Below are 225,428 nucleotides of genomic sequence, written 5' to 3' on the forward strand. Positions count from 1 at the left end.
GAAATCACGCGGCCAGATATTTCGTGACACACCATGGCGAACCCTACCCATCTTCATCCCGGCCAAGCGTCAGCCCGAGCCAGGATCGGAGAGCCACCGGAGAACGACGCGGGCACGCGCACAAAAGGCAAGGCACGGACGCCCCGATCCCGGATCTCCGTTTCACTGTGACCGGGATGACAAGCCGAGAGGTGAGAAACTGGCCTCTACCGGTACACTTCGCTCTCACCGGGGAAGCTGCGGTCCTTGACCTCTTCCGAATAGGCTTTCACCGCTGCCTCGATCTGGCCGCCAAGATTGCCATAGACCTTGACGAATTTCGGCGGTGTCGGGTTAAGGCCGAGCATGTCTTCCAGCACCAGGATCTGACCGTCGCACTCCGCGGACGCTCCGATGCCGATGGTCGGGATCGCGATCTGTTTGGTGATCCTCGCCGCCAGCGGCTCGACCATGCCTTCCAGAACCAGCGCGAAAGCGCCTGCCTCGGCAACGGCCTTTGCGTCTTCCTCGTGGCTCGCCCAGCTCTCCTCGTCGCGCCCTTGCGTCTTGAAACCGCCCATGACGTTGACCGATTGGGGCGTCAGGCCGATGTGGGCCATCACCGGAATGCCCCGCTCGCTCAGGAAGCGGATGGTTTCGGCCATGCGGGCGCCACCTTCAAGCTTGACGGCCCCGCACTGGGTTTCCTTCATCACGCGGGCAGCGTTGCGGAAGGCCACCGACGGGCTTTCCTCATAGGTGCCAAACGGCATGTCGACCACCACCAGCGCCCGGCTGGTGCCGCGTACCACGGCCTTGCCGTGCATGATCATCAGTTCCAGCGAGACACCGACGGTGGATTCCATGCCGTGCATGACCATGCCGAGACTGTCACCCACCAGGATGAAATCGGCGTATTTGTCGACGATGGCCGCCGTATGTGCGTGATAGGAGGTCAGCGAGACAATGGGATCACCGCCCTTGCGGCGGGTGATCTGCGGGGCCGTGATGCGGCGAACGGGTTTCTGGGTGCTCATGCGGCGTCCTTTCAATAAGGGGCTTGAGACGGATTATCAGGTGGCGGGTGCAATCACCCGCTGGTCGATCAGGAGAACAGTGCCGAAGCGCACGGCCAACAGCACCACGGCCGGGCGGTCAAGTGTGCCGGATAGCTCTTCAAGGGTTTCCGCATCGCGAATGTCGACGCTTTCCACCTTTCCCGAGGGCGCTTCCCCAAGGCTTTTTCGGACAGCAGCTTCCAGCACCGAAATTTCCGGGGCCGATTTCGCGAGTTCCTCCGCAGCGCTGAGCGACCGGCTGAGCTGGACAGCGTCGGCCCGGTGCGCCGCCGTCAGGCGAACGTTGCGCGACGACATCGCGAGCCCGTCTTCCTCACGCACCGTCTTGTGCGGCACGATTTTCAGCGGCATGTCGAGATCACGGACCATCTGCCGGATCAAGGTCAGCTGCTGATAGTCTTTCTCGCCGAAGACGGCGAAATCCGGCGTGACAATGTTGAAGAGCTTGGTGACGACCGTAGAGACACCCCGGAAATGACCGGGCCTGAGAGCGCCCTGCAAAATGGCGGAGAGGCCCGGAACCTCAACGAAGGTATCTCCGCCGGCGCCGTACATTTCCTCAACGCTCGGCAGAAACACGGCGTCGGTGCCTTCCGCCTCCAGAAGTGCCAGATCACGCGCTTCATCACGCGGATAGGTCGACAGATCCTCATTGGCGCCAAACTGGGTGGGGTTGACGAAAATGGTGGCAACCACGCGGTCTGCCTTTTGTCGCGCCATGCGCACAAGGCCGAGATGGCCCTCATGCAAATAGCCCATTGTCGGCACCACCCCGACGGTTTCACCCGCGCGTTTCCAGCCTCGCACGGCATCGCGCATCTCCGCCTTCGTCCGGCAGATGATCATTTGTTTCATCCTCCCGCGACCCCGTTTCCCGCCCGGGGTTTCTTTTCGCAGGTGCAGCATAATGACGGCGAAACGAAAGTCCAGTGGGCAAAGAGGGGAACAGACCTTGCCAGGTGCCGCCTCCATGTCGTTTGGTGCATGCTGGATCCGCAGGCTGGGGAAGTCGATGGAGCCTGTCCGAACAAGAATAATAGCCGGCTCGCAAAGACCGGCTAAACGAGCAGTATTGCCAGGAGAGAAAAATAAAGAACCGCCTGAACCGACTGGTGATCTATTTTCCTGGCTATGATTTGCGTCCGGCCCGTTACTGCTTCCCGTTGCTCCGCAAGGAGTTCGACACCTTCCTGAAGATCCGGAAGGTGAACGGAGCCCTTTCCCAGCTCAGCGAAGGTCTTGATCCCGGCGGCACCACGGCCAGTTGGAGCGGGCATGTCGACTGGCCGGACAGCCGTGTCGAGACAACGTTTGTGCAGCTTGGCTGGCGGGACGTCATCAAGGCCGATTTTCGGCGCTCCTGGCCACGCACGATTGCAGATGCCATCCGGTCCTTCATGATGATCGCCCAGGCGGGCGGATATCGGGCTGCATTGAAAAGCAACTGGGCGCATGGGGTCTTCTGTCTTTATCCCCCCGTAGGACTGCTTCTCTATTTACTGGCCAGCCTGCTGCCACCCATTCTTCTGGCACCGGTCATTCTGCGCAATGTGGGCGCGGCGGTTCGGCAAGGCCATGCCGAAGAAATCGCCTGGTCCGTGTTGCTGGGAGGCAGCGCGGCGTGGATGCTCGCGGTTTACCTCCTCATGACCTGGCTGGAACCCAAGTCCTACTTCCGGTACCTGGTCAACAGCTGGCACTTCATGGCCCGGCTTGCCCGGAACAACCACCCCGAAATGCTTGCCCGTATCGAAGAAAGCGCCGACCTCATCGTTGCCGCAGCCGCAGAAGCGGACGAAGATACCGACCTGGTGTTCGTGTCGCACAGCTGCGGGACGTTCGTGGCGATCTACATTCTTGCAGCTGTCCTGCGCCGGCAGCCGGATATCGTTCGACGCCCCGGCGGCTTCTCTTTTGTCACGATGGGACCGGCGTTCGATTGCCTCGGCGGGTTCGGGGCGCAAGACGGCTTTGGCGATGCCATGACGGCGGTGGCACGGTCCGGTGTCGACTGGACGGATCTTTACGGTCCGCATGACCCGCTCTGCGGTGGCCGCACCACGCCTGTGGCGCGTTATGCGCACCAGAACAAATCGAGCGAGACGTTGCCGGAACCCAGACGGTACAGCGTGTGCATTCCGGACCGAATGACCGCAAAGAGGTTCCGTCACCTGCGCTTTCGCTTCTTTGCGCTTCACTTCAATTACTTTTTCGCCTCGGTGCGTCCGGGTCTTTTCGACTTCTACCGCCTGACCCTTGGCCCCAAACGGGCCGTAGACCAGCTCAAGGCCTGGGACAAGGGGCGGGATTAACGGGCCTCGACGCGCGCTCCTAGCCCGGGACCCAGGTTCCGTGCAGGCCCTGCGGCACCCGTTGCGGCAGACGCAGTCGGACGATCGGTTCGTCGCCGACCCCTTCAGCGTCCAGGAGCACGAATTCGCTCGTCTGCGTTTCGGGATCATAGAGATAGGTTGCCAGCCAGCCGGCAGTTTCGGCCTCACCACGCGGAATGAACACAGCTTCACCGGCGATACGGTTGCCGAAGTCATGAGCGCTGACGTCCCCGGTTTCCGTATCGATCCGCAACAGGCAGTTGAATGTCGCCGATGCGCCGTTTCCGCCGGTCAACGTGTCGGTCAGGGTCGGGAAATAGACATAGCGTGCTGCAAGCGCATTCCTGCGGTCATCGATCCTCGGGAACTCCGCCACCTTGTCGAACCAGGCCTGCTCACGCACTCGGCCCGTTCCCGTGTCCAGCACCAGGCGCTGAAGTGTCGGCGGCTGGGTGTTGGGTTCGCCATACCCAAGATAGAGTTTCTGGTGACGCACATAGTCGATGACGATGTCGCTGCCGCGCTCGAAACCGTTGGCAAAGTGGAAGACGAAAAACGGCTCGGCCTCGTACCAGGTCACAGCACCACCATCCAGCGGCTGCACGGCAATGCGCGTTCCCATCTCCGGCTTCCATTGCAGCATGGATCCGCCGGACATCATCGCTTCCATGTCGAAAACCAGCGGGCCGATCAGCAGCACCAGATGGCGCTCGGTCAGCACGAAGTCGTGGATCATGCTCGGCGCTGCCAGGGTGATGTCGAAGCTTCGGCGCAGCTTGCCGTCGCGGCCAACGTGATGAAGCGTGACCGTGGGCGAGGCGAAGTCGTAACTGAGGGCATAGAGATCGCCGGTAACCGGATGAACCCTGTTGTGTGCCCCCATCAGGATCGGCGCATCGGTGCCTGCCGTCCAGGGGCCGCGCGTTTCCAGGTCCAGGCCGATCTCCCAGGCCGGTTCGCACTCGCCAAGGGCGAGCAACTGGCCGCCATGCTGCATCACGCCAATGAAGGCGGACGCCTTGAAAGGATTGTCCGGATCGTCCTCCGGCCCCAGCAAGGCAGGATCAACAGGGCGCGGCGTCATCACGCCGCCGAAGACCGCGTGACCTGCCTGATGCTCGATCTCGAAACCGCGGGTGCGCACATAGCGATTGCGGTAGCTCGCCTTTCCGCCTTCAAAGCGGATCGCGTGCAACATGCCGTCGCCTTCCAGCGGATAATTGTAGGAGACGGGCTCATAGCGAGGGTTGGGGCCGTTGCGGATATATGTTCCCAGCAGATCTTCCGGAATGCGCCCGGAGATCACTTCCAGCCCCTCCGCATCGATCTCGCTGCCGATTGGCGCAAAATTGCCGGTCAGATGCGGATCGGCCGACTGCCAGGCGATTGTTTCCGTGATGCGTTCCCGGCTCATACACATCTCCCCCTCACCGCAGCGAAAATCCCCGCGTCAGGATGAAGGATTGCCGGAACCATCATGGGGGTCAACTGCGGCGGACCCGCTGTCCACCGCGTGGGGCAAAATGCTGTCGTTGAAATTTCTGATTTTCCCTAGGCCGGCTGGTCGCCAGGGAAGCGGACCGGCTGCAAGAGTTCGATGATCTCGCCGGCCGGCCCTTCAAAGATTGCGTTGCGGACCCGCACTTCGGGTTGGCCAAGTGTCAGTGCTTCCGGGCCGTGCAGATGCCTCGCACCGGCTTCGACAATCCGCACGCAAGCCTGATCAAGATCCGTCACGCTCAAGCAGAGATGTGCGAGCGCACCTGTCGAAATCTTTTGCCCTTGCTGCGCACCAACACCTTGCATCGGGATCTCGGCCCTCAGGTCGAACAATTCGATCCAGCTTTTCCTGTCGGGTGCCTGCATCATTATCGCGCGATCGATGCCATAGCTCGGCAGTCTCCAGTCGTGCACCTGATGGAAACCGATTTCCTCATAAAAGGAAACAGAACGCTGAAGGTCCGGGGAGCGGATCGCAGAGTGATGAAATCCGGTGAAAACTTGTACTGACATCGCGTGGTCTCCATGTTTCGGGAGACACCTATCGGAGTTTCCCGCGCATGGACCAGTCTGACAATTTTGACACAGCCCGCCGGACCTGGTCGACGATCCAGGAGCGAAACCGAGGGAACCTCCACGGATGGTGTGATCTTGCAGCCGGCCTCCAGACCGTGAGCGGACAGTGGAAAGCGTCGATCCTGATTGTGCTGTCCGAGAAGGATAGCGGCCTACCGGACATTCAGCGCCGCCTAGAATTTGCAAGCCGTCGAGTGCTCGTTCGAGCAATGCGCGAACTTGAAAAAGATGGGTTGGTGTCCCGATCGGCACAGGTTGCAACCGGCTATTCATTGACACGCGATGGCCTCGCCCTGGTGCCAATTCTGCGGCACCTTGCGGATTGGAACGCCGCACGGGCGGGCTGATTACAAGAAGTCGATACTCAATGAATTGACGCTTGAACTGCCCTGCGTCTTAAACCGCTGCAATTGCCAGAAAATCTGTGAAGTCAGGTCGGTTTGAAGGGTCTGCAAAACTGTCCTTCGGGATCAGGACGTGCCTCGCTCCTGCGCCACGGGATGCAGGAATGCTTCGAGTTCCCTCCCTCCACAACCTTTGATCGAATTCGCCTAAGTCTCCTTGTCGATTGAATAGATTGGCATTCTTTCCACAGGCCCGGGATATTAACTAATGCAAAGAAGCTCCCTTTACACGCTTCACGCGATACGGGAGTTTGCGCTGGGGGCATTCATTCTCGACAGACTCATTTGAGAGGTCAGATGCGGATTCTGAGATTGTTGCTTGCAGGCCTGGTCATCGTCGCCGCCGGGTTTGTGATTGCAGGGGAGCAGTTGTCAGGCACCAGCGCAGATGCGGTTATCAATGCAAGGCTCACAACGGTACGGGCGCCGACAGCCGGACAACTGACGCTGGAGCACCGGCTGCTCGGATCGTCTGTTGCAGAGGGTGAACAACTGGGGTCGATCGATGATCCCCTTGTCGACAACATCTACCTTAACGACATGATCCGCGAAAAGGCGTTTGCGACAGCCGAGGTTGACCGGCTGTCGACCGTGATAGCCGCGATCGAACAGTCCGTCAGTGATTTGCAGGCGAGATCGGAGCGCTATCAGCAGCAGCGGATCCTGCAGCTTCAAGCGGAGCTGCGTGCCTTGACCTTCGAAATCGGCGCTGCCGAAGCCAGGGGGGATGAGGCGGAGGCAGCTTTCCAGCGCTCTAAACAGCTGACAGATCGCGGCCTGGAGGCTTCAGCCTCCTTCGAGCGGATCAGAGCGACGCAAAGGGTTGCAGCGCAGGATCTGGAAAGTGCACGCCAACGGGCGGCCGTTGTCGAGATCGAACTGCAGGCGGCTCAAGACGGAACGTTTCTGGGCGATGGTTACAATGATGCTCCTTACTCCGAACAACGCATTTCGGAACTGACACTGGAACAATCCGAAAACCAGGCCTTGCTCAATGCGGAAAAGGAAAAGGCAAAGGCCTTGGACAATCGCATCAATGTCGAGCGGCTGAGAGTGAACCGGCTGGCCTCCTCGAAACTCATTTCGAACGTCGACGGAACCGTTTGGGAAGTGCTGACGGCAAACGGCGAGACGGTTGAACGAGGCGAGCCATTGATGCGCCTGGTGAATTGCACCTCCACGATCATCACCTTGAGTGTCGCGGAATCCGTCTATAACCGCCTCAAGATCGGAGACCTTGCCAAGTTTCGCGTGAGCAACGACCAGAAGGTTCTGGAGGGTACGATCACGCGTCTGGCCGGTTCCGGAGCAGAGACGATTTATCGAAACCTTGCCGTTGCGCCCAGCGAAAGACACCTGCAGCGCTTCGACGTGACGCTTGTCGTGCCCGCAATCCGCGAAGATCCGGCACTTGCCTGTGCGATCGGGAGAACGGGCCGGGTTTTCTTCGAAGCAAGACCTCTCGATTTCCTGCGCACTCTCTGGCTCTGAGATGTTCCCGGTCCTTTACCTAAGCGACACCGTTTCCAGCATCGTGCAGCTCAACCTTGTGCTGGCGCTTGGAATGCTTGTTCCTTTGCTTCTGTCCCGGGAAAAAACCTGGCACAGGGCTCTGCTCTTTGCAGTCTGCGCCGTGCTGACCGCGCGATATCTGTATTGGCGCGCCGCCTACACGCTCGCACCGCTGGACTTGACCTTCGACTGCCTCGCAAGCTGGTCCTTCTTCGCAATCGAATGCGCAGCGTGCCTGTCCTCGCTCAGTGCGTTTCTTATCCTGTCGAGGCACCGCGACCGCAAGCAGGAGGCGGACCGGCAGCAAGACTGGTGGGAACCGGAACCCGCTCCAAAGGTGGCGGTTCTCATTCCCACCTACAACGAAGAGCGGGACGTTCTGGAACGAACGATCGTTGGAGCACTTGCCCTCGATTATCCGGATTTCAGCGTCCATGTGCTTGATGACAGCAGACGCGACTGGCTGAAGGACTACTGTGTCGCGCAAGGGGTTACGTATGTCAGCAGGCCCGAAAACACGGGGGCCAAGGCAGGCAACATGAACCATGCGCTTCGCCAAATGGCCGAAGAAGATACAGCGCCCAGTTTCATTGCCGTCCTTGATGCAGACTTCGTTCCACACAGCAATTTCCTGAAAAGAACGGTCGCTCTTCTCAAGGATGAAAAGGTTGGACTGGTTCAAACGCCGCAACATTTCTTCAACTCGGATCCGATCCAGCACAATCTCGGCCTCAGCCGGTCCTATCCGGACGAACAACGCTTTTTCTTCGACTACCTGCAGCCGTCGCGCGATGCCTGGGGCATTGCCTTTTGTTGCGGAACCTCTTCCGTCATCCGCTGGAACGCGCTTCAGAAGATCGGATGGTTTTCGACGGAAAGCATCACCGAGGATTTCCTTCTGACGCTTTGCCTGAAGGACGCCGGTTACAACACGGTCTACCTGAATGAAGCCCTTTCCGAGGGCCTCGCACCGGAAGGTCTCAAGGAATACATCAGCCAGCGCGCCAGATGGTGCCTCGGCATGATGCAGATCGCCCGCAGCCGGTTCGGCCCCTTTTCCAACAATCGCTTGGGACTTGCCGATCGGTGGAGCGTGATCGACAGCGTGCTTTACTGGACGACCAACTTTCCGTTCCGGATCGCAATCCTCGTCTACCCGCTGCTCTACTGGTACTTCAACATCATGGTCGTCGATGCGACCTTGCAGGAAGTGCTGCGCTATTTCGGCACCTATTACCTCTGGATCCTGATCACCTTGAACTTTGTGTCCGGAGGCCTGGTCGTTCCGATCGTCAACGACATCAGCCAGCTGCTCGGCGCAGTGCCGATTACCAGGGCCGCCTTCACGGGACTGTTCTTTCCGAAGGGACATCCCTTCTCGGTGACCGCAAAAGGCGGCGACAGAAGCCGGGTGGTCGTTCAGTGGCGCTTGATTGGCCTCTTCGGCACGTTCTTCCTGCTGACCATTATCGGCTTGCTGCTCGGCATCATCTCCGACCACTTTGCGTATAATGACGCAGGCGATGGCAAGCTCGTGATCATGTTCTGGACGTTCTACAACCTGATTGTCCTTGGCGTGACGATGATTGTCTGCGTGGAGCTTCCCAGGCGCGAGATCCATTTCCAGGACAAACCCGAACGGGCCATTCTTCATTCAGACATTGGCAGAACCCGGGTCTGGATCGTGGGATTGACTCAGAACTCCGTCAGGATCCGTGGTGCGTCGATACCCGACGATACCCCGGTCCGGATCGAAATCGACGGTGTTGGCATCGTCAATGCCATCGTGACGATGCCGGACGACGACGGCGCCCGCCTCCTGCTGGAACCGCAACCGGAACAGCATGAAGCCCTGCTACGCCGCTTCTACACCACGGGAGAAGCCCCGGGCGTAACCAAAACCCGGTACCGCGCGTTGCTTGGTGACCTTGCACAAAGACTGTCAGCGCCACAACGCTGACAGCACAAGATCTTACGACTGCATCTTGTTTTGTAACCGTGCGACAGCCGCGCTCAGCACGCTCGCTTCCGCCGTGGTCCTTGCTTCATAGGGGTAGATGTCCTCACCGCGCATGACAGCCCTGGCGGTTTTTGCAAGTTTGCGAAAAGGCCGAACGAAAATCAGGATGAACAAGGCCGTAAGAGCGGCAAGGACGATGCCGAGGGTAACGAAGTAGACGATGAAAAGGCTCGTGAATTCGCCGATGGGGTGCGCAGTGTTGTTAATGCGCGCGATCATGCTCCAGCCGAATGCGGGCAGGTCCGCATAGCCGAGCACCGGGATCACGGTCGTGAAGTAAGTTGCGCCATCCGGCCATTTCTCCACCCCGGTTTGCCGGGCACCGGTCATTGCGGACCGAAAACTCTGCAGCTTGTCGATCGGCTCGGAAAGGCCATCTGTTCGTGCAACAATGTTCCCTGTCCGGTCGATCACATAGACATCCAGCCCCATGGAATGGGCGGTTTCAGTCAGATACTGCTCGACCCAGTGGTGATTGATATGGAAGGCCAACACCCCTTCGACCGACCCGAATTCATCCGTTACAGGCGTTGCCATATCGAGAAAGCGCCTCGGCTCGTTTCCGATGGGAGGCAGCAGCTCCGCCAGAAGAACGGCCGGATGAACATCCCCGGCGAAATCTCCGCCAAGGCCGTTCGTGAACCACGGACGAGAAGAAACATCGGCGCCTTCCAGCATGCCGGACGAGGCCGTCTGGACCTTTCCATCGACCGACGCAAGACCGGCCCAGGAGATACGCTCCTTTTCGGCGACGATCAGATCCAATGCTGTTCTGACGGCAGGCTCGCCGCGCCCTGTCATCTCAACCGCAACAAGCCGAAGATTGCGCCAATCCTGGTGAAGTTCCCGGGCAAAATCCAGCCCTACACCCCTGGCCCTGACCGAGACTGCTTCCGCAAGTGCAGCGTCGCGGCTTTCCTTCAGCCGCTGGCCGACGAACGACCAGGCACTGAGCACCGCGATCACACCTCCAAGTGCAACAAAACCACATATGGCCACCACCAAGGAGGGGTAGCCAGTTCTGGCACGCTTCTCCGTCATCAATCACTCCTCATCCCACGGAAAGTGAATCAGACACAGCGAATAGGGGAAATTGTGTGACACCCACGACCACCGATAGTGGGTAACAATGCTTGGCAGGCGGTTTCAGGCTCGATGGTTAAGGGGTTCTTGCCAGACTGATTAAAATTCGCCCTGTCGTGGAGGCTGGCGAACTAGGTAATAATGGCAGCGTCGCTACACATGGATCCATCAGGCAGTCACTCCGCCAATGCCCTCCACCACAAGACGCAGAATCTTGCGAATGTCTGCCTCTGGAACCACGCCAGCCTGCAAACCGTTCAGCATGGCTTGTCCATAGACACCCAGTACGATCAGGGCCATGAATTCCGGTCCTTCATCCTTGCGGATCAACCCCTGGGCCTGGCCGAGAGCCAGGATGTCCCGCACGAGCCCCTGAAACGAAGGGCGGTCTGACGGTGGCTCGAGGGTAGGTCTTTGGGCCGGCACCAGTGCAAGCCGCGCCACTGCGGGGTTGGCCATGCACCAATGGGCACTGTCTATCAACACCGCCTCGAGCAACGTTACCGCATGTTGCCCCTCGGCCATGCGGTCACGATAGTCTGTGTCCCGGGCTTCCACCCGCGCTATGAGGCTGTGAGCAATGTCTTCCTTCGACCCGAAGAGATTATAGACGGTCTTGCGCGTCAGACCTGCGCGCTCGGCAATCACATGAACCGTAGCCCCTTCGAACCCAAGTTCGCGAAACGCGATTTCCGCAGCATCGAGGATGAGTGCGCGCGAGCGCTCGGTGCGTTTCAGACTTGTCATTTTTATACTCTAGTGTAATTTTACACTCGTGTAAATAAATGGAGCCAGGCGATGCTCAAGGAATTCGGACCGGAAATCTGGATTGCGGAAGGCCCGACAGTGAGAGCCGCTGCCGCATTTCACTATCCCACGCGCATGGCGATTATCCGCCTTTCCAGCGAAGGGTTAGTCGTCTGGTCGCCCGTTGCCTTTTCTCCGGAGCTCGGTTGTGCCGTCGATGCGCTCGGCACGGTCCGATACATCGTTCCGCCGAACAGTCTGCATGACACCTTCCTTGCCGAATGGCAGCAGGCCTATCCCGACGCCGAAATTCTCGCACCACCGGGTCTTCGAAAAAAGCGACCTGACCTTGTCTTCGCTGGCGAACTCGCTGGCATCACGGTGCCCGGCTGGCAGGCAGAGATTGATGTCGTGGTGGTTCCAGGAAACCGGATTACCAGCGAAGCCGTATTGTTCCACCGGGCCAGTGGCACGGCTATCTTCGCGGATCTGCTGCAGCAGTTTTCACCCGGCTGGTTCAAGGGATGGCGTGCCCTGGTTGCTCGCCTCGACCTGATGACAAGGCAAACGCCTTCCGTTCCCCGGAAATTCCGGCTCGCTTTCACGAACCGGGATGCCGCCCGGTTTGCCGTGCGGCAAATCTTGGACTGGCCCAGCAAGAGGGTTCTGATCGCGCACGGCACCCCGGTGTCCGAAAACGGCCAGGCCTTTCTCCGGGATGCCTTCCGCTGGCTGATCAAATCGTGAGGTCCAGAGACATTGCGCAAAACTCAGCTGGGTCTAGCCCTCTCTAAAACGCCCCGTCATATGCCCGCCGCTCTATCCGGCAGGCCAGCAGGGTGAAACCTTCGCGGGCGAGCGCGTCCTCGGCCTCACGGTGCAAAGTCTCTGCGTCCTCCACCCACACCCCGTGGCCGCCATAGGCTCTGGCGACGGCCGGGAAGTCGGTTTCGCCGAAATCGACCCCCACATTCGGGCGTTGGCTGGAGCGCTGTTTCAACTCGATCAGCGACAGGCTTGTGTCGACCAGCACACAGATGATGACGGGTATCTTGAGGTCACGCAGGGTGGAAAGTTCACCGAGGCACATTTCCAGACCTGCGTCGCCAACAAAGGCAATCACAGGGGACGCCCCTTCAACCACGCGATGGCCCATGGCCAGCGGCACGGCGCAGCCCATGGTGCAGAGCGCGGAAGACTGCAGCATCTGACGAGGCATCGGACAGCGCCAGATCTGGCTGACAAGAATGCGGTGAGCACCGCTGTCGGCGGTTGCCACCGTGTCGGCCGGCAAGGCCGCGCGCAGCGTGTGGAAGACCGTGCCCGGGCCCCAGCCGGACGCTTCCGGTGCGAAGGCCTTGTCCAGCTCGGCCCGGACGGCGGCGGGCTCTCCTTCTGGCCAGGAGGGCTTTGCCGGCTGGCGCGCAGCGCCCAATAGATCAAGCGCCGGCTGCACGGCACTGCGCAGCGTTGACCGTACACTGTGCATGCCATGGGTGCGCAGCACCGGGGTGATGTCGACCACGGGCGCGTCGGCATCCCACGGATTGCGCCAGTTGATGCGCATCTCGATGGGGTCGTAGCCGAGCAGTAGAATGCAGTCGCTCTTGTTGATGAGCGGCAGCAGCAGGCCATCGGCCTTGGGTGAGAGGCCGGCTCCGCCAAGGGCAAGCGGATTGTTTTCGTCAAGCAGGCCCTTGCCCTTGTAGCTGGTGACAAGGGGGATTTGAAACGCTTCGCAGAATTCGGAAATTGCAGCCGAAGCTGCCTCGTTGACGGCATCGACACCGGCGATCGCAATCGGCCGTTCAGCCTTTCTGAAAAGGTCCTGCGCAGTGTCGAGATCCGGGCCGGGCACCGGTGCGGTTGCGACCGGTGAAGACTGGAACACACGGCTCCAGGCTTCCTGTGTGTCCCCCTCGGCAACACGGATCGGTACGTCGATGTGCACCGGGCCAGGCTGGCCGTCGAGCGCAATGGCCAGTGCCTTTTCCATCATCACGTCCAGAGCGCCCAGGCGAGCAGAGAAGCTGGCCTTGACGATGGGGCGCAGCAACTGCTGATGATCGAACACCTGGTGGGTGTAGCTTTCCGCCTCTCCCTGATCGACACACCCGGTGAGGAAGATCAGCGGCACCCGGTCCTGCCAGGCATTGGCAACGACGTTGACCGCATTAGCCGCCCCCGGCCCGAGCGTTGCCAGAAGCACGCCTGGCGCGCCGTCGGCATGCCAGCCGCCTTCGGCCATGAAGCCACCCGCATTCTCGTGCTTCACCAGCACGAAGTTGAGGCCCGCCTCGTCCAGCGCCTGCATGAGGGCTAGCACCTCGCCGCCCGGAATGCCGAAGGCGTGACGGCAGCCTGCCGCGTGAAGTTTGCCTGCGATGATATCCGCACCGGTGGTCATTTGCTGCTGTGTCCTTCAGTCGCCGGGTCTGGCGGGGTTGGGCCGAGGTCAAGAACGCCTCTGCAGGCAAGATCGGAAAGGGTGTCTGCACCAAGTCCGAGCAGACGGGTCAGAACATCCGCAGTATCCGCTCCCACAAGCGGTGGCGCGCTGCGGTAGGCAACCGGCGTCTTTTCCAGGTTGATGGGCGAGCCGATCAGATCGACTTCGCCGCCAAGTGGATGCGGCAGGGTGATGCGCATCTGGCGCGCCAGCACCTGCGGATCGGCAAAAACCTGTTCCAGATCGTTCACCGGGCCGCAGGGAACGCCTTCAGCTTCAAGCTCGGCAATCCACTCTGCCGCGGTCTTTTCAATAGTCAGACGGCGGATCTTCGGGACCAGCTCCGCACGGTTGCGCACCCGGTCGGCATTTCTGGCATAACGCGGATCTGCGGCCAGTTCCGGCGCACCGGCAACCTTGCAGAACTTGCCGAACTGGCTGTCATTGCCAACCGCCAGAATGAAGGACTGGTCGCTTGCCGGGAAAGTCTCGTAGGGAACGATGGTGGGATGGCCGTTGCCGAGGCGGCCCGGCACCTTGCCGGAGGTAAGATAGGCCACACCCTGGTTGATCAGCCAGGAGACCTGGGCATCCAGCAGCGAGATGTCGATGGACTGACCTTCTCCGGTGCTGTTGCGGTGGTTAAGTGCAGCGAGGACGGAGACGGTCGCATACATCCCGCACATGACGTCGGCGATGCCGACGCCGCATTTGGTTTCCGTACCGCCGTCCTCATCCGCAAAGCCTGTCAGCGACATGATCCCGCCCATGCCCTGGATCAGGAAATCATATCCTGCCCGCTGTGCGTAGGGGCCGGTCTGTCCGAAGCCGGTTATGGAACAGTATATCAGGCGCGGGTTGCGAACCTTCAGCGTGTCATAGTCAAGTCCGCGCCGCTTCAGGTCACCGACCTTGAAGTTCTCCACCAGAATGTCGGCCTTTGCCGCCAGATCGGCAATCAGCTGCTGCCCTTCGGGGCTGGCGAGATCAATGGCGACGGACGCCTTGTTGCGATTGGAGGAAAGGTAGTAGGCGCTTTCGCCGGTCTCCCTGCCCTCACCATCTTTCAGGAAGGGCGGTCCCCAACCGCGCGTGTCGTCCCCCCGGCCCGGCCGTTCGATCTTGATCACCTCCGCACCGAGATCGCCCAGGATCTGGGTACAGGTCGGTCCGGCGAGAATGCGGGAAAGATCGAGGACAACAAGGCCGGACAAGGCGCCGGATGCGGCAGGAGACGGCTGGGACAAGGCTCACCTTCAAAATGACGTTTCCCGGTAAAGGCCACAGGCTGATGGGCGCCGTCAACAAGCCAGCATCAGCCCCCCGGACAAGCCGCCTCACTTTCTCGTTAGAAAACGAGAAGGAGAGGCGTTCGGAAAAGAACGTCTGGCAGGCAGAGGAATGGCCCAGACCGGGCAAAGGGAGTGTCGGGATCAACACACCTAAGTGCCAGGAGAAGCGGTTGCGAGACAATTGATGCCCTGGAAACGAGTAGGCCCCGGGTCTCGCGGTGCTCGCCCGGGAGGACGACGGAGAGGGTTTTCCTGCGGCAGGTCAGTTTCCAACCCTATGAATATCCAACCATCTTTGGTGCCCCCATCCAGATCGTCATGCGTTGAAATCCAACTGGGCTCAGCGCACACCTCGTTCTTGCCTAGGTCGTCCAGCCCTTCATCTCGGCAAGCTCGTTCCAGGCGCGTTTGATCCAGCTGGCGCTCACGCTGTGGCCGCCGTCGTGGAGGCAAAGCTCCAGGAAGCCGTGTTTCGGCTGCCAGGTTTCACAGGTGAGGTTGCCTTCGGTATGGGTCTTCGGCGCGGTTTCAGAGAGACCGTCCTTGCGGCGCCAGACGTCGAAACTCTTGAAAACGTCCCCCTGTTTCCACTTGCCCCCGCCAAGCCAGCGTCCCTCGAGCGGCACAACGGTGTCCGACGTGCCATGCACGTGGAAAAGATAGGGGGTTTCCGTCACGCAGGACTGCGGCAAAGGTTCCCAGAAGGCGCCCGCAATCGGCGCATATCCTGCAAACATGCCGGAATCCTCGCAGGCCATGTACCAGGTCATGAAACCGCCGGAGGAAAAGCCGGACAGCATGGTGCGGCTTCGGTCGATGCCGAAGCGGTCGGACAGATCCTGAAGGACGCTGTCGAAGAACGCCGGTTCGTTCCGCAGGTTGCGCGGCGCTGTCGGGAAAGACCAGGTGCCGTTCATGCCCTGAACCGCAACGAAGGCAACACCCAGATCATCCGCCATCTTGCGGAAGCTCTGGTTGCGGATCTCGTTGATGGCCTTGCCGCGATGGCCATGCAGGAAGAAGATTGCACCCAGAGGCTTGTCGGCCGGTCGGTTCTCCGGCAGGTGGATGAAATATTCGCCGTTCGTGACGTCGCAGGGTTTTTCCTCGCCGCAGGCCGCGGTGCCTGCCGCGTGCGATGGTGCGCCGAATGCGCCCAGAGCCAGAACCACGGCGCCCGCCAGCAGGCCGAGGCGTCTGGAAAAACCGGTAACTGTCGCCAATGACATGAAGTGCTCCTTGCACGGTAAAAACCATTGCCCCGCTCCGCCGGTAAGGATGGCTCCCGGACGGCGTTTGTCCAGCGGTTCGTCTTCACAAATCGGCGAGAGGGCTTAAGGCCTGCAAGGTGGCTAGTCCCACGTGCCTTCAGTCGGAATATTGAGAATTCGGCCACAATGCTTGCAGTGCACCGCATCCGGATCGTGCCTGTTGAGACCGCAATCGGGGCACGACAGATTGACCTTTGCCGGGCGGAAGATCGTCTGCACCAGTCGCAGGAACAGGGCGACGCCGAAGATCATGATCACCACCGTCATCAGCCGGCCGACGCTGTCGGTCATGGTGATGTCGCCGAAGCCGGTTGTCGTCAGCGTGGTTACGGTGAAATAGAGCGCGTCGAGATAGTTGTTGATGTTGGCGTTGCGGTCGTTCTCGACCACGAAAACCAGGGCCGTCACGACAAAAATGAAGACGATCAGGTTGATGCCCGACTGAAAAATCTCCTCGTTGCGGCGGAACCACTTCGACGCCTGGCGCAGCTCCTTCAGCAGGTGATAGGAGCGCATCAGCCGCAGCATGCGCACAACGCGCAGGAAGGCGAAATTCTCGAAGAAGGCCGGAGCGACCAGAGAGACGATCACGACAAGATCAGCAAGCGATGTGAAGCTGAAGAGGTATTTGGTCCGCCGTCTTTCGGCGATCAGACGCGCAACATAGTCGAGCGCAAGAACCGCGGCGATCGCATAGTCCAGCTCATGATGGATGCGGTCCTTGTCGATCATCGACGAGACGATGAAATAACCGATGGTGACCAGGTCGAACAGCAAAAGCGCATATCGGAACGCCCGCGACCCGACCGTGTCGCCAAAATAGAGCTGGCGCAGGATCGTCTGCAAACTCCGCTTCGTGTCCGCCATCGGCTTCCCCTGTTTCCTTGCGAACTGACCGGCATACGCTGTGTGCGCTGGCTGGATCATTCGTGCAGATGCCGCACGATGCTGTTGCAAACAAGCTGTTTATTCTCGCGGCCGACCGCACTAATGTCCGCTGTCGATCAACCAGAGCCTCCTGAATTCCGCTGAATGCAGGGCGCTCGAACCTTTTTCAGAACCCGCCCGCATTCCGGCGTTTGTGCAAACGTCCGCGAATACCGGCAGGTCCAGAGGCCGTAAAGGCCCATCCAGAACGGGAACGTTACATGTTTGATTTGTCGGGACAAGTTGCCCTGGTGACGGGCGCGAGCCGAGGCATTGGAGAAGCTGCCGCCCGCAGCCTGGCGAAATATGGTGCCAAGGTCCTTCTGGCGGCACGCTCCGGCACGGACATCGAACGCATCGCCGGCGAAATCCGCGCGGACGGCCGCGAAGCGACGGCAGTCGTTTGCGACGTCGCGGATTATGACGAGGTGGTCAAGGCAGTACAGACGGCCATCGACACCTATGGTGGCCTCGACATCCTGGTGAACAATGCCGGCGTGATCGAACCGATCTCCCGGATCGAGGACAGTGATCCGGCGGAGTGGGGCAAGGTCATCGATATCAATGTGAAGGGCGTCTACTACGGCCTGCGTGCCGTGGCGCCGCATATGTTGGCCAAGGGCGCCGGTACCGTTGTCAACATCAGCTCGGGAGCTGCGGTTAGTGCGCTGGAAGGCTGGAGCCATTACTGTGCTTCCAAGGCGGCTGCGCTTTCCCTCACCCGCTGTGCGGACAAGGAATTCGGTGACAAGGGCCTGCGCATCGTCGGCCTCAGCCCGGGCACGGTCGCAACGCAGATGCAGGTCGATATCAAGGCCTCCGGACTGAACCCGGTCAGCCAGCTGGATCCGTCGGTGCATATTCCGGCCAGTTGGGTCGGTGAAGCCATCTGCTGGCTGTGCACGCCCGCGGGCGATGCCTACCGTGGTGTGGATTGCTCGCTGCGCGACGAGGATGTACGCAAGTCTGTCGGCCTGATCTGAGTTCCGTCAGCACGCCGGTCGGCTGTCCAGCCCCCAAGATCTCGGATCTCCGCTGCGCTGCGTCCGGGATGATCCTCTGAGATATGGAACGAGGTAGGCCCTGAACAGGCCAACGAGGCTTCAAAAACAAAAGAGGGCCGCGCTAGCGGCCCTCCCATGAGATCGACGTGACACAAGTCCCGGATCAGATCCCAGCGAAATCTCTCACTACCAGAGGCTGCTCCAGCACCGTTCGATTCCGCCCAGACACTTGGGCCACGCACCGATACTCATTAGACATGGGCACACCTCCTTTCAGTTGTTGAACACACTAAGAGTGTGGGGTCGCCCAGACAGTTTCACAAGCCCAAAAACAAGGCGTGGTTGCCAATCGATTACGCAATTCACAGGACTGTCACTGTGCGGCAACAGCCTTGTCGGCGATAGAGGTGAAGACCTGATCGAGTTCCCTTGCAAGTTCTTGCAGGGCCGGGCCGCCCTCGTCCATGTAGGGTGCGAAGACAAAACCGGGCGTTTTCCAGGAAAGCGTTGCGGTGCCGTCGGTGTTTTCGGTGACATAGAACCGGATCGGTGCCTCGATACCCGCGGCAACGGAGGCTTCCAGCATCCGGACGGCATAATCATTGCGATAGACGCCAATGATGCGGTTGCCGGGAATGGTAATTCCCCTGCCCTTCGCACCGTCCGAGGCACTGGCCTGGGTTACCAGCAACATGCCTTCTCCCTCGATCGCACTTTTGAGATCATCAACCAGCGCAGGGTAACTTTTGGTCGTGGGCAGGACCTGCCAGCCTTCGCGATCGGTCAGGCTGTCCGCTCTGGCCAATCCGACGGCAAACAGGCTTGTGACGACAACCAGGGCAAACAGACGCATCTTCTTTCTCCCGCAGGCGATGTTGCAATGCCGCGCACTCTAGCGGGGCCTGCCTCACGATCGCGTCACAATGCGGTGTGCTTCAGGACGTCGTCAGTCCATGCCAAGCCGCAAGCGCACGCGGGTTCCGGCAAGACTGCCAAGGAAGCCAAAGACCAGCCACAGCCAGCCGTGCAGCGAGCCCGACGCCAGACCGCCCAGGTAAGCGCCGATATTGCAGCCATACGCCAGGCGGGCGCCGTAGCCCATCATCAACCCGCCCGCGATTGCCGTCAGCACGTCGCGGCGGTTCAGACGCCAGACCGGAGCAAAGCGTCCGGCGAGGCCCGCTGCCGCCATTGCACCCAGAATGATGCCGAAGTCCATGACGGAGGTCGTGTCGCGCAGCACGGGGTTTTCCAAAGCTCCGCGCTGCCAGGTCCAGTAGGGCCAGCTGTCCACCGGCACGCCTGCCGCGTGAAAAAGCTTGCCGCCCCAAAGCGCAAAGGCAGAGGTGATGCCCCAGGGGCGTCCAATCACCACGAATGTGGCAATGCCGACGATCGCCAGCATCACCGCACCCATCATGGGAGACCACGGACCGCTGAGAAACGAAACTGTCGGCTTCGGTTGGGCAATCGAGCCGTGAGCGCGCCGCTCTATGATGATGGTTGCAATTGCCAACAAGCCGAGGATGAGCGCGGTCAGAAGAAAAGCGCCATGCGGACCGAATTCCCGGATGAGGGACATCGGCGGCAATTTGGGCAAGCGGCCCCAGAGATGCAGATGCGCCGTGGCAGCCACTGACCCGAGGACAAAGCACGCCAGGGTAATCATCATGCGGGTGGAGCCGCCACCGGCGGTAAACAGCGTGCCGGATCCACAGCCGCCGCCCAGTTGCATGCCGAGACCGAACAGGAAGGCACCGAAGGCAGCCGCCAACCCGAAGGGAAAGACGAAGCCGCCCGTGGGCCAGCCAAGCGCATGCCCCCAGGCAATCAGGGGAAAGGAAACCGCGCTGGTCAGAAGAATGAGAACGAATTGCGCCCTGAGCCCACCGCCGCGTTTTTCCGTGACGATCCGTCGCCATGCGGCCGTGAAACCAAAGCTTGCATGATAGAGCGACAGGCCTGCGAGACCGCCGATCAGGACCGCCACTGCCTGGCGCGGTCCGGCTTCGCCATAGGCCCCCAGTGCGACCATGGCCAGAAGGCCGCCCGCAATGGCGACGACGGCTGCTTGAGTTTTCCCGACGGCCAAGGCCATGTGTTCCTGCTCCCGCGCAGATCCGACTTCAAAACCCCGATACGAAGACTTGCACTTCCCGCCTTAATTTCGCAACGAAGGTATCTTTTCTTCACCTACACATTGCCAACACCTTTTTGTGTTTTGCAGTTCAAGTGCCGCCTGCGGATTTTGGATAGGAAATTCAGCCATCCGGCCATTTACAGCCGCAGTTGGCGGGACCCGGTTTCAGAGGACCGGAATGAGAAACAAAAAGGCCTGTTATGCGTCTAACTGATCAATTCGGATATGAGCTTACCCTGTCGGACAAGGAAGCCTTGACCGCCTGGAACGAGACCGTGAAAGCCTTTCTGGCGCATGGCAGGACTACTCCCCAACATCTCGAGACATGCCTCGCCCTGGCGCCGGACTTCGCGCTTGGTCATGCAGCACGCGGGATTTTCTGCCTGCTGCTTGGCCGGAAGGAATTGACCACGACGGCACAGGAATGCCTGGCAATTGCCAGAACCTCGGTCCAGCATACGCCGGTCACGGCACGCGAACTTGCCGTGGTCGACGCCCTCGGGTCCTGGTTGCAGGGATATCCCACAAGATCTGCCGACCTTCTAGATACCGTGCTGGTAACGGTTCCCGAAGATGCCCTGATCATGAAACTGGTTCACGCAATCCGCTTCGTGCTGGGCGATGCCACGGGCATGCGCCAGTCGATCGAGCGGGTGCATGCAGCCTATGGCGAAACCCACCCGGCCTATGGCTACATGCTTGGCTGCCGGGCGTTTTCTCTGGAAGAAACCGGCGACTACCGCTTGGCAGAAGCTGCCGGCCGCAAGGGACTGGAATATGCCCGCGATGATGCCTGGGGCCTTCACGCCGTCGCCCATGTGCACGACATGACCGGTCGCTCCGAAGAAGGGGCCGGCTGGCTGGAAACACAGCCGGAAGGCTGGGCCCACTGCAACAACTTCGGCTATCACGTTTGGTGGCACCTGGCGTTGATGTATCTGGACCAGGGCCAGGCCGACAAGGCACTTGCGCTCTATGACACCGACATCCGCAAGGACAAGACCGACGACTACCGCGACATTTCCAATGCGGCCTCGCTGCTTGTTCGCCTGGAGCTTGAAGGGGTCGATACCGGCCCTCGCTGGGACGAGCTGGCACTTTTGTCCGACAAGCGCGCCGAAGACGGCTGCAATGTCTTCGCCGACCTGCATTACCTGCTGGCCCTATTGAACGGTGGCCGCCGCATGGGTGCCGAGCGGTTGCTGACCGGACTGAAGGAACGGGCGCAAACCGAAACGGATCTTGGCCGGATCACCGCGGAAACCGGACTGCCGACCGGCCTCGGCCTGGAACAGTACCGGAAGGGCAATTATGCCTCCGCCTTTGCCCTGCTGGACTCGGCGAGAGACAATCTATACATGGTCGGCGGCTCGCACGCTCAGCGCGATGTCTTCGAGCGAATCACAATCGATGCAGCCCTGCGGGCAGGCATGCCGGAAGATGCGGAACGGCTGCTCAACAGCCGGACGCACAAACGCGGTGCACTGGACAGATTCGCCGAACAACGTCTTGAAATATGCGACAAAATGCACCGCGCCCACCGAGTGATGGAAGACCAAAAACTCAGGGCTACCGGCTCGGTCTGACCCACTGCCGGCACTCGACTGACCAATTATCTCTGGACCCAACGTGAACGCTCACACACAAACGAAACGCCCACGCGATCCGCGGCTAGATTTCTTCCGCGGCCTTGGAATGTTCATTATCTACGTTGCCCACCTGCCCTGGAACTGGTGGACGCTCTGGATTCCCGCCCGGTTCGGGTTTTCCGATGCGACTGAAATCTTCGTCTTCTGTTCGGGCATGGCCTCCGCGCTCGCCTTCGGCAAGATCTTCGACGTTCATGGCTGGGGCATGGGGGCAGCACGCATCCTGCACCGCATGTGGCAGGTGTACTGGGCGCATATCGGCCAGTTCCTGGTCCTCGCCGTCGGCCTTGTCATGCTTCAGAACAGCGGTTACCTGGCTGAGTGCTGCGGCCTGGAAGAAAATTATGTCGCCTCGCTCAACCTCCTGCATCTCTATGACAACGCCGAAATGGCCCTGCCCGGGTTGCTGACGATGACCTGGGTGCCCAACTACTTCGACATTCTGCCGATGTATGTGGTGATCCTGTCGCTGATCCCGGCGATCATGCTTGTCGCCCGCTATTCCGTGCCGGGCGCTTTCGCATTGTCGATCGGCCTGTGGCTGGCTGCCCAGTTCGACCTTCTGAGCCTGCCGGCCGAGCCCTGGTCGGACCGGGAATGGTTTTTCAATCCCTTCGCCTGGCAGATGCTGTTCTTCACCGGCTTTGCGTTCATGCGCGGCTGGATACCGGCACCTCCCGTCAGCAAGACCTTGATCGTGCTTTGCGCGGTGGTGCTTGTTGCCACGGTTCCCTTCGCCTACTTCCGCGCCTATCAGGAAAATCACCTGAACCTGGTCTGGGCCCGCGAAATCCGCGAGATCATCAAGCCGCTCTGGATCAAGACGGAATTCGGCCTGTTCCGCTACCTGCACTTCCTTGCCCTTGCCTATCTGGCCTGGGTTGCCGCGGGCGAGCACGGCAGACGCCTGCTCGGACATGGCGAGATCTGGGGCCGCTTCGTGCGCGTTGTCCAGAAGGTCGGACAGCAGTCACTGCCCGTGTTCATGGCAAGCCTGGTCATTGCCCAGGCTGCGGGCATCCTGCGCGACATGGTCTGGGGCCGCGGCGAATGGCTTCCGCAGATCCTGTCGAACCTGCTCGGTTTCGTGGCACTGATTGCCGTTGCCTATGTGGCTGGCTGGTACAAGAGCCAGCCCTGGCGCAAACCGCCTGCGACCTCCTCCACCGGACCGTCCGAACGACCGAAGACACCTCCGGCAGATGGCGGTGAACCCGCAGCCAAGGCAAAGGCCGAAACCCGGGAACCTGCCCTCACCTGATCAGGCCGGCCTCCTGCCCGACACAAGAGCGCCCGCAGAAGTCCTGCTTCTGCGGGCGTTTCTTTTGTGGGAAATACCTTCATTCGATAACCAAAGGCCCCGAGCTTCACCATTTGGAAGCACTCACCTGTGAAGCAATGAGACCCGGCCCAGCTCAATACAGGGCCGCAAAAACAAAAACACCGGCCAGATGGCCGGTGTCGCATTCGTTTTGCAGTCTTGTCAGTTGACGTCAGTGCAGTGACGCCATTTCCAGTTCTGCTTCAAAGGCATTGGCAACGGCAGCTTCGCGGCTGTCTGCCAGCAGGATCGGCGTACCGTCCGCGTTGAGAAGCGCGTAAAGCGTCATGTTGTCGTGCAGCGGCGGGACATCCGGAAACATTTCCTTCAGATCCCGAGCCTTGATCGGCTTGATATAGGCGACATCTCCGGTGCCCAGTTCGGTCAGTTCATCGACCGACATGAATTCGGAAAGTAGCGTGCGGTCTGCCCATGACGGGCTATTGGGGTTTTGCATCAGTCATTCTCCATATGTTGGCCGACGAGCGTTCATTCGCCGCTGGAGATTTCTATTTTTCTGATAACACGCTCCGGTTCCGGGCGTGCCAGGTCGATGGACAGGAGCCCATCTTTCAAGTCGGCTCCGAGGATCTCGATCCCCTCGGCCAGGACAAAGGCCCGCTGGAACTGACGGGCGGCAATGCCGCGATGCAGATACTGCCGGGTCTTGTCGTCTACCTGACGACCCCGGATGACCAGCTGACTCTCTTCTACCGAGACTTCAAGCTGCTCTCGTGTGAACCCTGCCACCGCCAGGGTGATCCGAATGACATCGCCTTGATCTTCTGTTTTCGGAAGTCTCTCGATGTTATAGGGCGGATAACCGTCGTTGGCGGCCTTGGAGACGCGATCGAGCACTCGCTCGATATCGTCGAACCCGAGCATGAACGGGCTAGAAAACGCTGACATGCGTGACATCCTCAAAGTCCTTGTCGAAGCGACCTTGCGCCCGGACCCTTTCAAGGCATCCGGACCGGAACCAACCGGTTCCTTTCATGATTAAATATGGAGCTTCGTTAAAATTGATTCAAGGAGCCAGGCTTTCACCCATTTTTGCTTTCACTGTTCTGTGAATTATTCAGGAGAACGAAGACAAAATCGGGTTCTGTTTCAAGAACTTCGTCAGAGCGGATACGGCCTGGCGAACTGTTGGTTCATGACGCTCGTCCTGATGCATGACCAGCCACCGCTCGGTTTCCATGGTGTCGAACGGGCCTTCGATGCGCATCAGATCGGGATAGGCATCGCCGACAAAGGTCGGCAACAGCATGCGGGCATTGCCCTTGCGAACGAGTGAAAGAGCAAGCGAGGCCTTGTTGACGGTGATTACCGCATCAGTGCCATGGTTCTCCTTCAACCAGAGGCCCGTCGGCGAATGGGCATCGTCTTCCACAAGCCCGACCCAACCAAGCCCTGCACCCTTTGCAACCTTTGCAGCCTGATAGGCGGCATATTGGACCTTTCCAACCTTCTGTCCTGCCAACCAGGCCTGTTTGGGCCGGCTGTTGCGGATACCGATATCGATCTGCCGGCGGGCAATGTCCCGGTTTCTGAGATCCGCAAGGATTTCCGGCAACCAGCCGGCGTCAGGGGTCCAGAAGGACGACAGGTTGTCGATGAGAAGCCGCGCGGTCCAGTCACCCGCCGATATCCGGATCCTCCGGCGCAGGCCTTCTCCTTCTTTCCACGCATCGATGCTGCGGGCAGTCTGGTCCATGTCTTCCAGGTAGCGCAGGAGATCATGTGCGGCAGCGGTCAGCTGGTAACCTCGCGCCTCGCGCTCCACAAGGCGAACGTCGAGGCTTTTCTCCAGAGCGGCAACCCGGCGGCCGAGCGTTGCGGAACTGACGCCGGTCTTGTCAGCCGCTCCGGCAAGGCCGCCTGCTTTCGCGACAGCCAGGAACAGTCGAAGATCTTCCCAATCGATATTTCGTTTCATTTTTGAAATCTCGTTTTCAATTAGAAAACATGGGAATAGGCGCGTCTCGTGAGACTATCTGCAAATACCTCTTCAACAAAATCAAAATTGAAGGGAGCAGCATATGCTCATTCCCTATTCCTTGCCATTGCGAAAAAAACACTGTGTCAGCCGCCTGCCCGCCTGGGACGATCCTGTCAGATCGCTCTATCCGCATCATGCGGAATTCTGGCCGCAGCAGATCCCGGAACATGTCCGGCTGCTCAAACTCGGAAAGAGGCTGGCCCGTAAACGTCGTCGGCTGGCCGTGATGAGATTCCTGAGGATGTGCCTTGGTCACCCCCACAGACGGAAGAGGCCCCGGAGTATCTCCGAGGCCCCTTGCGGCGACCCGCCTGGCAAGCGCGCAACAGATCGCGGTTGCGCAGGCCAGGCCCGTGTCACCGTTTCTCCGGCAGTACCGGCTACCTGACGCGGTTCAGTTCGCGACCGGGATCAGGCGACTGCCATAAGGATTGTCGATCACCATCTTCCAGCTGCCATCCGGCTGCCGCCGCAACACGGCGATGGAAAGGCCTTCGCCTGCCACCGGTTTTCCTTCCGGATCGGTGCCGGTCATCGTCCAGGGCGCAATGTGGACAGCAAGATCGCCTTCCACGATCACTTCGTGGCCGGAATAGGTGAATTTCGGCGAAACGGAGCGGAACTGGTGAAACAGTTCGCGCGCCAGGGTGCTGTCGGACACCGGATTTCCGGGCTCGAACGCAATGCTCTGGCTTGGTTCATAGGTCTGCATCACCGTATCGATGTCTCCCTTTTCAAAGGAGGTCGTCATTTTTTCGATAAGGGTGATGACGTTCTGTTGTTCCGAACTCATGTCTTTCTTTCCTTCTGCGAGGCTGGGTTGGGAAAAGGTGATGACGGCAACGGTGGCCGCCATGGCTGCGAGCTGTTTCAACTGGGTCACGGAGGTCTTCCTTTCGATCGGCAAGGCGGTGCCAGTCCCGCCCTTTACCGGGCTGGTTGATGCATTGTGCGATTACTGGCGGGTCTGGTTGTGTCAGTAGCCGGGGGACAGGATCTCGGTCAGCTGAACGCGGATGTCTTCAGGGCAACGTTGCCGGGGAACCGCATTCTGAAGTTCAAAGGCCTTCAGACCGTCGATCACCGATGCGACCTGCCGCCGGGCATCATGATAGGTTTGCGCCCCTCCAGCAGAATTGGGATAGGATCCGGGTTGAATTCTGCCGGAAGCGACGGCTGCAGGAAGCCGCTTCGGACAATTGCATTTCGCCTTTGCCGAAACGATGCCGCAGTGGCGCGAGGTAAACGCCATCACTTCTTCCCGTGCCCGCGACAACCGCTTGCGGTAGGCCGCAGGAGCAATTTCCAGAATGCTGGAAGCTTCGCCGTGTTCCAGTTCCAGGATATCGCCCAGCACATAGGCCAGTCTCAGGTCCATGGTCAGACAAAGCAGCATGGCCATGGTGCAGGAAATCCTGAGTTCATTCAGCAGAAGCACATCGTCCGGCGCTTTGGGCGGTTCCGACAACAGGCCGTCTTCCAGATCGGCGGCAAAGGCATCGAATGTCAGTCCGAGATCCCGGTCGCGAACCTTCTTGGCGCTCACCAGATAGCGAACGGCCACGCGGTAAACCCAGGTCGAAAACCGGCTCTCGCCCTTGAAGGTTGAAAGTTTGGTCAGGATCAGGATGAGAATTTCCTGCGTCGCCTCGCGCGCATCTTCCGGATTGACCAGAATGCGGCGGGCCAGATGATGGATCTGATCCTGTACGCCCTCCAGAACCCGTTCCAGTGCAATCCTGTCGCCTTCCTGCGCCGCCTGGACCGTTTCCGTTTTTACGCTGATTGCCGTCATGTCGTGTTCCGTCTCTTGGTGTCTTGTAATGTTAGAGAGCGCGGGGCTGGAATGTGTGACACGTTTTTTTCATTGCGATGCAGCTTGCGTGATTCAGCTGGAAAAGCCACTCTGCCGCTCCTGCCGACGGACCCCGTTTCCGGTCCCACGACTTTAAGAGCACGCCAATGACCCGCGACGAGTTTGACGCCTTCTGCAAAAAGCTTCCGGCAACCACGCATGTGATCCAATGGGGCAATGCATCGGTCTGGAAGGTTGGCGGCAAGATCTTCGCCATCTGCTCTGGTTGGGGCGAAGGCGATTTTCCGCGGTTCAGCTTCAAATGCTCCGATATTTCCTATTCCCTGCTCATCCAGCAGGAAGGAATGATCCCCGCGCCTTATCTTGCCCGTGCCAAATGGGTGCAGATGGAAGAAGAAGGCGCGCTGTCCGATGCGGACCTGAAGGCCTATATCAAAACCGCGCACAAGATCATCGCGGCCAAGCTGACCAGGAAGCAGCAGAAGGAACTGGGTCTTGCCGGGTGAGATGGCGGGCAAATGGCGATCACTCGGCCTGCTGATGCTGGCCGAGATCGCCGCCATGAGCCTGTGGTTCATGTCCGCAGCGATCCTGCCCGATCTGACCCGTGAATTTCCCATATCCGACTTTGCCCAGGCCGCTCTCTCCAGCGCCGTCCAGATCGGCTTCGTGTTCGGCGCCGTCGCGTCGGCCTTTCTTGGCCTCGCCGACAGGATCGACCCTCGGCGGTTCTTCGCTTTCAGCGCGATCACCGCTGCCCTGTTCAACGCAAGCCTGCTGGTGGTCGAGCCGGGTGGGCTGACCTCTATCCTTGCGCGTTTTGCAACCGGCGTGCTGCTTGCGGGCATCTATCCGGTCGGCATGAAGATCGCCGTCGGCTGGGGCCAGAAGGATCGCGGGTTTCTGGTCGGCACGCTTGTCGGCGCGCTCACCTTCGGGTCCGCCGCCCCTCATCTTCTGGCCTTGCTTGGAGGCACCGACTGGCGCTGGAGCCTGAGCGTTGCCTCTCTTGCGTCCGCTGCAGGAGGCGTGCTGTGCCTTTTTGCCGGCCTCGGGCCGTTCCATGCCAAGGCGCCCCGCATGAAGATGAAGGCCATCTTCACCGCATGGACAAACCCAAAGATCCGCTATGCCTATGCAGGCTATCTCGGCCACATGTGGGAGCTTTACGCCATGTGGGCCTGGATCGGCGTTGCCCTTGCCGTTTCCTTCTCCGCCCATATGCCCGCAGAAACCGCGATCCCGCTGTCTCGCCTGATCGCGTTTCTGACCATTGCAGCGGGTGGTGCTGCCTGCGTTGTCGCGGGGATCATGGCCGACCGCGTCGGCAAGGCGAATATCGCGATTGCCGCCATGGTCATCAGTGGCACCGCCGCGCTCGCCTCGGCCCTCACCTTCGGCGGTCCCGTCTGGCTGACAATCCTGTGCGTCCTCATCTGGGGCGCCTCCATCCTGCCGGATTCGGCCCAGTTCTCGGCCCTTGTCGCCGACTACGCTCCGCCCGACCAGGCCGGCAGCCTGATGAGCTTCCAGACCGCCCTCGGCTTCGCGCTGACTTTCTTCACGGTGCAACTGACGCCGCTTGGCGCTGAGCTGATCGGCTGGCCCGGCGTGTTTGTCCTGATGGCCATCGGCCCGGCGCTCGGTATTTTGGGGATGCTCAGGCTTAAGCGGCTTTCCTGAACCGCGATCAGTTCATTGCCGTCGGCATTTCCAGCTCGAACTCCGAAAATCCGAAATCCAGACCGTTGATTCTGAGGCTGACCGCCTGCGTGCCTCCGTAATAGACCCGCGTTGTGATCGGCCGGATGGCGTGGCTGCGGGACAGGGTCAGTCGTTCCCCCGGAGCCAGTGTCAGCTTGGTCCATTTGAACACCTTGGGCGCCAGTGTGCCGTTGGCCTTCTTGAAATGGATCAGGTAGTCGATCACCAGATCCTGCGTTTTACCGCTGGTCGAAACCAGCTCGATGTTGAAGCCGACGGCGTCTCCATAAGCAACCTCGGCCGTCAGGACCTGCGGGCCTTCGACCCTGATCTCCGGCGGATTGAGCCCGAAGGCTTCCAGTGTTGCCGTGTGGCCCTGCTTGATCAGCGACCGGCAGGCGTGACGTACGAGTTTTTCACGGTTCCTGTCCGCCCCCTTCAGCCAACGTTTCGCGATATCGGCGATCAGATCAGGATGGTCCTTGGCAATGTCGTTGAGATGATTGGCAACGGACCGGCGAACATAGTCCTCCGGGTCGTCCTTCAGGGCTTCCAGAAGCGGCAGAGTGGGTGTGGGGTCTGCCACCAGAGCCTGGAGCCGCATGCCCCACGGCAGGCGCGGCCGGGTTCCTTCGGAAACCAGCCGGCGGACATGGACGCTCTCGTCCTTCACCCAGGGCGCCATGATGGCGAGTGCCTGGTCTTGGTCCCTGGCCAGGAAGGGGCGCACGTCGAATTCGGCCGTCGCCCGCTTGGTCATTTCCTTCAGCAGCACGAACGAAGCCTCGAAATCCTCCAGACCACTTGCCGCGACGACCATGCCGAGCGGCATCATGCCCCATCCTCGGATACCCTGCTCGTCGCTGCCCCTGTCGAAGGCGACTTCCGTCATCGGATGCAGCATGGCCTGCAGGATGGCAAAGCGGGCAGACAGTTCCCGTGGCAGATGATGATCCAGATGTCTCGCGATCAGGGCGGCACGCTGCTTGAGTTCCAGACTGTCCAGCTCTTCCAGGATATCCGCTTCAAAGCCCAACCGGTCGAAACCGGCATGATGTTGCGCGACATGGCCGCCGATGCAGCGCACCAGATCCGGTGAAATGTTGTTCTTGAAGGGTTCCAAAGGTTTCTCCCTGAAGCGGTTTTCGAGCTGTTTGCCAGAGCTTCGGAAGGAGTTCCAGACATCTCCTGCCGCTCTCCTGACAAGCACCGTCAGGAGGATGTTCGAATGGCCAAAAACAAAAAGCCACCCCGGTTGCCCGGGGTGGCTCTGTCCTGGTCCGGCGGCCCTCGTTAAACCGCCTCGCCTGACGTTTCCTGATCAGTCGATCCGCCTTCCGGTTTCAGCGTCGAAGTAGTGAACGTTTTCCGGAGCCGCCCGCAGATAAAGCTTCTCGCCCGGCTCATGACGGGCATGGCTCGACACGCGAACCAGGATCTCGTCCCCGCCATCGGCAAAGCTGGAATAGAGATAGCTTTCCGCGCCGACCGGCTCGAGCACGTTGACGCTGGCTTCCAGATGAAGGCCTTCGCCTTCACCGGGTGCAGTCACCACTTCGAGATGCTCCGGCCGAATACCGATGGTGTAGGCATCACGGCCCTTGGCATTGGCGCCCTTGAGGCCGGTGCCGGTTGCAAGAGCAAGACCGTTCCCATCCGCCTTGACCTTCAGCAGGTTCATGGCTGGTGAACCGATGAAGCTGGCCACAAAGGTGGAGGCCGGCTTGTCGTAGACATCGATCGGCGCGCCGATCTGCTCGATGTTGCCGCCATTCAGAACCACGAGCCGGTCTGCCAGTGTCATCGCTTCCAGCTGGTCGTGGGTGACGTAGACGCTGGTGGTGCCGAGCGAGCGCTGCAGGCGCTTGATTTCGACACGCATCTGCACACGCAGCTTGGCATCAAGGTTGGACAGCGGTTCGTCGAAGAGAAAGGCCGCCGGTTCGCGCACGATGGCGCGGCCCATGGCAACGCGCTGGCGCTGGCCGCCGGAAAGTGCGCGCGGCTTGCGCTCCAGGTAGTCGCCGATTTCCAGGATGCGCGCGGCTTCCTTGACCCGGCGGTCGATCTCGTCCTTGGCCATGCCGCGGTTTTTGAGGCCGTAGGCAAGGTTGTTGTAGACCGACATGTGCGGATAAAGCGCGTAGTTCTGGAACACCATCGCGATGTCGCGATCCGCCGGATCGACGTTGTTGACGACGCGGTCGCCGATCTTGATGTCGCCGGTGGTGATTTCCTCAAGGCCTGCCATCATGCGCAGCAGTGTGGACTTGCCGCAGCCGGACGGACCGACCAGGACGATGAATTCACCGTCCGCGATGTCGATGGAAACGCCTTTGACCGCTTCCACACTGCCGCCATAGACCTTGCGGACCTTGTCGAGAGTTATCGTTGCCATTTATCTAAAAACCTCACTTGTCGCTCTCGACGAGCCCTTTGACGAACCAGCTCTGGAAAATCACCACGATGAGCACCGGCGGCACGATGGCGAGGATCGCCAGTGCCATGGCCTCGTTGAAGTCCGGGATCTGGGCTCCGACCCAGACCTGCAGGATCTGCTTGATGCCGCGAACCAGGGTAAACAGGCTCTCGTCGGTGGTGATCAGCGTCGGCCAGAGGTACTGGTTCCAGCCATAGACGAACATGATGATGAAGATTGCCGCGATCATGGTCTGCGACAGCGGTACCAGGATGTCCTTGAAGAACTTCCAGGGACCGGCTCCGTCGATGCGGGCGGCTTCCAGAAGTTCGTCCGGTACCGACATGAAGAACTGCCGGAAGAAGAAGGTGCCGGTTGCCGAAGCGATGAGCGGCACGATCAGGCCGGAATAGGTGTTCACCATGCCGAGGGACTGGACGATTTCGTAAGACGGCAAAATGCGCACTTCCAGCGGCAGCAGGAGCGTTGCGAAGATCACCCAGAAGCAGAGGGTTGCCATCGGAAAGCGGAAATAGACGATGGCATAGGCCGCAAGCATGGAGATGACGATCTTGCCGATGGCAAAGCCAAGGCCGAGGATCATCGAGTTCTTGAGCATGACGAAGCCGTCGACTTCCTTGGTGAAGCCACCGGCCTCGAACAGGACCGTCTGATAGTTCTCGAAGAACTTGCCACCCGGCGTGAACTGGATGCCTTCCTTGTAGATGGTGATCGCATCATGCGTGCTGGTCAGAAACGCCAGCACGACCGGAGTGACCATGAAGAAGACGCCGAGAAGAAGAATGACGTGATCCGAGATCTGCAATTTTTTCATCGTCGCCTCCCTTACGTGTAGTGCACGCGCCGCTCGATAAGGCGGAACTGGATGATTGTCAGGATGAACACCATCAGCATCAGGATCACGGACTGGGCCGAAGACCCGCCGAGGTCGTTGCCGCGGAAGCCGTCCAGGTAGACCTTGTAAACCAGGGTCACCGGGTTGTTGCCGGGCTCGTTCTTCACGATGACGTCGATGATGCCGAACGTGTCGAAGAAGGCGTAGGTGATGTTGATGATCAGCAGGAAGAAGCCGGTGGGAGCCAGCAGCGGGAAGGTAACGGTCCAGAAACGCCGGAAGCCGGACCGGCAGTCGATGCTGGCGGCTTCCTGAACGGATTTGGAAATGCCCTGCAGACCGGACAGGAAGAAGATGAAGTTCACCGGGATCTGCTTCCAGACGGCGGTGACGATCATGGCAAAGCTGGTGTCGAAATAGCTTACGCCGATCTGCATCTTCCAGCCGAACAGGGCGAACAAGTCAACGATGGGGCCGACATGCTGGTCGAACAGAAGCACGCCGATCAGGCCGGCGACGGGCGGCGCAACCGCATAGACCCACATCAGCAGGGTCTTGTAGGAAGACGCACCGCGCAGAACCTTGTCTGCCTTGACTGCCAGCAGAAGGGCAAGCCCGAGCGACAGGAACGTCACGAAGAAGGTGAAGACCGCCGTGAACCGCGCCACCCGGCCGTAGTCGGTCGAGGTGATCATGTCCTTGAAATTATCGAGCCCGACGTAGGTCGAGCCGAAACCGAACGGATCTTCGAGATAGAAGGAGGACTGGATCGCTTGCGCGGCCGGCCACAGGAAGAAAACCGTCACGATGCCGAGCTGCGGCAGAAGCAGCAGGTAAGGCAGCCACGGAGACTGAAACTGGACTTTTTTCATTATTTCGTTTCTCGACCACCGGGAACGATTGGCGCCGGCCTCCCCTTGTGGGACGACCTGCCCGAAACATCAGGCATTGGATCTAATGCCGGAGGCTTCATTCATTTCGCTGCGGATCGACATCCGACCACCCATACCCCTCTGGCTGAATGTCGGTCGATCCGGGCCATAAACGCATGATATTCGACTGAATTGGTATGCGTATACAGCCACGCTCAAAGGTCGATAGGGGCGCAAGGCGCCCCTATCGGTCTGGCGACTAAGTCGAGCTTAGTTGCTGGTGGTCTTGGCGAAACGCTCAAGGAGCTTGTCGCCGTCGGCCTTGATGGTCGCGAATGCGTCGTCAACGCTGGTCTCACCGGAGAAGACCTTGCCGAGTTCGCGGTTCATGACGTCGCGGATCTGGACGTAGAAGCCCATGCGGTAGCCCTTGGTCCACTCGCCGCCTTCCAGGGAAAGCTGCTGGATGCCGACTTCAGCTGCCGGAGTGCGCTCGTAGTGGCCGTCCTTCTTGGCCAGCTCATAGGCAGCTTCGGTGACCGGAACGTAACCGGTTTCCTTGTGCCACATGTACTGGACTTCCGGAGAGGTCAGGTATTCGAAGAACGATGCAACGCAGTTGTTTTCTTCAGCCGGCTTGCCGGACATTGCAAACAGAGCCGCGCCACCGATGAAGGAAGCCTTGTTGGCGCCTTCAACTGCTTCCCAGTAAGGCAGGTAGGTTGCGGAGAACGGGAAGTCGACCGTGTCGGCGATGCCGCCGAAGGACCCGGAAGAACCGATCCACAGAGCCACTTTGCCTTCGTTGAACGGTGTCTGGTTGTCACCCCAGCCGGTGCCGTAGTAGCCGAACAGGCCTTCGTCGAGCCACTTCTTGGCAGCCTTGAAGTGGTTCTTGATCGGCTCGCCGAAGACCAGCTCGGTGCCTTCTGCGCCGTCGTAACCGTTGTTGTTGGTTGCGAACTGCAGGTTATGACGGGACTTGAAGTTCTCGACGAATTCCCACGGCAGGTGCGACTGAACGAGCGGCACGTAACCGGCTTCCTTCAGCTTCGGAGCGATTGCTTCGAACTCTTCGTAGGTCTTCGGAGCTTCGACACCGGCCTTCTTCATCGCATCGTCGTTGATGTAGAGGATCGGAGCGGAGGAGTTGAACGGCATGCCGATCATCTTGCCGTTGCTGTCGGCATAGAAATAACGGACACCGGCGATGTAATCTTCGATGTTGAACTCGGCACCGCTCTCGTTGAGCAGGTCTTCAACCGGAACGACAGCACCCTTGGCACCGATGATGGTGGCGGCGCCAGCGTCGAACACCTGCAGGATGTTCGGCTGTTCGCCAGCGCGGAACGCTGCGATACCGGCGGTCAGGGTTTCTTCGTAGGTGCCCTTGAATACCGGCGTGATCTGGCAGGCGTCCTGGGATCCGTTGTAGCCGTTGGAAATTTCGACAACCACTTCGCCGAGCTTGCCGCCCATTGCGTGCCACCAGGTGATGTCAGTGGCCGCATAAGAAGCGGAGGACGTGCCCAGGAGGGCGGCCGCAGCCACGAGGCTGGCGACGGTCTTGCGATAAGCCATGTTCATTTGCTCCCATCTAGCAGGGCGTCTTTGCCCCGGTCAGCAGTTGGTTCTCTCTCGGTGCCGAAATGGCTTCATCGGCACCCGAAACGATAACGCCTGCGTTTCGTATTGTTTTCATATGAACGTTATATGACGCTCATATGAACATTAAAAGACGCCTTGACCGCGTCCGCAAGAGGGAACGCAGGAAATTTGAAGAATCCCGACCCTTGATGGGATCCAGGGCTGCATTTCCGGCGGAAGCCAAGTTCTCGTCCGACGGTAAAAGCGTGCCCCCGGACACGGCTCCACCCTTGCCGCAATCCCGGCTAATGCTGGACTTTTTGCAGAATTTAGTTGGCTCATATGAAACTGTTCAGTCGTTCATATGAACTCTTGGTGACATTCACCGGCCTGTGGAAAGTGCAGATTTTTTCAATCGCTTGCAGGCCCGAAGCCGGAGCTGCGGACCCGGCAAGGCACTTTGCGGGTGCTTGTCAGATACCTTGATGATGCTTTTGGCGCCTCAGGCGTCCTGTCCGAAGATCCGGCGTTTCGTGCTTTCGGAAGAATGCAGGATCTTGTTGTGGAGATAATGCTTGGCCCGCTTCTCCAGAAACCGGAAGGCGTATTCCAGCTTGCCCTTGAGGCTCCGCCGGGGCTTCGGCCCTGGTGTCAGGTGTTTGTGGATACGCCCCTCGTCGCAGAGCTGCTGGACCCACTGCTTTTCCGCATCCCAGTCGTGGGTGTGCTGCTTGCCCTGATGGGTGAAGCCGAAGAGGTGAATTTCGGCGTCCGGCAGAACATCCAGGAATTCGGCGATGATCGACGCGCCCGATGTCGGGTTGCTGCGGTCGAACGGATCGAATCTCTTCAGGTGTTCCCGCGCCTTGTTCGTCGGGCCGAACCCGAGATAGCGCGGCTTGCATTCGCGCGCGAACAGCCAGTCGACCTCGCCGTTCTCCTTTATGTCGTTCACCCAGACTTCCGGCGCGCGTTCCAGGGCAAGCGGGTTGATCCGCTTCGACATATAGACCCGGGCCCGGTTGAGCATCAGAACGTCGACCCGCTGGCCCGCAACCCCGAGGGCCGGCGCACTGTTGAAGCGCAGCACCAGGTCCGCCTTGTCGATTTCCGGCGCATCGGCCTCGGAAATCGGTCCGTTGCCGACGATGGAAATCGTCCTGATCTTCCGGCCGTCCAGAAGGCTGCTGGTCATTGGTGCTTTCCTGCCTGTTGTGCCGGGCGTATAGCAACCCGGCTCGTGCCCGGCAACGGCTGTTTGGAATGGATACTGACCGTATCCGGTTCCGCAAACAGCTTCCATGAGTTAGGCTTTGCTCAACCGATTGCTACAGACGATCCTTGCATGTCCTTGAAATTCTCCTCCGTCTTTCCGCTGAAACACGCCCGCGCGCACGAAGTGTGCGGCGACAGCGCGTTGAGCTTTGCCGCGATCGCCGCCGGAATGGCCAAGGGGGCCGTCGTGTGGATTTCGGAAGACTGGCGGCCGACGGTGAACCCGGAAGGCCTTGCGGCCTACTGCGATCCGGGCCGGCTGCTTCTGACCCGCGCCGGCAACCAGCTGACTGCTCTGGCAAGTGCGGAAACCGCGCTCAGGTCCGGCGCCGCCGGGCTGGTGGTGGCTGAACTTTCCGGCACCGTCGGACTGACGGAAGGCCGCCGGCTGCAGCTGGCGGCCGAGGCCGGACGCACCACGGCCATTCTGTTGATCCCGGAAGGCGCGGGCAGCAATGCCGCCGAAACCCGCTGGCGCAGCACCTGTCTTCCGGCCCAATCCGCCCCCTCTTCCGGTCTTGCACCGGAGCCTCGTCAAAATGGTCACGACTCGACTCATTGGCGCTGGTCGCTTATAAAGAACAAAATAGGAACATTGTCGGAATGGGTAGTACGTTGGGATGCAGCGGCGCATCGTGTCATTGTGGTTTCCGAGGCTGGCGGCTGAGCGCTCCCTGCGTGCCCGGCCCGTCGACGCACCCTTTGCGCTGAGCCTCTTCGACCGCAATTCCGAACGCCTTTACGACCTGTGCCCGCGTGCCGAAAGCTTCGGCCTCAACCGCGGCATGACGCTGGTTCACGCGCGCAGCTTCTGCCCCGGTCTGCTGACCCGCCCGGCGGACCCGGCCGCCGACCAGCGTTTCCTGAGGCTGCTGGCCCGGTGGGCGACCCGTTACTGCCCCTGGGTGGGCCTTGACGGGCGCAACGGCCTCTTTCTCGACATCACCGGCTCGGCTCACCTGCTTGGCGGCGAGGAGCCGCTGCTGGACGATATCCGTGCCCGGCTGGCCCGGGCGGGGCTGACCGCCCGGCTCGGCCTTGCCGATACCCCGGGAACGGCCTGGGCGCTGTCCCGGTTTGCGGAAGGCATTGCCGGGACCGGCGAGACACTTGCCCGCATCGGCCCGCTGCCCTTGTCGGCCCTGCGGCTGTCCGACCAGACCTGCACCAGTCTGGAACGGCTCGGCATCGCCACGGTTTCGCAGCTTTACAATCTGCCGCGCGCCACTGTTGCCCGGCGATACGAGCCCGATGTGCTGCGCCGCCTCGACCAGGCGCTGGGGGCGCTGCCCGAGCAGATTTCTCCCCTTGGCGAGGAGCCGGGCTTTGCCGTGCGCATGACCCTGCCCGACCCGATCGGCCTTCTGGACGATGTCATGGCCGCCGCACGCCGGCTGACCGCGCATCTGTGCCAGCGGCTCGACACCGCGCAGAAGGGCGCCCGCAGCCTGAAGCTGACCTTTCGCCGGGTCGATCAGGAAAACCAGGCGGTGGAACTGAAGCTCGCCCGGCCGATGCGCGACCCGGAACGGATCCTGGCCCTTTTCGAGCGCGGGGTCAGCGCGGTCGATGCGGGCTATGGCATCGACATGATCCGCCTGGAGGCAACAGAGGTGGAACCGCTCGGCATGCGCCAGCTGGACCGCACGGAAGGCCTGGAGAAAGACGGGCTCGACGATCTCATCACCCAGCTCGGCAACCGGGTGGGCCTCGACAATATCCTGCGGTTCCAGCCGGTCGACAGCCACATTCCCGAGCGCAGCTTCAAGCTGGTGCCCGCCGCCTACAGCCGCCCGGCGCAAGCCTGGCCCGCCAACCGTCCGCGGCCGATCCGCCTGTTCGCGCCCGAGCCGATTTCCGGCACCGGCTTCGAACCGCCCCGGCGCTTCCGCTGGCGTGGCCGGGCCCTGACCGTGTTCGAGGCCGAAGGACCGGAACGGATCACCCCCGCCTGGTGGGACCTGGACGACAGCTGGGCCAAGGGCCTGCGCGACTACTGGCGCATTGCCACCCACCAGGGCCAGCGCCTGTGGCTGTTCCACACGCCCCAGCACCCGGCCTGGTTCGTGCAAGGGGAGTTCGGCTGATGGGTTTCCGCAGTTTGCGCCTTGCCTCTATCGCCTTCCCGGTCCTGGGCTCCCCGATCCTGGGCTCGCAGATCCTGGGCTCCCCGGTCCCGGATCTCCGCTGCGCTGCGTCCGGGATGACGACCGGGAGGGCGGTTGTTGTTGCGGTGTCTTGCAAGGACAGCGCCGGAAAGAACAGGGAGGCCTGCCGGTGAGCGTGCTGCCTTCGCCTGACGACTTCCGACCCGAGCCGGTCCGTTATGCGGAGCTGGCCGTGACGTCGAATTTTTCGTTCCTGCGGGGCGCCTCCCATCCGGAGGAGCTGGTGACCCGTGCCGCCATGCTCAATCTCGATGCGGTTGCCATTACCGACCGCAATTCGCTGGCCGGGGTTGTCCGGGCCTATTCGGCGCTGAAGGAGATCAAGCGTGCGGCGGCCGAGGAAGGCGTTCAGATCCGCTCGCATTCGCAGATCGACACCTCCTCCCGCAAGGAGACGAACACGAGCCCGCCCCTGCCTGCCCCGCAGACGCTGAAGCTGCCGCGGCTGATCGTCGGCGCGCGGCTTTGCCTGCAGGACAGCCCGCTGCACTGGGTGGCGCTGCCGACCGACCGCGCCGCCTATGAGCGGCTGAGCCAGTTGCTTACCCTCGGCAAGCGACGCGCGGAAAAGGGCGAGTGTCACCTGAATTTCTCCGACCTGATGAACGCCTGCAAGGGCATGATCCTGATTGCCCTGCCGCAGCCGGAGATGGCGCGCGAGACGATTTGTGAGACGGCTAAGGATCATATTCGCCGCCTGCGCCAGGAAGCGCCGGGGCATGTGTTTCTGGGCGCGGCGCCCCGCTATGACGGCACCGACCAGGCCTGGTTCCGCACCTGCGCCCGCGCGGCGCATTCGCTTGCCGCGCCGATGGTCGCCGTCGGCGACGTGATGATGCACCATGCCGGCCGGCGCCGGCTGGCCGACGTGCTGACGTGCCTGCGCGAAGGCTGCACCATCGACGATATCGGCACACGGGCCCTGCCCAATGGCGAACGCCGGCTGAAGGCGCCGGAGGATATGGCAAGGCTGTTCCGCCACCATCCGGCGGCCCTTCGCCGGACCCTTGAGATCGCCACCCGCTGCAGCTTCGATCTGTCCGAACTTTCCTACCAGTATCCGGACGAGATCACGGGCAACGAACCGCCCCAGGAGCGGCTGGAACGGCTGACCTACGAGGGGCTGGAGAGGCGGTATCCCGCGGGCGTGCCGGACCATGCGCTGGCGCTGGCGGAAAAGGAACTGAAGCTGATCCGCAAACTTGCCTTCGCCGCCTATTTCCTGACCGTGCATGACATCATCCGCTTTGCCCGCAGCAAGAACATCCTGTGCCAGGGGCGCGGCTCGGCGGCCAATTCCATCATCTGCTATGCGCTCGGCATCACCGATGTGGGGCCGGAAACCATCACCATGGTGTCGGAGCGCTTCATCTCCGAGCACCGGGGCGAGCCGCCGGACATCGACGTCGATTTCGAGCATGAGCGCCGCGAGGAGGTGATCCAGTATGTCTATGAAAAATACGGCCGCCACCGCGCCGGGCTCTGCGCCACGGTGATCCACTTCCGCACCCGCGCGGCGATCCGCGAGGTCGGCAAGGTGATGGGGTTGAATGCGGATGTCACCGCCGCGCTGGCCGGGCAGATCTGGGGCAGTTCCAGCAAGGGGCCGGAAGAAACGCGGATGAAGGAGATCGGGCTCGATCTCGACAATCCGCGCGTTCGCCAGACCATCGAGCTGATCCGCGAAATCATCGGCTTTCCGCGTCATCTCAGCCAGCATGTCGGCGGTTTCGTGATCACGCAGGGGCGGCTCGACGCGCTCTGCCCGATCGAGAACGCGGCCATGGAAAACCGCACGGTGATCGAATGGGACAAGGACGATATCGACGCGCTCGGCATCCTGAAGGTGGATCTGCTCAGCCTCGGCATGCTGACCTGCATCCGCAAGTGCTTCGAGCTGATCGACACCCACCATGGCCAGGAACTGACCCTCGGCACCGTGCCCCAGGCCGACAGGAAAACCTATGACATGCTGTGCGTGGCCGATGCCATCGGCGTCTTTCAGGTGGAAAGCCGGGCGCAGATGAACTTCCTGCCGCGCATGCGCCCGCGCCAGTTCTACGACCTCGTCATCGAGGTGGCGATCGTGCGCCCCGGCCCGATCCAGGGCGGCATGGTGCACCCTTACATCAACCGCCGCCAGGGCCGGGAGAAGGTCACCTTCCCCTCAAAGGCGCTGGAGGAGGTGCTGGGCAAGACGCTTGGCGTGCCGCTGTTCCAGGAACAGGCGATGCAGATTGCCGTGGTCGCCGCCGGGTTCACACCGTCGGAAGCCGACAAGCTGCGCCGCTCCATGGCCACCTTCCGGCGCATGGGCACCATCGGGCAGCTGAAGGACAAGTTCATCTCCGGCATGCTGGAGCGCGGCTACGAGCTGGAATTCGCGCGGAACTGCTTCGGCCAGATCGAGGGGTTCGGCGAATACGGCTTTCCGGAAAGCCATGCCGCCGCCTTTGCCATGCTGGCCTATGTCTCGGCCTATCTGAAATGCCACTTCCCGGCCGAATTCGCCTGCGCGCTGCTGAACGCCCAGCCGATGGGCTTTTATGCCCCGGCGCAGATCGTGCGCGATGCCCGCGAGCACCAGGTGGAGGTGCGCCCCGTGTGCGTCAACACCAGCCTGTGGGACAACACCCTGGAGCGGCGCAGCGACGGCGCGCTGGCGCTGCGCCTGGGGTTTCGCCAGATCAAGGGCCTGCGCGAGGAGGACGCGGCCTGGATCGTCGCGGCCCGCGGCAACGGCTATCCGGATACGGAAACCCTGTGGCTGCGCACCGGCGTCATGCCGGCCACGCTGGAGCGGCTGGCCGAAGCCGATGCCTTTGCCGGCATGGGGCTCAGCCGCCGGGCCGCGCTCTGGCAGGTGAAGACCATCCGCAGCCCCAAGCCGCTGCCGCTCTTCAACGACCCCATCGACGGCGAGGCGATCTTCGAGCCGGATGTCCTCCTGCCCACCATGCATCTGGGGCAGGAAGTGGTGGAGGATTACCTGTCCACCCGGCTGACCTTGCGCGCCCACCCGATGGAGCTGCTGCGCCCGCATATCGCGCATCTGACCCCGCATGACCGGCTGGCGGCGCTGAGCCCGCGCGAGGCGCGCCGCGTTTCCGTCTGCGGGCTGGTGATCACCCGCCAGCGCCCGGGCACGGCCTCGGGCGTGATCTTCCTGACGCTGGAGGACGAGACCGGCGTTTCCAACGTGGTCGTCTGGCCGAAGATGTACGAGAAGTTCCGGCCCGCCGTTCTCGGCGGACGGCTCCTCAAGGTCACCGGGCGGCTGGAGCGCGAAGGCATGGTCGTTCACCTGATCGCCGACCACATCGAGGACCGCTCCCGCGACCTGTCCCTTCTGGGCCACCCCAACGACGACGTTCTGGGCCAGACGACCACCAAGACCGACGACGTGCCGGTGCATCTGAAGTCAGACGCACAACGCACCCGCGCCATGCACCCGCGCGAACAGGCCAAGCGGCTGTTCCCGAGCCGGGATTTTCATTGAGGGGTGGTGTTTAAGATGGGGGGGCGGCGGGAGTTTGCTGCGTCCCAGGGCCAACTGCAGATTTGCACAAACAAGCGGAGTTTGCTGAATACTAATTTCGCCCTGCAAACTTCGCCCGCTCGGGGGCTGGTCCTACCAATCTTCAAACATAAAGACATCCTCAAGTAGGTGCAATTGAACATCACCGCCCAATTGATCGTTCCAGAACGCTTGTCTTACTGCTGCGCTACCAGACCCTAACCAATCGACAACAATTGTATCTTTCTTCGCACGTGTCTGAGAAATGAGCCTGTTAAGATGAGTGTCGTTACCGGAGTATCCAAAGATCACAATCCTTTGACTTTCGTCGAGCGCCATCTGCAAGAACTCCCAGTAGATACTGAGAATTTCGGATGTCGAAATTATTCTTGGCTTGTGCGTGAAGTGTGTCAGGACGAGATGCCTGCCAACGTGTTTTGGTGCGATCTTTCTGCGTATTGTAGATTCAGAGATTTTACACGGCTTGCCGCCAGGCTTTCCCGTAAATAGAGGGCTGCCATGCAAATGCAGATACCAACCTCCATACCCTTTTCTCCTGAATAGATGGGTCCTGTCGAAAATAGATTGGACGAAACCATGTAATAGAACCGGGGATTCACCGCCAAGAACTCCTGCCTCTTGAAGTGCCTTCGAAAGTAAGCCGTCATAGTTGAGTGTCGCGACGTGCGAGCCTGTGGCTTTGACTCTCTCTATGAAGGGGGCAATGAATTCACTAGGTATTTCACATGAGGAACCTACGTTTCCTCCTGTCATGTGTTTGGCGAGATACATTTTTCTCGCAACGGCATACGTGACTTTGTACACAGCGTCCGGAAATTTCCTCCCTTCCTCCGAAAGCCAATGGCCAGCACCTGTGTCACGTATCGACAAGAGAATTTCGCAAGCATTTACTGTGTCTTGCAACTTTGCTAGCTGTTCTTCAGAGGTGGGCTTTTGCACATCTGCTGGCAAGCAGGCAGAAATCAGAGCCTTCTGCTCGTGCTCAAGTGTACCGTCATCCCAAACGTCAATCAGCGCATTTGTCAAATTGAAGGCTTCGGGCGAGATCGCCATGCCCAATCCATTTCCGAATATATAAAGCGACCTCATTGGCGGCTCTATGCGTTCATCGCGATATTCACGATGTTCTGGGCGATGGCGTCAATGGCTTGAGGTGTTGTGTTGTTGACTGTCGAGTATGTTTTTCCATCGACTGCATTAAACAGCTTGTAGCTATAATTTGGTGCTGATCGTCGAAATGCGACTTTCATCAAGTGCACACCTACCCCAGCCCTAGCTCTATCTAGCTCAGGCTTTTGGGTAGCCCAAACGTTGTAGACATCGAAGCTGCGAGCGGACTCAATTGAAAAAAGTGGGTTCACAAGAATCACGAGTCGCCCATCGCACATACGAACACGACCTTGTCGTTCAAAGACAGCCAGACCGCGCTTCCGACCGAATTTCTCTTCAAACCTTTCATATGCGGCGCGATTGTGAGCAACTTCACTAGGATTGCTCGACCTATTTAAGATGTATTCAATTTCGTCTTGTGTCGCGCCAGATGCTTTCGCTCTTACAGCGTCAGCCAGAATATTATAGAAGTCGTACCCACCCGAGCTTTGCATTCGCCTGTTAACTTCTGCGACGAGTTTGGACGGGTCCAGCGAATAATACCGAATGAATGTATTTAGGCTGAGGGTGATAATTGCTGTTGTTCCGCTCATACGCAGCACCTTTGGTTAACAAGCGCCTAGTTTAGGTGCAAGCCGTGATTATGCAACTGCTAACCAGCCCCTACAAAATCAGATTCCCTGCTGAATTTCATCTGTGAAAGCGCAAAATGCCTCATCGTCGAGTGTGCCTTGTTGATGGGGTTCCGTAAGACCGCTGCTAATGACACGAACGTCAGCTCAGGACTAAAAGTGAGCCCTCGCGGCGCCTAGCAAGAGGGTCTAAATGATCCTAAAGCAGGAGAATGCACTGGAAGGACTGGCCGCGCGTGGCCAGGAAATCAATGCCGACTGAACTGCGACTTCCAGCCTTTCAGCGCCCGGACTCGGGCGTGATCTTCCTGACGCTGGAGGACGAGACCAGCGTTTCCAACATGGTTGTCTGGCCGAAGATGTACGAAAAATTCCGACCCGCCGTTGTCGGCGAATGGCTCTTAAAGGTCACCGGGCGGCTGGAGCGCGAAGGCATGGTTGTTCACCTGATCGCCGACCACATCGAAGACCGCTCCCGTGACCTGTCCCTTTTGGGCCACCCGAACGACGACGTTCTGGGACAGACGACGTGCCGGCGCATCTGAAACCAGACGCACAACGCACCCGTGAGAACAGGCCAAGCGGCTGTTCCCGGGCGGGGACTTCCATTGATGCGTTATGTGTAAAGTGGGCGGATTCCGGACGTTTGCTACGGTCGAAATGTATTATCGAAAAGGGTCTGAGAACGGAATGTCTGTTTTCCGATTGAAAATTGGCCAAAGCAGACATCATCTACTTGGAGCTGATCTCTGGTAGCCTAGGAGGTAGCCCCACCAGAGATCAAAACCCTTGGAAACCGGGGTTTCAGGGATAGTCAGGGGGCATAATGCCCCCTTTAGTCTCATCGCATTGCGAAGGATGATTAAACATATAATTGGCACGAGCAATAGCTGCGTGGCCAAAAAGTTTCCGAAGCGGAAATCTCGATACAAATTGGTTAAATGAAATGGTACGCTTGAACGAAACAGGACGCCTCGGATTATATCTAATAAAAACAGTCAAGTAACAAGAGTTCCGTTTCGGTAATGCGCCAGTTAGGCGCCGCGTAAATATCTGATCAAGGCTTGCTGATTAGGTCCGTAATCGCTGGCGTTTGTGGGTTCAAAGTCTTCTCAGCAGATGAGCTGTAGTCAAAGGCTAGCAGTACAACCGCAGAGGCCAGAATGACGAAAAGGAAACCCTTCGTAATTCTGAAGGTTGGCTCACCTCGTTTAACTCGCCGCCATTCGTATTTAAGTAGGTTCTTTGACGCCAAAAGGAAATCTAGTTCGACGCGTTTTACGTTTTCTCGTATAAGCCCGTCCGGGCGACTTGCCATTTCCTCAAAGGTTTTCATGCAAGCCAAAAGTCCTTTCGAATTTTTCTCGTCGGGATTTAGCCGTAACGTTATGAAAAAATTCGCATTGTTCAAACTCGAATACAGTGGGCTAAGCGCTTTTACTTTCTCCGCTTGATTTTTATACGGTAATGAGGTCGCGTCAACTATCGCGTTCATGCTCGTAAGGTACGAGGTTATTTCCGAACGAAGGGCATCTATCCACGCTTGGCGAAAATCCGAAATTTTTTGCTCTTTGGCAACGATCAACCCAATCAGCGAAATCGCCGCTGTAATCATCGCTGCGCCAATAGCGCCAACACTAATATCCTGAAACACAAGAAACCTTACCGGAGAAGTTGTCTTATTCCACACGTTAACCGCTAATCTACCTTCCACAACTAACTTTTTTTGACGATAGTTGTCGCGACGTTGCGTAAATATTGATTGCGTGTTTGAGGGCCTTTGGGTGGCAGAGCAAGTTCCTTTTCAACTGCGGTTAACTGGCGACACAGCAGACTACCACCAGTTTCAGGGCTATGACGGCTATATGGCCCTTGCCGGATTTGCGTGGGTGCTTTCACTCGTCTCCAATTATGCAGATACAGGTGAGATACGGCAGCGAGGCGACTTCAACGGGCGTCATGCCGTACGAGCAAGGGCGCCGGTTGAGGGAAGCGTCATTGCGGAATTTGTCGTCTATATGCAGAACAATCCGGAGACTGTTTTCGGAATTGCGGCTGGTGGGTTGGGCGCGCCTGCTTTTCTCTATGCGCTCGCAAACCGCGTAATCAACAGAAACCTTGGAGAATCAAATACCGCGACGGATCAAACTCTAGAGCCGCTGATTACTCGGCACGGCGGCGATATCGAGGCGCTTGTTGCAATCAGCGAACCACCTATTCGCCAAGCTCATGGTGTCATCGGAAACGGCGCGAACAAGATTGAGATTTCAGGCGGTTTCAACATCCTCAACACCTTTAACGAAGAAACCCGTGACTACGTGAAGCTCAACGTGGAGGACGACAACGAAAAGACAAAGTTGGTAAGCGTTTCTGCATTCAACGCTAACTCGGGATATGGAAGTGTGTTCGATGGAGATTTGGGGCATGTGGTACCTTTCAGCATGTCTCGCGACACGCTGAGACACCATAAGGCTGTATTTTCATGGGGGCTAGATCAGTACGTGCAGGGCACTGGTCGCAAAATCGAACTGAAGTTCACCCGCATATTGGCTATGGACGGTCGCCCGAAAAGGTACGTCGTTCTTGGTGCTAGTCGGGCCACTTAAGCAAGAAGGTGCCAGTGGATCAAGAAGCGCTGTGCGGCAGTAATGGGCCGTTTGTGTCCACCAAGCACCGGCTAAAGTCAGGATTGGAGCGCCGCCTCGCCACCTGGAACCCGGAGTGGTCAGCAGGCCACCAGGAGCCCGGAGTGGTTAGCAGGACACCAGGTTCATTTTGGAGCACATGGCTTGCTTCCGAGGATTGGGCGGAGCGCAATTTCTCCTGTCTGGGACACTTCAAATTCCAATGCCGATGTCTGAGGGCCACTGCCGACGACGACGACAGTGTAGTCACCTTTTTCGAAGATGCTCCTGTGGAGTCCGGAAGCTGAAATCATGGCTTCCAAATCCGACAAAGACTTATGACGTAGGAATTGCTGTAAAAGCTTCTCGGAACTTTTCAGGGCATCAGCCTCTCGAGCCAGCTGGTCGCACCGGTAGGTGTGAGAAATGCCTTTGTCCAGTTGATCTGCCCCTTCCGTGACAAGATACGTTATTAGCCCACCAAGCAGCACGCCCGCCGACACCAGTCCGAGTGCACGCATCAGTCATCATCCTTCGTCTTCGAACTCAAACGTATTATCTCCACTGGAGATGGTTACGGCAGGTCTGTTCCGCTTTGCAGTCACTCAACCGTCTATAATTCTGCATCCTGCATAGTTGGTCGCTTCGGTGAAAGCTGCGCGACACGGGCGCTTTTCAGGTTGGTCCGGAAGTTCGCTCCGAACCAAAAGCAGGAGCCTGCCCTGAGCAGTCCTGTCCGCGCCTGGCCAGAAAATCAACACCCACTGAGCTGCGTCTTCCGCCCTTTCAGCGCCCGGGACAATGGCTTAAGAAAAGAACTCTTCAGCTTTTCCAGCGCATAGAGGGGACACATGGAACAACGCAGATTGGGCGCCAACGGGCCGGAAGTGGGTGCCATCGGCTATGGGGCGATGTCCTTCTCCGACATGTACGGGCCGACGAACGAAACGGAAAGCCACGCCATTTTGAATGCCTGCCGCGATCTGGGTGTCACGCATCTGGATACGGCCAATGTCTACGGCATGGGCAAATCGGAAAGCGCCCTCGGCACCTATCTGAAGGCCAATCCGGGTGCGCGGGACGAATTCGTGATCGCGACGAAGGCCACGATCACCACCGATGCGGACGGCAAGCGCAGCTTCGACAATTCGGCAGAGCACCTTGAAGCCGAGCTGGACAAGTCGCTGCAGCGGCTTGGCGTGGAGTGCGTGGACCTGTTCTACGCCCATCGCCGCGACCCGCGCTTTACCCCGGAAGAAACGGCGGCCAATCTCGGCCGGCTGGTTGAAAAGGGCAAGACCCGCGCCATCGGCCTGTCGGAAATCGCGCCGTCGACCCTGCGGCGCGCCATGAAGGTGTTTCCTGTCGCGGCTGTTCAATCGGAATATTCGCTCTCCACGCGCGCGCCAGACCTCGGGCTGGTGCAGGCCTGCGCCGAGCTTGGTGTTGCCATGGTGGCCTTCTCGCCCGTGGGCCGCTCGCTGCTGACGGACCATCCGATCCCGCGCGAGCGGATCGCCGAGCTGCCGTTCCTCAGCACCAACCCGCGGTTCATGGAGCCGAACCTGACGGAGAACCTGCGCATCATGGAAGGCTTCCGCAAGCTTGCGGCGGAGATGGGCACGACGGCGGCGGGGCTTGCGAATGCCTGGCTGCTGACCCGCGGGCCGCATGTGATCCCGATCCCGGGAACGCGCTCCGTGGAGCACCTGCGGGAATGCATCTCGGGCGCGGCGCTGAACCTGACGGCAGCGGATCTGGAGCGTATCGAAGCCGTGCTGCCTGTCGGCTGGGCCCACGGCGACCGCTACTCGGACGTGCAAAGCATCGGGCCGGAGCGCTATTGCTGAGATGAGCAGGCTGTTTGAAGAACTGGACTACGCGCCGACACCGATCGGCGCGATATCCCTGCGCCGGCGGCATATCCTGGCGCTGAAGACCGACGTCTTCGAAATCCTCCTTGGCGAGGAACACCTGATGTCGAGCCTGTTCACCGCGTCGGAAATCGCGCTGGCGGACAAGGGGCTTGCGGCCCTCGGCGGCGACAAGCTGGACGTGCTGGTGGGCGGACTTGGGCTTGGCTATACCGCGCAGGCCGTTCTGGCCCATGAGAGCGTTGCCGACCTTACCGTGGTTGACCTCCTGGCACCCGTCATCCGCTGGCATGAGGAAGGTCTCGTGCCAATGAAAACCGAGCTTGCCGACAGCCCGCGCTGCCGGCTGGTGCAGGGCGATTTCTTCGCCATGGCAGCCTCGGAAGACGGCTTTGATAGAGACCAGCCCGGCCGCCAGTATGACGCTCTGCTGATCGATATAGACCACACTCCGGAACGTCTGCTGCATGGCGGATCCAAAGGCTTTTACACGCCCGAGGGCCTGCGCGCCGTGCAGCGTTTCGTGAAGCCGGGCGGGATCGTCGGGCTGTGGTCGGATGAGGCCCCGGATGAAGCCATCACGGCCTTGCTTGGCCAGGCGTTTGACGCGGCCTGGGCGGAGCCGGTGGTGTTCGCAAACCCCTTGCAGGACGGGCGTGAGGTGACCCAGGCCGTCTATCTGGGGCGCAAGGGGTGAGTTGGCTCAATCAGCCGCGCGGGAAGTAGCTTTCCCGCTCGGCATCCATGGCCTTCCGCCAGCGGTCTTTTAAAGAGCCGCGGCTTTCCGGATAGCGTTGATCCAGCGCCTCGGCAAAGGTCATGCGGTCGGTGCGGAAATAGCGGAAGCCCTGACGCAGCTCGCACCAGGCCGCAAGAATGCGGCCTTCGTCCCGGTAGCCCAGCAGCACGGGCCAGACCACCCGCTTACTCTCCTTGCCATCACCGTCGCGGTAGCCCAGCGACACCTTCCTGCCTTCCAGAATGGCCTGTCGCAGCATGGCCGCATCGACCTTGTCCTCTGATGCCGGGCTGACAGGCCGCACGCTCATCGCGGCTGCTGCAATGTGGCGGCGCAAGGGCCCGGGCGTGATGGCCTCTATCTTGGCGATCAGATTTTCCGCAGCCTTGGCGAGCTCCGGCTCGGCGCGGGTGGAAACCCACAAGGCCCCCAGAACGGCGGCATCGATTTCCTCGGCTGTCAGCATCAGGGGCGGCATGTCGAAGCCCTCTTCCAGAACATAGCCGACACCGGCTTCGCCCCGGATGGGCACGCGCTGCGCCGCCAAGGTGGCGATGTCGCGATAGACCGAGCGCTTGGAAACCTCCAGCTCGTCCGCGATCGCCTGCGCCGACACCGGCCGGCGCACCCGGCGCAGGATCTGGATGATTTCAAACAGTCTGTCCGCGCGCCGCATGGCCCGTCTCCCCGGCACGATGCTGCCAACACGGTGTCAGCAGGGGGCCTTTATAGGACCCGGACACCAGAGTTGAAAGCGTCCGGAAGACCATGACCCGAAACCTGACAAAACACCTTTTGTGGATCCTCGCGATCCTTTTTCTGACCAGCGGAACAGCGCTTCGCGCGCAGGAGACAGACATGACAAATTCACAAGCAGCAGCCGTTCAAAGACTTGGCGTCTATGTGCTGTCCAGCGACCTGCGCCGTTCACGTGAGTTCTACCAGGACCTCTTCAGTGCCACCCCCACGGTGGAGACGGACGTCTTCATCGGCTTCGATGTGGCCGGTGGGCTGTTTGCCGTCATTTCAAAACAGGCCTTCGCGCCGGATGCGAAGCTCGGCGGCAACACAGTGCCCTATCTGAAGGTCGACGACATTCAGGCGGCCCTGCAGCATGTCGAGACAATCGCCCCCGATGCGCTGAAGGCCCCCGGCCTGATCAGCGAAGGGCCGATCAGCCTGTTCAAGTTCACCGATCCGGATGGCAATATCCTCGAATATTATGCGCTCAACATGCCGATCGACGGGCTTTAGAACTGCTATCCGGCAGCTTCATCCGGCGTGCTCAGAGACGCCAGTCCCTTGGGCGTCAGGGCATAGATGCCTCTTTCCACCCGTTCGAACCAGCCGTAGTGATCGTCGGCCATCATGCGGGTTGCGGTGGCAACGCCGGTTGCCCTGGCGACATCCGCGCCGCGGCTGGGGCCATTGGTGGAAAGATGTTCCGCGCAGCGGATCGCGTCCTGCCGGTAGGCCGTCACGAGCGTGGTGCGCGTCGAACCGCCGGTGTTCGGGTCACCGACCCGGCGGGCAAACTCCCGCAGAAGCCGATCCTTGCGCGCCCTGGACTTGCGGGGGGTGAAAGGCGCAGGGTCCAGATGCACCTCGACAACGCCATCCGGCAGCCTGACGGTGATCACGCCAAGGCCCAGCCTTCGGGCAAGCTGCAGGTTCTTCTTCAGGGACTGGAGAAACTGCCGGCCCTTGCCCCGGGCAACCGCGACATAGACCGCGTCGGTCACCGACTGGCGCACGACCGCCTGATGAAACAGGCTCAAGGTGAACCCGGTCTTGAGTTCGACAATCACCGGATCCGCACCCTCGCGGCACGCGACGATATCGGCCGAACCGACCTCGGCCTTCACCTCATATCCCTGCTCAACAAGAAAAGCTTTGACCGGCGGATAGAGCTCGGTTTCCAGAATGCGCCCCATCGCGGCATCCTACGTGCGAAGCCATGGGCGGGCAATCTTCCGGCTGGGGCTGCCGGGCGAAATCCAAGGAATAGATCCGCCGTAGCGCTTCAGGGACGGAGCCGGAAGCCGACACTTTAAAAAAAAGACCGGACCACATTGCGTGACCCGGTCCGATCCGTCCTTGCGCGTTCCAGATGAGAACGCAGGCAGCCATGGTTACTGCGCCGTCTGAGGTTCCCCCACAGCGGGGGCATTCAGCTGCTCGGCCTCCTGCCGTGCCTTTGCAGCTTCTTCCGCCTGGCGTATCTGCAGTGACGTCAGAAACGCAGGAGCTGCATCAACCTCGTCCAGAGAGGCCTTGATCACCAGCTTCTGGTCACCCGGCTCCACCTTGCTGTGCTCGACCGCATCATAGGGAACGCCGATCAGCTTGGTGCCAAGGCCCAGAAACCCTCCGGCCTCGATCACGACACCAACGACCTTGCCTTCGCCATCGATCTCAAGCGCGGCCACCTCGCCAATCGTGTCACCAGCCGGATTGGTGACTTCCTGCCCGATCAGGTTGCTGGAAAGCCAATGGCCGGATTCCTGCTGGGCAAGGAACGGCGTCACGCCTTCGAACGCGATCTCGGGCGCATCGCCCTCGGGCATTGTTTCCTGGATCATCGGGTCTGCTTCGCGGGGCTGAGAGGTCTCCTGCGCCAGCGCGGGACTGAACGACAGCGCCAGGGCGGCGATTGTGGCCGGAACGATGTTGCGTTTCATGATTCACTCCCTTGTTGCCGCGCCGGCAGAGCAGACAACCCGTTCGCCCTCACCGATGCGTAGACAAACAGATAGGAAGCAAAATTGGCCTTTTCGGGCAAAGACCTGATAAAATTAGCTATTAAATATCAGCAGGTTACCCATTGACGCGTGACGGGACATACCCGCAAAACGTGTCAATTTGATGATAGATTCAATCTATACGGGCACCGTATAACCACCGCACTCCCTCGATATCGCTCGGCTGCAGACCCTCGAAGGTTTCCCGGTACTTGAAGTGCATGATCGAGCTCTTGCGAAGGTAGTGATCGAGGCCGATCGCATGACCGATTTCATGGGCAAAGGTGTACTGCAAATCGTAGGTCTTCAAATCGCCGTCGAAGCCGATCTTCCATTTGTGAACCGGATTGAGACAAACGGCAGACCGGGTGATGCGGGCAAGCTTGGCGGCCGCCGTGGCACCTGACCGTGCTTCCGGTTGCCGGCCGGGTTTTCCGAGACCCCGGTCCGAAACGTCGGTCACATTCGACTTCGGACGATCTGCAAAGTCGGACTGAAACCTGACGTTGGTGAACGCAAATCCCCTTGGAATGGACTGCACGCCGAGCAGAATATCTGCCGCGTTCACGTCCGCGATCTCTTCGAAGGTGAGCCCGCTGACATTTTGCCAAAGCTGGAAAGCAAGCGATGCCTGGCGCCGCACGTCCTCAAGGCCCAGGGAACTCAAGCGCGCAAGGCGCGCAAGGCTGTCCATCGCCCCGCAATTTCGTGCTTTCTCCTGCACGATGGGCTGCTGCACGAAAGCATAGGTGACGTGAGCCGGCGTGCCGAGCTCCGTCTTTCCCCATTTCACGAGATGTCCTTCCAGCTTGAGCGGGGCAAAACCTGCGGCGTTGCCTGCCAGTGAAGGAACCAATGAACAAAAAGTCACAATTGCAGCGATGAGGAAAATGAAGCCGGTCTTCAATGTCTCACTCTTTGGTCGTTCAAGGGTCGGGTAAGACTGCTGACCGTAACGCCAAGGCCGCGTCCTGGATCAGTTTACAATGCGGCAGCTTTACCGCGCCTTGCGAAGGCCCTCAGGCCTGCATCCAAGAGCCAACACCAAGGCAACTCTAGGCTTCTTGCATCTGCGCCGAACGTTACGTCACATTGCCGGCGAAGAAAATCCGGAAAAATCCCATGCAGACGCGAAATCCCGAGAAAATTTCAAGCGATTGAAAAATTGCAACAGTCCAACCACCCGAATGCGATGCCGTTTGCTCACGCAGGTGTGAGCACGATCCGCTGAATGAAACGTCCCGATGCCTCGGAAATGCCCGGAAACACCCTATACTTGAACATCGGACGCGCCCGGTGCCCACAAGGAGCCGGGCCCAAACGCCCGACAGGAGATTACTCATGACATCCGGTCTCATTACCCGCCGAAACCTGCTTGTCACCGGAACCGCCCTGCTGGTGTCGGGTGCATCCGGGTTGAGTGTTCCCGCACAGGCCAAAGGCGTGGCGCCCACAGCGTCGATGCGGGGCGGGTCCAACAACTATCGGCCCGGTGCGCCTATTGTCGACAGGATTGGCGGTGGCGGTTTCTGGATGAGCGGAACCGTGCGGCGCGCAGGTGACGGTGCCCCTCTGGCAGGCCAGCGCATTCAGATCTGGGCACATACGACCGAGGGGAACGAACGCGACCAGCGCAGCCATGGCGCGACGCTCACCGATGCCAATGGCGTCTTTCGCCTGGAAATGCCGCAGATCGTTCCGGCCTTCGGCCAGCCCCACGGGCATCTGGCCTATGACAGTGGAGAGTTCGAGACCGTATTTCTGCGACCGGTTATGAGAAGCTCGGCCGACACCAGCCTGGAAGCACATTTCGTGCTGCAGCCTGCTTGACCCGGACTTGCCCGACGGCATGAACCGCCTTCGTGCTCTTCTGATATGGGCCATCCTGACAACGATCCTTGCTGTGCCGATGCTCGCAGCGGCGGCAAGCCCGCTGCTGCAATGGCGCCAGCCGGTCTATATCGCGGCAGGCTTTGCCGGCATCACAGCGATGGCGCTGCTCTTGTTGCAGCCCTTGCTGGCCGGAGGCTATCTCCCTGGCACTGAAGGCCTCCGGGGCAGGCGCCTGCACCGCTGGACCGGTTCGTTGCTGGTGCTGGCAATCATCCTTCATGTCGGCGGGCTCTGGATCACCAGTCCGCCGGATGTCATCGACGCCCTTCTCTTCAGATCACCGACACCCTTTTCCGTCTGGGGCGTGCTTGCCATGTGGGCCGTATTCGCCGCAGCATTGCTCGCCGCAGTCCGACGGCGCCTGCCAATCCCTCCGCGTCGTTGGCGCCGCCTCCACACCCTTCTTGCAATGCTAATCGTCATCGGCAGCGCCGCCCATGCGCTGTTGATCGAAGGCACGATGGAGACACTGTCCAAGGCTGCGCTTTGTGCTTTGGCAGTGGCCGCGACGGTGAAAGTGATCGTCGACCTGAAAATCTGGGCAAGGCGTCCACGCCAGAAGAAGACTGGCTCCTGATCACCCTGCAGCGCTTCAGGCAGCCGCGGCACAGAACTGCCTTAATAGGACAGGCTACATATCTTGCGATGTGAGCGCGGAAGAACCCATGCTATGGTTTTTTCCGATTTCTGTTCACGCCATATGGCGGCACCTCTTTTGCCTCCACTGCGGAATTTTCCAGGTTTTGACTGTTCGGGAAATCCGAACTTCTCTCGTGGTGATAGGTGCAGCCTGGTGACATTTCGAAAGCCTGATTTGCCATGCCCTTCCGTTTTCCTGCCCGGCCCTTTTTCTTTCTTGCCACACTGCTGCTGTGCGCCCAGAGCGCCTCATCCGCTGAGTTGACGCTTGTCTCCTTCCGCTACAGCGACGATGCGCCGGTGGTGCATCTGCGGCTGGAAGGGGAAATACGGGCGGAGGACGGCGAGCGCGTGGAGGAGGCCTTCGCGCAACTGGCGCGCTGTTCGGGTGCGGCCTGCAACAACGATTTTGGCGGGCCGCGTGCCGTCGTCTCGCTGTCGAGCCCCGGTGGTTCCTATTCAGCCGGCGTAAAGCTGGCGGACTTCTTCAGAAACAACACCATCGCAACAGTAGTCGAAGCCGGAGACAGCTGCGTTTCGGCCTGTGCCATGGCGTTTCTGGGCGGCTCGTCCTTCTGGCCGACCGGCGGCATCGGCACCTTCATCGACCGCACCATCGAACCGGGTGCGAGGGTCGGTTTCCACTCGCCCTATTTTACCGAAGAGACTGCCGTTGCCGCCGTCCGCAGCGGTCAATTGGGTCAGTTGCTCGAGCTGACCCGGCTTGCCATTGCCGACATCGTCAAGAACCTGACACGCTACTCGGTCAGTCAACATGTGCTGGACCGGATCATCAGCATGGGACCGGAAGGATTTTATGAAGTCGATACGCCCGCCGCGCTCTTTGCGATCAGGGCGCAATTGCCCAGCTTCGACCCGGCCCTTCTGAACATCCCGTTCGAGAACCAGATCCTGAACGTGTGCAGCCGCCTGGCCGCGCTGCACTACGAGCAACCCCTGGGCCTGCTCGATGCGTCGCTGCTGGAAGATACCAACGATGGCCGCACACCGGAGGGCGACAGGATCAGGCTCTACGACCTTGCCGACCGGCCGCTCAACGTTGCTGGCTGCGGCGTTCCGCGTGACAAGCAGTCCGGCACCATCGATACCATGTCACTCTACAGGCTGGTCAGCGACGGCGAAATCTTCGAGCCGCTATTGTCGTTTCACAATTCGAAAGACGGCGGCTGGTCGTCGCTTGGTTATCGGGGAGGACGGGCAACGGACGCTTTCATCAAGCTGGGGCCGCTCAACCATGTGCTGATGGCTCCGGACGAAAAGCTGGACGACCTGCCACGCGCGGTTTGGGAAGAAATAGAAGCCGCCAAAGGCCGGGTCGCCAACCCGCACCTGCCGAGCCACAGCCGCCCCTGGCCCGTGGAAACCATGGCCGCCACACAATGGTCGCGCAGCTACCTTGGCGAAGGACTGACGATTGTCGAACAGACCGGCCCGGCAAAGCTCTTTGAAGAGCTGGCCGAGCAGGCGGAAGGAACCAGCATTCTCTATAGCCAGGACAAGCCGGACACTCTGGTACGGTCCGGCGAGGACACCGAAACCGGCACCTCCTACTACTGGCTCGCCCTTCGCGCCGGCAACCGGGCCGCCACCATTCGCGTTGAAGCGCCCGCTCTGGCAGCAGGCCTCACCAACGCCCAGAAATCCCTCATGAGCCTGGTGGCCTGCTCAAGCGATTTCGAAGGCGTTCATCTGGGGTGTTTCAAGTAAGGCGGTTCGAAAGCCGCGCGTCAGGACACGGCGCCATGTTCGGCGAGAAAGTTCAGGAGCACGCGGACACGAGCCGGCAAAGGGCCGCCCTGGCCGGTGTAGACCGCGTGGAAGGCTTCGCTGTCGTCTGCATAACACTTTTCAAGAACCGGCTTCAGACGTCCCGCGGCGATGTCAGCACGGACTGTAAAGGCGGCCAGACGCGCCAGCCCAAGGCCGTTGATCGCCAGCCGGCGGATGGCCTCGCCGTCGCTGGCCTGAACGCGCCCGGGCGGGCAGACTGCTATCGGTTCGTCGTCTCGCAGAAAGCGCCAGGTATCGACTTCCCGCGGATAGTTGAACCCGATTTTCCTGTGCCCCTCCAGATCCGCGACACAGGCAGGTTCCCCGACACGCTGAAGATAGTCAGGCGAGGCGACGATCAGCATCGGTGTTTCGCCGAGCTTGCGTGCTACCAGGCTGGAGTCCTTGAGCGGCCCTGCCCGCACCACAACATCCGTCCGCTCCGCGAGAAGGTCGATCAAGGCGTCGGTCAGAACGATTTCGAGAGAGATGTCTGGGTACTGCTCGAGGAACACAGGCAGGACGGGCTCAAGAATGTGGGTCGCATAGGAGGCGTTGGTGTTCAGCCGAATGCGGCCGACCGGCTGCTCGCCCAACCCTGCCTGCCGTTCCGCTTCATCGATGCTTGAGAGAATTTCTCGCGCACGCTCGTAAAAAACACATCCTTCGGCCGTCAGATCCAGGCGCCGCGTGGACCGGTTGAAGAGCCGTGCACCAAGCCGTGTCTCGAGCCGGGAAATAAGCTTGCTGACAGCAGACTGGGTCATCCCAAGGTGCCTGGCTGCGTGGGAAAACCCGCCCAGTTCAACAACCTGAACAAAGACCTCCATCTCACCGCTGCGGTTTATGCTGACGCGCGACATATGACTTCAATTCACTTATTATATTCATTTCGGGCGTATAGTTCATGATATGAGCGCTGCCTAGGTTCCGTCCATCGAAATTTCATGGACCGGATCCAAAATGCCCCTTGCTCTTTATGCACTGGCGGCCGGAGCCTTTGGCATCGGCGTCACAGAATTCGTCATCATGGGCCTTCTGCTAGAGGTCAGCCGCGATCTTGGTGTCTCGGTCGCTGCAGCAGGAATGCTCATCTCCGGCTACGCCCTCGGGGTCGTGGTCGGTGCGCCCATCCTGACCGTCTTCACCGCGACATGGAACAGGAAGCGCGTGCTGATCGGCCTGATGGTGATCTTCATCATCGGGAACGCTGCCTGCGCGCTTGCGCCCAGCTACGACCTGCTGATGGCAGCCCGTATCCTCACGGCCCTCGCTCATGGAACCTACTTCGGTGTCGGCTCGGTCTTCGCCGCCTCCATGGTCGGCAAGGACAAGCAGGCGTCCGCAATTGCCATCATGTTTACAGGGCTGACGCTTGCCAACATCCTCGGCGTGCCGGCCGGAACCTGGCTTGGCCAGCAATTCAGCTGGCGCATGACCTTCTGGGCCGTGACGCTGATCGGCCTGGCCGCATTGGCCGTGCTCATTCTGCTCGTGCCGACGGATCGTTCGCGCGCCGCACAATCCGGCTGGCGGGCCGATCTGAAGGCCGTGTCGCGCGCCTCCGTCCTTCTCGGTTTCCTGACCACGGTCCTGGGGTTTGCAGGCGTTTTCACCCTGTTCACCTACATCGCCCCGTTGCTGACGCAGGTCAGTGGATTTGCCGACACGGCGGTATCCCCGATCCTGTTGATCTTCGGTGGGGGGCTGGTCGCCGGAAATCTCCTGGGCGGAAAACTTGCCGACATCAGACTGAAGACCGCGCTCATCGGCAGCATGGCAGCCCTTGCACTCGTGCTGGCGGTCATGTCCGCCGCCTTTGGAAACCAGACCGCGGCCGTGGTGCTGACGGGACTGCTCGGCGTGGCGGGTTTCGCAACGGTTCCGCCGCTTCAGTCCTGGGTTCTGTCGAAGGCCGTTGGCGCCGGAGAAAGCCTTGCGTCCAGCCTGAACATTGCCGCCTTCAATCTCGGCAACGCACTTGGGGCCTGGGCCGGCGGCCTGGCCATCTCCCGTGGGCCCGGACTTGAAAACCTGCCCCTGGTCGCCGCGGGCTTCCCCCTCCTCGCCATCGTGGTCGCGCTTGCCTCCTTCGCGATTGAGCGGCGGAGCGTGCCCTCCCCGATCTCCACTCACCAGACTGCCAGCTAGAAAGGACATCACCGACATGGACTACCGCTATCTTGGAAACTCCGGGCTCAAGGTTCCCGCCCTCAGCTTCGGTGCCGGCACATTCGGCGGCTCCGGCCCACTCTTCAGTCATTGGGGCACAACGGACGTCGCAGAAGCGCGCCGCCTCGTCGACATTTGCCTCGAGGCCGGCGTCAACCTGTTCGACACCGCGGACAACTACTCCGAAGGCGCTTCGGAAGAAGTGCTCGGTGAAGCAATCAAGGGCCGCCGCGACGCGGTGCTGCTCTCCACGAAAATCAGCCTCCCCCTGGGGGATGGCCCCAATGAGGCAGGGTCTTCACGCTTCAGGCTGATCAGGGGTGTCGAGGCTGCACTCAAGCGCCTTGGAACGGACCATATCGATCTTCTGCAACTGCACGCATTCGACGCGTTCACCCCGGTGGAAGAGGTGCTGTCCACGCTCGACCAGCTCGTCCGCGACGGGAAAATCCGCTATATCGGCGTTTCCAACTTCTCCGGATGGCAGATCATGAAATCACTGGCCGTTGCGGAGAAACACGGCTGGTCGCGCTATGTCGCAAACCAGGTCTATTATTCTCTCGTCGGACGGGACTACGAGTGGGACCTGATGCCTCTCAGCGCAGACCAGGGCCTGGGCGCCATGGTATGGAGCCCGCTTGGCTGGGGTCGGCTGACCGGCAAGATCCGCAGGAACAATCCGATCCCCGAGGGCAGCCGACTGCATGAGACCGCAAGTTTCGGACCTCCCGTGGAAGACGATCTGCTCTATTCGGTCGTCGACGTCCTGGATGCGATTGCCGAAGAAACCGGCAAGACAGTCCCGCAAGTGGCGATTAACTGGCTGCTTCAACGCCCCACTGTCGCGTCGGTCATCATCGGGGCGCGCAACGAAGCGCAACTTCGCGACAATCTGGGAGCAACGGGTTGGGCACTGACGGACGGGCAGATTGCCCGTCTTGATGCTTCGAGCGCGCGGACTGCTCCCTATCCGCATTTTCCCTATCAGAGGCAGGAGGCTTTCGCACAGCTCAACCCAACCCTGGTCTGACGGGCAAGCCTGAACGGCGCGGCAGGTGACAGCATTAACCTGTCGCGCCAATGGACCTTGGTGCTCAATACCAGAACCCTTCCCGCCGCCAGATGGTGAAATGGCCACGCACAGGTGGGGCCGGGGTGCCGCCGTCGATCGTGAATTCGCAACCGCCCTTGAGACCCTTGCCACCGGTACGGCGCAGGATCACGTATTCGTTGCATTGCGGACCACCGCTGGAGCTCTGGCACATGTCGATGCGCGCGCGTTTCTCGTCCAGAACTTCCCAGACCCAGTCAATCATCGCCACATGTCCGTTCCAGACCATGAAATCGAGTGGCTTGACCTCGTTGATGTCGTCGATGTTGGTCTTGGCGACATGATCGGGATACCGCCGGGGTGAAACACCGTAATACTTGTCCCACTCACCAGTGAATATCAGGAAATTGGCGATAAAGCCTATGCAGTCCATACCGAAAAAGCGGTCTTGCACCATCTGTTGCAGTGCCGCCTGATCGGACATCTTGTCGAAGTAGAGTTTCTTGATCTTGCCGGTCTGCTCGACATCCTTGGAGCCGTCCTTGTTTGCGCGGCCGCAGACCTCAACCTTGTACTTGTCCAAAAGATCCTTGTTCTTCAGCATGAAGTTCCAGATCTTGACGAATGTCTTGTCGTTTCCCTGGCCTTTCAGCGCGAGGTCGATCTCGCGGCCGCCGACATGCTGGTTCAGCGTGATGCCGTGGGGATCCTTGATCCAACGGAAATTCTTGAAAAAACTGGTTGCGCTGTCGTTGCCGCCGTTACCACGGTCCTTGCAAAGATACTGCGTAAGCTTGACCCGGCCGGCGCTGGTCTGCAGGCCAGGATTTGTCAGAACGTCGACGTATTCGTAAGGCAGAAAAAAAGACTCGGCCACATTCACTCTCCCTTGGTTAGGCCCCCTCAATGGCCCCTGAAGCTGTATGCGTAATCGGCGTCTTTCGTAGGCTTGCCGGTGCAGCCAAATAGCCACGTCCCCGGCGAATGCGTCTGTCTTCCACGTCACATTATTTGTCATTGTTGCAATGCGCAGCATCACACCTTTTGAGGGATCTCGGCCAGCAAGATGCGATCAAGGCGAAGCGCCCTGTGCGAGGCGACTGATGCCCCGCCATCCCCGAGACCCGGCACATGAGCCGTTTGACCGGACAACACCTGAAAAGGCATCTTTCCCTCACGCGATTTCGTCGATGGACAAGCCGCGCCATCACCCTTATGATCAAGTCATCTGATGATTTGGTGACTTCAAATGCAATCTCTGGCAAAAACGAGCCTGGTTGACAGCGCAGCCGAGGCGATCCGGGCGGAAATCGTGGGCAATCGCTGGTCCGTGGGGGAAAAGCTGCCCAACGAGGCTCAGCTCTCGGCGCAGCTTTCCATCAGCCGCGGCACCGTGCGCGAAGCCGTGCGCGTGCTTGTTTCGCAAGGCTACCTGGAAACCCGGCAGGGCTCGGGCACCTATGTGCTGTCGGTCGTCGATGCCATCGGGCCATTGACCATGGCGCGTCGCGCTACCCTGCGTGACCAGTTCGAGGCCAGACTGGCGCTGGATGCGGAGGCCGCCAGGCTGGCTGCTCATCGCCAGACACCAGAGGTGATTTCGGAGCTGCGCCGCTTGCTCACGGAGCGCGGAAACTACGATGGTCACGACAAGACCGGTTTCGTGGAGCGCGACCTTGCCTTTCACCGGGCTGTTGTCGCGGCCTCGCAAAACTCCGTTCTGGTCAACATGTACGAATTCTTCTCCAGTCTGATCGGCGAGACAATAGAGGCTACGCTTGGAAAAGACCTGCAAGAACCCGATATGGCGGCCCACGCGGCCATTGTCGACGCCATCGAGACAGGCGACCCGGAACTGGCCGAGGCCGCTGTCCGCCGGTTCATGGCCCCTGTCCTGAGAGACCTGGAGCGACTGCTCGGCTCATGACACAGGCATCTGAAATCGATCCCGGCTCGATCGAACTGATCGATGCCGAAGACATTGACGTTTCCGCTGAGCAATCCCAGCCGGCGACGCAGAGCGGACTGGTGCGGTTTCTGCTGGGCGCAAGCCTGGTACTGATCGCCTTCAACCTGCGCCCGGTCTTTTCCAGCGCGTCGGCTCTGCTTCTGGAAATCCGCGAAAATTTTGGCCTGTCGCCAACGGGCGCAAGCCTTCTGACGACATTGCCCGTTGTGTGCCTCGGCCTGTTCTCGCCGCTGGCTCCACGCCTTGCCCGCCGCATCGGCACGGAACGCACATTGCTTGCTGTCGTGGTTTTGCTAGCCATTGGAACGGCAGCACGAGGAACGTCCTCCGTGCCGTTGCTGTTTCTTGGAACAGCGTTGGCGGGTGCCTGTATCGCGGTTGGCAACGTACTTCTGCCCGGGCTCGTCAAGCGCGATTTCCCCGACAAGGCCGCACTGGTGACCGGGTGGTACACCATGGCACTTTGCGCGGGCGCTGCCGCCGGTGCGGGAATGACCATTCCGTTTGAAGCGGCCCTCGGTGGTTCTATCGAGGGCGCACTTGCGATCTGGGCCGTGCCGGCACTCGTGGTGGCCGTCCTGTGGTTTCCGCAGGTCATGGCGACGCGCAAACGTCCCAAGGGCCCGACTTATGTGGTGAAGGGCATGTGGGGTGACAGGCTGGCCTGGCACGTGACCCTGTTCATGGGTCTGCAATCCGCACTTGCCTATTGCGTCTTCGGCTGGCTGGTACCGATCCTCCGCGCCCGCGGGCTGGACGGCGTCACTGCCGGCGCAATCGTGTCGGTGTCGGTGATGGTGCAGGCTGCCGCCTGCCTGATAGCACCGCATCTTGCCGTTCGCGGCAAGGACCAGCGGCTGATCAACGTCGCACTTTGCGCCATAGCGGTTATAGCCCTGCTCGGCCTGCAATTCGCGCCACTGTCCACCGTCTGGATCTGGGCGGTGCTGCAGGGCATCGGCCAGGGCGGACTGATTGCGGTGGCGCTTACGGTCATCGTGTTGCGGACACAGGATTCCCATTCCGCTGCGCAGCTTTCGGGCATGGCCCAATGCGTCGGCTATACGCTTGCCGCCATCGGCCCACTGATCGTCGGCCTCATCCGAAGCTGGACGGGAAGCTTTGCCTGGAGTGCGGTGCTGTTCGTGGCGCTTGGCCTTGGCGCCGCCATCAACGGCTGGTTCGCCGGAAAGGCAAGTCACGTCAATGTGGAGACGGTCAAGCTGTCCGGCTGACCGCGCCAACGGGGCCTGATGTTTCCAGCCGGTATTTCAGGAAACGCGTGCCGTCATAATCGGTCTCGCCGATGAAACGTGCCCCCATCCGACGCAGTGCACCGAGGTTCCGTCGGGACGGCGGCAGCAGGAAGGTGACGAATGGAATGCGCGGGTCTTCACTGGCAAAGGCCAGCGCCTTTCTGGTGATCGGCATGCCGAGGCCAAAAGCTGCCGGGTGCAGCACCAGCCCGAAATCCCACTCCTCACCTTCTTTCTGAAAACCACCCCAGCCGACATAGCGGCCGTCTGCCAGAAAGGCCCAGTGACCAAGTCCGTCGCGTTGCCAGCAGGCTTCCTTGGCCGCTACGAACTTCGCAGCCATCTCGAGATCCCATGAGAAGGTCAGAAGCGGCATATGCGTGCCGACACGCGGGTCGGACATATGCGCGACAAGCTCTTCCAGCGGGATGTCCGGCAGGCGCACAAACTCGATTATCGGCTGACTTGATCTGGGCATGGGCTGGCATCTCCTGAAACTGGCCAGCGCTTCTTGCACCCAAAATGGCCGGCCCGATCAAGACAACTCCTTTGCCCGATGATCAACACTGCGTGTTCAGGTGCTACTGCTGTTTTCCAGGCTGACGGAGACATTCAGCTTGTTACCGTCGAGATCACGCACATAAGCGCCGAAATAATCCGGGTGATAGGAACGGGGGCCGGGTGCCCCTTCATCACGTCCACCGCACCGCAGTGCAGCAGCATGAAACGCCCTGACGGCCTCGGCATCCGGCGCATAGAACATGACCTGCGTACCATTGCCCGATGTGGCCGCCCGCCCGTCAAACGGCAACAAGACAAACAACGACATACGGCCATCGGCACCTGCGTAGCCAAGCTCGCGGGGATCAGAAAAAACCCGCTTCATGCCAATTGTCGCAAGCACTTCGTCGTAAAACCGGCCGGCAGCCGAAAGATCGTTGGCGCCGATACAAACCCCTGACAACATTTTTGAAAATTAACCCGCGCTGAAGGTGTGGCCCGTCTCGGCCAGGTCGTTCGGCCCGCTCATATCACAGTTCCTCCCGCTTGCCAGAGCCGTAACGCAACAGTGCGCAAACTTACCTCACCAACCGCAGCAGAGCCGCAGCGAGACGGCTCCTCGCTGGAACAGCGCGACGAGCCTGGCCATACACGTCAATGGTATGGAACGCCGTTACCGGCGGTGGGTCGCGGCGATGCGGGATATCTCTTCGTAGATGCCCGCCAGGATATTGAGGCTTTGCCCTGCTTCTTTCAGGCGCTTGTCAAATTCGGGCAGACTTGAGATCTGCTCAATCAGCAGCCGTTTGCGCACAGCGCCGTAATCATCGGTGATCTTCTTGCCTTCCGGCGTCGCCTGATAGGTCACGCCCGTGCGGCCCGAGCCCTGCTTTTCAATCAGCCCCGCCGCCACGAGTTTTCGCATCGAATACTGGATGTTCGGAATATCGTCGCGGTTGGTAAGCCGGGCCAGTTCCTTGATGCTTTTGGCTCGGTCGTTCATGCGCACGATATGCAGCAGTGCGTTTTCCGGGCCGGTCGCCCCAACGTCGCTGACAGACGCCAGGCATTCTGTCTGCCATCGCCCGAACGCCTCGAAACAGCGCATCAACGCGAATTCCAGCTCAGTGCAGACGACCTCCGCATCGTTCTCCGAAAGGTGCCAGTGATAGTTGAGCTTCTGATCGTCCGACTTGCCGGTCATCGGTCCCTCTTCGTTTTTTCAGATCGAATATAGCTGCGATTCAGTTTGACGTAAGGGCGTTTTTGCACATAGTTTTAAATAAAAAATACAATTGAAAATCTATCCTAAATGGAGGGGATCCATGCCTACCAACATGATGAAAGACAAGAACGGCTTCAAACTCGGGACGTTTTCGTCCAATTGCTCGTCCGGGATGACGGTCACCAAATCGCCGTCCAGATGGGTCAATAGCTGGGAAAACAACCTGAAACTCGGCCAGATGCTGGATGATGCCGGCATCGACTTCATGCTGCCGATCGCCCGCTGGATCGGTTACGGCGGCGAGACCGACTTTCACGGCAGCGTGCTGGAAACGGTCACCTGGGCAACCGCGCTGCTGGCCTCAACGAAAAACATCACTGTGTTCGCCACGGTGCATACTGCTGCAAACAATCCGGTGGTCGTCGCCAAGCAGATTGCCACGATGGATCAGGTGGGCAATGGCCGCGCGGGTCTGAACATTGTCGCGGGCTGGAACAAGCCGGAATACGAAGCCCTGGGCCTGACCCTGCCTGACGATCACGAAACCCGTTACGGCTACGCCCAGGAATGGTTCGATGTGGTCGAGAAGCTCTGGACCTCGACGGAGTATTTCGACTGGGAGGGCAAATACTTCAACCTGAAGCACGTTGCCGGCGACCCCAAGCCCGTCAATGGCCGGCCACCGATCCTGAACGCGGCAGGTTCGGCAACCGGACGGACCTTTGCCACCGACAACGCGGACTACCTGTTCACGCCGGCCATCGATCTCAACCGGTCCGTCGACGAAATCAAGGAACTGAAGGCACAGGCGGCGGAGAAGGGGCGCGATGTGGGTGTGCTGACCTTCAGCCACGTCATCTGCCGGGAAACTGAGGAAGAGGCGACCGCCCTCCGAGACCGACTGATGGGCGATCTGGCAGACTGGGAAGCGGTGGACAATCTGGTCAATCTGCAGTTCGCGCATGCGCAGTCGTTTCCGCACGACCTGCTGGCCCAGATCAAGAACCTGTTCGCCATGGGCCACGGCGGTTTCCCGCTGGTTGGAACTCCGCGGCAGGTGGCCGACGGCATCCTCAAACTGCACGAAACAGGCTTTGCCGGAACGACGCTCTCCTTTGTCGACTATGTCGAGGAGTTCCCGTATTTCCGCGACAATGTTCTGCCGCTGCTTGCGGAAGCCGGTATCCGGTGATGGACCCCGTACCGTCCAGAGAATTCACCAACGCCATGCGGGCGTTGGTGGGCAATTGTTCCGTCATCACGGTCGGTGAGGGAGAGGACATTTCAGGCCTCCTCGTCACATCGGCAATGTCTCTCAGCGCCGATCCGCCGCTGGTGCTTGCCTGCGTCAACAAGGCTTCCTCCAGTTGGCCCTTGCTGAAGAAGTATCCGAAATTCGGCTGGTCTTCGCTTGGGCCCGAGCACCGCAAGGTTGCCGAAAACTTTTCGGGGTTCGGCGGCGTCAAGGGAGCGGAACGTTATGCCGGAGCCACATGGCGCACGGCGGAAACCGGGGCTCTTCTGCTGGAAGATGCTCCGGCCGCTTTCGATTGCGAGGTCGAGGAGATGATCGACCGGGCGACCCATTCGATTGTCATCGGCAAGGTGCGTGCAATCCGGCAAAGCCAGTCATCGGGCGCGCTGGTTTACTGGAACGGAGCGTTCCAACCGTTATAAACGGCCTTTTGCCGAGAGACGCAGCTTCTTGAGGAGCTGCGTCTCTCCATCCCGCGACTTAAACTTTACGCAAAAAAATTGCCTGGAACATGAACCGTCCAGACAGCCCGCTTTTTCGCGATTTACAGAGTTTCTGTCCGTCCAGAAATCCGTTCCGCCGCTCCGCTCTCCGGGCTGGAGAAGGAACCATCCTGTGTGCGCTCCGTTTATTCCATGGACCCATAACCAACACAGGAGGACCAGATGGACCTTTCCATGAACGACCTCAGCCCGAAGCTTCGCAAGGAAGCCGAACAGGAGGCAGAAAAGATCAAGCGGGTCGCTGACAAGTCCAACGCCGGCGGACAGCTTGGTGGAACGTTTTTCGGACAGGAACAAGATGACGGCATGGCACCGCCGAGATCAGTTGCAGCCGGCCGGTCCTGATACCGGGTTTCACTTCAGGGCGGGCTGACACAGCCTGCCTGTGAACCGACCGGCGGCCGTGAGGCGCACGAAAACAAGAACGACCCATAAAAAACGGTCGCGCCCGGCCGCCGGGTCGGTTTCACATCCAACCATACCCCGTCAACCAGCGCGTTTTCGGCAATCAGCTTTCCAGAATGACATGCGGCACAAACCGCGACAGGTCTTGCGTCACCGGTGCCTTGTCCTCACGCAGGCAGATGCCCGATGCCTGGCCGCCAATAATCCATGAACCGATCATGACGTAGTCGTCGCCGAATTTCGGCGGTTCCGCATAGGCCTGCAGGATGTGGCCTTCCGCGCCATACCCGCCGGGCGTGCTGAGTTCTTCAGATCCGAGACCGCGCACCGTGATGTTGGCACCCTCCCGACTGAAGAACGGTTTGCGCACATGCGGGCCTTTCAGGAATGCCTCATCCGCCTCCCCCTCGAAGCAGGACGGCAGCAGGTTCGGATGGTCCGGAAACATCTGCCAGAGCAGCGGCAGTATTGCCTTGTTCGACAGCACGGCCTTCCAGGGTGGCTCAAGCAACTGTATCGGCGCATCGGGCAGATAGGGGCCGTAATCCTCGCGCAGCATGTCTTCGTAGGGATACAGCTTGAACAGGGCGTCGATCACGAAACTGTCGGCGTCGGCGAACCGGCCCTCGCTGTCGAGCCCGATCTCTTCCACAGCAACAAAATGCGGTATCAGTCCCGCCTGACGCGCGCAGTCTTCCAGATAGCGCACGGTTGCGCGATCTTCATCGTGATCCTTCGATGAGGCGAAGTGAATGTGATAGCCGGGCGCGAACATGGCGGCGAACCGCTCGATCAGGCGATCCTGAACGGAGTTGAACTGATCGCTGTCGGTCGGCAGAACGCCAGCCGCCATCTGCTGCTCCAGCCAGATCCACTGAAAGAAGCCGGTTTCGTAAAGCGCCGTTGGCGTGTCGGCATTGAATTCGAGGAGCTTTGCTGGCCCGTTGCCGTCGTAGAAGAAATCGAAGCGGCCATAAAGCGAGGGCTGTTGCTGCTCCCAGGAATTGCGGATCCAGGAGCGGTACTTTTGCGGGATCGCCATCTTGTCCATGAGACTGTCGTCACGGACAGCCCGATCAACCAGATCGAGGCACATGCCGTAGAGCTCCTGCGAGGGATCCTCGAGGTCGTCCTCAATCTCGCGCAGAGTAAACTGATAGGCGTGGGTCTCGTCCCAGTACGGTGCGCCGTACATGGTGTGAAAGCCGAAGCCGAGGCGCTCGGCTTCTTCCTTCCACCCCGGTCTTTCAGGAACTGCGATCCGCTTCATGGTGCAAGCGGGACGTCAGAGCTTCGCCAGAAGAGCCTGCACGTCGTTGCGGGCCGGATTCTCCAGGGCCTTGATCTTGGCTTCCAGATCGGCGCCGCTTTCCAGGCGAGCGTCTTCCTCAGCCGCGTCCAGCATGGCCTGCTGTTCCGCCTGACGCTGTTCCAGGCGTGCGAGGCTGTCGACCGCACTGGCCAGCCGGCCGTCGGAAGCCGTGGTGTTGGTGGAGGCCGCCTTCTGGGCCTTGATCAACGCTTCGTTGGCCTTTGCGCTTTCCATCTTGCGCTGCAGGGTCTCGATCTTGTTCATCGACTGGCGAATGGTGCTGTCCATGCGCTCTTCGGTGGACTTGTACTGATCGAACAGAGCCTGGTCGGCTTCCGCCTTGTCGCGCAGTTTCAGCACGCTCTCGATGATCTCGATGGCCAGAGGCTCGTCGCCCTGTGCCTTGGCACTGCGGGCTGCTTCCGTGCGCCGCTCGATTTCGGTCATCAGTTCGGCGACGGATTTTTCCTTCAGCTTGCGGTTGGCCGCCATGCGCGCCTTTTCGTCCTTGGCTGCACCGATCGCCTGTTTTGCTTCGCGGATTTCCTGTTCCAGGATCGTCATCAGGTTGGCGTCCTGAACGGATTCCGCGGCATTGTGGGCGTGGCCCTTGAACGCCGTAATCAATTTGCCCCAAACACTCATTTTCAAATGTCCTTCTTCAAATTGGCGGCGGGATCAGGCAGCGGCCTTGGGACCGACGTCGGCGGCCAGCTCCAGAGCGCTGTTGGCGATGGTGCGCAATTCCGTCTCGACCGAATCCAGTGTCGAGCGCACGGACATGGCGCCGAATAGCTCGTAATATTCGCGTCCGTCGATCATATCGATGGACAGGGCGCAGAGCGGCAGCAGCTTCTTGTGATTGCGCAGCATCATCGCCTCGAAGGAGGCCGGGTCCTCCTGGGCATCGCAAGGCCACAGAACCGTGGACGTCAGGATCTGGGTTTCGCCGACAACCATGAACAGGGTGATTTCACCGGCCGAGTGAAGCTGGACTTCCAGCACGCCGGCCTGATCGGAACTCACCGTGCAGCTGATTTCACCTGCCGCGAAGGAATCCGATTGCTCCAGAGCTTCCTTCAGCTCCGCAAGTGTCCAGGGAGATTGCCGCGTACTCATCCAAAGCCCTCCATTTCAAATCCGGTGCCGGGATCCGGCCTCGAACAAGTAGAAGCCCCGTCTAGCCGTTTCAAGCGATTATTCGGAAAGCTATGCCGAATTGACAATAGGGCGGGCTCTGGTCAGAGTAGCCGGCGACCGAAACAGGGGGCAAATTTCAGCGGTGCCAATCCTGCAACTCATCATTTCTCGGCTCTACCAACACGTCCTCGAGCTCAAGCTTTGGCTGCTTGCGACGCTGATATGCGCCTATATGGTGATCTCGTGGATCCTGTTTTTCCTGGCTGGTGAAACAGGCCTGACGGGCAATCCGCTGACCTTCATCTATTTTGCCGCGACAACCGCCTCGACGGTCGGTTACGGCGACCTGTCTCCGTCGACGGAAGCAGGCCGGATGGTGGCCGCCTTCTGGTTCTTTCCGGGTGCGTTGCTGATTTTCTCGGCCGTCCTGGGCCGGTTGACGGGTGTCCTTGTGGAAGGAGTGAGGCGTATGGCTGACGGCAACGGAAACTATGAGCGCGTGCAGAACGCCACGGTGATTGTCGGCTATCACCGGGACAAGACACCCTTGATGGTGGAGAACCTGGTTGCCGGCCAGGACGGAGACGACAAGATCATTCTGCTTGCGGACTCCAAGAACGTGGAAGTGCCGGAGGGCGTACGGCTGATCCGGGCCGAACGCATGGACGCCCTGCAGTCGCTGCGCCGTGCGGCCATTCCAGGCGCGCAGAAAGTGCTGGTCTACGCCGGCTCGGATGCGGAAACCTTCAACACCTGCCTTGCCATTCGCGAACTTAACGAGAGCGTTCACATTGCGGCCTATTTCGAGGACCGAGACACCGCCCGGCGCGCAGGCAACCTTGCGCGAATCGAACCGGTGGTGTCGAACGCCTGCGAAGCACTGGTACGCGCTGCGCAGGACCCCGGCGCGGGTCAGATCCTGATGGCCCTTTCCACAGCGGGCCTCGGCGCGACCATTTATTCGGCCATCGTCCAAAGCGGTGGCGGCACCGAAACCGACAAACTGGAACAGGCCCTTTCAGGCGCCGAAGGTACGCTGATTGCGGTTTCCCAGCCGGACGATCCGGATTTCCTGTTCAGACCTTTCCCCAAGACGTTGAAGACTGGCGGCTCGATCTATTATCTCGCCAACAAACGTCTCGCGGCGGGCGAGATCACGGCCGGTCTGGGGGGAGCTGATGTTCGGATCACTGTTTAACAAGAAGGACAAAGGCTGGCAGCCGCCGGAGGTTCTCGGTCTGACCATCGGCAGAGGCATTTCCTTTGATCCGATCGCGCTTCGCCTGCTGCCTGCCGACAGTCTGATCGAACGTCCCGACACCACACTGATGATCACCGCCCAGGGGCATTGCGACCTTGGCGAACAATCGCACATGCATCGTTTCTATCCTGACGACGACCGCTTCCTGATCCAGTTTCAGGGCGGCGACGGCAAGAACGACGAGCGGGTCGACGAGATCATGCTGTGGTACTTCTACGACGTGCAGTACCCGACCGGCGACACCGAGTGGAACCGGGTGAAATCCGCGATCCGCCAGACGAGTTTTTCACTGCCGGGCGAAGATCGCGACTACCGTTTCGAGCGGGCCTGGTTCGATACGTCGACTGCGCCGGAAGATCCGATGACCTACTGGGAGGAAGTGTGCGACGACCGCGAAGGCCGCGGAAGGCGCAAGATCTTCCAGACCGCCATGCTTTTTGCCCGCCCCCTGCAGGACGGCCGGGACGAAATGCTGCTCGTCAACATGGAAGAGCCGGAAAATGCGGAACGCAGCGTCGCGTTCATGCTAGGCTTCCCACTTGAGCGGCACAATTTTTCTGTCTGAACTGAATAGTGGAGACCAATATGGCAGACCTTCAGGCGTCCCTTTCAGGCATCGTTCCTTTTATTGCCTATTTCATTACAGCCATCGTCATGCTGCTGATTTTCATGAAAATCTATACCGTCATGACTCCGCATGACGAAATGGCGTTGATCAAGGAAAACAACGTTGCCGCTTCGGTGGTCTTCAGCGCGGCCTTCCTCGGCTTTTCGCTGCCGCTGGCCAGCGCCGCGGCGAATTCCGTGAGCATCATCGACTTCATCATCTGGGGCATCATCGCCTGTGCCGCACAGCTTGTGGTCTACCAGGTCTTCCGCCGGTTCTTCCCGAAGGTCACGGACCGGATCAAGGGTGGTGAAATGGCGATCAGCACCAATCTTGCTGCCATTTCGCTGACGGTCGGCCTGCTGAACGCCGCCTGCATCACCTACTGACCGAGGCGGTACGGGCCGCCCTGCGCTGATGCCCCGAACCGTATCACGCAAAGCATTTCATCAGACCGTTTGAAGGTCGGGAGAAAATTCATGAAACGCTCCAAGTCGATCAAGCTGGTGGTCATGGCAACGACGACCGTGACCATTGCAGGCTGCTCGGACGAACCGACGCTGGATGGCCGGGTCTACAAGACCGAGGCGGAATGTGTCGCCGACAGCTACGTCCCGGACGAGGTTTGTGTCGAGGCAATTACCGCCGGCAAGTCAATCCACAAGGCCTCCGGACCACGCTATGACACCGTCAACCTGTGTAACGAGCAACACGGCAACAACGTTTGCGCCTATGACAGTGCCACCGACGGATCTTCCTACTACACGCCGTTTCCGGCAGGTTATTTCCTGGCAGGGGCACTGACCGGCGCCGTTACCAACCAACTGATCCAGAGCAACGTGCGCCCGGTCTATCCGGAACGCGGCAGCAAACGCTACTACACATCCGGCGGCTATTACGTCGGCAGTTATGGTGGCGGCAGCTGGCGTACCTATGACGATGCGGTGAAGACGCCACCCAAGCCGGCAAAAGTCCAGACAAGGACTTCCGTCGCTTCACGTGGCGGGTTCGGCAGCCGGTCGAGTTCCGGGTTCCGCGGCGGGTAACGGCCGACAGAAGGTAACCGGCATTCAGGTACTGCGGCACACACGCGGTGATCTGTTGCCAGCCCCGGCGCGTATCATTGCCAAAGCGTGAGGGTGTTGAAATGTACCGGCTTCTTTCTTTCGTCTGGTGTCTGGCGGCAACGTGCCTTTGTGCCGTTGCTCAAGCCAAGGATCTCGAGGGCCAAAGCGAAGCAGCTCAGTCGGCCCATGCCTTCACCTTCGAAATGCCCTATGGCGAACCGATTGCGCTCAAGGATTATGCCGGCAAGGCCATTCTGATCGTCAACACGGCAACAGAATGCGGCTTCAGTGGGCAACTGGCCGGCTTGCAGAAGCTGCATGAAACCTATTCGGACCGCGGCTTGCTTGTGCTCGGGGTTCCGTCCAACGATTTCGGCGGCCAGGAACCACGCGCCGACGGCGACATCGCAAAATTCTGCGAAGCCAAGTACGGTGCCGAATTTCCACTTGCCGCCAAGACGGTCGTGAAGGGCGAAAAGGCCCATCCTTTTTATCGATGGGCCGCAAGCGAGCTTGGCCCCACGGCACGCCCCTACTGGAACTTCCACAAGCATCTCGTCGGGCCAGACGGCAGCATCCTTGCCTGGTTCCCGACGCCCGTGCCGCCGACTTCATCGGACGTGACCGCCGCGATCGAGAAGGCCCTGCCCGGATCCTGATCCTGATCCCCGGAAGCGATCTACAGCACCTTTTCAAACGAAGCGAACAACTCGCTATCAGGCGTGTACGCCCGCTTGCGGACGGCTGTCCTTCAGAAGGCGCGTCTTCCCAAGAAGAACACCCCGCTCTTTCCCCCTTCTGATTATCTCCCACTCCGCGGCGTGGCTGCTTGTCTGTCTGGCTGGCAGGCAGGCTGGCTGGCTGGCTGGCTGGCTGGAAATTGTAACTTTGACATTGCCTGGCCACGTGGATTGCGTTAGGCAGTTTTAGTAATGTAATAACATTACGAATCAATTTGATACTTTCCCTCCCCCAATCAGCAGAGGATCAGATCCATGCAATCACGGTTTGGCAGGCTGGCGGGCGCATGTGCGCTCATAGCGTCGTTTCTCGTGGCCGCTCCCATCCAGGCGCAGGAAGCCAAGGACAACTCGGCTAAACACGACCATTCGCACAAGCATTCACATGATCACTCGAGTGATGCCGAGCGGCAGATTTACAAGGGTTACTTCGAAGACAGCCAGATACAGCCGCGTCAGCTCACCGATTGGCAAGGCGAATGGCAATCCGTCTATCCATACCTTCAGGATGGAACGCTCGATCCAGTCATGGCGCACAAGGCCGAACATGGCAGCAAATCGGCTGAAGAGTACAAAGCCTACTATGAGACGGGCTATCGCACCGATGTCGACCGGATCGTGATCGGCGCGGACAGCGTGACCTTCCAGACCGAAGCCGGCGCCTTCGAAGGGCATTACATTGCCGACGGCTTCGAGATTCTGAACTACAAAAAAGGCAATCGCGGCGTCCGCTTCATTTTCAGGAAAACCGCAGGTGATGACAGTGCCCCGGCCTTCATCCAGTTCAGCGATCACCGGATCGCACCGTCGAAGTCCGATCACTATCATCTTTACTGGGGTGAAGACCGGCAGGAAATCCTCAAGGAACTGACCAACTGGCCGACCTATTATCCGGCGACATTAAGCGGAGACGAGATCGTCCATGAAATGACGGCTCACTGAGACTGCGCATGAGCTGAAAGTGACGATGGGCGCCGTCTGGTCACCAACATAGGCTCCGCGCCCATCGCTTCGTCCCGGTTTCGGGCGGCGTTTGCTGTCTGGCTGACAAAGTCATCCTCTGCCAACCAAAGCTTGAGCCACATCAACGCCTGTATTGCGGTCCGCGCCTAGGCTGCCTGACGTGATTTCCGGCAACATGGAGATGATGTATGGCCGTTTCCGACTGGAACGAATTCGTTGCACAAACAGATGAACGCATGGCCGCCGTGCGCAAAGGCATTCCGGAGGTTGCAAAAGGCTTCGGATCCCTGGCGAAAGCCGCGACTGCTCCCGGCGCGCTCGACGCAAAAACCAAGGAACTGATCGCACTGGCCATCGGCATTACCGCGCGCTGCGACGGCTGCCTTGCCTACCACGCTCGTGCCGCAGCACGCCTCGGCGCGAACAGGGACGAGATCCTCGAAGTGATCGGCGTCTCGGTCTATATGGGCGGAGGTCCGTCCATGATCTACGGCGCTGAAGCGTTGGCGGCTTTTGACGGGCTGAAGGACGACGACTGAACGATGCCTGTCCTGTGCATTCAGGACATCCGTTCATCTCGTTTTGACCTCCCCTTCCAGGAGGGCTGTTGCAAGGGCTTCACAAGCTCTGGATTCAGCCCGTTTGCTGTGCACCAGGATGATGTCCAGCGGCTCCAGTGGCGGCAGACCTCGATCCTGATCGACATGTTCCACCGTTGGGGGAACCGCCATCTGCACGACGGCGGCAACGGCAAGGCCCGCCTCTACAAGCGTGACCAGCGCTGAATGGCTGAAACTGGAATAGGCGGAGCGGTATCGCAGGCCGCTGCGGCCCAGCGCCGCCAGGGTCACTGTCCGAGCCTGGCTGCCAGGCTCGTAAAGGGCTACGGGGAGCGGGTCTCGCTCCAGCGCCTGACCATCGCGAGAGCTGATCCAGACCATCGGCTCCCGGCGGATCAGACGCCCTTCCGTGCCGCCCGTACGCGTAACGATCGCCAGGTCGATCTTGCCGTCATCGACCTGCGGCAGCAGTGCCGTCGACTGGGCACAGACGACATTCAGCTCCACACGTGGAAACAGACTTGCGAACCGTCGCAAAACATCCGGCAGCATGGCGGCAATGTAATCGTCCGGCGCACCGATGGTGACCGTGCCTTCCATATCGGGCCTGCGAAAGGCTTCCACCGCCTCATCATGCAGGCGCAGGATCCGTCTGGCGTAACCTTCCAGTTCCTCTCCAGCGGGCGTGAGCGCGAGGTTGCGTGTATCGCGCACAAACAACGGCTTGCCGATGCGGTCTTCCAGCCGCTGGATCTGCATGGACACGGTCGCAGGTGACTTGTGCACGCGCGTTGCCGCGCGAGAGAAGCTCATCGCGTCGACACAGGCGAGAAAGGTTCGCAGAAGAGCGTGATCGAGCTGCATTATTCTTCAATATTTCCAACGAGTATATTCAGATTATATCGTTTGACGAAACAATGAAAGAGGCCTCAATTTACAGTCCAGCGGCGGAAATGCGTCGATGTTGTATCAGCTTGCGGTGTGCAATCGCCGCCAGTCAGGACTCGTCCCATGACCAGACAAACGGAAGGCATGATCGGCCTCATCGCGGCGCAGACCCTGCTTGGTACAATCGGACTGTGTGTTCTGGAAAGTGGTGCGGACCCCGTTACCGTCGCCTTCTATCGATGTGCGATCGGAGGCCTGGCCCTGGCTCTCTACTGCTGGTATCGGGGTGATCTTGCCCGGCTTGCCAGACTATCGCCGCGCGTCCTGGCCATGGCTGTTGCCAGCGGCGTTCTGATGGCAGGCAATTGGGTGTTGTTCTTCGAAGGTATTCAGAGAACCGGCATTGCCGTTGCCACCATCACGTTCCACATCCAGCCGTTTCTCGTGGTGGTTCTGGGCGCCTTCGTCTTTCGGGAAAGGCTACAGGCGGTCACTCTCCTGTGGATCGGTCTCGCTCTGATCGGCCTAGCACTGGCCACCGGGCTGAGCGGAATGGAACTGACGGCAGACCGGTCCTATTTCCTTGGCCTCGCCGCAACCCTGGCGGCCGCATTTCTTTATGCAGGCGTGACAATCATCGCCAAGGGACTGACGGGAATTTCCGCTCCACAACTTGCCACCGTTCAGTTTGCCACCGGCACCTTGATGCTGGCAGCCTTCAGCCCGGACGGTCCGCTGACCTTGTCGGCAGACCAATGGGGATGGCTGGCAATCATCGGCCTCGTTCATACAGGCGGTGTTTATGTCGTACTCTACAAGGCCTTGCCGAAACTGACGACGCCAGTCATTGCCGTGCTGCTGTTCCTTTATCCGGCCAGTGCGGTGCTGGTGGATGCTCTTGCCTACGGCCATCTGATCAGCGCACTGCAACTTGCTGGCCTGGGGCTCATCATCCTGTCCAGCCTTGCGGTTACGCTGCGGTGGGGCGTCCGGAGACTGACCACAGCCGCCGATGCACAGCTTGTACCGCCCACCACCCGCTAGCGCTCGCGCACCTGTCCCGTCACGGCTCATATTTCGCATAGGCAAAGCGCCTGCTGTCCGGGGCCCAGGAGGGAACATTGAGCGTTCCCTGGCCACCGAAGAGTGACCGCAGGATACGCGGAGTACCACCGTCGGCAGACATCAGGCGAAGCTCGACCGGCCGATTGGCAGGGTGTCCCGCCGTGCCAGCCTCATAGGCAAGATAGGCCACAAACCTGCCGTCGGGCGAAGGATGCGGAAACCAGTTGACCCGCTCGTCGCTTGTCATCTGCTGCAAATCGCTGCCGTCCGGCCTGATGCGCCAGAGCTGAACAGATCCCGATCTTTCACCGTTGAACCAGATCCAATTGCCGTCAGGTGTATAGTCCGGTCCGTCGCAATGGTCGAAGTCACGGGTGACCTGTTTTTCCGCGCCACCGTTCAGGCCAATGGTGAAAACCTGGAAGGTGTCGCCGGTTTCCGGCCTTTTGCCGACGTAGGCAAGTGTCGCTCCGTCCGGTGACCAGCCATGCCAGTAGGATGGTGTCTGCGAAGTAATCCGCCGTGGCACGCCGCCTATTACCGGTAGCGTGTAGATGCAGCTTTCCCCTGCCTCTGTCCCGTCGCTGACCGCCAGCTTCGTTCCATCCGGTGACAGGCCGTGGTCATTGTTGAGGGCTTTGGCAAAGCCTGTGTCGATCTCGATCAACGCCGGATTGTCGAGCGGGAAGCGGTAGAGCCGGCCACCACCGTTCACAATCAGTGCGGCACCGTCAGGCGTCCAGTTGGGCGCTTCCAGATGGCGGTCCGTTTCGTACAAAACGGTTTCCGTCCCGGTTTCAATATCGATCGTTGCAAGAATGCTTTTCATCATCTGCTCCAGATTTCTCCGGAGCTTGGCACGGGACAGCCCTTCGGAGAAAGGCCGGACATGGTGTCCAACAGCTGACCGGCGCTGCTAATCCAACATGCTGTTGGGCAGCAGCAGTTCGATTGGTGCCCCTGAACCAGCACCTCGCTCAACCGCCGACCTGTCCCCGGGTGGTTGCCCGCTGAACGAGATGTACGTCGCATACCCTGACCTGCTGCGGCAGGTCCGGGTTTTCCAGACGTTGCATCAGCAGATCGAGCGTCGCTTCACACAGGTCATGACGGCTCTGGGAGAAGGTGGTCAGGTCGTAAGCCTTCCACGCGGCTTGGGGAATGTCGTCGTAGCCGACCACCTGAATGTCCTGCGGCACGCGCAGCCCGTGGATATGGCGCAGGCCGTCAAGTACCCCCAGCGCCAGGTAGTCAGCTGTACAAAAGACGCCGTCGACCTCGCTGCGCACCCGGTGAACGAATTCCGCGGCCGCCAGTCCGCCGTCATAGGTCTGTGCGCCCCAGGCGATCCGTATCACCGGCACACCACCGTCATTGGCGGCCTGTTCGAATGCGAGCGCGCGGCCGTTGATGGAGAAGGACGAACGTTCCGGCGTGACGACCGCCAGCTTTCGGCACCCGCTTGCGATCAGGTGTTCATACGCTTTCCGGCCACCGTCCTCGAAGGCGGTCACGACCCGGTCGACCGGTGCTCCCGGGTCACGCTTGTTGACCACCACCAGAGGCACACCGTTTTCAAGACATTCGATGCAGATCTCTTCCGGTGGGGTATCGGACGTGACGATGACCCCGGCGACACTGTATTGCAACAGGGACCCGATCAGGTCGGCAACATCCGTCGATTTCTCTCCCCGCAGCAGGATCGGCCTGAACCCGCATTCCAGCAGCCCCTTGGACAGAAGATCTATCTGCTCCGAGCGGAACGGATTGTCGAGATCGGCCGCGACGACGCCCACCAGGTCGGACTTCTGCTTGTGCAGCGAGCGGGCCAGCACGTTGACCCGATAACCGAGTTCACGCGCGGCTGCGATCACCTTGTCCCGGGTTTCCTTGGAGACGCTGGCACCGTCGGTGAAGGTTCTGGAAACAGCCGAGCGTGACACGCCCGCCAGGCGAGCGACGTCGAAGGAATTGACTGTTTTCTTGTGACCAGGAGCGTCAGGCATGTTTCTTCCGTTTATAAGCTTTTACCGAGCATCCGGGCGACGAGAAAGGGCTCATTCACGTTGAAGAGATCCGGCTTCAAGGCCAGCAGGCGTTTGATCTCGGAAGGGTCGTTGCCCATGTAGGCGATCATCGCCTTGCGCCCGGTCGCCCTCACCGCGTCAAAGGCTGCCGGACCGGCATTCGTCGCATTGAATTCGACAATCCCGGAACGGAAGGTGGAGAGGCACGTGTCGAGGGACTCGAAATCCTCCGCCCGCACCATCAGTTTCGCTTGCGGAAAGGCATCGTGAATGGCTCGCAGTCTCCCGACATCATGAGCCCAGAAGAACACGTCCTCGGCCGCCATCATTCGCAGTACCTTGGACACCGTATGGTGCGGATCCGCCTGTTTCAGCTCGACATAGAGCTTGCCGCCCATTCGCAGTGCCGTTTCCAGAACCGCACACAGGGGCGGGATGCTTTCTCCTTCGAAAAACGGATCGAACTTGCGGCCGGCATCCAGCAATGCCAACTCCGCACCCGTCTTTTCCGTGATTGCACCACTGCCACTGGTGGTTCGGTCCAGCGTAGCGTCATGATGGACAACAAGCTGTCCGTCCGCCGTTTCCTGGACATCGATCTCGACATAGTCGAAGCCTGCTGCCCAGGCTGCCTTTGCCGAAGCCAGCGTGTTTTCCGGAGCCACCTTGCAGGCCCCCCGATGGCAGACGATTTCCGGGCTTGTGACAGCCGAGCGGGCGAACCTTGCGACCATTTCCGGCTGATCCGAACAGATACCGAGGATCGGCATCTTCACCAGAGCTTCGACCACATCGACACGCTCTTCATGCCAGGTCACGACCGGCAGTCCGCGCTCTCTTGCCCTGGCAAAGAACGCTTCATCCAGCAAACGGTCCGGCCGTTGCCCCGCGCGCTCCCAGCAGGGATGGACGATTTCGGCGCCGCACTGATCGGCAATCGGAAAAGGATCCTTGCCCACCCCGACCAGGATGGACACGGGATAGGGACAGCCGCCAGCGATCAGTTCGGATGAATAGTCAGGCGTGTTTGCGCCAACGATTACCCGCTCGATCCGGTGGTCCAGAAGCTCCGCGATGGCCAGCGAGGCCGCCTTGCCTTCCTTGGCATCCAGATAGATGCCCGCGCCAAGACGGGCTGCAAGCCCGGCAATCTGCGAGAACAGGGGGGCTTCACGGCCAGACTCGGCGGTCAGAGCCTGCAGCCGGGCGGCGGTCACGTCGGCAACCTTGAGGTCAAGTCCGCAGATTGCCTTGAGATCTTCATCGTGAAAGGCAACCGGGATCCTGTCCGCTGTCAGCCGAACATCGACCTCCCACATGTCCGCCCCAAGCTCATGGGCGATATCATATGCCCGCAACGTGTTGTCGAAGGCATAGGCGCTGGCACCACGGTGGGCGATGGAAAGCGGAACGGATCTCGGTTCGCCGAGCCAGGCGCGGCCCGGCTTGAAAGCTTGCAATGCCGTTTCCATCAGAGCCTGCCGCCGTCCGGACCAAAGGCAAGAATGCGGTCTTCCGCAATGCCCCAGGTGACCTCGTCACCCAGCTTGTAATTGCCGCCATGCGGCTGGATCGACCGCAGCACGGCACCGTTTTCCAGGGTAACGTCGTAAAGCTCTTCCCGGCCCTGGATCTCGACGAAGCTGACCTTGCCGGTCACCTTCAGCGGGTGGTCCGGCTGAAAGAACTCCGGACGAATGCCGAGACGCATCGGTGCGCCGTGACCGGGCGCCGCAATGCCGGACGGGATCGGCAGTTTGACCTTCGAGTTTGCCAGGCGGAAACCACCATCTTCCGTTGCCCCGTCCAGAAACGCGATCGGCGGATTGCCGAGGAAGCCTGCGACGAAGTCCGACGAGGGATTGTCATACATTTCCGAGGGGCTGGACAGTTGGACGATCTCGCCCTTCTTCATGATCGCGATCCGGTCGCACATGGACATGGCTTCGACCTGATCGTGTGTGACAAGCACCGCGGTAATGCCGGTTTCCTGCTGAATGCGCCGGATCTCCGAGCGCATTTCCAGACGCAGTTTCGCATCGAGGTTTGCCAAAGGCTCGTCGAGCAACAGAATGTCAGGCTCACGGACCAGTGCCCGTGCCAGGGCCACGCGCTGCTGCTGTCCACCGGACAGCTGCACGGGGCGGCGCGCCATCAACTCTCCGATCTGGACGAGACTGGCGATCTCCTGGACCTTGCGGTCAATATCGGCCTTGTTCTCCCGGCGCACCTTCAGCGGAAACGCGATGTTCTCGTGGACGGTCATGTGCGGGTAGAGCGCATAGTTCTGGAATACGACGCCGACGTTGCGTTGCTGCGAGGGAACGGTCGTGACGTCCCTTTCGCCAAACAGAAGACGGCCACCGTCCATGCGGTGAATGCCGCACACGGCAAACAGCGTCGTGGATTTGCCGCAGCCGGAAGGCCCGAGCAGGGCCAGCATCTCGCCGCTGTCGATCGTCAGGGACATGTTGTCGATGACGGTGGTCTCACCAAATTTCTTGGTGAAGTTTTCAAGTGCGATACGCATCAGCCTTTCGTGCCTCCGCCGTAGATGTTCATGAGTTTGCGGTTGAAAACCACGTAGATGAAAATGACCGGAAGGGCGTAGAACAGCCCGATGGACTTGAAGAGGTTGAAGTCCGGCTTGCGGTCGTCCGCGATGATGTTCTGGAGATAGGTCGCCAGCACCTGCGACGCACCACTGGGGGCCAGAACCTGCGGCAGGATGAATTCCTTCCAGGCTTCCAGGAAGGAGAACAGCGCCAGAGCAGCGATGCCGGGCTGCACCTGGGGCAGAACCAGTTTCCACCACACGGTGAAGCGGCTGGCGCCGTCGGTGATGCCCGCCATTTCGATTTCCCATGGCACGGTGTCGTAAAAGCCCTTCATGATCCAGATGCCAAGCGGCAGCTCCAGAGCCGTCTTCACCAGGATCACGCCGATCAGCGTGTTGTAGAGGCCGCTCATCTGCAGCATCAGGAAGATGGCGATGATCAGGGTTACTGTCGGGAAGGCGTGCAGGGTCAGGACGCCGCCAAGGAAGAACTTGCGGAACGGCATGTTCAATCGGGACAGAGCGTAGCCTGCCGTCAGCGACACCATCACCACGATCAGGCTGGTGGAACCGGCAAACAGGAAGGTGTTGGCCGTGACCGGCCAGATGCTTGCCCGTCCGGTTTCAGGCGTTTCGAACAGGAATTTCCAGTGTTCGAGGGTGAAGCTGTCCGGCAGGAGTGAACCTGCCGTGGTGTCGGTGAATGTGTCCACCACCAGGTAGAAATACATTAGCACCAGTGGCAGCGACAGGATGCTGAGCAGCACCAGGACAGGCCAGACGCGGAAGTTGGGTCTCATGTCCGTCTCTCCCCTATTGCTCGATACGCGGCTTGGCCACGAGTTCGTTGAAATTGAAGAGGCGCAGATAGATCAGCGATGCGGCAATGCCGATGACCACCAGGACCATCGCCAGCGCAGCCCCGAGACCGTATTGCAGAACACCGCCATAGTTGTTCAGCGCGGTGTGGAAGGTGTAGAGCGCCCACACTTCGGTTGCCTTGCCCGGTCCGCCGTCCGTCGACAGGTAGATGTAGTCGAAGGACGTCAGCAACGAGAGCGTCTGATAGGCGGTGGTGAACAGGATCGGCCATCTGAGCTGCGGCAGGATGATGTAGCGGATCTGCTGGAGGCGATTGGCGCCATCCACCTCGCTTGCATGCAGCATGGTTTCGGGGATCGCCTTGATGGCGCTGGAAAACAGGATCATGCCGAGCGACGCCCCGACGAAACCGTTGATGAGGATGACAACCACCCAGGCATTGATGTCCGAATGCAGCATCCAGTTTCGCGGCGGTACGCCGAAATTGGCCAGAAAGCTGGACAGGAAACCGGTGTCCCAGGCCATCCACTTCCACATCATCACGTAGATGACGGGCGGCAGGATGCGCGGCAGGAACCAGATCGTCCGGAATGTGGTTGCGGCCGCGGCTGGCAGATAGAAGGTCGTCACAGCCAGGAAGAGACCGAATCCGATGTTGAAGGACAGCGTCAGCGATACGTAGATCAGCGTGTTGCCGGCCGCCCGGAGCGAAGACGGCAGCGAGGCGATCAGGCTGTAGTTTTCCGTCGTCCAGACCCAGCCGGTGTAGGCGGTCCTGGCAAGCTGGTCGGTTTCGCTTTCCGGAAGGCCGAGCCCCAGCTCGCCAATGCCCGTCATGAAGGCTTCTTCCGTTTCGAAGCGCGTGTTGAGGATCGAGCGCTTGAAGAGATCGGCGGCTTTCTTCAGATCGCGTGTCGAGCGCGGGCGTTCCTTCAGGCGCTTCAGTTCGCGCTCCAGGTCACGCCGTCCGGCAAAACTCTTGCCGGACAAACTGGCTTCGATCTCCTGCGCGAAAGCCTTGCCGTATTCGGCTTCGACGGCTGCGATACCGGCCGCGTCGATCTTGTAGGTGTCCTCGGCCAGACGATCTGCCGTGACTTCCGGAAACCCCTGGTCCTTGAGCATCCGGATCGTGCGTTCCGTAACCTCATAGGCACCGCCGGAAGAAATGCCGGTACCGGAACTCATGCTGGTGAAGGAAAACATCATTGTCAGCGCCACCGGCGCCAGAAACAGAAACACAATGATGAAGAGCGCAGGGGCCATGAACCCCAGCCCGAGCAGGTGCGCGCGTCGCATCTTGTCCCCTTGAAATGTGAGCCGGGCGGCGGACCGCCCGGCAAGGCAGATGGAGGATGGATGGCTTAGCGGACGATCAGGTCGTCGCCGAGCACGGCCGTCATTTCCGCTTCCACTTCGGCAACTGCGTCAGCCGGAGACTTCGTGCCGGTCCAGGCTGTTTCCAGACCCTTGAACATGATCTCCGAGAACTTGCCGTAGTTCGGGTTGTTCGGCTGTGCATTGGCGTGCGGCAGCAGGCGGCGGGTCGCTTCGGCCGCCCAACGGTCGTTGGCGTAAAGCTCGATGTTGGACTGCTCGCGGGCGATGCCCAGGTGTGCAGACTTGATCGCGTGCAGCGTGTTGATGCGCGGTTCGGACGCGATCTTGATCAGCTGTGCGGCGATCTCGATATCGTCTTCGTCATCCTGCTTGGTGAGCAGATAGGCCAGCGGATGGGTGATGGTGTTGGCCTGGCCGTTTTCATTGCCTGCCGGAATGAGCGAGAACTGGATGTTGCCGAAGAAATCGTCCAGGCCTTCCTTGCCGGTGTAGCGCGCATAGTGCCAGGTGCCGCCGTGCCACAGGGCCGCCTTGCCGGATGCCACTTCCGCATACCACTGGTCCCACTCGGTGCCGATGTGGTTCTTGCGGGTCACCTTCGCTTCGACAGCGTCCACGAAGAACTGGTAGAAATCGGTCATCGCCTGTTTGTCGAGGATCAGTTTACCGGTTTCGCTGTCCATCAGTTCGCCGCCGAAGGACTGGTAGAACTGGGCATAATCCGGACCGTTGGAAACACGCGGATAAAAGCCGTAGCCTTCTTCGACGATTTCCATGTCGACGGCTTTCTTGGCGTCTTCCAGTACGTTCTGGAGCGTGTATTCGCCGGCTTCGACCTTGGCCGGAAGCGCGTCGATCTCTTCATCCGTGTAACCGATCTTCTTCATGGTTTCGCGCCAGAAGAAGAACGGACGGCTTTCGGCATCCTGAGGCAGACCGTAGACGACGCCGTTGTAGGTCGTGATATCGAGCAGGTTTTCGTAGATGTTGTTGATCGGCCAGGTGTCCATGTCGACATAATCCTCGACAGGAACGATCAGGCCGGACTGGCTCCAGGGAGCGATATCCAGGTGGCTGGTCACAACAATATTCGGGGCGCTGCCGGCTTCAGCGGCCAGGGTCACGGCCTGCTTGAATTCCTCCCAACCGGCAAAGTCACGCTTCTTTTCGACAGTGATGTTCAGGTCTTCACCAGCAATCGCATATTCGCGGGACAGGATGTCCGCCGCCATCTCGATGGCATCGAGACGGTAGACGTCGCTGTCGTTGGAACCGCCTGCCCAGACGGTGATGGTGAGGTCTTTTGCCAGGGCGTCTCCGGCAAAAGCCGCGGTGGTGAGAGCCAGGACGGCAGCCGCTGTGGACTGGCGCAGTTTGGAAACGAGAATGCTCATCGTATTTCGCCTGCTGTCTGTGTTGCGACACCTCCCTCCCGGAAGTGCCATGTGGAAAGAATAAACATGTTTTGCACACGTGTGCAAAGCGGGTTCTAGCGGGCGGGTATTACGGGCATGTGACAGCGTTGCGAATTTAAGGAGCCGGACAATGCGACAACCCTGGCTTCATCTTGATCATAAAAGCCGATCACGACGGCGAGACGACAGACGGAGGGCGCTTTACTCGGCCTTGATGATTTTTGGCTATAGCAACACCCCGAACAACAATTTTCATGACCTTCCGGCTTCTGAGAAGCCGGACCAGCGGGGAGTTGAACCCATAAAGCGCCTTGTTATCGATTTGGACGGAACCCTGACCCTGGCAGACACGTCCGACTACAGGAACGTCTCACCGAACCTGCCCCTCATCGAGAAGCTGCGGGAGTACAAGGAACAGGGCTTCGAGATCGTGATCCAGACCGCACGCAACATGCGGACACATGAGAACAATGTCGGCAAGATCACGGCGCACACGGTGCCGATCATCATCGAGTGGCTGCAAAAGCACGACATTCCCTACGACGAGATCTTCGTCGGCAAGCCCTGGTGCGGACATGAAGGATTTTATGTAGACGACCGCGCCATCCGGCCGGACGAGTTCGTCCGCATGTCAAAATCGGAGATCGACACCCTGCTCGACAACGCACCGAAAAACTGACGTCAAAACAGGCTTCGCAGCCGGCTGACCGCGAAGCCTGTCTATCTTTTAGCCGGCCGATTTATCGGTGTTACAGGTTCTGACCGTCCTGAACTTTCTTTCGGTAGACGGTCCAGGAAGGGCTGCTGGCAGCTTCTTCGTAGTGCTCCTGCACATACGGCCGGTAGATTTCCCAAAGCGCTTCTCCGGACGGGTCGCCATGACCCAGGATCACGAACTCCGCATCGGAGAAGAACTCTTCTTCCGGCTGGTGGATCTCTTTGGAGAAGGTTCTGCCATTGTGGAACCAGATCGGCACCCTGGCGGGTGAAGGCTTGTTGAGAAGGGCCGGAAACGGATTGGCGAAGTTGAGTGCCAGTACCGGCCCGGCATCCGGATCTGCAGCCCCGACTTCCTGCAGCAGGCTGAAACCATCCAGCATCCTGTTGTAGTCGACGGTTACTTCCTCATCAGGCTGCTCGAGCCAGCGCGGATGCAGCACGAAGCCTGCCTGCCCGGTATTGGCCAGCCGTTCGTCTGCCGGATACTGCCGGCTTTGCAGGAATTGCGCGACCATGGCACCGCCATCACGGGCCGGATAGATGAGGGCGATTGCAATGGTGAGGACCGACAGGATCTTCAGCGTCAGGGCCTTCGACTGTCTTTCGACGGAGACCGCCGCTGTTTCCCCCTTGCGGAAAAGACCGGCCCACTGTGCGGCGATGATCGGAAGCATGGCATAGACCGGGCTTTCCGACAGCCAATGGTTCTGCATGAGAATGACGCAGGCCATGGCAGCGGCGACCAGGATCAGGACGACAGGTGTGAAGCGTTTGGGTTCAGCACTGTTTTCGCACAGCAGGAGATAAAGCACAGCGCTGCCGATGGCCCATACCGCAGCCTCCCCAAGCTGGGTAATCAGCTTGATGATGCGCCAGGTTTCCTTGGCAAATCCGGAGACGGTCTTGATGTCCGCAAGGTTCGCGCTGACCTGGCCCGTCACCAGCTCTGCGGCCGTAAGCGACGCCGCAAGGCCGATCAAGACCACAACAGCATGCTTGATCGAGACGTTCCGGAACACCGTTGCCGCGACCAGCAAGCCCACGAGGGCGGCGCCGAATGTGACCTTGATCAGAAAGACGACGGCAATCGAAAAGCCCAGCAGAAAAGCCTCCGGCATGCCCCTGCGCCCTGGAGGGCAGCAAAAGGCCACGGTTACGACAGCTGCAAGGGCCGCCGCCCAACGGTTATAGGGGGCAAGCCAGCTCATGCTGGTCTGGGCAAAGATCATGTCCGGTTCGCGCGGTGTCACGACTGTCGCGACCGCGATCAGCAGAACGAGGCCAAGCGTCCCGAAACTCACCTGTCGCGTCAGAGTGAGAACCGCCAGAACGAAGGTTCCAAGCCCGAATACGGCACTTGCCAGAGGAACAGACGTTGCATCCTGCGGGCGCAGCTCGACAGCGATCCGGAAAACCCAGTCATAGACCGGTCCGATCGGACTGAAATAATCGACGCTGGAGGCCTGACCATAGGCAGATTTGTTTGCCGTATCGAAGGCGGTCCAAAGGTCGTGCAGGTAACGCTCGTGATCAAAGAACAGGTGCGGCAGCGTCCCGCTGACGGCAATCAGCACACCGGCGGCCAACAGGCCAAGCAAGCCGATAAAGCCGGAGGCATAGTCCTTTCGCAAATACCAGACTGCGACAAGCACCGGAAACAGCAAGATGGCAAAGGCATAAGTCGAAAGGGCAATCATTTGGCAATCGTCCACTTTGCTGCGGAAGGCGGCGGAGAGGCGATGAACGCCTCCAGTTGCTCCGGCGTACCGAGCATTCCGACCTCCTCGAACGCCAGCTGGCTGATGGAGACAGCCGCCCCGTCCGCGATGATCTGGTTGTACATCGGCGCGATGTAGCGCTCGCCCTTCTCCTCGCCACTGTTGCGGAAGAAGCGGGCATAGACGTCCCGGTAGCGGGCGACGCTGTCGAACCAGTAGAGGCCGACGGTCGCATGATCGGAAATGCGTTCCTTTTCGCGAAGCTCCACCACACGTCCATCCGCATCGGTGCGTGCGAAGGACCAGCCGTTACCCGGTCCGGGAAAACACGGCACATGCCCGGCACAAACCGCCGGGTCTGCCGGCTTCATCGCACCCGGCGCCACATAAGTGTCGATGTTGAAGATGGCGAGTGGCTGGTTTTCCGAAGCTGTGGCAACCAGTTCCAGAGCTGTTGTCGCCTGGCCGTCGGTGAGTTCGTCAAGCTCGACGATGCCGTCAACCTGAATGCCGAGCGCCTTGCAGCGGGCTGTCAGGAAATCCGGCGCGTTCAATCCGCTGCGCACGGCAAAGCAGAACGACCAGCCCGCCTCGCGGTAGGCCTCCATCGAGAGCATGGACCAGTCGAACAGGGGTCGGCCGAGCGCCTCGATTTCATACTTCGGACGGTCGTAGCCCGCCTTGGTGAAACGGCTGCCCATCCCGGCCATCGTAATCGCTACTACGCCGCTCATCAGCTGGCCTTTCTCTGCCGTTTCTGTCCGCTTTCAAGCTGATCGAGGATCGAGGCCGCGATCAGCGCAAAGCCGACGAGTTTGTCGGGGTGGTCGGTGTGAAGCGGCAGCATCGACAGGAACAGTGACAGTTCGACCGCACGCACATGGGCGATGTCGAGGCCTTCCGCCTCCAGCCTGTCGCAGAAGTGCCGCTCGGCCCAATCCGCGGGAGGCGCGATCGTCCAGTCGAGTTCCAACCGCAGTTCCTTGTTCAGATAGACGCGGAACAGGCCGTTGTTGACGTAGTCATAGCAGCCCAGAATGGAGTGACTGATCTTGGCGACATCATAAAGCGGATGCATCATCGCATCATCCGCGGACAACGCTCCGCGCGGATCGATCAGCCGCATCAGCCCGATCCGCCTGTCGAACAGGACGTTGGAAAAGCACGGATCGCCGTGGGAAAACACCAGTTGATCCGTGGTGCCGACCGCCTTTCGAATGAAGGGGCGTGCCTGCTCCAGCATGTCGGGCAAACCACCGCGCGGACCGGCTTTTTCCAGAATCTGGTTGGTCTGTCTGCCGCGCTCCGTCTCCAGGAACCCCGCAAGCCGCTTGTCCAGTTTTTCCAGGATCTGGGTTTCGGCCCGCGCTCCGTCTTTCTTTCCCGGCGTTCTTGCATTCAGGTAATTGAAGATCTGATCGAGCAGGACCTTGAAATCACCTTCCGTGAACGAGTGATGCACCCATTGCAACGCCGCATCCGGGATCGCCAGATGCTCCATCTGGTAGCCGGCCGTCTTGCCGTCTTCCCAGAACCCGAACGTGGGCAGCAGGAAACGTTGCAGTTCAGGCGGTGCGGCATGGAAGAAGCCGTGCTCGGCACGCATTTTTGCAATGTCGGTGGACTGCTTGTGAAAGACGCTGTCTTCCGAACGGGCGGAATTGAAATGCCGAAGTTCCGTCGCACCGGACAGAAACAGCATCAGGTTGCGCGGTTCGCGAATATCGATGAACCGGGCGTGATCGGTGATGATCTCCGTGCGATCGCGCAGCGACAGCAGCAGCAGGCGACGGGCCTCGGGTGTGTCCGCACACAGAAGCGATGCAGCTTCGGTGTGAAACAGGACGGCAACGGCCTCGTCTTCGATCACCGGGGTGGCCAGCATGGTCTTCAAGGCGTATCCGGCCTTGCGCACCAGCACCGAAAAGCCTTCCGGATCGAGCGGCGGCAGACAGAGCGGCACGCGCAGATAGATTGCGGCGTCGCCCCGGTCGCGGATGCGGTCTGCAAGCTCGACACCGCTTTCAGGCGACATCAGGTGTTCCACCGTTTCCGCACCGGCCTCCAGGGACATGGCCGTCAGTTCTTTCGCCAGTGTCTGGCGGCGGCGCATGATGTCGGAGAACCGGACTTCGCCAAGCGCGGCCCGCACGCTTTCTGCCGGCGGATCCCGGTCGTCTAGGATTACGGAAAGTGCTTTCGTCATAAGGCACCGGTCCTGTTCTGGGCACGTAGCGGTTCGTTGCGCACTCGCGGAAGGTAGATCCACATGGCGAGCGGCCAGACCAGCGCAAGGGACAGAAGACACAGGCTGCTCCAGGCGCCGATGGCGCCCTGGAAACTGGCAACTGGCCCCTCGAACACCCGCTCGGCCAGAAGCACGATCCCGCTGGTTTCGACAAAATTGGCGGAGGTGTATGCCAGCACAGTCGCCGCCAGGGCTTCCAGGCCCCAGATGACCATGGACATGACCAGCAGCACCGGTCCCTGTACGCGGAAAAGATCGGCCCCTCGTGTCGTGATCTGACGCAATCCGTCCAGCTGACCCAGGTGCCGCAGGGAATTCGGGTTCCGGTGGTTCAGAACCACATAATGTTGCACGGCCCGCAGGATGCCGGGGCCAAGCACGAAGACGACAAGGCCCGCCAGCACTGCAAGGCTGGTGACGGCCAGAAGGACCATAGGCCCGGTGGCCAGCGGACCGTGGTATGCATAAACGACGACGAGCAGGACGAGGATCATCAATCCGTCGAAAAACCGCTCCAGAAGGATGATAATCAGCGCGCCGGGAAAGCTTTTGCCCAGATACCAGAGCTGGTGCAGCCTCAGGATCTCGCCAAGCTTGAAGGGAATGACGAGGGCACCCGGGCTGGTCACCAGATGCAGCAGCGCGCTGGAGCGCCCGGAAATGCCGAGCAGCCGCGAGGCCATGATCGCAAGACGAACAGCGCGCACACAATGCGAGCCGAGATAGATGCCGCCTGCAACAAGGAGCGCCTGCCACGGCTTGCCCGCAAGCTCACCCAGCCCCTGCTCGGCCAGCCACCAGATCGCGAGACCGAACGGCAGGAACAGGACCGCGTAATGCAGGGCAAGGCCGGCCGGCAACCTGGCCTGCCGCAAGCGTGAGGATGTCCGCACAGACCTCACCTCAGGCAATCCGTGTCGAGGGATAGGCGGCACGCGGTGTCTGCCGGTGATCGGTCGCAAAGAAAGCGGCCGGCTTGAACAGACGGAAGCTGACAATGCGCAGAAGCTGAAAGCCCATCTTGCTCAGCTTGGCATTGGATATCTGGTCGTCTTCACGCCAGGTGAGCGGAAAGAACCCCAGCCGGAACCGGTTCCGGACAACACCCAGGATCAGGTAATAGTTGAACGTCAGGTCGTCGGCGTATTTCAGGTGAAAGCCGGACTTGAAGGCCTCTACCTTGAACAGGTTCAGTCCGGAGCCGAGATCAAAGAGACGCTGGCCGCTGATTGCCGAAAAGATCAGGTTGAAGGTGTGGTTGGCCGCTGTGCGCAGCAAGGAATAACCCTCCAGCTTGGAGCCCTTCATGAAGCGCGCGCCCATCAGGAAATCGAGATCCTTGTGACGGCCGGCCGCGATATGCGGCACCAGATCGGCAATCGCGCCCTGATCGTCACCATGCAGCACCACAAGATAGTCGTAGCCGTTCACCATCGCGAAATTGATCGCGACCTTGTGCGAACCGCCGAGACCGTAATTGTCGTCGTTGTGCAGCAAGGCCGTTTCGGCATATCCGAGTTTCGCCAACCCCGCCTGCGCCGCCTCGCGCGTGCCGTCCGTCGACCGGTTGTCGACACACAGGACACCATCAACGACAGCCTGAACCTCCGGTGCCTCCAGTTGCTTCAGCACACGCGGGATCTGCGCTTCGCAATTGTAGCAGGGAATGAAAACGAGAACCCGGCCGGTCATGAAGGCCACCTCAATCTGACTTGCGGTGTTCGAGCAGAAACCGCATGAAAAAGAAATTCGCGACAAGGGTGAAAGGCGTGACCAGCATCTTGGCCGTGACCCCGCACAAGGTCACTGGCTTCAGTCCCAAACCGGCAACGAAGGCAGTGCCGTCAACTGTGACCAGCAACGACATCAAAGCCCAGCTCAACCCGGCCGTCAGAGCCGAGGCGGCGGTTACCGCGACAACCTGCCAGATCCAGTAGAGCGCCAGGAGCACTGTCGTCGACCTGTTGCCGGCCTTCTCGAAGATGTGCTTGCCGGCAACGAAGAAAACGAAGGTCACGCCGCAGAAGGCACCGATGAAGTTTGCCCAGAACACGGGCAGGCCACTTTGCGTGAGCGTTGCCATGGTCAGGAAATCCAGGCACCAGCCTATGCCGGAGATCAGGGCAAATCCCGAGAAGCGCTTTGCAATCGCATTGTAACGGTTCAAGGAAGACGACCCTGACTTTTGGTTGCCGTCGCGTTCCACGACAGTAGATGCGCTCCCGGCGTCCTTCATGAAACCACCGTCAGCAACCGCTGGAAAGACGGTCGATCCATATGCTGAAATTGCGCTCGGCCGGCATCGGAAAAACCTGTTCACATCCTGAAAACAAAGAAGCCGTTTCCGTCGAACTGTCTGACCGAAACGACCTTATCTCATGCCGGGAAACACTAGCGGTGAATTGTTTCAATGCCGTTAATCGGCGAATCTGACAATGGATCTGGATATTTGGAAGGTGTCCGTGCCAACGACCGCTGGGATGCGATGCAAGGGTTCGGGAACAGCTTCCCGGTGGCAGCAGAACAGTCAATCGGCGATCGCTCGCGGCAAAGACAAACCGCACACGGCCCACTGCCTGGTCGGCTCAAAATGCAAATTTTTCGAAGAAAGACTGGAATGGTGGAGCCAAGGGGAATCGAACCCCTGACCTCTACAATGCCATTGTAGCGCTCTCCCAACTGAGCTATGGCCCCATGTTCCATATGAGAGCCGGTTTGGGTGCCGGCGTCGATGGAGGCGGGTTATAGTCACACCTCCACACAAGATCAAGCAGAAAATATCAGGATCTTTTCTGCCGCTTGTGGAAAAGCCCGGACAGACTGAAAAGCCTGTCCGGACAATAGCTTAGCGATCCGTATCTTCGTCGATTTCGACGCGGATGCCCGGGACGGATTCTTCGTCTTCATCTTCATCGTCGATAAAGACGTCGTCGTCGTCGTCACTATTTTCGTCGTCGTCGAGATCGACGTCCGTATCTTCCAGATCCGGCACATCGTCATCGCCGCCTTCCGCTTCCGCATCGGCCTCTTCCAAGGTCACGATTTCCGGAGCTGCGACATCGTCTTCTTCTTCATCGTCTTCCGGCGTCTCTTCGACCTTCGCAGCCTTCGCGGCACGAGAGGTCATGACCGCCTCGAACACCGTGCCGCATTTCGGGCAGGTGACCGGGTTCCGGTTGAGATCGTAGTATTTGGCGCCGCAGCTCGGGCAGAGCCGCTTTGTGCCAAGTTCAGGTTTTGCCACTGTGCTCACCCTTCTTCGTTATGCAATCGACTTGAATTCGTGGGCCGCCCCATAGCCTCAAGCCGTTCCGGTGTCAAAGGCAAATCAATCGAAAAACATTCTTCGGATTATTGTTCTGCACGTTGTGACTCAAATTTCAAGCACCTGACCGCGTTACCCACACGCCCTGCAGACCGGCACACGTTTGAATCTGCTTGTCGTTCTGCCAATGCCGGGAAATTTTGCGAAGTTCGGATTCGGGCGGTCTGAACGGATGACGCAGGCGCATCCACATGATAGGACGTGTCACCTTTTGACAACCGATCCAATTTGCGGACATTGAAAATGTCACACGATTCTGCGCCCAAGCCTCTGACTTCCAGCCTGGGCAGCCCCTTGACCGGCACGATCCGCGTGCCCGGCGACAAGTCCATCTCCCACAGATCCCTGATGTTCGGCGCGCTTGCCGTCGGCCGTACCACCGTGAAGGGTCTGCTTGAATCGGAAGACGTGCTGGCCACGGCTGACGCCATGCGTGCTGTCGGCGCAACCATCACCAAGCTCGAGGACGGCAGCTATACCGTCGACGGGATCGGCCTCGGCAGCCTGCTTGAGCCGGAGCATGTCATCGACTTCGGCAATGCCGGCACCGGCGCGCGCCTGACGATGGGCATCTTCGGAAGCCACAACATCGCCGCTACATTTGTCGGCGACGCTTCCCTGTCCAAACGACCGATGGGCCGTGTACTCAATCCGCTGCGCGACATGGGTACCAACGTGATTGCCCGCGACGGCGACCGTCTGCCGGCGTCCATCCGCGGCCCGGAGCAGGCACTGCCGATCACCTACCGGGTGCCCATGCCTTCGGCGCAGGTCAAATCGGCCGTTCTGCTGGCCGGCCTCAATGCCGCTGGCGAAACCACCGTCATCGAACCTATCCCGACACGCGACCACACGGAAAAGATGCTGAAGGGTTTCGGCGCCGACATTTCCGTAACCGTGAACGAGGCCGGCGAGCGCGTGATCAAGCTGCAGGGCCAGCCTGAACTGAAGCCGCAGGACATTGACGTGCCTGGCGATCCCTCCTCCGCGGGCTTCCCCCTGGTGGCGGCATTGATCGTGCCGGGTTCCGACGTCGTCATCGAAAACGTTCTCCTGAACGAGCACCGCACCGGTCTCATCACCACCCTGATTGAAATGGGCGGCGATATTTCCATCGTCAATCGCCGCGAGACGGGCGGCGAGGAAGTGGGCGATCTGCACGTGAAGGCCAGCAAGCTGAAGGGCATCACTGTTCCGGCCGACCGGGCGCCGTCGATGATCGACGAATATCCGGTGCTGGCCATTGCTGCCGCATTTGCCGAAGGCGATACGTTCATGCCGGGGCTCGAGGAGCTGCGCGTGAAGGAATCCGACCGCCTGGCCGCTGTTGCCCGCGGGCTGGAAGCCAACGGCATCCCTTGCGTTGAAACCGAGGATACGCTGACCGTGACCGGTGGTGCCGATGCGATTGGTGGCGGCACGGTGGTGACCCATCTCGACCACCGCATCGCCATGTCCTTCCTGGTGCTGGGCATGGCTGCCCACAAGCCGGTGACGGTTGACGACGGCGCTGTGATCGCGACCAGCTTTCCGACCTTCACCGGTCTCTTCGACGGCCTTGGCGCTAAGATTTCCGCAAACACCAGCGAGGCCGCATGATCATCGCAATCGACGGACCGGCGGCTTCCGGCAAGGGGACCCTCTCCCGCCGGCTGGCAGATCATTTCGGACTGCGGCACCTGGACACCGGGCTGACCTATCGCGCGGTTGCGGCCGCGCTTCTGGCCAATGGCCTGCCGCTTGGCGACGAAGGTGTTGCCATCGAGATTGCCCATAATCTCGATCTGGCCCAGATGGACAAGTCTGTCCTGTCGGCTCACGAGATCGGCGAAGCGGCGTCACGCATCGCGGTTCTCGGCGGCCTTCGCGACGAGTTGGTGAAGCTGCAGCGGCGTTTCGCCCAGACGCCTCCCGGCGCCGTTCTCGACGGTCGCGACATCGGCACGGTGGTGTGCCCCGATGCAACAGTGAAGCTGTTCGTGACCGCCTCTCCCGAGGCCCGCGCAAAGCGCCGGACCGACGAGATGGTCTCCAAGGGGCAGGACGCGCAATATGCCGCCGTTCTGGAAGATCTCAAGCGTCGGGACGAGCGCGATTCCAAGCGAACCGTGGCTCCGATGCGCCAGGCGGACGATGCGGTCTTGCTTGATACGACAGAAATGGATATAGAGACCGCGTTCCAGGCGGCTGTGGATATCATCTCCCGCGCCAGGGGTGCCTGATAAGGACAAGGGGTTCACCACCGGTGCGCCCCTGTTTGTGCATCCGGAACGCATGTGGCCTCAGGCCATCAGTTCTTTACGGAACGACCAGAGAATTTCGGCAGGGCGCCTTTTCCGGCGACCTGTGACGAGACCGGATTTTCCGCCTCTCGCCCCGCCGGCCCGCTTTCGATAGCGGCAGGATCAGCGGAAACCGCGATCCCGGGAGAAGGACAGATCCGGAGTGCAACACCAACCCGCCGGCGGCGCGCCTGAAGGCGCCAGGAGCATATATGTCTGATTACAATCCCTCCATGGAGGATTTCTCCGCTCTTCTCGAAGAGTCCTTCGTTCAGAACGACCTGTATGAAGGTGCCGTCGTAAAGGGCACCGTCGTCGCGATCGAAAAAGACCTGGCAGTCATCGACGTCGGTCTGAAGGTCGAAGGCCGCGTGCCGCTGAAGGAATTCGGCGCAAAAGGCCGTGACGGCGAAATGAAGGTCGGCGACGAAGTCGAGGTTTACCTGGAGCGCGTTGAAAACGCTCTTGGCGAAGCTGTTCTGTCGCGCGAAAAAGCTCGCCGCGAAGAAAGCTGGGTCCGCCTGGAAGTTGCTTTCGAAGCAAACGAAAAGGTCAACGGCCAGATCTTCAACCAGGTCAAGGGTGGTTTCACCGTCGATCTGGATGGCGCAGTTGCCTTCCTGCCGCGTTCGCAGGTCGATATCCGTCCGGTTCGCGACGTGACCCCGCTGATGCACACCCCGCAGCCGTTCCAGATCCTGAAGATGGACAAGCGCCGCGGCAACATCGTCGTGTCTCGTCGTGTCGTTCTGGAAGAAACCCGCGCCGAACAGCGTTCGGAACTGGTCCAGAGCCTGGAAGAAGGTCATACCGTGGAAGGTGTGGTCAAGAACATCACCGATTACGGTGCGTTCGTCGACCTCGGCGGTATCGATGGCCTGCTGCACGTCACCGACATCGCGTGGCGCCGCATCAACCATCCGTCGGAAGTTCTCACCATCGGCCAGACCGTCAAGGTGCAGATCATCCGCGTCAACCAGGACACGCATCGCATCAGCCTCGGCATGAAGCAGCTTGAAACCGATCCGTGGGATGGCATCGAAGCCAAGTACCCGATCGAAGCCAAGTTCACTGGCCGCGTGACCAACATCACCGACTACGGCGCATTCGTGGAACTGGAGCCGGGCATCGAAGGCCTGATCCACGTTTCCGAAATGTCCTGGACCAAGAAGAACGTCCATCCGGGCAAGATCGTTTCCACTTCTCAGGAAGTCGAAGTGATGATCCTGGAAGTCGACCCGGTCAAGCGCCGCATCTCCCTGGGCCTCAAGCAGACCCTGCAGAACCCGTGGGATGCATTTGCCGAGCAGTTCCCGATCGGCACCGAAGTCGAAGGCGAAGTCAAGAACAAGACCGAATTCGGCCTGTTCATCGGCCTCGACGGAGACGTGGACGGCATGGTTCACCTCTCCGACCTCGACTGGAACCGCCCGGGCGAGCAGGTTATCGAAGAGTTCAAGAAGGGCGACATGGTCAAGGCCGTCGTTCTGGATGTTGACGTCGACAAGGAGCGTATCTCCCTCGGCATCAAGCAGCTTTCCGGCGATCCGATGGAATCGGGTGCAGCTGGCGAACTGCGCAAGAACTCCGTCGTGACCTGTGAAGTCATCGAAATCAAAGACGGCGGCCTGGACGTCAAGATCGCAGACAGCGACCTGACTGCCTTCATCCGTCGCGCCGACCTGTCCCGCGATCGCGAGGAACAGCGTCCGGAGCGTTACTCCGTTGGCGACAAGTTCGATGCCCGCATCACCCAGTTCGACAAGAAGACCCGTCGGGTCACCGTGTCGATCAAGGCTCTCGAGATCGCAGAAGAGAAGGAAGCTGTCGCTCAGTACGGCTCTTCCGACAGCGGTGCGTCCCTCGGCGACATCCTCGGTGCAGCTCTGAAGCAGCAGTCCGAAGACTAAGATTTTCGTCTCTCTCACGAGAGTTGAAAGCGAAAAGCCCGGCAGCAATGCCGGGCTTTTTGTTTCTGCGTTGCGAGGGGTTTGAAGCAAGAAGCGAGCCCTCCAACTTACGCCCCAAATGGGGAATGCGGCCAGCTCCACCGTGCACTAGCTTCCGGTCATGCCATCACCTGGAGCAAGAGCATGTTCGACTGGTATGACCTGCGTAATTTCCTGGAAGACAATCTGATCGTCAGCATATTCGTCGGCATTGCCTTCGCAATTGCCATTGTCTGGGCGGTGGTCGTGTTCGTCCAGGCCCGCGGCGGCGGGTTCAAGGCTGTTTCAGCCAGCCTCTTTGCGACAATCGTTTCCCTGTTCTATCTCGTGATGGCCTTCGCACTGGGCTCGTTTGCCGAGCCTCTGGTCATCATGCCCTATTTCGCCGTTCTCGCCGCGCTCAAGTCCATGGCCGTTGCCTGGCGTATCGGCGCACGTTGATACCAAGTTCCCAGGCGGGTGACGTCAAACCGGCCTGGCGCGTTACGCCTATGCTGGGAAACGCAGACTTAGCGCCGCTCTTTCAAAATGCCCTGGAAATAGCCCGACAATGCTTCATGGGCATCCAGCGGCAATACCTCGGCGACGTATTGATCGGGCCGGACGATGACCAAACAGCCTTTATCCCGGTCAATGCCACGCATTTCGAAAATGTCGTTGCCGCTTTTGAGATCCGGGCAGAACATCTTTTCATAGTCCCTCAGCTCGTAGCGGCCTTTTGCCGGTAGCAGCAGTGACGGCATGCGTTCAAGGGTCAGATCGCGATGGTTTTGCTGGAAGACTGCGCGAAGATCGATAACCGCATCGATATCTTCACCCGCCGCCGTATGACACAAAACCGGTGAGGCCAGATCGTCTTGCAGAAAGTTGCATAGACGACGGATGGCCGACGTTTCCGCTGCCGGGTCGCCTTTATCGGCAAAGGCGAAGATCCGCCAGCGACCGTCTGCCTTTACGACATGGCCCAGCTGTACCGGCTTGGCGTCGGCAAGACGAACGACAGGGGCGGAATGAAACCGCATGCCGATCTGGAAACCTTCCGCCAATTGCTGATGCGCACCGTCACCCGTCAACAGGGACGGGAGATAGCGCGAGGCTGTCCCGGCGGTATAACGGCCATGTTGCACAAAGTATTTCTGAACTTCAGCCGGTTCGACGCCATCGGGATTGCTTTCCGATCTCACCGGCGCGCTGACAAGCTTTGCCCATTCCCGGTCGAAATCGATCAGGTTCTGCGCAATCGCCTGGCGTTCGGCCGAATAGCTGGCAAGCAGCTCCGGTTCGCTCAGTCCCTTCAGTACGTGTGCGAGTTTCCAGCCAAGATTGAACGTGTCCTGCATGGAGACGTTCATGCCCTGCCCTGCCTTCGGACTGTGCGTGTGGCAGGCATCGCCCGCAATAAAAACGTGAGGCAAGCGGCCCGGAGCACCTTCTGCCGGAACATCATCGAACTTGTCGCAAAGCCGCTGACCGATTTCGTAGACCGACCACCAGGCGACTTCCTTCACGTCGAGCGAATAGGGATGAAGGATGCGTCCGGCTGCGGCGATCAGATGATCGACCGTAATGTTCCGGTTCGCGACCCTTTCGTCCGGCCGCAGCTTGTCGAGTTCGACATAGATGCGGACCAGATATCCGCCTTCACGCGGAATGATCAGGATGCTGCCTTCACTGGCCGACTGCACCAACGCCTTGAAGCGAATATCCGGGAAGTCCGTCACGGCAAGAACGTCCATCACGCCCCAGGCCTGATTGGCACTGTCGCCCTTCAACTCGCGGCCCAGCGCCCTGCGCACGGAACTGCGGGCGCCGTCGCAACCGACCACGTATCTTGCGCGTACGGTTTCCGTTTCACCTTCGTGTCCGGGGTCCGTGCGTTCCAGCTGAACCGTAACCGGCCACTCCCGCCCTGCTTCGGCCGCCATATCCAGATCTACCAGCCGGCGGGAGTAGTTGGGCTCCAACCTGTTTGGCGAATTGCGCATGATCTCGAGATAAAAGTCGTGAACGCGCGCCTGGTTCAAAATGACATGCGGAAACTCGGACAGACCGTCCTCGACATCCTGAACCCTGCCGCTGCGGGAGATCGTGTCCGGAGACGCCGGGTCCGGTTTCCAGAAAGTGGTCTCGTTGACCCAGTAAGCTTCCTTTTCCAGTCGCTCGGCAAAGCCGAACGCCTCGAACATTTCCATTGTCCGGCAGGCGACACCATCCGCCTGGCCAAGCTGCAGGGGGCCGGCTTTCTGCTCCACGATACGGGTTCGGATGTCCGGGAAAGCTGCAAGTTGAGCGGCAAGCGTCAGGCCCGCGGGACCGCAACCGACAATGAGGACATCGACTTCTTCCGGCAGGCTGTCTGTGTTGGCCAGGGCAGTGGTGTCGGCATTAGGTTCATGAATGACCGGATCACCGGTCTTGAAGCCGTCGAGATGAAATTGCATGAGACCGTCTCCTCCGCCACTTTCCGGCAGTTTGGCAACCGGCCCTCCTTCTTGGGAGAGGCCGGCGCCAGCATGATGGGGCCACGCGAAAGCTGCCGGTGTTCAAGCCCGGACTTCCTTGCCGCATTGCGGGTCTTTCGCGTTTGACAATTCCGCCGCGATGTCCAAACAAACATCGACAACGGATTGATTAGAAAGCATACTGATTATCAGCATGCTGTCAAATATAATCAGCATACTTCCTTTTTTGAACTCCCTGGAGGCGGCGATGCGAAACCTTGAACAGATGCCCGGACACCTGATCCGCCGTTTGCAGCAGATCGCGGTGGCGGTGTTTCATACGGAAGTGGATGCCGTCGGATTCGACATGACGCCGGTGCAATTCGCAGCGCTGGTCCGGGTGGCGGAAAACCCGGGCATCGACCAGATAACGCTGGCAGGCCTGATTGCCTATGACAGGACCACGATAGCCGGCGTTGTCGACCGGCTGGTGCAGAAGGGCTTCCTGTCTCGCACCGTGAGCGAAAAGGACAGGCGCGCGAAGGTGCTTCACATGACGGACGCCGGAACCGATGCGCTGTCGCGGCTTGGCCCTGCGGTGGAAAAGGCGCAACAGGTGATGCTCAGCGGGCTCGACCGCCAAGAGGCTGACGATTTCATGCGGCTCTTGCAAAAGGCAACAGAGGCGGTCAACGACCTCAGCCGCGCGCCACTGCGTTCCGGTTCCAAGGCTGCGGAAAAGGACTGACTGGCCTGCGAAGGTTCAGCATCAAGACCGCAACAAGCGGTGACTATTTCCCTGCCCAGAAATCCGCCTGCAGGCCGGCCGCTTCCTCTTCCAGAAGCGGACCGACAACCTCCACCTTGCGTTGCCCCGCCGCAAACACCGTCCTGCAGGGCAGATCGAGTGTCGGATTTTCCTCGTGATCGCCCGTCTGTTCCTTCAGGGACTTTTCGGTCTGGCCGAAGACGACCCGACCAATGCCCGCCCAGTATACGGCACCGGAGCACATGGCGCACGGCTCTGCCGACGTGTACATGGTGCATCTTTCCAGAAAATCCGGGCGCCAGCGCTTGCTTGCCCGTGTCGCCAGCAGCCTTTCGGCGTGGGCGGTCATGTCCTGCCCTTCGGCGGAATAACCGTTACCCTGCTCCATCAGAACCTCACCGTCCGGACCTGCCAGCAGGCAGCCAAATGGATGATCGCCCGTTTCCCGCGCCTGCCGCGCGATTTCGAATGCCCGGCGCAACAGCGCGATATCTTTGTCGTCATGAGTATCGGTCACGCAAGGCTCCTTTGATTTCTTCCCCCTGAAGGGAGCATGAACACGCTCACCCCGCAAGACTTTGCAAACAGTCAGTCACGTTGAACAGAAACACATCAAAAGACTGGCGATTTAAAAGGCAACTGCTGAAATATTGGCCTCTTGATCACTATTCTCGCGGTTTCATCTTGAGGCTTTCTTGACAAAAAACGCGCACCGGTTTCCCGTAGAGGTCGAGTAGAAGCGGTGGAGCCCAACGGTTCCGACATTGCTCATCTTTCAGTTGATCGACGATGCCCGGCACGAACGCGCCCGCATCCAAGACCAGGAGATGAGAATGCCGGCCGAAGACAACAAAACGCTCCCGCCACTCGAAAACCTTCCAGAGAAAGTACAGCGAAAGGGTGTGCCGATGCGCATGTTTGACGGTAAGTCGTTGGTTGTTGCCATGGCGGCAATGGTTGGTTCGTTTCCGGCGGCTGCGGCCGATCTCGTGACCTATCAGCTCGACTGGTTGCCCGGCGGTGACAAGGCGCCGATCTATGTCTGCATTCAGGAAGGCTTCTGCGAAGAAGCCGGTCTCGAGATCAAGATCGAACCGGGGCGCGGGTCTTCCGAGGCCATCACCAAGATCGCCACAGGGGCATCGGACATCGGTTCCGCGGGCATGGGCGCCCTGATGGCAGCCAAGGCGACCGAAGGCGTGCCGGTGACCGCGGTCATGACCATCTTCAACATGGGACCGCACGCCTTCTACACCACCAAGGACAGCGGCATTGCCTCGATAAAGGATGTCAAAGGCAAGAAGATCGCGACTTCGCCCTTCACCTCTTCCAACGTGTTCCTGCCGCTGGTTCTGGCCGACAACGGATTGTCGGAAGAAGATATCACCCTGACCAAATCCGACCCTGGCGCGTTGGGGCCGCTGCTGATGACCGGCCAGTCGGACGCGATCATCGCCTGGCTGACCGATGTCTCGCGCTATTCCGGCCAGGCGGCGGAGGCCGGCAAGGAACTGGTCGTGCTGCCCTGGGCTGACGCAGGTCTTGAGCTTTATTCCGCATCGCTAGTTGCAGGCGACACGTTCCTGGAGGAGCGCCCGGACGTCGCCAAGCGCTTCGTTGCGGCCTTCAAGAAGTCCCTCGAATTTGCCTACGCAAACCCGGACAAGGCGGCAGCTGCGGTTTCCGCGCAGGTGCCTGAGCTTTCGGCGGAAGACGTCAAGGGATCCTGGCTGGATGCGTCCAAGCTCGCATTCAACGATGTCACTGAAAAATTCCCGCTCGGCACAATCGATGCCGACAGGCTGGCGGCGACATGGACCCGCGTTGCAGCGGCGCAGGATCTGGACCCGGCATCCCTGAAACCTGAAGACGCTGTCAACCGCTCGTTCCTGCCGGCAGCGGAGTAACCCTCAAGTGGCACTCACCAACAACGCGATCAGCTTTTCCTCGGTCGGTCAGACATTTCTGACCGGCTCGGGATCCGTCACCGCCCTGGACGGGGTCACCGTGACCATTGCTCAGCATGAGTTTGTAGCAGTGCTCGGTCCATCCGGATGCGGAAAATCGACCTTGCTGAGACTGACCGCCGGACTGATGAAACCTTCAAAGGGAACGGTGAGTGTCTTCGGCAAAGAGGTGACGATGCCGAGGGACGATGTCGGCATCGTCTTCCAGAAACCGACATTGCTTCCCTGGGCCAACGTAGAGGACAACGTCGTCTTTCCGGTTCGCCACAAATACGGACGGGTGACGACGGAGGACCGCGAACAGGCCCGCACCATCATCGAGACCGTCGGCCTGAAAGGATTTGAAAAGCGGCTGCCGTCGGAGCTTTCCGGCGGCATGCAGCAACGGGTCGGCATTGCCCGGGCTCTGTTTCTCAATCCGGACATTCTTCTGATGGACGAACCGTTTTCAGCGCTTGATGCCCTGACCCGCGATGCCATGGGCTTTGAACTTCTTCGGTTGTGGCAAGCAAGTCCGAAGACAGTCCTTTTCATCACCCACTCGATTCCGGAAGCCGCGCTGCTGGCCGACAGGATCCTTGTGCTCAGCGAGCGCCCCGGCCGCATCATCGCGGACCTGCAGGTGCCGACCGCCCGTCCGAGAGACGAAAGCGCGCTGAGAACGCCGGAGATGCAGGATTTCTCGGCCGAACTCCGCTCGCTGCTGATCAGAAAGGAGGCCGCCTGATGACTGTCAGCGAAACACAGGACACTGCCGCGGCGAAGACCACACCAAAGCCCGAGCGTCTGGAACGGCCGTTGCCGGTTTCCGAAAAGCTGCTCCGGATGCCTGTCGTACTTCCCTTGATCACCTTTCTCCTGATCCTGGTCATCTGGGAAGCCGGGACACGGCTGTTTTCCGTTCCCTCTTTCGTGCTGCCCGCCCCTTCCCGCATTCTGGGCGGATTTGAAAGTGTTACAGCCGGACGCTGGATGGAGCATATCTGGGCAACGCTTCGGGTCGCCCTCATCGGCTATGCGGTTTCGTTTGTCATCTCGCTTCCGATTGCCGTCGGCCTGGCAAAGTCGCGTCTGCTTTCGGGGGCATTCTACCCGTTGCTGGTGGTCATCCAGTCCGTTCCGGTGGTCGCCGTTGCCCCGATCATCATCGTGGTGCTGGGCACCGGTGATGCTCCACGCGTCGTCATCACCTTCATGATCTCGTTCTTTCCGCTGGTCGTTTCCATGACGACAGGTCTGGCCGCCACGCCGCCGGAGCTGATCGAATTGTCCAGGTCGCTGCGCGCGCCGTCCTTCCGGGAGATCACGCAGATCCGCTTGCCCCATGCGACGCCTTACATCTTCTCGGGCATGAAGATTTCGATCACGCTTTCGGTCATCGGCGCTGTCGTGTCCGAATTCGTCGCCGCCGAAAAAGGCATCGGCTACTTCATCCAGTTCTCCACGTCGATGTTCAAACTGCCCCAGGCCTGGGCCGGACTGGTCATCCTCGTCGTGATGTCTCTTGTCCTGTTCCAGCTTGTCAGCCTCGCGCAGCGGATCTTCTTTCCCTGGTCACTGCCGAAGGGACAGAAATGACGAGCTTCCTGATCAACAACATTGACTACGGCCTGACCGGAACCCGGGAGGGAGACCGCCTCAGCGGTGCAATCCGCGTTCACGACGGCAGGATTGCGGAAATCGGCCACTTGCAGCCCCGGCAAGGCGAACGGATTGTCGATGCAAGCGGATGCGTGGTGACACCGGGTCTGGTCAACACCCATCACCATCTATTCCAGTCTGTCCTGAAGGCCGTGCCGGAAGGCATGAATGCGCCACTAGACGACTGGCTCATGAACGTTCCCTACAGCTACTGGCCGCTGATCGACGAGGAAACCCTTCGCGTATCGGCCAGGATCGGACTGGCAGAACTGCTTCTCACCGGAACGACAACGGTCTGCGATCATCACTACGTCTATTCCGACCACTATGACTACGATCCGGCGGACGTGCTTTTTGAGGAGGCGGAAGCGCTTGGCATCCGTTTCGTCCTCGCCCGGGGTGGTGGAACGAAAGGCCGGTCTTTTCCCGAACCGAGCCTGCCACCGTCACCAAGCGAGCCACTGGACAAATTTCTGGCAAGCATCGAGCGGACTGCATACCGCTGGCATGACCCCTCCCCAGGTTCCAGCAGGCGGGTTGCCGTCGCACCGACCACGCCGACGTTCAATGTCGATGCGGGTGAGCTTGCCGACATCGCCCGCTTTGCCCGCGGCAAGGGCCTGCGCCTTCATTCGCATCTTTCGGAAAACCGGACCTACGTCGACTTCACCCTGGCGAAATACGGCAAACGACCGGTTGATTGGCTTGCCGAGCAGCAGTGGCTCGGGCCGGATGTCTGGTTTGCCCATCTGGTGGAATGCGACCGGGACGAGGTGCGCATGCTCGCAGAAACCGGAACCGGGATGGCGCACTGTCCGCAAGCAAATGCAAGGCTTGGCTCAGGCATTGCTCCAGCTGACGCCCTGCATGACCTCGGCGGCCGAGTTTCGCTGGCGGTAGATGGCGCGGGCGCGAACGAGGCCGCCGACATGGGCGCTGCCCTCTACAGTGCCTTCGCGCTGCACCGAGCGGCAAAGGGCGTGCAGGCATTGCAAGCCGAAAGCCTCCTCAACTGGGCAACCGAAGGCGGCGCCAAGGTGCTCGGCTTTGAGGAGATCGGCGTGCTGCGTCCCGGCATGATCGCCGACATTGCCGTTTTCGACATTTCGGCCCCTCGCAACATGGGACTTCACGATCCGGCTCTTGCTCCCGTGCTGACGGGTGCCGCAAGCCTGCGCCACAGCTTTGTCGGCGGGCGGCAGATCGTCCGGGACGGTTCCATCCCCGGACTGGACCTGGCCGGGCTCGGTTCGGACGCAAGGCGTGTTACCCGGCAACTGATCGAACGCAGAAAGGAAATGACGGCGCCTCACCGGGCCCGCGCCGCCCAGGCCTGATGGCAAATCGCCTGCGTCGGGCAGGCACATTCTTATGTGGAGTAGAAGCTGTCAGTGCCCATGAGCACGGGTCATTGCTCCCGGACCTCTTTCTCAAGGAGAACGGAAATATGAGCACCTCTGCATCTTATGGTCTCGTTGAACTGGAAAAGGAAAAAGGCTTCGGCGGTGTCGGTGAGACGGTCGACCGGTCAATTCCCCAGGTCGACATGTCGGACTTCTTTTCGCGCAAGGCAGAGATCACCGAGGATCTGTGGGCCGCGGCGACGGACATCGGCTTTTTCCAGCTGAGCAACCACGGCATCCCGCAGGAACTGATCGACGAGGCTTTTCGACTGTCGGCCGGCTTCTTCGATCTGCCGGCCGAGACGAAAGAACAATATCCGCTTCGGCCCGGAACCAACGCAGGCTGGGAATTCAAGGCGCAGGTCCGCCCTTCAACCGGTACTGCCGACCAGAAGGAAAGCTACCAGATCACCCTGCCGCGCATGACGGGTCTTTGGCCGACCGGCGAAGAACTGTCCGGCTTCAAGGCGACCATGCTGGCATTCGAGCGGCACAACTGGGCGCTGGCGATGAAGGTTCTGTCCTGCTTTGCCGACAAGCTGCAGTTTCCGCCGGACTTCTTCACCGAAGGACATGACCCGCTGACACCGGAATACCAGTCGACCCTCCGACTGATCCATTATCTGGGCATGGAAGATGCCAAGCCAGAGGACTTCAAGTTCTGGCGGGCCGGTGCCCACACCGACTTCGACTGCCTGACACTGCTGCACCAGAAGGCAGGCCAGGGCGGGCTACAGCTTTGCCCGGGCAAGGACAGCCAGGGCCGGGCGATTGCCTGGACCGACGTGCCCCCGCTGGAAGGCGTTATCACCTGCAACATCGGCGACATGCTGATGCGCTGGTCGGACGACAAGCTTCTGTCAAACCTTCACCGGGTGCGCATGCCCAAGCCGGAGGAATATCTCGGCCCTCGCTACTCGATGGCCTATTTCGCCCAGGCCAACATGGATACGGTGCTTGCAGGGCCGGAAGGCAAGTATGAGCCGATGACGGCGCATGACTATATCCAGATGCGGCTAGGTGCGAATTTCGGCAAGAAATAGCGGCGCAATCGCCATCCGACGAAGTAGAACCACGGCACCGGGGCCATCGTTTGAAACGATCGGCGCCGGGGCTGCACCATTTCAGTCATGATTTGTCCGCGAAACTATCCAGAAGCTGACGATCCGGCAGACTTTACTTTTGCTGCCCGTCCTTTAGGCTTGGTTTCACGACGAGCACCCGCCAACGAAACGCGGCCTCAAAACTCACCCAACAGACAGAATTGCGAAACGCTCCATGACCGAAGCCAAAAGCGGCGACACGGTTCGTCTTCATTATAAGGGCACGCTGGACGACGGCTCCGTCTTCGACAGCTCCGAAGGACGCGACCCGCTGGAATTCACCGTTGGATCCGGCCAGATCATTCCGGGTCTCGACCAGGCCATTCCCGGCATGAAGGTTGGCGACGAGAAGACGGTCCGCATCGAACCCGACAGCGCCTACGGTCCCCACAATCCGGCCGCACGCCAGGCTGTTCCGCGGACCAACATTCCGGCCAACATCCCGCTGGAAGTCGGCATGCAGCTGCAGGCGCAGACAGAGAACGGCCAGATGATGACCGTGACCGTGATCGAGATTTCCGAAAACGAAGTCATTCTGGACGCCAACCACCCGTTGGCCGGCAAGGTGCTGACGTTCGAGATCCAGCTGACAGGGATCAACTGAGGCCCACCGGTTCCGGTTTGGCTGGCGGTGGTAAAGTCAGAAGCCGATTTCGGCTCGCTGATGAGGTCTGAACGCTGAAAAGACAAAAGCCCCGCGGTTCGCCGCGGGGCTTCTTTTTTCACGCACTGGCGCTGCAAGCCGGCGCGCGAAAATGTCAGACCATGCTTCAGTCCATATAGACGCTGTCGTTGGCTTTCTGGACCTCGGTCTTGAACAGGCCAAGCAGTTCGTTGGCTTTCGGGTCGAGGTTTTCAGCCACGTGCGTTTCGAAAGCCGGCTGGGCCGCTGCAGCCATGGACGCGCGCTGGTCGGCGGTAAGAGCGGTCACTTCCATCTTGTCCATCAGGCCCGCCAGTCCCCTGTCGGAGGCTTCGATGATGCGCGACAGGCCACGGCTGGCGGTTACGCAGCTTTCCGCGGCATAGCGCAGGGTCTTCTGCTGCTCTTCGCTCAATCCTTCGAAGAAGTCCCGATTGACCATGAACGTGTAGGGCGAGAACAGGTGGTTGGTCAGCGTCATGTACTTCTGAACTTCAGAGAAGTTCGCGAAGGAAATGATCGGCACCGGGTTCATCTGACCGTCGATGACGCCGGTCTGCAGGCCGGAATAGACCTCGCCCCAGGATAGCGGATAGGCCTGCGCGCCAAGCGCCTGAATGATGGTCTGATGAGACGGCAGCGTCATGGTGCGGATGCGGATGCCGTCAAAATCGTCGAGCGACGCGATCGGGTGCTTGGAATTGGTAACAGCGAAGAACCCGCCCGTGTCCGGGAAACCGAGCACCACAACATCTCCAAGGGCTTCCTCGATATCGGCAGCCAGAGCCTTGCCGAAATCACCGTCGAAAACCGCGTAGGTGGCGGCGTTGTCGGCGAAGGCGAACGGCAGGTTCAAAACGTCGATGCGTGGGTAGTAGCTGGCCAGCGCGCCGGTGGACGTCAGTGTTGCCTGGATGATGCCGTCGCGCACATGCTGCACATGCTCGGCAGCCGAACCGAGCTGGTTGGAACCGAAGACCTCCACTTCGACGGCACCGTTGGTGTCTGCGTTGACGATGTTGGAGAACACCGCGGTGCAGGCATGAGCCGGATTTTCAAATGGATCGGTCTTGTTGTCGTGTCCGAACTTCAACACCTTTCCATCTGCCAGCGCGCTGCCGGCCATAAGCGCAGCGGTCAGCCCGACCGCCAGTCCCTTTGCGAACTTCTTCATGATTTTCTCCATTCCTCTGTCAGGTTGTTTTTTTGTTATTGGGCAAACCCGAGAGCACGCGGCAGCATCATCGCCGCGCTTTCCCAGAAGGCGAACAGGAACAGCACAGCCACCTCTGCGACCAGGAACGGCCCCAGCTTGATGGCAATCCGTTCCAGTTTCTCACCGGTGACCGATGAGAGAACGAACAGGCACGCGCCGACAGGCGGCGTCATCAGCGAGATGTTGAGTGCCAGAACGAAGATGATCCCCGCATGGATCGGCTCCAGACCCACCTGAGCGGTGAGCGGAACAAGAACCGGTGCCAGGATGATCAGGATGGCGGTGATATCCATGACCATGCCGACGATCAGCAGAAGTCCGATGATGATGGCGATGACCGCATAGCGGTTGTCGGCCAGACCCAGGATGGTCTCGGCCAGCATCTGGGGGATTTTTTCAAAGCTCATCCACCAGCCGAGGATGCCGGCAAAGGCGATGATGACGAAGATCACGCCGGTGATGCGCGCTGTGCGCACGAGCATCTGGTAAAGCGCGGGCAAGGTCAGCGTGCGGTAGACGAATGCACCGATGAAGAGTGCATAGGCGACTGCAATGGAAGCAGCTTCCGTCGGCGTGACGACACCGCCGAGAATACCTCCCAGGATGATCACCGGCATCAGCAGTGCGGTAATTGAGGAAACGAAGACCTGCCAGATTTCCTTCAGGTTGGCCCGGCGCTCCGCCTTGGGCAGGCTGTTGCGGGCCGCACCAAGGGTAATGACGGCCATGCAGACACCACAGATGACGAGACCCGGCAGAATGCCTGCGGCGAACAACCCACCAATGGAAACGCCCATGAGCGAGCCGTAGACAACCATCAGACCGGACGGCGGGATGGTCGGTCCGATGATCGAACCGGCCGCCGTTACGGCGCACGCGTAATCGCGCTTGTAGCCTTCCTTGACCATGGCGGGCACCAATGTGCGCCCGAAGGCCGCCGCATCCGCCGTTGCCGAGCCCGTTAGCCCCGCAAAGAACACCGAGGCGAGCATATTTGTGTGGGCCAGCCCACCCCGGAAATGGCCGACCAGCACCTGGGCCAGCTTCACCAACCGGTCGGTAATACCCGTCTGGTTCATGATTTCGCCGGCCAGAATGAAGAACGGCATCGCCAGAAAGGGGAAGATGTTCAACCCGTTGAAGATACGGCTCGGCCCGATGGCCAGGAACTGGTCACCGCCCATATGAATGAGGCCGATGACGCCGGCCGCGCCAATGGCAAAGCCGATAGGCATGCCGAGCAGGACAAATCCGATGAAGACAGCGGCAACGATCATGCTGCGGCCTCCGCAAACGGAGGATTGTCGAGATGGGTGCCGTTGTCCCGGATCATCGCCAGAACGGTCTGGATCGAGGCAAGGGCTGCGGCAGCCGGGATTGCCGCATAGAACGGCTGCAGACTGATACCGAAGATCATGGCCTGCCGCTTGGCGCCGCTTTGCGCGAAACCGAGCCCGTACCACAGCACGTAGAGAAACAGTGCCAGAACGCAGAGATCAATCGCCATCAGCACAATGCGGCGCAACGACACCGGCACGCGCATGATGGCAGCCGTCAGTCCGATATGGTCCCGTCTGGCGATGCCGGACGAGACGGCCAGCATGGCTGCCCAGATCATCAGGTAGCGCGCAAGGATCTCCGGCCAGGGCAACTGCCAATGAAAGAAGTAGCGATCAACCACGCCAAGCCAGACGTCAAGCACAAGCAGTGCCATCAGCAAGGCTATTACAGCCTCGACGCCCGTATTCAGCCTGGCACTGGTTCTGGCAGCCCACTCGCGCATAATCCCTCCACCGAAATGTACCTTAATTACATTTTCAGAGCAGAAATTGCGTTTCGTCAAGCGTATTTTGTTTTTAAATTACATTTCTCGCGTAAATGAGGCTATGATCAGGCGCTGATTGACGATTTTGTGTAATCAAATTACAAATCCCGCAACCAGGGAGACATGTGTGCAGGCAAAGATCCGAACCCCGACCGGCGACAATACAAACGGCCATGCCGCTATCGATCTCATTTCCGCACTCCGCGATCACGCCGGCCAGTTTCCGGCGCGGGAACAAAAGGTTGCGGACTACGTGCAAAAGCATCTGTCCGCGATTTCGGACATGACGATCGCCGAACTGGCAAAAGCCTGTGGCGTCAGTACACCGACCGTCGTTCGCTTTTGCAGGACACTCGGCTGTGACGGTTTTCGGGAATTCAAGCTGCGTCTGGCGCAAAACCTGGCCGTCAGCCTGCAGTATATTTCCGCGCCATCGACCACCGAGCAGGTTGCCAGCGAAACGGCGATCGACCGCGTTCTAGGCGCGCTTTATGCGACCGCCAATGTCATGCGGCAGCAGGTCGATCCGGCCGTTATCGAGCGGGCCGTCGAAAAGATCGCCAAATGCCGGCAGCTTCTCACCGCCGGGATCGGCGGTGGGTCGACGATGGTGGCCGGTGAAGCGGCGAGCCGCTTTTTCCGCCTTGGCATCCCGTCTGTCGCCCTGCACGACAGCTACCTCCTGCAGATGCGCGCGGCGACGCTCGGGCCCGACGACGTTCTGCTGTGTGTCTCCGCCAGTGGCGAAGCGGATGAACTGGTCAGTGCGGCCGAAATTGCCGGCGGCTATGGGGCCACCACGATCGCGATCGCACCGAAAGGCTCTCGCCTTGCAATGATTTCCAAGATCCCCATCCTGGTCGATCTTCCCGAGGACCCGGACATCTTCAAGCCCACCGCCTCGCGATACGCGCACCTGGTGATTGTCGACGCCATCGCCATGACGGTCGCGCAGGTCCGGGCCGCCACCACAAGCGAAAACCTGCGCCGGATCCGCTCTTCCCTAACCGCATTCCATGGCCGCACCGGACCTCAACCTCTGGGCGATTAAGCCTCATGAACACACGAAACTGCGCTGGCTTGCCAGAAACCGCCGCAATCTGATGTGAAACTGAGAGAAGCCGATTGCATTTCTTACAACGGTCACCCTATGTATGTTATTGGTTTTCATAAGCTCTTGTCGGGGACATCGTATTCATGTCGGTAGATGTTGACGCGCTGGTAGACAGACGGCGCCTCAGACGCAAAGTGACCTTCTGGCGGATCGCGACTTTTGTCGTCATCGCCGCGGCACTGATCGGGGGGCTTATCTACGTCTCCGGGGCTTCGGAATTGTCCAAGCGGACGGCGCATATCGCACGCATCCCGATCGAAGGCGTCATCCTCGAAAGCCGCAAGACCCTGCAGATGATCGAGAAGATCGGCAAGTCCGATGCGGTCAAGGGCGTGGTGATCTCCATCAACTCTCCAGGTGGCAGCACAACCGGCGGCGAAGCGCTGTATGAAGCGCTGCGCAAGCTTTCCGAAAAGAAGCCGGTGGTCGCCGAAATCCGCACCATCGGAACCTCCGCGGGCTACATGATCGCCCTTGCCTCCGATCACATCGTCGCGAGATACAATTCCATCACCGGCTCCATCGGCGTGCTGTTCCAGTTCGGCAATATCAGCAAACTGATGGAAACGGTCGGCGTGGAAATGGATGCGGTCAAGAGTGCTCCGCTGAAGGCCGAGCCCGACTTCTATTCCCAGACGAGCCCCGAGGCACGCGCCATGCTGCAAAAGCTCGTCGACAATTCCTACGACTGGTTCGTTTCACTGGTCGCCGAGCGGCGATCTCTCGACATGCCCAGGGCCAAGGAACTTGCAGACGGCCGCATTCTGACGGGCCACGATGCCCAGACGGAAAAGCTGATCGATGCCATTGGCGGTGAAGATGTCGCAATCGACTGGCTAGTAAGCGAGAAGGGCGTTCCGAAAGATCTTCCAGTCGTCACCTGGAGCGCCAACGAAAATCTGGAAGAGCTGCCGTTTTCCTCCCGGGTCTCGCGAGAGTTCGGAAAAGGCATCGGATCGGCCCTTCTGGAGCCGGTTAGTGAAGCTAAGGGGCTGATTCCACGAGGGCTTACGCTTGACGGGCTCGTATCCGTTTGGCAGGCTTCTGACGCGGCAGACAATAATCCGTAAGCGAGGGGGCACTTCATGATCAAATCTGAGCTGGTTCAGCATATCGCCGAACAAAATCCGCATCTCTATCAGCGGGACGTTGAGAACATCGTCAACGCCATCTTGGATGAGGTTACCGAAGCGCTCATGCGCGGCGACCGGGTGGAGTTGCGCGGCTTCGGCGCGTTTTCCGTCAAGAACCGCCCCGCTCGCGTCGGCCGCAATCCGCGAACCGGTCAAAAGGTGGAAGTGGACGAAAAGTTCGTGCCCTTCTTCAAAACCGGCAAGGAAATGCGTATACGGTTGAACGATGGTGTGGACCACGGCGACGACTGATTGCGTTTGCCACGGCACGCCATTTAAAATCGACTTCTGATCTGGCCAAAACCGGGAGAACCCAGTGACCCGTTTCCTCAAGAACGTGATCTTGTTCGTTATCGCGGTTGTCCTGATCCCGTTGTCGGTGGCGAACCGGCACACGGTCTCCCTGTCGCTCAATCCCCTCGACCCGCAGGACCCGCGCCTGACGATCCCGGACATTCCGCTGTTCTGGATCATCTTCGCAAGTCTGGGCGTCGGCATCATCGTCGGTGGACTTGGCGCATGGGCCAAACAGGGCCGCTGGCGCAAGGAAGCACGCGTGAAGCGCCGGGAAGCCGCGAAATGGCACAAGGAAGCCGACCAGCTGCGGGAAATGAACACCGCAGGTCAGCCGGCATCCAATCTCAAGGGACTGGCAGGACCGGGCAACCGCAACGCCGCCTAACCGGCCGACATTACCATGCGTATTATCTCCAGCGACGAGATCGATGCCTGCCTGGAAGACAGGGCCGTTCTTGAAACGCTGCGCCGGGCCTATCGCTCCAGCACAGTCGCCCCCAAGGCATCCCCCTTGCCCATCGGCCGGCTGAACCAGCAGCAAGGCGCGCTCACCGTACAGCCGGCCTGGACTGACTTTACCCAACAAGGCGACGTCAAGCGCGGCTATATCGGCTGCTCCCTGGCGCTGGATCTTCCTGAACAAACGGGCCTGTCCTCAAGTCTCTACCTATTGTTTTCCGGTTCCGGCGGACAACCGATCGCCCTTCTGGATGGCATGCGCCTTACAGTCTGGCGCACGGCCGGTCTTCATGCGCTCGGGGCAAGTTACCTGTCCCGCGAAGACACGTCCCGCCTGCTGGTCATCGGCGACGACCCGAGATTGCCCCGGCTTGTGTGCGGTTATGCGGCCGTGCGCAACCTGACGTCGATCCTTCTGGCCGGCGTGTCGCCGGAAATCCAGAAAAGGATCGCCGCCTTGCCCGCGCTCAAGGGGGTCAATGTCGGCATCACGAACGAGATCTATGCCGCGCAGGAAGGCGCGGACATGATCTGTATTGCCGGTCCGGAAAACGAAACAGGCACCCATCACGCCCTCACCTACCTGGATCCTCCTGCGGGCTGTCACGTAGATGTGCTGGATCCGGAAGCACAATTGCCGACAGAACTGCTGCAGGAAGCACGGCTGTTCACCACCGACCTGAGCGAACCGCCGCGGCCGGATCTTGAATGGGCTGCCGACCTGAAGGACCTCACACAGGGCACGAAAGCCGGCCGGCGTTACTATGGCCAGCGCACGCTGTTTTTGCCTGCCCCGCGCACCGGGCTCGCAGACTACGCACTGGCTGCACACGTTTTTTTGAGGACGTGACCTCTGGAACTCGTGCCTGCGCACACCATATCCCGGAACAGCAGGGGGAATCCATGAAAGCGAGCGCCCGAAAAGGGTCGCCCGGATGACGGCTTGGCCGCCATGGGTTTCTCGTTGGTATCTTGAAGGAGCAAATCATGCTGACGACGCTTGCCTATTCGGCAAGCCTTCCGGCAATCGCAATAGGGCTGATGTACTATGTGTCGGCCTGCTCGGGGCTTGTCTACTAGTGCCTTGATGGCACCCTGGCCGTTCGACCCTACGGGCGAGACCGGCTGCCTCCAAGGGTTTGGCACGTTCTGCCAATCGCGCCAAACCCGTTATACGATAATCGTGAAGCCGGTTCCCCGTGGGCCGGCTTTTGTCGTTCCCGGACTGTCCGCTGAGGCCAAGGGACGGAAAGCCATCCCGGCTTAGCTGGGATCTGAACCTGTTCCAAAACGGTGTCCGGGCAAGGTCCAGCCACGCAGGATCGCTCCGCCGCGCAAGATCAGCGCACAGCTTGCGGCAAGGATCGCGGCAAGGATTTGCGGCGCGCCCAATTGCACCAGCACAACAAATCCACCCGCACCGGCAAAGGCCGCACCGACATAGATTTCCGGCTTCACGATGGAGGAAGGTTCACGGGCGATGGTGTCCCGCAGGATGCCGCCGAAAGTTGCCGTAGAGACACCCATCAGGATCGCCACCAGGATCGTGTCACCGACAGTCAGGGCCTTGGCAGCTCCCATGACAGAATAGGCCGCAATACCGATGGCATCGGCCCATCTCAAGGGTTTGCCGAGCTTTTCGATCCACTCGGCAAAATACCAGACCAGCGCGCTGACGACGAAGCACACCAGCAGATACCATTCGTTCTCCACCCAGAAGACCGGTACACCCAGCAAAAGGTCACGCAGGGTACCACCACCGATCCCCGTCAGCGTGGCAAAGAACAGCAGGGCAACGATATCCAGCTGCTTGCGCGAAGCGACGATGCCGCCGGTAATGGCGAATACCGCCACCCCGAGATAGTCCAGCATTTGCAGCAGCATTCCGTCCCCCATGGCCACTTTCTTTCCGAAGGCAGTACCTGAGGTCCGGGTCTTTGTCATCCCGTAGCATGCCACGCCGGCACTCGGCCCTACGTCTGAGGGCCTGCATATCTCGCTCAAGGGATTAGGGAAGTCCGACCAGACCGCTTTCTGGAAAAACACCGATCGTTCCCGGCTGTCGTCCTCTTACGTCGCATCGACGGCAGAACTGGCCCCGGTTAGCTGTGTTGACGAAAGGGTTGCTCCAAAGAAAAGGGCCACTCCGCTGGATACGGAGCAGCCCCTTCGAAGCTCTAGGGTCGGTTGAACTCAGGCGTTCTTGTCGACTGTCTGTCCGGCTTCAGCCGACGCCGCAACATCCTTCGGGCCACCCTTGGAAACGCCGACCATGGCCGGACGCAGCACGCGCTCGCCAATGACGTAGCCGGCCTGCATCACCTGTACGACCGTGTTGTTCGGCACTTCGGTGTTCGGCACTTCGAACATCGCCTGGTGGAAGTTCGGATCGAACTTCTGGCCTTCCGGGTCCAGCTTCTTGACGCCGTTCTTCTCAAGCTGGTTGAGCAGATCGCGCTCGATCATCTCAACGCCTTCAATCAGCGAAGCAACACCCGCGTCGGCGTTCTTGCGGTCGTCTTCCGGCAACGCTTCAAGCGCGCGGCGCAGGTTGTCGGAGACCGTCAGCATGTCACGGGCGAAGCCGGACACGGCGTACTGGCGGGCATCCTTGACTTCCTTTTCCGTGCGGCGGCGCAGGTTTTCCATTTCCGCCATCACGCGAAGCGCACGGTCCTTCAGTTCCGCGTTTTCAGCTTGCAGAACTTCGATCGGATCTACACCGGCTGCCTCGACAGCTTCCGGCTGTTCCGCTGCTGCAGTTTCCGGCGTTGCTTCTGCCGGCTGCTCTTCCGGGGTTTTGTTTTCGTCGCTCATGAATGATCCGTTTGCTCAGACTGTTTGCGGGTGCTTATACGACCGGTTGAGGATTTTTCAAAGAGGATCGGCGGATAGGCTTTCGCTTACCCGCCGGATGCGCTCATATGAACCGCAGCCGGTCAGCCGCAGACTCTTGTCGCTGTTAAAGGGCGCTCTTGATCCAATCGGAGAGCTTGCCTTTCGGCGCGGCACCGATCTGGGTTGCCATCGGCTCACCATCCTTGAACAGGATCAGCATCGGAATGGACCGAACGCCGTATTTCATGGCCATGTCCTGGTTCTCGTCGATGTTGAGCTTGGTGATCTTCACCTGGCCGTCCATCTCTTCGGAGATTTCTTCAAGAGCCGGGGCAATCATCTTACACGGACCGCACCATTCGGCCCAGAAGTCGACCACGACCGGTGCGTCGGATTTCAGAACTTCGGCTTCGAAGGAAGAGTCGGTAACTTGTGTGGTAGCCATAACTAGATCTCGTAGGTCTCAGGAGCGCGCCTACCCGATGTAAGCGCGTCAGTTGGCAAGAACGTAGGAAGCCGAAGGCCTGCCGTCAACCCGATGTGCCGTCAGGACGCAGTCCGGCGAAGGTTTCTTCCAGCACCTTTTCTGGGATTTCCATCAGGCTCGGCACCGCGGTCCACAGAAGCTGGGCGGAAATCTCCCTGCCCGGATAAATCTGCTTCAGCATTTCCCTGTAAACACAAAGCTGTGCGCGGTACTCGAGCGGGATTTCGGCAACTGTCGCCGGCGGATGGAAATTGGTCTTGTAATCCACAATCACCACCCGGTTATCCTCAACCACGAGCCGGTCGATCTGGCCGGAGATCTCGACTTCCGTGCCATCGCTTGCCCGAATCGTCCCGACCAGCGGAACTTCGGCGCGGGCATGACCGCAAAACAGGGTCTCGAATTCCGGCATGTCCAGAATCGCCGCCACCTCGCGCAGAAGGTGGGGACTTCGGTCCGCGAATTCCGGTTTGAGGGCCTGTTTCAGATAGGCCTCCGATGCGGCCATGCGTTCGTCTTCGGCAATGTCCGGCAACAGTTCCAGAAGACGGTGAATCAAACGACCACGCTCCAGCGGCCAGGACGCGAGGTCCCTGCCGGCCTGCAGACGGGAGACCGCAGGCACCGGCTCGATACCTTCCTTTTCCTCCATCGCCTCAAAAGCCCTCGAGGGCTGAAGGCGCTTCTTCTTGGGAAGTGGGCGGACAGGGGTGGAGAGCCAGTCCGGCAGCGGACGTTCCTCGCTGGGCGGCTCTTCAGACCTGTGCACAGCGCCACCTGCCTCCGGCTCGGCGGCGGCTCCTTCCTTCTGCCAGCGCCAGGCAGAAACGGACCCATCCCTTTCGGTCAGCTCGCGTGCCTCGGGTTTCAATGCCCGCGAGACCATGGAGTACCAGCAGTTCTCGTGCGCACCGCGTTTCGGTTCCCAGCCGCAGACGATCAGCCTGTCTTCGGCGCGGGTCAGCGCCACATACAAGAGGCGCCGATACTCTTCCTCCTGCGCATCCCGCAGGGCTTCCACCGCCGCATCGTGCCAGGGTGTCCGGTCTGCCTTGGGCGGCAGCCAGACCAGGGCCGGTGGCAGCAGATCGTTTTCCAGGCGCTTGCGCGGCAGGAAGGCCGGATCGTGGATCGCGCTGACGGGAGGCGCACCCGGATCGACCAGGACGACGATCCGCGCTTCCAGCCCCTTGGACCCATGCACGGTCATGATGCGGACCATGCCCTTGGTGTTGGTCAGCTCGCGCTTGATCTCGGTCGGTGCCGCTGCCATCCAGGCCAGAAAGCCTTCCAAGCCCGGCGTGCCGGATTGCTCATAGGCGATAGTGAGCGCCAGGAACTCGTCCAGAACGTCATCGACCTCCACCCCGAGCCGGGCGCGGAAAGCCTTCCGGCCACCATCAGCCCCCAGAAGACGGGCATAGAATTCGTAAGGCGGCACGAAGTCGGCACGTGCGCGCCAGTCTTCCAGCTTTGCGCGGACGGCCTTCCACTTGTCAGACGTGTCGGACCGCTTCACCAGCATCTGCCACAGCGTTCCAGGCCGCACCTTTTCCGGCGTTTCCCGGGCAACCTCCAGCAGGTCGTCGTCCGTCAGGTCGAACAGGGGGCTCTTCAACACGCAGGCAAGCGACAGGTCGTCTTCCGGCAGTAGCAGGAACCGGCCGAGGGCGGCGAGATCCTGAACCGCGATATGGTCCGTCAGCACAAGGCGGTCACTGCCGGCAGCCGGAATGTCCAGCTCCTTCAGTTCCCGGTTGAGCGCTTCGACAAAAGGGCCGCGCTTGCGGACGAGGATCATCACATCGCCAGGATCTGCCGTGCCGTCGCGCATCCACTGGGCGATCTCGACCGCGATACGCCGTGCCACCTTCAGCATCGGGCTGCCCGAGCCGACATGGTCAATCGGCTGGCGCCAGTCGTCCGGCTCCTCGATCTCGGCTTCGGCCTCCAGAGGCCACAGATCGACGATCCCCGGGTCCCGCCGGATGGCTTCATGAACCGGTGCTTTCACGTCCTGTGAAAGGCCTCTGTGGGCACTCTCGTCGTGGAACACCTTGTCGACCGCCCCCAGCACATCCGGTGTGGAGCGGAAGGAAAGTTGCAGATTGACCGAATGGAACTCCAGTTCAGCCGCCTTGGCCTTGCCGGAGAAAGACCGGCGCATGGCATCGAAATAGGCCGGGACGGCCCCCTGGAACGAGTAGATCGACTGTTTTTCGTCGCCCACCGCAAACAACGTGCGCACCCTGTCTCTCGCGCCGGTCCCGGCGAAGAATTCCGAGGCCAGCGAGGTCACCACCTCCCACTGGCGCGGGCTGGTGTCCTGGGCTTCGTCGACGAGGATATGATCGAGCCCCTGGTCAAGCTTGTATTGCACCCAGAGCGCTGCGTCCGACTTCTGCAACAGCGTTGCCGTCTTGACCACCAGATCCTCGAAGTCGAGATACCCGCGGGCGGTCTTGGCGCGCTCATAATGACCGATCACCGCGTCGGCGAGACGCAGCAGGGCTGTGGTTCCCTCATAGGTCGCCACCTTCCGGCGCTGGTCCAGCAGCTCCAGCAGGCGATGTTGTTCCGCCTCCAGCGCCTCAAGCATCTGGGGGAACGTTTCAGCGACCTTCTTGGTGGCGAGCGACTTTCGCGGCTCAAGCTTGGCTGTCAGGAAAATTGCCTGCCAGGCCTCGCGGAAAGCGGTTATGTCCGTGAGCTTCGCGGCGGTAACCAGATCGTCCGCACGCGCCTGATCGGTCTTGGTGCCGGTTCGCAGTGCCTCGGCATAGGCAAGACAGGTGTTCAGATCAAACGGGCATGCGGACCGAAACTGCTCGTCGAAATCCGCCAGCCGCAGGGCCGGGTCGGTTTCCAGAAGACCGGCAAGCTCGGCAAGCGCGGTTTCCAGATCGCCGGCATCAACCGTCCAGCGGCGGAAGGCGTCACGGCTCTGGATCAACTCGTCCAGCGCCTTCTGGGCGCCGCCATCGCTCATCAGATCAATGACAGATGCCAGTGCCCTGCCAAAGGCGCTTTCCGGCTCGGTTTCGGCAACATGCAGCACGGTCGCGCGCGAGGCCGCCATGAGTTCCGCTGCCACCCGGTCGTCGAGTACGGCAAAATGGCCCGCGACGTTTGCTTCCAGCGGAAATTGGTGCAGCAGGGATTCGCAGAAACCGTGAATGGTCTGGATCTTCAACCCGCCCGGTGTTTCCAGTGCCCGGGCAAAGAGGCGACGCGCCATCGCCAGGCGCGCGGCGTCTGGTTTGCGGCCTTCAATATCCTGCAATTCGGCCGCGAGTGCGGCATCATCCTTGGTGACCCATTCGCCGAGAATCTTGAAAACGCGGGTCGCCATTTCTGCAGCGGCGGCCTTGGTGAAGGTCAGCGCAAGAATACGAGAGGGATCTGTGCCATCCAGCAACAGCCGCACCACCCTGCGGGACAGAACGAAGGTCTTGCCCGATCCGGCATTTGCACTCACCCAGGCAGAAGCCCGTGGGCGGGAGGCAAGGTCCTGCCGCTGCCTGGTCACTTCAGGGATCTGAAAGCTCATGAAGGCTCCTCCGATCCAAGTGCCCATTCCTGCGTTCTGGCAAGATGATCATAGTCACCGCCCATCTGCCGTTCGCGCATGACGCGGGCACGGGACAGGTAACCAATGTCTTCCCTGACATAGTGGGCGATCAACTGTTCCAGCCGCGTCCAGGCGTCTTCCACCAGATCTTCCAGCGGCGTGTCCTTCGGGTTTCGCGGCGCTTCGATCACCGGTTCGCTGCCGCCCTTCAGCTGCAGATACAATAGCTCGGATATGGGCGCGTCAGCCGGCACATCCTTGAACCCGAACCGCCGGACCATCGCGGCCTCCAGCGGCAATTGCGGCGACAGGAGCGCGTCGACCTGCTTTTGCGAAGGCACCTGCCCTGTCTTGTAATCGACCACTGACAGCCCGCCGCCACTCAGAAGGTCGATCCGGTCTGCCCGGCCGCGCAGGCGGAAATCGAAGCCGGGCAACTTCAATTCCACACCGCCCCCGATTTCCAGGAACCGCTGACTGACGTGTTGCGACCGCCTCGCTTCGTAGGCAACGAAGCCAGCCGCGATCTTCTGGAAACGCGGCCACCAGAGCGCCCGGATCGCCGGAAACGCATCAAGAGGCTCAAACAGCTCCTCGCCGATCTCTGTCAGGGCCTTTACGGCACTGTCGTCGAATGCGCCGGTCCAGGTCAGCAGGAAATCGGCCAGCGCATCGTGAATGAGGTTGCCCTTGTCGGCCGCACCGGGTTCGCCGCCGATCGGGTCGACCGGCTGCAGCTCGAGCACGTGACGGGCAAAGATCGCGTAGGGATCGCGGATCAAGCGTTCGATTTCGGTGATGGAGAGCGATTTCGGGCGTGCTGCCAAGGGCGGACGAGGGTGAGGCCGGGACGCGGGCCGCACCGCGCCTTCCGGCCGGTCGAGCTGTGCTGCAAGGGCGGAATATACCGCCCCTTGCGCTTCCAGTTTCTTCGTCAGGTCAGGCCCGGCAAGCGTGGTCAGGCGCTGCAGCCAGCGCGATGCAACCGTGGGAGCGCCGTCGGAGCGTGCGGCACGCGACAGAAGGACCCGCCGTGCCCCCATGCCTTGCGCGAAGTCATGTGCGGCCGCACCGAGCCGGCGTTCCGGGGGTTCCAGCCCCATGTCGCGCTTCATCGGCCGGTTCAGCCACGGATCATTGCGCGTGCGTTGAGGCCACACGCCCTCATTGAGGCCACCCAGGATCGCAAAATCAAAGGTCTGAAGCCGTGCTTCCATGGGGCCGAGGATCTGCACCCGCTGGTCGCCCGGCAACCTGCGCCGTACGGCCTGACCGGACATCAGCGCGGGCAGTACCGACGGCCATTCGCCGGCGGGAATTTCCAGTCCGCTGGAGCTTGCTTCCAGAAGACCGGTCAGGAACTGGGCCAGCGCCTCGCCCGCCTCACCGGCGTAAAGTTCTGCCACCGAACCTTCGTGATCGATCGAGATCGCCTCGATCACATCGACATGACGCCGTGCGAGGTCGGTCAGAAGGATCGTGCCGCCTTCTGCGGCAAGATCTTCCAGCGGTTTCAGTGCGTTCGCCAGCCGATCGACAAGGTTTGCAATCACGTCCCAGTCTTCATCGTGGATCTTTTTCCAGCGTGGCGTATGTGCCTTGCCCGCATCTTCCCGGCTCGCATCGACAGCCAGTTGCAAACCTGCCGTTCCCGGCCGGGCGCGCGGTCCGCGAACCACGCCACGCTCCAGCGCGCGGGCGGCTGACCGGATGTCTTTCACCGGCAGGCCCAGCCGTGTCAGCGGATGCTTCAGAAGCGCCAGAAGATCGATAGGCTCGCAGCCACCAAGGGCGAGTTTTGCTGCCAGAATCGTCAGAATGGCTGGTGCGGTCTGGTCGAGCGGGCGGCCGGCACTGTCGTCCACCTGTATGTTCCAGCGGGCAAGCTCTGCCGCAACCCGGCGCGTCAACATGCGGTCCGGCGAAATGAGGGCCGCACTTTCCTGCCGCTCGATCGCTTCGCGCAAGGCAATCGCCACGCTCAAGGCTTCATCGGCCTCGTTGCGGGCAGTCATGATCGAGACACCATCGAGGGCTTCTGCCCTGTCCGTCTCTGGACGGGCGTCCAGATAGGCTGTCCAGCCATCGGAGGTATCGGCGGGACGCAGAGCCTCGGAGACAAGTTCTTCACGCAGCAGGAGCCCCCGGTCCGGGTCCGGCCCGAGTGTTGCAACCTCTTCCCGCCCTGCACCCAGCCGATCAAGCAACTGCTTCAGCGAATACTGCGGATGTGAAGGCAGGGTTGCCGCGTCTTTCTGCATCAGCCCCTTGCGGGTCGAGGCCTTGCCCGTCTTTTCTCCCAATACGGCCCAGGAGCGGCTGTCCAGATAACGGTCCAGCCCAGGCAGCACGACGACACCGGCTTCCAGTCGGGAGACAACCTTCAGCAATTCGGCGGTGGCCGGAACCGAGCCGGTGACACCCGCAACAATGACCGGGCCACGAGGAGGTGTCCGCTCCAGACGCTCGGCCTCCCGCCGGATAAGGGCCGAGCGGCGTGCCTTCGGGTCCATCATTTTCAATTCGGCCAGATGCGCGGGCCAGGCCTGCCGCACGATCTGCAGGAAATCGAGCGTGATCTGCCAGTACCGGGCATGGTCCTCCGGCACGAGACCGGACAGTTCCGTCCAGTCGGCTTCTTCCGTCTCAACCTCGTCCATCAGCGTCAGCAGGTCTGCCGCCAACCAGGCTGCATCGGCCGTCGACGCCGGAAGGCCGAGAGGTTCGTCGGACCTCAGACTGAGCGCTTCCCGGCGCAGCATGCCTTTCCAGGCCTTCACCAGCCGCGTCATCGCAAGGTGACGCTCCAGAAGGGGCATTGCCGGCGGCAGAGGTTCCAGATCCGCATTGGCGGTCAGGCTCTGCGCATCTTCGTCGGCATCGCCCACCGGGCGGATGGCAGGCAGGAGAACCGGCCGGCCACCAAACCGCTGCTGGAAAAGCTCCGGCAGCAGGCGCGCGGCGCGGCGCGTCGGCAGATACAGCGTGACCGACGGCAGCAGCAGTGGATCGTCCAGCGGGCGAAAGCCGGGGATCAGGGTGCCGTCGACCAGTGTGTCGACCAGCGTTTTCAGGAAAGGGACGGACGGCGGGACAGACCAGAGGCGCGCGCTGCGGGCCATCCTCAGGCGGCACTCTCGCGAACGGCATATTCGGCGGCACGGATGGCCTCCGGAGTTCCGATATGCAGCCACAGGCCTTCCATCTGAACGCCGTAGAGACGCCCGGCTTCAATCGCCCTGTCGAAAAGCCTGTTCATGGAGAACGGCCCGTCCGGGGCATCTTCGAACAGGCGCGGGTGCAAAATGGTTGCTCCTGCATAGGCAAAGGGCGTCACCCCCTTTTCCTGCCGCCGGGTCAACGCGCCGTCCTTTGCCATGTCGAAATCACCGCGGCCGGAATAACCGACCGCTTTCACGGTTTCGGCAACCAGAAGCAGGGCGTCCATGCGGCTCTCGTCCCAGGCTTCGATCATGTGTTCCAGGTTGGGTTTGACGCCTTCGATCCAGTAACAGGTGTCGGCATTGAGCTGGAAGAACGGCTCTTCGCCCAATAGCGGCAGCGCTTTCTTGATACCGCCCCCGGTTTCCAGAAGCTGATCGCGTTCGTCGGAAATCAGGATTTCCATATCAGGGCGGCGACGGACATGAACCTCCACCAGATCGGCAAGGTAGTGCACGTTGACCACACAGGTCTTCACGCCGGCTGCTGCGAGCCGGTCCATGCCATGGTCGATCAGGGCCTGACCGTTGACCTCGATCAGGGGCTTGGGCGTCGTTGCCGTCAGCGGGCGCATGCGCTTGCCGAGGCCTGCGGCCAGGATCATGGCTTTGGAAGGGCGAAACCGCTTGTCTGTCATCATCTGTCTCAAATGTGCGACCGGTTGAACGTGGCGCGTTCAGTGCCGGTAGCGTGCGTACCAGTCTTTCAAATCCGACAGGAACGGCCTGTCAAGCACCCGGTCGAGATAGCCTAGCATGCGCGGCAAATGGCTCAAGTAAGCCGGCTTACCATCGCGCTCGGCCAGACGGACGAAGATGCCGAGGATCTTGGAGATCCGCTGCGCCGCCATGACCGCATAGGCTTTCGAAAAACCAACTTCATCGAACTCTGCGGACTGCATTTTTCTTGCCGAGAGATAAGCATCGTAGAGCGCCGTTTCCAGAGCTTCGTCCATGTCCGTGCGGGCGTCCAGCAGCAGGGAAGCAACATCATAGGCAACCGGGCCATAGACCGTGTCCTGGAAATCGATCAGGCCGATCCTGTCGGTTCCTTCAGCACCCGCCTGCCAAAGGAGGTTCGGCGAATGAAAATCGCGCAGCACCCAACCTGTCTGGGCCTCGCGTATGTCTTCAAGTGCTTCGCGCCACAGCCGTTCGAATTCCGAGCGCGTGCTCTCGTCGGCCGGCTTTCCGGTAACCTTCGGGACATACCAATCCAGAAACAGCGCCGCTTCGGCAACAAGCGCGTCCGCTGAATAGCCTGGGACCTGATACAGCCCACCATCGGCGAGCGAGACCGTTTTTGGCCAGGCCTCACCATGCATCTTCGCCAGGACATCGACGGCGGCAAAATATCTTTCGCGCACCGGTTTGCCGTCTACCACGATGGTATCCCGGCCAAGATCGGACGAGAGGATCAGCCCGTTTTCCAGATCGCTCGCCAAAAGATCGGGCGCGCAAAGACCATGGTTCCTGAGTTCTGTTCCCACCGCGACAATCGCCCGGCAGTCGCGCGCCAGATGCACCTTTTCCATGTAGGCGCGGACAGCTTCCGGCACCGCGTCCCCCTGGAAAGGCCAGCGCATCAGAACAGCTGTCGAAGACCCTGTTGCAACCGTCTCGAACGTTCGCAGGGAGGCATCACCTGCCAGGAAACGGCGCTCTGCGTCCGGCAGACCAGCGGTCCCCAGAAAGGACCGCGTTGCCAGCGATTGCCTGATCCGGTTCTGCCAGTGCGGGGCGTCCGAATAGAGGCTGAACCGGCGATGGTCATCGCTGTCAGTCGGCTGGGTGATCTGGATCCAGAGGGCATTACCGCGCAGCAGCTCGTTCGCCTTCTCCGGCCATTCGATCAGCGCGACTCCCGTTTCCAGAAGGTCATCCAGCCCGAGCTCTTCCAGTTCTTCGGGCTCTTCAAGCCGGTAAAGATCGAAGTGGGACAGGTCGAAACGCGGCAAATCGTAGGTCTGCACGAGCGTGAAGGTCGGGCTCGGCACTTCCAGCTCCGGCTCACCGGCAAAGGCCCGGATCAGCGCCCTGGTGAACGTGGACTTCCCGGCGCCCAGATCGCCCGACAGGCAAATGACATCGCCGGGCTTCAGGACCATCGCGATATCGTTGGCAAGTCGCCGCGTGCCGTGTTCGCCGGCAATTTCGATTGTCTGAAAGGCGCCCGACAGGGCTTGCAGCTGGTGGTCTGCCATCCGGCGTCCTACTCGGCCGCCGCCTGGTCCGCCAGTTCGGGCCGTGCGGGGAAGACGCAGGTCACCGTCGTGCCCTTGCCTTCGGCGGACTGAATGTCGACCGTGCCGCCATGCAGTTCGACAAAGCTCTTGACGATGGCAAGGCCGAGGCCTGCGCCCTGACGGCGCGATCCTGTGTCATGCCCGACAAAGCGGTTGAACACCTGGGTGAGGATTTCAGCTGGAATGCCGTAGCCGTGATCCTGAACGACGAAGGTCACCTTGTCGTCTTCGCGGCTGCAGCTGACATCGACCACGCCGTCGGGCTCGGAATAGCGCACGGCATTGGAGATGAGGTTGAACAGGACCTGGCGCAGGCGTTTTTCGTCGGCAACCATCATGCCGACATCACCCGGCACATGGGTCCGCAGGTTAATGCGTGCTTCGGCGATCCGGTCCTTCAGGCCTTCGACGGCGGCCGCAACGGTCGGTGCGACGTCGACTTCACCCAGGTCCAGTTCCATGATGCCGGCATCCAACGTTGCCAGATCCAGAATGTCGTTGATGATGGCAAGCAACGCCGAGGAGGACGACTGGATGTAGTCCGCATATTCGCTCTGCTTGTCGGAGAGCTCTCCGAATTTCGGATCTGCCAGCAACTGGGCGAAGCCGATGATGTTGGTCAGCGGCGAGCGCAGCTCATAGGAAACATGCTGGATGAAGGCGTTCTTGATCTGGTCGGCCTGTTCCAGTGCCTCATTCTTTTCCAGAAGCGCCCGCTCGACGTTGACGCTATCCGTTACGTCGACAAAGGTGACCAGCGTACCGCCGTCGGGCAGCGGAACAGTGGCATAGTCGACGACATCGCCGTTGTGGCGTTCCAGACGGCTAACCTTCTGGGTGCGGTTGTCGAGAAGTCCCGTCACGTTGCCGGCAAGCTGTTCCCAGGCATCGCGCTCGGTTTCATTGAGCGTGCAGGCGGAGACGACTTCCTTGACGTGCGGCAGTTCGGAAAGCTGATCCTCTTCCAGACCCCAGATACGACCGAAAGCCGGGTTCCAAAGGCGCAGGCGCCCGTCTGACCCGAACACGGCAACGGCTTCCGAGAGATTGTCGAGGGTTTCCCCCTGGACGCGGGTCAGCGCGTTGTAACGGCTTTCCAGATCGAGCTGCTCGGTGACGTTTTCATAGATATAGGTGACGCCGCCTTGCGGATGCGGATTGGCAATGACGCGCAGGGTGCGGCCATCGGGAAGATGCCACCAGCTTTCGCGAGCTTCCAGAGACTGGTAGCTCTCCATCATCTTGTTGCGCCAGACGCGATAGTCCGCCTGTTCCGGGATCTTGCGCGCCGCGCGCAAGGCATCCAGAACCGCGCTGTCTTCCGGCCGGCTTTCCAGGAAAGCTGGATCGAGATCCCACAACTGGCGGAAGGCCGCGTTGTAGAATTGCAGCTTGCGATCGGCGCTGTAGATGGCAACCGCAGCTGCCAGCTGGTCCAGCGTGCGGCCGTGGAAGTCCTCGGCGCGGCCGAGTTCCTTCTGGGCCTGTTCCAGTTCGCTGATGTCCACGGCAATGCCGGCTCCGCCGACATTGGCATTGACATCGGTCACTTCGAACACCCGGCGTTCACCGGAAGCGACGATGGGAATACGTGCGTTGAAACAGCCGTCTTCGTTACGCTGGACGGCCATGGCGGTGCGCGCAGCAGCGTCGAGGAAGGTTGCCCCTTCCTTGATCGCAAGATCGGCGTCGGTCATGTCGACCGCTTCCGCATAGGCCTGGTTGGCCCAGATGAGATTTCCTTCCGCATCGCGCTGCCAGGCCGGTGCCGGCATCGCATCCAGCAGCGCGTGCAGCATATGCAGTTCGCCCGAGATCTTGGCATTGCGGGCAGCAAGTTCCGCCTGCATCTGACGTTCGCCGGTCAGATCGCGCAGACGCAGGACCACAGCACCACCGGTGGTGCGCCCCAGCGCTTCCACATAGGTGCCGGTGCGCGTCTTCAAGGTGGTGGTGAAGGCTTCGCCGGTGCGGAACAGCATGTCCAGATGACGTTCCAGGTCGCCGGCGCATTTCGCCGTCAGCCAGCTGCCGAACGCAAGTAGTTGTGCCGGGGGCCGCGGCACGCCAGATTTTTCGGGAAGAATGCCCCAGATCTGCGGCATGGCGCCGTTGCCGGTCCAGACGATGACGCGTTGCTCGTCGGTATTGAGCATCGCCTCCAGGCGGTCGACCCGGAATTTGAGATCGCTCTTTTCCTTTTCCAGCGCGTCGGTCAGCAATCCGGATTGTTTGCGATGACGCACGAGAGCGACAGATGCGGTGACGGCAAAGGCGCACATTCCGCCTAACGCACCAAAAAGAATCATGTTATCGGGGGAAATGGCAGCAGTCGTGTCGGCGAGCATGTCGGCTGCCGCTGAACCGCAAGACAGGCTCCAGCCTGCCAGCGCCGTTCCGCCGAGCTTCACCGATTTCAGACTCCAATCTCGCCACGCCGCGCGTCGCCGCGCGTCGTTCCTGCCGCTTATCGGCATATTGTGATCCCCTTGTGCCGCCTTGCCCTGTTCTTGCGGGCCGCAGCTCCCGGTTTCTGGGAGCAAATCAAAGACATCCGCCTCGTGGCCTTTGATTCGCCTAAACCATAACCTTTTTGAGAATCACGCAGAAGAGTCCGTTATTGAAAAGTTAACAGGACCCTTAAAATTAAAGGGTCCTGCATTTTTTTGTTCACAGACCCGAATCGAGGCGATCACCACATCTAGTGGGCCGCCTCGCCGGAATCAGTATTTGTAGTGTTCCGACTTGAACGGACCAGCCTTATTAATCCCCAGATATTGAGATTGCTCGTCCGACAATTCGGTTAACGTGACGCCCAGCTTCTCCAGGTGAAGGCGGGCAACCTTCTCGTCCAGATGCTTCGGCAGCACGTAGACTTCGTTCTTGTACTGATCGCCCTTGGTGAAGAGTTCGATCTGCGCCAGAACCTGGTTGGTAAAGCTTGCGGACATCACGAAGCTCGGGTGGCCGGTGGCATTGCCGAGGTTCACCAGACGGCCCTGCGAGAGCAGGATCATGCGCTTGCCATCCGGGAACACATACATGTCGACCTGATCCTTGACCGGGCGGCACTTGGTGTTCTTGAGGGCAGCAACCTGGATCTCGTTGTCGAAGTGGCCGATGTTACAGACGATCGCCATGTCCTTCATGCCACGCATGTGGTCGAAGGTGATGATGTCCTTGTTGCCGGTCGCGGTGACGTAGATATCGCCTTCCGGAAGAGCCTGTTCGATGGTCTTGACCTCGAAACCGTCCATGGAAGCCTGCAGGGCGCAGATCGGGTCGATTTCGGTGACGATCACGCGGGCACCGGCACCAGCCAGGGACTGAGCGGAACCTTTGCCGACGTCGCCGTAACCGCAGACAACGGCAACCTTGCCGGACATCATCACGTCGGTGCCGCGGCGGATACCGTCGACCAGGGACTCACGGCAGCCATAACGGTTGTCGAACTTGGACTTGGTGACGCTGTCGTTGACGTTGATCGCCGGGAACGGCAGGTCGCCCTTCTTCTGCATTTCATAAAGACGCAGAACGCCAGTGGTGGTTTCTTCCGAAACGCCCTGGATCAGCTCTTTCTGCTTGGTGAACCAGCCCGGGTTGGCAGCCATGCGCTTCTTGATCTGCGCGAACAGGCACACTTCCTCGTCCGACTTCGGGTTATCGATCAGACCGGTTTCACCGGCTTCGACCCGTGCACCGAGCAGGATGTAGAGCGTGGCGTCGCCGCCATCGTCCAGGATCATGTTCGCACCTTCGGGGAAGTCGAAGATCTTGTCGGCATAATCCCAGTATTCTTCCAGGGTTTCGCCCTTGGTTGCGAAAACCGGAATGCCTGCAGCTGCAATCGCAGCGGCTGCCTGATCCTGCGTGGAATAGATGTTGCAGGACGCCCAACGGACTTCCGCACCCAGTGCAACCAGCGTTTCGATCAGAACGGCGGTCTGAATGGTCATGTGCAGGGAACCGGCAATGCGGGCGCCCTTGAGCGGCTTGGAGTCACCGAATTCGGCGCGGCAGGCCATCAGGCCCGGCATTTCGTGCTCGGCGATCTCGATTTCGGTGCGGCCCCAGTCTGCGAGCCCGATGTCTTTAACGATGTAGTCGGTCATGAATAAGTCCTGCTGTTTTGAGCCAGCTTCAGGCGCAAGGCCCCTTGAGTGTCGCCGCCATCTCGTGAACCAGTGCCAAAACGGCACCAGGGGCGGGCGACAGCCGAAATCCGGAAGGCTCCGGAAATCGTTGGAAGGGGTTATAGCGTCAGCAGGGTCATCACGCAATAAAGATATAAAGAATTCTTTATATCATATATCCCAATCACGTCCGGTAGAGATCCGCGCGTGATGGCGGCATGCCCGACGGACCCTTGGTGCGACGCGTCGCGACCGTCTGGAAGATGCCGATGGAGCCGCGTTCAAAGCCGAGCGAGACGCCAATGAGATAAGCCAGCCACAGACGATATTTGTGCTCGCCTATTTCCGCGACAGCCGCGTCCTTTACCTTCATCAGGTTTTCCGCCCACAGCCGTGTCGTGCGAGCATAGTGCTCGCGCCAGGCTTCGACGTCGTGCACCTCGAAGCCGTGCGCTTCCAGATTGGTCAGCGTCCAGCCAATGTGGTCGACCTCCCCTCCCGGGAAGATATAGCGTACCAGCGCCTGGTATTCCGGCTTCTTGCGGCGGAACGCCTTCAGATCCTTTTTGCCGCGGCGAGTGATCGCATGGTGCAGGTAGACACCCCGCGGTTTCAGCAGGCGGTGCACGCTCTGGAAATAATTATCGTAATTGTCCAGCCCGACCGCCTCAAACATGCCGATGGATGAGATCTTGTCGAACTTGCCGTCCATGTCGCGATAGTCGATCAGCTTGACCGAGACCTTGTCTTCAAGGCCACGCGCCTTGATCCGCTCCTCGGCAAGCTTCAGCTGTTCTTCCGCCAGCGTGACCCCAACGGCTGTCACGCCATAATGTTCGGCGGCGTGGCAAATCAGGGCGCCCCAGCCGCAACCGATATCGAGCATCCGGTCGCCCGGCTTCAGCCGCAGCTTGCGGCAGATCATGTCGAGCTTGTCTTTCTGCGCCGTTGCCAGATCGTTCGACCAGTCGGAGAAATAGGCGCAGGTGTAGACCATCTCCGGATCGAGAAAGAGCCGATAGAAGTCGTTGGAAACGTCGTAATGGAACGCGATGTCGTCCTTGCGGCTGCCGGAGCTTCGGTCCGCTGACTGACCGGCATCAAGCCCGTCCGGGTTGGCTTCAGCCTTGCGACCAGTGCCGCGCCAGAGCGAAAACCCGGTTTTCAGAAGCAGGGTCTTGTTGATGCGCTTGCGAATTTCCCGGCTTTTGAGTGTCGGCCGCTTTTCGGCAAAGTCGAAAATGCTGCCACCGCGCGGGTCGACGTCGCCATTTGCATAGAGATCGATCAGCGTCTTGATGCCGGGACGGCGAAGAAGACGCGTCAGCGCCGTTTCGGAAAGAGCAAGCCGCAGACCGTCCGTCGGCGCATCGGCAGGTACCCGGGATCCGTCCCAGAGTTCGAACGCGAATTGAAGGTCCAACGCCTCATGGACATGGGTAAGTGCAGTGCGTGCGGCGGAAATCAGTCGGTCCTGAGTGTGGCTCGCCATGTCGGCCCCCGGTTCGGTATGGAAGGGTGTGGCCGATGCCCGGAATTCACTCGATCGACCGCAACAGGAATGTGCACCGCAGGGTGGCGGCACGAAATGTCAAAATCAATCTTCTTCGCCAAAGCCGCTTTCGACGAGCTCGGCAATCGCCGCCATGGCGTCTCCCGCATCAGAGCCGGTGACGCTGACAGTGATAAAGCAGCCCGGGCTGGCGGCGAGCATCATGAGACCCATGATCGACGTTCCGCCGACGGTCTGGCCGTCCTTGGAAACCTGGACGTCTGCGTCAAACGTCTCCACCAGCTTCACCAGCTTTGCGGAAGCCCTGGCATGCAGGCCACGGCGGTTGACGATTGTCAGGTCTTTTTCCAACACGGTCTGCGCTGTCATTGTTGTTTTAGTTCTGTCCCGACAGCACCTGGCTGGCAACCGAGATGTATTTCTGACCGGCCTGACGGGCTTCGTCGACAGCATCGGCCAGCTCGCGATCTGCGCGCACGCTGGCAAGCTTGATCAGCATCGGCAGATTGACACCGGCCACCACTTCAACGGATTTGCTGTCCATCACGGAAATTGCGAGGTTGGAAGGTGTGCCACCGAACATGTCCGTCAGAAGCACCACACCCTTGCCGGAATTGGCAGCTTCCACAGCGGCCAGAATGTCCTGGCGCCGCTGCTCCATGTCGTCATCCGGACCAATGGAGATGGTTTCAACCTGTTCCTGTGGACCGACAACATGTTCCAGCGCCGCTTTGAATTCCTCAGCAAGGCGCCCGTGCGTAACAAGTACAAGTCCGATCATGCGTCAGTTAGCCTGATTATCGAGTGCGTTAAGCTCAGGATCCCAAAAGAGATCCGGAAAGAGCCGGGCGTTTATCAGTCTGATGCACTCTCTTCAACCGCTTCGACAGTTGCAAGCAAAAAACGCCCCTGCTGCCTCAAATATAATCCGGTCCTTTGGGGAAAAGGTGCCGTAACGCCCAACGGATCAGGCGCAGGCTGTGCTCAGGGTCGTTTTGCGGGCACATAACCACCGGTAAATGCACGCCTTCCAGGCAGGTTGTCGCAAGAGCCTGCTCCGGCATCCTCTCGATGGCGTCGGCCTGCTTCAGTTCGACCAACAGATGCACTTGCGCGTGCGGCAGAAAGCGCGTTTCGACAACACCGAAACCGCGTACTTCCATGCGGCCTTCGATCGTCCGCGGCGCACGCGCCTCAAGCCGTCCATCAGCTGCAGCAACATGCGTGTAGTCGTCAGCCACCAGAAGGCCGAGATTGCCTTTGGCCCGTGCCGCCTCGATGAGAATATCCGAAAGGGTTGTCTTGCCGCTTCCGGCACCGCCCCGGATCAGAAGGCCGGCTGTGCCCACCACCACGCAATTGGCATGAACCGCCGGAGGCGTCACTTGCTCCGCCCTGCCGGCAGATAGATGGTGAAACGAGCACCTGCAATCTTCTGCTTGCCGTCCCGACCGGGCACCAGACGGTTGGTGGCAACAATTGTCCCGCCATGGGCTTCGATGATCTGCCGGGAGATCGACAGGCCCAGACCGGAATTGTTGCCGAAGCCTTCTCCTTCCGGCCTGTCGGTATAGAAGCGTTCAAAAATGCGCTCGGTGTTTTCAGCACGGATGCCGGGACCGTCATCATCCACGATGATCTTGATCATACGGCCGTCCCGGCTGAGATCCACCCGAACCGTTCCGCCGGCGGGCGAGAAGGACCTGGCGTTGTCCAGAAGGTTGCTGACGACCTGTCCGAGGCGAATATCATGGCCTTGCATCTGATAAGGCTTGCTGCCCTGAGCATCTGCAACGGCCAGCTTGACACTTGCCTCCTCCGCTCCGGACCGCTGGTTGGCGGCATCGGCCATGTTGCGCAGCAGTTCGGCCAGGTCGATCGGCTCGGCCTGGATCCGGGCCAGTTCCGCATCAAGGCGGGAAGCATCGGAGATATCGCTGATCAGACGATCGAGGCGGCGCACGTCATGCTGGATCACTTCCATCAACCGGTCCTGCGAATTCTTGGACTTGGCCAGCGGCAGGGTTTCCACGGCGCTGCGCAGCGATGTCAGCGGGTTCTTCAATTCGTGCGCGACATCGGCGGCAAACTGCTCGATCGCATCGATCTTGTTGTAGAGCGCGTGGGTCATTTCCCGGAACGAACGCGCCAGATGGCCGATCTCGTCCTGCCGATCCGAAAAGTCCGGTATCTCCTCGCGAGAGGTCGAGCCTCGCCGCACGCGGTCCGCGGCAGCCGCCAGGCGCCTGACCGGACCGGCAATCGTCCCGGCCAGCAGGATCGACAGAAGGATGGTCACTGTGGCGGCAAACAGGAACACGCGAATGATGGCGATACGTTCGGCCCGCACGATGGCGTCGATGTCACCGCCCTGTGTCGACAGGAGCAAGGCCCCAAGGACCGCGCGGAACCGCTGGATCGGCACGGCAACGGAAACGATCAGCTCGCCCCGTTGCGAGATCCGCGTCACGCTGGCCGGGGATCCGGCAAGCGCCGCCTCCACTTCCGGATAGGCACGGCCATCACCGCCGCCTACGTCCTGATAGATCGGCAGGTCACCCTGGCGCAGCCAGCGCTTGACCCATTGCCAGGTCGAATCCCAGAAGCCTTCCTCCTCCGCCGTCGGAGGCGGCAGATCGAAGCGCAGGATCTGGGCGCTGGTATAAAGGTGGCGGCTGTCGAGGATGAGAATGCCTTCCGGATCGTAGATCCGCGCCCGGGTCTTGGTCGGCGAAATCAGGCGGCGCAGCACGGGACCGACCCGTTCCGGGTTGATCGGAAAGTCGAGACTGTCGAGATCTTCCTGGGTCGGGGTGATGCTTTCGCCCGCCTGCAACTGCAACAGGCGTTCGGGGTCGACGGTGATCGTGCCCGTATCGACGGTGGCGGACGCGGCAATAGCGCCGGCAATGATTTCGCCCTGGGTCAGAAGGCTCTGCACCCGTGCATCGATCAGACCCGCGCGAAACTGGTTGAGGTACAGGATACCGATCACCAGTGCCAGCAGACCCACGAGGTTGATGGCGATGATCCGGCGCGTCAGCGACGAGAGAACATAGGTTCCGAAGATACGGCCCAACTGGCTGAGCAGACGGCGACGGATGCGCTTGTTGCCAAGCCGGCGCAGACGGGAGCGATCCGAACCGTTCTGAGGTTCAGAGGCACCAATCTCTTCCGCGCTCTCGCTTTCCACCGCCATTCGGGCTCACATTAGATCAAAGGCTGTTCAATCGAAACCGACTGAACAGCCAAAAGCAGATCGTTTCCAGGTTTTACCGGGACAGTCGCTCTACCGGTCCGTTTCAGACTTCCCGGAAACGATACCCGACGCCGTAGAGGGTTTCGATCATGTCGAAGTCGTCATCAACAACCTTGAACTTCTTGCGCAGCCGCTTGATGTGGCTATCGATGGTGCGGTCATCCACATAGACCTGATCGTCATAGGCCGCGTCCATGAGCGCGTTACGGCTCTTGACGACACCGGGCCGCTGCGCGAGCGCGGACAGGATCAGGAATTCGGTCACGGTCAGCGTGACAGGTTTGCCGTTCCAGGTGCAGGTGTGACGCTCCTGGTCCATCACCAGCTGGCCACGTTCCAGCAGTTTGTCGGCATCGTCGCGCGGCGTGGATGCGTCACGCGGTTGCGCCCGGCGCAGCACCGCGCGCACACGCTCGACCAGAAGCCGCTGCGAAAAGGGTTTGCGGATGAAATCGTCGGCGCCCATCTTCAGGCCGAAGAGTTCGTCGATCTCGTCATCCTTGGAGGTCAGGAAGATTACCGGCAGATCGGAGTTCTGGCGCAGGCGGCGCAGCAGTTCCATGCCGTCCATACGTGGCATCTTGATATCGAAAATCGCGAGTTCCGGCGGGTCGCTCTGCAGGCCGTCGAGCGCCGATGTACCGTCGGTGTAGGTTTGAACGCGATAGCCTTCCGCTTCCAATGCGATAGAGACCGAAGTCAAAATGTTGCGGTCGTCATCGACCAGGGCAATTGTCGGCATGCTTTGTTTTTCCATTTCCGGCAACGCACCGATGGCGCGCATCGGCATTAATGTAACACACAGCCTTTGGCCTGCTAAATGCGCATAAATTAAGGCAATCCGCCTCCGGATATGCTTGCATGACACAAAGACCGCCCAGCCGGCTGCATTGGTGGGGATCACTGTAAAAGATTTCAAGAGACCAACTTAACGTCAAGTCTCGTACATTGGTGGCGGGGCTCAGTCGAGTCTCTACTACAAGTGCGAAATGAACGCACTTTCTTTCGATTCAATCAACATTTCGAACATTCCGAAAGTTTCGAATTTTAGTTCGACGTCCAAATTAATCATTGGCAATTTAATGGTGATTTTTAATCGATTAAACAATTACATAGCACCTTTGGTAGTCTTGCTGCCGTTTAGTCATTCCACTACGTTCGCAGCCCTCACAGCCAGATTTAGCTTTTCTTAACTTTCTCCGGCCGTGACAAAACTAGCCCCCATCACGAGGACTGCGGGAACATGCAAGAAGTAGGTGTCAGGAATCCCTCAATTGGTTGCGAAACTTTCGGCTTCAAAGGCCTGAAAGCGCTCTATTGGAACCAGAACGAGCCTGCTCTTTATGAATATTCCCTCTCCCGCGGCGAAGCGCAGCTAGCTGCCGGCGGCGCGATTGTTGCTGAAACCGGTGTTCACACCGGCCGCTCGCCGAAAGACAAGTTCGTGGTTCTGGACGACGAGACCCGCGACACTGTGTGGTGGGACAACAACGCCCAGATGTCGAAAGCCAATTTCGACCTGCTGCTGTCCGATTTCCTTGCCCACGCCGAGGGCATGGAGCTGTTCGCACAGGACCTTTACGGCGGCGCTGACAAGACCCATCGCCTGCCGGTGCGCGTCTATACGGAATATGCCTGGCATTCGCTGTTCATCCGCAACCTCCTTCTCCGGCCCGAGACTTCCGAGCTGGAAGGCTTTGCGCCGGACATGACAATCATCGATCTGCCAAGCTTCAAGGCGGATCCGGAACGCTACGGCTGCCGGACAGAAACCGTGATCGCCTGCGACCTGACCCGCAAGATCGTCCTGATCGGCGGAACCTCCTATGCAGGCGAAATGAAGAAGTCCGTCTTCACCATGCTGAACCACCTGCTGCCGGCAAAGGGCGTCATGTCCATGCACTGCTCGGCGAACTTGGGCGATGCAGGCGATACCGCAGTGTTCTTTGGCCTGTCCGGCACCGGCAAGACCACGCTCTCCGCCGACCCGTCCCGCACGCTGATCGGCGACGACGAGCACGGCTGGGGTGAAAGCGGCGTCTTCAACTTCGAAGGCGGCTGCTACGCCAAGACCATCAAGCTTTCCGCTGAAGCCGAGCCGGAGATCTACTCCACCACCCAACGCTTCGGCACTGTTCTGGAAAACGTGGTTCTGGACGAGAACCGGGTGCCGGATTTCGACGACGGTTCGAAAACCGAAAACACCCGCGCCGCCTACCCGATCCACTTCATTTCCAATGCCAGCGACACCGGCTGCGCACCGATGCCGAAGACCATCATCATGCTGACGGCCGATGCCTTCGGCGTCATGCCGCCGATCGCGCGTCTGACACCGGCGCAGGCGATGTATCACTTCCTGTCCGGGTACACCGCCAAGGTGGCCGGCACGGAAAAGGGTGTTACCGAGCCGCAGGCAACCTTCTCGACCTGCTTCGGTGCGCCGTTCCTGCCGCGGCATCCGTCCGAGTACGGCAACCTGTTGAAGGACCTCATTGCCAAGCACAATGTGGATTGCTGGCTGGTCAACACCGGCTGGACCGGCGGTGCATATGGCACCGGGCAGCGCATGCCGATCAAGGCAACCCGTACGCTGCTCACTTCCGCACTGAACGGCAGCCTGAAGGACGCCGAGTTCCGCACCGATGCGAACTTCGGCTTCGATGTGCCGGTTTCCGTCGAAGGTGTCGACGATACGATCCTGACCCCGCGCGAAACCTGGACGGACAAGGATGCCTATGACGTTCAGGCCGCCAAGCTGGTGCAAATGTTCGTCAAGAACTTCGCGACCTTTGAAGCCCATGTCGACGGTGCCGTGCTGAATGCCGCTCCCGCCGTGCGTATGGCTGCCGAATAAGCCCGAAAATAATACCCCGCAAAACCTGAACGGCTCCTCCCCCTCGAGGAGCCGTTTTTTCGTGGGTAGACAACGCTCTTGCGCTTCCCGATCACGACGTCCCGCCGGATGGATGATCGCTGAGAAAGTCCGGCGGCGGCGCGAGGAGCACAGGGTGATGCTGCGCTTGCTTTCCCTCGCCTGCTCTCTTTCATCAAATTCAGAAAGATCTATATTGAAGGTCCTACCTTGAAGGGGCGACCTCATGACGGCCACAGAGACGACTTCCATTCCCGACGTTTTGAAGACAGCCGAAAGCTGGCGCGGTGCAGGACGTTCCGTTGCACTGGCGACCGTGGTTGAGACCTGGGGTTCCGCGCCACGACCGGTCGGGTCCCATCTTGTCATTGATGCCGAAGGCAACTTCGAAGGCTCCGTCTCCGGCGGTTGTGTCGAAGGGGCGGTGGTGTCCGAGGCAATCGACGTCATCGAGACCGGCAAGCCGACCACGCTGGAATTTGGCGTTGCCGATGAGACAGCCTGGCGTGTCGGCCTTTCGTGCGGCGGCCGCATTCGCGTCTACGTCGAACCCGTCACCTGATCCCGGATCTGATTTCGATGACTACGGAAACCCTGCTTGCCTTCGTCGCCGCAACCGCTCTATTCGCCTATATGCCTGGCCCGGCCCTGCTTTATACCGCCGCACAGACGATCGCCCGCGGACAGCGGGCCGGTTTCATGGCTGCCGCGGGTATTCACCTGGGCTGTTATGTGCATGTCTTTGCCGCAGCCTTTGGCCTGTCGGCGATCTTCAGTGTCGTGCCGACACTCTATTTTGCGCTGAAGCTGGTTGGCGGGCTTTACCTGATCTTTCTCGGCATCCAGATGATCCGGACCCGCGTAGTGGCCGGACCGACACCGAATCTGCCCCAAAAATCCGAAAAGCGAGCCTTTGCAGACAGCGTGCTGGTGGAGGTTCTCAATCCCAAGGTCGCCATCTTCTTCATCGCCTTCCTGCCCCAGTTCGTCACCCCTGACGCAAGCCTGCCGATCTGGGCGCAGTTCCTGATCCTGGGAACGTTCGTCAACTTCGCTTTCACCTCGGCAGATATCGTCACCGTTCTTTTTGCAAGCCATGTGAAGAAACGGCTGACCAGGACATCGAAGTTCCAGAGCCTCACTCGCTGGCTTGGAGGATCGCTTCTGGTGGGACTTGGATTGAAACTGGCAACGGACCGCGCATAGACCATGGACTTTTCCCTGCTAAGTGACCTCAACAAGGACCGTGCCGCGCGCCGTGCGGCGATCCTGGTGACCGACATGGTGGACAGGCAGCAACGCCTCGTCCGCAAATCCGACGATTTTTCCGGCGATCCCCTGGCTGAGGAACTTGCAAGGCGTTTCCGCTCAGGTAAATCCGGCATGATCACCGGAGAAAGTGGCGAAGTCTTCCTGAACGTATCCTTGCCTGCGCCGCGCCTGGTCATCATCGGCGCAGTGCACATCAGCCAGGCGCTTGTTCCGATGGCGGAGATTGCGGGGCTTGATGTGACCGTCATTGATCCACGCACGGCCTTTGCCACCGAAGACCGCTTTCCCGGAAGCACACTCAAGGCGGACTGGCCCGAAGAGGTCTTGAAGGATGCGCCCCTTGATGCCTTCACGGCCGTTGCCGCTGTCACTCATGATCCGAAGATAGACGACTTCCCCCTGATGGAAGCGCTGAAGACCGGATGTTTCTATGTCGGGGCGCTCGGCAGCCGCAAGACCCACGGCAAGCGTCTGGAACGCTTTACCGAAGCAGGCCTGGCACCTGAGCTGTTTGACCGGATCGATGCTCCGATCGGTCTCGATATCGGAGCAGCTTCACCGGAGGAAATTGCGGTGGCCGTGCTGGGCGCCATCATCAAGGCGTTACGGACCGCTCCGGGAGCTGCCGCATGATATTCGGCCCCTGTCCGCCGGAAGATGCCGAAGGCTGTATTCTCGCGCACCGGACAGCCCTGCCGAAGCGTGTGCTGAAAAAAGGCCGCCGCCTGACGGGACAAGACTGCACCGAGATTGCCGCCGCCGGTATCGACAGCCTCATGGTTGCCCGGATAGGACCCGGCGACACCGGAGAGGATGCCGCGGCCGAGCAGCTCGCCACCGCCGCTGCAGGTGCGGGTCTTGAGACCGACACCGCCTTTACGGGGCGCATGAACCTCTATGCCGCCACCAACGGCGTCCTGGTGGTCGATGCGGATGCGGTTACCGCTGCCAACCGGATTGATCCGGCCATCACCTTTGCGACCCTGCCGAACTACAGCAAGGTTCTGGCTGGCCGAATGGTTGCAACCGCGAAGATCATTTCCTTTGCCGTTCCAGAAGAACAACTGGGAGCCGCCGAAAACGCTCTGAGAGGCGCAGTCCGCGTTGCCGGCTTCAGACCGCGCAAGGTTGGCCTTGTCGCAACGCAACTGCCGCATCTCAAGCCTTCGACCATGGACAAGACCCGCCGCGTGCTGGAAGACAGGCTGTTGCCGAGCGGATCAACCGTCCTGAACGAGCACAGGGTCGCCCACAGCAGGGAGGCCGTTGCCGAAGCCTTGTGGTCTCTGAAGGAAGAAGGCGCTGATTTTCTGATCTTGTTCGGGGCCTCTGCCGTTGTCGACAGGCAGGACGTGCTGCCTGCGGGTCTGGATCTTGCCGGCGGGACGGTGCACCACCTGGGCATGCCGGTGGATCCCGGCAACCTGCTGATGCTCGGAAGTCTCGACGGCATTCCCGTGCTGGGCGCACCGGGCTGCGCCCGAAGCCCGAAGGAGAATGGTTTCGACTGGGTTCTGGACCGCCTGCTTGCCGGACTGGAAGTCCACCCCGACGACATTACCGCGATGGGTGTTGGAGGCCTTTTGATGGAAATCGGGACACGGCCGCAGCCCCGCGAAGGCAAACGCAAGGGCGAAGCTGCCAGGATCGCGGCACTGATCCTTGGCGCAGGCAAGTCGTCCCGCATGGGCGGTCCGAACAAGCTGCTTGCGACGCTGGACGGCAAGACCCTGATCCGGCATGCCGCGGAAGCTGCCGCCGGCGCCGGTCTGTCACAGACCGTTCTGGTAACCGGGCATCTGGCTGAAGAAGTCGGCGCACAGGTCGAAGATCTGGACGTTACGCTGGTGCACAACCCGGATTTTGCAGACGGCATGGCCGGGTCCATCCGCACAGGCATGAATGCTCTCGCCGCAGATACCGATGCTGTGATCGTTCTTCTGGGCGACATGCCACGCATCGGCAGCGATGTTCTGAAGAGGCTGATCGGCACTTACCGCGAAAACGACAACAGTCTGATCGTCACCGCAACGGCGGATGGGAAACGGGGCAATCCGGTCTTGTGGGACCGGCGCTTCTTCGAAGCCCTGAAGTCCTTGAGCGGCGACGTTGGAGCGCGCCACATCATTGGCGAAAACCCAGGGTTCGTGGCCGAAGTCGAGATCGGATCCGCCGCAAGACTGGATCTTGATACACCCGATGCGCTTCGGCAGGCTGGAGGCAAGTTGCCTGAGCCAAAAGGCTAAACCTTTGGCCTGGTAAAGTAAGCCGAAGCAATAAAGCCAAACGATAACATTACATTAACCCGGTATGCACTGAGTGCAGGCCGGAATTGCCAGCTATTCTATTGCAATTTTGTGACATGCCGCTTATGTAATGCCTGCGCTTGCTGAAGGGCACCCAATTGGGTTGGACAACGGATGACGTCCCGGGCGCCGCTTACATCCGATTCCTGTCGAAAGCTGTTCGGATCCTCCCTCCCGAGGATGCTCGAGCGCTTTTGTCGCTTGGTTAAAAGAAGAACGAAGGAAAACGTCATGGCTGACTTGTCTCTCCCGCGCCCGGGCTGCTGCAAATGGGCAGAAGGTGATTCTGGTAACTACATCTTCCCGTGCAGCACGCGCGTCGAAGCAGGTGTCTCCTATTGCACCGAACATAGCGCCATCGTCTACATCCCGCCGGAAGAGCGCCGCCGCAACCGTTCCGGTGGTGGCATGAGCCTGTCCTTCCGCCGCGCGGCATAAGAATACAAGCTGCTTGAACTAAAAAAGCAGATATTCCGTGGAACACCACGTACCTCGAAACCCGGCCCTCAGGCCGGGTTTTTTATTGCCCGGATTTTCCCGTGCCGGATTTCAAGCCTGCAAGGCTGGACGAAAGGCATGTCAACATCGAGCAACCTCTGCGTGAGCAGAAGATTTCATGCGATTTTTTCGATCTAAGCAAATATTCTTACTGAATATTACCTAGAGGCGATTCTTCGTTAAAATACAATCACCCTCACCGCGCAAAACAACCCTGCCTTTATGGACAATTTAATTCAATCTCGCAAAGTTAATACTTTGTTTTGGTTCTATACCTAAGAGTAAACAAACTAAAACCGAGATAGTGACGCGTTCGGCAGAGAGGCACAGTGCATCATGACCCCTGTGCAGGGAGACAGCGAACAGGACCGCCTGGACGCACTGGCGACCCTTCAGATTCTCAATTCTGAACGCCTGCCGGAATATGACGATCTCGTGGAGACCCTTGCCACGATCTTCGATGCCCCGATGGCCTTCATTTCCATCGTCGGGAAGGATGACCTCTGGTTCAAGGCCAAGATCGGCATAGACGTCGACGGCACGCCAAGAAAAGGCACTTTTTGCGATCAGGCGATCCTCTCGCGTGAGTTGATGGTCGTTCCCAACGCCCTTGAAGACCCCCGCTTCCGCGATACGAGCCTCGTTGCTGGTCCACCCTACACACGCTTTTATGCAGGCTTGCCGTTGTGCCTGGATGGCACGCACATCCTTGGGACACTCTGCGTCGTCGACACCAAACCACGGCAGCCAAGCGAAACACAGCTCCGCCAACTGCAGCGTATGGGATCGATCGTCCTCGGTCTGATGAAGTCTCATCGCGCCCAGAGTGATACGCAATCTGCCCTTCGGGCGGCCGAAGAACAGCAACGGCTTGCGATGCGCAAGAGCGATCTGCTGGAAGAGATCACGGCCGTTTCCGGTGTTGGCGGCTGGGAAGTGGATATTGATACCGACACGGTAACCTGGACGGAAAAAACCTGCGAAATCCATGAAGTGGATGACGACTTCGTTCCAACTGTCGATATGGCGCTTTCCTTCTACGCACCGGATTGCCGTCGCCAGATCTCGGATGCCGTCATCAAAAGTGTCAAGGAAGGCGTTGCCTGGGATCTTGAACTCCCGTTCGTGACCGCCAAGGGGCGTGAGATCTGGGTTCGCACCGCGGGCAGGCCCATCATCGAAGATGGTCGCGCGACCCGTTTGATCGGTGCCTTCCAGGACATTACCGAACGCAAGCAATCCGAACAGGCCGTGCTTCATTCCGAAGCGGTCCATCGCACCACCCTGGAATCCCTGAGCGAAGGGATTCTCCTCGTCAACAGAGCCGGACAGATCCAGTCCTTCAATCCTGCAGCAGCTGCATTGCTCGGCTACACCGTCGGGGAAATGAAAGGTCAAAAGCTTCAGGATCTCGACCTCGATATCGAATGCGAAGAAGACGGCCACGTTTCCGGCTGCAATCCCCTGCAACAGGCTGCGGTCAATCCGGACAAGGTTTGTAACGTCGTTGCAAACGTGACCCGCCGCGGGACCGACCAGTCCGTCTGGCTGCGGCTGAATGCGAAATCGATTGGCGACGACAATGCGTATGGCCTCGACGGCGTTGTCCTTTCCCTGACCGACGTCACCGCGACCAAGCGGCAGCTCATCGCTCTGCAAGCCATTTTCGACAACCTGCCGGGTGGTCTCGTCTATTATGATCCCGACAGACGGCTTGCGGTCTGCAACAAGGATTTTCAGCGCCTTCTGCAACTGCCGCAGGAATTTATTGATCGCAAGGCGCCGTTGCTGGAGGTGGCGACATATCTGGCAAAGCGGGGAGACTACGGTCCGGGAGACCCGGACAAGCTTCTGGAAGAACGGTTCAGGTATTTCAATGATCCCAAACCGCATATTTACGAGCGCGTCAGCCCCGATGGGACACATCTGGAAGTCCGTGGGATCCCTCTGCCGAGCGGCGGCCTTATCACCAGTTTCTTTGATATTTCGGAGCGCAAGCGGGCGGAGAACGTCTTGCGTTATTCCGAAGCCGTCCAGAGGACAACGCTCGAGTCTCTCAGCGAAGGCATTCTTCTGCTGACACATACCGGCGAGATCCAGTCAGCCAATCCTGCTGCGATCGACCTGTTGGGCGTGACCGGCAAGGAGCTGGTCGGGTTGAACGTAACCGACATTGATTTTGGCCTTCGCTGTGACCTTGAAGACAAGGGTCCGTGCGATGCACCGCTGGAGCTTGCTGCGCGTGACCCGGGATCACTGAGGGACGTCATCGCCCGTCTCTCCCCCACCAACGGGCGGCCGAGGAAGTGGCTTCGCCTGAGCGCCATGCCAATCGACGACGATCAGGAGTTCGATCTGGACGGTGTCGTCGTCTCCCTGACGGACATTACCGAGACCAAGCAGCAGGCCGACACGCTGCAAAGCATCTTCGACAACTTTCCGGGCGGGATCGTTCACTACGATGAAACGCTCCGGCTCGCATCGAGCAATCAGCAGTTCCGTGACCTTCTCGAATATTCTGATGAGTTGGTTGAAGATCGGCCTTATCTTTACGACTTCTTTCTCTTCAACGCTCGAAGAGGTGACTATGGCCCTGGCGACCCAGAGGCTCTCGCTCTGGAGCGGTATCGGAAGTACGACCTAAAAAAATCACAGGTGTTCGAACGACGTGCCGCAAACGGCACCTATATCGAAACCCGGAGCACGCCACTGCCGTCAGGTGGTCTGATCCATAATTTTTACGACATCACCGACCGCAAGAACCTGGAAGAACAACTTGCCGCGAACGAACGGCTGGCACGGCATCGCTCGCAGGAACTCGAAGCCATTCTCGCCAATATGCGCCAGGGTGTCAGCGTCTTCGATGCGCGTGGCCGGCTGTCATTGTGGAACCGGCAGTACATCGAAATCTTCAACAAACCTGAGGGCGATGTTTACGAGGGTGTCAGCCTCATCGAGTTGATCCAGGCAGAGAAGGATCGCGGCGAATTCGAAGGCGACGTTCAGGAACACGTCATGGATCTGATGATCCGTCTTTCGGCAGGCGAAGTGGTCCGTTCCAAGTTCAAACATCCCAACGGCAGGATTGTCAGCGCGGTCCATGCGCCCTTGCCGGCGGGCGGCTGGATCGGTACGCATGAAGATGTCACGTCCCGTGAACTGGCGGCTGAAAAGATCCAGTTTGCCGCTCACCATGACACCTTGACCGGGCTCGCCAACCGAACGCTATTCAATGCAAAGCTGGACGAAGCCCTGAATGCGGCATCGGCCAATGGCATTGCAGGCGACCTGATGCTGCTTGACCTCGACAAGTTCAAACCGGTGAATGACAGCTTCGGTCATGATGTCGGTGACGAACTTCTTAAAACAGTCGCACAACGACTGCGCGAGTGTGTCCGGTCCTCAGATCTGGTCGCTCGTCTCGGCGGGGACGAATTCGGGATCATCCTGACCGGAACAGGTTCCGGCAACGCCAGTACGGCCGAGATCGCGGATCGTATCGTCCGCAAGATCGGGGCACCGTTCGCAGTCCAGGATCACATTATTTCGGTTGGCGTCAGCGTCGGAATTTCTCCGATAACGGGCACGGAACTGGATCCTCGTCCAGTGATAAAGCGCGCTGATATGGCGCTATACGAGGTCAAGCATAACGGGCGTAACGGGTTCAAGTTCTTCGAAGAAGAAGACGTCGCGCGGTTTGCTCGCGCCTGACGTTCGGCCTTCTGATCGAGAGCCGACTGTTTGAGAGGCAGCCTGCCAGGCACGTCAGAACCGCGCCTCTTGCATACTTGACCGATCGCTTCCCCCCAAGAACAAAAAACGCGGCCCGTTGCCGGACCGCGTCATTGAATGAAGCTTGAGGGGGTCGTATCAGGCCTTTGTGAGGGCTTCTGCGACGTCCTTGAGCTGAGCCAGTGTCATTTCGGCTTTCTGCCGCGAGGCATCGTCCTTGGCGTCGGAAACATCTTCCTGTGCATCCTGGATTGCCTGGTCGAGCTGCTCACGGCTGATCTCGCCAACCGGAACGGCCTGTTCGGCCAGAACGGTGAGACCGCCTGCTGCAACATCGGCAAAACCACCGCGGACGAAATATTCGTCCCAGCCACCATTTTCGCTGCTGCGCACCTTCAGGATGCCCGGCAGGATGGTGGAGATGAACGGGGCATGGTTCTTCAGAACGCCAAACTCGCCTTCGGCGCCCGGTACAACGACCTCTGCGACCTGTTCGGAGAGGAGCTGGCGCTCCGGCGAGACCAACTCAAACTGGAAAAGTTCAGCCATTTGGCGTCTTCCTTGTCAGTCTAATTCTGATGGCAAGCCATCAAGCATGAAGAAGACGGACGCCCGATAACGGGCGTCCGGTCAATTCGCCGATCAAGCGGCTTCAGCAGCCAGGCGCTGTGCTTTCTCGATGGCTTCATCGATGGAGCCAACCATGTAGAAAGCAGCTTCCGGCAGGTGGTCGTATTCGCCTTCGACCAGACCCTTGAAGCCCTTGATGGTGTCTTCGAGTGCAACCAGCTTGCCCGGAGAACCGGTGAAGACTTCAGCCACGAAGAACGGCTGGGACAGGAAGCGCTCGATCTTACGGGCGCGGGCAACGGTGAGTTTGTCTTCTTCAGACAGTTCGTCCATGCCCAGGATGGCGATGATGTCCTGCAGAGCCTTGTAGCGCTGCAGAGTAACCTGAACCGCACGAGCCGTTTCGTAGTGCTCTTCACCGATGATGCGGGCATCAAGCATACGGGAAGTGGAGTCCAGCGGATCCACAGCCGGGTAGATGCCTTTTTCAGCGATCGAGCGGTTAAGAACCGTCGTTGCGTCCAAGTGAGCAAAGGTCGAAGCCGGTGCCGGGTCGGTCAAGTCATCGGCCGGAACGTACACGGCCTGCACGGACGTGATCGAGCCCTTGTTCGTGGTGGTAATGCGCTCCTGCATGCCGCCCATGTCGGTGGCCAGCGTCGGCTGGTAGCCCACAGCGGACGGGATACGGCCGAGAAGTGCGGACACTTCGGACCCTGCCTGGGTGAAGCGGAAGATGTTGTCCACGAAGAACAGCACGTCCTGGCCCTGGTCACGGAAGTGTTCTGCAACGGTCAGACCGGTCAGAGCAACACGTGCACGGGCTCCCGGGGGCTCGTTCATCTGGCCGTAAACCAGAGCAGCCTTGGAGCCTTCTCCGCCGCCTTCCTTGTTCACGCCGGATTCGATCATTTCCCAGTAAAGGTCGTTACCTTCACGAGTACGTTCGCCAACACCTGCGAACACGGAGTAACCGCCGTGCGCCTTGGCGACGTTGTTGATCAGTTCCATGATGAGAACAGTCTTGCCCACGCCGGCGCCGCCGAACAGGCCGATCTTACCGCCCTTTGCGTACGGAGCCAGAAGGTCAACGACCTTGATGCCCGTCACAAGGATTTCAGCTTCGGTGGACTGTTCGATGAACTCCGGAGCGTCCTGGTGGATCGCACGCTTGCTTTCGTGCGGGATCTCACCGGCTTCATCGACCGGCTCGCCGATCACGTTCATGATACGGCCCAGGGTGCCGTCGCCAACCGGCACCACGATCGGTGCATCGGTGTCGACCACTTCCTGACCGCGCACCAGACCCTCGGTGGAGTCCATCGCGATGGTACGTACCGTGTTTTCGCCAAGGTGCTGAGCAACTTCAAGCACAAGTCGCGTGCCCTGGTTGTCAACTTCAAGAGCGTTCAGGATCAGCGGCAGGTGGTCATCGAACTTGACGTCGACAACGGCGCCGATGACCTGGGTGATCCGTCCGACCTTTTTGTCAGCCATATCCCTAATCCTCGTCTCGATCCCGTTAGAGCGCTTCCGCGCCCGAGATAATTTCAATCAGTTCCGTCGTAATCTGAGCCTGGCGCTGGCGGTTGTAGTTGATCGTCAGTTTGTCGATCATCTCGCCGGCGTTGCGGGTCGCGTTGTCCATTGCGGACATACGTGCACCCTGTTCAGACGCAGCATTTTCCAGAAGTGCCCGGAAAATCTGAACGGAGATGTTGCGCGGCAGCAGATCCGCAAGGATCTCTGTCTCTTCCGGTTCATATTCGTAAACCGCGTTGGCACCTGCGCCTGCATCAGTGCTGCCAGCCTCGAAATGGGCCGGGATCAGCTGAGTTGCAGTCGGTTCCTGCGCGATCACGGATTTGAAAGTCGAATAGAACAGCGTGCAAACGTCGAACTCGCCATTGTCGTACATGGAGAGCACTTCGCGGCCGATGTCGTCCGCGTTGTTGAAGCCAACGTTCTTAACACTGCGCAGGTCGATGGTCTTGATGATGTGCTGGCCGAGCTCGCGCTTCAGAGCGTCGTAGCCCTTCTTGCCGACACAGATGATCTTGACCGTCTTGCCCTGCTTCAGCAGGCTGCGCGCTTTTTCACGCGCAAGCTTGGCAATGTTGGTGTTGAAGCCCCCACACAGCCCACGTTCGGCCGTGGCAACGAGCAGGAGATGAACCTGGTCATTGCCGGTGCCGGACATGAGCTTCGGAGCGTCGTCGCGCCCCTCGAAGGCCACCGCGAGGTTGGCCAGCACCGCACCCATGCGTTCCGCATAGGGGCGAGCGGCCTCCGCAGCTTCCTGAGCACGACGCAGCTTCGCCGCGGCCACCATTTGCATGGCCTTGGTGATTTTCTGCGTCGCCTTAACGGAAGCGATGCGGTTTCGTAAGTCCTTCAGGCTCGGCATGGCCGCCCCTGCTCCTTATCCCGGCGTGGTCTTAAGCGAAGTTCTTGGCGAACGCGTCGATGGCAGCTTTCAGCTTGCCAGTCAGCTCGTCGTCGAGTGCCTTCTTCTCCCAGATGGCGTCGAGCAGCGCTTTGTGCTCGCCACGAAGGAACAGAAGCAGGCCTTCTTCGAAGTCCTTCACGCGGTTGACCGGGATTGCATCCAGGTAGCCGTTCACGCCGGCATAGATGACTGCAACCTGTTCTTCGGTCTTCAGCGGCGAGAACTGCGGCTGCTTCAGAAGTTCGGTCAGACGTGCACCACGGTTCAGGAGGCGCTGGGTCGTGGCGTCGAGGTCGGAGCCGAACTGGGCAAAGGCCGCCATTTCGCGGTACTGAGCCAGTTCACCCTTAATCGGGCCGGCAACCTGTTTCATCGCCTTGATCTGAGCGGAGGAACCCACGCGGGACACCGACAGACCAACGTTCACGGCCGGGCGGATACCCTGGTAGAACAGATCCGTTTCCAGGAAGATCTGACCGTCGGTGATCGAGATCACGTTGGTCGGAATAAACGCGGACACGTCGTTGCCCTGGGTTTCAATAACCGGCAGTGCGGTCAGAGAGCCCTTGCCATGGTCTTCGTTCAGCTTCGCAGCACGTTCCAGCAGACGGGAGTGCAGGTAGAAAACGTCACCCGGGAAAGCTTCACGTCCCGGCGGACGACGGAGCAGCAGGGACATCTGACGGTAGGCCACAGCCTGCTTGGTCAGATCGTCGTAGCCGATCACGGCGTGCATGGAGTTGTCACGGAAGAACTCGCCCATCGCGCAGCCGGCAAACGGTGCCAGGAACTGCAGCGGAGCAGCGTCGGAAGCGGTAGCGGCGACGACGATGGAGTATTCCAGCGCGCCGGCGTCTTCCAGGGTCTTCACGAACTGAGCGACGGTGGAGCGCTTCTGGCCGACAGCAACGTAGATGCAGTACAGCTTTGCGTCTTCGTCGTCAGAAGCATGCAGCGGCTTCTGGTTCAGGAAGGTGTCGAGAATGATCGCGGTCTTGCCGGTCTGACGGTCACCGATGACCAGCTCGCGCTGACCACGGCCAACCGGGATCAGGGCGTCGATGGCTTTCAGGCCGGTAGACATCGGCTCGTGCACGGACTTGCGCGGCAGAATGCCCGGCGCCTTGACGTCCACGCGGCGCTTTTCGGTTGCCTCGATCGGGCCTTTGCCGTCGATCGGGTTGCCGAGCGGGTCAACAACGCGGCCCAGGAGGCCCTTGCCGACCGGCACTTCCACGATGGCGCCGGTCCGCTTGACGGTGTCGCCTTCTTTAATGTCACGGTCGGAGCCGAAGATAACGACACCAACGTTGTCGGTTTCCAGGTTCAGGGCCATGCCCTTGATACCACCCGGGAATTCGACCATTTCACCAGCCTGGACTTTGTCCAGACCATAAACACGGGCGATACCGTCACCGACGGAGAGCACCTGACCGACTTCAGAAACTTCGGCTTCCTGGCCAAAGCTCTTGATCTGGTCCTTGAGGATTGCGGAGATTTCCGCGGCCCGAATATCCATCAGCCGACCTCTTTCATCGCGAACTTGAGTGAATTGAGCTTGGTACGCAGCGATGTGTCAATCATGCGGGAGCCGACCTTGACCACGAGGCCACCGATCAGGGCAGGATCAACCTTTGCCACGATGTTTACAGATTTGCCCGTGGAAGCCGAGAGAGCTTCTTTCAGGGCAGCGACATGATCGTCGGAAAGGGCAGCTGCGGAGGTTACCTCAGCCGTTTCCTCACCACGCTTTTGCGCAAGCAGGGTGCGGAATGCCTTGATCATGCCGGGAAGAACGAAGAGGCGCCGGTTACGGGCTGCCAGCTTCACGAAATTAGCAGCCAGGCCTTTGATGCCTGCCTTGTCGAGAAGTGCGGTAAGCGCTGCAAGCTGCTCCTCCACACTGAATACCGGGCTTTTCACGAGACGGACGAGATCTTCGCTTTCGGCAAGCATGCCTTCGAAAGCTGTCAGATCCCGCTCCACGTCAGCCGTTACACCTTCGCCTTCGGCGAGGTCGAGAAGGGCGGACGCATAACGCTGTGCCACGCCGGATACGAGAGATACGTTGTCAGTCACCAGGTCCGTGCTCTCTGACGTTTTTCATGCCCACGAAACGGCTAGCGCTCGCAAAGCATTGAAAAAATGAATGATTTCAAGGTCAGAAGGTATGACGGTTAAACCGCTGCCCCCAAAGCCGCGCCTCAATTAGCACAGGGTTTCTCAGTGTGCAACTTCGCCTAAAGACTGTTATTGCCGATTCCTCGGTGTTTTTTGTCAAAGGTCGATAAAAAACGTTTCAGATCAACGTCTCCGCACCGTCATAAACCTTTAGACGGTTTTCTGCAGAGCGGGCAAAAAGGCCTTTGCACAGGGCTGAAAGGGGCAAGCCAGGAGGGCGTTTTTGCCGCAGCTGCGCGGAAGGCGGGATTATTGCCGTCAGCAGCGTTGCCACAATTGCAAACAATGCCCCTGCGGTTCCACCCGATTCTCCCACGCCGAACTCGTATGAACGGCAGGCGCTTTTTCCGATGAACGCAAAAACCACCTAGAGAAAATGCTGCGGGTCGATGTCCACTTGCAGGCGCAGCCCCTTCGTGGGCTTCGGGCCGATGCTTAGCCAATGCCGCAGATAGGCCTGCAGATCGTACTGGCGGGGGGCCATTGCCAGCAGGCGGAAACGATAGCGTCCGCGCACCATGGCAAGGGCGGCTTCCGCAGGCCCAAGGAGCGTGACGGCCTGATCCGGCGGTGCGGCACGGGCAAGGGCCCTCGAGAAGCCTTCTGCAAATCCTCTGTCTGGTCCGGAGACGATGACGGCGGCAAGACGCCCGAACGGCGGCAGACCTGCTGCCCGCCTTGCCTCGATCTCGGCCTGGTAGAACGCCTTCTTGTCGCTTGAAAGCAGCGCCTTGATGACGGGATGATCGGCATTGTAGGTCTGCAGGAAACCCTTGCCGCCGCCGGTGACGCGGCCCGCACGGCCTGTCACCTGGGCAAGCAGCTGGAAGGTTTTTTCCGCAGCTCTCGGATCGCCATGGGCAAGGCCAAGGTCCGCATCCACCACGCCAACCAGTTTCATCAGCGGGAAGTTATGTCCCTTGGCGACCAGCTGCGTGCCGATGACGATGTCGGCTCCGCCTTCCTCGACAATCTTCATTTCGCGCTTCAGCCGATCCGGCCCGCCGGCAATATCCGACGAAAGCACGAGCACACGCGCCTGCGGAAAGAGCTCGGTCACTTCCTCGGCGATTCTTTCCACGCCGGGACCGCAGGCAACCAGACTGTCTACCGACTGGCAGGACGGACAGGCCTTGGGAACCGGCTCCTGATGGCCGCAGTGGTGACAAACGAGTTTTTTCTGAAAACGATGCTCCACCAGCCAGGCGCTGCAATGAGCGCATTGGAACCTGTGGCCGCAGGTACGGCAAAGGGTCAGCGGTGCATAACCGCGCCGATTGAGAAACAGTAGCGACTGCCCCCCTTCGGCGAAGGTGCCGGCGATGCCGTGGACCAGGCCAGGTGCCAGCCAGCGTCCGCGTTCCGGCCCGTCCTGGCGCATATCGATGGCCATGAGGTCCGGCAGGGCAGCACCGGATGCCCGTTCGGGCAGCTCGAACAGCTTGTAGCGGCCGACCTCTGCGTTGACGATGCTTTCCACGGATGGCGTGGCCGAAGCCAATACAACAGGGAAGCCGGAGAGATGGCCGCGGACAACAGCCATGTCGCGTGCGCTGTAAGGCACCCGGTCGTCCTGCTTGAAGGCCGCATCGTGTTCTTCGTCCACGATGATCAGGCCCAGTTCCTTGAACGGCAGAAACAGCGAGGAGCGGGCCCCTATCACCACCCGCACATCTCCGGAGGCCACCCCGCGCCAGACCCGCGACCGGTTCTTGACCGTGATCTGGGAATGCCACTCGGCCGGATAGACCCCGAAGCGTTGTTCGAAGCGCCGCAGGAACTGTTCGGTGAGTGCGATTTCAGGCAGCAGCACCAGCGCCTGCTTTCCCCGGCGCAAGGCTTCGGCAATCGCCTCGAAATAGACTTCCGTCTTGCCCGAGCCGGTGACACCGTCGATCAGGGCAACGGCCCCACCCTTGCCGAAACAGGCCGTCAGGCCGTCTGCCGCGGCCTGCTGCGCCGGGGTCAGCGGTTTTTGCGCGTAGTCCAGTTGCGGTTTCGGCGGCGGAGGAGCCGCCGGCATCAGGACGGTTTCCAGGACATCTTGCTGAAGCAGGCCGTCGATGACGGAAGCGGACACGCCGGCAGCATGGGCAAGGCCGCTTTTCGTCCAGGCAAAGCCGTCTTCCATGGTCGCCAGAACGCGCCCGCGTGCCGGCGTCAGACGATCCGGCTCGGCACCTTCGATACGGCGGACACCGGGAACGGGTGCCTCCGGCTCCAGCGCTTCTTCGGACCGCAACACCATGCGCAGCACCATCCCCGGAGCGCCAAGTGTCCAGTTCGCTACCCAGTCGACGAACCGGCGCAGATCATCATCAAGCGGCGGCGTCTTGTCGTAGACATGGGAAATGGTCTTCAGTTTCTTTGGATTGATGGCCGCGTCCGGCTCGATATCCCAGACAGCGCCGATCACCTCGCGCGGGCCGAGCGGCACCTTGACGATGGTGCCCGGAACCACGGACTGGCCGGGCGGCACCTTGTAGGTATAGGCCCCCGCAACCGCGACCGGCACCAGCACGCTGGCAATGGTTTCCTGGAAGTCTGGATCGTCGAACAGCACTGGGTGTCAGGTCCTCATCGCTCCGGGAACGGCCGCGAAACCATGCGCCTGGCACGGCTCGAACCCTGGCGTGACATTGCCCGTCCGGTCGCCGGGATCAAGCCTCGCCATTCTTGAGGTACGTACCGCAAAAATTTCGTCCACCAGAGAATCAGGGGTTCTTCTTGTCATCATCCTAGGGTAAAGAGAGCCCAGCTGACCACGCAATCGTTTTGTCCCGCTAGCCGGGACCAGGTTTCCGGCGACGCTCCGGTAGCCCTACATGGAGTAAAGACAGATGAAATTCTTCGTCGATACGGCCGACACGGCTGAAATCAAGGAACTGGAAGCAACCGGCCTCCTTGACGGTGTCACCACCAACCCCTCGCTGATCGCAAAGTCCGGTCGGGACTTCAAGGAAGTCATCGCAGAAATCTGCGCCATCACCGAAGGCGATGTTTCCGCCGAAGTGGCCGCAACCGATTTCGACACGATCATGAAGGAAGCGCACGTCCTTGGCGCGATCGCAAACAACGTGGTCATCAAGCTGCCGTTGACGTTCGATGGCCTGAAGGCGTGCAAGCAGCTGACCGAAGAAGGCACCAAGACCAACGTCACCCTGTGCTTCTCGGCCAACCAGGCCCTGCTCGCAGCCAAGGCCGGCGCAACCTACATTTCGCCGTTCATCGGCCGTCTGGATGATATTCATGCCGACGGGCTTGAGCTGATCCGCGAAATCCGCGTGATCTACGACAACTACGGCTTCGACACGGAAATTCTGGCTGCGTCGATCCGCACGCCGAACCACGTGAAGGATTGCGCCATCATCGGCGCCGACGTCGCAACCGTACCGCCGGCAACGCTGAAGGCCCTGGTCAAGCATCCGCTGACCGACAAGGGCCTTGAAGCTTTCCTGGCCGATTGGGCCAAGACCGGCCAGAGCATTCTCTGATCACCGACCTTTCAGACAAACGAACGGCCCGGATTTCCGGGCCGTTTTTGTTTGCCGTTCCTGGCGCCTGCCAAGGGCAACAGGACGTTCCAATACCTTTTGCCTGGTGTTGGGGGACAAGTCGGTCCTGTTCACCTCCTGGTGGGAGTGGGACCACCTGTCGGCCGGTTTGACGAAAAATAGCCGCCATGTAGCGCGATGTTAACGGAACCGTTGGGGATCCGGCATCACATTGGCACCATGTGTGCCGCATCCTCCAAATCCGAATCGCTGCTCGTCACCGCCCGGCCGGAACTCAACCGCCGCATCGACCAGTGGCTTGACCACTTGTCCGATGAGCGACGCCTTTCCGACAAGACCCTGCTTGCCTACGAACGCGACCTGCGCCAGTTCCTGCGGTTCCTGACCAACCATCTGGGCGGGGCACCGGACCTCAAGGAAATTGCAGCGCTCCGCCCGGCCGACTTTCGAGGCTTTCTGGCAAGCCGCCGCCGTGATGGTGCCCAGAGTCGATCGCTCGCCCGCGGCCTTGCCGGGATCCGGTCGTTCCTCAGGTACCTGGAGCGGCGGGGCGAAGTGAACGCTGCCGCGTCTTCCGCCGTGCGGCCACCACGGCAGGCCCGATCCCTGCCGAAACCCGTCTCCTCCAAGGACGCCATCGACGTGACCAGCGGTGACCTGGCGATGGAACGCGAGCCGTGGCTGGAAGCCCGCAACGCCGCCGTCCTGACCCTGCTGTACGGCTGCGGCCTGCGGATTTCGGAAGCTCTGTCGCTGACCGGTGCCATGGCCCCCAAAACCGGAACGAAGACACTTCGTGTCGTCGGCAAAGGCGGCAAGGAGCGGATTGTCCCGATCCTGCCGGCGGTCTGCCAGGCGGTGGAGCACTATCTGAAACTTTGCCCTTACGCGATTTCGCCCGATGGCCCCCTGTTTCTCGGTGCCCGCGGCGGTCCGCTGAACCCGCGCATGATCCAGCTGGCCATGGCACGCCTGCGCGGTGCATTGGGCCTGCCGGACAGCGCGACCCCGCATGCCCTGCGCCATTCCTTTGCCACACATCTGCTGGCTGGCGGCGGTGATCTCAGGACTATCCAGGAACTGCTCGGCCACGCCAGTCTTGCCTCAACGCAGATCTATACGGAAATCGACAGCGCCCATCTCCTGTCCGCCTACGACAAGGCCCATCCGCGCCGTTAGGATCCGTCAGGTTTCGGAAATCCGTAGACTGTCCTTTCCTTGCCATCAGGAAACATTTCGCGCGCAATCGGCTCGCCGCCAAGTTTGCGCACCAGTCCCCTTGCTGCCTCGTTGTCATCCTTCATATGCGTTTCGACCAGTGGCCAGCCATAGACTTCGTAAGCATGGCGGATTGCCGCCTGCGAGACTTCCACGGCTGCACCGGTGCCGCGTGCCTGGGGCATCAGCCACCAGGTCAGCTCCCGTCTTGGCCAGCCTTCGGGCCAAACGAAGCCGCAACCACCGATGATATCTGCCCCCGTTTTCGGTTCGATAACCCACATGCCATAGCCGCGCAGTTGCCAGTGGCCGAGGTGGCTTGCCAGCACGCGCCAGGCAGAGTCCGCGCGCAACGGCCCACCATAGAAGTGTGAGGCCTCGCCGTTCTCGAAGAACGCCTTGTAGACTGGAAAGTCCGGTTCTTCCGGCAAGCGCAGACGAAACCGCGACGTTTCGAGTGATTGCATGATAAGTCTCTGTTGTTTGCGGGGAATTTCATTCGATTCCCATGTTAGTTCCAACTCCGTTGTAGCCGCTTCCGCCACAAACGGTTAGGTTGCTGAAACAGCCTGTTTCGCCGGGAGATAACGAATGCGTCTGATACTACTCGCAGCCGGTCTTCTTCTACTGTCGGCAGCGCCCTCGCTGGCGCAGCGCGTCTACTGTCCACTTCCCGAAGACGGCGTCTGGGTCAATTCGAATGCCAAGCCGAAGGAGATCTCGCGCGTCGAGGTGGAAAGCCGCTGCGAGAATGAAGCGGTGCATGTGCGCGTACGCGCATTCACCTCCTGCATCCCGCGTGACTGCAAGTGGGGCTGGACCAAAGGGGAAATGCGCTCAGATGGTGCCATTCAGGTGCTGCTGATCGGTTTCTTGAGCAGCAAGCAACTGACATTGCGGGCCTTTGGCGAGCTTCTGGATGTTCACGTGATCAACGTCGTCAACGATCTGTCCGAACCGCGAACCGAGACCACCTACAATCTCCAGCGGGAGTAACCGGTCAGGGGCAGTGCGACGACAATCGCCTTTCGCTTTTTCCTTGTCAGACCTCCGTTTTCCCTTACCTTACGTAAGACTGCGCAAGTGTAGCGCAGGCCAACGGACGGAGATGTAACATGCGCCTATTGAGCACCGGCATTGCGGCCCTTGCCGTAACCGCGTTTGCAATTGCACCGGCCGCTGCATGCAGCTGGAACAAGACAGCCCAGTCTAAACAGATGACAGTGGCGGAAACGCCCGTCCTCCCGGACACCGACTCGGATGTGGCCATCGCCACCAACGATCTCAGCAATGCAATCGTAAGCGAGACCGTAATTCAGCCGACCACCGGCGAAGCCGTGTCGGAGTGACCTCCACCGGTAAACAAGCTCCAGACCAAGACCCGCTGCTCCGCAGCGGGCTTTTTTTCGGCTGAATACCGTCTGCACGAAATCTGCTGAAACCTGCCTTTATCGGGCCGTATCGACGCCTCAATAGCCCGGTTCACTCGGGATTATCCTGAAGAACCGGTTGATACAGTCTCATGATTTCCAGACGCCGTTTCCTGCAAACCTGTGGCATCGCAATGCTGGGTGCCGTTTCCGCTCCTGCCTATGCGATTGGCGTTGAGCCTTTTCGGCTCAGCCTGAAGCATTATCACCTGACGCCTCCACGATGGCCCACAGGGCTGAACCTGAAAGCCGCGCTGATAGCCGACCCGCATGTCTGCGATCCCTGGATGGGGCTGGAGCGGGTTCGCTCCATCGTCCGGCAGACCAACGCTCTGAAGCCCGACATCATCCTGATGCTGGGCGACTATGTGGCCAGCCACAAATGGCAATACGACCCGATCCCGCCACAGGCGTGGGCTGATCTCTTCGGTGATCTGTCGGCCCCGCTCGGGACCCACGCCATTCTCGGCAATCACGACTGGTGGGACGACGCGGACGCGCAGCTGACTGGCGGTGGGCCGACCAGATATGGTCAGGCGTTGCTGAACGCCGGCATTCCCCTTTACCAGAACCGGGCTCAACGGTTCGAGAAGGACGGCCAGGCTTTCTGGCTTGCCGGCGTCGACGACCAGCTGGCGCTGAGACCGCACCGCAAGATCAAACGGCACCGCTGGAAAGGTTTGGATGACCTGACCGGCACGCTTGCCCAGGTGACGGACGATGCGCCCGTGCTGCTGATGGCACATGAGCCTGACATCATCCGCGAAGTGCCGGGCCGCATCAGCCTGACGCTCAGCGGTCACACCCATGGCGGGCAGGTCAACTGTTTCGGTTACAAACCTGCCTTTCCCAAACGCAGCGTCAAAAGCTACGCCTATGGCCACATCGTTGAAACGGAAGGGACGAAGCTGGCAAGGCACCTGGGCCTTGAAACGGAGCCCCGCCACCTCATCGTTTCCGGAGGTCTTGGCTGCTCGATCCTGCCGGTCCGATTCGGTGTTCCTCCGGAAATAACGGTGGTGCATCTGGGAAGCACCACCACTTGAGTCATGTTCCGGAAAGGGCGAATTATTCAGCCGCCACTTCGTGCTCCGTCTTGTGCCGGTATTCCTTTATGGCCTGGCTCAGGATCTGGACCGAGGAACTGACGAAGAGAGCCGCCATGAGACCGGCGACAATCAGGTCCGGCCAGGCGCTTGCCGTTCCCCAGACACCGGCGGCCGCCAGCATGACGGCGACGTTGCCTATGGCATCGTTGCGCGAACACAGCCAGACGGAGCGCACATTGGCATCACCATCCTTGTATCGGACCAGCAGCAGGACACTGGCAAGGTTTACGGCCAGCGCCAGAAAGCCGATGGAGCCCATCACCGCGGCCTGCGGCACGCCAAGCACGAACACCTGATAGAGCGTGGTGGCAGCCACCCAGACGCCCATCAGAAACAGGCTTGTGCCCTTTGCAATCGCAGCCAGGGCCCGGGTCTTCAGCGATGCGCCAATGACAGCCAATGATATGCCGTAGGTGACCGCATCGCCGAAGAAATCGAGGGCGTCGGCCTGCAGCGCCTTTGAGCCGGCTGCCTGGCCGGCAATCATCTCGACGATGAACATGCCACCGTTCAACGCGATCACCAGCCAGAGCCGGCGGCGATAGTCCTTCGACATTCCGTCAAATGTTCCGTGGGAATGTCCGCAACAGGCACCCATGATGCACTCCTTGTTCGAGTCGCTTGATTTTCGGTTCCTGTCCCTTGTAATTGCTATAGCGACTAGAGCTTCAAGAGGCTTTTTATGGATTTTTCAATTGGTGACCTTTCAAGACGGACCGGCGTGAAGGTTCCGACGATTCGTTATTACGAAAAGGAAGGCCTGCTGGAAGCGCCGATCCGCAGCGAGGGCAACCAGAGGCGCTACCGGTCCAGCGACCTGGAAAGGCTTGGCTTCATCAAGCATTGCCGCGACCTCGGCCTGCCAATGCCGGCCATCCGTGATTTGATAGACCTCAGCCAGCATCCGGACAAACCGTGCGAAGCCGCCAACCGAATTGCCGAAGATCAGTTGAAGGCAGTGCGCCAGCGGATTGCCCACCTGCGCAAACTGGAGGCGGAGTTGAAGCGCATCGCAACAAGCTGTGAAGGCGACCACACGGTGACCGAATGCAACGTTCTGAAGGCTTTCGGCGACCATGGTCTCTGCCTGAAGGAGCACTGACAAGCCTTTTTGCCCGGCTTCAGGCTAGCCTTGTCCAGTCCCGTGTCTCCCCCCTACGGCACGCACGTTCGTGCCGATAGCAGCCGCCAGGGAGCGTGCTGCTAGCTTTCGTCTATCGGTCTTGGTCCGGCGCCTGAGCCGAGTTCCGTTGCCATCACCGTTCCCCCTAGCCTTTCCAGGCGCATCATTGTCCAGCGTTTGGCAGGCAGATTACAGGAATGACGGCCCAGAATGCAGGAGAACTGGAGGACGTGGGGATAGTCGTTCTTCGGCCAAACCCTTTCAGCAACGTCATGCCTGCCCTTCAGGTATCCGAGCAGGGTATATTCGCTGACATACCAGACGTCGCCTTCCTTCAGGTCTGCCATACTGGTCGGCCGCCCCTTGGGAAATGTGCCTCCCCAGGTCCAGGACAGGGCACCGGACGTTTTCTGATCCAGAAAATGGTGGGCCATCGTTTCGTCGATAAAGACCCGCTTTCCATCCGCCAGATCCTGCCGGTAGGCCTCGACCACCGCTTGCCTGTTTGGCAAAGGTTCCGACAGCACATAGAAAACGATGAAGTTGGAGGAAAGCGCCAGCACCAATGCGGCGCAAAGGCCAAGCTTCACCCTGTGCCAGTGGTCTTTCAACAGCACGTCGACCGCCAGCAGAAACAACATTGCGGCCGCAAGATTCCGGATCAGCGGCCGGTCATGCACGAAGGCGCCGAATAATTGTCCCGCGGCAAGGCAAAAGCCGATTATCCCGGCAGTGCGGGATTTGCGGAAAACAACCCAAGATACGCCTGCAAACATGGCAGCCCGGAAGATCGCTTCCACATTGAACTTGCCGGAGCCATGTGACCGGCTGGAATGATAGGCGATCTGCCGGAAGAACTCGGCAAACTCGAAGTTCACCGAGACCGCAAACAGGGCAACGGCAATAGCGAGGGCGACAAGGCCTTCAATCAGCACACGAACGAGGCTTGCCTGCCGAGTCCTGAGCCTCCAGATCTGAAGAACGGCAATGACGCCAACACTCCAGGCAAGCATGGACAGTGCAGTCAGCGGAGCAATTCCCAGAAGCGCGGTACCCGCAACGGCGGAAACAGTTTCCGGACCGGTCTGCCGCGTGTCACCCGTACCTGCCCTGACTGCAACCGGCAGGACCAGCAGCAGTCCGAGCATCCAGATGAATGAACCCGTCAGTTCCAGCCGGAAGCCGGAAACGACATACATGGGCGCAAAGATCAACGGTGTGAAAAGCGCAGCGGTGCGGAGGTTCAATCTGAGGCAGAACACCACGAAGACCAGGCTGGTCGCCACGTAACAGAGGAATTCGTACAGGACGATTGTCGCGGTGCTGATCCCCGCGGCTTTCAAAAACCAGCCGGACAGAATGAAATGAAGCCTTGGCTGGAGATGATAGGATTCCAGCCCCGGGAACTGGACCGCAAGAAGCGGATTCAAGTGACGGCCCGTTTGCGCAAATTCGGATGCCCAGGGAATAAAGAAGAGGTCATCCACGTAGGGAATGGTTCGCTCCGGCCAGAAAAACACCAGGCCGCAAACCAACGGCAATACGCCCCCTGCAACGACTGGCAGCCAGCCGCGGGTGAAATTCAGATTTTGATTGTTGCCCCGTTGCCTTTCAAGCAAAGCATCTCCTGCCTTTTTTTGAAATGCACCACCCCTGACAGGACAACACTCTAGCGCATTAGTTGCAGATGCGCGGCATTTTTTACGTTTACTTGCAGAGCTTCAAACTTGAATGGCGTCTGCCGGTCCGCAGGACGGCAGATCCAACAAAAATGTTACGGGGCACCCGGTGACCGGATGCCCCGAACCGATATCGAAAAGACATCGTTCAAGCGTTGATTACGCGTGGATCGACTTCGCAAATGCGCCGAGGGCTGCTTCCTTGACCGCTTCCGACATGGTCGGGTGGGCGTGGCAGGTGCGTGCAAGGTCTTCGGAAGATCCACCGAACTCCATAAGGACAGCAGCTTCGTGGATCATCTCACCGGCACCGAAGCCGACGATGTGAACACCAAGCACGCGGTCGGTCTTTGCGTCCGCCAGAACCTTGGCAAAACCGTCGGTCTTGTTCATGGCGCGCGCGCGGCCGTTTGCGGAGAAGACAAATTTGCCGGTCTTGTACTCGACGCCGGCCGCCTTCAGTTCTTCCTCGGTCTTGCCGACGGAAGCGACTTCCGGCTGGGTGTAGACAACACCCGGGATGACATCATAGTTCACGTGACCAGCCTGGCCCGCCAGCATTTCGGCAACGGCAACGCCTTCGTCCTCGGCTTTGTGGGCCAGCATCGGACCGACGACCACATCGCCGATGGCGTAGATGCCGTCGACATTGGTCTTGTAGTGGGTGTCGATCTTGACACGGCCGCGCTCGTCCAGGGCAACACCTGCCCCATCAAGGCCCAGGCCTTCCGTGTATGGACGGCGACCGATGGCAACCAGAACGATGTCGGCCTCGAGAACCTGCGCATCGCCGCCCTTTGCCGGCTCGACAGTCACGGCCAGGCCCTTGCCTTTCTTCTCGACACCCGTGACCTTGGAGGACAGCTTGAATTCCATGCCCTGCTTTTTCAGCATGCGCTGGAAGTTCTTGGAAACGTCACCGTCCATCGGTCCGAGGATCTTGTCCATGAACTCGACCACGGTCACTTCCGACCCGAGACGGTTCCAGACAGAGCCGAGCTCAAGGCCGATGACACCACCACCGACGACGAGCAGCTTGCCGGGCACCTTGTCCAGTTCCAGAGCGCCGGTGGAAGAGACCACCTGCTTCTCGTCGATCTCCACACCCGGCAGCGGCATGACGTCGGAACCGGTGGCAATCACGATGTTCTTCGTTTCCAGTACGCTTGCCTTGCCGTCGGCATCGGTAACCTCGACCTTGCCTTTGGCCAGGATCTTGCCGGTACCGGTGTGAACGTCGATCTTGTTCTTCTTCATCAGGAAGGCAACGCCGTTCACATTGGCATCGACCACACCGGTCTTGTGTTCCATCATCGCCGGCAGATCGAGCTTGGGCTTCGCGACCTTGATGCCGAGTTTTTCGAAACCGTGGCCGGCTTCTTCGAACATTTCCGAGGCATGCAGCAGCGCCTTGGACGGGATGCAGCCGATGTTGAGGCAGGTGCCGCCAAGCGTTGCGCGTTTTTCGACGACAGCCGTTTTCAGGCCGAGCTGCGCAGCCTTGATCGCGCAGACGTAGCCGCCAGGACCGGTTCCGATGACGACGAGATCATATTGGGACATTTTGGTCGCCTTTGCCTCTTTCATTTCTGGTTTGAATGGGGGTTAGGGAAGGATTGCCCGGCCGCCGGAGACATCGAGGATGGCACCGGTCGTATAGCTGGACTGGTCGGAGAGAAGCCACAGAATCGCTTCGGCCACCTCGTCGGCGGTTCCGGCACGTTTCATCGGCAGTTTGGACCTGAGCTGGGCCACCCGATCAGGATGGCCGCCCGAGGCGTGGATATCTGTGTCGATAATGCCGGGGCGAATACCGTTGACGCGAACACCTTCGTCGGCAACTTCCAGCGCCAATCCGACAGTCATGGTATCGATAGCCCCCTTGGAGGCAGCATAATCGACATATTGGGCAGGTGACCCCAGCTTGGAGGCTGCAGACCCGAGATTGACGATCACGCCGCCGGTGCCGCCATGCTTGGTCGACATGCGTCTGACCGCTTCGCGGGCACACAGGAAGGCGCCGATCACGTTGATGGAGAACATTCGTGTCAGACGTTCCAGGGTCATTTCATCGACGCGCTGGGAATAGTCGACAACACCGGCATTGTTGACCAGACCCTTAAGAGTGCCGAGCTTGTCGGCTTCGGCGAAAAGATGCAGCACGTCGGCTTCGTTCTGGACGTCACCCTGAACTGCCACGGCCTCGCCGCCGGCCGCCTTGATTTCCTCGACGAGAGCATCGGCGGCAGCCTGGTTGTGCGTGTAGTTGACGATCACCTTGTGACCGAGCGCCGCAACCTTGCGGCTGACGGCAGCGCCGATCCCCCGGCTCCCGCCCGTTACCAATACAACCGTGTCAGTCATGAATTCCCACCGGCTCCCGTTCCTATTGCCCTTGAATGCGCGTCAGTTCTTCAGCGCCGCGGCCCGCGGCCCAGAGGCCTTTCAAATGCCCGTCCGCCATGACCGCGTAAACCACCGGCGTCTTGTCGCCCCAGTCCACCGTCAGCACGTTGCCGTCCAGTTTACCCACGCCGCGATAGCTGTCGGTGCCGACTGTCCAGATCAGCGTGAATGTCCGGCCCTGCTGCGTCAACACGACCGTACCGTCATATGTCGTGCCGTCCGGGTTTCGGCCGGCAACCGAATAGTTGCCAGTCAGCCCTTCCGCCTCGACCGGCGCAGTGCGCGAATAGAGCGTCAGCTTTTCGCTGGCCGAGCCGTCCGCCCATTCACCGTCCAGCGTTTCCGCGCCAGTGAAGGAATAGACGACAGGGTGCTTGTCTCCCCAGTTGACCACCAGCATGCGGCCGGCGAACTCGCCGACGCCGGTGAAGACGTCGGTCCCGATCCACCAGGTGAGCCGCACATTCCGGTCTTCCGGCGTGATTGCCAGCATGCCGTCGTAGGTCGTTCCGTTCGGGTTGGTTCCCTCGACCCGGTAAACACCCGAGATCTGGCGGGCCGGACCGGTGCGCGCGGCGCTCTCCTTGAGTGCGGTTCCGATGGCCGCAAGAGCGGCCATCTTGGGCACCGATCCTGCCGGATTATCCGCGCCGCCGTCAACGAAGGTGAAATCTCCGAAGAAGGACGAGGAAATCCAGGGCGTTTGCTGGCCGTTCGTTTCCTGGAAGACACCCTTCAGCGTGCGCTTGAAGGTTTCTTCCAGATTGAGCGCCGGGGTCGCGATGGCGCTGGCAAGATGCTTGGTGAAAGGGCTGTTGCTGCCCTGCCCGTCCAGAGCCACGGAGCCAGGTGACGTCGAATACGAGACGAACAGGCGCGCATTGCTGTCGATCCGCGACAGGCCGGACGATGCCCCACCGAGGGGATTGTTGCGGCAAGCGTCCAGCACGACGATGTTGAGCCCGTCATGGGACGACGTCATTACTTCCACGGCCTCGCTGACCGCGACCGACTGCTGCTGCAGGACCTCGTCCGCCGGCGCATCCCCTGCCACAGGCAGCAGGTAGTTTTCGCCTTTAATCTGGATACCGTGGCCGGCGTAATAGAACAGGCCGACGCCACCCTCCTTTTTTAGCCGATCACCGAAGGCCCGGATCGCCTGCTCCATGGCATCGCGGTTGGCGTCAGTCTGAAGGATGACCTCGAAACCGGCCTTGTCGAGGGCGCGGGCGATGGCCAGAGCGTCATTGACCGGATTGGCGAGCGGGCCATAGCCATATTGCGCGTTTCCGATCACAAGCGCAGTGCGTTGTTCGCTTGCGTGCGAAGCGACTATCAGTCCGAGGACGGTCCAGACGACAAGAACAACCGAAAGGGCATAACGCTTTATGGCGTTCATATTCCTGTTCCTCCTGACCGTCTCACACCGTGTCGGCGATGATCCGATTATTGCTCCGCCAGAGCCAGCCGCAAACCGAACCCGGCGAAGGTTGCAGCCACGGTCCGGCGCATCCAGACCATCACGCGATCGCTCTTCAACACCTTCTCGCCGACCAGTGAAGCAAACGCGCCATAGATGACAAAGACAACGAAGGTCATTGCCATGAAGACGCCGCCCATCAGCAGCATGTCGAGCGTTGGATTGACGGCATCATGGCTGACGAATTGCGGCAGGAAGGCGAGGAAGAATACCGTCAGCTTGGGATTGAGGATGTTGATCAGGAAGCCGGTGCGCGCCGTTGCAAGGAAGCTCTTGCGCGAACCCCTGTCAGCTTTCAGTTCCATCGGTCCGCTGTCTTTCAGCGTCTGCCAGGCGAGGTAGAGAAGATAGGCGACACCGGCGTATTTCACGCCCTGGAATACCAGGGCACTGGTGTGCATCAGCGCCGCCAGGCCCACGACGGACGCAAGAATTGCGGGAATGATACCGAGGGTGCAGCCGAAGGCCGCGGCAACGGATGCCTGACGGCCTCTGCCAAGTCCGACGGCAACCGTATAAACAACACCGGTGCCCGGAACGAGCACCACGACAAGAGCAGTAATCAAAAATTCCAGGCTCACAATGCGGCTCCTCCTGGGCCAGACCGACGGGCATTCAACCGCGAGAGCTGGAACGCCGCTGGCCAGGCAACCTTAAAATGTCCGGGTACCCTGCCGGGGCGTTCCCGGCAAGGTACTCGCAAGGCACTGAACCGGATCAGAGATCCAGAACCAGACGCTGCGGATCTTCCAGGCTTTCCTTGACGCGAACCAGGAAGGTCACGGCTTCCTTGCCGTCGACAATCCGGTGGTCATAGGAGAGCGCCAGATACATCATCGGGCGGATCACCACCTGGCCGTTCACAGCCATCGGACGTTCCTGGATCTTGTGCATGCCCAGAATACCGGACTGCGGCGCGTTCAGGATCGGCGAAGACATCAGTGAACCATACACCCCGCCATTGGAGATGGTGAAGGTGCCGCCGGACATATCAGCCATGCCCAGCTTGCCGTCGCGCGCCTTGCGGCCGAGATTGCCGATTTCCTGCTCGATCTCTGCGATGGACATCTGGTCCGCGTCACGCACAACCGGGACCACAAGGCCCTTGTCCGTGCCGACGGCGACGCCGATGTGGCAGAAGTTCTTGTAGATGATGTCGGTGCCGTCGATCTCGGCATTGACTGCCGGGATCTCTTTCAGCGCATGGGTCACCGCCTTGGTGAAGAAGCCCATGAAGCCGAGCTTGACGCCGTGTTTCTTCTCAAACAGGTCCTTGTACTGCTTGCGCAGTTCCATGACCGGGCCCATGTCCACTTCGTTGTAGGTGGTAAGCATGGCCGCGGAGTTCTGTGCGTCCTTCAGGCGGCGCGCAATGGTCTGGCGCAGCTTGGTCATGCGAACGCGTTCTTCGCGAATTTCGTCCTGGGCGGCAACCGGGCCACGTGCAACGGGAGCAGCCGACGGGGCTGACGACGAAGAGGTTGCACCGGAGGCGATCGCGTTGATGACGTCTTCCTTCAGCACCTGACCACGCTTGCCGGACCCGGCAACCTGGTCGGCGGAAAGGTTGTTTTCAGCCATCATCTTCTGAGCAGACGGAGCCGGCGGCATGGAAGACCCGCCGCTTGCGGCCGGAGCGGACGCAGCCGGTGCCGGTGCAGCAGCTGCCGGAGCAGCAGCAGCACCTTCGCCTGACGGATCGATCTGGCAGAGCAGAACGCCGGGTTCCACGGTCGTACCGGTTTCGACTGCGATCTTGACGATGGTGCCGGCAACCGGGGCCGGAACTTCCTGGGCTGCCTTGTCGGTTTCCAGTTCCACCAGCGTGTCGTCGGCCTTGACGACATCACCGACCTTCACGCTCCATTCGCCGACTTCCGCCTCGGTGACGGATTCGCCCGCGCTCGGCGTGACGACATCGACCAGCTGAGCCTTTTCGGATTTGGTTTCGGCCTTGGCATCAGCCTTTGCCGGAGCCGCTTCAGCCTTCGCGGCCGGAGCACCGGCGCCTTCTGCGATCTGACCGAGCAGGGCGCCAACTTCAACGGTGTCGCCTTCCTTGACCACGATGCTTTCCAGCGTGCCCGCGGCCGGTGCCGGAACTTCGACGGTTACCTTGTCGGTTTCCAGTTCCACAAGGGGTTCGTCCTGGCTGACGGCGTCGCCCGGTTTCTTGAACCACTGCGCAATAGTCGCTTCGGAAACGGATTCACCCAGCGTGGGGACGCGAATTTCGGTTGCCATGGTCGCCTTCTCTTAAAATTACCTGGCCAAATTTTTGAAAGAGGGCCCGAAGGCCCTCTTGTGACTAACTTCCCAGAGCCTCTTCGAGGAACGCCTGCAACTGCGCCAGATGCGAGGACATCAGGCCGGTTGCGGTCGATGCCATCGCATTGCGGCCAGCATAGCGCGGGCGCTTGTGCTTGGCGTCGATCTGCTCCAGGACCCATTCGATGTAGGACTCGACGAAGAACCAGCTGCCCATGTTCTTGGGCTCTTCCTGACACCAGACCATTTCGGCCTGCGGGAAGCGCGCCAGTTCCAGCATCAGCGCCTTTTTCGGGAACGGATAGAGCTGTTCGACGCGGAGCAGGTAGACGTCGTTGACGCCGCGCTTTTCGCGCTCTTCGAACAGATCATAGTAGACCTTGCCCGAGCACATCACGACGCGCCGGATCTTGTCGTCTGAAACCAGCTTGCCTTCCGAATTCAGGTTCGGCCCCCAGTCGTCCCACAACAGACGGTGGAAGGAGGACTCCGGCCCCAGTTCCTGCAGCGTGGATACCGCCTTCTTGTGACGCAGCAAGGATTTTGGCGTCATGAGGATAAGCGGCTTGCGGATATCGCGGCGCAGCTGACGACGCAGGATGTGGAAGTAGTTCGACGGCGTCGAACAATTCGCAACCTGCATGTTGTCTTCAGCGCAAAGCTGGAGGTAACGCTCCAGACGGGCGGAAGAGTGCTCAGGTCCCTGACCTTCGTAGCCATGCGGCAGCAGGCAGACGAGGCCGGACATGCGCAGCCACTTGCGCTCACCCGAAGAGATGAACTGGTCGAAGACCACCTGGGCGCCGTTGGCGAAATCGCCGAACTGGGCTTCCCAAAGGGTCAGGGCACGCGGCTCTGCCAGCGAGTAGCCATATTCGAAGCCGAGCACGGCTTCTTCCGAGAGCATCGAGTTGATGACCTCGTAGCGCTGCTGATCGGGAGAGACGTTGTTGAGCGGAATGTAACGGCTCTCGTCTTCCTGATCGTACAGGACCGAATGGCGCTGCGAGAACGTGCCGCGTTCGCAATCCTGACCGGACAGGCGCACCGGGTGGCCTTCCTTCAGCAGCGAACCGAAGGCAAGCGCTTCAGCGGTTGCCCAGTCGATGCCTTCGCCGGTCTCGATCATCCGCTCGCGCTGGTTCATGAAGCGCGCGATCGTGCGGTGGATGTTGAAACCGTCCGGCACGTGGGTCAGAGCCCGGCCGATCGACTTCAGTTCATCCATTGGCAGACCGGTTTCACCGCGACGCGGATCGTCCTCGTCGTCGGCCCGTTTCATGCCTGCCCACTTGCCGTCCAGCCAGTCGGCCTTGTTCGGCTTGAAGGCCTGACCGGCATCGAACTCGTCGTCCAGATGCTTGCGCCAGTCGGCTTTCATGTGCTCGACTTCGTCCTGCGTCAGAACACCTTCCTTGATCAGGCGTTCGGAGTAGAGCTGCAGCGTCGTCGCATGCTTGCGGATCTTGCGGTACATGATCGGCTGCGTGAACGCCGGCTCGTCGCCCTCGTTGTGACCGAAGCGGCGATAGCAGATCATGTCGATGACCACCGGACGATGGAACGTCTGGCGATATTCAATCGCGATCTTGGCCGCAAAGACGACGGCTTCCGGATCATCCGCGTTGACGTGGAAGATCGGTGCCTCGATCACCTTCGCCATATCCGACGGATAGGGCGAAGACCGCGAGAAGCGCGGGTTGGTGGTGAAGCCGATCTGGTTGTTGATGATCACATGGACCGAACCGCCGGTGCGGTGGCCACGCAGCGCGGACAGGCCAAAGCATTCCGCAACAACGCCCTGGCCGGCGAATGCGGCGTCGCCGTGCAGCAGCAGCGGCAGAACCGTGCCGCGGTCGATTTCGGTCGTATCGACGAAATTGCCGTTCTCGTCGGCAGCCAGCTGATCCTGCTTGGCGCGCGCCTTGCCCAGAACCACCGGGTTGACGATTTCCAGGTGCGAGGGGTTTGCCGTCAGCGACAGGTGCACGTCATTGCCGTCGAACGTCCGGTCGGAAGACGCGCCGAGGTGATACTTCACGTCGCCGGAGCCTTCCACATCGTCCGGCGCGTAGGAGCCGCCCTTGAACTCGTGGAAGATTGCCCGGTGCGGCTTGGCCATCACCTGGGAAAGCACGTTCAGGCGGCCGCGGTGGGCCATGCCGAACACGATTTCCTTAAGGCCCATCGAGCCGCCGCGTTTGATGATCTGTTCCAGCGCCGGGATCAGCGCTTCACCGCCATCCAGGCCGAAGCGCTTGGTGCCGGTGTATTTGACGTCCAGAAACTTTTCGAAACCTTCGGCTTCGACCAGCTTGTTCAGGATCGCCTTCTTGCCTTCCGTGGTGAAGGCAACCTGCTTGTCCGGACCTTCAATGCGCTCCTGGATCCAGGCCTTGGCCGCCGGATCGGAGATATGCATGAACTCGACACCCAGCGTCGAGCAATAGGTCCGCTTCAGGATGTCCATCATCTCGCGGATGGTGGCGTATTCCAGACCCAGCACGTGGTCGATGAAGATCTTGTGGTCCCAGTCGGCTTCGGTGAAGCCGTAGGAGGAGGGATGCAGCTCCTCGTGATCGCCCTTGCCGGCCAGGCCCAGGGGGTCGAGATCTGCATGAAGATGGCCGCGCATGCGATAGGCGCGGATCATCATCAGGGCGCGAACGGAATCGCGGGTCGCCTGATGAACTTCCTGATCCGAAACCGGCTCGCCCTTGGCTTCAGCCTTCTTCTTCAGTTTGTCGCCGAGCTTCTGCTCAATCGGGCCCCAGTTGCCGTCGAATGCATTGACGAGGTCGCCATTGGCCTCGATCGGCCAGTCCTTGCGTTTCCAGGTCGCCCCGCGAGCCTCTTTCAGCACTGCTTCCTTCTCGTCCTGGAAGGCTGCAAAGAAGTCCTGCCACTCGGCGTCGACCGAGCTCGGATCTGTCTTGTACTGTGCGTAGAGGTCTTCGATATAGGCTGCGTTGGCGCCGTAAAGCAACGACGTCAGTGCGAATACGTTGTTCGCTTCCTGCCGTGCCATGTCCTTTAGCGGAGGTATCCTCCGCCCTTTTGTTTAGGCGGGCCCGAAAAATTGACCCGCGGCCGGTTTCCCTACAATGGCCGATGGTTTCCACCGACCCCTCGAAAAATGGTTACGGCACGTCAACCGCGCCGGAACCCATCCTTTCATCATGCGACAGGAAACGTAAACAGTTTCCGTCCCCATCGCTAAAGATTCTTGCAGAATCAGCCCTTCAAGACTTCGAGAAGGGTCTCGCCGAGCTTCGCAGGAGACGGTGACACCTTGATGCCAGCAGCTTCCATCGCAGCGATCTTGTCTTCTGCACCGCCCTTGCCGCCTGAAATAACGGCACCGGCGTGGCCCATGGTGCGACCCGGAGGCGCTGTCCGTCCGGCGATGAAACCAGCCATCGGCTTGGACCGGCCGCGCTTGGCTTCGTCCTTCAGGAACTGCGCCGCGTCTTCTTCCGCGGAGCCACCGATTTCGCCGATCATGATGATCGACTGGGTTTCGTCGTCAGCCAGGAACATTTCCAGGACGTCGATGAACTCGGTGCCCTTGACCGGGTCGCCACCGATACCGACAGCCGTCGTCTGGCCGAGGCCGGCATTGGTGGTCTGGAAGACAGCTTCATAAGTAAGGGTGCCGGAGCGGGAAACAACACCGACGGAGCCTTTCTTGAAGATGGAGCCCGGCATGATGCCGATCTTGCATTCTTCCGGGGTCAGGATACCGGGGCAGTTCGGGCCGAGGAGGCGCGACTTGGATTTCTCCAGCTTGGCCTTGACCTTGACCATGTCGGCAACCGGGATGCCTTCGGTGATGCAGACGATGAACGGAACTTCCGCTTCGATAGCTTCGATGATCGCGGCGCCCGCGCCTGCCGGCGGAACGTAGATCACGGAGGCATCGGCACCGGTTGCTTCCCTGGCTTCGCCAACGCTCGCATAGATCGGCAGGGATGCAGCGCTGTCGACACCGGAAGACCAGGTCTCGCCACCCTTTTTCGGGTGCACGCCGGCAACCATCTTGGTGCCGTAATATTCAAGCGCCTGTTCCGTGTGGAACGTGCCGGTCTTGCCGGTCAGGCCCTGAACGATGATTTTCGTGTCTTTATTGACGAGGATCGACATATTTTAGTTTCCTCAGCTCGAAATCGCAGGGTCAAAGCTCTTTGCCGTCCGTCGGAAAAATCAGATCAAACCGCACAATCTCAACGATTTCGCCATCAACAATCGTACAGGTGAAGCCTGGTCTCTTGTTGGTGGAGGGATAGTTGATTTGAACGGAACGACCTGAGGTGCCGGAAAACGAACGGTAACCGTACTCATCACCTCGGACACCTACACTGCCGTGTTTGAGAATTCCCTGAGCACAAGCTGATAGCTCTTCCGTAGTTGGTGACAATTCACCGCTACAGGCCGTCAGCAAAATCCCCAGACCAAACAGGGCAGCAATTGGTGCCAGTTTGAACATTAACCCTTGACCGCTTTCACGATTTTCTGGGCGGCGTCGTCGAGATCGTCAGCGGCGATCACGTTCAGACCGCTTTCGTTGATGATCTTCTTGCCGAGTTCCACGTTGGTGCCTTCCAGGCGAACAACGAGCGGAACCTGCAGGCCGACTTCCTTGACGGCTGCAACCACGCCTTCCGCGATCACGTCGCAGCGCATGATGCCGCCGAAGATGTTGACCAGGATGCCCTTCACGTTCGGATCGGACGTGATGATCTTGAACGCGGCCGTCACCTTCTCCTTGGAAGCACCCCCGCCAACATCAAGGAAGTTGGCCGGCTCGGCGCCGTAGAGCTTGATGATGTCCATGGTCGCCATGGCAAGGCCGGCACCGTTGACCATGCAGCCGATGTCACCGTCGAGAGCGACATAGGCGAGGTCGTACTTGGAGGCCTCGATTTCCTTGTCGTCTTCCTCGGTGACGTCGCGCAGCTCCATGATGTCCGGATGACGGAACAGAGCGTTGCCGTCGAAGGAAACCTTGGCGTCCAGTACGCGCAGGCGGCCGTCCTTCATGACGATCAGCGGGTTGACTTCCAGAAGGCTCATGTCCTTCTCGACGAAAGCCGTGTGCAGGATCGGGAACAGCTTCATGCCGTCTTCGCGTGCCGCACCGGTCAGTTCCAGCGCGTCGCACAGCTTGGCGGCATCGGCTTCGGTCACACCGGTTTCCGGATCGATCGGCAGGGTGACGATCTTTTCGGGGGTTTCTTCGGCCACCGCTTCAATGTCCATGCCACCTTCGGTGGAGACAACGAAAGCCGGGCGGCCAACGGTCCGGTCGACCAGAATGGAGAGGTAAAGCTCACGCTCGATGTCGGCGCCGTCTTCGATGTAGAGACGGTTGACCACCTTGCCAGCGGCACCGGTCTGTTTGGTGACCAGCGTGTTGCCAAGCATTTCCTTGGCGTTGGACGTGACTTCGTCCAGCGAGAAAGCCAGACGGACACCGCCCTTGGCATCAGCGGACAGTTCCTTGAACTTGCCCTTGCCGCGGCCACCAGCGTGGATCTGCGACTTCACGACCCAGAGCGGGCCCGGAAGGCTCTTGGCGGCTGCTTCGGCTTCGTCGGCGGAGAAGATGGCAACGCCTTCGGCCACCGGTGCACCGTATTCCTTCAGAACGGCCTTGGCCTGGTATTCATGAATGTTCATGTGTTTCCCCCGTTGTCGGAGGACCGTTCTTCCCGGCAGGAAGAACGGCCGCAAATTCCCTTAGGCGGGCCCGGTTCAGGCGAGCGCCGGCTGAATTTTCTTGCAGGCCTCGACCAGACCGTCGACGGAAGCGACAGACTTGTCGAAGTTGGCCTTTTCGTCGCCCTGCAGGTCGATCTCGATGATGCGCTCGACGCCATCGGCGCCGATCACGACCGGAACGCCCACATAGGTGTCCTTCAGGCCGTACTGGCCGTCGAGAGCAGCAGCACACGGCAGAACGCGCTTCTTGTCCTTCAGGTAGCTTTCTGCCATTGCGATGGCGGAAGCCGCCGGAGCGTAGAAAGCGGAGCCGGTCTTCAGAAGGCCGACGATCTCCGCGCCGCCGTCACGGGTGCGCTGGACGATTTCTTCCAGACGCTCGGCAGTGCACCAGCCCATCTTGACCAGGTCGGTGAGCGGGATGCCGGCAACGGTGGAATAGCGGGTCAGCGGCACCATGGTGTCGCCGTGGCCGCCGAGAACGAATGCGGTCACATCTTCGATGGAGACGTTGAACTCGTCTGCCAGGAAGTAACGGAAACGGGCGCTATCCAGTACGCCTGCCATGCCGACGACCTTGTTCTTCGGCAGACCGGAGAACTTCTGCAGGGCCCAGACCATCGCGTCGAGCGGGTTGGTGATGCAGATGACGAATGCGTTCGGGGCATACTTTGCGATGCCGGCGCCAACCTGCTCCATAACCTTCAGGTTGATTTCCAGAAGGTCGTCGCGGCTCATGCCGGGTTTACGCGGAACACCGGCGGTAACGATGACAACGTCCGAGCCTTCGATGGCTTCGTAGCTGTTGGCACCCGCCATTTTGGCATCGAAGCCATCGACCGGGGAGGACTCGGCCAGGTCGAGCGCCTTACCCTGCGGAACACCTTCCGCGATGTCGAAGAGCACGATGTCTCCCAGTTCCTTCAAACCTGCCAGATGTGCGAGCGTGCCGCCGATCTGACCAGAGCCGATCAAGGCAATCTTGTTCCGCGCCATTTCGAAAGTTTCCCTTTACGTAAGATGGAACTCCATGCCATCCTCTGATGACTGAGGATGGCACTACTCCCTTTGATCCGCCCGCGCAACCTCGCCAAAAGAATATTGCGCGATGCCGGACAAATTTTCTCAGATCTTCCCGTCTGCATAATTCACCTATAGGGAATGCATACCTATGCGTGTACTTGTCGTCTTTCTCCCGCAAGGTACGCCTCGGACCGCATCTCGATCAACCGGGAGGCTGTCCGGTCGAATTCAAAGGCTTCCGTGCCGTCCTCGCCGACGTAAAGATCCTGCGGCTCGGCCTCAGCCGATACCACCAGCTTGATGCCGTTATCGTAAAGCGTATCGATCAGATTGATGAAGCGCTTGGCTTCGTTGCGCCGCGCCTTGGACAGCACGGGCACGTTGTCCAGAAACACCGTGCCGAAGGCATGAGCGATGCGCAGATAATCACTCGCCCCCAACGGCTGCATGCACAGGTCGTCGAAGGTGAACCTGGCCGCTCCGGCCGCGACACAGGGAACGGCGATCTTGCGGCCCTTGTTCTCCAGCTCTTCGGAATGCGGTGTCATGCCGTGCGTCAGCTTGGCAAAGAGCTCATCCATCTGGGCGTTTGCACTCTCGCCCAGAGGCGTGACATAGACCGGCGCACCAGCAAGCTTCTCCAGCCGGTAATCCGTCGGACTGTCCAGATGCAGCACTTCCACCTTGGAGGTCAGCATCTTGATGAAGGGCAGGAACAGCTGGCGGTTGAGCCCGTCCTTGTAGAGGAGAGACGGCTCGACGTTGGACGTGGCGACAACGATGACGCCGCGCTCGAAAAGCTGGGTGAACAGGCGGCCGAGGATCATCGCATCGGCAATGTCGGTCACCGAGAACTCATCAAACAGCAGCAGCCGCGTTTCTTCGGCAATCTGGCTCGCCACGGGCGGGATCGGATCGTCACCCTTGACCTCGCCGCGCTTGTGCGCCTGGCGGTGGGCATGAATGCGCTCGTGCACATCGGTCATGAATTCATGGAAATGCACACGCCTTTTGCGGCGGATGACCGTGACCTCGTAAAAGAGGTCCATCAGCATCGTCTTGCCGCGCCCGACACCGCCCCACATGTACAGCCCCTGTACGGAGGCCCAGAGCTGGTTCTTCTTGTTGGCGAACAGCCAGCCAAGTGAACTTTTCTTGGAGGCCAGGCGGGTTTCGGCAAGACGGGTGTTCAGGAGATCGAGCTGGCGCACCGCCTCCCGTTGCACGGGGTCTTCCTTGATCTCACCCGACGCGATGAGCGCGTCGTAGCGGGCGCTCAGGGCGCGGTTGACCGGCAGTTCCATCTTCAAGGGTGCTGCTCCCTCCATGAGAATTCATGGGGTCTTGGACGTATCTATTTGCACGGCGGAATAAGGTCAAAACGTCGCAGATGCAAGTCATGATATGGTTGCATACGATCACACATTCTTACGGATTTGTTTTTCAACCGTTTGAAATTTAAGGATTTCAGACCTCATGTCCATTCCGTTGCTCCCACATAATCCGGACTGGTTTCGCCAGTCTGACCTGCTGATCGACGACCTCGGACATCTCCTGGGAGCAAGGGCCCTGCGCCTGGACCATGTCGGGTCCACGGCCGTCCCTGGGCTGATTGCCAAACCCAAACTTCATATCGATGTAACGCTGGCTCCCGGATTTTCACCGGCTGCACTCAGCAACGACCTCCTGCTGTATGGCTACCATGATCTCGGCACCCGCTTTCGGGAAGACGAAGTGCAAATGACCCGGCCAGCCGGGCCAGGCCCCCGGCCGAACGAGAGGGAAAATCAAGAGCTGATTATCGCGCATCGGCTGTGTCTGTGTGCATCCGATTGCCCCTCACCTGATCAGCGGCGCCAATTTCGCGACGCCTTGCGCGGCGATGCCAGCCTTGCTGGGCGCTATGCCGCCTTGAAACGGGACCTTGCCCTCAAGGCCGGTTCGACCCCCGACTGGGAAACATACAATTCCGGCAAGACATCCTTCATCGAAGGCGTGCTCTCAGCGGAAGGTATGCGACTGATCCAGCGATGACGCTCCTTCCGGCGCCGCCATAACTGCCCACCTTAACGGAACACTGCACCCAGCAGTCCGGTTCGCAATTCACTGAATAGGGGCAGAGAAGCACAGGCCAAACCTTGAGGAACTCGAAACAGGAAGGCAGCACGCCCTCTGAACAAACAGCGCCCGCAACCGGTGGGAGGGTTACGGGCGCAGGGCACAGGGAGGGGTCCTGTGCGGGAGGAACGCAATCATGAACGCCCAAACGGCTCGGCCTGACTGGACCCGGCCATCATGCCTGTGCCCGGCTGAGCGCAAAAAGCACTCAGACAACGCTTAGCGCAGGTAAAGGGCTGTCTTTCGACCGTTCTGAACTTCCTGAAGATAGAGCAGCTGGGCAACCAGATAACACTCGGACTGGTCGTCCAGATTGGCCTTGCGGCCACGACCGTCGGTCAGCAGCCAGGCATTGCCGGACTTGACCACATCGCATTCGATTGGTGCGGCGGCATCGAAACCGGCCTTCTTGAACAGCTCCGTGCCGACGCGGCTGCCGGTATCGTCGTCCAGACCCTTCATCGCCATGCGCAGGCTGCGATAGGCCTTGTGAACCGACAAGGTTGCGACGATGGCAGTGACGACTTCGTCGCCTTCCATGGCCGCGAAGCGCACAACGCCGCCTTCCTGCGGAATGATGGAATTGGAACAGGGCGTGCGCTGGACATCGCCAAGCGTGGTCCATTCGGAGCGCAACGTCACGGTTGCAGGCTGACGAAGGGCCGCCATTTCCTTGGTGAGCCGCTTTTCTGCAGTTTTCTGAGGATTCTTGGCGGTCCGATCCATACGGGCGGACACCCCGGCCACGGTTCCGCCGATGCGCAACCGGCGGAAGACGATGACATCGCGCATGAGATCGGTTCGCTCTACCCGCCAGCCGGCATCAAGCCAGGCGTTCTGGTGAACGAGGCTGCCGCCGGAATTTGCCCACCATGTCCGGTGTTCCCGGGCGCTCTTGGGCAGCGACGAGCCTATGATATCTTCGACTTCGTTCAGCTTGGCCGCCCAGACAACATCTTCCAGTCGTGCCAAGTGTTCCCGCAGTGGTTCATATTTTGACATTTGCACAGCCTTTCCGGTAGCTATGCAAATATACACCTATAGCGCGAGCTGTCCAGCATAAATACGGAGGGGCCTTAACGGTACAGCGAGATCGGCGATCCGGTAGAGGTCTGACCGTTGAACTGGCCGGAAGCGCTGGAGTAAAGCTGTGCAACGATCAGGCCGGTGCCGTCCTTCAGAACCACCTGATTGCCGCTCAGGTCCCATGCAGAGATCCCGGACAGTACAGGCGAAGCACAACCTCTGGTATTTGCACGGTAGCCGCCGGACCATGTTGTCAGCGTCATGAAGGCCATGCAGTTGTCGCCAGCGGAGGTGATTTTCCAGCCACCCAGAAGGTCTGTCCGGCCAACTTCCTTGGCATCGGCAGGCGCTGCAACCGGGTTGCTGGCCAGGTCGGTCGGCTGAGCCGACGGATCGTTGAGACCGCCGGCCGGCGCGTTGGGATCAAGCGGTGCAAGCTGTCCCGAGCCTACGGGTGTAGTCGGGGTCGCCGGCAGCGGTTCGGCATAATTCCGGCCTCCGGACAATCTCTGGCAACCAGCTGCCAGGACCACCAGGCCGACGATCAAAACAAACTTTCCCGCGCGCATCATGACGAATCAATCCCTCACCTTCGTCCCAATATGGGAGCAACTCTTAGCCCACAATTTGTCGAAAATCCAAAATCCTGAGAATCGACCGTTTTCTGATCGCTCAGGCAACCCGGTTCGAGACGGCCTTGCCTGCTGTTTTTGGCGGCTCCACAAGCCTGTCGATCGCCTCCGCAATCTTCTCGAAATAAGTGGCGCAGGCACCAAAACCATCCGGAAAAGGCGGTTTTGCGGCAATGTTCCACCAATGGCTCGATGTCGTGGTCTTCCACTGGGGCGGCAGGGCCACCGGCGCCTGGTCAGCGAGATAGACGACCCTGTCGGGAATTTCAGCATGCGGCATCAGGAAAATGTCGATCGGCTTGGGCGCAAGCCCTTTGGCATCAATTCCCCGTGCCGACAGTATCCGGCGCACATGCCGGCTCAGTTCCTGGGAAGGAGCCACACCTGCGGAGAACGCCCGCATCAGACCACCTGCCCGAAAATTCAGATAGGCTTCGGCCAGGGGCGACAGCAGGCTGTTGTCCGGACAGACGAACAGAACAGTTGTTTTCGACAAGGGGCATTCCTTCGCGGCTGCAGCCCATGCCAATCACGCCATGGGCGGCCTCCCCCTAGCGCCGGGACGGGAAGACTTTATGACAAACCCGGGGCAACATCGAAAATCATGAGGATATCTTCCTCGAGCCTGATAGATATGCGCACAAACGCTCGCGTGCAGCCCGGTGCCCCGCTGCAACCTCATTCGGGGTATTCGCGCGCAAGACCTGCAACACGTTCCTGAGGAGCCCACATGCCCGTCGCCTTCTGGTGTGTCCTTGCCGCCGCCATCCTGCCGCTGCTTTCCGTCTTTCCGGCAAAACTGGACAAGTCCTTCGACAACGCCCGCCCACGTGACCCGGACTATTGGCGAGACGGTTTCCGCGCCCGCGCACAGGGGGCACAGGCGAATGGCTTCGAGGCATTTCCCCTGTTTGCGGTTGCCGTTTTCGTTGGCCTCAACCAGGGCGGCGACCCGCACTGGATCGACAGGCTCGCCGTGCTTTTCGTGTTACTGAGGATCATTTATATCGGCTGCTACTGGGCCGACCGCGCCTCGCCGCGCTCGCTTGCCTGGGCAGCCTCCTTCTTGACATCGCTGGCAATTTTCACCAGTTCCCTATGGAGCTGAGCCGCCGGTGGGCGGATTCCGATCCTGAAATTCGTACAACGATCATTTGCACCAAGAGGCTGATTTCGTTAACGATGCATCGGAGTGAGGCAGTAATCTCGTGGGCAGAGGTGCATTGTGCGGACGACCGACCAGACGACAGACACCTTGCCGACGCGCCGTCAGGCCGCGGCACAGAGGCAGATTTCTGAGCAGCATATCGTCGACCTTCTGATTGCCGAACGGGGCAAGCTGGTGATGGCCAGCCCGTGGTGGCCCTTCATCAGACCCTTCGCTCACAAGATCCTTCGCTACAAGTCCGCCGTCGAAATGGCCGACACCATTGCGCAGATGGAAGCGCTGGAGGTTTTTGCCCATTTGAGCGGATTGCTGTCGCTTGACGTCACCACGCTTGGCCTTGAACGGGTTCCGCAGGAAGGCCCCGTCGTTCTGGTGTCCAACCACCCGACCGGCATTGCCGACGGCATCGTCCTTTATGATGCGATCAAGTCCCGCCGGAACGATCTAGCGATCTTTGCCAACCGCGATGCCATCCGCATCAACCCGCGCCTTGCCGACATGATCATTCCAGTCGAATGGCGTGCTGACTTCAAGACCCGCGAAAAATCCAAGGAAACGATCAAGCTCGCCTCCTCCGCCTTTGCCAAGGAGCGGGTGGTGGTGCTGTTTCCCTCCGGGCGCCTGGCCTATTGGCACGACGGCAAGCTGACAGAACGGCCCTGGATGACGTCAGCCCTGGCGCTGGCACGCAAGAACAAGGCCCCGATCATTCCCATGCACATGGGCGGGCGCAATTCCGGCCTGTTCTATTTCCTTGCAAGAGTGTCGACCGAATTGCGCGACATGACGGTCTTCAACGAATTGCTCAACAAGGAACATGCCAAGTTTAACGTGCATTTCGGCAAGCCGATCCGGCCGGAAAAACTTGAAGGCGACCTTGGCGATCTTACTGAACAGATGCGCATTCACTGCGCCGAAACGCTGGCGACGGATCCGGACGCCGAGTTCTAGGTGCCAACGCACCGCCTCCACGCGTCTCCTAAGCATCTGATTTTTTGATGCTCTGACCAGGGCCTGCACGTCATCCACAGGCGCGGTTCCGCCTTCATTGCCCTTCTTCCGCGAATAAGACATTGTGCGGGAGAATCAAAGGACCTGTCTCACCCATGCCCGTTTCGCCCGCTGTTGCCGCGGAGGAAGTCATTCCAGTGCAGCATGCCGTTGCTCCGACCGTGCGTCCGGAGCCGAAGCCGCTTGCGGTTCTGCAGAAGGTTTTCGGCTACAGCAGCTTCAGGGGCAAGCAGCAGGCGGTGATCGAAACGCTTGTGGACGGCAACGACGCTGTCGTTCTGTTTCCCACCGGCGCAGGCAAGTCGCTCTGTTACCAGATCCCGGCGCTGTGCCGGCGTGGGGTCGGCATTGTCGTCTCGCCGCTGATCGCGCTGATGAAAGACCAGGTCGGTGCGCTTCGCGCCGCTGGCGTTCAGGCCGCGGCCCTCAATTCCACGCTGTCACCTGAAGAACAGGACGGCATTCGCAGTGCCCTGCGCCGCGGTGAAATCGACCTGCTCTACGTGACACCGGAGCGGCTGGGCACCGAGAGCTTCCGCAAGTTCCTGGACACGCTGCAGATTGCCCTTTTTGCCATCGATGAAGCGCATTGCGTCAGCCAGTGGGGACATGACTTCCGTCCGGAGTACATGTCGCTGTCCTGTCTGCGCGACCGCTATCCGGGCGTGCCGCGTGTGGCGTTGACCGCGACTGCCGACCCGCACACCCAAAAAGACATTCTGGCCCGCCTGCAGCTGGAAGACGCCGCCGTCTTTTCCACCAGCTTCGACCGGCCCAACATCCGCTACGAGATTGTCGAGCGCACCAACCAGCGCCAGCAGCTGCTGGATTTCCTGAAGAAGCACTCCGGCGAGAGCGGCATCGTCTATTGCCTGTCGCGGGCAAAGGTCGAGGACATCGCCGAATGGCTGACCTCTAAGGGCATCAGGGCCCTGCCCTATCACGCCGGATTGCCCGCGGAACAGCGCTCCGCCAACCAGGATGCGTTTCTGCTGGAAGAAGGGCTGTGCCTGGTGGCGACGGTTGCCTTCGGCATGGGTATCGACAAGCCGGATGTGCGCTATGTCGCGCATCTGGATCTGCCCTCTTCGGTCGAGGCCTATTACCAGGAAACCGGCCGTGCAGGCCGCGACGGCGCTCCCTCCGAAGCCTTCATGGCTTACGGCATGGCCGATCTGGTGCAGCGCCGGCGCATGATTGCCGAGGGCGATGCGCCCGAAGAGGTCAAGCGCGCGGAAAATGCCAAGCTGAATGCGCTTCTCGGCATCTGCGAAACGGCCGGTTGCCGTCGCCAGGCGCTGCTGGCCCATTTCGGCGAGACCTACCCCAAACCCTGTGGCAACTGCGACACCTGCCTGTCCCCGGTAGAGACCTGGGACGGCACGGAAGCTGCCCAAAAGCTGATGTCGGCGATCTATCGTACTGGTCAACGTTTCGGCACGGCGCATGTCATAGATGTGCTTCTGGGCAAGACCAACGAGAAAAGCACCCGCTTCGGCCATGACACGCTGTCGGTTTTCGGAATTGGCCAGGACGTACCGCAGAAGACCTGGCAGTCGATTGCCCGTCAGCTTGTCGCCGCAGGCTACGTCGATGTCGACCATGCCCAGTTCGGTGCTCTGGTTCTGACGGAAAAGGCGCGGAGCGTTCTGCGCGGTGACGAGAAGCTCGCCTTGCGCAAGGACCGGAGCGCGGCTGGCCTGAAACGGACGAGTTCTTCACGTACGGCCTCCATCGCCGATGAACTGGACCATGAAGACAGGCTGCTGTTCGAACGCTTGCGCAGGCTGCGCACCCAGATTGCCCGCGATCAGGGCGTACCTCCCTATGTGGTGTTCACAGACGCGACGCTGGCTGGGATATCCGCAGCGCGCCCGGTGACCGAAGATGCGCTGCTGGCCGTTTCCGGTGTCGGGCAGTCCAAACTTGAAAAATACGGCGAGGCGTTCCTCGAGCTGGTCGAGGCATTTGAAGCCGGCGTATGACCGCCACGATGGTTGCCGATGAAATCCGGTCAACCGTCCTGCTGCAGGCAGAGCTGATAAACCCCGGCAAGATCCGACAAGGTTTCTTCATCAGGATGCGACAGGAAACTGTCGATGATGTCCCTGAGCGCCAGATGCATGTTCCGGTGCTGGCGCAGACGCCTGTAGGACGAGCCGAGCTTGTAGATCTGTTCGATTTCCTCATGCGAGAAGAGGTCCAGACCCGCAATACCCAGCACGACACCAAGATCAGCATTGGTGCGGCGCGTCAGGTTATGGGCAATCAGGAACCCGAACAGGCCGGTAACAAATCGGTTTTCGAAGCACAGGTCGTCAAAGTCGCGCTCGACCACTTTCAGCACGAGCTTCATGATCGACACGGTGGCAGCTGCCGCAAATTCGGTCGGTGTGTTGGTGTCACAGATCTCCAACCCTGCTGCTTCCAGCATGGCGGCGGTGGATCTTCGAAGGCGGTCTTCCGTCTCGACGGCTCTCAATTCAGAAATAAATTCCGGCTCTGCTGTAACGCGACTTCCAAACAAGCTCAGCATGTTAGCGTCCTTTCAGACGTAAGCCCACTGAAAGTATGTAGTGCACACCTTACCCTACGGCAAATTGATGCCTGAAAATTCGACGAAAATGCTGTTCTTTTGGGCCGTTCCCCGCGGAAACGGCCCATTTTCGAATGTTATGATCCTGCCTTGGGCAGCCCCTTGAAGGCTTCGCTGCCCCACACAGCCTTGACCTGTGCATCCCTGCCGCACCCTTTCCTGTAGCCTTTGTAGGCGTCGGCGCGGGTGACGTAGCCGAAGCGGGTAAGCGTACGAACCTGGCTCTTGTAATAGGCCTGATGGTAGTCCTCGGCGGGCCAGAAAACGGCCGGAGCCTCGACCGGCGTTACGATCTTTCCGCCGAGTGCCTTTTCCGCCTTCGCGATTTCCGCCCTGGCCTGTTTCGCCTGGGTTTCGTCCAGAGGATAGATGGCGGTGGAATAGGCATGTCCCCGGTCGCAGAATTGACCGCCGGCGTCCGTCACATCAACGGTGCGCAGGAAGATCCCGACAAGTTCGGCATAACTGATCTTGTTCTCGTCGAAATCGACCTTGACGACCTCCCGGTGACCGCCACGATCATAATCCTTGTAGGTAGGGTTCTGGGTCTCCCCGCCGGCATAGCCGGAAACGACATCGCGCACGCCGGGAAGTTTTTCGAGATCGGATTCAACGCACCAGAAGCATCCTCCGGCAAGCACCGCGGTTTCGGCCTGTGCGGTTCCCGGTGGCATCGACGCCACGAGCGCGGCAAAGAAAGTGAGCGGGAGCAGGCGTTTCATGTCAGGTCCTCCAGGGAGCTGGTTGTGGTCGACTTTTCCCGGGGGATCAACAACCTGGTGATGATTGCGAAACCCCGACCGGAAAGACGACCAGCGCGCTTGGGTTTCGAGCTGTGGTCTTCGACTTTGAAATGCGCTTCATGGGTTGGAAGACCCGTGAAGACATTTCGAATTCTACCCGAAAGAGGTAACGCGCCCGGCGGCTGAGACAAACTCAACTCCGCTCGCCAAACCAGCACATGCCCGTGAGCCTGGCGTGAGGCCCTTCGTTTCGGGCAGCCAAAGCCATGACTGATCAGGCCGTTCTCAGGCCTCCCAGGTCTTGGCTGCCTCCTCAAAACCGGCGAGTTGCGGTTTGACGACGCAGAACCGGTGACCGCTGGTTGCCTGCATCACTGTCCAGCCGTCCAGTTTCTGAACGATGGTCGCGCCCAGACCTTCAAGCCGGGCAACTTCCTTTTCCGGATCGTCGGATTCGATATCCAGGTGCACGCGAGAGGGATGCTCGACCGACTGGAGCAGGATGCCGATTTCATCTTCCATACCGATCAGGCGGCGATAGCGTGGGTTTTTCGGCTCAGCTTCAACAGTGCGCCCGAGCGCACCGGCCCAGAATTCAGCATGGCGGTCGATATCGCCACCTTCACAGTCGATCACCAGATCTCCCAGCCGGCTCTTGTGCATTTTTTTCTCCAAATTGGAATAAGGAAACAAAGACTTATTCAGGCAGGTGACAGACCGCCTCGATATTCAGACCATCCGGGTCGAGCACGAAAGCACCGTAGTAATTTTCGTGGTACTGCGGCCGCAGGCCCGGTGCGCCGTTATCCTTGCCGCCGGCTGCGATCGCAGCCTCGTAGAAGGCATCGACGAGCGCCCGGTTCGAAGCAGCAAAGGCGACATGCACCGGTGTTCCGGGGGCTTTGCCTTCACCAATCCAGAAGTCCGGCTTATCCTTGCCGAAACCGCAATAGGCGGGTCCACCCGTCATTTCAGCGGTGACGTCCATCAACACCTTGATGCCAAGTGGCGCCAGGGCCTTTTCGTAGAACGTACGAGACGCCGGAAAATCGCTGACCGCAAAACCGATATGATCAAGAATGGACATCACGTCCTCCCACTCACCTCAATAGAACAAAATAAGAACATTCAAGGGGAAATTGCAAGCCTCGTTTTAGAGCTGCGATGCGCTCAACCGGCAAATGCCAAGCAAAATCGGCGGCGCAGCGAAGCCACACCGCCGACCGGATTGGCGACATGCCGGAATGACAGAATGACCGTCAGACCGCTTCGGCTTGCGGCCTCGTGCCGACCTGTTGTTGCCCGGACCAGTCGATCCGCTGGGTGGCAAACATGGTAACGGCAAGTGACAGGAACCCGATCATCGAACCGATCAGGAGCGCGTAGTCCTGCTCCTGCATGAGCGCATAAAGCACGCCGAATATCGCAGCCAGGACCGCAAGCATCACGCTTCCGGCAAGACGGCTCTTGAGCGAAGTCCCGATATAGAGCGCATTCAGCAGCGTCGCGGCGGCAGCGGCCACAAGATAGGCCAGGCCGTAGCCAACATGCTCTGCAAAGGCGAGCAGCATGACGTAGAAGACGATCAGGGACAATCCGACCAGGCCATACTGGATCCAATGGACCCGCCATCCGGAGCGCATTTCCAGAACGAAGACCGCCAGGAAGGTCAGACTGATGAAGCAGACTGCGTATTTCAACGACCTGGAAATGGTCTGATAGAAATTGACGGGTTCAACGAACTGCACTCCCAGAACCTTGTTTTGCAATGGCATTTGCGGGCCGAGCACCAGTTTGGGAATGCCGCGGGCAAGATAGGGGATGGTCCAGGATGCGTTGAAACCGGCATCGCCGATTTCTCTTGCTTCCGGCAGGAATGCGCCGGTAAAGCCGGGATGCGGCCAGTCGGATTGAAGGGATACGCTGGTCGTTTGACCGGCCGGGGCAACGTAGAAGGCGGTGGAGCCGTTCAGCTGCATGGGGATGTCGAAAGAAAAGCCGTTTCGCCACAAACCCGCAGCGACAGGTGCGTTGATACCGGACGCGTTGATCGTGGCAACAGACCGCCGTATCGGCTCCATTGTCAGCGGCCCGAGCCCAGGCTCGAACGGCACAGAACCACTGTCGTTCAGGACCAGTGCGACCTCGCTTTTCAGCGCTGCAATGTCGCCGATGCCGACCACAAGAACCGCCTTGTCTCCGGCAATGTCGATTTGCCCACCGAACTGCGGCTGAAAGTTTTCGGACGACGTTGCGGCGAACCGGCCCTTCAATGTCACGCTGCCATGATAGACGGGCAGCGAATAGATCGATTTCCTGCGCTCCTGAACGGAAATGTCGCCACTCACATCCAGCTTTTCCGGAAACAGGATGGCAGTGTGCCAGCGAATTTCGGTCTTGGCGTTTTCTCCGGTGGAAACAGTGAAGGTCTCGCTGAACGGAACAACCAGATACGGTCCGTTGATCTCCTGGACGCCACCCCACGACCGGGCGATGTCCTGAGCGACATCCCGGGCCCTTTCGGCACGTTCTTCCACCAGCACCCAGACGAACAGGCTCGGCACCAGCAGCATCACGGTCAACACTCCGATGATCACGAACTTGACTGCCGGAGACCCAAGAAAAGACGTTCGGCGCACCGGCTGTTCACGGGGTGAGCGGGGCTGCGAAAATTGAGGTCGCTCCTGCGGTTGTTCAATGGTGTCGTTTTCAGTATCGCTTGTCATGCAAATCAACCCTCTGCCAGAAGGATGTCCCGTCAGGCGGGCACCCGGTCAACAGGGCGATCATTGAAGACAGAACAGGACACAAAAGGGCGTGGCCGAGCGGCTTTTCAGTATTGTTTGTGCAGTTCCTGTGCAGTGGCTCAAAAGTTGTTGGATTGCTGCCTCATTTTTCCTGTCTATTTCACAACTCGCACTTGTGCGTACCGGCGGCGCAGTGCCAGAATGGCAGAACCCTCGGAATAACCAACAATGCATCCATTAAGCGACATATCTACCGCGGCCGCGCCCGCCTATGCCCGACGTGCGGACTATCTGCCGGCGCTGGTCAAGCGGCTCGATCTCTTCAAGAGTGAAGCGCACCGGTATCTGCTGGTGGCGCATCTGTTTGACGACACAAGGCGCATGATCGATGCGCTGGAAGGGGTCATGGATTTCGATGCAATCATCGGCATCCCGTATTCCTCCGGCAGTGATGTGACACGGCTGAAATGGCAGGCCGTATACGGCGACAAGGTCCAGTGCCCGAAGACCGAGCCAGAATTCAAAGAGGTCCTGGCCAACGCCTTGCAGAAGAGCCTGGACGCCTGCCGGGCCTCCGATCAGAAGCTCGTCATTCAGGAAGTCGGCGGTTATGCCGTCGAATTGCTGCACGAGCGGTTTCAAGATCAGCTGCACCTTGTCGAAGGCGTGGTGGAGATCACCAAGCAAGGCGTCTGGCGGGCCGGGCAGACACGGCTGCGGGTGCCTGTGCTCCACTGTGCCGACAGCGAACTGAAACGCCTGGAAGCGGTACGTTGCGGCGAGACCATTGCCCGGTGCCTGGATGGGCTCATGCGCGATCTCGGCAACTCCCTGGCCGGCCGGCGCGCTGCTGTCTTCGGAGCAGGCTGGATCGGCTTCGGCGTGGCCAAGGCCCTGCGCCGGCTGGATGTCATCGTCTCGCTGATCGATGTCGACCCGCTGAAAATCGCAGAAGCAAGGTTGTCAGGTTATCCGGCGACCCTTCATCCCACGGATCTTGAGCAATGCGACCTGGTTGTCGGTGCGGCAGGGCGCTTGTCGATAACCCGGGACGTGCTGCAGCAGCTTCGCAACGGCTGCCTGGTGGCGAGCGCCAGTTCCCGGCGTATCGAAATCGACGTCGATTTTCTGGAACAGTCGCCAGCCTGCGACATTCATCCGTCAATCAAGGCTTTCCAGCTTCCCGGCCAACAGGGGGCGGACAAGCAGATCTGCCTCGTCAACGACGGCTACCCGGCCAATTTCATTCCCGGCTCCGGCAGCGTTGCCGATGAAGTGGTCGAGCTGATCCTCGGCGAACTGATCGTGCTGATGGCCGACCTGACCACCTACACCTACGAACCCGGCATTCACCGCTTGGCGACAGAAGGAGAGGCAGTGTGCACCAAACTCTGGATCGAACAGAGAGACCAGACCTAGCGGATGATGAGCAATCCGAAGTTACGGTCCATTCGCAGTATCTGGTCAAGAAGCTCGCGAACGCCCAGAGGAACCTGTACGGAACGGTGAAGTTCGACATTGTCGCCCGCACCATCCGGGACTGGGCACAAGACCTTGGTCGGCCGCCGCGCATTCTCGATATCGGTTGCTCGACCTCGATTTCGAAAGAATATCTCGCCGACACCGGCCTGGATTTCGACTATTGCGGTGCCGATTATGAAGCGGCGTTCGAACCGGACATCGTGCTGGATGCCACCCGTCTTTCCGAACACCGCGACGACCTTCCCTGGCAACCGGATGTGATCGCCCTTCTGGACGTGCTGGAGCATCTGCCAGGCCGTGGACCGGCGATCGAATCCGTGATGCGTCAATGTGGTGAGGTCATTGCGCCGGGTGGACTGATCCTAGCCGTGGTCCCGCAGCTCTACCGTCTCGACCGGCTAAAGCTGAGCCACCTGCACTACGCCGAGCACCAGGTCCGCATGACCTTGAACGAATGGTCGGAGATCATCGGCCGCGCGGTCACGATCGAGTCGGTGCACGGCATCGGCTATCTCTCGTGCCTGCCCTATCTGCCGATGCTCAGCCCCTGGTACGAGGAAACCAACCGCCACGGGAAACTGTTCCACCACCTGCGCGGAAAGACCTTCGAATGGGGCCCGCTGAAACCCGCTGAAATCGCCCTTACCCGCACGCTTGGTCGTGTTCCCGGGTTCAGGGGCTGGTGCAACAGCTCGCTTCTGGTGTGCCGGGCTAAGGGGTAATCGCGGCAGGCTCGGAACCACGCCATCGTTTTCCCGCGTCATTCCGGACAAGGAAGGCGCAGCCGACCGCAGATCCGGAATCCAGAAATATGCTGCTCGAATAGCGCTGCCTTATCTTTCCAGAGTGTTCGCTCCGCTCACGCTGATATCTGGTTTCCGGATCGGTGCGCAGCTTCACTGCGCTTGTCCGGAATGACGGTGGCAAGGTCCTTCGGTGTCGCAACAAAAAAGGCCGCCCCCCCGGGACGGCCTTTCGATTTTCTGGCGACGCGCAACTTACACCCGGCGTTCCACCATCATCTTCTTGATCTCGGCAATGGCCTTCGCCGGGTTCAGGCCCTTCGGGCAGGCTTGCGAGCAGTTCATGATGGTGTGGCAGCGATAGAGACGGAAGGGGTCTTCCAGATTGTCCAGACGCTCGCCGGTGGCCTCGTCACGGCTGTCGATCAGCCAGCGATAGGCCTGCAGAAGGACGGCCGGGCCGAGATAGCGGTCGCCGTTCCACCAGTAACTCGGGCAGGAGGTGGAGCAGCAGGCACACAGAATGCACTCATACAGGCCATCAAGCTTCACCCGGTCTTCATGCGACTGGCGCCATTCCTTTTCCGGGGCTGGCGATACTGTCTTCAACCACGGCTCGATCGAGCGGTGCTGGGCATAGAAATTGGTCAGATCCGGCACAAGGTCCTTGACCACCGGCATGTGCGGCAGCGGGTAGATCTTGACGACGTCGCCGGCAATCTCATCCATGCCCTTGGTGCAGGCCAGAGTATTAGTGCCGTCGATGTTCATCGCGCAGGACCCGCAGATACCTTCGCGGCAGGACCGGCGGAAGGTCAGTGTCGGATCGATCTTGTTCTTGATGTAGATGAGGCCGTCGAGCACCATCGGACCGCAATCGTCCGCATTGATGAAATAGGTATCGACGCGCGGGTTGCGGCCATCGTCCGGGTTCCAGCGATAGATGCGGTATTCACGCAGGTTGGTGGCGCCTTCCGGCTTGTCCCACACCTTGCCTTCCGTCACCTGGGAGTTCCGGGGAAGCGTCAGCTGAACCATCTCGTTACTGCTCCGCGTTGGGCCCTTGGTTTCGCGTCCAGGGCCAAATCGTCTTTCGCTCAGGCAGAGAGCTCAAAGACCATGTTGTCATTCGTCTGGCCGGTTACCCCGTAGCCGCGGTTTGCCAGTTCACTCAGGCAATCCTCGGTCCAGTAGGGCCGGCAATTGGTTTCAAGCAGGATCACGCGGGGCCAGAGGCTCCGGTCCGCGTGCCTCAGGAAAGGCAGGACCACACGGTCCTCGAAGCCTTCCACATCAACTTTCAAAACATCGATCCGGGTGAGGCCCTGATCGTCGGCTATGGCCGTCAGCGGACGAACCTTGACGAAGGTCGGTGTCCAGTCGCCAGCCCATTCGCCGGTGGTCAGGTCCTTCACGAAGGTGGCAAAGCCGCAGTTGCTCGGTTCCTGCCACAGCGGCAGCGTATCGTCGCGCGGGCCAACGGCTGAATTGACCACCGTAACGGTGTCCAGGTCGTTTGCACGTACGTTGAAACCGAGCTTCGTTGCCGTCTGCGGGTTGGCCTCGATCGCAACAACCTCCGCGCCGAGACCGGCGGCAAAGATCGAATAGGAGCCGATGTTGGCGCCGATATCGACAAACACCTTGCCCTTGCCCAGATGCGGTTCGATCAGCTTGTGCTCTTCGCGCTCCGGCAGGCGGCCCTTGGCCAGGATCTTGCGGTCGTCATAGTTCTCACCCGGATAGATCCGGAACTTCAGACCGTCGGCTTCCAGGTCGTAGGGGCCCTTGAAGAACCGCGCCACCAGGGAGCGGATACGCTTGCGCAGGCCCTTGGAAAGGTCGTGCCGGTCGGCAAGACGCCAGGCAGCCCGGACCATCCGCTCGGCGGGATATGTGCCGAACGGACTTCTCGTGTCCAAAAGGGTTGCCACCTGGCTCACCGTGCCGTCTCCTTAGTAGACGCGCGCTTTCGGCGCGATCTTCTTCGGATCGATGCCACCCTCTTCAAGGGTGGTCAGCGGATCGAGCACCACCGGACGGTAGTCCAGCTTGACGTTGCCGGCTTCGTCGACCCACGAGAGCGTGTGCTTGCGCCAGTTCTCGTCGTCGCGGCCGGCGAACGGACCGTCCTTGTAGTCTTCGCGGGCATGGGCGCCGCGGCTTTCCTTGCGGGCTTCCGCGCCGTAGACCGTGGTGATGGCGTTGGCCATCAGGTTCTCCAGCTCCAGCGTTTCCACCAGATCGGAGTTCCAGATCAGCGAACGGTCGGAGACCTTGAGGTCCTTCATTTCGCCCCAGATCTCGGTCAGACGCTTGCAGCCCTGCTCCAGGCTTTCCTGGGTCCGGAAGACGGCAGCATCTTCCTGCATGGCCCGCTGCATCTTGTCGCGAAGATCGGCGGTCGGGATGGAACCGGAAGCGTTCCGCAGCTTGTCGAAGCGGTCCATGATCTTTTCACAGGAAGCTTCGTTCGGCGCCGGCACGGCCGATTTCGGATCGACGACCTCACCAGCCTTGATCGCCGCCGCGCGGCCGAAGACCACAAGGTCGATCAGCGAGTTGGAGCCGAGACGGTTGGCACCGTGAACCGATGCACAGCCGGCTTCACCGACGGCCATCAGGCCTTCCTGAATGCGGTTCGGATTGTTGCCGTCCGCGTTCAGCACTTCGCCCCAGTAGTTGGTCGGAATGCCGCCCATGTTGTAGTGAACGGTCGGCAGGACCGGGATCGGATCCTTGGTCACATCCACGCCGGCGAAGATGCGGGCGCTTTCGGAAATGCCCGGCAGACGTTCGGCCAGCAGAGCCGGATCGAGGTGATCCAGGTGCAGGAAGATGTGGTCCTTGTCCTTGCCAACGCCGCGGCCTTCGCGGATTTCCATGGTCATGCAGCGCGAGACCACGTCACGGGAGGCAAGGTCCTTGGCCGACGGTGCGTAGCGCTCCATGAAGCGTTCGCCCTCGGAGTTGACCAGATAGCCGCCTTCGCCTCGTGCCCCTTCGGTGATCAGGCAGCCGGAGCCGTAGATACCGGTTGGGTGGAACTGGACGAATTCCATGTCCTGAAGCGGCAGGCCCGCACGGGCCACCATGCCGCCACCATCACCGGTGCAGGTGTGGGCGGAGGTTGCCGAGAAGAAGGCGCGGCCGTAACCGCCGGTCGCCAGAACCACCATCTTGGCGGCAAAGCGGTGCATGGTGCCGTCATCGAGGTTCCACGCGATCACGCCCTGGCACACGCCGTCTTCGGACATGATCAGGTCGAGTGCGAAATACTCGATGTAGAATTCGGCATTGTTGCGCAGGGACTGGCCGTACAGCGTGTGCAGGATGGCGTGTCCGGTCCGGTCGGCTGCAGCGCAAGTGCGCTGAACGGGAGGACCTTCGCCGTAGTTCTGCATGTGGCCGCCGAACGGGCGCTGATAGATGCGGCCGTCTTCGGTCCGCGAGAACGGCACACCGTAGTGTTCCAGTTCGTAGACCGCCTTCGGCGCTTCACGGGCCAGGTATTCCATGGCGTCGGTGTCACCGAGCCAGTCGGATCCCTTCACCGTGTCGTACATGTGCCATTCCCAGCAGTCCGGCGTCATGTTCTTGAGCGACGCGGCGATGCCGCCCTGGGCAGCAACGGTGTGGGAGCGGGTCGGAAACACCTTGGTGATGCAGGCCGTTCTCAGGCCCTGCTCGGCCATGCCGAGCGTGGCCCGAAGGCCTGCGCCACCGGCGCCGACGACCACCACATCATAGGTGTGGTCGACAAATTCATAGGTCTTGGCCATTCGGGTCAGCCTCCAAAGCCAATCTTGAGCACTGCGAAGACGCAGCCGAAACCGATAAAGGCGCAGAAGAAGGTGTTCGCCATCAACGTGAGGAACTTGATGCCTTCGCCATGCACATAGTCTTCGATGATCACCTGCATGCCGAGCTTCATGTGATAGACGCCGGAGAGGATAACCAGGAGCAGGATAATCGAAACGAGCGGGTTCTTGAGGGTCTCGACCACGTCGCCGTGGGAGGAGCCCTGCATCGCAATCACCAGGATCACGAAGAACGAGATCAGGAACACGTTGGCGACAGCGGTCAGACGCTGCTTCCAGAAGTGATCGGTGCCTTCCTTGGCAGATCCAAGGCCGCGTACCTTGTTCAGGGGTGTGCGCATATCTGTCATGACACTCTCCTTAGCGAACCGCGTAGCCGATGATCCAGAGGATCAGCGTGACGGCAACGGACCCGATGATGGTCGCCTTGGCGAGCCACTCGCGCGCTTCCTTGCCGAAGCCCGCACCCATGTCCCAGATGAAGTGGCGCAGGCCGCCGAGCATGTGATGCACAAGCGCCCAGGTGAAGCCGAACAGGATCAGACGGCCGATGATCGAGCCGTAGATGCCGTTGACGAAATCGAAGTAGCTGGGGCCCGCCGCAGCGGCGATCAGCCACCAGGCCAGCAGGACGGTGCCGAAATAGAGCGCCGCGCCAGTGATGCGGTGCAGAATCGACATGACCATCGTCAGAATGGGCTTGTAAATCTGAAGATGGGGCGACAGCGGGCGGTTGCCCCGCAGATCGGCGTTCGACATGGAATTCCTCTCCCGTACGACGCTAGAGCGAAATGCGCTTAAGATGACCCGTTTGAACCTGATTCCGACCCCGGACGAACCGGCGCAGCCTTCTGGCCAAACGACCCAACCTCAACTCACCTCACCCCAGTTTACGTTTACGCAAACGTAAGCAAATCAAAGCGTTGTCTAGGTGCGTAATAGCGCCAACGCTTCAAAAGGTCAAAATATCCTATAGGCCTAATTGCAAGGAAACTACTTCTATATCGTTTAAATTCATCCGGTGACAGAAAGTGACCTAAACGTGAGCCCCTTCGCCCCCGTGGGGAACGCCGAACACCGACCAGCCGGTTTTGTGAGCAAAATGCTCCATTGCTTCCGTGCCCAGCTTGGAATTGCCGTACTTGTTGAGACCCGGCGACCAGACGGCGATAGACGCCCGGCTTGGCGAAATCACGAGAATGCCGCCGCCGACACCACTTTTGCCCGGCATGCCGACACGAAAGGCGAAATCGCCCGAACCGTCGTAATGGCCACAAGTCATCATGAGGGCATTGATCCGCCTCCGGCGCTCGATCGAAACAAGGCCCGGCATCCGGGGCGCATCCACCAGAAAACGGCCGGCAAGCGCAAGCTGCCGGCAGGACATCTCAATGGCGCATTGATGGCAGTAGGTGCCAAGCACCTTGTCGACTGACGCCCGCAGGTTGCCGTAGGACGCCAGATAATGGGCAAGCGAGAAATTGCGGTGTCCGGTGGCGAGTTCCGACTTCGCGACCTTCTCGTTCATATGGATGCTGTCGTCGTCGCAGGCGGCGCGAATAAAGCGCAGCAATTCGCCCAGAGCTTCTCGTGGCGTTGATCCGGCCAGATAGGTATCCGTCGTCACCAGCGCCCCGGCATTGATGAACGGATTGCGGGGAATGCCGTCTTCCCGCTCCAGAAGCAGGATCGAATCGAAGGACAGCCCGGAGGGTTCGCGCCCAACCCTGTACCAGAGCTGATCTCCGACCCGGCCGAGCGCAAGAGCAAGGGCAAAAATCTTGGAGACGGACTGGATGGAGAACGGCACATCGGCATTGCCGGCTGTGAATACGCTGCCATCGGCCAGAGCGACGGCTATGCCGAACTGGTTGGGATCGATGCCTGCCAGTTCGGGAATATAGGTCGCGACATTGCCTTTGTCGGGATTGGCCGCAGCGGCTTCCGCGATTTCCGTCAGCAATTCCTGCATGTGCTCCTCCGGTTCGGAGGGCACTTGGTCAGATTGCCATGGGATATGCAAGTGTCGGGTGACGTGACGCCATCCTGGCAGCCTCAATTGCAGGGTGCCGTCTCCCGCACCGCAAGAGCGAGACAGTCTTCAGGCGCGCGCCACATTCTGTCGCTGCGCTGCCAGCAGCTTGAAAAGGTGCAGCATGAAGATGGTCGCAAAGATCGGTGTCACCAGGTTGAGAATCGGCACGGCAAGCAAGCCGGCGATGATCAGTCCACCGAGAAAAACGGTTCCGCCCCGTGCCTTGCGGAATGCCTTCGCCTCGGCCGCCGGAAGGAAACGCATGGCGGCGAATTCGAAGAATTCCCGGCCGAGCAGGTAACCGTTCACGATGAAGAAGGCGACCAGATTGACACCGGGCACAAGCAGCAGCACCAGGGCAAACAGGTTGCCCAAAATCACGACGCCGGTGAACTTGATGGTCTGCACGATCGACTGCGACAGCGGCAGTGCGCGGCCCGGCTGATCGTGCGGATAGTCCTTCTTGTCGACGATATCCGCGATTTCGTCCTGAAAGAGGCCGGCAAAAAGCGCTGAAATAGGCGCAATCAGGAAGCCGAGTACGAAAATTGCGCCAATGCCCGTCAGAACGGATATTGCCGTGTCCATCCAGGCATAGGGCAGCGCGACGAAGGCCGCGATCACGCCCTGAAGGGCGATCCAGATGACAACCAGCACGCCAAGTGTAAAGCCAAGCATCTTCCAGAAAATTGCCCGGAACGGCGGTTCGAACACCTCGGACATGGCGCGGGAAGCAGCTTGGAACATGACACCTTCAAATTTCTCGTGAACGACCGCCTCGACATAAGTGCAGCGCCGATCATGTGCAAGCCCGCGGACGATAGGCGACCGAAAACTAAACTTATTGTTGTGCAAACCAGCTTCTGAAACTAGCATTTGGTAAACGGTTGTTCGTTGCCGGTACTTTACACCCCAGGTTCGGACCGCACGATGCTGCATCTTCATTTCGCCCCCGACACCGACATCACCAAGAGGCTGGCACCCGAAGCCCTGAAAATGTTCCAGTTCGAGTGGAACATCTATCACAAGCTGGTGCGTGCCAACGAAATGCACCACCGGGAAATCGGCCAGCTCTTGCGCAACGAGATCGGCAGACGTTTTGACAGGCCTTTCGCTTTTCTGGACCTGGCCTGCGGCGACGCCAGTCTTGCGCAGACGGTGCTTCAGGACAGCAAGGTTGCGACCTACGAGGGCCTCGACCTGTCACGCCCGGCGCTGCAATGTGCCGCCCGGGTGATGAAGGACGTGCCGTATGATGTGGAACTTGCCGAAGAGGACATGGTGGAGGGCATCGTGACCCGTCCGGCCAGCGCCAACTTCATCTGGTGCGGTTATTCCATCCATCATCTTCAGCGCGCGCAAAAACAGGAAATGCTGTCAGCGGTCTGCAACGCGCTCAAGCCGGGCGGCGTCTTCGTCTGCGCGGAGCCTGTGTGCCTGCCCGGCGAAACACGAGCCGATTACACACACCGCTGGCAGGAAGAACTGCGCCACCGGTTTCGTTCACTAACCGACGCCGAATATGACCACCTCTGGGAACACATCAGCACGCACGACTTTCCCGAGACCCCGGAAGACTGGTTGGCGATGGGCGAGACAGCTGGTTTTACATCAAGCCGGGAGATCTTCCGGTTTCCCGGCGATCTGTTTTGCGCCGCGTTTTTGTATGAGAAGTGAGGCTGTCGGTTTCGGCAGTGTGCCAGGTGCCTGGTTTCCAGCGTGTTTCTAGAACCGCGTCCGGGCGCGTAGCGCCTGCGCCAGCGTGCCTTCGTCCAGATAGTCCAGTTCGCCGCCGACGGGCACCCCATGGGCGAGGCGGGTGACATTGACCTCAAGATGGGACAGCTGGTCCATGATGTAGTGGGCCGTTGTCTGCCCCTCGACGGTGGCGTTGATCGCCAGAATGACTTCCGAAAAGCCTTCCGACCCGCAACGGTCGATCAGCGAGGCGAGATTGAGATCCTCCGGGCCGATGCCGTCGAGAGGCGACAGGGTACCGCCCAGGACGTGATACCGGGCATTGACCGCGCCGGCACGTTCCAGCGCCCAAAGATCGGCAACATCCTCGACCACCACCAGAACACTCTGGTCGCGTTTCGGATCTGAACAGATGGTGCAGGGATCGGACGTATCGACAGTGCCACAAGTCGAGCAGATGCCGATTTCGCGAACCGCAATGCCCATGGCGTCCGCCAGCGGTACCAGCAGCTGATCCTTTTTCTTGATCAGATGCAGCGCGGCACGGCGCGCCGAACGCGGGCCAAGCCCCGGCAATTTCGCCAGGAGCTGGATCAGCCGTTCGATTTCCGGTCCTGCCACACTTTTCTGTGCCATGGTTTTCTCTTCAGCGCGCGTTGACGACCACCTGAAAGACCTGCCGCGTCAAACCGGCCGGATCGCTCCCCTCATTTCCAGGAAGCAACCAAGAGGCCGGCTTACGAGGCATGCCGCGAGGCCCTTACGGCCGCCACGCGCTTCAGTTGGTATCAGAACGGCAGTTTCATGCCGGCGGGCAGGCCCAGACCACCCATCAGTTCCTGGGTCTTTTCCTGAATTGCCTGCTCGACCTTGGCACGGGCTTCGGTGTGGGCAGCAATCAGCAGATCCTCGAGGATCTCCTTTTCCTCTTCCTTCAGAAGAGACGGATCGATCGACAGCGACTTCAGATCGCTCTTGCCGTTGAGACGTACGGTGACCAGGCCGCCACCGGCCGAGCCTTCGGCCTCGATCTCAACGATCTGCTCCTGCAGCGAGCCCATCTGCTCCTGCATTTGCTTGGCCTGTTTCATCATCTTGAGGAAATCCATGGAACGACTCCTTCCAAACCCTCACATGGCGCGGATTTCCGCGACCTTACCTATCTGGGAACTGCATTTAGAAGAACAAGAAGCGCGGATCAATCGTCTTCGTCATCCCCGAGCGCTTCGCTCAGGAGCGGATCGCTGACCATCGGGTCGGCCAGAGCAGCGTCGTCTTCTTCGGTGACCTGAACCTTCACGTCGACAACACGGGCACCCGGGAACTGCGCCAGCAGGGCAGCAACGGTTGGGTGCGACTTCGCGTCGGACAGGAGTTGCTGCTGGTTGGCCTCCTGCTCCTCGTGGATGGTCGGACGTCCCTGATTGCGGGAAACGACGACAAACCAGCGCTGTCCGGTCCATTCGGTCAGTTTGCGGCCGAACTCGCCGGCGATATCGGCCGGGGCGTCGTCCGTCGGCTGGATCTCGATCTTGCCGGGTTCGAATTTCACCAGACGCATGAGGCGCTGGATCTTGACCTTGAACGGAATGTCGCCCTTCTCGGAAGCAAGGGCGGCGCAATCGTAGAGGCTCTTGAGATTATACGCCGGCTGAGCCTGCGGTTCGGGCGCGGCTCGCGGCACTCCCTGAGGCGCAGGCCTGCCGCCCTGGATGGCCGAGAGCTGAGGACGGGCGCTTGCCTGCATGGTCGGGCCACTGCCCGAACTGCCGGGCGCGTAGTTCATGCCGACAGCCATGGCGGATGTACCACCGCCACCACCGGCAGGTGCTCCGCCACCACCAGATGGTGCCGCACCGCCAAACGGGTTCTGGCCATTCTTGATCTGTACCATCAGGTCGCCCGGATCCGGCAGGTCCGCGGCATAGGCAAGGCGCACCAACACCATGTCCGCAGCAGCCAGTGGCTTGGACGCGGCCTGAACTTCCTGGACACCCTTCAAGAGGATCTGCCAGGCGCGGGACAGAAGCCGAACAGAAATCTGCTCTGCAAACTCACGGCCTCGTGCCCGTTCAGCTTCGGTCACCGACGCTTCGTCAGCCGATTTCGGCGCAACCTTCATCCGCGTGACCAGATGCGTGAAGTCCGCCAGGTCCGTCAGCACGATGGCCGGATCCGCACCGACCTCATATTGCGCCTGCAGTTCGCCCAGGGCGTCCTCGATCCGGCCGGCCATGATGTGACCGAAAAGGTCTATCACCCGGGCACGGTCCGCAAGACCCAGCATCTGACGCAGGTCTTCCGCCTCGATGGCGCCGGCGCCATGGGCCATGGCCTGATCGAGCAGGGACAGGGAATCGCGCGCCGATCCCTCCCCCGCACGGGCAATCAGCATCAGGGCTTCGTCGGAAATCTGGATGCCCTCGGCATCGGAGATCCGGCGCAGCAGACCGATCAGCTTGGATTGTTCGATCCGGCGCAGGTCGAAACGCTGGCAGCGCGACAGGACCGTGATCGGCACCTTGCGGATCTCCGTCGTCGCGAAGATGAACTTCACGTGCTCCGGCGGCTCTTCCAGGGTCTTCAGCAGACCGTTGAAGGCGGCGTTCGAAAGCATGTGCACTTCGTCGATGATGTAGACCTTGTAGCGCGCCGTTGCCGGGCGATAGCGGGCCGCATCGATGATTTCGCGAATGTCGTTGATGCCGGTGTGGGAGGCGGCGTCCATCTCGATGACGTCGACATGGCGGCCTTCCATGATGGCCTTGCAGTGCGTGCCTTCCTGGGTGAGCTTCACCGTCGGCTTGTCGGCAACGCCCGGTACTTCGTAATTGAGGCCCCGCGCGAGGATGCGGGCGGTGGTGGTCTTGCCGACACCGCGCACCCCGGTCAGCATCCAGGCCTGCGCAATCCGCCCGGTTTCAAACGCATTTTCCAGCGTCTGCACCATCGGCTCCTGGCCGACCAGATCCTCAAACGTCTTCGGCCGGTACTTGCGCGCAAGAACGCGGTAAGCACCATCGTCGGTCGCCGGTTTCACCGCGCCCTGATCCGCCATCAACCCCGGCGTCTGCCCGCCGTCACTTTCGGAAAAGCCTGTCTCATCCATGAGCCGCACCATAACCATTTTTTCGAAAAGTGGGACGGGCTTTTGAAAGTTTTTGTGCGTCGGACTGCCCCGGGCCGCAATACCTTCAGGGAACCCTTTGCCCAAGCCACGCATTGAGTAACTGCCGGCCGTTATTTTCAGCCGGTTTTCATCAGGGAGACGATATGTCTGGAAAACTCTCGCACGACCTGTTCAGCCTCTGGTTCCAGGCGCCTGTCGTCATCGCCCTGCGCTGCCAGAACTGGACCGCAAACCTTGCGACGGGCACGGCCTGGACCAATCCGGAGCTTCATCGGATGATAAGCGAAAAGGCTGCAGCTGCGACGGAAAGCGCGCTTGCCATGAACAGGGCGCTGCTACGTGATGGAATGACGTCGTTTCAGCGGTACTGGCTGGGTGGGCAATCAATCGCGGCAAAGGGCACACGGCCCTATGCGAAGCGTGTCCGCGCAAACGCCAAGCGCCTGAGCAGGAAACCGCGGTAGTTACCTGATTTCCTCAACCCTGATATCTGTCCGGCAACAAAAACCGTTGCCTTGCGCCTGGCGACCCAAGCCGCGCGTCCGAATACCACGTTGCCATCAACGCCTTTGAGCTGAGATCCGGGTTCTTGGCAAGAAATTCGCCGAAGGTTTCATGCGGCGTCTCGGCCATCCGCTCCGACAGGATGCCCAGGAAGGCCAGGGTGATGGTGGTGTTGTATTTCTCCGGCACGCCTGCTCTGGAGGCAAGGCCACGCAAGGCGTTGCCATATCGGCAAGCCGCTTCCAGAAACTCGTACTTCTGCAGCATCCGGCAGGCAACGCCGATATGGTCCACGTGGCTGAAGCCTTTTGCATCCAGCTGGCCAGCTTCGAAGCGATCGGAAAGCTGCGCGTAATCCCTAAGCTCCGGCATTTGTCTCGTCCTTCAGTTTGTGGCTGTCGGCCGCGCTCAGATCGAGGTCGTAAACGCTCTTGAGTTGCCGGATCTTGTCCAGTGTCTCCTTCGAAAACGGCGGCTTGTTCTCAAAAGCATGCAGCGCCATGCCCTCGATCAGGTCGCCAAGACTGATGTCCAGATGTTCGGCGAGCCCTTTCAGGACCTTCAGCAACCGTTTTTCCAAGCGCACACCGGTTTGAACGCGCTCAACTGATTTTTCCATGTTGTTATCATGGTACCAATGTACCAGATAAGTCAACTTGTCGAATTGAGATGCGGAGAGCCCGAGCCCGAAAACAAAAAAGCACCGCGGAGAACCGGCGGTGCTTTTTGGTAAAGCTGATGCTTTGGATAGGGTGGGAGGCTGGCACGGCGACCCGTGCCGAGGCTCGTTAGGGCTGCTTCCTTCCGGACCTGACCCGGTTGGCGAGTGGCTCGTCCACCACCAACCTCCCGAGGGCCTTATATCAGAAGAAGGATGGGGTTTGGCAAGAGGGCAACACGGTTTTTTGTTCGCCGGGAAATCACACTCCCAAACCCGCCACGAAGCGTGTAGCCTTCGGGAAATTCTGCCCGGAGTGTTTCATGTCATCCTTTGCCCTCAATGCCCGTCTCGAAGGCGACAGCTACTTCGTCAGCGATCTGACGCTGTGCACCGTCCGTCTGCTGAAAGATGCCAACTATCCCTGGCTGCTGCTCATTCCGCGCCAGTCGGACCTCGTCGAGATCATCGATCTGGAGGAGGCCGACCAGATGCAGTTGATGCGAGAAATCGCCCTGGCCAGCCGGGTGCTGCGCGAAGTGACCGACTGCGAGAAGCTGAATGTCGGCGCTCTCGGCAATCAGGTGTCCCAACTGCATGTCCACGTGATCGCCCGTTACCGGGACGATCCGGCCTGGCCCGGGCCGGTCTGGGGAGCGTTTCCGGCGCAGGAGTATTCCCACGACAGGGTGGAAACCCTGATCGAGAAGTTGCGGGATACCCTTGCCGGTGACGACGACTGATTGCCGGACCGGTCCAACATCCTGCCTCGTAGCTGTTTCAATCTGCATTCAGATGTGATCGGCGGCACCGGCAGGAAGCGGTTTCTCAGAACTGGAAAATGCACTACGTGAAGAACCAGCACCTATTGACCTCCCGCCCCTTTCTCTTCCAAGGACTTTGACATGAACGCCAACCCCGCCGGTTCCCTGGCCATGGAAATGAGTTTCCTCGGCAACACCCTTGACCGGCAATCGACACGGCGTGGCGATACCGCCTATCTGGCAAGTCTTCTGGAAAAGCCCGATACGCGCATCGTGCTGTCGACGGACCGGACATTGGTCTTTGCCGCGGACGAAAACCTTGCCGCCGGGCATCGTCTGGAGGTCGCCCTTTCGCTCGGAGCCGTGCGGGAGGAGATGATTTTCCTGGGACTGCGCCCGGAAAACGACGAAGCCCTGTTCGCAACGGCCTTGCCCGCGACAGACGAAGACCTTGCGGATCGCACGGACCTTCAGCTTATCGACTTGCGCACCCTTGCCCTGCAGAACGCATTTGCACCGCAGGACATGGGCGCACTTGCCCAGGCCCGCGCCTTGATCCACTGGCATCGCACCCATCAGTTCTGCTCGCGCTGCGGCGAGAAAAGCCATCTGTCCGAAGCCGGATACCGTCGTGATTGCCCGTCCTGTGGCGGCCAGCATTTTCCGCGCACAGACCCCTGTGTGATCATGCTGATTACCGACGAGAGCGGAGACAAGGCCCTGCTGGGCCGCCCGGCCCGACTTCCGGAGGGCATTTACACCACCCTTGCCGGTTTCATGGAACCGGGAGAAACAATCGAACAGGCCGTGCGGCGCGAAACGCTGGAGGAAAGCGGGATCATTGTTGGCGACGTCCGTCTGATTGCCAACCAGCCCTGGCCGTTTCCGGCAAACCTGATGCTCGGCTGTATCGGCAAAGCGACCTCCTTCGACATCGCCATCGAGGACGACGAGCTTGAAGCCTGCAAGTGGTGCGACCGGGACGAAGTGCGGCAAATGCTGGCCGATACGCATCCCGAGGGCCACAAGATACCGCCTTCGATTTCCATCGCCTTTGAGCTGATCAAGGGCTGGCTCGACGGAACGCTCTGATGACCTGGTGCGCTTACCTGACCCATCCGGAAGTCCTTATCGATCCGGACGTTCCCGTTCCCGAGTGGGGCCTGTCGGATACGGGCCGGGAGCGCGCGGCGAAAGCCACCGTCCTGCCGTTTGCCAAGGACATCCGACAGGTAATCTCCAGTGCCGAAAAGAAGGCGCTTGATACCGCGCAGGTCTTCTCCGGCCGCCTCCGCGTCTTTCAGCGGTCGCTTCCGTTCCTGCACGAGAATGACCGGAGTGCGACCGGCTTTCTGCCACCAGAAGAGTTCGAGCGGACCGCAGATCTTTTCTTTGCCGATCCGCATCATTCCGTTCGCGGCTGGGAACGTGCGATCGACGCCCAGGACCGGATCGTCAATGGTGTCAAAAGTGCCCTGCGCCACATTCCCGAGGAAGACCCGGTCCTGTTCGTCGGCCATGGCGCCGTCGGCACCTTGCTGATGTGCCATCTGATGGCCGCACCGATTTCCCGCCATCACGACCAGAGACGCGGCGGCAGCTGGTACCGCTTCGAGAAATCCTGGCTGATGAGCCAGGCCGGGCGCAATTTGGCTTGGACAGTCCTTTAAGCACGGTCGGAGGAAGACCCGGAACATGTTAGGCTGCCCCGACCTGTCGTGATCCGGGAGCCCGATGTGATCTGCCGTTTGCCGAAGCTTGTTCTTGCGACCCTGAGCTGCCTCGCCGTTACATTCCTGCCCGCCAACGCGGGCCAGTATGATGCCCAATTCCGGCAGTTCTTGTCTTCAGAAGTTGCTCCGGCGGCGCGCCAGCAAGGCATCTCCCAGGCAACTCTCGACCGGGAACTGAAAGGTCTGACACCCGACACCTCCCTGCCGGGGCTGGTCGGGCCGGGCGGCAAGGGCACGCCGCCCAAGATCAACTTTCAGGCCGAGTTCGGTTCCCCAAGCCGCTACTTCCGGGACAGCCAATTCAACGCCCTTGTGCCGCGCGGGCGATCGCTGATGCAGAAACACGCGGCCGTGCTGTCGCGGATCGAAGCGAAATACGGCGTACCCAGCCGGATCATCCTGGCCATCTGGGCAAGGGAATCGGGCTATGGCGGGGCCAAGATCCCCTATGACGCGATCCGCGTTCTGGCGACGCAGGCCTTCATGGGCCAGAGGCCGGACTTCTTCAAAGGCGAATTGATCGCCGGATTGAAGATCCTGCAAAATGGCGACGTATCCAGGCAGGGCATGAAAAGTTCCTGGGGAGGCGCCATGGGTCAACCGCAGTTCCTGCCGTCTTCCTTCTGGAAGTACGCGGTCGATTTCGACGGTGACGGCAAGCGTAACATCTGGACCTCCGACATCGATACGATGGCCTCCATTGCCCATTATCTCTCGGCACATGGCTGGGTAGCTGACCGCGACTGGGGATATGAAGTCCATCTTCCCGACAACGTCTCATGTACGCGGGAAGGTCCGGACAACCGCCAGAAGATTTCCGACTTCGTGCGTGAAGGCGTCAAGCGCGTCAGCGACAAGCCTTTTCCGGCCAACGAGGTCAACCGGCCGGGCAACATCCTGCTGCCTGCCGGCCGCTACGGCCCAGCCTTCATTGCCACGGAAAATTTCTACGTCATCAAGGACTACAACGAGAGCGACACCTATGCGCTCTTCGTCGGTCACCTGGCGGACAGGTATGGCAACAACAGCGGTTTTGTCGGCGACTGGAAACCGATGAAGGAAACAACCAGAGGCGCGGTACGGAACCTTCAGCAGAGGCTTGAGGGACTGGGGCATGACGTTGGCGGCGCCGATGGCCTGATCGGCTTCAAGACTCGTCGATCCATCGGCAAGGACCAGGAGAAGAACGGCTTCTTCGCAACTTGCTGGGTCGGCTAGAACACACCCTGGCCGCTCTCCTGGGTTGTGTTTCAAGGTGCCCGCGAAACTGCTGTTTCCAGGTAGAAGTATGCCGTGACCAAGCGCCGCGGGATGCCCGTTTCAACAAACAGTTGATTTTGGGCGTGCAGTGCGGAAGACTGTGTCCACATCCTTCCTTACTGCTTCTCCGGTGCCTTCATGCGGCTCCCCAAGATCGTTACCACATTGCAGGATTATTCCCTGCCGCTCTTCCGTGCCGACCTCGTCGCCGGGATCACCGTTGCCATGGTTGCCCTGCCGCTCAGCCTGGCGATCGCCATTGCTTCGGGGGCTGATCCTGCGAAAGGGCTGGTGACGGCGATTGTCGGCGGGTTCTTCATCTCGCTTCTCGGCGGCAGCCGGGTGCAGATTGGCGGGCCGACCGGCGCTTTCATCGTGGTGGTTTACGGCGTCATTGCAGATCACGGGTACGACGGGCTGGTGCTGGCAACCTTCATGGCAGGAATACTGCTATTGATCGGCGGGTATTTCCGGATCGGCAGGCTGATCCGCTATGTGCCGGAAGCCGTGGTCAACGGGTTCACCATCGGCATCGCGATCATCATCGCCTCCAGCCAGATCAAGGATTTCTTTGGCCTTCAGATCTCCGAGGTACCGGCGGACTTTCTGGAAAAACTTCCCGTTCTCTGGGAGGCACGTGACACCGCCTCGCTGGCCGCCAGCGGACTTGCCCTGGTCACGCTGGTAATGATCGTCACCCTGCGCCGGATGGCTCCGGCCTTTCCGGGGCTGATCGTTGCCGTGTCACTGGCCTCGCTGGCTGTCGTTCTGGCCACCCTGCCGGTAGAGACCATAGCCTCGCGCTTCGGTGCCCTGCCCAACACGCTGCCACTTCCGGCGCTGCCGAGTGTCACTGTCGAGCGGGTCGTGGAGCTGTTTCCCTCCGCCATCGTGATCGCGTTCCTTGCCGGCGTGGAATCACTTCTGTCCGCGATGGTGGCCGACAGGATGATCGAAGGAAGCCACCGCCCCAACGCCGAGATGCTGGCACAGGGAACCGCCAATATCGCGTCTGCCCTTTTTGGCGGCCTTCCAGCCACCGGTGCCATTGCCCGCACGGCCACAAACGTCCGTGCCGGTGGCAAGACGCCGGTATCCGGGCTCGTGCATGCGCTTGCCATCTTGCTGATCATGCTGGTTGCGGCCCCACTGGCCGGATACCTTGCCTTGCCCGCCATGGCGGCCTTGCTGGTTCTCACTGCCTGGAGCATGAGCGAACCGCACAAGTGGAAATCCTATCTGAGCGCCCCGATGGCCGACCGCATGTTGCTGTTGACCACGCTGATCCTGACGGTCCTGATCGATCTGACCGTCGCCATCGGCGTTGGCGTTTCAATCGGTCTTGCCCTCAGGCTGCGCGAACGCAAGAAGCAGCCGGACGACTGGTCTATGCCGGAACGCTGACACGGCCGGTCACCGCCTGCAAGACATTCAAAACACAAGGTTTTCAGCTGGAATTCCCAATGTCCCCTTTGGTTGCGACCAGCCAAAGGTCTGATGCCGTGTGCGCGGCATATAATTTCTGCTTTTATTTTTTATTGTTTTACGATAATTAATCGCTGCAACTTAAATTGGAGCCACTCCACATGTCTGTTTTGTCGTCTTGCGGCGCGAACCCTCGGGTACGCGCGAGAACCCTTCTTATTGCTCTCTTTCTGACGGCCTTTGGCACCGCATCGTCCTTTGCGGACCCACTCGACCGGTTCAATCCCGCCACGACCGACCCTGACCTCTTCCGGCTAGCGGTCCGTCATCCCGACAGAATGAAAGTTCCGGATGGAGCTGCAACGGTTCATGTTGTCCTGTCCGACAAGGAAACGGGGCGCGTTGTCCAGGAAAAGCGGATCGAGCTGCAAAGGACCACAACCGGCGAACAGGCAGCTGAAGTACGTACGGAGGCACCGGAAAACGTGGTGACTGTGTATCGGATCCCGGCAAAACAGGTGGCTGAATTGCGAGCACTGCAGGCCAAGTATCTGGCCATGCCCCAGTCTCGTCAGCAATCGATTGGCGGATCCCTGTCGATCGACGTCACCGGCTGCAAGCTAGATGCGGCCGACACCGGCGAAATGCTGATTTCGACTTATCTCAAGACATCGGAACTGGAGACCTTCGTGGCTCTGGCGGAGAATTTCGACCTGCGAAACACGCAGGCTTCAAGCCGCAACGACCTCGAGCACTCGATCCCGCCCTGTTCATGACCGGGGAAGCGGGCAAGGTCACCCCAGACCTTGCCCACCCCTGCCACGGACAATCACACTCTCCTGTCTTCGGATCGAAACGCAATTTCCATGTCGACCACTTTTTCAAGCCGCTCGCTGCTTGCGGTTATGCTTTGCCTGACCCTGTTTCTGTTGGCTGCATGCAGTCATGTTCCAGTTGCCACCATGGTCAAACTGGCAAACTTCGACCTTCTGAAAACCAATCCGGCAGGCTTGCGGGTTGCCGTCCGATATCCGGCCAGCATCCGTATCCCGGAAGGCCGAGCACGCATGATGCTGACGGTGAAGGACAAGAAGACCGGCAAACTGGTTATGGAGGAGAAACTTGCTTTCGTCCGCGTATCGTCCAAGGCAGAGCGGGCGGAGCTGAGCGCCGAACTGCAGGAAGGCCGGCGGATTGCGATCTACCGGCTACCGGACGACAAGATCCCCGCCTTCAAGGCCTTTCAGACGTACCTTCTGACAATGGACAAGGCGGAACGGGACAAGATCGAAGGCAATATGGAAGTCGCCGTCGACGGCTGCCTTGCTTTCGAGCACCGGCCCGCGCGTATCCTGGTCAGCACCTATCTGAAAGCGGATGAGCTGGGCGGCTACATACCACTGCTGCGCGATGTCGATCTTGAGGAACAGATGGCTGACGGCAAGAACGGCGTCGATGGTAGCCTGCCGCGCTGTACGGACGCCCGCGCCGCTACTGAAGAATAACGGCTCAAGCGAGTGCACTGTCCGTCCTTCGAGACCGGCAGACGGCACACCTTTGGACGAGGCAGCGCATGTGCCCTGCCCGGTCCAACAGGATTACGCGCTCACCACACCTTCCGGTGCGGCTTCCAGGCGGAAGGCGGCAGCCATCAGGGCCTTGGTGTAATCAGTCCGGGGCGCATCGAAGATCTGTTCGGAGGCGCCCTGTTCCACCACCTTGCCCTGCCGCATGACGATAACCTCGTTGGCCAGGGCGCGGACAACCTTCAGGTCGTGTGAAATGAACAGATAGGCAAGACCGTGCGCCTTCTGCAGATCTCGCAACAGATCGACCACCTGGGCCTGGACACTCATGTCGAGGGCTGAAGTCGGCTCGTCCAGCATGACGAACTTCGGCTCAAGAACCATGGCCCGTGCGATGGAGATGCGCTGACGCTGGCCGCCTGAGAATTCATGCGGATAGCGATGCCGGGTGGACGCATCGAGCCCGACTTCCTCCAGGGCCTTGGCGACCTTACGGTCGCGCTCATCGGCCGAAATACCGGGAAAATGCACCTGCAGGCCTTCACCGACGATTTCAGCCACCGACATGCGCGGGCTCAGCGCACCAAAGGGATCCTGAAACACGATCTGCATGTCCCGGCGCAGCGGGCGCATTTCCTTCCAGGAATTCTTCTGGATTTCGGCACCGTTGAAGGCAATCCGCCCGGTGGAGGAAATCATGCGCAGGATCGCAAGACCGAGTGTCGTCTTGCCCGATCCGCTTTCGCCGACGATCCCGAGCGTCTGGCCCTGCCGCACTTCCACATCGATTCCGTCCACCGCCTTGATGTGGTCGACGGTCTTGCGCAGGAAGCCCCGCTTGACCGGGAACCACACCTTCAGATCATCTGCCTGAACGACAATCGGCTTGCTCTTGTCCGTCGCCGGTGGTTCGCCCTTGGGCTCAGCAGTGAGAAGGTGCTTGGTGTAGGCGTGCTGCGGCCGGTCGAAGATATCGGCGACCGGTCCCTGCTCGACGATCTTGCCCTTGGTCATCACGCAGACCCGGTCGGCGAACTTGCGCACAATCCCAAGGTCGTGGGTAATGAACAGCATCGCCATGCCGTGGCGGCGCTGAAGGTCCTTCAGCAACTCCAGGATCTGCGCCTGAACCGTGACGTCGAGCGCCGTGGTCGGTTCGTCGGCAATCAGCAGATCCGGTTCGTTGGCCAGCGACATGGCAATCATCACGCGCTGGCGCTGGCCGCCGGAAAGCTGGTGCGGATAGGAGTTGAGACGTTTTTCAGGATCGCGGATGCCCACCTGGTTGAGCAGTTCCAGCACGCGCTCACGCGCCTTTGTATCGCTCATGCCCCGGTGGATCTTCAGAATTTCCGAAACCTGCTTTTCCACCGAGTGCAGCGGATTGAGCGAGGTCATCGGTTCCTGGAAAATCATCGAGATGCCGTTGCCCCGCACCTTGCGCAGTTCGGCTTCTTCAACCGCCAGAAGATCCTGACCGTTCATCAGGATCCTGCCGGAGGGGTGCGAGGCTGCGGGATAAGGCAAAAGCCGCAGGACCGACTGAGCGGTTACGGACTTACCCGAGCCGCTTTCCCCCACCAGTGCGACGGTCTCACCCTTCTTGATGTCGAAGGTGATCCGGTCGACGGCAAGGTTCTTGCTGCCGCCTTGGGAAAAGGCGACGGACAGGTCTTCTACGGAGAGGAGCGATTCTTTTGTCATCTTGTGTTCCTCACCCCAGACTCTTGCGCGGGTCGAACGCATCACGCACTGCCTCGCCGATAAAGATCAACAGGCTCAACATCAGTGAAATGACCATGAAGCCGGTGATCCCGAGCCAGGGCGCCTGAAGGTTGTTCTTGCCCTGCGCCAGCAGTTCGCCAAGTGATGCCGACCCTGGCGGCAGGCCGAAGCCGAGGAAATCCAGCGCCGTCAGGGTGGAAATCGAACCGTTGAGAATGAACGGCATGAAGGTAAGCGTCGCCACCATGGCGTTGGGAAGCAGGTGCCGCCACATGATCACCGGATTGGAAACGCCGAGTGCCCGGGCTGCGGATATGTATTCCAGGTTCCGGCCGCGCAGGAATTCCGCGCGCACGACACCCACGAGCGCCACCCAGGAAAATGCCAGCAGGATGGTGAAAAGCGTCCAGAAGCCGGGCACCAGAAACGACGACACGATCAGGATGAGGTAAAGCGTTGGCACCGCCGTCCAGATCTCGATGAAACGCTGGAACAGGAGATCGGTCCAGCCGCCATAATAGCCCTGCACGGCCCCTGCCGCGATGCCGATGACGGAGGATGCCAGCGTCAGCGCCAGACCGAACAGCACGGAAATCCGGAAGCCGTAGACGAGACGCGCAAGCACATCCCGGCCCTGGTCGTCCGTACCGAGCCAGTTCCAGTTGCCCATGACGCAATTGGGGTCTTCCGCGCCAAGCGGATAGCGCGAGCAACGCTTTTCCTTGTCCATCGTCCAGGAGGGAGGTGCAGGTGCCGGGACCGGAATGTCATTGTTGACCGATCGGTAGGAATAACGCACCGGCGGCCACAGCATCCAGCCGTTGGCGCTGATCTCTTCCTGGATGAACGGATCGCGGTAGTCGGTCACCGCCAGGAAGCCGCCGAACTTTTCTTCCGGGTAATCGACGAAGACCGGCGCCAGCAATTCGCCGTTGTAGGAAACAAGGATCGGCCGGTCGTTGGTCAGGAATTCGGCCAGCATGGCCATGACGAACAGCACCAGGAAGATCCAGAGCGACCAGTATCCGCGCCTGTTGGCCTTGAAGTTCACCAGCCGCCGCTGGTTTATCGGCGAAAGGCGTGCCTTGGTCCCCTGTGCCGGGACGACAAACGCTTCGCGATCATCCGTTACAGCTGCCTCGAAGTAGGCCGCCCTGGACCGCTCGCGGCTTTCAGCTTCATATCCGCCAGCCTCATGTCCGCCACTGCCGGTCTCGTAGTTTGCACTTCCTGCATCACTGTCTGAATCGGTCGCCATCGATCAGACCTCCCTGCTTTCGAAGTCGATCCGGGGATCGATCCAGGTGTAGGTCAGGTCGGAAATGAGGTTCACCAGAAGTCCCATGAGCGAGAAGATATAGAGCGTTGCGAAAACAACCGCGTAGTCGCGGTTGATCACCGATTCAAAACTGAGCAATCCCAGGCCATCGAGCGAGAAGATCGTCTCGATGAGGAGCGAGCCGGCAAAAAAGGACGAGATGAAGGCTCCCGGAAAACCGGCCACCACGATCAGCATGGCATTGCGGAACACATGGCCGTAAAGCACCTGGCTTTCCGTCAGTCCCTTTGCCCTTGCGGTGATCACGTATTGCTTGCGGATTTCATCCAGGAACGAGTTCTTGGTCAGCAAGGTGGTGGTGGCAAAGGCGGACAGGGCCATGGCCGTCAGAGGCAGGGCAAGGTGCCAGAAATAGTCGGCGATCCGGGCAGGCCACGAGAGCTGTTCCCAATTGTCAGACACCAGCCCCCGCAAGGGAAAGATATCCCAGAAGGAGCCGCCGGCGAAAAGCACGATCAAGAGAACCGCAAAGAGAAAGCCCGGTATGGCGTAAGCCACGACGATCACACCGGAGGTCCAGACGTCGAACCGCGAACCGTCCGAAACGGCCTTGCGGATCCCGAGCGGTATCGACACCGCATAGGATATCAACGTCATCCAGAGGCCGAGAGAGATCGAAACCGGCAGTTTTTCGGCAATCAGATCGATGATCTTGATGTCGCGGAAATAGCTTTCCCCGAAATCGAAGCGGGCATAGTCGCCCAGCATCTTCAGGAAGCGTTCGAGCGGCGGCTTGTCGAAACCGAACTGCGCTTCCAGTTCCTTGATGAATTCCGGGTCAAGCCCCTGGGCACCGCGATATTTCGAACTGGCCGAGTCTGCAGTTGCGCCACCACTGCCACCGGAGGCGTCGTTGCCGCCCCCCAGCATGTCGCTGCCACCACCGCTGATGCGTGATGTCGCCGAAACGTCCGTTCCCTGCAACTGGGCAATGACCCGCTCGACCGGACCACCTGGCGCAAACTGGATGATGACGAAGTTGATTGCCATGATCCCGACCAGCGTCGGTATCATCAGCAGCAAGCGGCGGAGGATGTAGGCGCCCATGGAGTGTGTGCAGTCCCTTTTGTCTTGGCCTTCTGGAGCGGGCCCGAGGTTTCGCTGGAAATATTACCCGGCTTTGCCGAGTTTTTCCGCCTTTTCCTTGTCTATCCACCACAGTTCTTCAACCGGGAAGAAGTAGCGCGGAGTTTCTTCGGGAAAGCCGTAGACATCCCACATGGCAACAGTGTGGACGTTCTTGAACCATTGCGGGATCCAGTAATGACCGGCCCGCAACACGCGGTCGAGGGCCCGCGCCGCGTTGGTCATCTCATCGCGCGTTGTCGCCGCGATGGCCTTGTCGATCAGCGCATCGACAACCGGGCTGGATATGCCGGATGTGTTGTAGGTGCCCGGAATTGTCGCCGCCTTGGAGCCCCACATCTCGCGAATGGTATCCGACAGTGTCGGCGAAAGGCTGAGCCTGCGGCTGGCGATATCAAAGTCGTAGTCGTTGAGCCTGGCCTCATATTGCGCCGGATCCACGATCCGCAGGCTCGCCTTGATGCCGAGCCGTTCCAGGTTCTTGATCATCGGATTGACGATCCGTTCGTAAGCGGCGGTGTTGTTCAGGAACTCGATCGTCAGCTGATTTCCGTCCGGGCCGATCAGGTCGGTCCCCTTCCGGGTAAACCCGGCTTCGGCCAGAAGTTCGCTCGCCCGTTTCAGCAGCTTGCGGTCATTGCCGGATCCATCGCTGACGGGCTGCATCACCGCTTCGCCGAAGACAGCCTCCGGCAACTGGTCCCGGAAGGGCTCCAGCAATGCAAGTTCCGCGGCCGAGGGCATCCCCTCCGCCTTCATGTCGGAGTTTTCGAAGAAGGACTGGGTTCTCGTATAAAGCCCGTAGAACAGGTTCTGGTTCGACCATTCGAAATCGAAGGCATATCCAAGAGCCTCGCGCACGCGCGGGTCCTTGAACTTGTCGAGCCGGGTGTTGATGAACCAGCCCTGCGCCCCTGACGGCCGGCCATCGGGAAACTCGCGGCGGATGACCTTGCCTTCTTCCACAGCCGGAAAATTGTACTCCGTCGCCCAGTTCTTGGACGTGAATTCCTCGCGGTAGAATGTCTTGCCCTTCTTGAAGGCTTCGAATGCCGTCTGGCGTTCACGGTAGAACTCCACCCGTATAACCGCGAAATTGCAGTGCCCGACCCTGACCGGCAGATCCTTTGCCCAGTAGTTTTCGACCTGGTGGTATTCGACATAGTGACCGACGGCATGTTTTCCGACCTTGTAGGGACCGGAGGACAGGGGCGGTGTCAGGGTCGATTGCTTGAAATCGTAGGCGGTGTAATAGCGCTTGGAGAAGATCGGATAATCGGCTGCAACGACGAGCGGCAGGTTGCGCGACTGCGAGCCGTCGAACTGCAGCGCGACCTTGTGATCGTCCAGAATGACCGCGTCCTTCAATGACGACAACGGCTGGCTGAGCATGGGGTGACCGTCGGCCTTCAGAAGCAGAAGCGAAAAGGCGACGTCCTCTGCAGTCAGTTTGGAGCCGTCGTGAAACCTGGCTTCAGGCCTCAGACTGAACGTGAAGACGTTGCCGTCCTCCGACACCTTTACCGTTTCCGCCAGCAGGCCGTAGACCGCGTCCGGCTCATCGTAAGCGCGCACCATCAAGGTGTCGAAACACAGCTCCATGCGGGGCGGGGCATCGCCTTTCAGGATGAAGGCATTGAAAGTGTTGTAGGTCAGGACATTCTGGTTGAAGTACCAGTAAGGCGCCTGAAACGAGAACGTTCCGCCTTTCGGAGCCAGCCGGTTGACATAGTCGAACTGGGTGAAATCCGGTCCGTATTTCAGATCGCCGAACACGGACAGGCCGTGTACGGGACCATCCGGATAGGCGGTTTGTGACGCGAAGGCCGTGGACACCGGCCAGGGTGCTGCCGACGCAAACGCCGCGGCGCTGCTCATTTGCAGGAAACGGCGCCGGGAAGTCGTCAGAGCCCCACTCATCGCGCAGCTCCCGTCTTGGCGGCCAGGGCCTCGTCGTACCACCAGATGGTCGGGAACCCGGTGCTGTATTCCGGCATCTGTTGCGGATGGCCGAAGCGGTTCCAGCGTGCCGTGCGAGTTTCGTCGGAATAGAACTGCGGCACCACATAATGGTTCCACAGCAACACGCGGTCGAGCGCGCGGGTGGCAGCCACCAGCGTTTCCCGGTCTTCGGCAAAGATGACCTTGTCGATCAGCTTGTCGATTGCGGGGTTCTTGATGCCGGCATAATTGGCCGAACTTTCGTTATCAGCAGATTCAGACCCCCAGTACTCCCGCTGCTCGTTTCCGGGCGACAGGGACTGACCGATCGCCAGGACCACGGTGTCGAAATCACGGCTGCGGACACGATTGACGAACTGCGAGGTATCGACCAGACGCAGGATCGGCTTGATGCCGATGGCTTCCAGGTTCTGCGAATACGGCAGAAGAGTGCGTTCGCTGGCCTTGTCACGGTAGAGGAATTCGATGCTGAGCTGTTCGCCGGTTTTCGGATCGACCATCTTGCGGTCTTTCAGCTCATAGCCGGCCTTGCGGAGCAACTTGACGGCTTCACGCAGGTTCGCGCGCACGTTCTGCGGATTGCCGCCAACCGGGTTCTTGAATTCTTCCGTGAAGACTTCGGGCGGCACCATGTCCCGCACTTCCTCCAGGATCTCCAACTCCTTGCCCTGCGGCAGACCGCTGGATGCCAGCTCCGTGCCGGCGAAATAGGAATTGACCCTCTTGAGAAGATTGGCGGAAACGATCTCGTTGGTGGTTTCGAAATCGTAGGCATAGTTCAATGCCTGACGGACATCAGGGTTCTGGAATTTTTCACGGCGCTGGTTCAGGAAGAACCCCTGCATGACGCCCCTGGACTTGTCCGGGAAGATTTCCTTCACCACCCGGCCATCCTTGATGGCTGGGAAGTCGTAGCGCTTGGCCCACTGGCTCGAGCTGCGCTCGGTATGGAAGTCGTACTGGTCACCCTTGAAGGCTTCGAACTGCACGGAATCATCGAGGAAGGAGATGTAACGGATCTCCTCGAAATTATCGGTTCCGACGCGGATCGGCAGGTCCTTTCCCCAATAGTCCGGCACGCGCTCGTAGATCACCTGACGGTTGGGCGAGAACTCTTTCATCTTGTAGGCACCGGAACCGAGTGGCGGCTCCAGAGTGGTGCGGGAGATGTCACGCTGTTCTCCCTTGCTGTTCGTGCCTTCCCACCAGTGTCTGGGCAGGACAGTCAGCTGGCCCATGATCTTGGGAAGCTCGCGGTTTCCGCTGACATCAAAGGTGAAACGCACGGTGCCATCGCCGACAATCTCGGACTTCTGGACATTCTGGAAGTAGTACTTGCGCTGCGGGTCCAGCTCGATGGACTTTTCAAACGACCAGATGACATCGTCGGCGGTTACCGGCTCGCCGTCATGCCACCTTGCATCCGGGTTGAGCCTATATTCGACCCAGGAATAGTCGTCGGGAAAGCGGACCGCTTCGGCCAAGACACCGTATTGGGCACTGATGTCCTCTTCGTCCAGAGAAGGCTCCATCAGGCTTTCGTAGATATTCAGGATGCCGGGGGCGATATTGCCCTTCTGCGCCAGAATGTTGAACGTATCGAAACCGCCGCTGGCGGCTAGCCGAACCGTGCCGCCCTTGGGGGCATCGGGATTGACGTAATCGAAATGCCTGGCATCGGCGCCGTATTTGGGTGTTCCGTTGAGGGCGGCCGCATGATGCCATTCCGGTTCAGCTGCGACAGCCGGTACGGATCCGATCCCCGACATCACCACCACACTTGCCAGTGCAAGCCCAGCTGCGGCCCGCTTCCCTACATGCCATTTGAACACCATCGGCTTCTCCGTCCCCTTCCGGTTCCTGAACCCAAATCACGGGTTTAGAGAATCAGTGTAGGGACCTGTTGGCCCTGCGTCACCTGCTGGCTGCCGAGATGACAGAAATTTAACCTGTCTGGGGGAGGCCGTTTCCGGGAATATCCTGTGAATTTCTCTTGGACTTTGCCTTTTGCGCGTACATTCTACCGTCAGCAACCCTAAGTAAATCTTCCACCGTAGCGGCATCGCCGGGATAGCTTGCGGAACCAATACTGGCCTTCACGTCGATACGGGCACCCGAATACTCGAAAGCCTCGGTCACACGCTCACCAAGTCGATTGAGAAAGGTGTCCTTCTCCTGGCGTCGCATGTTGCCTGGCGTCAACACGATGAACTCGTCGCCACCGACCCTGGCGACGGTATCCGTCTGCCGGATCTGGTTCTGCAGCCGCTGTCCGACCTCGATCAGAAGCTGATCGCCAACTGCGTGACCATAGTTGTCGTTGACCGGCTTGAAGGCATCCAGATCGACGTAAAAAATCTCGAAGCCCGCGCCACTGCGCTCGCACATGGCGGCAAGCTGGTGCATGCGGTCTTCCAGCAGGCGCCGGTTCGCCAGTCCTGTCAGCGGGTCATGCAGCGCCATGGAGCGAACCTTGTAGACCTCGCTGATCAACAGAAACGCCATGGCGCCAAAGACGAGCGAGATCAGGCTGCCGACGAGTTGCGTGATCCAGACCTGGTTGCCCGTGCTCGACCAGCCGGCCTCCGGAAGGCCGACAAGCTCCCAGTTCAGACCGCCGGGAAGATGCAGAGGCAGGGACACATGGTCCTTTTCAAGGAGAGACTGGCTGCCGAAAATCATGTTGTTGGAGGCAACCGCGCTCCGGTTCACAAGGCCGATGCGGATGCCGTTGATGACATCCGTGATGCCGGCAGTCTTCATCATGCCCTCTTCGTCCAGCACCAGGGTGGCGACACCCCAGTAACTGCGCTCCTTGAGCGGTTGTCCTAGAAAGCTGGCTGGAAAGATGGGAATTCGGATCAGGAGGGCCCTGCCCCCCTGCACAAGTTCCAGTGGGCCTGCAATAACGACTTCACGCGTCACCATGGCCTGCTGGATTGCGGGCCACTGCGCCGTGTTCATGCGGTAGTTCAGACCGAGCGCCGCCTGGTTTGGCTCCAGCGGAAACACCGCGCGAAGAATGTTGTTGGGTGCCAGGCCGATAGAGCGGATGGACGGATTTTCCTCGATCAGTTCGACCGCGATTTCCCGGTAGTCTTCCATATCGAATGGCTGTTCGACGAACTGGGACACATAGGCCCGGATCCCGAGACCGTGGGCCACTGTCCGGTTGATTTCGCCTTCAAGGCGCGCCCGCGCTTCGGAGAGCGAGGCGACGGCCTGACGTTTGTGCTGGGAAACAAGTTCGTTGCGAACCAGTTGACCGACATGCGCAGTGACGGCGATACCAGCGAGAAAACAGACGGCAGCAACGATGGAAGCGATCCACGTTCCATTCGACTTAGAAAATACATTCCTCGTCAAGTTGATGCCCATAGGGTCCTTGCCCGACCTTAGCCCACTTTCAACAGAACTACGTAACGTAAGATTTGTTAATTTTTCTTATAAATCAAATAAAAAAGCCGGGTAGTTAACCCGGCTTCTCTACAATTCAAGTCACGTCTGCGATGTCGACGAGATTTTACTCGGTCGGCAGCGGTGCAGGCGAATCGGCCTGTTCACGAAGGTAGGCAATCAGGTCTGCCCGGTCTTCCGGTTTACGCAGACCGGCAAAACCCATCGTGGTGCCGGAGATGAAGTTCTTCGGGGACTCCAGGAAGTGATCCAGCTCTTCGTAGGTCCACTCCGGATTTTCTTCACCGAATGCGGTCATTGCGGAAGAATAGCCGAAACCTTCGTGAGAACCAGGCTTGCGGCCGACGACATCCCAAAGACCCGGGCCAACCTTGTTGGCACCGCCCTGCGTGAAGTCGTGGCAGGCGGCGCATTTCTTGGCCACCTTCGCGCCGTCTTCAGCAGATGCTTCGACCAGGCGCTCGGAGATCGGCACCACTTCCGGAACCGCGCCGACTTCCGAGGTGCTATCCTCTGCAGACGCCACGACGATTTCATAACCCGGTTTACCCGGGATCGTCGGATGGAAGATGATGTCGGAGACAATGCCGACACCCATAGTCAGAATCAGAACCATCAGTACCGCACCAGCGGCCTTGTTCAGCGTGAAGGAATCCATTCTCTCCGGCTCCAAGCTCATACGCGTCCGGGCCCGCAGCGTCGCTGCGACCCCTATCAGCTTTTCGAATTTTGCCGGAACCTACAAATTTTTTGACCTTGCTGTCCATAGCTTTAAAAGGGCATCTGATACGACAAACGGACGCGGCACGTGTTTTTTTGCATTTCTTCCGCCCGTCCGGCTCCATGGAGACCCGATTGACCGCTGCTCTTGTGATTATCCCGGCCCGCCTCGCTGCCACCCGACTGCCGCGCAAACCGCTTGCCGACATCTGCGGAAAACCCATGATCGTGCGTGTTCTGGAACAGGCCCGCAACGCGGATATCGGCCCGGTGGCCGTTGCATGTGACGACAAGGACATTTTCGAAGCGGTGCAGGACCATGGCGGCAAGGCAGTCATGACGCGTGCCGACCACGCTTCCGGATCTGATCGCATTCACGAGGCAGCGGGACTGATCGATCCGGACGGAAAGCACGATATCATCCTGAACGTGCAGGGCGATGTGCCGCTGATCGCACCGGAAGCCATCCGGGCTGCCTTTGCACCGCTCGCCATTGCCGATGTCGACCTGGGCACCATCATGACCGAGTTCACCAATACCGCCTTCCGGGACGATCCGAATTTCGTCAAAGCAGTCACCACGCCCAACGGCCACGGCCATCATCGCGCGCTTTACTTTACCAGGGCCGTCGCCCCGCACGGTGACGGCCCGTACTACCACCACATCGGCATCTATGCCTACCGCAGGGCGGCCCTGGCGAAATTCGTCCAGCTGCCGCCTTCGCCGCTGGAACAGCGTGAAAAGCTGGAGCAGTTGCGGGCCCTGGAAGCGGGCATGCGGATTGATGCCTCCGTCATCGACAGCGCGCCGATGGACGTGAACACGCCCGAAGATCTGGAACGAGCCCGGGCGGCCTATCAGACAAACTGGCGAAAGACTGCCGAAAGGCGGAAAGACATATGACCGACAGAAAAAGAATCGTGTTCCAGGGAGAAACCGGTGCCAATTCGCACATGGCCTGCCGGAGCGTTTATCCCGATTACGAAGCCATCCCCTGCGCCACCTTCGAGGACTGCTTTTCGGCCATGGCCGACGGGTCGGCAGACCTTGCCATGATCCCGATCGAGAACTCCGTTGCCGGCCGCGTCGCGGACATTCATCATCTGCTGCCCAAATCTGACCTGCACATCATCGGCGAATATTTCATGCCGATCCGGTTTCAGCTCATGGCGGTCAAGGGTGCAAAGATCGAAGACCTGAAAAAGGTGCAAAGCCATGTGCATGCCCTTGGCCAGTGCCGGAACGTGATCCGTGAACTCGGCCTGACGGCCGTCGTCGGCGGCGATACCGCGGGCTCCGCCCGGCAGATCGCCGAGCTGGGTGATCCCAGCGTCGGCGCTCTTGCGCCGGAAATGGCCGCCGAAATCTACGGTCTGGACATTCTGCGCCGGGATGTGGAGGATGAGGCGCACAACACGACCCGCTTCGTCATTCTCTCGCGCGACAAGATGGAGGCCGCGCACAACGGCCAGCCAGTCATCACGACCTTCATCTTCCGGGTTCGCAACGTCCCGGCAGCGCTCTACAAGGCCCTGGGAGGATTTGCCACCAACGGGGTCAACATGACCAAGCTGGAATCCTATCAGCTTGAAGGGCAGTTTTTCGCGTCGATGTTCTATGCGGACGTCGAAGGCCATCCGGAAGATCCGAAGGTGGCCCTGGCGCTCGAGGAGCTGGCCTTCTTCTGTGCCGAGCTGAACATGCTCGGCGTCTACCGGGCAAGCCCGTTCAGGGACAAGATCAGGGAGCCGGAATCCAACCGTGCTCTCCGGCCCAATCCCTACTCGTAGCGGCGGCTACCCGACACCACCAGAGGAACTCTATGACTGAAACAAGATTTGATGCCCTGTGCATCGGCAATGCCATTTGCGACGTCTTCGCCCATGTCGAAGAGGATTTCCTGCTTCAGGAAAACCTCGTCAAAGGCTCCATGCGCCTGATCGACACCGACGAGGCAGTACGCCTGTTCGACAAGATGGGACAGACCGTCCGCATTTCCGGCGGCAGCGCCGGCAACACGGCGGCTGGCATTGCCTCGCTCGGCGGACGCCCTGCCTATTTCGGCAAGGTTGCCGAGGACGAACTGGGCGACAGCTATTATCACGACATGAACGGCACCGGCGTCTATTTCAACACGCCCCGCCTCAAGGAAGGCAAGCCGACCGCCCGGTCGATGATCCTGATCACGCCGGACGGCGAACGCACGATGAACACCTATCTGGGTGCATGCACCGAATTCGGCATCGCCGATGTTGACGAGGAAGTCGTTGCCGCCGCAGCCGTCACCTACATGGAAGGCTATCTGTGGGACCCGGCAGACGCCAAGAAGGCGTTCCTGAAAGCTGCGGAAATCGCGCATGCAAACGGTCGTCAGGTGGCGATCACCCTGTCCGACTCGTTCTGTGTCGACCGCTACCGCAGCGAATTTCAGGCCCTTCTGACCGATGGTGTCGTCGACCTGATGTTCGCCAACGAGCATGAGCTGAAGGCCCTTTACGAAACATCGGATCTGGACAGTGCGGTAAATGCGGCCCGGGACTCCGGTGCCCTGACCGCCCTGACCCTCGGCGAGAACGGTGCGATGGCAATCAGCCGCGAGGAAACCGTCAAGGTTCCCGCGCAGACTGTCGACAACGTGGTTGACCTGACAGGCGCTGGCGACCTGTTCGCCTCCGGCTTCCTGTTCGGCCTTGCCCGCGACTACAAGCTCGCGGAAGCCACGGAACTTGGCTGCCTGTGTGCCGCGAGCGTCATCAGCCACGTCGGCGCCCGGCCGGAACGGGCCTTGAAAAACATCGCCGGCCAGAGCGGTTTCGAGATCTGAACCTTTTCAGGGGCGGCCTTCGGGCCGCCCTTTTCAGAACCGGTACCTGCTACCGACGCATGCCGTGTTCCTTCGATTGCATTGCTTCAATCGCCGCCGCGATTGCCAGCACCTTTCGATCTGCCCCCGGTAGCCCATCGATTTCCAGGCCTGCGGGTACGCCGCGAACACTCCGTGCCATTGGCAAACTCACGCCAGGGGCGCCAAAGAATGTCGCCGGCACCGTGTTGCGCATGGTCTTCCAGACAGACACTTCCTTGCCGTCAACGACGACACGCCCTTCTTCACCCAGTGCCGTTGCCGCAATCGGTGTCGTTGGAAAAATGATCGCGTCAAGTTTGTACTGCTCCAAATGCGCGCAGTATTGCTTGCGACACCGGGGGAGCGACACGGAAATCACATGCTTGTATCGTGCTGCCAGGTCCTTGGCGTCCGCACCACGCAAAGCCTCGTCGAATTCCTCACGAACGTATTGCCCGGCTATGCCGGCAACGAGCGACCGAACATCGACGGCAGCGCCAGAATCCGACAAGTACTCTTCCAGCGATCTTTCCAGCTCCCACGCACGGATTGGCTCCGACATTTCGCCAAGCCAGCTTGAAACCTCCGGCATCTCTGCCTCAACCACCGTGACACCCCAAGAGACAAGCTGGTCAACGGTTTCCTCAAACACCTGGGCGACGCCGCTTTCCAGGCCGGACAGGAAATACTTTCCGGGAAGGCCAAGCCGCAGGCTTCGAAGGTCGATGGCAGGCCGCTCACTCTGCCCACACAAAACGGCATCCAGAAGCAGCAGATCTTCTGCAGATCGCGCAAATGAACCAGGCACATCGCGCGTTGGAAACAAGGGCATGACACCGTCAGTCTTGTAGCGGCCACTTGTGGGGCGAAAGCCGAAAACCCCGCAAAATGATGCCGGAATTCGCACCGAGCCTGCCGTGTCCGTGCCAAGAGCAGCCGGAACCAGACCCGCGGCTACGGCAGCGGCAGAACCACTGCTGCTTCCCCCCGCTGAACGAGAAGGATCGTGTGGGTTTCGAACGGGGCCTGTGTGATCGTTGTTGCTGGTGATGCCGAAGGCGAGCTCGTACATGTTGGTCTTGCCGAAGACCAGTGCCCCGGCTTTTTCCAGTTTCGTGACCACCGATGCGGTCCTGTTGACCACGTGATCTTTCAGGCCTGGCGTTGCAGCAGTCGTCGCCATGCCGGCAACGTCGATGCAGTCCTTGATGGCGACGGGAATGCCATGCAGTGGCCCCAAAGGCCCACCATTCGCCTGGTGCTCATCGGCCTTGCGCGCAGCGCTGCGGATATTTTCCGGGGCAAACTGGGTGAAGGCATTCAGGTCAACGAACCGTTCTGATCTTTCAATCAACGCCTCGACATAGTCTCGGCATGACATTCTGCGGCCTCGAAACATCTCCACTGCTTCAACAACTGTCAGCCGCCAAAAATCCATGTCGGTTTCACCCCAAGCATCGGAACCTTCGTATCATCGCTGGTTTGCAGCCCTTGTCACTTGCTGTTCTCAAAAATAATGAAGTTGGCCTACCCGGTTAGGCGGCAACTTCAATCGCGTCTGTAACGCGCAAAATTTCCCTGACAAGCAACTCGAGGTCATCGCTTCGTGTGCGATGGTTGCAAATGGCGACGCGAAGGCTGTGACGACCCCTGACAGTGGTATCCGAGAGCGCTGCAATGCCTTCCTCCTGAAGGCGAAGCATGATTTCCGTATTCAGAGCTTTCAGCGAAGCTTCGTCCATTCCGCCCGGGTCGTACCGAAAATTCACGATATTGATCACGGTCGGGGCCATGAGCTGCAGCCGCGGTTCGTTTTCGATCCTTGCCGAGAGCTCTTTTGCCTGAGAGATGTTCTGATCGATCAGGCGTCCGAATTTTTCGACGCCGTTTTCCTTCAACGCCATCCAGATCTTCAGTGCTGCAAATCCCGCGGATGTGCCCATGTTGAGATCGTGCAGAAACGGCGCACCGGCGATCCCGCGAGGTTTCTCCTCCAAGTATTCCGGCGACAGGGTAAAGGCCTTTCGGTGAGCCTGGGCATCGCGCACCAGCGCGCACCCTGCAGTAAACGGAACATGCAGCCATTTGTGCGGATCGAGCGCCAATGAATCCGCGGTCTCCAGTCCGGCAACAAGCCCGCGGCTTTCCGGAGCAATCGCGATCAGGGCACCGATGCAGCCGTCGACATGAAACCAGAGCCCCTCGCGTTTGCACAAGGCACCGATTGCATTCAGGTCATCAATGGCGCCCGTGTTTACGGTGCCTGCAGTCGCGATCACGCAAGCAGGCTTCTTCCCGCTGGCGCGATCGCCGGCTATCGCTTTTTCCAGTGCTGAAAGATCAATGTTTCCATCAGGTCCGGTTGCGACACGAACCAGCGCCTTGTTGCCAAGCCCCAAGGCTTCAAGCGACTTCTGGTGGCAAGAGTGGACCTGATCGGATGCGTAGAAACGCAACTGCGAGGGGATTGCCGCCACCCCTTCGCTTCGAACATCCACACCCGCCATCTGGTTGCGGGCAATGGTCAGGCCGATCATGTTCGCCATGGATCCACCGCTGACGATCGTACCACTTGCCCCTTCGGGAAACCCGACCATCTGCTTGAGCCAACCGACGACCTGTCTGTCGACGAGGGCAGCCGCCGTGTCGCCGCCACCAAGATTGGAACCGTCGATAGCAGCCAGGAAGTCCGCGAGTGCACCTGTAAAGCTGCCCGATCCCATGAACCACATCCAGAAGCGCGGATGCAGATTTCCCATCGAGTAGGGAAGCAGGTCTTCCTTGAGTTCCTCCAGGACGTTGTCGAGCGACGTAGGTGCTTGGGGCGCGCCTCCGGTAAATCTGGCGCGCACCTCGGGCGGCATCTGGCGCCAGAGTGGTCTGGAGCGAACGTTGCGGATATGCGCGAGCGAATACGCAAGCGCCTTTTGCGCCGTGGCTTCCATCCGGTCCCAATCATCAGGATCAAGCGTTTCCTCGGCCTTACGGGATACGGCGCCTGCCTCGTTTATCATTACTGCTCTCCCTCGATTGGAACGAACGCACGGAATGCGAATTGCGACCGCGATGGTCATCGGCCCAGCTGATGCCTGCGACTTTCAACGCGGGCGGTGCTGCTCGTTTGACCTTCCGCCTTTCGTGGCCTGGAAGCTTGGAGAGAACCTTCAGAAAAACTTTAGAACCCCCGATTTTTTGATAATCTCGAGGGATGCTATTCCGTTTTGACACTTTCGAACTGGATACTGATCGGGTTGAGTTGAGAAGATCCGACGGCACGGCTGTGCCTCTGGAACGGCAAGTCTACCAATTGCTTCTGTTGCTGGTTTCCAACGGCGATCGGTTGACGACACGTGACGAGATCGTCGAAAGCATATGGGATGGTCGGCCCATCTCCGACGCCGCGATCGACAGCCGCATCAGCGCCGTGCGTGCCGCTGTCGGTGATGCTGGGCGCGAACAACGGCTGGTGCGCACAGTTCACGGCAAAGGTTTTCGCTTTCTGGGACGTGTCACTTTCGGGCAGGCAGGTCCTGAGCGCACCGAGCGAGGCCCGCCCTCGATCGGCATCCTGCCGCTTCAGACCTACAAACCGGATCCGGACCTTCAGCTTCTGGCCGAAGCCTTGCCGCACGAACTCATCCTGCAGCTGTCGCGCTTGCGCTGGCTGACCGTCATTTCACGTGGCACGACATTTCGCTTCCGGGCCCTGCCGGAGGCAAAGGCGGAGACGATCGGCGCAGCCCTGGATGCCCGCTACCTTCTGTTCGGTCAGCTTGAAAGAGACGGTACACACTTTGCGGCAACGGTTCAGTTGCTCGACACGGACTGCGACACCGTCGTCTGGGCGGAACGGTACCTGCTTGCGAAAGACGATCTTCTTCATGCACGGGCTGTCATCGCGAGTGCGATCACTGCGGAAATTGATCTCAGAATTCATGCGCTCGAAGCTGCCCACGCCCAGAAAACGGGGACGGACCAGCTCGACGCCTGGTCGTCGTATCACCTCGGCCTGCAGCAGATGTACCGCTTCAACGCGAATGCCAATGCGGTTGCCGCAACGCATTTCCGCAGGGCCGTCGAACTCGACCCCAAGTTCGCCCGTGCGCATGCAGGCCTGTCGTTCACCCGGTTCCAGGACGCATTTGCACACTACGACGGCGACCGAGAGGCGGCCCTCACACAGGCCAAGGCCCATGCGGCAAAAGCGATGGAAGCGGATTCCTTCGATCCGTTTTCGAATTATGTCTGGGGACGGACATTCTGGCTGGATGGTGAGCTGGATACCGGCATCGTGCACATTGAGCGTGCCGTATCCCTCAACCCGAATTACGCACAAGGACACTATGCGCTCGGCTTTCTTCAGGGGTTGTCGGGAAACGCGGAAGAGGCGATTTCGCGCGGCCGTCTTTCCTACCGCCTGAGCCCTCTTGACCCGCTGGCCTACGGAACATTCGGCACGCAGGCCATGGGTTTCCTGCATCAGCACAGGCTTGCCGAGGCTGCCGAAATGGCCGAACGCAGTGCGCTGACACCGGGAGCCCACTACCTCGTCAGCATGATCGTCGTTTCATTTGCAACCCTGGCCGGACAAACCGAACGGGCCGAGCGTTGGGCGAAAGATGTACGGTCCCGACGTGCCGACGCGACCAGGCAAATGTTTCTGGATGCTTTTCCCTTCAAGGACCCGCAATGGCGTGCCCGTATCGATGCCTCATTGGATGCGCATGGTTTTTAACCGCGTGTGAGACCGGTGACGGCAGCGTAAATTTGCCGCCGCCACCGGTCATTTCACCGGGTCTTACCAGGGCTGATTGGCCGGACCGACGGTGAATTCGTTGACCGTCGTGTCCTCCGGCAGCGACACTGCAAACTCGACGACCGCCGCGATCCGGTCGGCGGAGATGCCGTACTGGTCGTAAAGGGCCTGGAACGCTTCGGAACTGCCCTTGTCGCTGATCGTATTCAGAAGTTCGGTGTTGATTGCCGCCGGGTAGATGGTTGCCGTGCGGATGTTGGTGCCTTCCATGGCAGATTCCATCCGCAGGACTTCCATGAACGAGCGCACGAACCACTTGGTGCCGCAATAGACCGCGCCGCCAGGATAAGCCTTCAGACCTGCAACGGAAGAGGTCGCGATGACATGGCCGGACTTCTGTTCGGCAAAGGTGGGCATGACGGCTGCAACACCGTTCAGCACGCCCTTGACGTTGACGTCGACCATCTGCTCCCACTCGTTCGTCTTGAGTGCGGAAATCGGCGAGGACGGCATGAGCCCCGCGTTCAGGAAAATGACGTCGAGTTTTCCGTAAGTGTCCTTCGCCAGTTTGACGATAGCCTCGTTTTCAGCCGGTACGGTGACGTCCAGCTCCTGATAGATGGCTTCGCCGCCAGCAGCCTTGATCTCGTTCGTGATGGTTTCCAGCTTGTCGGTGCGCCGTGCACCCAGCACGATCTTCGCCCCCTTGCTGGCCAGCAGCTTTGCGGTTGCTTCGCCGATGCCGGAGGAGGCTCCGGTAATGATGACGACTTTTCCCTTGATGTTGTCAGACATGATAGTCTCCTTGGGTTCTGAGAGTTCTTGTTCAGGCAGAGGAATGGCCCGGTTCACCGGGTCCAGACAGATCCGTTCTGCCGAAGCGAAAGCGTTTTCGAAGGTGTCGAAAATGAAGACACCTGCAGTCAGGCAATCCCGACGGGTGGACAGCCCGTTCCAGAATTTGCCGGTCTTTGGTCGTATCAGTCAGCCGCTTCGATGCGGACCGAAAGCGGTCCATCACCCAGAAGGGCATCGATCGACCCGTCGAATGCGCCGAGCCTCACGAGACCGCGGGAATTCTGAAACGGCTTGTAGAAGATCGCGATGTTTCCCCAGGGCGCGTAGTGCGTGATGTCACCCTTTCGCGGCGTGTAGCTTGCCGGGGCTTCGGAGATATCGAGCTTGCGTGGCAGGTCCGCGACCTTTTCTGTCCCGTGATAGTCGGTCAGGGTCAGGTCGAGTGGCAACAGGGCCGCGAAGTCCCTGCCGGCGAGCGTATCGTCAAGCGTCGCCGGAAGCACAACGTCTTCTACGATCACCTTGATGCGGATCATGCGAGCCTCGTTCGATGGTTCGGTTGCGTTTCCGGAAGCCCCCGCCCCAGCGCAAAACAGTGTCATTGCCAACGAGAGCAATCTTGACCTGAAAGCGGGCATTGCGGGGTTCCTCCGTTCTGTTGTTTCCAATCTAGGCGTCAGACCGACAAGGATTAAGCCCCCTCCAGGTACTGCCTCTCATGAGCAGCACTCATTAATCCGCGCCCAGATCACACCGGAAGGAGTGGAGCTCGTGGACAGACGGACAGCTCCACCGGGTTCATGAGTGATCCTCATGACTGCTTCCGACAGAGCCACCATTATCCACGCGTGCGTCTTGCCTACGTTCTTGAGGAAGGCCGAAAGGCCGCCTCACGACTGATGGAGACGACCTGAGATGAAACGCACCCTTGCAACGCTCGCACTCGTTCTTGCGGCTCCGGCTGCATTTGCACAATCCATGGAAATAACCCGCTCCGAAACCCTGGCGGGCCAATTGGGAAGCGGCGACTATTTTACCGGTACAGCCTTTGTCGCCCCTGTTTTCCCGCCCGTCATGAACGATGTCAGCGCCGGTCACGTCACGTTTCTGCCCGGAGCCCGCTCCGCCTGGCACACGCATCCTGCGGGCCAGATGCTGGTCGTGACATCGGGGACCGGCTGGGTGCAGGAGCGCGGCCAGGAAAAGCAGATCATGCAGGCCGGTGATGTGGTCTGGTGCCCGCCTGATGTTGAGCATTGGCACGGCGCGACCGACACCACGGCCGTTTCCCATTACGCAATTCAGGCGACGGTTGACGGGTCCGCCGTTGCCTGGGGCGATCATGTGACGGACGAAGAATATGGCCAGTAAGCTTGCCGTCCACTTTTGTGGCGTCTTGTTTGCGATGCTGGTACCGGTGTCCGCCTCTGCAGCGGACACCGTGCTGAACGGCCTCGACTATCCCTGGGATATCGAAACCCATGGCGGCAAGATCTATGTGACAGAGAAGAGCGGAACAGTCGGCATTCTTGCCGAAGGTTCCTTCACGCGCCTTCCCGTCGAGACCAGTCAGCCGATCCTGGATGACCGCGGCGGCGGCCTGCTTGGTCTGGCCATCAGCCCGGACTTCCCGGACACCGGCCGCATCGTGCTCTTCCAGCACTACGGCACCCCGGACGCCCGGATGAACCGTGTCATCGAGGCCGAACGTCTCGGGGATCGATGGAAAGAGACACGTGTTCTTATCGACGCCATTCCAGGCCACCCGCTTTACAACGGCGGACGCGTGGCCTTCGGTCCCGACGGCATGCTTTATGTCACCACCGGTTGGACCGAAAAGAGGGAGCGTCCGCAAGACCTCGGCAGCCTTGCCGGGAAGATATTGCGCGTGACGCCGGACGGCGATGTCCCTTCGGACA

General features: G+C 59.9%; 212 protein-coding genes, 1 tRNA gene and 1 other RNA gene (1 of these 214 running past the window's edge). 87 read left to right on the forward strand and 127 right to left on the reverse strand.

The features are described 5' to 3' along the window. Positions 1 to 206 precede the first annotated feature (206 nt). Together panB and panC are read right to left on the reverse strand one after the other, a co-directional pair. Positions 207 to 1,016: a 3-methyl-2-oxobutanoate hydroxymethyltransferase gene (gene panB, locus ACYQ6M_RS21310; protein WP_206908745.1), complete on the reverse strand. Its 810-nt coding sequence runs from the start codon at positions 1,014 to 1,016 to the stop codon at positions 207 to 209. 36 nt (positions 1,017 to 1,052) lie between these two features. Continuing rightward, complete coding sequence (panC, locus tag ACYQ6M_RS21315) at positions 1,053 to 1,904, reverse strand: pantoate--beta-alanine ligase (protein ID WP_460075421.1); 852 nt, start codon at positions 1,902 to 1,904, stop codon at positions 1,053 to 1,055. 266 nt (positions 1,905 to 2,170) lie between these two features. Between panC and ACYQ6M_RS21320 the strand changes: the two genes are divergently transcribed. Further along, a complete protein-coding gene (locus tag ACYQ6M_RS21320) occupies positions 2,171 to 3,370 on the forward strand; it encodes a hypothetical protein (protein ID WP_460075423.1) in 1,200 nt (399 codons plus the stop codon). Positions 3,371 to 3,389: 19 nt separating this feature from the next. On the opposite strand, the gene ACYQ6M_RS21325 is transcribed toward ACYQ6M_RS21320, so the two are convergent. Together ACYQ6M_RS21325 and ACYQ6M_RS21330 are read right to left on the reverse strand one after the other, a co-directional pair. Next, positions 3,390 to 4,805 (reverse strand): carotenoid oxygenase family protein, encoded by a 1,416-nt coding sequence (locus tag ACYQ6M_RS21325; RefSeq protein WP_460075424.1) that lies wholly within the window; start codon positions 4,803 to 4,805, stop codon positions 3,390 to 3,392. A gap of 137 nt (positions 4,806 to 4,942) precedes the next feature. Beyond that, on the reverse strand, positions 4,943 to 5,404 hold the full coding sequence (locus ACYQ6M_RS21330; RefSeq protein ID WP_460075426.1) for a VOC family protein: 462 nt from the start codon (positions 5,402 to 5,404) through the stop codon (positions 4,943 to 4,945). Between the two features lie 47 nt (positions 5,405 to 5,451). On the opposite strand from ACYQ6M_RS21330, the gene ACYQ6M_RS21335 reads away from it, so the two are divergent. The 3 genes from ACYQ6M_RS21335 (at position 5,452) to ACYQ6M_RS21345 (ending at position 9,343) form a co-directional block, all read left to right on the forward strand. Continuing rightward, complete coding sequence (locus tag ACYQ6M_RS21335; RefSeq protein WP_055657375.1) at positions 5,452 to 5,814, forward strand: winged helix-turn-helix transcriptional regulator; 363 nt, start codon at positions 5,452 to 5,454, stop codon at positions 5,812 to 5,814. A gap of 354 nt (positions 5,815 to 6,168) precedes the next feature. Beyond that, the gene (locus ACYQ6M_RS21340; protein WP_022999655.1) at positions 6,169 to 7,362 is read left to right on the forward strand and encodes an HlyD family secretion protein; all 1,194 of its coding nucleotides are present in this window, start codon (positions 6,169 to 6,171) and stop codon (positions 7,360 to 7,362) included. A 1-nt stretch (position 7,363) separates the two neighbouring features. Beyond that, positions 7,364 to 9,343 (forward strand): glycosyltransferase family 2 protein, encoded by a 1,980-nt coding sequence (locus tag ACYQ6M_RS21345; RefSeq protein WP_460075429.1) that lies wholly within the window; start codon positions 7,364 to 7,366, stop codon positions 9,341 to 9,343. 12 nt (positions 9,344 to 9,355) lie between these two features. Here ACYQ6M_RS21345 and ACYQ6M_RS21350 read toward each other — a convergent pair whose 3' ends face one another. Together ACYQ6M_RS21350 and ACYQ6M_RS21355 are read right to left on the reverse strand one after the other, a co-directional pair. Then, positions 9,356 to 10,444 (reverse strand): cache domain-containing protein, encoded by a 1,089-nt coding sequence (locus ACYQ6M_RS21350; RefSeq protein ID WP_460075430.1) that lies wholly within the window; start codon positions 10,442 to 10,444, stop codon positions 9,356 to 9,358. Between the two features lie 210 nt (positions 10,445 to 10,654). Beyond that, on the reverse strand, positions 10,655 to 11,233 hold the full coding sequence (locus tag ACYQ6M_RS21355) for a TetR/AcrR family transcriptional regulator (RefSeq protein ID WP_460075432.1): 579 nt from the start codon (positions 11,231 to 11,233) through the stop codon (positions 10,655 to 10,657). Positions 11,234 to 11,284: 51 nt separating this feature from the next. On the opposite strand from ACYQ6M_RS21355, the gene ACYQ6M_RS21360 reads away from it, so the two are divergent. Beyond that, entirely contained in the window at positions 11,285 to 11,980 is a 696-nt protein-coding gene (locus ACYQ6M_RS21360) for a DUF4336 domain-containing protein (protein WP_460075434.1), read from the forward strand. Between the two features lie 43 nt (positions 11,981 to 12,023). Here the strand turns inward: ACYQ6M_RS21360 and ACYQ6M_RS21365 are convergent, their stop codons facing one another. The 4 genes from ACYQ6M_RS21365 to ACYQ6M_RS21380 all read right to left on the reverse strand — a co-directional run bounded on the left by ACYQ6M_RS21365 (position 12,024) and on the right by ACYQ6M_RS21380 (position 17,112). Then, positions 12,024 to 13,640: a thiamine pyrophosphate-binding protein gene (locus ACYQ6M_RS21365; RefSeq protein WP_460075436.1), complete on the reverse strand. Its 1,617-nt coding sequence runs from the start codon at positions 13,638 to 13,640 to the stop codon at positions 12,024 to 12,026. Then, positions 13,637 to 14,929 carry a CaiB/BaiF CoA transferase family protein gene (locus ACYQ6M_RS21370; protein ID WP_460075439.1) on the reverse strand — a complete coding sequence of 431 codons (1,293 nt, stop codon included), beginning with the start codon at positions 14,927 to 14,929 and terminating at the stop codon, positions 13,637 to 13,639. The genes ACYQ6M_RS21365 and ACYQ6M_RS21370 overlap by 4 nt, the downstream gene beginning before the upstream one ends. 407 nt (positions 14,930 to 15,336) lie before the next feature. Continuing rightward, a complete protein-coding gene (locus ACYQ6M_RS21375; protein WP_208992496.1) occupies positions 15,337 to 16,203 on the reverse strand; it encodes a CE1 family esterase in 867 nt (288 codons plus the stop codon). A gap of 123 nt (positions 16,204 to 16,326) precedes the next feature. After that, a complete protein-coding gene (locus ACYQ6M_RS21380; protein ID WP_447237209.1) occupies positions 16,327 to 17,112 on the reverse strand; it encodes an ion transporter in 786 nt (261 codons plus the stop codon). 281 nt (positions 17,113 to 17,393) lie between these two features. Here ACYQ6M_RS21380 and ACYQ6M_RS21385 point away from each other — a divergent pair, with 281 nt between their 5' ends. Further along, positions 17,394 to 18,155 carry an SDR family oxidoreductase gene (locus tag ACYQ6M_RS21385; protein WP_460075442.1) on the forward strand — a complete coding sequence of 254 codons (762 nt, stop codon included), beginning with the start codon at positions 17,394 to 17,396 and terminating at the stop codon, positions 18,153 to 18,155. Between the two features lie 394 nt (positions 18,156 to 18,549). Here the strand turns inward: ACYQ6M_RS21385 and ACYQ6M_RS21390 are convergent, their stop codons facing one another. Further along, entirely contained in the window at positions 18,550 to 19,029 is a 480-nt protein-coding gene (locus tag ACYQ6M_RS21390) for a DUF302 domain-containing protein (RefSeq protein ID WP_168691468.1), read from the reverse strand. A 93-nt stretch (positions 19,030 to 19,122) separates the two neighbouring features. Next, positions 19,123 to 20,274, reverse strand: coding sequence for a YeeE/YedE family protein (locus ACYQ6M_RS21395; protein ID WP_460075444.1), 1,152 nt, complete (start codon positions 20,272 to 20,274; stop codon positions 19,123 to 19,125). A 242-nt stretch (positions 20,275 to 20,516) separates the two neighbouring features. Here ACYQ6M_RS21395 and ACYQ6M_RS21400 point away from each other — a divergent pair, with 242 nt between their 5' ends. Both ACYQ6M_RS21400 and ACYQ6M_RS21405 read left to right on the forward strand, forming a co-directional pair. Continuing rightward, positions 20,517 to 21,902, forward strand: coding sequence for a tetratricopeptide repeat protein (locus ACYQ6M_RS21400; RefSeq protein WP_296597105.1), 1,386 nt, complete (start codon positions 20,517 to 20,519; stop codon positions 21,900 to 21,902). Positions 21,903 to 21,945: 43 nt separating this feature from the next. Then, positions 21,946 to 23,226 (forward strand): OpgC family protein, encoded by a 1,281-nt coding sequence (locus ACYQ6M_RS21405; protein WP_208993848.1) that lies wholly within the window; start codon positions 21,946 to 21,948, stop codon positions 23,224 to 23,226. A gap of 232 nt (positions 23,227 to 23,458) precedes the next feature. On the opposite strand, the gene ACYQ6M_RS21410 is transcribed toward ACYQ6M_RS21405, so the two are convergent. The 5 genes from ACYQ6M_RS21410 to ACYQ6M_RS21430 form a co-directional block, all read right to left on the reverse strand. Next, entirely contained in the window at positions 23,459 to 23,743 is a 285-nt protein-coding gene (locus ACYQ6M_RS21410; protein WP_031268868.1) for a BQ00720 family protein, read from the reverse strand. Positions 23,744 to 23,775: 32 nt separating this feature from the next. Continuing rightward, complete coding sequence (locus ACYQ6M_RS21415; protein ID WP_006934007.1) at positions 23,776 to 24,204, reverse strand: Hsp20 family protein; 429 nt, start codon at positions 24,202 to 24,204, stop codon at positions 23,776 to 23,778. Between the two features lie 160 nt (positions 24,205 to 24,364). After that, positions 24,365 to 25,225, reverse strand: a complete 861-nt coding sequence (locus ACYQ6M_RS21420) for a LysR family transcriptional regulator (RefSeq protein WP_228870017.1) — start codon at positions 25,223 to 25,225, stop codon at positions 24,365 to 24,367. A 457-nt stretch (positions 25,226 to 25,682) separates the two neighbouring features. After that, positions 25,683 to 26,171 (reverse strand): YybH family protein, encoded by a 489-nt coding sequence (locus ACYQ6M_RS21425; protein WP_460075448.1) that lies wholly within the window; start codon positions 26,169 to 26,171, stop codon positions 25,683 to 25,685. 93 nt (positions 26,172 to 26,264) lie between these two features. Further along, on the reverse strand, positions 26,265 to 27,083 hold the full coding sequence (locus tag ACYQ6M_RS21430; protein WP_460075450.1) for an RNA polymerase sigma factor: 819 nt from the start codon (positions 27,081 to 27,083) through the stop codon (positions 26,265 to 26,267). 167 nt (positions 27,084 to 27,250) lie between these two features. Between ACYQ6M_RS21430 and ACYQ6M_RS21435 the strand changes: the two genes are divergently transcribed. Next, the gene (locus tag ACYQ6M_RS21435) at positions 27,251 to 27,610 is read left to right on the forward strand and encodes an MmcQ/YjbR family DNA-binding protein (protein ID WP_367020236.1); all 360 of its coding nucleotides are present in this window, start codon (positions 27,251 to 27,253) and stop codon (positions 27,608 to 27,610) included. Then, entirely contained in the window at positions 27,600 to 28,787 is a 1,188-nt protein-coding gene (locus ACYQ6M_RS21440; protein ID WP_460075452.1) for an MFS transporter, read from the forward strand. Before ACYQ6M_RS21435 ends, ACYQ6M_RS21440 begins: the two co-directional genes overlap by 11 nt. Positions 28,788 to 28,794: 7 nt before the next feature. On the opposite strand, the gene ACYQ6M_RS21445 is transcribed toward ACYQ6M_RS21440, so the two are convergent. The 6 genes from ACYQ6M_RS21445 to ACYQ6M_RS21470 form a co-directional block, all read right to left on the reverse strand. After that, positions 28,795 to 29,931, reverse strand: a complete 1,137-nt coding sequence (locus ACYQ6M_RS21445; protein ID WP_460075454.1) for a DNA alkylation repair protein — start codon at positions 29,929 to 29,931, stop codon at positions 28,795 to 28,797. Positions 29,932 to 30,129: 198 nt separating this feature from the next. Next, positions 30,130 to 31,206: a sn-glycerol-3-phosphate import ATP-binding protein UgpC gene (locus ACYQ6M_RS21450; RefSeq protein ID WP_022999631.1), complete on the reverse strand. Its 1,077-nt coding sequence runs from the start codon at positions 31,204 to 31,206 to the stop codon at positions 30,130 to 30,132. Between the two features lie 13 nt (positions 31,207 to 31,219). Then, the gene (gene ugpE / locus ACYQ6M_RS21455; protein ID WP_022999630.1) at positions 31,220 to 32,062 is read right to left on the reverse strand and encodes a sn-glycerol-3-phosphate ABC transporter permease UgpE; all 843 of its coding nucleotides are present in this window, start codon (positions 32,060 to 32,062) and stop codon (positions 31,220 to 31,222) included. A gap of 11 nt (positions 32,063 to 32,073) precedes the next feature. Continuing rightward, positions 32,074 to 32,955 carry an ABC transporter permease subunit gene (locus tag ACYQ6M_RS21460; RefSeq protein ID WP_055657334.1) on the reverse strand — a complete coding sequence of 294 codons (882 nt, stop codon included), beginning with the start codon at positions 32,953 to 32,955 and terminating at the stop codon, positions 32,074 to 32,076. Between the two features lie 270 nt (positions 32,956 to 33,225). Then, positions 33,226 to 34,536 (reverse strand): extracellular solute-binding protein, encoded by a 1,311-nt coding sequence (locus ACYQ6M_RS21465; protein WP_031268865.1) that lies wholly within the window; start codon positions 34,534 to 34,536, stop codon positions 33,226 to 33,228. Positions 34,537 to 35,044: 508 nt separating this feature from the next. Continuing rightward, on the reverse strand, positions 35,045 to 35,737 hold the full coding sequence (locus ACYQ6M_RS21470) for a glycosyltransferase family 29 protein (RefSeq protein WP_075284798.1): 693 nt from the start codon (positions 35,735 to 35,737) through the stop codon (positions 35,045 to 35,047). Positions 35,738 to 35,887: 150 nt separating this feature from the next. Here ACYQ6M_RS21470 and ACYQ6M_RS21475 point away from each other — a divergent pair, with 150 nt between their 5' ends. The 3 genes from ACYQ6M_RS21475 to ACYQ6M_RS21485 all read left to right on the forward strand — a co-directional run bounded on the left by ACYQ6M_RS21475 (position 35,888) and on the right by ACYQ6M_RS21485 (position 41,484). Further along, a complete protein-coding gene (locus ACYQ6M_RS21475) occupies positions 35,888 to 36,484 on the forward strand; it encodes an ImuA family protein (protein WP_022999626.1) in 597 nt (198 codons plus the stop codon). Further along, complete coding sequence (locus tag ACYQ6M_RS21480) at positions 36,438 to 37,904, forward strand: Y-family DNA polymerase (RefSeq protein WP_022999625.1); 1,467 nt, start codon at positions 36,438 to 36,440, stop codon at positions 37,902 to 37,904. Before ACYQ6M_RS21475 ends, ACYQ6M_RS21480 begins: the two co-directional genes overlap by 47 nt. 190 nt (positions 37,905 to 38,094) lie before the next feature. After that, on the forward strand, positions 38,095 to 41,484 hold the full coding sequence (locus tag ACYQ6M_RS21485; protein WP_460075459.1) for an error-prone DNA polymerase: 3,390 nt from the start codon (positions 38,095 to 38,097) through the stop codon (positions 41,482 to 41,484). Between the two features lie 132 nt (positions 41,485 to 41,616). On the opposite strand, the gene ACYQ6M_RS21490 is transcribed toward ACYQ6M_RS21485, so the two are convergent. Together ACYQ6M_RS21490 and ACYQ6M_RS21495 are read right to left on the reverse strand one after the other, a co-directional pair. Continuing rightward, a complete protein-coding gene (locus ACYQ6M_RS21490; RefSeq protein ID WP_460075461.1) occupies positions 41,617 to 42,576 on the reverse strand; it encodes an SIR2 family protein in 960 nt (319 codons plus the stop codon). A gap of 44 nt (positions 42,577 to 42,620) precedes the next feature. Beyond that, complete coding sequence (locus ACYQ6M_RS21495; protein ID WP_460075463.1) at positions 42,621 to 43,226, reverse strand: hypothetical protein; 606 nt, start codon at positions 43,224 to 43,226, stop codon at positions 42,621 to 42,623. Between the two features lie 290 nt (positions 43,227 to 43,516). Here ACYQ6M_RS21495 and ACYQ6M_RS21500 point away from each other — a divergent pair, with 290 nt between their 5' ends. Beyond that, positions 43,517 to 43,810 carry an OB-fold nucleic acid binding domain-containing protein gene (locus ACYQ6M_RS21500; RefSeq protein WP_460075465.1) on the forward strand — a complete coding sequence of 98 codons (294 nt, stop codon included), beginning with the start codon at positions 43,517 to 43,519 and terminating at the stop codon, positions 43,808 to 43,810. Positions 43,811 to 44,322: 512 nt separating this feature from the next. Here the strand turns inward: ACYQ6M_RS21500 and ACYQ6M_RS21505 are convergent. Next, on the reverse strand, positions 44,323 to 44,919 hold the full coding sequence (locus ACYQ6M_RS21505; RefSeq protein ID WP_460075466.1) for a hypothetical protein: 597 nt from the start codon (positions 44,917 to 44,919) through the stop codon (positions 44,323 to 44,325). Between the two features lie 130 nt (positions 44,920 to 45,049). On the opposite strand from ACYQ6M_RS21505, the gene ACYQ6M_RS21510 reads away from it, so the two are divergent. Next, entirely contained in the window at positions 45,050 to 45,871 is an 822-nt protein-coding gene (locus tag ACYQ6M_RS21510) for a DUF7946 domain-containing protein (RefSeq protein ID WP_460075468.1), read from the forward strand. 164 nt (positions 45,872 to 46,035) lie between these two features. Here ACYQ6M_RS21510 and ACYQ6M_RS21515 read toward each other — a convergent pair whose 3' ends face one another. Then, complete coding sequence (locus tag ACYQ6M_RS21515; RefSeq protein ID WP_460075470.1) at positions 46,036 to 46,410, reverse strand: hypothetical protein; 375 nt, start codon at positions 46,408 to 46,410, stop codon at positions 46,036 to 46,038. A gap of 330 nt (positions 46,411 to 46,740) precedes the next feature. On the opposite strand from ACYQ6M_RS21515, the gene ACYQ6M_RS21520 reads away from it, so the two are divergent. Together ACYQ6M_RS21520 and ACYQ6M_RS21525 are read left to right on the forward strand one after the other, a co-directional pair. Then, positions 46,741 to 47,739 (forward strand): aldo/keto reductase, encoded by a 999-nt coding sequence (locus ACYQ6M_RS21520; RefSeq protein ID WP_460075472.1) that lies wholly within the window; start codon positions 46,741 to 46,743, stop codon positions 47,737 to 47,739. A 1-nt stretch (position 47,740) separates the two neighbouring features. Next, the gene (locus ACYQ6M_RS21525; protein WP_460075474.1) at positions 47,741 to 48,460 is read left to right on the forward strand and encodes a polyamine aminopropyltransferase; all 720 of its coding nucleotides are present in this window, start codon (positions 47,741 to 47,743) and stop codon (positions 48,458 to 48,460) included. Positions 48,461 to 48,470: 10 nt separating this feature from the next. Here ACYQ6M_RS21525 and ACYQ6M_RS21530 read toward each other — a convergent pair whose 3' ends face one another. After that, entirely contained in the window at positions 48,471 to 49,178 is a 708-nt protein-coding gene (locus tag ACYQ6M_RS21530; protein ID WP_460075475.1) for a helix-turn-helix transcriptional regulator, read from the reverse strand. A gap of 182 nt (positions 49,179 to 49,360) precedes the next feature. Between ACYQ6M_RS21530 and ACYQ6M_RS21535 the strand changes: the two genes are divergently transcribed. Next, entirely contained in the window at positions 49,361 to 49,756 is a 396-nt protein-coding gene (locus ACYQ6M_RS21535) for a VOC family protein (RefSeq protein WP_206908718.1), read from the forward strand. A gap of 5 nt (positions 49,757 to 49,761) precedes the next feature. Here the strand turns inward: ACYQ6M_RS21535 and ACYQ6M_RS21540 are convergent, their stop codons facing one another. The 3 genes from ACYQ6M_RS21540 to ACYQ6M_RS21550 all read right to left on the reverse strand — a co-directional run bounded on the left by ACYQ6M_RS21540 (position 49,762) and on the right by ACYQ6M_RS21550 (position 52,036). Then, on the reverse strand, positions 49,762 to 50,436 hold the full coding sequence (locus tag ACYQ6M_RS21540; RefSeq protein ID WP_297837806.1) for a DUF2161 domain-containing phosphodiesterase: 675 nt from the start codon (positions 50,434 to 50,436) through the stop codon (positions 49,762 to 49,764). Positions 50,437 to 50,634: 198 nt separating this feature from the next. Next, positions 50,635 to 51,183: a PRC-barrel domain-containing protein gene (locus tag ACYQ6M_RS21545; protein WP_460075478.1), complete on the reverse strand. Its 549-nt coding sequence runs from the start codon at positions 51,181 to 51,183 to the stop codon at positions 50,635 to 50,637. Positions 51,184 to 51,376: 193 nt separating this feature from the next. Further along, entirely contained in the window at positions 51,377 to 52,036 is a 660-nt protein-coding gene (locus ACYQ6M_RS21550; RefSeq protein WP_152508623.1) for a matrixin family metalloprotease, read from the reverse strand. A 548-nt stretch (positions 52,037 to 52,584) separates the two neighbouring features. On the opposite strand from ACYQ6M_RS21550, the gene ACYQ6M_RS21555 reads away from it, so the two are divergent. The 3 genes from ACYQ6M_RS21555 to ACYQ6M_RS21565 all read left to right on the forward strand — a co-directional run bounded on the left by ACYQ6M_RS21555 (position 52,585) and on the right by ACYQ6M_RS21565 (position 55,503). Beyond that, positions 52,585 to 53,073, forward strand: a complete 489-nt coding sequence (locus ACYQ6M_RS21555) for a peptidase associated/transthyretin-like domain-containing protein (protein ID WP_055657313.1) — start codon at positions 52,585 to 52,587, stop codon at positions 53,071 to 53,073. 19 nt (positions 53,074 to 53,092) lie between these two features. Further along, positions 53,093 to 53,713, forward strand: a complete 621-nt coding sequence (locus ACYQ6M_RS21560) for a ferric reductase-like transmembrane domain-containing protein (RefSeq protein ID WP_460075481.1) — start codon at positions 53,093 to 53,095, stop codon at positions 53,711 to 53,713. A gap of 242 nt (positions 53,714 to 53,955) precedes the next feature. Continuing rightward, positions 53,956 to 55,503, forward strand: coding sequence for a COG3904 family protein (locus tag ACYQ6M_RS21565; RefSeq protein WP_460075483.1), 1,548 nt, complete (start codon positions 53,956 to 53,958; stop codon positions 55,501 to 55,503). Positions 55,504 to 55,523: 20 nt separating this feature from the next. Here the strand turns inward: ACYQ6M_RS21565 and ACYQ6M_RS21570 are convergent, their stop codons facing one another. Continuing rightward, positions 55,524 to 56,429, reverse strand: a complete 906-nt coding sequence (locus ACYQ6M_RS21570) for a LysR family transcriptional regulator (RefSeq protein ID WP_460075485.1) — start codon at positions 56,427 to 56,429, stop codon at positions 55,524 to 55,526. A gap of 100 nt (positions 56,430 to 56,529) precedes the next feature. On the opposite strand from ACYQ6M_RS21570, the gene ACYQ6M_RS21575 reads away from it, so the two are divergent. After that, on the forward strand, positions 56,530 to 57,717 hold the full coding sequence (locus ACYQ6M_RS21575) for an MFS transporter (protein ID WP_460075487.1): 1,188 nt from the start codon (positions 56,530 to 56,532) through the stop codon (positions 57,715 to 57,717). A gap of 16 nt (positions 57,718 to 57,733) precedes the next feature. After that, the gene (locus ACYQ6M_RS21580) at positions 57,734 to 58,768 is read left to right on the forward strand and encodes an aldo/keto reductase (protein WP_460075489.1); all 1,035 of its coding nucleotides are present in this window, start codon (positions 57,734 to 57,736) and stop codon (positions 58,766 to 58,768) included. A gap of 64 nt (positions 58,769 to 58,832) precedes the next feature. Here ACYQ6M_RS21580 and ACYQ6M_RS21585 read toward each other — a convergent pair whose 3' ends face one another. Continuing rightward, the gene (locus tag ACYQ6M_RS21585; protein WP_077290953.1) at positions 58,833 to 59,666 is read right to left on the reverse strand and encodes a hypothetical protein; all 834 of its coding nucleotides are present in this window, start codon (positions 59,664 to 59,666) and stop codon (positions 58,833 to 58,835) included. Between the two features lie 372 nt (positions 59,667 to 60,038). Between ACYQ6M_RS21585 and ACYQ6M_RS21590 the strand changes: the two genes are divergently transcribed. Both ACYQ6M_RS21590 and ACYQ6M_RS21595 read left to right on the forward strand, forming a co-directional pair. Next, positions 60,039 to 60,716, forward strand: coding sequence for a FadR/GntR family transcriptional regulator (locus ACYQ6M_RS21590; protein ID WP_206908705.1), 678 nt, complete (start codon positions 60,039 to 60,041; stop codon positions 60,714 to 60,716). Then, on the forward strand, positions 60,713 to 61,993 hold the full coding sequence (locus tag ACYQ6M_RS21595) for a CynX/NimT family MFS transporter (RefSeq protein ID WP_460075492.1): 1,281 nt from the start codon (positions 60,713 to 60,715) through the stop codon (positions 61,991 to 61,993). Before ACYQ6M_RS21590 ends, ACYQ6M_RS21595 begins: the two co-directional genes overlap by 4 nt. On the opposite strand, the gene ACYQ6M_RS21600 is transcribed toward ACYQ6M_RS21595, so the two are convergent. The 3 genes from ACYQ6M_RS21600 to ACYQ6M_RS21610 form a co-directional block, all read right to left on the reverse strand. Continuing rightward, the gene (locus ACYQ6M_RS21600; RefSeq protein ID WP_152504792.1) at positions 61,977 to 62,492 is read right to left on the reverse strand and encodes a GNAT family N-acetyltransferase; all 516 of its coding nucleotides are present in this window, start codon (positions 62,490 to 62,492) and stop codon (positions 61,977 to 61,979) included. The genes ACYQ6M_RS21595 and ACYQ6M_RS21600 overlap by 17 nt on opposite strands. A 96-nt stretch (positions 62,493 to 62,588) precedes the next feature. Further along, positions 62,589 to 62,981 carry a VOC family protein gene (locus tag ACYQ6M_RS21605; RefSeq protein ID WP_367020256.1) on the reverse strand — a complete coding sequence of 131 codons (393 nt, stop codon included), beginning with the start codon at positions 62,979 to 62,981 and terminating at the stop codon, positions 62,589 to 62,591. Between the two features lie 207 nt (positions 62,982 to 63,188). Continuing rightward, entirely contained in the window at positions 63,189 to 63,719 is a 531-nt protein-coding gene (locus ACYQ6M_RS21610) for a winged helix DNA-binding protein (protein ID WP_460075494.1), read from the reverse strand. Between the two features lie 121 nt (positions 63,720 to 63,840). Here ACYQ6M_RS21610 and ACYQ6M_RS21615 point away from each other — a divergent pair, with 121 nt between their 5' ends. The 3 genes from ACYQ6M_RS21615 to ACYQ6M_RS21625 all read left to right on the forward strand — a co-directional run bounded on the left by ACYQ6M_RS21615 (position 63,841) and on the right by ACYQ6M_RS21625 (position 65,843). Beyond that, positions 63,841 to 64,932 carry an LLM class flavin-dependent oxidoreductase gene (locus ACYQ6M_RS21615; RefSeq protein WP_460075496.1) on the forward strand — a complete coding sequence of 364 codons (1,092 nt, stop codon included), beginning with the start codon at positions 63,841 to 63,843 and terminating at the stop codon, positions 64,930 to 64,932. Then, a complete protein-coding gene (locus ACYQ6M_RS21620; RefSeq protein WP_075284360.1) occupies positions 64,932 to 65,417 on the forward strand; it encodes a flavin reductase family protein in 486 nt (161 codons plus the stop codon). The genes ACYQ6M_RS21615 and ACYQ6M_RS21620 overlap by 1 nt, the downstream gene beginning before the upstream one ends. 243 nt (positions 65,418 to 65,660) lie before the next feature. Further along, positions 65,661 to 65,843: a hypothetical protein gene (locus tag ACYQ6M_RS21625; protein ID WP_022998920.1), complete on the forward strand. Its 183-nt coding sequence runs from the start codon at positions 65,661 to 65,663 to the stop codon at positions 65,841 to 65,843. Positions 65,844 to 66,006: 163 nt separating this feature from the next. Here ACYQ6M_RS21625 and ACYQ6M_RS21630 read toward each other — a convergent pair whose 3' ends face one another. Genes ACYQ6M_RS21630 through ACYQ6M_RS21640 form a run of 3 tightly spaced genes read right to left on the reverse strand, consistent with a single transcriptional unit; the run spans position 66,007 to position 68,334 of the window. Then, entirely contained in the window at positions 66,007 to 67,173 is a 1,167-nt protein-coding gene (locus ACYQ6M_RS21630) for a glutathionylspermidine synthase family protein (RefSeq protein WP_460075498.1), read from the reverse strand. 15 nt (positions 67,174 to 67,188) lie between these two features. Continuing rightward, complete coding sequence (locus ACYQ6M_RS21635) at positions 67,189 to 67,860, reverse strand: PspA/IM30 family protein (RefSeq protein ID WP_460075500.1); 672 nt, start codon at positions 67,858 to 67,860, stop codon at positions 67,189 to 67,191. Positions 67,861 to 67,893: 33 nt separating this feature from the next. Further along, positions 67,894 to 68,334 carry a YjfI family protein gene (locus ACYQ6M_RS21640; protein WP_022998923.1) on the reverse strand — a complete coding sequence of 147 codons (441 nt, stop codon included), beginning with the start codon at positions 68,332 to 68,334 and terminating at the stop codon, positions 67,894 to 67,896. Between the two features lie 163 nt (positions 68,335 to 68,497). Here ACYQ6M_RS21640 and ACYQ6M_RS21645 point away from each other — a divergent pair, with 163 nt between their 5' ends. The 7 genes from ACYQ6M_RS21645 (at position 68,498) to ACYQ6M_RS21675 (ending at position 73,532) form a co-directional block, all read left to right on the forward strand. Continuing rightward, a complete protein-coding gene (locus tag ACYQ6M_RS21645; RefSeq protein WP_460075503.1) occupies positions 68,498 to 69,553 on the forward strand; it encodes an ion channel in 1,056 nt (351 codons plus the stop codon). Then, on the forward strand, positions 69,534 to 70,181 hold the full coding sequence (locus ACYQ6M_RS21650) for a DUF2491 family protein (RefSeq protein ID WP_022998925.1): 648 nt from the start codon (positions 69,534 to 69,536) through the stop codon (positions 70,179 to 70,181). Before ACYQ6M_RS21645 ends, ACYQ6M_RS21650 begins: the two co-directional genes overlap by 20 nt. A gap of 20 nt (positions 70,182 to 70,201) precedes the next feature. Continuing rightward, positions 70,202 to 70,612: a DUF350 domain-containing protein gene (locus ACYQ6M_RS21655; protein ID WP_022998926.1), complete on the forward strand. Its 411-nt coding sequence runs from the start codon at positions 70,202 to 70,204 to the stop codon at positions 70,610 to 70,612. Between the two features lie 90 nt (positions 70,613 to 70,702). Continuing rightward, the gene (locus tag ACYQ6M_RS21660) at positions 70,703 to 71,269 is read left to right on the forward strand and encodes a DUF1190 domain-containing protein (protein WP_022998927.1); all 567 of its coding nucleotides are present in this window, start codon (positions 70,703 to 70,705) and stop codon (positions 71,267 to 71,269) included. A 101-nt stretch (positions 71,270 to 71,370) separates the two neighbouring features. Beyond that, complete coding sequence (locus ACYQ6M_RS21665) at positions 71,371 to 71,949, forward strand: glutathione peroxidase (protein WP_460075506.1); 579 nt, start codon at positions 71,371 to 71,373, stop codon at positions 71,947 to 71,949. Between the two features lie 336 nt (positions 71,950 to 72,285). Further along, positions 72,286 to 72,972, forward strand: coding sequence for a ZinT family metal-binding protein (locus ACYQ6M_RS21670; protein WP_460075508.1), 687 nt, complete (start codon positions 72,286 to 72,288; stop codon positions 72,970 to 72,972). Between the two features lie 209 nt (positions 72,973 to 73,181). Then, complete coding sequence (locus ACYQ6M_RS21675) at positions 73,182 to 73,532, forward strand: carboxymuconolactone decarboxylase family protein (protein WP_022998930.1); 351 nt, start codon at positions 73,182 to 73,184, stop codon at positions 73,530 to 73,532. Between the two features lie 33 nt (positions 73,533 to 73,565). Here ACYQ6M_RS21675 and ACYQ6M_RS21680 read toward each other — a convergent pair whose 3' ends face one another. After that, positions 73,566 to 74,417, reverse strand: coding sequence for a LysR substrate-binding domain-containing protein (locus ACYQ6M_RS21680; RefSeq protein WP_460075510.1), 852 nt, complete (start codon positions 74,415 to 74,417; stop codon positions 73,566 to 73,568). Between the two features lie 147 nt (positions 74,418 to 74,564). On the opposite strand from ACYQ6M_RS21680, the gene ACYQ6M_RS21685 reads away from it, so the two are divergent. Beyond that, a complete protein-coding gene (locus ACYQ6M_RS21685) occupies positions 74,565 to 75,485 on the forward strand; it encodes a DMT family transporter (RefSeq protein ID WP_460075511.1) in 921 nt (306 codons plus the stop codon). Between the two features lie 19 nt (positions 75,486 to 75,504). Here the strand turns inward: ACYQ6M_RS21685 and ACYQ6M_RS21690 are convergent, their stop codons facing one another. From ACYQ6M_RS21690 to ACYQ6M_RS21720, 7 genes are all read right to left on the reverse strand, one after another. After that, positions 75,505 to 76,335: a TolB family protein gene (locus ACYQ6M_RS21690; RefSeq protein ID WP_460075514.1), complete on the reverse strand. Its 831-nt coding sequence runs from the start codon at positions 76,333 to 76,335 to the stop codon at positions 75,505 to 75,507. Positions 76,336 to 76,483: 148 nt separating this feature from the next. Continuing rightward, positions 76,484 to 77,512, reverse strand: coding sequence for a LacI family DNA-binding transcriptional regulator (locus tag ACYQ6M_RS21695; protein WP_152508645.1), 1,029 nt, complete (start codon positions 77,510 to 77,512; stop codon positions 76,484 to 76,486). Positions 77,513 to 77,523: 11 nt separating this feature from the next. Next, on the reverse strand, positions 77,524 to 79,005 hold the full coding sequence (locus ACYQ6M_RS21700) for a glycerophosphodiester phosphodiesterase (protein WP_460075516.1): 1,482 nt from the start codon (positions 79,003 to 79,005) through the stop codon (positions 77,524 to 77,526). Beyond that, entirely contained in the window at positions 79,005 to 80,063 is a 1,059-nt protein-coding gene (locus ACYQ6M_RS21705) for an ABC transporter ATP-binding protein (RefSeq protein ID WP_055657263.1), read from the reverse strand. The genes ACYQ6M_RS21700 and ACYQ6M_RS21705 overlap by 1 nt, the downstream gene beginning before the upstream one ends. Beyond that, positions 80,063 to 80,890: a carbohydrate ABC transporter permease gene (locus tag ACYQ6M_RS21710; RefSeq protein WP_022998937.1), complete on the reverse strand. Its 828-nt coding sequence runs from the start codon at positions 80,888 to 80,890 to the stop codon at positions 80,063 to 80,065. The genes ACYQ6M_RS21705 and ACYQ6M_RS21710 overlap by 1 nt, the downstream gene beginning before the upstream one ends. A gap of 13 nt (positions 80,891 to 80,903) precedes the next feature. Continuing rightward, positions 80,904 to 82,211, reverse strand: a complete 1,308-nt coding sequence (locus ACYQ6M_RS21715) for a carbohydrate ABC transporter permease (RefSeq protein WP_460075518.1) — start codon at positions 82,209 to 82,211, stop codon at positions 80,904 to 80,906. A 65-nt stretch (positions 82,212 to 82,276) separates the two neighbouring features. Continuing rightward, positions 82,277 to 83,647 (reverse strand): ABC transporter substrate-binding protein, encoded by a 1,371-nt coding sequence (locus ACYQ6M_RS21720; RefSeq protein WP_022998939.1) that lies wholly within the window; start codon positions 83,645 to 83,647, stop codon positions 82,277 to 82,279. Between the two features lie 235 nt (positions 83,648 to 83,882). Between ACYQ6M_RS21720 and ACYQ6M_RS21725 the strand changes: the two genes are divergently transcribed. Then, positions 83,883 to 84,347 carry an HAD hydrolase family protein gene (locus tag ACYQ6M_RS21725; RefSeq protein ID WP_022998940.1) on the forward strand — a complete coding sequence of 155 codons (465 nt, stop codon included), beginning with the start codon at positions 83,883 to 83,885 and terminating at the stop codon, positions 84,345 to 84,347. A gap of 70 nt (positions 84,348 to 84,417) precedes the next feature. Here the strand turns inward: ACYQ6M_RS21725 and ACYQ6M_RS21730 are convergent, their stop codons facing one another. The 8 genes from ACYQ6M_RS21730 to ACYQ6M_RS21765 form a co-directional block, all read right to left on the reverse strand. Continuing rightward, a complete protein-coding gene (locus ACYQ6M_RS21730; protein ID WP_460075521.1) occupies positions 84,418 to 86,085 on the reverse strand; it encodes a hypothetical protein in 1,668 nt (555 codons plus the stop codon). Further along, positions 86,082 to 86,840, reverse strand: a complete 759-nt coding sequence (locus tag ACYQ6M_RS21735; RefSeq protein ID WP_075284630.1) for a glycosyltransferase family 2 protein — start codon at positions 86,838 to 86,840, stop codon at positions 86,082 to 86,084. The genes ACYQ6M_RS21730 and ACYQ6M_RS21735 overlap by 4 nt, the downstream gene beginning before the upstream one ends. Beyond that, complete coding sequence (locus ACYQ6M_RS21740; RefSeq protein WP_460075524.1) at positions 86,840 to 88,312, reverse strand: hypothetical protein; 1,473 nt, start codon at positions 88,310 to 88,312, stop codon at positions 86,840 to 86,842. Before ACYQ6M_RS21740 ends, ACYQ6M_RS21735 begins: the two co-directional genes overlap by 1 nt. Beyond that, a complete protein-coding gene (locus tag ACYQ6M_RS21745) occupies positions 88,309 to 89,247 on the reverse strand; it encodes a lysylphosphatidylglycerol synthase domain-containing protein (protein WP_228870088.1) in 939 nt (312 codons plus the stop codon). The genes ACYQ6M_RS21740 and ACYQ6M_RS21745 overlap by 4 nt, the downstream gene beginning before the upstream one ends. 10 nt (positions 89,248 to 89,257) lie before the next feature. After that, positions 89,258 to 90,046 (reverse strand): glycosyltransferase family 2 protein, encoded by a 789-nt coding sequence (locus tag ACYQ6M_RS21750; protein ID WP_022998945.1) that lies wholly within the window; start codon positions 90,044 to 90,046, stop codon positions 89,258 to 89,260. Positions 90,047 to 90,056: 10 nt separating this feature from the next. Continuing rightward, on the reverse strand, positions 90,057 to 90,590 hold the full coding sequence (locus ACYQ6M_RS21755) for a GtrA family protein (protein ID WP_460075526.1): 534 nt from the start codon (positions 90,588 to 90,590) through the stop codon (positions 90,057 to 90,059). A gap of 382 nt (positions 90,591 to 90,972) precedes the next feature. Beyond that, positions 90,973 to 91,048: transfer RNA gene (locus ACYQ6M_RS21760), tRNA-Ala, on the reverse strand. A 151-nt stretch (positions 91,049 to 91,199) separates the two neighbouring features. Then, on the reverse strand, positions 91,200 to 91,598 hold the full coding sequence (locus tag ACYQ6M_RS21765) for a TIGR02300 family protein (RefSeq protein WP_062490752.1): 399 nt from the start codon (positions 91,596 to 91,598) through the stop codon (positions 91,200 to 91,202). Between the two features lie 324 nt (positions 91,599 to 91,922). Here ACYQ6M_RS21765 and aroA point away from each other — a divergent pair, with 324 nt between their 5' ends. The 4 genes from aroA (at position 91,923) to ACYQ6M_RS21785 (ending at position 96,351) form a co-directional block, all read left to right on the forward strand. Continuing rightward, positions 91,923 to 93,278 (forward strand): 3-phosphoshikimate 1-carboxyvinyltransferase, encoded by a 1,356-nt coding sequence (aroA, locus tag ACYQ6M_RS21770; RefSeq protein ID WP_460075528.1) that lies wholly within the window; start codon positions 91,923 to 91,925, stop codon positions 93,276 to 93,278. After that, a complete protein-coding gene (gene cmk, locus ACYQ6M_RS21775) occupies positions 93,275 to 93,901 on the forward strand; it encodes a (d)CMP kinase (protein ID WP_022998949.1) in 627 nt (208 codons plus the stop codon). Before aroA ends, cmk begins: the two co-directional genes overlap by 4 nt. A 272-nt stretch (positions 93,902 to 94,173) precedes the next feature. Then, entirely contained in the window at positions 94,174 to 95,871 is a 1,698-nt protein-coding gene (rpsA, locus tag ACYQ6M_RS21780) for a 30S ribosomal protein S1 (RefSeq protein WP_031268654.1), read from the forward strand. A gap of 183 nt (positions 95,872 to 96,054) precedes the next feature. Next, positions 96,055 to 96,351 (forward strand): hypothetical protein, encoded by a 297-nt coding sequence (locus tag ACYQ6M_RS21785; protein ID WP_022998951.1) that lies wholly within the window; start codon positions 96,055 to 96,057, stop codon positions 96,349 to 96,351. A gap of 68 nt (positions 96,352 to 96,419) precedes the next feature. Here the strand turns inward: ACYQ6M_RS21785 and ACYQ6M_RS21790 are convergent, their stop codons facing one another. After that, entirely contained in the window at positions 96,420 to 98,351 is a 1,932-nt protein-coding gene (locus ACYQ6M_RS21790; protein WP_460075531.1) for an FAD-binding monooxygenase, read from the reverse strand. Between the two features lie 268 nt (positions 98,352 to 98,619). On the opposite strand from ACYQ6M_RS21790, the gene ACYQ6M_RS21795 reads away from it, so the two are divergent. Then, entirely contained in the window at positions 98,620 to 99,099 is a 480-nt protein-coding gene (locus ACYQ6M_RS21795) for a MarR family winged helix-turn-helix transcriptional regulator (RefSeq protein ID WP_460075533.1), read from the forward strand. A gap of 43 nt (positions 99,100 to 99,142) precedes the next feature. Here ACYQ6M_RS21795 and ACYQ6M_RS21800 read toward each other — a convergent pair whose 3' ends face one another. Continuing rightward, the gene (locus ACYQ6M_RS21800) at positions 99,143 to 99,637 is read right to left on the reverse strand and encodes a nucleoside deaminase (RefSeq protein WP_062490761.1); all 495 of its coding nucleotides are present in this window, start codon (positions 99,635 to 99,637) and stop codon (positions 99,143 to 99,145) included. Between the two features lie 397 nt (positions 99,638 to 100,034). Between ACYQ6M_RS21800 and ACYQ6M_RS21805 the strand changes: the two genes are divergently transcribed. From ACYQ6M_RS21805 to ACYQ6M_RS21830, 6 genes are all read left to right on the forward strand, one after another. After that, positions 100,035 to 101,027: an ABC transporter substrate-binding protein gene (locus ACYQ6M_RS21805; protein ID WP_062491991.1), complete on the forward strand. Its 993-nt coding sequence runs from the start codon at positions 100,035 to 100,037 to the stop codon at positions 101,025 to 101,027. Between the two features lie 7 nt (positions 101,028 to 101,034). Then, positions 101,035 to 101,814: an ABC transporter ATP-binding protein gene (locus ACYQ6M_RS21810; RefSeq protein ID WP_062490764.1), complete on the forward strand. Its 780-nt coding sequence runs from the start codon at positions 101,035 to 101,037 to the stop codon at positions 101,812 to 101,814. A 98-nt stretch (positions 101,815 to 101,912) separates the two neighbouring features. Further along, positions 101,913 to 102,665, forward strand: a complete 753-nt coding sequence (locus ACYQ6M_RS21815; RefSeq protein ID WP_460075734.1) for an ABC transporter permease — start codon at positions 101,913 to 101,915, stop codon at positions 102,663 to 102,665. Further along, positions 102,662 to 104,065 (forward strand): amidohydrolase family protein, encoded by a 1,404-nt coding sequence (locus ACYQ6M_RS21820; protein WP_460075535.1) that lies wholly within the window; start codon positions 102,662 to 102,664, stop codon positions 104,063 to 104,065. Before ACYQ6M_RS21815 ends, ACYQ6M_RS21820 begins: the two co-directional genes overlap by 4 nt. A gap of 110 nt (positions 104,066 to 104,175) precedes the next feature. Further along, on the forward strand, positions 104,176 to 105,174 hold the full coding sequence (locus tag ACYQ6M_RS21825; RefSeq protein WP_229005534.1) for an isopenicillin N synthase family dioxygenase: 999 nt from the start codon (positions 104,176 to 104,178) through the stop codon (positions 105,172 to 105,174). A gap of 235 nt (positions 105,175 to 105,409) precedes the next feature. Continuing rightward, positions 105,410 to 105,838, forward strand: coding sequence for an FKBP-type peptidyl-prolyl cis-trans isomerase (locus ACYQ6M_RS21830; protein WP_022998960.1), 429 nt, complete (start codon positions 105,410 to 105,412; stop codon positions 105,836 to 105,838). A gap of 166 nt (positions 105,839 to 106,004) precedes the next feature. On the opposite strand, the gene ACYQ6M_RS21835 is transcribed toward ACYQ6M_RS21830, so the two are convergent. Genes ACYQ6M_RS21835 through ACYQ6M_RS21845 form a run of 3 tightly spaced genes read right to left on the reverse strand, consistent with a single transcriptional unit; the run spans position 106,005 to position 108,876 of the window. Beyond that, positions 106,005 to 107,051, reverse strand: coding sequence for a TRAP transporter substrate-binding protein (locus ACYQ6M_RS21835; protein ID WP_031268661.1), 1,047 nt, complete (start codon positions 107,049 to 107,051; stop codon positions 106,005 to 106,007). Positions 107,052 to 107,086: 35 nt separating this feature from the next. Next, positions 107,087 to 108,370, reverse strand: a complete 1,284-nt coding sequence (locus ACYQ6M_RS21840) for a TRAP transporter large permease (RefSeq protein ID WP_022998962.1) — start codon at positions 108,368 to 108,370, stop codon at positions 107,087 to 107,089. Continuing rightward, positions 108,367 to 108,876: a TRAP transporter small permease gene (locus ACYQ6M_RS21845; RefSeq protein ID WP_022998963.1), complete on the reverse strand. Its 510-nt coding sequence runs from the start codon at positions 108,874 to 108,876 to the stop codon at positions 108,367 to 108,369. The genes ACYQ6M_RS21840 and ACYQ6M_RS21845 overlap by 4 nt, the downstream gene beginning before the upstream one ends. A 169-nt stretch (positions 108,877 to 109,045) precedes the next feature. Here ACYQ6M_RS21845 and ACYQ6M_RS21850 point away from each other — a divergent pair, with 169 nt between their 5' ends. From ACYQ6M_RS21850 to ACYQ6M_RS21870, 5 genes are all read left to right on the forward strand, one after another. Then, complete coding sequence (locus ACYQ6M_RS21850; RefSeq protein WP_062490766.1) at positions 109,046 to 109,969, forward strand: MurR/RpiR family transcriptional regulator; 924 nt, start codon at positions 109,046 to 109,048, stop codon at positions 109,967 to 109,969. A 146-nt stretch (positions 109,970 to 110,115) separates the two neighbouring features. Continuing rightward, on the forward strand, positions 110,116 to 111,102 hold the full coding sequence (gene sppA / locus ACYQ6M_RS21855) for a signal peptide peptidase SppA (RefSeq protein ID WP_062490767.1): 987 nt from the start codon (positions 110,116 to 110,118) through the stop codon (positions 111,100 to 111,102). Positions 111,103 to 111,117: 15 nt separating this feature from the next. Then, positions 111,118 to 111,417, forward strand: a complete 300-nt coding sequence (gene ihfB, locus ACYQ6M_RS21860) for an integration host factor subunit beta (protein WP_006940254.1) — start codon at positions 111,118 to 111,120, stop codon at positions 111,415 to 111,417. A gap of 64 nt (positions 111,418 to 111,481) precedes the next feature. Continuing rightward, complete coding sequence (locus ACYQ6M_RS21865; RefSeq protein WP_022998966.1) at positions 111,482 to 111,847, forward strand: lipopolysaccharide assembly protein LapA domain-containing protein; 366 nt, start codon at positions 111,482 to 111,484, stop codon at positions 111,845 to 111,847. A 15-nt stretch (positions 111,848 to 111,862) separates the two neighbouring features. Beyond that, positions 111,863 to 112,771, forward strand: coding sequence for an ornithine cyclodeaminase (locus ACYQ6M_RS21870; protein ID WP_055657231.1), 909 nt, complete (start codon positions 111,863 to 111,865; stop codon positions 112,769 to 112,771). Between the two features lie 413 nt (positions 112,772 to 113,184). On the opposite strand, the gene ACYQ6M_RS21875 is transcribed toward ACYQ6M_RS21870, so the two are convergent. From ACYQ6M_RS21875 to ACYQ6M_RS21945, 15 genes are all read right to left on the reverse strand, one after another. Continuing rightward, positions 113,185 to 113,805, reverse strand: a complete 621-nt coding sequence (locus ACYQ6M_RS21875) for a trimeric intracellular cation channel family protein (RefSeq protein ID WP_460075736.1) — start codon at positions 113,803 to 113,805, stop codon at positions 113,185 to 113,187. A gap of 309 nt (positions 113,806 to 114,114) precedes the next feature. Continuing rightward, complete coding sequence (grpE, locus tag ACYQ6M_RS21880; RefSeq protein WP_460075541.1) at positions 114,115 to 114,738, reverse strand: nucleotide exchange factor GrpE; 624 nt, start codon at positions 114,736 to 114,738, stop codon at positions 114,115 to 114,117. A gap of 145 nt (positions 114,739 to 114,883) precedes the next feature. Then, a complete protein-coding gene (gene trxA, locus ACYQ6M_RS21885) occupies positions 114,884 to 115,204 on the reverse strand; it encodes a thioredoxin (protein WP_148582226.1) in 321 nt (106 codons plus the stop codon). 85 nt (positions 115,205 to 115,289) lie between these two features. Beyond that, the gene (gene addA, locus ACYQ6M_RS21890) at positions 115,290 to 118,823 is read right to left on the reverse strand and encodes a double-strand break repair helicase AddA (protein WP_460075544.1); all 3,534 of its coding nucleotides are present in this window, start codon (positions 118,821 to 118,823) and stop codon (positions 115,290 to 115,292) included. Beyond that, positions 118,793 to 121,939 carry a double-strand break repair protein AddB gene (addB, locus tag ACYQ6M_RS21895; protein ID WP_460075546.1) on the reverse strand — a complete coding sequence of 1,049 codons (3,147 nt, stop codon included), beginning with the start codon at positions 121,937 to 121,939 and terminating at the stop codon, positions 118,793 to 118,795. Before addB ends, addA begins: the two co-directional genes overlap by 31 nt. A 2-nt stretch (positions 121,940 to 121,941) precedes the next feature. After that, the gene (locus ACYQ6M_RS21900; RefSeq protein WP_031268670.1) at positions 121,942 to 122,676 is read right to left on the reverse strand and encodes a nucleotidyltransferase family protein; all 735 of its coding nucleotides are present in this window, start codon (positions 122,674 to 122,676) and stop codon (positions 121,942 to 121,944) included. Positions 122,677 to 122,715: 39 nt separating this feature from the next. Then, complete coding sequence (gene tsaE / locus ACYQ6M_RS21905) at positions 122,716 to 124,242, reverse strand: tRNA (adenosine(37)-N6)-threonylcarbamoyltransferase complex ATPase subunit type 1 TsaE (protein ID WP_460075547.1); 1,527 nt, start codon at positions 124,240 to 124,242, stop codon at positions 122,716 to 122,718. A gap of 8 nt (positions 124,243 to 124,250) precedes the next feature. Continuing rightward, entirely contained in the window at positions 124,251 to 126,695 is a 2,445-nt protein-coding gene (locus ACYQ6M_RS21910) for a PAS domain-containing sensor histidine kinase (protein ID WP_022998976.1), read from the reverse strand. A gap of 312 nt (positions 126,696 to 127,007) precedes the next feature. After that, on the reverse strand, positions 127,008 to 128,396 hold the full coding sequence (ahcY, locus tag ACYQ6M_RS21915; protein WP_022998977.1) for an adenosylhomocysteinase: 1,389 nt from the start codon (positions 128,394 to 128,396) through the stop codon (positions 127,008 to 127,010). Positions 128,397 to 128,601: 205 nt separating this feature from the next. Beyond that, positions 128,602 to 129,909, reverse strand: coding sequence for a class I SAM-dependent methyltransferase (locus tag ACYQ6M_RS21920; RefSeq protein ID WP_460075550.1), 1,308 nt, complete (start codon positions 129,907 to 129,909; stop codon positions 128,602 to 128,604). A 105-nt stretch (positions 129,910 to 130,014) separates the two neighbouring features. Continuing rightward, positions 130,015 to 130,299 (reverse strand): HPr family phosphocarrier protein, encoded by a 285-nt coding sequence (locus ACYQ6M_RS21925; protein ID WP_022998979.1) that lies wholly within the window; start codon positions 130,297 to 130,299, stop codon positions 130,015 to 130,017. A 7-nt stretch (positions 130,300 to 130,306) separates the two neighbouring features. Next, complete coding sequence (locus ACYQ6M_RS21930) at positions 130,307 to 130,711, reverse strand: PTS sugar transporter subunit IIA (protein WP_022998980.1); 405 nt, start codon at positions 130,709 to 130,711, stop codon at positions 130,307 to 130,309. 136 nt (positions 130,712 to 130,847) lie between these two features. Next, positions 130,848 to 131,315: an HPr kinase/phosphorylase gene (locus ACYQ6M_RS21935; protein WP_229005528.1), complete on the reverse strand. Its 468-nt coding sequence runs from the start codon at positions 131,313 to 131,315 to the stop codon at positions 130,848 to 130,850. Beyond that, entirely contained in the window at positions 131,312 to 133,129 is a 1,818-nt protein-coding gene (locus ACYQ6M_RS21940) for a sensor histidine kinase (RefSeq protein ID WP_022998982.1), read from the reverse strand. The genes ACYQ6M_RS21935 and ACYQ6M_RS21940 overlap by 4 nt, the downstream gene beginning before the upstream one ends. Before the next feature lie 103 nt (positions 133,130 to 133,232). Beyond that, entirely contained in the window at positions 133,233 to 133,931 is a 699-nt protein-coding gene (locus ACYQ6M_RS21945) for a response regulator transcription factor (protein WP_031268674.1), read from the reverse strand. Between the two features lie 501 nt (positions 133,932 to 134,432). Between ACYQ6M_RS21945 and ACYQ6M_RS21950 the strand changes: the two genes are divergently transcribed. The 7 genes from ACYQ6M_RS21950 to ACYQ6M_RS21980 all read left to right on the forward strand — a co-directional run bounded on the left by ACYQ6M_RS21950 (position 134,433) and on the right by ACYQ6M_RS21980 (position 143,848). Further along, complete coding sequence (locus tag ACYQ6M_RS21950) at positions 134,433 to 136,043, forward strand: phosphoenolpyruvate carboxykinase (RefSeq protein WP_152508676.1); 1,611 nt, start codon at positions 134,433 to 134,435, stop codon at positions 136,041 to 136,043. Positions 136,044 to 136,287: 244 nt separating this feature from the next. After that, the gene (locus tag ACYQ6M_RS21955; protein ID WP_022998985.1) at positions 136,288 to 136,623 is read left to right on the forward strand and encodes an XdhC family protein; all 336 of its coding nucleotides are present in this window, start codon (positions 136,288 to 136,290) and stop codon (positions 136,621 to 136,623) included. Between the two features lie 17 nt (positions 136,624 to 136,640). Then, positions 136,641 to 137,267, forward strand: a complete 627-nt coding sequence (locus tag ACYQ6M_RS21960) for a LysE family translocator (protein ID WP_460075555.1) — start codon at positions 136,641 to 136,643, stop codon at positions 137,265 to 137,267. Positions 137,268 to 137,270: 3 nt separating this feature from the next. Further along, on the forward strand, positions 137,271 to 137,966 hold the full coding sequence (locus ACYQ6M_RS21965; RefSeq protein ID WP_460075557.1) for an XdhC family protein: 696 nt from the start codon (positions 137,271 to 137,273) through the stop codon (positions 137,964 to 137,966). Next, on the forward strand, positions 137,963 to 139,579 hold the full coding sequence (locus ACYQ6M_RS21970) for an NTP transferase domain-containing protein (RefSeq protein WP_460075559.1): 1,617 nt from the start codon (positions 137,963 to 137,965) through the stop codon (positions 139,577 to 139,579). Before ACYQ6M_RS21965 ends, ACYQ6M_RS21970 begins: the two co-directional genes overlap by 4 nt. 291 nt (positions 139,580 to 139,870) lie before the next feature. Continuing rightward, a complete protein-coding gene (locus tag ACYQ6M_RS21975) occupies positions 139,871 to 140,077 on the forward strand; it encodes a hypothetical protein (RefSeq protein WP_022998990.1) in 207 nt (68 codons plus the stop codon). Between the two features lie 396 nt (positions 140,078 to 140,473). Further along, positions 140,474 to 143,848, forward strand: a complete 3,375-nt coding sequence (locus tag ACYQ6M_RS21980; protein ID WP_460075561.1) for a PAS-domain containing protein — start codon at positions 140,474 to 140,476, stop codon at positions 143,846 to 143,848. A 159-nt stretch (positions 143,849 to 144,007) separates the two neighbouring features. Here ACYQ6M_RS21980 and ACYQ6M_RS21985 read toward each other — a convergent pair whose 3' ends face one another. The 6 genes from ACYQ6M_RS21985 to ACYQ6M_RS22010 all read right to left on the reverse strand — a co-directional run bounded on the left by ACYQ6M_RS21985 (position 144,008) and on the right by ACYQ6M_RS22010 (position 151,632). Then, complete coding sequence (locus tag ACYQ6M_RS21985; protein WP_022998993.1) at positions 144,008 to 144,418, reverse strand: F0F1 ATP synthase subunit epsilon; 411 nt, start codon at positions 144,416 to 144,418, stop codon at positions 144,008 to 144,010. 93 nt (positions 144,419 to 144,511) lie between these two features. After that, a complete protein-coding gene (atpD, locus tag ACYQ6M_RS21990; RefSeq protein ID WP_022998994.1) occupies positions 144,512 to 145,936 on the reverse strand; it encodes a F0F1 ATP synthase subunit beta in 1,425 nt (474 codons plus the stop codon). A 25-nt stretch (positions 145,937 to 145,961) separates the two neighbouring features. Continuing rightward, complete coding sequence (locus tag ACYQ6M_RS21995) at positions 145,962 to 146,846, reverse strand: F0F1 ATP synthase subunit gamma (RefSeq protein WP_023014438.1); 885 nt, start codon at positions 146,844 to 146,846, stop codon at positions 145,962 to 145,964. A 31-nt stretch (positions 146,847 to 146,877) separates the two neighbouring features. Next, positions 146,878 to 148,407, reverse strand: coding sequence for a F0F1 ATP synthase subunit alpha (atpA, locus tag ACYQ6M_RS22000; protein WP_022998996.1), 1,530 nt, complete (start codon positions 148,405 to 148,407; stop codon positions 146,878 to 146,880). Then, entirely contained in the window at positions 148,407 to 148,967 is a 561-nt protein-coding gene (locus ACYQ6M_RS22005; protein WP_022998997.1) for a F0F1 ATP synthase subunit delta, read from the reverse strand. The genes atpA and ACYQ6M_RS22005 overlap by 1 nt, the downstream gene beginning before the upstream one ends. A gap of 469 nt (positions 148,968 to 149,436) precedes the next feature. Next, on the reverse strand, positions 149,437 to 151,632 hold the full coding sequence (locus ACYQ6M_RS22010; RefSeq protein WP_075281678.1) for a primosomal protein N': 2,196 nt from the start codon (positions 151,630 to 151,632) through the stop codon (positions 149,437 to 149,439). Positions 151,633 to 151,909: 277 nt separating this feature from the next. On the opposite strand from ACYQ6M_RS22010, the gene fsa reads away from it, so the two are divergent. Continuing rightward, the gene (gene fsa / locus ACYQ6M_RS22015) at positions 151,910 to 152,563 is read left to right on the forward strand and encodes a fructose-6-phosphate aldolase (RefSeq protein ID WP_022999000.1); all 654 of its coding nucleotides are present in this window, start codon (positions 151,910 to 151,912) and stop codon (positions 152,561 to 152,563) included. 240 nt (positions 152,564 to 152,803) lie between these two features. Continuing rightward, the gene (locus tag ACYQ6M_RS22020) at positions 152,804 to 153,763 is read left to right on the forward strand and encodes a tyrosine recombinase XerC (protein ID WP_075281679.1); all 960 of its coding nucleotides are present in this window, start codon (positions 152,804 to 152,806) and stop codon (positions 153,761 to 153,763) included. On the opposite strand, the gene ACYQ6M_RS22025 is transcribed toward ACYQ6M_RS22020, so the two are convergent. Continuing rightward, positions 153,760 to 154,269 (reverse strand): GNAT family N-acetyltransferase, encoded by a 510-nt coding sequence (locus tag ACYQ6M_RS22025; RefSeq protein WP_055657201.1) that lies wholly within the window; start codon positions 154,267 to 154,269, stop codon positions 153,760 to 153,762. The genes ACYQ6M_RS22020 and ACYQ6M_RS22025 overlap by 4 nt on opposite strands. 124 nt (positions 154,270 to 154,393) lie before the next feature. Here ACYQ6M_RS22025 and ACYQ6M_RS22030 point away from each other — a divergent pair, with 124 nt between their 5' ends. The 3 genes from ACYQ6M_RS22030 (at position 154,394) to ACYQ6M_RS22040 (ending at position 156,278) form a co-directional block, all read left to right on the forward strand. Further along, the gene (locus ACYQ6M_RS22030; protein ID WP_460075566.1) at positions 154,394 to 154,798 is read left to right on the forward strand and encodes a serine/threonine protein kinase; all 405 of its coding nucleotides are present in this window, start codon (positions 154,394 to 154,396) and stop codon (positions 154,796 to 154,798) included. 119 nt (positions 154,799 to 154,917) lie between these two features. Further along, positions 154,918 to 155,151 carry a hypothetical protein gene (locus tag ACYQ6M_RS22035; RefSeq protein ID WP_206908641.1) on the forward strand — a complete coding sequence of 78 codons (234 nt, stop codon included), beginning with the start codon at positions 154,918 to 154,920 and terminating at the stop codon, positions 155,149 to 155,151. Between the two features lie 173 nt (positions 155,152 to 155,324). After that, the gene (locus tag ACYQ6M_RS22040) at positions 155,325 to 156,278 is read left to right on the forward strand and encodes a metallophosphoesterase (protein WP_460075570.1); all 954 of its coding nucleotides are present in this window, start codon (positions 155,325 to 155,327) and stop codon (positions 156,276 to 156,278) included. Between the two features lie 22 nt (positions 156,279 to 156,300). On the opposite strand, the gene ACYQ6M_RS22045 is transcribed toward ACYQ6M_RS22040, so the two are convergent. Further along, on the reverse strand, positions 156,301 to 156,939 hold the full coding sequence (locus ACYQ6M_RS22045) for a cation transporter (protein WP_168686502.1): 639 nt from the start codon (positions 156,937 to 156,939) through the stop codon (positions 156,301 to 156,303). Between the two features lie 84 nt (positions 156,940 to 157,023). On the opposite strand from ACYQ6M_RS22045, the gene ACYQ6M_RS22050 reads away from it, so the two are divergent. Next, positions 157,024 to 157,443 carry a MerR family transcriptional regulator gene (locus ACYQ6M_RS22050; RefSeq protein ID WP_460075572.1) on the forward strand — a complete coding sequence of 140 codons (420 nt, stop codon included), beginning with the start codon at positions 157,024 to 157,026 and terminating at the stop codon, positions 157,441 to 157,443. A gap of 101 nt (positions 157,444 to 157,544) precedes the next feature. Here the strand turns inward: ACYQ6M_RS22050 and ACYQ6M_RS22055 are convergent, their stop codons facing one another. From ACYQ6M_RS22055 to zapE, 12 genes are all read right to left on the reverse strand, one after another. Then, positions 157,545 to 159,005, reverse strand: a complete 1,461-nt coding sequence (locus ACYQ6M_RS22055) for a hypothetical protein (RefSeq protein WP_460075574.1) — start codon at positions 159,003 to 159,005, stop codon at positions 157,545 to 157,547. A 297-nt stretch (positions 159,006 to 159,302) separates the two neighbouring features. Next, the gene (gene lpdA / locus ACYQ6M_RS22060) at positions 159,303 to 160,706 is read right to left on the reverse strand and encodes a dihydrolipoyl dehydrogenase (protein WP_031268678.1); all 1,404 of its coding nucleotides are present in this window, start codon (positions 160,704 to 160,706) and stop codon (positions 159,303 to 159,305) included. 42 nt (positions 160,707 to 160,748) lie between these two features. Beyond that, positions 160,749 to 161,507 (reverse strand): SDR family oxidoreductase, encoded by a 759-nt coding sequence (locus tag ACYQ6M_RS22065; RefSeq protein WP_367020879.1) that lies wholly within the window; start codon positions 161,505 to 161,507, stop codon positions 160,749 to 160,751. A 22-nt stretch (positions 161,508 to 161,529) separates the two neighbouring features. Further along, a complete protein-coding gene (lfb1, locus tag ACYQ6M_RS22070) occupies positions 161,530 to 162,948 on the reverse strand; it encodes an LIC10280 family protein (protein WP_460075577.1) in 1,419 nt (472 codons plus the stop codon). A gap of 47 nt (positions 162,949 to 162,995) precedes the next feature. Next, the gene (locus ACYQ6M_RS22075; protein ID WP_022999012.1) at positions 162,996 to 163,610 is read right to left on the reverse strand and encodes a LysE family translocator; all 615 of its coding nucleotides are present in this window, start codon (positions 163,608 to 163,610) and stop codon (positions 162,996 to 162,998) included. A gap of 136 nt (positions 163,611 to 163,746) precedes the next feature. After that, complete coding sequence (gene odhB, locus ACYQ6M_RS22080; protein WP_055657191.1) at positions 163,747 to 165,273, reverse strand: 2-oxoglutarate dehydrogenase complex dihydrolipoyllysine-residue succinyltransferase; 1,527 nt, start codon at positions 165,271 to 165,273, stop codon at positions 163,747 to 163,749. A gap of 64 nt (positions 165,274 to 165,337) precedes the next feature. Beyond that, entirely contained in the window at positions 165,338 to 168,325 is a 2,988-nt protein-coding gene (locus ACYQ6M_RS22085) for a 2-oxoglutarate dehydrogenase E1 component (RefSeq protein ID WP_022999014.1), read from the reverse strand. 206 nt (positions 168,326 to 168,531) lie between these two features. Further along, the gene (gene sucD / locus ACYQ6M_RS22090) at positions 168,532 to 169,440 is read right to left on the reverse strand and encodes a succinate--CoA ligase subunit alpha (protein WP_006935500.1); all 909 of its coding nucleotides are present in this window, start codon (positions 169,438 to 169,440) and stop codon (positions 168,532 to 168,534) included. Between the two features lie 31 nt (positions 169,441 to 169,471). After that, positions 169,472 to 169,783 (reverse strand): hypothetical protein, encoded by a 312-nt coding sequence (locus ACYQ6M_RS22095; protein WP_062490817.1) that lies wholly within the window; start codon positions 169,781 to 169,783, stop codon positions 169,472 to 169,474. After that, positions 169,783 to 170,976 carry an ADP-forming succinate--CoA ligase subunit beta gene (sucC, locus tag ACYQ6M_RS22100; protein WP_022999017.1) on the reverse strand — a complete coding sequence of 398 codons (1,194 nt, stop codon included), beginning with the start codon at positions 170,974 to 170,976 and terminating at the stop codon, positions 169,783 to 169,785. The genes ACYQ6M_RS22095 and sucC overlap by 1 nt, the downstream gene beginning before the upstream one ends. Positions 170,977 to 171,051: 75 nt before the next feature. Then, positions 171,052 to 172,014: a malate dehydrogenase gene (gene mdh / locus ACYQ6M_RS22105; protein ID WP_022999018.1), complete on the reverse strand. Its 963-nt coding sequence runs from the start codon at positions 172,012 to 172,014 to the stop codon at positions 171,052 to 171,054. A 173-nt stretch (positions 172,015 to 172,187) separates the two neighbouring features. Continuing rightward, entirely contained in the window at positions 172,188 to 173,345 is a 1,158-nt protein-coding gene (gene zapE, locus ACYQ6M_RS22110; RefSeq protein WP_031268680.1) for a cell division protein ZapE, read from the reverse strand. 172 nt (positions 173,346 to 173,517) lie between these two features. Between zapE and ACYQ6M_RS22115 the strand changes: the two genes are divergently transcribed. Further along, the gene (locus ACYQ6M_RS22115; RefSeq protein ID WP_460075581.1) at positions 173,518 to 174,075 is read left to right on the forward strand and encodes a GrpB family protein; all 558 of its coding nucleotides are present in this window, start codon (positions 173,518 to 173,520) and stop codon (positions 174,073 to 174,075) included. A gap of 303 nt (positions 174,076 to 174,378) precedes the next feature. Here the strand turns inward: ACYQ6M_RS22115 and ACYQ6M_RS22120 are convergent, their stop codons facing one another. The 3 genes from ACYQ6M_RS22120 to ACYQ6M_RS22130 form a co-directional block, all read right to left on the reverse strand. Continuing rightward, positions 174,379 to 175,161, reverse strand: a complete 783-nt coding sequence (locus ACYQ6M_RS22120) for a DUF7662 domain-containing protein (protein WP_022999021.1) — start codon at positions 175,159 to 175,161, stop codon at positions 174,379 to 174,381. 74 nt (positions 175,162 to 175,235) lie between these two features. Next, positions 175,236 to 175,757 (reverse strand): protease inhibitor Inh/omp19 family protein, encoded by a 522-nt coding sequence (locus ACYQ6M_RS22125; protein WP_022999022.1) that lies wholly within the window; start codon positions 175,755 to 175,757, stop codon positions 175,236 to 175,238. Between the two features lie 100 nt (positions 175,758 to 175,857). Then, entirely contained in the window at positions 175,858 to 176,313 is a 456-nt protein-coding gene (locus ACYQ6M_RS22130; protein WP_022999023.1) for an arsenate-mycothiol transferase ArsC, read from the reverse strand. A 234-nt stretch (positions 176,314 to 176,547) separates the two neighbouring features. On the opposite strand from ACYQ6M_RS22130, the gene ACYQ6M_RS22135 reads away from it, so the two are divergent. The 3 genes from ACYQ6M_RS22135 to recQ all read left to right on the forward strand — a co-directional run bounded on the left by ACYQ6M_RS22135 (position 176,548) and on the right by recQ (position 179,981). Further along, on the forward strand, positions 176,548 to 176,925 hold the full coding sequence (locus ACYQ6M_RS22135) for an MAPEG family protein (RefSeq protein WP_022999024.1): 378 nt from the start codon (positions 176,548 to 176,550) through the stop codon (positions 176,923 to 176,925). 117 nt (positions 176,926 to 177,042) lie between these two features. Then, the gene (locus tag ACYQ6M_RS22140) at positions 177,043 to 177,936 is read left to right on the forward strand and encodes a GNAT family N-acetyltransferase (RefSeq protein WP_022999025.1); all 894 of its coding nucleotides are present in this window, start codon (positions 177,043 to 177,045) and stop codon (positions 177,934 to 177,936) included. Positions 177,937 to 178,091: 155 nt separating this feature from the next. Next, a complete protein-coding gene (gene recQ, locus ACYQ6M_RS22145) occupies positions 178,092 to 179,981 on the forward strand; it encodes a DNA helicase RecQ (RefSeq protein ID WP_022999026.1) in 1,890 nt (629 codons plus the stop codon). 29 nt (positions 179,982 to 180,010) lie between these two features. On the opposite strand, the gene ACYQ6M_RS22150 is transcribed toward recQ, so the two are convergent. The 5 genes from ACYQ6M_RS22150 to creD all read right to left on the reverse strand — a co-directional run bounded on the left by ACYQ6M_RS22150 (position 180,011) and on the right by creD (position 184,061). Continuing rightward, positions 180,011 to 180,532 (reverse strand): hypothetical protein, encoded by a 522-nt coding sequence (locus ACYQ6M_RS22150; RefSeq protein WP_075281687.1) that lies wholly within the window; start codon positions 180,530 to 180,532, stop codon positions 180,011 to 180,013. Positions 180,533 to 180,669: 137 nt separating this feature from the next. Then, entirely contained in the window at positions 180,670 to 181,314 is a 645-nt protein-coding gene (msrA, locus tag ACYQ6M_RS22155) for a peptide-methionine (S)-S-oxide reductase MsrA (protein WP_022999028.1), read from the reverse strand. Positions 181,315 to 181,620: 306 nt separating this feature from the next. Beyond that, a complete protein-coding gene (locus tag ACYQ6M_RS22160) occupies positions 181,621 to 181,998 on the reverse strand; it encodes a VOC family protein (protein WP_460075586.1) in 378 nt (125 codons plus the stop codon). Between the two features lie 34 nt (positions 181,999 to 182,032). Then, on the reverse strand, positions 182,033 to 182,416 hold the full coding sequence (locus ACYQ6M_RS22165) for a VOC family protein (RefSeq protein ID WP_460075739.1): 384 nt from the start codon (positions 182,414 to 182,416) through the stop codon (positions 182,033 to 182,035). Positions 182,417 to 182,594: 178 nt separating this feature from the next. Then, positions 182,595 to 184,061 (reverse strand): cell envelope integrity protein CreD, encoded by a 1,467-nt coding sequence (gene creD / locus ACYQ6M_RS22170; RefSeq protein WP_460075588.1) that lies wholly within the window; start codon positions 184,059 to 184,061, stop codon positions 182,595 to 182,597. 249 nt (positions 184,062 to 184,310) lie between these two features. Here creD and ACYQ6M_RS22175 point away from each other — a divergent pair, with 249 nt between their 5' ends. Both ACYQ6M_RS22175 and ACYQ6M_RS22180 read left to right on the forward strand, forming a co-directional pair. Continuing rightward, a complete protein-coding gene (locus tag ACYQ6M_RS22175; RefSeq protein WP_055657177.1) occupies positions 184,311 to 185,501 on the forward strand; it encodes a Rossmann-fold NAD(P)-binding domain-containing protein in 1,191 nt (396 codons plus the stop codon). An 86-nt stretch (positions 185,502 to 185,587) separates the two neighbouring features. Continuing rightward, positions 185,588 to 186,286 (forward strand): class I SAM-dependent methyltransferase, encoded by a 699-nt coding sequence (locus tag ACYQ6M_RS22180; RefSeq protein ID WP_460075591.1) that lies wholly within the window; start codon positions 185,588 to 185,590, stop codon positions 186,284 to 186,286. A 276-nt stretch (positions 186,287 to 186,562) separates the two neighbouring features. Here the strand turns inward: ACYQ6M_RS22180 and ACYQ6M_RS22185 are convergent, their stop codons facing one another. The 7 genes from ACYQ6M_RS22185 to ACYQ6M_RS22215 form a co-directional block, all read right to left on the reverse strand. After that, complete coding sequence (locus tag ACYQ6M_RS22185; protein WP_031268685.1) at positions 186,563 to 187,345, reverse strand: succinate dehydrogenase iron-sulfur subunit; 783 nt, start codon at positions 187,343 to 187,345, stop codon at positions 186,563 to 186,565. Positions 187,346 to 187,404: 59 nt separating this feature from the next. Next, positions 187,405 to 188,250: an FkbM family methyltransferase gene (locus tag ACYQ6M_RS22190; RefSeq protein WP_031268686.1), complete on the reverse strand. Its 846-nt coding sequence runs from the start codon at positions 188,248 to 188,250 to the stop codon at positions 187,405 to 187,407. Between the two features lie 12 nt (positions 188,251 to 188,262). Then, entirely contained in the window at positions 188,263 to 190,089 is a 1,827-nt protein-coding gene (gene sdhA, locus ACYQ6M_RS22195) for a succinate dehydrogenase flavoprotein subunit (protein WP_075281691.1), read from the reverse strand. Between the two features lie 5 nt (positions 190,090 to 190,094). Beyond that, a complete protein-coding gene (gene sdhD, locus ACYQ6M_RS22200; protein ID WP_022999038.1) occupies positions 190,095 to 190,478 on the reverse strand; it encodes a succinate dehydrogenase, hydrophobic membrane anchor protein in 384 nt (127 codons plus the stop codon). A gap of 10 nt (positions 190,479 to 190,488) precedes the next feature. Next, entirely contained in the window at positions 190,489 to 190,887 is a 399-nt protein-coding gene (gene sdhC, locus ACYQ6M_RS22205; protein ID WP_055657171.1) for a succinate dehydrogenase, cytochrome b556 subunit, read from the reverse strand. Positions 190,888 to 191,164: 277 nt separating this feature from the next. Continuing rightward, positions 191,165 to 192,100 carry a glutaminase gene (locus tag ACYQ6M_RS22210; RefSeq protein ID WP_460075594.1) on the reverse strand — a complete coding sequence of 312 codons (936 nt, stop codon included), beginning with the start codon at positions 192,098 to 192,100 and terminating at the stop codon, positions 191,165 to 191,167. A gap of 129 nt (positions 192,101 to 192,229) precedes the next feature. Further along, positions 192,230 to 192,910 (reverse strand): sulfate transporter family protein, encoded by a 681-nt coding sequence (locus tag ACYQ6M_RS22215; protein WP_022999041.1) that lies wholly within the window; start codon positions 192,908 to 192,910, stop codon positions 192,230 to 192,232. A 183-nt stretch (positions 192,911 to 193,093) separates the two neighbouring features. On the opposite strand from ACYQ6M_RS22215, the gene ACYQ6M_RS22220 reads away from it, so the two are divergent. Beyond that, entirely contained in the window at positions 193,094 to 193,840 is a 747-nt protein-coding gene (locus ACYQ6M_RS22220; RefSeq protein ID WP_460075596.1) for a class I SAM-dependent methyltransferase, read from the forward strand. 48 nt (positions 193,841 to 193,888) lie between these two features. On the opposite strand, the gene recR is transcribed toward ACYQ6M_RS22220, so the two are convergent. From recR to ACYQ6M_RS22235, 3 genes are all read right to left on the reverse strand, one after another. After that, entirely contained in the window at positions 193,889 to 194,497 is a 609-nt protein-coding gene (recR, locus tag ACYQ6M_RS22225; RefSeq protein WP_022999043.1) for a recombination mediator RecR, read from the reverse strand. A gap of 152 nt (positions 194,498 to 194,649) precedes the next feature. Next, positions 194,650 to 194,970 (reverse strand): YbaB/EbfC family nucleoid-associated protein, encoded by a 321-nt coding sequence (locus tag ACYQ6M_RS22230; protein WP_006935456.1) that lies wholly within the window; start codon positions 194,968 to 194,970, stop codon positions 194,650 to 194,652. An 89-nt stretch (positions 194,971 to 195,059) separates the two neighbouring features. Next, a complete protein-coding gene (locus tag ACYQ6M_RS22235) occupies positions 195,060 to 196,970 on the reverse strand; it encodes a DNA polymerase III subunit gamma/tau (RefSeq protein ID WP_460075599.1) in 1,911 nt (636 codons plus the stop codon). A gap of 164 nt (positions 196,971 to 197,134) precedes the next feature. Between ACYQ6M_RS22235 and ACYQ6M_RS22240 the strand changes: the two genes are divergently transcribed. Beyond that, positions 197,135 to 197,455, forward strand: a complete 321-nt coding sequence (locus ACYQ6M_RS22240; protein ID WP_460075601.1) for a hypothetical protein — start codon at positions 197,135 to 197,137, stop codon at positions 197,453 to 197,455. 13 nt (positions 197,456 to 197,468) lie between these two features. On the opposite strand, the gene ACYQ6M_RS22245 is transcribed toward ACYQ6M_RS22240, so the two are convergent. From ACYQ6M_RS22245 to ffs, 3 genes are all read right to left on the reverse strand, one after another. Continuing rightward, positions 197,469 to 197,867 (reverse strand): hypothetical protein, encoded by a 399-nt coding sequence (locus tag ACYQ6M_RS22245; protein ID WP_460075602.1) that lies wholly within the window; start codon positions 197,865 to 197,867, stop codon positions 197,469 to 197,471. Continuing rightward, the gene (locus ACYQ6M_RS22250) at positions 197,854 to 198,114 is read right to left on the reverse strand and encodes a hypothetical protein (protein ID WP_022999047.1); all 261 of its coding nucleotides are present in this window, start codon (positions 198,112 to 198,114) and stop codon (positions 197,854 to 197,856) included. The genes ACYQ6M_RS22245 and ACYQ6M_RS22250 overlap by 14 nt, the downstream gene beginning before the upstream one ends. A 133-nt stretch (positions 198,115 to 198,247) precedes the next feature. After that, an RNA gene (gene ffs, locus ACYQ6M_RS22255) (signal recognition particle sRNA small type) lies at positions 198,248 to 198,345 on the reverse strand. A 131-nt stretch (positions 198,346 to 198,476) separates the two neighbouring features. Here ffs and ACYQ6M_RS22260 point away from each other — a divergent pair. The 7 genes from ACYQ6M_RS22260 (at position 198,477) to ACYQ6M_RS22290 (ending at position 204,840) form a co-directional block, all read left to right on the forward strand. Then, the gene (locus ACYQ6M_RS22260; protein WP_460075604.1) at positions 198,477 to 198,896 is read left to right on the forward strand and encodes an HIT family protein; all 420 of its coding nucleotides are present in this window, start codon (positions 198,477 to 198,479) and stop codon (positions 198,894 to 198,896) included. Positions 198,897 to 199,058: 162 nt separating this feature from the next. Then, on the forward strand, positions 199,059 to 200,009 hold the full coding sequence (gene nudC, locus ACYQ6M_RS22265) for an NAD(+) diphosphatase (RefSeq protein ID WP_460075606.1): 951 nt from the start codon (positions 199,059 to 199,061) through the stop codon (positions 200,007 to 200,009). Next, on the forward strand, positions 200,009 to 200,587 hold the full coding sequence (locus tag ACYQ6M_RS22270) for a histidine phosphatase family protein (RefSeq protein ID WP_209170359.1): 579 nt from the start codon (positions 200,009 to 200,011) through the stop codon (positions 200,585 to 200,587). The genes nudC and ACYQ6M_RS22270 overlap by 1 nt, the downstream gene beginning before the upstream one ends. A 66-nt stretch (positions 200,588 to 200,653) precedes the next feature. Beyond that, a complete protein-coding gene (locus ACYQ6M_RS22275; protein WP_460075610.1) occupies positions 200,654 to 201,868 on the forward strand; it encodes a lytic murein transglycosylase in 1,215 nt (404 codons plus the stop codon). 180 nt (positions 201,869 to 202,048) lie between these two features. Next, positions 202,049 to 203,314, forward strand: coding sequence for a SulP family inorganic anion transporter (locus tag ACYQ6M_RS22280; protein ID WP_022999052.1), 1,266 nt, complete (start codon positions 202,049 to 202,051; stop codon positions 203,312 to 203,314). Positions 203,315 to 203,496: 182 nt separating this feature from the next. Further along, positions 203,497 to 204,111 carry a hypothetical protein gene (locus tag ACYQ6M_RS22285; RefSeq protein WP_460075612.1) on the forward strand — a complete coding sequence of 205 codons (615 nt, stop codon included), beginning with the start codon at positions 203,497 to 203,499 and terminating at the stop codon, positions 204,109 to 204,111. Positions 204,112 to 204,201: 90 nt separating this feature from the next. Further along, positions 204,202 to 204,840 (forward strand): hypothetical protein, encoded by a 639-nt coding sequence (locus ACYQ6M_RS22290; protein WP_460075614.1) that lies wholly within the window; start codon positions 204,202 to 204,204, stop codon positions 204,838 to 204,840. Positions 204,841 to 204,933: 93 nt separating this feature from the next. Here the strand turns inward: ACYQ6M_RS22290 and ACYQ6M_RS22295 are convergent, their stop codons facing one another. The 7 genes from ACYQ6M_RS22295 to ACYQ6M_RS22325 form a co-directional block, all read right to left on the reverse strand. Next, on the reverse strand, positions 204,934 to 206,565 hold the full coding sequence (locus ACYQ6M_RS22295) for an ABC transporter ATP-binding protein (RefSeq protein WP_460075616.1): 1,632 nt from the start codon (positions 206,563 to 206,565) through the stop codon (positions 204,934 to 204,936). Between the two features lie 10 nt (positions 206,566 to 206,575). Further along, on the reverse strand, positions 206,576 to 207,844 hold the full coding sequence (locus tag ACYQ6M_RS22300; protein ID WP_460075618.1) for an ABC transporter permease: 1,269 nt from the start codon (positions 207,842 to 207,844) through the stop codon (positions 206,576 to 206,578). Positions 207,845 to 207,847: 3 nt separating this feature from the next. Then, positions 207,848 to 208,972, reverse strand: coding sequence for a microcin C ABC transporter permease YejB (locus ACYQ6M_RS22305; RefSeq protein WP_022999057.1), 1,125 nt, complete (start codon positions 208,970 to 208,972; stop codon positions 207,848 to 207,850). A gap of 63 nt (positions 208,973 to 209,035) precedes the next feature. After that, entirely contained in the window at positions 209,036 to 210,931 is a 1,896-nt protein-coding gene (locus ACYQ6M_RS22310; RefSeq protein ID WP_228870187.1) for an extracellular solute-binding protein, read from the reverse strand. Beyond that, positions 210,928 to 212,808, reverse strand: a complete 1,881-nt coding sequence (locus ACYQ6M_RS22315) for an extracellular solute-binding protein (protein WP_022999059.1) — start codon at positions 212,806 to 212,808, stop codon at positions 210,928 to 210,930. Before ACYQ6M_RS22315 ends, ACYQ6M_RS22310 begins: the two co-directional genes overlap by 4 nt. A 109-nt stretch (positions 212,809 to 212,917) precedes the next feature. Further along, the gene (locus ACYQ6M_RS22320; RefSeq protein ID WP_208992167.1) at positions 212,918 to 214,339 is read right to left on the reverse strand and encodes a diguanylate cyclase; all 1,422 of its coding nucleotides are present in this window, start codon (positions 214,337 to 214,339) and stop codon (positions 212,918 to 212,920) included. Between the two features lie 157 nt (positions 214,340 to 214,496). Then, complete coding sequence (locus ACYQ6M_RS22325; protein WP_022999061.1) at positions 214,497 to 215,048, reverse strand: c-type cytochrome; 552 nt, start codon at positions 215,046 to 215,048, stop codon at positions 214,497 to 214,499. A gap of 185 nt (positions 215,049 to 215,233) precedes the next feature. On the opposite strand from ACYQ6M_RS22325, the gene ACYQ6M_RS22330 reads away from it, so the two are divergent. From ACYQ6M_RS22330 to ACYQ6M_RS22340, 3 genes are read left to right on the forward strand one after another with little or no spacing between them, the layout of a single operon-like run. Next, positions 215,234 to 216,013 (forward strand): 3-deoxy-manno-octulosonate cytidylyltransferase, encoded by a 780-nt coding sequence (locus tag ACYQ6M_RS22330; RefSeq protein ID WP_460075621.1) that lies wholly within the window; start codon positions 215,234 to 215,236, stop codon positions 216,011 to 216,013. Continuing rightward, complete coding sequence (locus tag ACYQ6M_RS22335; RefSeq protein ID WP_022999063.1) at positions 216,010 to 216,900, forward strand: prephenate dehydratase; 891 nt, start codon at positions 216,010 to 216,012, stop codon at positions 216,898 to 216,900. The genes ACYQ6M_RS22330 and ACYQ6M_RS22335 overlap by 4 nt, the downstream gene beginning before the upstream one ends. A gap of 32 nt (positions 216,901 to 216,932) precedes the next feature. Then, entirely contained in the window at positions 216,933 to 217,934 is a 1,002-nt protein-coding gene (locus ACYQ6M_RS22340) for an adenosine kinase (protein ID WP_022999064.1), read from the forward strand. Between the two features lie 49 nt (positions 217,935 to 217,983). Here ACYQ6M_RS22340 and ACYQ6M_RS22345 read toward each other — a convergent pair whose 3' ends face one another. Continuing rightward, the gene (locus ACYQ6M_RS22345) at positions 217,984 to 219,336 is read right to left on the reverse strand and encodes an amidase family protein (protein ID WP_460075624.1); all 1,353 of its coding nucleotides are present in this window, start codon (positions 219,334 to 219,336) and stop codon (positions 217,984 to 217,986) included. A 154-nt stretch (positions 219,337 to 219,490) separates the two neighbouring features. Further along, the gene (locus ACYQ6M_RS22350; RefSeq protein ID WP_460075626.1) at positions 219,491 to 220,969 is read right to left on the reverse strand and encodes a pyridoxal phosphate-dependent decarboxylase family protein; all 1,479 of its coding nucleotides are present in this window, start codon (positions 220,967 to 220,969) and stop codon (positions 219,491 to 219,493) included. A 242-nt stretch (positions 220,970 to 221,211) separates the two neighbouring features. Between ACYQ6M_RS22350 and ACYQ6M_RS22355 the strand changes: the two genes are divergently transcribed. Further along, positions 221,212 to 222,690, forward strand: a complete 1,479-nt coding sequence (locus ACYQ6M_RS22355) for a winged helix-turn-helix domain-containing protein (RefSeq protein WP_460075628.1) — start codon at positions 221,212 to 221,214, stop codon at positions 222,688 to 222,690. A 63-nt stretch (positions 222,691 to 222,753) separates the two neighbouring features. Here the strand turns inward: ACYQ6M_RS22355 and ACYQ6M_RS22360 are convergent, their stop codons facing one another. Then, positions 222,754 to 223,506 (reverse strand): SDR family oxidoreductase, encoded by a 753-nt coding sequence (locus ACYQ6M_RS22360; protein ID WP_460075630.1) that lies wholly within the window; start codon positions 223,504 to 223,506, stop codon positions 222,754 to 222,756. A gap of 185 nt (positions 223,507 to 223,691) precedes the next feature. Then, positions 223,692 to 224,045: a cyclophilin-like fold protein gene (locus ACYQ6M_RS22365; RefSeq protein ID WP_197923149.1), complete on the reverse strand. Its 354-nt coding sequence runs from the start codon at positions 224,043 to 224,045 to the stop codon at positions 223,692 to 223,694. A gap of 379 nt (positions 224,046 to 224,424) precedes the next feature. Between ACYQ6M_RS22365 and ACYQ6M_RS22370 the strand changes: the two genes are divergently transcribed. Next, positions 224,425 to 224,880: a (R)-mandelonitrile lyase gene (locus ACYQ6M_RS22370; protein ID WP_460075632.1), complete on the forward strand. Its 456-nt coding sequence runs from the start codon at positions 224,425 to 224,427 to the stop codon at positions 224,878 to 224,880. Continuing rightward, positions 224,870 to 225,428, forward strand: partial view of a PQQ-dependent sugar dehydrogenase gene (locus ACYQ6M_RS22375; protein WP_460075634.1) — the 5' portion only. 452 nt of this gene lie beyond the right edge of the window; the window shows 559 of its 1,011 coding nt (coding positions 1-559); the start codon lies at positions 224,870 to 224,872; the stop codon falls past the right edge of the window. The genes ACYQ6M_RS22370 and ACYQ6M_RS22375 overlap by 11 nt, the downstream gene beginning before the upstream one ends.

Source organism: Roseibium sp. ROS1 (assembly GCF_054658215.1).

What these genes read in the sequence shown, in the direction of transcription:
- ACYQ6M_RS22160 (WP_460075586.1), bottom strand. Translation starts at nt 181,998, where the DNA reads ATGCACAAGAGCCGGCTGGGAGATCTGGTGATCGACTGTGAAGGTGGC.
- ACYQ6M_RS21590 (WP_206908705.1), top strand. Translation starts at nt 60,039, where the DNA reads ATGCAATCTCTGGCAAAAACGAGCCTGGTTGACAGCGCAGCCGAGGCG.
- ACYQ6M_RS21325 (WP_460075424.1), bottom strand. Translation starts at nt 4,805, where the DNA reads ATGAGCCGGGAACGCATCACGGAAACAATCGCCTGGCAGTCGGCCGAT.
- ACYQ6M_RS21985 (WP_022998993.1), bottom strand. Translation starts at nt 144,418, where the DNA reads ATGGCTGAACTTTTCCAGTTTGAGTTGGTCTCGCCGGAGCGCCAGCTC.
- ACYQ6M_RS21495 (WP_460075463.1), bottom strand. Translation starts at nt 43,226, where the DNA reads ATGAGCGGAACAACAGCAATTATCACCCTCAGCCTAAATACATTCATT.
- ACYQ6M_RS22360 (WP_460075630.1), bottom strand. Translation starts at nt 223,506, where the DNA reads ATGTCTGACAACATCAAGGGAAAAGTCGTCATCATTACCGGAGCCTCC.
- ACYQ6M_RS22135 (WP_022999024.1), top strand. Translation starts at nt 176,548, where the DNA reads ATGCCCGTCGCCTTCTGGTGTGTCCTTGCCGCCGCCATCCTGCCGCTG.
- recQ (WP_022999026.1), top strand. Translation starts at nt 178,092, where the DNA reads ATGCCCGTTTCGCCCGCTGTTGCCGCGGAGGAAGTCATTCCAGTGCAG.
- ACYQ6M_RS21685 (WP_460075511.1), top strand. Translation starts at nt 74,565, where the DNA reads ATGACCAGACAAACGGAAGGCATGATCGGCCTCATCGCGGCGCAGACC.
- ACYQ6M_RS22215 (WP_022999041.1), bottom strand. Translation starts at nt 192,910, where the DNA reads ATGTTCCAAGCTGCTTCCCGCGCCATGTCCGAGGTGTTCGAACCGCCG.
- ACYQ6M_RS22235 (WP_460075599.1), bottom strand. Translation starts at nt 196,970, where the DNA reads ATGGATGAGACAGGCTTTTCCGAAAGTGACGGCGGGCAGACGCCGGGG.
- ACYQ6M_RS21515 (WP_460075470.1), bottom strand. Translation starts at nt 46,410, where the DNA reads ATGCGTGCACTCGGACTGGTGTCGGCGGGCGTGCTGCTTGGTGGGCTA.
- ACYQ6M_RS21870 (WP_055657231.1), top strand. Translation starts at nt 111,863, where the DNA reads ATGCGTATTATCTCCAGCGACGAGATCGATGCCTGCCTGGAAGACAGG.
- ACYQ6M_RS22230 (WP_006935456.1), bottom strand. Translation starts at nt 194,970, where the DNA reads ATGGATTTCCTCAAGATGATGAAACAGGCCAAGCAAATGCAGGAGCAG.
- ACYQ6M_RS21620 (WP_075284360.1), top strand. Translation starts at nt 64,932, where the DNA reads ATGGACCCCGTACCGTCCAGAGAATTCACCAACGCCATGCGGGCGTTG.
- ACYQ6M_RS21415 (WP_006934007.1), bottom strand. Translation starts at nt 24,204, where the DNA reads ATGTCACGCATGTCAGCGTTTTCTAGCCCGTTCATGCTCGGGTTCGAC.
- ACYQ6M_RS21665 (WP_460075506.1), top strand. Translation starts at nt 71,371, where the DNA reads ATGTACCGGCTTCTTTCTTTCGTCTGGTGTCTGGCGGCAACGTGCCTT.
- ACYQ6M_RS21450 (WP_022999631.1), bottom strand. Translation starts at nt 31,206, where the DNA reads ATGGCAACGATAACTCTCGACAAGGTCCGCAAGGTCTATGGCGGCAGT.
- ACYQ6M_RS21875 (WP_460075736.1), bottom strand. Translation starts at nt 113,805, where the DNA reads ATGCTGCTGCAAATGCTGGACTATCTCGGGGTGGCGGTATTCGCCATT.
- ACYQ6M_RS22325 (WP_022999061.1), bottom strand. Translation starts at nt 215,048, where the DNA reads ATGGATTCCTTCACGCTGAACAAGGCCGCTGGTGCGGTACTGATGGTT.
- ACYQ6M_RS22280 (WP_022999052.1), top strand. Translation starts at nt 202,049, where the DNA reads ATGCGGCTCCCCAAGATCGTTACCACATTGCAGGATTATTCCCTGCCG.
- ACYQ6M_RS22260 (WP_460075604.1), top strand. Translation starts at nt 198,477, where the DNA reads ATGTCATCCTTTGCCCTCAATGCCCGTCTCGAAGGCGACAGCTACTTC.
- lpdA (WP_031268678.1), bottom strand. Translation starts at nt 160,706, where the DNA reads ATGTCCCAATATGATCTCGTCGTCATCGGAACCGGTCCTGGCGGCTAC.
- ACYQ6M_RS22185 (WP_031268685.1), bottom strand. Translation starts at nt 187,345, where the DNA reads ATGGTTCAGCTGACGCTTCCCCGGAACTCCCAGGTGACGGAAGGCAAG.
- ACYQ6M_RS22300 (WP_460075618.1), bottom strand. Translation starts at nt 207,844, where the DNA reads ATGGCGACCGATTCAGACAGTGATGCAGGAAGTGCAAACTACGAGACC.
- ACYQ6M_RS21365 (WP_460075436.1), bottom strand. Translation starts at nt 13,640, where the DNA reads ATGACCACCGGTGCGGATATCATCGCAGGCAAACTTCACGCGGCAGGC.
- sucD (WP_006935500.1), bottom strand. Translation starts at nt 169,440, where the DNA reads ATGTCGATCCTCGTCAATAAAGACACGAAAATCATCGTTCAGGGCCTG.
- ACYQ6M_RS21930 (WP_022998980.1), bottom strand. Translation starts at nt 130,711, where the DNA reads ATGATCGGACTTGTACTTGTTACGCACGGGCGCCTTGCTGAGGAATTC.
- ACYQ6M_RS21980 (WP_460075561.1), top strand. Translation starts at nt 140,474, where the DNA reads ATGACCCCTGTGCAGGGAGACAGCGAACAGGACCGCCTGGACGCACTG.
- ACYQ6M_RS21340 (WP_022999655.1), top strand. Translation starts at nt 6,169, where the DNA reads ATGCGGATTCTGAGATTGTTGCTTGCAGGCCTGGTCATCGTCGCCGCC.
- ACYQ6M_RS22065 (WP_367020879.1), bottom strand. Translation starts at nt 161,507, where the DNA reads ATGACTGACACGGTTGTATTGGTAACGGGCGGGAGCCGGGGGATCGGC.
- ACYQ6M_RS21695 (WP_152508645.1), bottom strand. Translation starts at nt 77,512, where the DNA reads ATGCCTGACGCTCCTGGTCACAAGAAAACAGTCAATTCCTTCGACGTC.
- ACYQ6M_RS21475 (WP_022999626.1), top strand. Translation starts at nt 35,888, where the DNA reads ATGTCCTTGAAATTCTCCTCCGTCTTTCCGCTGAAACACGCCCGCGCG.
- cmk (WP_022998949.1), top strand. Translation starts at nt 93,275, where the DNA reads ATGATCATCGCAATCGACGGACCGGCGGCTTCCGGCAAGGGGACCCTC.
- ACYQ6M_RS21610 (WP_460075494.1), bottom strand. Translation starts at nt 63,719, where the DNA reads ATGACCGGCAAGTCGGACGATCAGAAGCTCAACTATCACTGGCACCTT.
- ACYQ6M_RS21570 (WP_460075485.1), bottom strand. Translation starts at nt 56,429, where the DNA reads ATGTCGCGCGTCAGCATAAACCGCAGCGGTGAGATGGAGGTCTTTGTT.
- panB (WP_206908745.1), bottom strand. Translation starts at nt 1,016, where the DNA reads ATGAGCACCCAGAAACCCGTTCGCCGCATCACGGCCCCGCAGATCACC.
- ACYQ6M_RS21730 (WP_460075521.1), bottom strand. Translation starts at nt 86,085, where the DNA reads ATGATTGCCCTTTCGACTTATGCCTTTGCCATCTTGCTGTTTCCGGTG.
- ACYQ6M_RS21520 (WP_460075472.1), top strand. Translation starts at nt 46,741, where the DNA reads ATGGAACAACGCAGATTGGGCGCCAACGGGCCGGAAGTGGGTGCCATC.
- ACYQ6M_RS21725 (WP_022998940.1), top strand. Translation starts at nt 83,883, where the DNA reads ATGATTTTTGGCTATAGCAACACCCCGAACAACAATTTTCATGACCTT.
- ACYQ6M_RS21705 (WP_055657263.1), bottom strand. Translation starts at nt 80,063, where the DNA reads ATGCGTATCGCACTTGAAAACTTCACCAAGAAATTTGGTGAGACCACC.
- ACYQ6M_RS21500 (WP_460075465.1), top strand. Translation starts at nt 43,517, where the DNA reads ATGCCGACTGAACTGCGACTTCCAGCCTTTCAGCGCCCGGACTCGGGC.
- ACYQ6M_RS22270 (WP_209170359.1), top strand. Translation starts at nt 200,009, where the DNA reads ATGACCTGGTGCGCTTACCTGACCCATCCGGAAGTCCTTATCGATCCG.
- atpA (WP_022998996.1), bottom strand. Translation starts at nt 148,407, where the DNA reads ATGGATATTCGGGCCGCGGAAATCTCCGCAATCCTCAAGGACCAGATC.
- ACYQ6M_RS22035 (WP_206908641.1), top strand. Translation starts at nt 154,918, where the DNA reads ATGCGCCTATTGAGCACCGGCATTGCGGCCCTTGCCGTAACCGCGTTT.
- ACYQ6M_RS21395 (WP_460075444.1), bottom strand. Translation starts at nt 20,274, where the DNA reads ATGGCCTTGGCCGTCGGGAAAACTCAAGCAGCCGTCGTCGCCATTGCG.
- ACYQ6M_RS22310 (WP_228870187.1), bottom strand. Translation starts at nt 210,931, where the DNA reads ATGAGTGGGGCTCTGACGACTTCCCGGCGCCGTTTCCTGCAAATGAGC.
- ACYQ6M_RS21755 (WP_460075526.1), bottom strand. Translation starts at nt 90,590, where the DNA reads ATGAAGGACGCCGGGAGCGCATCTACTGTCGTGGAACGCGACGGCAAC.
- ACYQ6M_RS22295 (WP_460075616.1), bottom strand. Translation starts at nt 206,565, where the DNA reads ATGACAAAAGAATCGCTCCTCTCCGTAGAAGACCTGTCCGTCGCCTTT.
- ACYQ6M_RS21735 (WP_075284630.1), bottom strand. Translation starts at nt 86,840, where the DNA reads ATGAGCGGCGTAGTAGCGATTACGATGGCCGGGATGGGCAGCCGTTTC.
- ACYQ6M_RS22210 (WP_460075594.1), bottom strand. Translation starts at nt 192,100, where the DNA reads ATGCAGGAATTGCTGACGGAAATCGCGGAAGCCGCTGCGGCCAATCCC.
- ACYQ6M_RS22085 (WP_022999014.1), bottom strand. Translation starts at nt 168,325, where the DNA reads ATGGCACGGCAGGAAGCGAACAACGTATTCGCACTGACGTCGTTGCTT.
- msrA (WP_022999028.1), bottom strand. Translation starts at nt 181,314, where the DNA reads ATGAAACGCCTGCTCCCGCTCACTTTCTTTGCCGCGCTCGTGGCGTCG.
- ACYQ6M_RS21540 (WP_297837806.1), bottom strand. Translation starts at nt 50,436, where the DNA reads ATGGGGCGCATTCTGGAAACCGAGCTCTATCCGCCGGTCAAAGCTTTT.
- ACYQ6M_RS22175 (WP_055657177.1), top strand. Translation starts at nt 184,311, where the DNA reads ATGCATCCATTAAGCGACATATCTACCGCGGCCGCGCCCGCCTATGCC.
- nudC (WP_460075606.1), top strand. Translation starts at nt 199,059, where the DNA reads ATGAACGCCAACCCCGCCGGTTCCCTGGCCATGGAAATGAGTTTCCTC.
- ACYQ6M_RS21700 (WP_460075516.1), bottom strand. Translation starts at nt 79,005, where the DNA reads ATGGAAACGGCATTGCAAGCTTTCAAGCCGGGCCGCGCCTGGCTCGGC.
- ACYQ6M_RS21660 (WP_022998927.1), top strand. Translation starts at nt 70,703, where the DNA reads ATGAAACGCTCCAAGTCGATCAAGCTGGTGGTCATGGCAACGACGACC.
- ACYQ6M_RS21600 (WP_152504792.1), bottom strand. Translation starts at nt 62,492, where the DNA reads ATGCCCAGATCAAGTCAGCCGATAATCGAGTTTGTGCGCCTGCCGGAC.
- ACYQ6M_RS21545 (WP_460075478.1), bottom strand. Translation starts at nt 51,183, where the DNA reads ATGAAACGCAACATCGTTCCGGCCACAATCGCCGCCCTGGCGCTGTCG.
- panC (WP_460075421.1), bottom strand. Translation starts at nt 1,904, where the DNA reads ATGATCATCTGCCGGACGAAGGCGGAGATGCGCGATGCCGTGCGAGGC.
- creD (WP_460075588.1), bottom strand. Translation starts at nt 184,061, where the DNA reads ATGACAAGCGATACTGAAAACGACACCATTGAACAACCGCAGGAGCGA.
- ACYQ6M_RS21790 (WP_460075531.1), bottom strand. Translation starts at nt 98,351, where the DNA reads ATGCAATTTCATCTCGACGGCTTCAAGACCGGTGATCCGGTCATTCAT.
- ACYQ6M_RS21920 (WP_460075550.1), bottom strand. Translation starts at nt 129,909, where the DNA reads ATGGCGAGCCACACTCAGGACCGACTGATTTCCGCCGCACGCACTGCA.
- ACYQ6M_RS21420 (WP_228870017.1), bottom strand. Translation starts at nt 25,225, where the DNA reads ATGAAACGAAATATCGATTGGGAAGATCTTCGACTGTTCCTGGCTGTC.
- sppA (WP_062490767.1), top strand. Translation starts at nt 110,116, where the DNA reads ATGTCGGTAGATGTTGACGCGCTGGTAGACAGACGGCGCCTCAGACGC.
- ACYQ6M_RS21950 (WP_152508676.1), top strand. Translation starts at nt 134,433, where the DNA reads ATGCAAGAAGTAGGTGTCAGGAATCCCTCAATTGGTTGCGAAACTTTC.
- ACYQ6M_RS21410 (WP_031268868.1), bottom strand. Translation starts at nt 23,743, where the DNA reads ATGCAAAACCCCAATAGCCCGTCATGGGCAGACCGCACGCTACTTTCC.
- sdhD (WP_022999038.1), bottom strand. Translation starts at nt 190,478, where the DNA reads ATGACAGATATGCGCACACCCCTGAACAAGGTACGCGGCCTTGGATCT.
- ACYQ6M_RS22095 (WP_062490817.1), bottom strand. Translation starts at nt 169,783, where the DNA reads ATGTTCAAACTGGCACCAATTGCTGCCCTGTTTGGTCTGGGGATTTTG.
- ACYQ6M_RS21995 (WP_023014438.1), bottom strand. Translation starts at nt 146,846, where the DNA reads ATGCCGAGCCTGAAGGACTTACGAAACCGCATCGCTTCCGTTAAGGCG.
- ACYQ6M_RS21530 (WP_460075475.1), bottom strand. Translation starts at nt 49,178, where the DNA reads ATGCGGCGCGCGGACAGACTGTTTGAAATCATCCAGATCCTGCGCCGG.
- ACYQ6M_RS22335 (WP_022999063.1), top strand. Translation starts at nt 216,010, where the DNA reads ATGACCGACAGAAAAAGAATCGTGTTCCAGGGAGAAACCGGTGCCAAT.
- ACYQ6M_RS21945 (WP_031268674.1), bottom strand. Translation starts at nt 133,931, where the DNA reads ATGCCGACAATTGCCCTGGTCGATGACGACCGCAACATTTTGACTTCG.
- ugpE (WP_022999630.1), bottom strand. Translation starts at nt 32,062, where the DNA reads ATGAAAAAATTGCAGATCTCGGATCACGTCATTCTTCTTCTCGGCGTC.
- ACYQ6M_RS21375 (WP_208992496.1), bottom strand. Translation starts at nt 16,203, where the DNA reads ATGTCATTGGCGACAGTTACCGGTTTTTCCAGACGCCTCGGCCTGCTG.
- ACYQ6M_RS21605 (WP_367020256.1), bottom strand. Translation starts at nt 62,981, where the DNA reads ATGTTGTCAGGGGTTTGTATCGGCGCCAACGATCTTTCGGCTGCCGGC.
- ACYQ6M_RS21360 (WP_460075434.1), top strand. Translation starts at nt 11,285, where the DNA reads ATGCTCAAGGAATTCGGACCGGAAATCTGGATTGCGGAAGGCCCGACA.
- ACYQ6M_RS21460 (WP_055657334.1), bottom strand. Translation starts at nt 32,955, where the DNA reads ATGAAAAAAGTCCAGTTTCAGTCTCCGTGGCTGCCTTACCTGCTGCTT.
- ACYQ6M_RS22045 (WP_168686502.1), bottom strand. Translation starts at nt 156,939, where the DNA reads ATGGGTGCCTGTTGCGGACATTCCCACGGAACATTTGACGGAATGTCG.
- ACYQ6M_RS22370 (WP_460075632.1), top strand. Translation starts at nt 224,425, where the DNA reads ATGAAACGCACCCTTGCAACGCTCGCACTCGTTCTTGCGGCTCCGGCT.
- ihfB (WP_006940254.1), top strand. Translation starts at nt 111,118, where the DNA reads ATGATCAAATCTGAGCTGGTTCAGCATATCGCCGAACAAAATCCGCAT.
- ACYQ6M_RS22330 (WP_460075621.1), top strand. Translation starts at nt 215,234, where the DNA reads ATGGAGACCCGATTGACCGCTGCTCTTGTGATTATCCCGGCCCGCCTC.
- ACYQ6M_RS22020 (WP_075281679.1), top strand. Translation starts at nt 152,804, where the DNA reads ATGTGTGCCGCATCCTCCAAATCCGAATCGCTGCTCGTCACCGCCCGG.
- fsa (WP_022999000.1), top strand. Translation starts at nt 151,910, where the DNA reads ATGAAATTCTTCGTCGATACGGCCGACACGGCTGAAATCAAGGAACTG.
- ACYQ6M_RS22040 (WP_460075570.1), top strand. Translation starts at nt 155,325, where the DNA reads ATGATTTCCAGACGCCGTTTCCTGCAAACCTGTGGCATCGCAATGCTG.
- odhB (WP_055657191.1), bottom strand. Translation starts at nt 165,273, where the DNA reads ATGGCAACCGAAATTCGCGTCCCCACGCTGGGTGAATCCGTTTCCGAA.
- aroA (WP_460075528.1), top strand. Translation starts at nt 91,923, where the DNA reads ATGTCACACGATTCTGCGCCCAAGCCTCTGACTTCCAGCCTGGGCAGC.
- ACYQ6M_RS21680 (WP_460075510.1), bottom strand. Translation starts at nt 74,417, where the DNA reads ATGCAGCTCGATCACGCTCTTCTGCGAACCTTTCTCGCCTGTGTCGAC.
- ACYQ6M_RS21390 (WP_168691468.1), bottom strand. Translation starts at nt 19,029, where the DNA reads ATGCGTCTGTTTGCCCTGGTTGTCGTCACAAGCCTGTTTGCCGTCGGA.
- sdhA (WP_075281691.1), bottom strand. Translation starts at nt 190,089, where the DNA reads ATGGCCAAGACCTATGAATTTGTCGACCACACCTATGATGTGGTGGTC.
- ACYQ6M_RS21575 (WP_460075487.1), top strand. Translation starts at nt 56,530, where the DNA reads ATGCCCCTTGCTCTTTATGCACTGGCGGCCGGAGCCTTTGGCATCGGC.
- ACYQ6M_RS21580 (WP_460075489.1), top strand. Translation starts at nt 57,734, where the DNA reads ATGGACTACCGCTATCTTGGAAACTCCGGGCTCAAGGTTCCCGCCCTC.
- ACYQ6M_RS22305 (WP_022999057.1), bottom strand. Translation starts at nt 208,972, where the DNA reads ATGGGCGCCTACATCCTCCGCCGCTTGCTGCTGATGATACCGACGCTG.
- ACYQ6M_RS21970 (WP_460075559.1), top strand. Translation starts at nt 137,963, where the DNA reads ATGATATTCGGCCCCTGTCCGCCGGAAGATGCCGAAGGCTGTATTCTC.
- ACYQ6M_RS22050 (WP_460075572.1), top strand. Translation starts at nt 157,024, where the DNA reads ATGGATTTTTCAATTGGTGACCTTTCAAGACGGACCGGCGTGAAGGTT.
- ACYQ6M_RS22345 (WP_460075624.1), bottom strand. Translation starts at nt 219,336, where the DNA reads ATGTCATGCCGAGACTATGTCGAGGCGTTGATTGAAAGATCAGAACGG.
- ACYQ6M_RS21650 (WP_022998925.1), top strand. Translation starts at nt 69,534, where the DNA reads ATGTTCGGATCACTGTTTAACAAGAAGGACAAAGGCTGGCAGCCGCCG.
- ACYQ6M_RS22250 (WP_022999047.1), bottom strand. Translation starts at nt 198,114, where the DNA reads ATGGAAAAATCAGTTGAGCGCGTTCAAACCGGTGTGCGCTTGGAAAAA.
- zapE (WP_031268680.1), bottom strand. Translation starts at nt 173,345, where the DNA reads ATGGAACTGCCGGTCAACCGCGCCCTGAGCGCCCGCTACGACGCGCTC.
- ACYQ6M_RS21535 (WP_206908718.1), top strand. Translation starts at nt 49,361, where the DNA reads ATGACAAATTCACAAGCAGCAGCCGTTCAAAGACTTGGCGTCTATGTG.
- ACYQ6M_RS21750 (WP_022998945.1), bottom strand. Translation starts at nt 90,046, where the DNA reads ATGACCGGCCGGGTTCTCGTTTTCATTCCCTGCTACAATTGCGAAGCG.
- addB (WP_460075546.1), bottom strand. Translation starts at nt 121,939, where the DNA reads ATGGCCCGCAGCGCGCGCCTCTGGTCTGTCCCGCCGTCCGTCCCTTTC.
- ACYQ6M_RS21350 (WP_460075430.1), bottom strand. Translation starts at nt 10,444, where the DNA reads ATGACGGAGAAGCGTGCCAGAACTGGCTACCCCTCCTTGGTGGTGGCC.
- ACYQ6M_RS22150 (WP_075281687.1), bottom strand. Translation starts at nt 180,532, where the DNA reads ATGCTGAGCTTGTTTGGAAGTCGCGTTACAGCAGAGCCGGAATTTATT.
- ACYQ6M_RS21670 (WP_460075508.1), top strand. Translation starts at nt 72,286, where the DNA reads ATGCAATCACGGTTTGGCAGGCTGGCGGGCGCATGTGCGCTCATAGCG.
- ACYQ6M_RS22025 (WP_055657201.1), bottom strand. Translation starts at nt 154,269, where the DNA reads ATGCAATCACTCGAAACGTCGCGGTTTCGTCTGCGCTTGCCGGAAGAA.
- ACYQ6M_RS21470 (WP_075284798.1), bottom strand. Translation starts at nt 35,737, where the DNA reads ATGACCAGCAGCCTTCTGGACGGCCGGAAGATCAGGACGATTTCCATC.
- ACYQ6M_RS21640 (WP_022998923.1), bottom strand. Translation starts at nt 68,334, where the DNA reads ATGAGTACGCGGCAATCTCCCTGGACACTTGCGGAGCTGAAGGAAGCT.
- ACYQ6M_RS21830 (WP_022998960.1), top strand. Translation starts at nt 105,410, where the DNA reads ATGACCGAAGCCAAAAGCGGCGACACGGTTCGTCTTCATTATAAGGGC.
- ACYQ6M_RS22125 (WP_022999022.1), bottom strand. Translation starts at nt 175,757, where the DNA reads ATGATGCGCGCGGGAAAGTTTGTTTTGATCGTCGGCCTGGTGGTCCTG.
- ACYQ6M_RS21430 (WP_460075450.1), bottom strand. Translation starts at nt 27,083, where the DNA reads ATGACGGCAATCAGCGTAAAAACGGAAACGGTCCAGGCGGCGCAGGAA.
- ACYQ6M_RS21555 (WP_055657313.1), top strand. Translation starts at nt 52,585, where the DNA reads ATGACATCCGGTCTCATTACCCGCCGAAACCTGCTTGTCACCGGAACC.
- ACYQ6M_RS21490 (WP_460075461.1), bottom strand. Translation starts at nt 42,576, where the DNA reads ATGGCGATCTCGCCCGAAGCCTTCAATTTGACAAATGCGCTGATTGAC.
- ACYQ6M_RS21835 (WP_031268661.1), bottom strand. Translation starts at nt 107,051, where the DNA reads ATGAAGAAGTTCGCAAAGGGACTGGCGGTCGGGCTGACCGCTGCGCTT.
- ACYQ6M_RS21820 (WP_460075535.1), top strand. Translation starts at nt 102,662, where the DNA reads ATGACGAGCTTCCTGATCAACAACATTGACTACGGCCTGACCGGAACC.
- ACYQ6M_RS21595 (WP_460075492.1), top strand. Translation starts at nt 60,713, where the DNA reads ATGACACAGGCATCTGAAATCGATCCCGGCTCGATCGAACTGATCGAT.
- sdhC (WP_055657171.1), bottom strand. Translation starts at nt 190,887, where the DNA reads ATGTCGAACGCCGATCTGCGGGGCAACCGCCCGCTGTCGCCCCATCTT.
- ACYQ6M_RS21655 (WP_022998926.1), top strand. Translation starts at nt 70,202, where the DNA reads ATGGCAGACCTTCAGGCGTCCCTTTCAGGCATCGTTCCTTTTATTGCC.
- ACYQ6M_RS21525 (WP_460075474.1), top strand. Translation starts at nt 47,741, where the DNA reads ATGAGCAGGCTGTTTGAAGAACTGGACTACGCGCCGACACCGATCGGC.
- addA (WP_460075544.1), bottom strand. Translation starts at nt 118,823, where the DNA reads ATGGGCACTTGGATCGGAGGAGCCTTCATGAGCTTTCAGATCCCTGAA.
- ACYQ6M_RS22220 (WP_460075596.1), top strand. Translation starts at nt 193,094, where the DNA reads ATGCTGCATCTTCATTTCGCCCCCGACACCGACATCACCAAGAGGCTG.
- ACYQ6M_RS21720 (WP_022998939.1), bottom strand. Translation starts at nt 83,647, where the DNA reads ATGAGCATTCTCGTTTCCAAACTGCGCCAGTCCACAGCGGCTGCCGTC.
- recR (WP_022999043.1), bottom strand. Translation starts at nt 194,497, where the DNA reads ATGGCACAGAAAAGTGTGGCAGGACCGGAAATCGAACGGCTGATCCAG.
- ACYQ6M_RS21975 (WP_022998990.1), top strand. Translation starts at nt 139,871, where the DNA reads ATGGCTGACTTGTCTCTCCCGCGCCCGGGCTGCTGCAAATGGGCAGAA.
- ACYQ6M_RS22115 (WP_460075581.1), top strand. Translation starts at nt 173,518, where the DNA reads ATGTCCATTCCGTTGCTCCCACATAATCCGGACTGGTTTCGCCAGTCT.
- ACYQ6M_RS21795 (WP_460075533.1), top strand. Translation starts at nt 98,620, where the DNA reads ATGCGAAACCTTGAACAGATGCCCGGACACCTGATCCGCCGTTTGCAG.
- ACYQ6M_RS22285 (WP_460075612.1), top strand. Translation starts at nt 203,497, where the DNA reads ATGTCTGTTTTGTCGTCTTGCGGCGCGAACCCTCGGGTACGCGCGAGA.
- ACYQ6M_RS22245 (WP_460075602.1), bottom strand. Translation starts at nt 197,867, where the DNA reads ATGCCGGAGCTTAGGGATTACGCGCAGCTTTCCGATCGCTTCGAAGCT.
- ACYQ6M_RS21690 (WP_460075514.1), bottom strand. Translation starts at nt 76,335, where the DNA reads ATGAAAAGCATTCTTGCAACGATCGATATTGAAACCGGGACGGAAACC.
- ACYQ6M_RS21635 (WP_460075500.1), bottom strand. Translation starts at nt 67,860, where the DNA reads ATGAGTGTTTGGGGCAAATTGATTACGGCGTTCAAGGGCCACGCCCAC.
- ACYQ6M_RS21925 (WP_022998979.1), bottom strand. Translation starts at nt 130,299, where the DNA reads ATGACAGCGCAGACCGTGTTGGAAAAAGACCTGACAATCGTCAACCGC.
- ACYQ6M_RS21715 (WP_460075518.1), bottom strand. Translation starts at nt 82,211, where the DNA reads ATGCGACGCGCGCACCTGCTCGGGCTGGGGTTCATGGCCCCTGCGCTC.
- ACYQ6M_RS21965 (WP_460075557.1), top strand. Translation starts at nt 137,271, where the DNA reads ATGGACTTTTCCCTGCTAAGTGACCTCAACAAGGACCGTGCCGCGCGC.
- ACYQ6M_RS22240 (WP_460075601.1), top strand. Translation starts at nt 197,135, where the DNA reads ATGTCTGGAAAACTCTCGCACGACCTGTTCAGCCTCTGGTTCCAGGCG.
- ACYQ6M_RS21960 (WP_460075555.1), top strand. Translation starts at nt 136,641, where the DNA reads ATGACTACGGAAACCCTGCTTGCCTTCGTCGCCGCAACCGCTCTATTC.
- ACYQ6M_RS21380 (WP_447237209.1), bottom strand. Translation starts at nt 17,112, where the DNA reads ATGGCGGACACGAAGCGGAGTTTGCAGACGATCCTGCGCCAGCTCTAT.
- ACYQ6M_RS21840 (WP_022998962.1), bottom strand. Translation starts at nt 108,370, where the DNA reads ATGATCGTTGCCGCTGTCTTCATCGGATTTGTCCTGCTCGGCATGCCT.
- ACYQ6M_RS22350 (WP_460075626.1), bottom strand. Translation starts at nt 220,969, where the DNA reads ATGATAAACGAGGCAGGCGCCGTATCCCGTAAGGCCGAGGAAACGCTT.
- ACYQ6M_RS21710 (WP_022998937.1), bottom strand. Translation starts at nt 80,890, where the DNA reads ATGAGACCCAACTTCCGCGTCTGGCCTGTCCTGGTGCTGCTCAGCATC.
- ACYQ6M_RS21565 (WP_460075483.1), top strand. Translation starts at nt 53,956, where the DNA reads ATGCCCTTCCGTTTTCCTGCCCGGCCCTTTTTCTTTCTTGCCACACTG.
- ACYQ6M_RS21805 (WP_062491991.1), top strand. Translation starts at nt 100,035, where the DNA reads ATGTTTGACGGTAAGTCGTTGGTTGTTGCCATGGCGGCAATGGTTGGT.
- ACYQ6M_RS21345 (WP_460075429.1), top strand. Translation starts at nt 7,364, where the DNA reads ATGTTCCCGGTCCTTTACCTAAGCGACACCGTTTCCAGCATCGTGCAG.
- ACYQ6M_RS21465 (WP_031268865.1), bottom strand. Translation starts at nt 34,536, where the DNA reads ATGGCTTATCGCAAGACCGTCGCCAGCCTCGTGGCTGCGGCCGCCCTC.
- ahcY (WP_022998977.1), bottom strand. Translation starts at nt 128,396, where the DNA reads ATGACCGACTACATCGTTAAAGACATCGGGCTCGCAGACTGGGGCCGC.
- ACYQ6M_RS21385 (WP_460075442.1), top strand. Translation starts at nt 17,394, where the DNA reads ATGTTTGATTTGTCGGGACAAGTTGCCCTGGTGACGGGCGCGAGCCGA.
- ACYQ6M_RS21815 (WP_460075734.1), top strand. Translation starts at nt 101,913, where the DNA reads ATGCCTGTCGTACTTCCCTTGATCACCTTTCTCCTGATCCTGGTCATC.
- trxA (WP_148582226.1), bottom strand. Translation starts at nt 115,204, where the DNA reads ATGGCTACCACACAAGTTACCGACTCTTCCTTCGAAGCCGAAGTTCTG.
- tsaE (WP_460075547.1), bottom strand. Translation starts at nt 124,242, where the DNA reads ATGGCAGACCACCAGCTGCAAGCCCTGTCGGGCGCCTTTCAGACAATC.
- ACYQ6M_RS21355 (WP_460075432.1), bottom strand. Translation starts at nt 11,233, where the DNA reads ATGACAAGTCTGAAACGCACCGAGCGCTCGCGCGCACTCATCCTCGAT.
- ACYQ6M_RS22365 (WP_197923149.1), bottom strand. Translation starts at nt 224,045, where the DNA reads ATGATCCGCATCAAGGTGATCGTAGAAGACGTTGTGCTTCCGGCGACG.
- ACYQ6M_RS21675 (WP_022998930.1), top strand. Translation starts at nt 73,182, where the DNA reads ATGGCCGTTTCCGACTGGAACGAATTCGTTGCACAAACAGATGAACGC.
- mdh (WP_022999018.1), bottom strand. Translation starts at nt 172,014, where the DNA reads ATGGCGCGGAACAAGATTGCCTTGATCGGCTCTGGTCAGATCGGCGGC.
- ACYQ6M_RS21335 (WP_055657375.1), top strand. Translation starts at nt 5,452, where the DNA reads ATGGACCAGTCTGACAATTTTGACACAGCCCGCCGGACCTGGTCGACG.
- ACYQ6M_RS22340 (WP_022999064.1), top strand. Translation starts at nt 216,933, where the DNA reads ATGACTGAAACAAGATTTGATGCCCTGTGCATCGGCAATGCCATTTGC.
- ACYQ6M_RS21400 (WP_296597105.1), top strand. Translation starts at nt 20,517, where the DNA reads ATGCGTCTAACTGATCAATTCGGATATGAGCTTACCCTGTCGGACAAG.
- ACYQ6M_RS22030 (WP_460075566.1), top strand. Translation starts at nt 154,394, where the DNA reads ATGCGTCTGATACTACTCGCAGCCGGTCTTCTTCTACTGTCGGCAGCG.
- ACYQ6M_RS22290 (WP_460075614.1), top strand. Translation starts at nt 204,202, where the DNA reads ATGTCGACCACTTTTTCAAGCCGCTCGCTGCTTGCGGTTATGCTTTGC.
- grpE (WP_460075541.1), bottom strand. Translation starts at nt 114,738, where the DNA reads ATGAGCGACGAAAACAAAACCCCGGAAGAGCAGCCGGCAGAAGCAACG.
- ACYQ6M_RS21940 (WP_022998982.1), bottom strand. Translation starts at nt 133,129, where the DNA reads ATGGCGGTGGAAAGCGAGAGCGCGGAAGAGATTGGTGCCTCTGAACCT.
- ACYQ6M_RS21740 (WP_460075524.1), bottom strand. Translation starts at nt 88,312, where the DNA reads ATGACGAAAGCACTTTCCGTAATCCTAGACGACCGGGATCCGCCGGCA.
- atpD (WP_022998994.1), bottom strand. Translation starts at nt 145,936, where the DNA reads ATGGCTGACAAAAAGGTCGGACGGATCACCCAGGTCATCGGCGCCGTT.
- ACYQ6M_RS21630 (WP_460075498.1), bottom strand. Translation starts at nt 67,173, where the DNA reads ATGAAGCGGATCGCAGTTCCTGAAAGACCGGGGTGGAAGGAAGAAGCC.
- ACYQ6M_RS21785 (WP_022998951.1), top strand. Translation starts at nt 96,055, where the DNA reads ATGTTCGACTGGTATGACCTGCGTAATTTCCTGGAAGACAATCTGATC.
- ACYQ6M_RS21615 (WP_460075496.1), top strand. Translation starts at nt 63,841, where the DNA reads ATGCCTACCAACATGATGAAAGACAAGAACGGCTTCAAACTCGGGACG.
- rpsA (WP_031268654.1), top strand. Translation starts at nt 94,174, where the DNA reads ATGTCTGATTACAATCCCTCCATGGAGGATTTCTCCGCTCTTCTCGAA.
- ACYQ6M_RS21480 (WP_022999625.1), top strand. Translation starts at nt 36,438, where the DNA reads ATGCAGCGGCGCATCGTGTCATTGTGGTTTCCGAGGCTGGCGGCTGAG.
- ACYQ6M_RS21825 (WP_229005534.1), top strand. Translation starts at nt 104,176, where the DNA reads ATGAGCACCTCTGCATCTTATGGTCTCGTTGAACTGGAAAAGGAAAAA.
- ACYQ6M_RS21330 (WP_460075426.1), bottom strand. Translation starts at nt 5,404, where the DNA reads ATGTCAGTACAAGTTTTCACCGGATTTCATCACTCTGCGATCCGCTCC.
- ACYQ6M_RS21845 (WP_022998963.1), bottom strand. Translation starts at nt 108,876, where the DNA reads ATGCGCGAGTGGGCTGCCAGAACCAGTGCCAGGCTGAATACGGGCGTC.
- ACYQ6M_RS21560 (WP_460075481.1), top strand. Translation starts at nt 53,093, where the DNA reads ATGAACCGCCTTCGTGCTCTTCTGATATGGGCCATCCTGACAACGATC.
- ACYQ6M_RS21955 (WP_022998985.1), top strand. Translation starts at nt 136,288, where the DNA reads ATGACGGCCACAGAGACGACTTCCATTCCCGACGTTTTGAAGACAGCC.
- lfb1 (WP_460075577.1), bottom strand. Translation starts at nt 162,948, where the DNA reads ATGAACGCCATAAAGCGTTATGCCCTTTCGGTTGTTCTTGTCGTCTGG.
- ACYQ6M_RS21900 (WP_031268670.1), bottom strand. Translation starts at nt 122,676, where the DNA reads ATGACAGACAAGCGGTTTCGCCCTTCCAAAGCCATGATCCTGGCCGCA.
- ACYQ6M_RS21435 (WP_367020236.1), top strand. Translation starts at nt 27,251, where the DNA reads ATGACCCGCGACGAGTTTGACGCCTTCTGCAAAAAGCTTCCGGCAACC.
- ACYQ6M_RS21625 (WP_022998920.1), top strand. Translation starts at nt 65,661, where the DNA reads ATGGACCTTTCCATGAACGACCTCAGCCCGAAGCTTCGCAAGGAAGCC.
- ACYQ6M_RS22120 (WP_022999021.1), bottom strand. Translation starts at nt 175,161, where the DNA reads ATGTCAAAATATGAACCACTGCGGGAACACTTGGCACGACTGGAAGAT.
- ACYQ6M_RS22315 (WP_022999059.1), bottom strand. Translation starts at nt 212,808, where the DNA reads ATGGTGTTCAAATGGCATGTAGGGAAGCGGGCCGCAGCTGGGCTTGCA.
- sucC (WP_022999017.1), bottom strand. Translation starts at nt 170,976, where the DNA reads ATGAACATTCATGAATACCAGGCCAAGGCCGTTCTGAAGGAATACGGT.